The 230,686-nt window shown below is 45.5% G+C and carries 205 protein-coding genes, 5 pseudogenes and 1 other annotated feature (2 of these 211 only partly in view); of the genes and pseudogenes, 72 read left to right on the top strand and 138 right to left on the bottom strand.

The window, feature by feature from the left end; translation table 11 throughout:
* From gdh to gabT, 4 genes are all read right to left on the bottom strand, one after another.
* On the bottom strand, nucleotides 1–201 hold the 5' portion of the coding sequence (gene gdh / locus ACFVP7_RS02305) for a glucose 1-dehydrogenase (protein ID WP_003246720.1). It extends 585 nt beyond the left edge of the window; only the first 201 of its 786 coding nucleotides appear in the window; it begins with the start codon at nucleotides 199–201; the stop codon falls past the left edge of the window.
* A 19-nt stretch (nucleotides 202–220) separates the two neighbouring features.
* A complete protein-coding gene (gene glcU, locus ACFVP7_RS02300; protein WP_003234455.1) occupies nucleotides 221–1,084 on the bottom strand; it encodes a glucose uptake protein GlcU in 864 nt (287 codons plus the stop codon).
* A gap of 122 nt (nucleotides 1,085–1,206) precedes the next feature.
* On the bottom strand, nucleotides 1,207–2,595 hold the full coding sequence (gene gabD / locus ACFVP7_RS02295; RefSeq protein ID WP_015382777.1) for a succinate-semialdehyde dehydrogenase: 1,389 nt from the start codon (nucleotides 2,593–2,595) through the stop codon (nucleotides 1,207–1,209).
* 68 nt (nucleotides 2,596–2,663) lie between these two features.
* Nucleotides 2,664–3,974 (bottom strand): 4-aminobutyrate--2-oxoglutarate transaminase, encoded by a 1,311-nt coding sequence (gabT, locus tag ACFVP7_RS02290; protein WP_015252814.1) that lies wholly within the window; start codon nucleotides 3,972–3,974, stop codon nucleotides 2,664–2,666.
* Between the two features lie 105 nt (nucleotides 3,975–4,079).
* On the opposite strand from gabT, the gene gabR reads away from it, so the two are divergent.
* Nucleotides 4,080–5,519, top strand: coding sequence for a transcriptional regulator GabR (gene gabR / locus ACFVP7_RS02285; RefSeq protein WP_106074065.1), 1,440 nt, complete (start codon nucleotides 4,080–4,082; stop codon nucleotides 5,517–5,519).
* Nucleotide 5,520: 1 nt separating this feature from the next.
* Here gabR and ACFVP7_RS02280 read toward each other — a convergent pair whose 3' ends face one another.
* Nucleotides 5,521–5,835: a helix-turn-helix transcriptional regulator gene (locus ACFVP7_RS02280; RefSeq protein ID WP_003234476.1), complete on the bottom strand. Its 315-nt coding sequence runs from the start codon at nucleotides 5,833–5,835 to the stop codon at nucleotides 5,521–5,523.
* Nucleotides 5,836–5,974: 139 nt separating this feature from the next.
* On the opposite strand from ACFVP7_RS02280, the gene ACFVP7_RS02275 reads away from it, so the two are divergent.
* From ACFVP7_RS02275 to ACFVP7_RS02260, 4 genes are all read left to right on the top strand, one after another.
* Entirely contained in the window at nucleotides 5,975–6,262 is a 288-nt protein-coding gene (locus ACFVP7_RS02275; protein WP_003234477.1) for a putative quinol monooxygenase, read from the top strand.
* 16 nt (nucleotides 6,263–6,278) lie between these two features.
* Nucleotides 6,279–7,028 carry an oxygen-insensitive NADPH nitroreductase gene (nfsA, locus tag ACFVP7_RS02270; RefSeq protein WP_396582954.1) on the top strand — a complete coding sequence of 250 codons (750 nt, stop codon included), beginning with the start codon at nucleotides 6,279–6,281 and terminating at the stop codon, nucleotides 7,026–7,028.
* A 163-nt stretch (nucleotides 7,029–7,191) separates the two neighbouring features.
* Nucleotides 7,192–8,070, top strand: a complete 879-nt coding sequence (locus ACFVP7_RS02265; RefSeq protein ID WP_003246592.1) for a TetR/AcrR family transcriptional regulator — start codon at nucleotides 7,192–7,194, stop codon at nucleotides 8,068–8,070.
* 19 nt (nucleotides 8,071–8,089) lie between these two features.
* Complete coding sequence (locus tag ACFVP7_RS02260) at nucleotides 8,090–9,508, top strand: MDR family MFS transporter (protein WP_015382772.1); 1,419 nt, start codon at nucleotides 8,090–8,092, stop codon at nucleotides 9,506–9,508.
* A gap of 46 nt (nucleotides 9,509–9,554) precedes the next feature.
* On the opposite strand, the gene yclQ is transcribed toward ACFVP7_RS02260, so the two are convergent.
* The 4 genes from yclQ to yclN are packed head-to-tail and all read right to left on the bottom strand — an operon-like array spanning nucleotide 9,555 to nucleotide 13,172.
* Complete coding sequence (gene yclQ, locus ACFVP7_RS02255) at nucleotides 9,555–10,508, bottom strand: petrobactin ABC transporter substrate-binding protein YclQ (RefSeq protein ID WP_014478834.1); 954 nt, start codon at nucleotides 10,506–10,508, stop codon at nucleotides 9,555–9,557.
* A 21-nt stretch (nucleotides 10,509–10,529) separates the two neighbouring features.
* A complete protein-coding gene (yclP, locus tag ACFVP7_RS02250; protein WP_003234487.1) occupies nucleotides 10,530–11,288 on the bottom strand; it encodes a petrobactin ABC transporter ATP-binding protein YclP in 759 nt (252 codons plus the stop codon).
* Nucleotides 11,282–12,229 (bottom strand): petrobactin ABC transporter permease YclO, encoded by a 948-nt coding sequence (gene yclO / locus ACFVP7_RS02245; RefSeq protein ID WP_014475805.1) that lies wholly within the window; start codon nucleotides 12,227–12,229, stop codon nucleotides 11,282–11,284. The genes yclP and yclO overlap by 7 nt, the downstream gene beginning before the upstream one ends.
* A complete protein-coding gene (gene yclN / locus ACFVP7_RS02240; protein ID WP_014475804.1) occupies nucleotides 12,222–13,172 on the bottom strand; it encodes a petrobactin ABC transporter permease YclN in 951 nt (316 codons plus the stop codon). The genes yclO and yclN overlap by 8 nt, the downstream gene beginning before the upstream one ends.
* Before the next feature lie 384 nt (nucleotides 13,173–13,556).
* Here yclN and ACFVP7_RS02235 point away from each other — a divergent pair, with 384 nt between their 5' ends.
* The 3 genes from ACFVP7_RS02235 (at nucleotide 13,557) to ACFVP7_RS02225 (ending at nucleotide 15,358) form a co-directional block, all read left to right on the top strand.
* Nucleotides 13,557–14,921, top strand: coding sequence for an aspartate kinase (locus ACFVP7_RS02235; RefSeq protein WP_396582953.1), 1,365 nt, complete (start codon nucleotides 13,557–13,559; stop codon nucleotides 14,919–14,921).
* Nucleotides 14,922–15,073: 152 nt separating this feature from the next.
* On the top strand, nucleotides 15,074–15,187 hold the full coding sequence (locus tag ACFVP7_RS02230) for a YjcZ family sporulation protein (protein WP_003234495.1): 114 nt from the start codon (nucleotides 15,074–15,076) through the stop codon (nucleotides 15,185–15,187).
* Nucleotides 15,188–15,268: 81 nt separating this feature from the next.
* Entirely contained in the window at nucleotides 15,269–15,358 is a 90-nt protein-coding gene (locus ACFVP7_RS02225) for a YjcZ family sporulation protein (protein WP_015482794.1), read from the top strand.
* A gap of 97 nt (nucleotides 15,359–15,455) precedes the next feature.
* Here the strand turns inward: ACFVP7_RS02225 and phrC are convergent, their stop codons facing one another.
* The 4 genes from phrC to yclJ all read right to left on the bottom strand — a co-directional run bounded on the left by phrC (nucleotide 15,456) and on the right by yclJ (nucleotide 18,964).
* A complete protein-coding gene (phrC, locus tag ACFVP7_RS02220) occupies nucleotides 15,456–15,578 on the bottom strand; it encodes a phosphatase RapC inhibitor PhrC (RefSeq protein ID WP_003224994.1) in 123 nt (40 codons plus the stop codon).
* Nucleotides 15,562–16,710, bottom strand: a complete 1,149-nt coding sequence (rapC, locus tag ACFVP7_RS02215) for a response regulator aspartate phosphatase RapC (protein WP_024571686.1) — start codon at nucleotides 16,708–16,710, stop codon at nucleotides 15,562–15,564. The genes phrC and rapC overlap by 17 nt, the downstream gene beginning before the upstream one ends.
* A 162-nt stretch (nucleotides 16,711–16,872) precedes the next feature.
* Entirely contained in the window at nucleotides 16,873–18,294 is a 1,422-nt protein-coding gene (yclK, locus tag ACFVP7_RS02210; RefSeq protein WP_086343454.1) for a two-component system sensor histidine kinase YclK, read from the bottom strand.
* A complete protein-coding gene (gene yclJ, locus ACFVP7_RS02205) occupies nucleotides 18,281–18,964 on the bottom strand; it encodes a two-component system response regulator YclJ (RefSeq protein WP_003246532.1) in 684 nt (227 codons plus the stop codon). The genes yclK and yclJ overlap by 14 nt, the downstream gene beginning before the upstream one ends.
* 212 nt (nucleotides 18,965–19,176) lie before the next feature.
* Between yclJ and ACFVP7_RS02200 the strand changes: the two genes are divergently transcribed.
* Together ACFVP7_RS02200 and ACFVP7_RS02195 are read left to right on the top strand one after the other, a co-directional pair.
* Nucleotides 19,177–20,637 (top strand): ABC transporter permease, encoded by a 1,461-nt coding sequence (locus ACFVP7_RS02200; RefSeq protein WP_396582952.1) that lies wholly within the window; start codon nucleotides 19,177–19,179, stop codon nucleotides 20,635–20,637.
* A gap of 15 nt (nucleotides 20,638–20,652) precedes the next feature.
* On the top strand, nucleotides 20,653–21,333 hold the full coding sequence (locus ACFVP7_RS02195; RefSeq protein ID WP_014662766.1) for an ABC transporter ATP-binding protein: 681 nt from the start codon (nucleotides 20,653–20,655) through the stop codon (nucleotides 21,331–21,333).
* A 104-nt stretch (nucleotides 21,334–21,437) separates the two neighbouring features.
* Here ACFVP7_RS02195 and gerKB read toward each other — a convergent pair whose 3' ends face one another.
* Genes gerKB through gerKA form a run of 3 tightly spaced genes read right to left on the bottom strand, consistent with a single transcriptional unit; the run spans nucleotide 21,438 to nucleotide 25,431 of the window.
* The gene (gerKB, locus tag ACFVP7_RS02190; RefSeq protein ID WP_396582951.1) at nucleotides 21,438–22,559 is read right to left on the bottom strand and encodes a spore germination protein GerKB; all 1,122 of its coding nucleotides are present in this window, start codon (nucleotides 22,557–22,559) and stop codon (nucleotides 21,438–21,440) included.
* Nucleotides 22,560–22,583: 24 nt separating this feature from the next.
* Nucleotides 22,584–23,807, bottom strand: coding sequence for a spore germination protein GerKC (gene gerKC / locus ACFVP7_RS02185; RefSeq protein ID WP_032726537.1), 1,224 nt, complete (start codon nucleotides 23,805–23,807; stop codon nucleotides 22,584–22,586).
* Nucleotides 23,797–25,431: a spore germination protein GerKA gene (gene gerKA / locus ACFVP7_RS02180; RefSeq protein WP_396582950.1), complete on the bottom strand. Its 1,635-nt coding sequence runs from the start codon at nucleotides 25,429–25,431 to the stop codon at nucleotides 23,797–23,799. The genes gerKC and gerKA overlap by 11 nt, the downstream gene beginning before the upstream one ends.
* A 125-nt stretch (nucleotides 25,432–25,556) precedes the next feature.
* Here gerKA and ACFVP7_RS02175 point away from each other — a divergent pair, with 125 nt between their 5' ends.
* On the top strand, nucleotides 25,557–25,778 hold the full coding sequence (locus tag ACFVP7_RS02175; RefSeq protein ID WP_014475793.1) for a hypothetical protein: 222 nt from the start codon (nucleotides 25,557–25,559) through the stop codon (nucleotides 25,776–25,778).
* 14 nt (nucleotides 25,779–25,792) lie between these two features.
* Here ACFVP7_RS02175 and ACFVP7_RS02170 read toward each other — a convergent pair whose 3' ends face one another.
* Nucleotides 25,793–27,547, bottom strand: coding sequence for a right-handed parallel beta-helix repeat-containing protein (locus ACFVP7_RS02170; protein ID WP_101501864.1), 1,755 nt, complete (start codon nucleotides 27,545–27,547; stop codon nucleotides 25,793–25,795).
* Nucleotides 27,548–27,826: 279 nt separating this feature from the next.
* Here ACFVP7_RS02170 and ACFVP7_RS02165 point away from each other — a divergent pair, with 279 nt between their 5' ends.
* Nucleotides 27,827–29,305, top strand: coding sequence for a peptide MFS transporter (locus ACFVP7_RS02165; protein ID WP_396582949.1), 1,479 nt, complete (start codon nucleotides 27,827–27,829; stop codon nucleotides 29,303–29,305).
* A gap of 40 nt (nucleotides 29,306–29,345) precedes the next feature.
* Here ACFVP7_RS02165 and ACFVP7_RS02160 read toward each other — a convergent pair whose 3' ends face one another.
* The 5 genes from ACFVP7_RS02160 to ACFVP7_RS02140 all read right to left on the bottom strand — a co-directional run bounded on the left by ACFVP7_RS02160 (nucleotide 29,346) and on the right by ACFVP7_RS02140 (nucleotide 33,000).
* Nucleotides 29,346–30,191, bottom strand: coding sequence for an alpha/beta fold hydrolase (locus ACFVP7_RS02160; RefSeq protein WP_396582948.1), 846 nt, complete (start codon nucleotides 30,189–30,191; stop codon nucleotides 29,346–29,348).
* Between the two features lie 65 nt (nucleotides 30,192–30,256).
* The gene (locus ACFVP7_RS02155; RefSeq protein ID WP_021481766.1) at nucleotides 30,257–30,721 is read right to left on the bottom strand and encodes a pyridoxamine 5'-phosphate oxidase family protein; all 465 of its coding nucleotides are present in this window, start codon (nucleotides 30,719–30,721) and stop codon (nucleotides 30,257–30,259) included.
* Nucleotides 30,718–30,945: a phenolic acid decarboxylase subunit BsdD gene (gene bsdD / locus ACFVP7_RS02150; RefSeq protein WP_010886405.1), complete on the bottom strand. Its 228-nt coding sequence runs from the start codon at nucleotides 30,943–30,945 to the stop codon at nucleotides 30,718–30,720. The genes ACFVP7_RS02155 and bsdD overlap by 4 nt, the downstream gene beginning before the upstream one ends.
* A gap of 16 nt (nucleotides 30,946–30,961) precedes the next feature.
* Nucleotides 30,962–32,383 (bottom strand): phenolic acid decarboxylase BsdC, encoded by a 1,422-nt coding sequence (bsdC, locus tag ACFVP7_RS02145; RefSeq protein WP_396582947.1) that lies wholly within the window; start codon nucleotides 32,381–32,383, stop codon nucleotides 30,962–30,964.
* 2 nt (nucleotides 32,384–32,385) lie between these two features.
* Nucleotides 32,386–33,000, bottom strand: coding sequence for a non-oxidative hydroxyarylic acid decarboxylases subunit B (locus tag ACFVP7_RS02140; RefSeq protein WP_396582946.1), 615 nt, complete (start codon nucleotides 32,998–33,000; stop codon nucleotides 32,386–32,388).
* Nucleotides 33,001–33,089: 89 nt separating this feature from the next.
* Here ACFVP7_RS02140 and bsdA point away from each other — a divergent pair, with 89 nt between their 5' ends.
* The 6 genes from bsdA (at nucleotide 33,090) to ACFVP7_RS02110 (ending at nucleotide 38,079) form a co-directional block, all read left to right on the top strand.
* Nucleotides 33,090–33,962, top strand: coding sequence for a transcriptional regulator BsdA (gene bsdA / locus ACFVP7_RS02135; protein WP_003234533.1), 873 nt, complete (start codon nucleotides 33,090–33,092; stop codon nucleotides 33,960–33,962).
* A gap of 115 nt (nucleotides 33,963–34,077) precedes the next feature.
* Nucleotides 34,078–34,884, top strand: coding sequence for a cystine ABC transporter substrate-binding lipoprotein TcyA (gene tcyA, locus ACFVP7_RS02130; protein WP_114523693.1), 807 nt, complete (start codon nucleotides 34,078–34,080; stop codon nucleotides 34,882–34,884).
* Nucleotides 34,871–35,575 carry a cystine ABC transporter permease TcyB gene (tcyB, locus tag ACFVP7_RS02125; protein WP_003234541.1) on the top strand — a complete coding sequence of 235 codons (705 nt, stop codon included), beginning with the start codon at nucleotides 34,871–34,873 and terminating at the stop codon, nucleotides 35,573–35,575. The genes tcyA and tcyB overlap by 14 nt, the downstream gene beginning before the upstream one ends.
* Nucleotides 35,576–35,588: 13 nt before the next feature.
* On the top strand, nucleotides 35,589–36,332 hold the full coding sequence (gene tcyC, locus ACFVP7_RS02120) for a cystine ABC transporter ATP-binding protein TcyC (protein WP_003234543.1): 744 nt from the start codon (nucleotides 35,589–35,591) through the stop codon (nucleotides 36,330–36,332).
* A gap of 320 nt (nucleotides 36,333–36,652) precedes the next feature.
* Entirely contained in the window at nucleotides 36,653–37,300 is a 648-nt protein-coding gene (locus ACFVP7_RS02115; protein ID WP_003234545.1) for a YitT family protein, read from the top strand.
* Nucleotides 37,301–37,404: 104 nt separating this feature from the next.
* The gene (locus tag ACFVP7_RS02110) at nucleotides 37,405–38,079 is read left to right on the top strand and encodes a 4'-phosphopantetheinyl transferase (RefSeq protein ID WP_015715234.1); all 675 of its coding nucleotides are present in this window, start codon (nucleotides 37,405–37,407) and stop codon (nucleotides 38,077–38,079) included.
* Here ACFVP7_RS02110 and ACFVP7_RS02105 read toward each other — a convergent pair.
* Nucleotides 38,074–39,408: a PLP-dependent aminotransferase family protein gene (locus ACFVP7_RS02105; RefSeq protein ID WP_375060325.1), complete on the bottom strand. Its 1,335-nt coding sequence runs from the start codon at nucleotides 39,406–39,408 to the stop codon at nucleotides 38,074–38,076. The two genes, ACFVP7_RS02110 and ACFVP7_RS02105, sit on opposite strands and share 6 nt — an antisense overlap.
* Nucleotides 39,409–39,531: 123 nt before the next feature.
* Here ACFVP7_RS02105 and ACFVP7_RS02100 point away from each other — a divergent pair, with 123 nt between their 5' ends.
* Together ACFVP7_RS02100 and ACFVP7_RS02095 are read left to right on the top strand one after the other, a co-directional pair.
* Nucleotides 39,532–40,470 (top strand): DMT family transporter, encoded by a 939-nt coding sequence (locus ACFVP7_RS02100; RefSeq protein ID WP_396582945.1) that lies wholly within the window; start codon nucleotides 39,532–39,534, stop codon nucleotides 40,468–40,470.
* Nucleotides 40,471–40,523: 53 nt separating this feature from the next.
* Complete coding sequence (locus tag ACFVP7_RS02095) at nucleotides 40,524–41,081, top strand: YcxB family protein (protein WP_375060323.1); 558 nt, start codon at nucleotides 40,524–40,526, stop codon at nucleotides 41,079–41,081.
* Between the two features lie 14 nt (nucleotides 41,082–41,095).
* On the opposite strand, the gene ACFVP7_RS02090 is transcribed toward ACFVP7_RS02095, so the two are convergent.
* From ACFVP7_RS02090 to hxlR, 8 genes and pseudogenes are all read right to left on the bottom strand, one after another.
* The gene (locus ACFVP7_RS02090) at nucleotides 41,096–42,322 is read right to left on the bottom strand and encodes an MFS transporter (protein ID WP_375060322.1); all 1,227 of its coding nucleotides are present in this window, start codon (nucleotides 42,320–42,322) and stop codon (nucleotides 41,096–41,098) included.
* A gap of 101 nt (nucleotides 42,323–42,423) precedes the next feature.
* Nucleotides 42,424–43,152 (bottom strand): surfactin biosynthesis thioesterase SrfAD, encoded by a 729-nt coding sequence (gene srfAD / locus ACFVP7_RS02085; protein ID WP_396582944.1) that lies wholly within the window; start codon nucleotides 43,150–43,152, stop codon nucleotides 42,424–42,426.
* A gap of 28 nt (nucleotides 43,153–43,180) precedes the next feature.
* Nucleotides 43,181–47,008 carry a surfactin non-ribosomal peptide synthetase SrfAC gene (srfAC, locus tag ACFVP7_RS02080; protein WP_396582943.1) on the bottom strand — a complete coding sequence of 1,276 codons (3,828 nt, stop codon included), beginning with the start codon at nucleotides 47,006–47,008 and terminating at the stop codon, nucleotides 43,181–43,183.
* A gap of 36 nt (nucleotides 47,009–47,044) precedes the next feature.
* Nucleotides 47,045–54,574 (bottom strand): annotated as a pseudogene (srfAB, locus tag ACFVP7_RS02075) (surfactin non-ribosomal peptide synthetase SrfAB); the annotation flags it as partial.
* Nucleotides 54,520–54,660: a competence protein ComS gene (gene comS / locus ACFVP7_RS02070; protein WP_010886404.1), complete on the bottom strand. Its 141-nt coding sequence runs from the start codon at nucleotides 54,658–54,660 to the stop codon at nucleotides 54,520–54,522. The pseudogene srfAB (ACFVP7_RS02075) and the gene comS, both read right to left, overlap by 55 nt.
* Before the next feature lie 43 nt (nucleotides 54,661–54,703).
* A pseudogene (srfAB, locus tag ACFVP7_RS02065) lies at nucleotides 54,704–57,793 on the bottom strand (surfactin non-ribosomal peptide synthetase SrfAB); the annotation flags it as partial.
* A gap of 12 nt (nucleotides 57,794–57,805) precedes the next feature.
* Complete coding sequence (gene srfAA / locus ACFVP7_RS02060; protein WP_396582942.1) at nucleotides 57,806–68,569, bottom strand: surfactin non-ribosomal peptide synthetase SrfAA; 10,764 nt, start codon at nucleotides 68,567–68,569, stop codon at nucleotides 57,806–57,808.
* Between the two features lie 573 nt (nucleotides 68,570–69,142).
* Nucleotides 69,143–69,505, bottom strand: coding sequence for a transcriptional activator HxlR (hxlR, locus tag ACFVP7_RS02055; protein ID WP_003246265.1), 363 nt, complete (start codon nucleotides 69,503–69,505; stop codon nucleotides 69,143–69,145).
* A 231-nt stretch (nucleotides 69,506–69,736) separates the two neighbouring features.
* Between hxlR and hxlA the strand changes: the two genes are divergently transcribed.
* The 5 genes from hxlA to nin all read left to right on the top strand — a co-directional run bounded on the left by hxlA (nucleotide 69,737) and on the right by nin (nucleotide 73,806).
* A complete protein-coding gene (gene hxlA, locus ACFVP7_RS02050; RefSeq protein ID WP_021481819.1) occupies nucleotides 69,737–70,369 on the top strand; it encodes a 3-hexulose-6-phosphate synthase in 633 nt (210 codons plus the stop codon).
* 5 nt (nucleotides 70,370–70,374) lie between these two features.
* A complete protein-coding gene (hxlB, locus tag ACFVP7_RS02045) occupies nucleotides 70,375–70,932 on the top strand; it encodes a 6-phospho-3-hexuloisomerase (RefSeq protein WP_021481820.1) in 558 nt (185 codons plus the stop codon).
* Between the two features lie 110 nt (nucleotides 70,933–71,042).
* Nucleotides 71,043–72,764: a methyl-accepting chemotaxis protein TlpC gene (gene tlpC / locus ACFVP7_RS02040; protein ID WP_396582941.1), complete on the top strand. Its 1,722-nt coding sequence runs from the start codon at nucleotides 71,043–71,045 to the stop codon at nucleotides 72,762–72,764.
* A gap of 167 nt (nucleotides 72,765–72,931) precedes the next feature.
* Nucleotides 72,932–73,381 carry a DNA-entry nuclease gene (gene nucA, locus ACFVP7_RS02035; RefSeq protein ID WP_070548532.1) on the top strand — a complete coding sequence of 150 codons (450 nt, stop codon included), beginning with the start codon at nucleotides 72,932–72,934 and terminating at the stop codon, nucleotides 73,379–73,381.
* A 26-nt stretch (nucleotides 73,382–73,407) separates the two neighbouring features.
* Nucleotides 73,408–73,806, top strand: a complete 399-nt coding sequence (nin, locus tag ACFVP7_RS02030) for a DNA-entry nuclease inhibitor (RefSeq protein WP_021481824.1) — start codon at nucleotides 73,408–73,410, stop codon at nucleotides 73,804–73,806.
* Between the two features lie 36 nt (nucleotides 73,807–73,842).
* On the opposite strand, the gene bglC is transcribed toward nin, so the two are convergent.
* The 7 genes from bglC to ACFVP7_RS01995 all read right to left on the bottom strand — a co-directional run bounded on the left by bglC (nucleotide 73,843) and on the right by ACFVP7_RS01995 (nucleotide 78,059).
* On the bottom strand, nucleotides 73,843–75,276 hold the full coding sequence (gene bglC, locus ACFVP7_RS02025) for a 6-phospho-beta-glucosidase (protein WP_123373936.1): 1,434 nt from the start codon (nucleotides 75,274–75,276) through the stop codon (nucleotides 73,843–73,845).
* Nucleotides 75,277–75,348: 72 nt separating this feature from the next.
* The gene (locus tag ACFVP7_RS02020; protein WP_021481826.1) at nucleotides 75,349–76,077 is read right to left on the bottom strand and encodes an AAA family ATPase; all 729 of its coding nucleotides are present in this window, start codon (nucleotides 76,075–76,077) and stop codon (nucleotides 75,349–75,351) included.
* Between the two features lie 18 nt (nucleotides 76,078–76,095).
* Entirely contained in the window at nucleotides 76,096–76,437 is a 342-nt protein-coding gene (locus tag ACFVP7_RS02015; RefSeq protein ID WP_032724911.1) for a DUF3147 family protein, read from the bottom strand.
* A complete protein-coding gene (locus tag ACFVP7_RS02010) occupies nucleotides 76,425–76,847 on the bottom strand; it encodes a MarR family winged helix-turn-helix transcriptional regulator (RefSeq protein ID WP_170939093.1) in 423 nt (140 codons plus the stop codon). The genes ACFVP7_RS02015 and ACFVP7_RS02010 overlap by 13 nt, the downstream gene beginning before the upstream one ends.
* Before the next feature lie 126 nt (nucleotides 76,848–76,973).
* On the bottom strand, nucleotides 76,974–77,306 hold the full coding sequence (locus ACFVP7_RS02005) for a YckD family protein (protein ID WP_021481829.1): 333 nt from the start codon (nucleotides 77,304–77,306) through the stop codon (nucleotides 76,974–76,976).
* Nucleotides 77,307–77,386: 80 nt separating this feature from the next.
* Nucleotides 77,387–77,842 carry an RDD family protein gene (locus ACFVP7_RS02000; RefSeq protein WP_396582940.1) on the bottom strand — a complete coding sequence of 152 codons (456 nt, stop codon included), beginning with the start codon at nucleotides 77,840–77,842 and terminating at the stop codon, nucleotides 77,387–77,389.
* Nucleotides 77,843–77,861: 19 nt separating this feature from the next.
* On the bottom strand, nucleotides 77,862–78,059 hold the full coding sequence (locus tag ACFVP7_RS01995) for a hypothetical protein (protein WP_122060560.1): 198 nt from the start codon (nucleotides 78,057–78,059) through the stop codon (nucleotides 77,862–77,864).
* A gap of 161 nt (nucleotides 78,060–78,220) precedes the next feature.
* Between ACFVP7_RS01995 and ACFVP7_RS01990 the strand changes: the two genes are divergently transcribed.
* Complete coding sequence (locus ACFVP7_RS01990) at nucleotides 78,221–79,084, top strand: transporter substrate-binding domain-containing protein (RefSeq protein ID WP_080481234.1); 864 nt, start codon at nucleotides 78,221–78,223, stop codon at nucleotides 79,082–79,084.
* A 9-nt stretch (nucleotides 79,085–79,093) separates the two neighbouring features.
* Nucleotides 79,094–79,774, top strand: coding sequence for an amino acid ABC transporter permease (locus ACFVP7_RS01985; RefSeq protein WP_003234624.1), 681 nt, complete (start codon nucleotides 79,094–79,096; stop codon nucleotides 79,772–79,774).
* Between the two features lie 48 nt (nucleotides 79,775–79,822).
* Here the strand turns inward: ACFVP7_RS01985 and zinU are convergent, their stop codons facing one another.
* The 5 genes and pseudogenes from zinU to ACFVP7_RS01960 all read right to left on the bottom strand — a co-directional run bounded on the left by zinU (nucleotide 79,823) and on the right by ACFVP7_RS01960 (nucleotide 84,265).
* A complete protein-coding gene (gene zinU / locus ACFVP7_RS01980; protein WP_024572175.1) occupies nucleotides 79,823–81,016 on the bottom strand; it encodes a zinc metallochaperone ZinU in 1,194 nt (397 codons plus the stop codon).
* A gap of 27 nt (nucleotides 81,017–81,043) precedes the next feature.
* Nucleotides 81,044–81,217: pseudogene (locus tag ACFVP7_RS01975) on the bottom strand (hypothetical protein).
* A gap of 230 nt (nucleotides 81,218–81,447) precedes the next feature.
* On the bottom strand, nucleotides 81,448–82,032 hold the full coding sequence (locus ACFVP7_RS01970) for a L,D-transpeptidase (protein ID WP_128737490.1): 585 nt from the start codon (nucleotides 82,030–82,032) through the stop codon (nucleotides 81,448–81,450).
* Nucleotides 82,029–82,943 (bottom strand): GTP cyclohydrolase FolE2, encoded by a 915-nt coding sequence (gene folE2 / locus ACFVP7_RS01965; protein WP_128737489.1) that lies wholly within the window; start codon nucleotides 82,941–82,943, stop codon nucleotides 82,029–82,031. The genes ACFVP7_RS01970 and folE2 overlap by 4 nt, the downstream gene beginning before the upstream one ends.
* A gap of 116 nt (nucleotides 82,944–83,059) precedes the next feature.
* Complete coding sequence (locus ACFVP7_RS01960; protein ID WP_024572172.1) at nucleotides 83,060–84,265, bottom strand: MFS transporter; 1,206 nt, start codon at nucleotides 84,263–84,265, stop codon at nucleotides 83,060–83,062.
* 179 nt (nucleotides 84,266–84,444) lie between these two features.
* On the opposite strand from ACFVP7_RS01960, the gene nasB reads away from it, so the two are divergent.
* The 5 genes from nasB to cobA all read left to right on the top strand — a co-directional run bounded on the left by nasB (nucleotide 84,445) and on the right by cobA (nucleotide 93,301).
* Entirely contained in the window at nucleotides 84,445–86,760 is a 2,316-nt protein-coding gene (nasB, locus tag ACFVP7_RS01955; RefSeq protein ID WP_396582939.1) for an assimilatory nitrate reductase electron transfer subunit NasB, read from the top strand.
* A gap of 6 nt (nucleotides 86,761–86,766) precedes the next feature.
* The gene (nasC, locus tag ACFVP7_RS01950) at nucleotides 86,767–88,899 is read left to right on the top strand and encodes an assimilatory nitrate reductase catalytic subunit (RefSeq protein WP_396582938.1); all 2,133 of its coding nucleotides are present in this window, start codon (nucleotides 86,767–86,769) and stop codon (nucleotides 88,897–88,899) included.
* Between the two features lie 120 nt (nucleotides 88,900–89,019).
* Entirely contained in the window at nucleotides 89,020–91,437 is a 2,418-nt protein-coding gene (gene nasD / locus ACFVP7_RS01945; protein WP_213419527.1) for a nitrite reductase large subunit NirB, read from the top strand.
* A gap of 31 nt (nucleotides 91,438–91,468) precedes the next feature.
* Nucleotides 91,469–91,789 (top strand): nitrite reductase small subunit NirD, encoded by a 321-nt coding sequence (nirD, locus tag ACFVP7_RS01940; protein ID WP_003246252.1) that lies wholly within the window; start codon nucleotides 91,469–91,471, stop codon nucleotides 91,787–91,789.
* A gap of 60 nt (nucleotides 91,790–91,849) precedes the next feature.
* Nucleotides 91,850–93,301: a uroporphyrinogen-III C-methyltransferase gene (gene cobA / locus ACFVP7_RS01935; protein ID WP_396582937.1), complete on the top strand. Its 1,452-nt coding sequence runs from the start codon at nucleotides 91,850–91,852 to the stop codon at nucleotides 93,299–93,301.
* 31 nt (nucleotides 93,302–93,332) lie between these two features.
* Here the strand turns inward: cobA and ffoR are convergent, their stop codons facing one another.
* Entirely contained in the window at nucleotides 93,333–94,343 is a 1,011-nt protein-coding gene (gene ffoR / locus ACFVP7_RS01930; protein ID WP_396582936.1) for a ferredoxin--NADP(+) reductase, read from the bottom strand.
* A gap of 160 nt (nucleotides 94,344–94,503) precedes the next feature.
* On the opposite strand from ffoR, the gene ACFVP7_RS01925 reads away from it, so the two are divergent.
* From ACFVP7_RS01925 to ACFVP7_RS01915, 3 genes are all read left to right on the top strand, one after another.
* Entirely contained in the window at nucleotides 94,504–95,358 is an 855-nt protein-coding gene (locus ACFVP7_RS01925; protein WP_042977237.1) for an alpha/beta fold hydrolase, read from the top strand.
* A 99-nt stretch (nucleotides 95,359–95,457) separates the two neighbouring features.
* The gene (locus ACFVP7_RS01920) at nucleotides 95,458–96,342 is read left to right on the top strand and encodes a permease (RefSeq protein WP_010886400.1); all 885 of its coding nucleotides are present in this window, start codon (nucleotides 95,458–95,460) and stop codon (nucleotides 96,340–96,342) included.
* A gap of 4 nt (nucleotides 96,343–96,346) precedes the next feature.
* Nucleotides 96,347–97,204: a TIGR03943 family putative permease subunit gene (locus tag ACFVP7_RS01915; RefSeq protein ID WP_003234649.1), complete on the top strand. Its 858-nt coding sequence runs from the start codon at nucleotides 96,347–96,349 to the stop codon at nucleotides 97,202–97,204.
* Nucleotides 97,205–97,240: 36 nt separating this feature from the next.
* On the opposite strand, the gene putR is transcribed toward ACFVP7_RS01915, so the two are convergent.
* From putR to ACFVP7_RS01880, 7 genes are all read right to left on the bottom strand, one after another.
* The gene (gene putR / locus ACFVP7_RS01910; RefSeq protein ID WP_003234651.1) at nucleotides 97,241–98,476 is read right to left on the bottom strand and encodes a proline utilization transcriptional regulator PutR; all 1,236 of its coding nucleotides are present in this window, start codon (nucleotides 98,474–98,476) and stop codon (nucleotides 97,241–97,243) included.
* A gap of 152 nt (nucleotides 98,477–98,628) precedes the next feature.
* Nucleotides 98,629–100,050 carry a sodium/proline symporter PutP gene (gene putP, locus ACFVP7_RS01905; RefSeq protein WP_396582935.1) on the bottom strand — a complete coding sequence of 474 codons (1,422 nt, stop codon included), beginning with the start codon at nucleotides 100,048–100,050 and terminating at the stop codon, nucleotides 98,629–98,631.
* Between the two features lie 123 nt (nucleotides 100,051–100,173).
* A complete protein-coding gene (gene pruA, locus ACFVP7_RS01900; protein WP_003234655.1) occupies nucleotides 100,174–101,721 on the bottom strand; it encodes an L-glutamate gamma-semialdehyde dehydrogenase in 1,548 nt (515 codons plus the stop codon).
* A 16-nt stretch (nucleotides 101,722–101,737) separates the two neighbouring features.
* Nucleotides 101,738–102,649 carry a proline dehydrogenase PutB gene (gene putB / locus ACFVP7_RS01895; RefSeq protein WP_003246421.1) on the bottom strand — a complete coding sequence of 304 codons (912 nt, stop codon included), beginning with the start codon at nucleotides 102,647–102,649 and terminating at the stop codon, nucleotides 101,738–101,740.
* A gap of 189 nt (nucleotides 102,650–102,838) precedes the next feature.
* A complete protein-coding gene (locus ACFVP7_RS01890) occupies nucleotides 102,839–103,621 on the bottom strand; it encodes a nucleotidyltransferase domain-containing protein (protein WP_396582934.1) in 783 nt (260 codons plus the stop codon).
* 83 nt (nucleotides 103,622–103,704) lie between these two features.
* Nucleotides 103,705–104,661: a cephalosporin C deacetylase gene (cah, locus tag ACFVP7_RS01885; protein WP_338732200.1), complete on the bottom strand. Its 957-nt coding sequence runs from the start codon at nucleotides 104,659–104,661 to the stop codon at nucleotides 103,705–103,707.
* Nucleotides 104,662–104,732: 71 nt separating this feature from the next.
* The gene (locus tag ACFVP7_RS01880) at nucleotides 104,733–105,707 is read right to left on the bottom strand and encodes a LysR family transcriptional regulator (protein WP_396582933.1); all 975 of its coding nucleotides are present in this window, start codon (nucleotides 105,705–105,707) and stop codon (nucleotides 104,733–104,735) included.
* 116 nt (nucleotides 105,708–105,823) lie between these two features.
* On the opposite strand from ACFVP7_RS01880, the gene ACFVP7_RS01875 reads away from it, so the two are divergent.
* Nucleotides 105,824–106,585, top strand: a complete 762-nt coding sequence (locus tag ACFVP7_RS01875; protein WP_396582932.1) for a class I SAM-dependent methyltransferase — start codon at nucleotides 105,824–105,826, stop codon at nucleotides 106,583–106,585.
* Between the two features lie 27 nt (nucleotides 106,586–106,612).
* On the opposite strand, the gene ACFVP7_RS01870 is transcribed toward ACFVP7_RS01875, so the two are convergent.
* Nucleotides 106,613–107,173, bottom strand: a complete 561-nt coding sequence (locus ACFVP7_RS01870) for a shikimate kinase (RefSeq protein WP_014475740.1) — start codon at nucleotides 107,171–107,173, stop codon at nucleotides 106,613–106,615.
* 276 nt (nucleotides 107,174–107,449) lie between these two features.
* On the opposite strand from ACFVP7_RS01870, the gene tmrB reads away from it, so the two are divergent.
* The gene (gene tmrB, locus ACFVP7_RS01865; RefSeq protein WP_163117765.1) at nucleotides 107,450–108,043 is read left to right on the top strand and encodes a tunicamycin resistance ATP-binding TmrB; all 594 of its coding nucleotides are present in this window, start codon (nucleotides 107,450–107,452) and stop codon (nucleotides 108,041–108,043) included.
* A gap of 49 nt (nucleotides 108,044–108,092) precedes the next feature.
* On the opposite strand, the gene nadE is transcribed toward tmrB, so the two are convergent.
* Both nadE and ACFVP7_RS01855 read right to left on the bottom strand, forming a co-directional pair.
* Nucleotides 108,093–108,911 (bottom strand): ammonia-dependent NAD(+) synthetase, encoded by an 819-nt coding sequence (gene nadE / locus ACFVP7_RS01860; RefSeq protein ID WP_003246440.1) that lies wholly within the window; start codon nucleotides 108,909–108,911, stop codon nucleotides 108,093–108,095.
* A 129-nt stretch (nucleotides 108,912–109,040) separates the two neighbouring features.
* A complete protein-coding gene (locus ACFVP7_RS01855) occupies nucleotides 109,041–109,637 on the bottom strand; it encodes a DUF1989 domain-containing protein (RefSeq protein ID WP_003246345.1) in 597 nt (198 codons plus the stop codon).
* Between the two features lie 129 nt (nucleotides 109,638–109,766).
* Here ACFVP7_RS01855 and ACFVP7_RS01850 point away from each other — a divergent pair, with 129 nt between their 5' ends.
* Nucleotides 109,767–111,107, top strand: a complete 1,341-nt coding sequence (locus tag ACFVP7_RS01850; protein WP_163117750.1) for an amino acid permease — start codon at nucleotides 109,767–109,769, stop codon at nucleotides 111,105–111,107.
* A gap of 1 nt (nucleotide 111,108) precedes the next feature.
* Here ACFVP7_RS01850 and ACFVP7_RS01845 read toward each other — a convergent pair whose 3' ends face one another.
* The 3 genes from ACFVP7_RS01845 to ACFVP7_RS01835 form a co-directional block, all read right to left on the bottom strand.
* Entirely contained in the window at nucleotides 111,109–111,870 is a 762-nt protein-coding gene (locus tag ACFVP7_RS01845) for a YqcI/YcgG family protein (protein WP_124060114.1), read from the bottom strand.
* A 69-nt stretch (nucleotides 111,871–111,939) separates the two neighbouring features.
* On the bottom strand, nucleotides 111,940–112,569 hold the full coding sequence (locus ACFVP7_RS01840) for a LysE family translocator (RefSeq protein ID WP_003246469.1): 630 nt from the start codon (nucleotides 112,567–112,569) through the stop codon (nucleotides 111,940–111,942).
* Between the two features lie 73 nt (nucleotides 112,570–112,642).
* A complete protein-coding gene (locus ACFVP7_RS01835) occupies nucleotides 112,643–113,107 on the bottom strand; it encodes a MarR family transcriptional regulator (protein ID WP_046664293.1) in 465 nt (154 codons plus the stop codon).
* A 112-nt stretch (nucleotides 113,108–113,219) separates the two neighbouring features.
* Between ACFVP7_RS01835 and bmr3 the strand changes: the two genes are divergently transcribed.
* Nucleotides 113,220–114,758: a multidrug efflux MFS transporter Bmr3 gene (gene bmr3 / locus ACFVP7_RS01830; RefSeq protein WP_003234681.1), complete on the top strand. Its 1,539-nt coding sequence runs from the start codon at nucleotides 113,220–113,222 to the stop codon at nucleotides 114,756–114,758.
* Between the two features lie 43 nt (nucleotides 114,759–114,801).
* Here the strand turns inward: bmr3 and ACFVP7_RS01825 are convergent, their stop codons facing one another.
* The 4 genes and pseudogenes from ACFVP7_RS01825 to ACFVP7_RS01810 all read right to left on the bottom strand — a co-directional run.
* Nucleotides 114,802–116,427 carry an L-lactate permease gene (locus ACFVP7_RS01825; protein WP_038427334.1) on the bottom strand — a complete coding sequence of 542 codons (1,626 nt, stop codon included), beginning with the start codon at nucleotides 116,425–116,427 and terminating at the stop codon, nucleotides 114,802–114,804.
* A gap of 31 nt (nucleotides 116,428–116,458) precedes the next feature.
* A complete protein-coding gene (locus ACFVP7_RS01820) occupies nucleotides 116,459–117,424 on the bottom strand; it encodes an L-lactate dehydrogenase (RefSeq protein WP_003234685.1) in 966 nt (321 codons plus the stop codon).
* Between the two features lie 176 nt (nucleotides 117,425–117,600).
* Nucleotides 117,601–119,580 carry an alpha-amylase gene (gene amyE / locus ACFVP7_RS01815; RefSeq protein ID WP_163117747.1) on the bottom strand — a complete coding sequence of 660 codons (1,980 nt, stop codon included), beginning with the start codon at nucleotides 119,578–119,580 and terminating at the stop codon, nucleotides 117,601–117,603.
* A gap of 148 nt (nucleotides 119,581–119,728) precedes the next feature.
* A pseudogene (locus tag ACFVP7_RS01810) lies at nucleotides 119,729–119,809 on the bottom strand (hypothetical protein); the annotation flags it as partial.
* 772 nt (nucleotides 119,810–120,581) lie between these two features.
* On the opposite strand from ACFVP7_RS01810, the gene ACFVP7_RS01805 reads away from it, so the two are divergent.
* Entirely contained in the window at nucleotides 120,582–121,118 is a 537-nt protein-coding gene (locus tag ACFVP7_RS01805; protein WP_024572031.1) for a hypothetical protein, read from the top strand.
* 100 nt (nucleotides 121,119–121,218) lie between these two features.
* Here ACFVP7_RS01805 and ACFVP7_RS01800 read toward each other — a convergent pair whose 3' ends face one another.
* From ACFVP7_RS01800 to ACFVP7_RS01785, 4 genes are all read right to left on the bottom strand, one after another.
* Complete coding sequence (locus ACFVP7_RS01800; RefSeq protein ID WP_014475729.1) at nucleotides 121,219–121,680, bottom strand: hypothetical protein; 462 nt, start codon at nucleotides 121,678–121,680, stop codon at nucleotides 121,219–121,221.
* A 1,374-nt stretch (nucleotides 121,681–123,054) separates the two neighbouring features.
* Nucleotides 123,055–123,273: a VanZ family protein gene (locus tag ACFVP7_RS01795; protein ID WP_080262600.1), complete on the bottom strand. Its 219-nt coding sequence runs from the start codon at nucleotides 123,271–123,273 to the stop codon at nucleotides 123,055–123,057.
* A gap of 7 nt (nucleotides 123,274–123,280) precedes the next feature.
* Entirely contained in the window at nucleotides 123,281–123,772 is a 492-nt protein-coding gene (locus ACFVP7_RS01790) for a DUF6773 family protein (RefSeq protein WP_014475727.1), read from the bottom strand.
* Nucleotides 123,773–123,887: 115 nt separating this feature from the next.
* A complete protein-coding gene (locus ACFVP7_RS01785) occupies nucleotides 123,888–125,321 on the bottom strand; it encodes a YfcC family protein (protein ID WP_338732179.1) in 1,434 nt (477 codons plus the stop codon).
* Between the two features lie 149 nt (nucleotides 125,322–125,470).
* Between ACFVP7_RS01785 and ACFVP7_RS01780 the strand changes: the two genes are divergently transcribed.
* On the top strand, nucleotides 125,471–126,622 hold the full coding sequence (locus ACFVP7_RS01780; protein WP_338732177.1) for a M20 peptidase aminoacylase family protein: 1,152 nt from the start codon (nucleotides 125,471–125,473) through the stop codon (nucleotides 126,620–126,622).
* 37 nt (nucleotides 126,623–126,659) lie between these two features.
* Here ACFVP7_RS01780 and opuAC read toward each other — a convergent pair whose 3' ends face one another.
* Genes opuAC through opuAA form a run of 3 tightly spaced genes read right to left on the bottom strand, consistent with a single transcriptional unit; the run spans nucleotide 126,660 to nucleotide 129,647 of the window.
* Nucleotides 126,660–127,541: a glycine/proline betaine ABC transporter substrate-binding protein OpuAC gene (gene opuAC, locus ACFVP7_RS01775; RefSeq protein ID WP_003246462.1), complete on the bottom strand. Its 882-nt coding sequence runs from the start codon at nucleotides 127,539–127,541 to the stop codon at nucleotides 126,660–126,662.
* Nucleotides 127,541–128,389: a glycine/proline betaine ABC transporter permease subunit OpuAB gene (gene opuAB / locus ACFVP7_RS01770; protein WP_003234703.1), complete on the bottom strand. Its 849-nt coding sequence runs from the start codon at nucleotides 128,387–128,389 to the stop codon at nucleotides 127,541–127,543. The genes opuAC and opuAB overlap by 1 nt, the downstream gene beginning before the upstream one ends.
* 1 nt (nucleotide 128,390) lies before the next feature.
* The gene (opuAA, locus tag ACFVP7_RS01765; RefSeq protein ID WP_003246301.1) at nucleotides 128,391–129,647 is read right to left on the bottom strand and encodes a glycine/proline betaine ABC transporter ATP-binding protein OpuAA; all 1,257 of its coding nucleotides are present in this window, start codon (nucleotides 129,645–129,647) and stop codon (nucleotides 128,391–128,393) included.
* Nucleotides 129,648–129,936: 289 nt separating this feature from the next.
* Here opuAA and ACFVP7_RS01760 point away from each other — a divergent pair, with 289 nt between their 5' ends.
* Together ACFVP7_RS01760 and ACFVP7_RS01755 are read left to right on the top strand one after the other, a co-directional pair.
* Complete coding sequence (locus ACFVP7_RS01760) at nucleotides 129,937–130,239, top strand: helix-turn-helix transcriptional regulator (protein WP_010886398.1); 303 nt, start codon at nucleotides 129,937–129,939, stop codon at nucleotides 130,237–130,239.
* Nucleotides 130,240–130,307: 68 nt separating this feature from the next.
* A complete protein-coding gene (locus ACFVP7_RS01755) occupies nucleotides 130,308–131,480 on the top strand; it encodes an MFS transporter (protein WP_338732171.1) in 1,173 nt (390 codons plus the stop codon).
* Nucleotides 131,481–131,708: 228 nt separating this feature from the next.
* Here ACFVP7_RS01755 and niaP read toward each other — a convergent pair whose 3' ends face one another.
* The 7 genes from niaP to ACFVP7_RS01720 form a co-directional block, all read right to left on the bottom strand.
* Nucleotides 131,709–132,911: a niacin permease NiaP gene (gene niaP / locus ACFVP7_RS01750; RefSeq protein WP_015252880.1), complete on the bottom strand. Its 1,203-nt coding sequence runs from the start codon at nucleotides 132,909–132,911 to the stop codon at nucleotides 131,709–131,711.
* Between the two features lie 121 nt (nucleotides 132,912–133,032).
* Nucleotides 133,033–134,124: a toxic anion resistance protein gene (locus tag ACFVP7_RS01745; RefSeq protein WP_251233405.1), complete on the bottom strand. Its 1,092-nt coding sequence runs from the start codon at nucleotides 134,122–134,124 to the stop codon at nucleotides 133,033–133,035.
* Nucleotides 134,125–134,139: 15 nt separating this feature from the next.
* Nucleotides 134,140–135,753, bottom strand: coding sequence for a YceG family protein (locus tag ACFVP7_RS01740; RefSeq protein WP_338732166.1), 1,614 nt, complete (start codon nucleotides 135,751–135,753; stop codon nucleotides 134,140–134,142).
* A gap of 83 nt (nucleotides 135,754–135,836) precedes the next feature.
* A complete protein-coding gene (locus tag ACFVP7_RS01735) occupies nucleotides 135,837–136,610 on the bottom strand; it encodes a TerC family protein (protein WP_021481856.1) in 774 nt (257 codons plus the stop codon).
* A gap of 51 nt (nucleotides 136,611–136,661) precedes the next feature.
* A complete protein-coding gene (locus tag ACFVP7_RS01730) occupies nucleotides 136,662–137,240 on the bottom strand; it encodes a TerD family protein (protein WP_003241242.1) in 579 nt (192 codons plus the stop codon).
* Between the two features lie 34 nt (nucleotides 137,241–137,274).
* Nucleotides 137,275–137,856 carry a TerD family protein gene (locus tag ACFVP7_RS01725; protein ID WP_003234723.1) on the bottom strand — a complete coding sequence of 194 codons (582 nt, stop codon included), beginning with the start codon at nucleotides 137,854–137,856 and terminating at the stop codon, nucleotides 137,275–137,277.
* A gap of 21 nt (nucleotides 137,857–137,877) precedes the next feature.
* A complete protein-coding gene (locus tag ACFVP7_RS01720) occupies nucleotides 137,878–138,477 on the bottom strand; it encodes a TerD family protein (RefSeq protein WP_003234725.1) in 600 nt (199 codons plus the stop codon).
* 283 nt (nucleotides 138,478–138,760) lie between these two features.
* On the opposite strand from ACFVP7_RS01720, the gene ACFVP7_RS01715 reads away from it, so the two are divergent.
* Nucleotides 138,761–139,756, top strand: coding sequence for an LLM class flavin-dependent oxidoreductase (locus tag ACFVP7_RS01715; RefSeq protein WP_124060120.1), 996 nt, complete (start codon nucleotides 138,761–138,763; stop codon nucleotides 139,754–139,756).
* A gap of 40 nt (nucleotides 139,757–139,796) precedes the next feature.
* On the opposite strand, the gene znuB is transcribed toward ACFVP7_RS01715, so the two are convergent.
* From znuB to rapJ, 6 genes are all read right to left on the bottom strand, one after another.
* On the bottom strand, nucleotides 139,797–140,636 hold the full coding sequence (gene znuB, locus ACFVP7_RS01710; RefSeq protein WP_101169860.1) for a zinc ABC transporter permease ZnuB: 840 nt from the start codon (nucleotides 140,634–140,636) through the stop codon (nucleotides 139,797–139,799).
* Entirely contained in the window at nucleotides 140,594–141,289 is a 696-nt protein-coding gene (gene znuC, locus ACFVP7_RS01705; RefSeq protein WP_014475714.1) for a zinc ABC transporter ATP-binding protein ZnuC, read from the bottom strand. The genes znuB and znuC overlap by 43 nt, the downstream gene beginning before the upstream one ends.
* Before the next feature lie 54 nt (nucleotides 141,290–141,343).
* Nucleotides 141,344–142,303, bottom strand: coding sequence for a metal ABC transporter substrate-binding protein (locus tag ACFVP7_RS01700; RefSeq protein ID WP_003234733.1), 960 nt, complete (start codon nucleotides 142,301–142,303; stop codon nucleotides 141,344–141,346).
* 187 nt (nucleotides 142,304–142,490) lie between these two features.
* A complete protein-coding gene (locus ACFVP7_RS01695; protein WP_212060606.1) occupies nucleotides 142,491–144,176 on the bottom strand; it encodes an alpha-glucosidase in 1,686 nt (561 codons plus the stop codon).
* Nucleotides 144,177–144,200: 24 nt separating this feature from the next.
* Nucleotides 144,201–144,977, bottom strand: coding sequence for an SDR family oxidoreductase (locus ACFVP7_RS01690; protein WP_003234739.1), 777 nt, complete (start codon nucleotides 144,975–144,977; stop codon nucleotides 144,201–144,203).
* Between the two features lie 107 nt (nucleotides 144,978–145,084).
* Nucleotides 145,085–146,206: a response regulator aspartate phosphatase RapJ gene (gene rapJ, locus ACFVP7_RS01685; protein WP_064672038.1), complete on the bottom strand. Its 1,122-nt coding sequence runs from the start codon at nucleotides 146,204–146,206 to the stop codon at nucleotides 145,085–145,087.
* A gap of 122 nt (nucleotides 146,207–146,328) precedes the next feature.
* Here rapJ and cwlK point away from each other — a divergent pair, with 122 nt between their 5' ends.
* A complete protein-coding gene (gene cwlK, locus ACFVP7_RS01680) occupies nucleotides 146,329–146,832 on the top strand; it encodes a peptidoglycan L-alanyl-D-glutamate endopeptidase CwlK (protein WP_124073440.1) in 504 nt (167 codons plus the stop codon).
* A gap of 7 nt (nucleotides 146,833–146,839) precedes the next feature.
* Here cwlK and ACFVP7_RS01675 read toward each other — a convergent pair whose 3' ends face one another.
* Complete coding sequence (locus ACFVP7_RS01675) at nucleotides 146,840–148,201, bottom strand: YcdB/YcdC domain-containing protein (RefSeq protein ID WP_396583247.1); 1,362 nt, start codon at nucleotides 148,199–148,201, stop codon at nucleotides 146,840–146,842.
* 186 nt (nucleotides 148,202–148,387) lie between these two features.
* On the bottom strand, nucleotides 148,388–149,809 hold the full coding sequence (locus tag ACFVP7_RS01670) for a YcdB/YcdC domain-containing protein (protein ID WP_396582931.1): 1,422 nt from the start codon (nucleotides 149,807–149,809) through the stop codon (nucleotides 148,388–148,390).
* Nucleotides 149,810–149,982: 173 nt separating this feature from the next.
* Here ACFVP7_RS01670 and ACFVP7_RS01665 point away from each other — a divergent pair, with 173 nt between their 5' ends.
* Together ACFVP7_RS01665 and ACFVP7_RS01660 are read left to right on the top strand one after the other, a co-directional pair.
* Nucleotides 149,983–150,135 carry a hypothetical protein gene (locus ACFVP7_RS01665; protein ID WP_021481864.1) on the top strand — a complete coding sequence of 51 codons (153 nt, stop codon included), beginning with the start codon at nucleotides 149,983–149,985 and terminating at the stop codon, nucleotides 150,133–150,135.
* The gene (locus tag ACFVP7_RS01660; RefSeq protein WP_003234750.1) at nucleotides 150,136–151,200 is read left to right on the top strand and encodes a DUF4352 domain-containing protein; all 1,065 of its coding nucleotides are present in this window, start codon (nucleotides 150,136–150,138) and stop codon (nucleotides 151,198–151,200) included.
* 38 nt (nucleotides 151,201–151,238) lie between these two features.
* Here ACFVP7_RS01660 and ACFVP7_RS01655 read toward each other — a convergent pair whose 3' ends face one another.
* The 3 genes from ACFVP7_RS01655 to natA form a co-directional block, all read right to left on the bottom strand.
* A complete protein-coding gene (locus ACFVP7_RS01655) occupies nucleotides 151,239–152,171 on the bottom strand; it encodes an aldo/keto reductase (RefSeq protein WP_338732142.1) in 933 nt (310 codons plus the stop codon).
* A gap of 135 nt (nucleotides 152,172–152,306) precedes the next feature.
* Nucleotides 152,307–153,467: a sodium ABC transporter permease NatB gene (natB, locus tag ACFVP7_RS01650; RefSeq protein ID WP_396582930.1), complete on the bottom strand. Its 1,161-nt coding sequence runs from the start codon at nucleotides 153,465–153,467 to the stop codon at nucleotides 152,307–152,309.
* Nucleotides 153,468–154,208: a sodium ABC transporter ATP-binding protein NatA gene (gene natA, locus ACFVP7_RS01645; protein WP_015252894.1), complete on the bottom strand. Its 741-nt coding sequence runs from the start codon at nucleotides 154,206–154,208 to the stop codon at nucleotides 153,468–153,470.
* Nucleotides 154,209–154,351: 143 nt separating this feature from the next.
* Between natA and natR the strand changes: the two genes are divergently transcribed.
* Nucleotides 154,352–155,053 (top strand): two-component system response regulator NatR, encoded by a 702-nt coding sequence (natR, locus tag ACFVP7_RS01640; RefSeq protein WP_122894983.1) that lies wholly within the window; start codon nucleotides 154,352–154,354, stop codon nucleotides 155,051–155,053.
* 12 nt (nucleotides 155,054–155,065) lie between these two features.
* A complete protein-coding gene (gene natK / locus ACFVP7_RS01635) occupies nucleotides 155,066–156,022 on the top strand; it encodes a two-component system sensor histidine kinase NatK (protein WP_122894982.1) in 957 nt (318 codons plus the stop codon).
* 39 nt (nucleotides 156,023–156,061) lie between these two features.
* On the opposite strand, the gene ACFVP7_RS01630 is transcribed toward natK, so the two are convergent.
* Nucleotides 156,062–157,138, bottom strand: coding sequence for a helix-turn-helix domain-containing protein (locus ACFVP7_RS01630; RefSeq protein ID WP_003246276.1), 1,077 nt, complete (start codon nucleotides 157,136–157,138; stop codon nucleotides 156,062–156,064).
* A gap of 234 nt (nucleotides 157,139–157,372) precedes the next feature.
* Between ACFVP7_RS01630 and ACFVP7_RS01625 the strand changes: the two genes are divergently transcribed.
* Entirely contained in the window at nucleotides 157,373–157,756 is a 384-nt protein-coding gene (locus ACFVP7_RS01625; protein ID WP_071578728.1) for an RDD family protein, read from the top strand.
* Between the two features lie 37 nt (nucleotides 157,757–157,793).
* On the opposite strand, the gene lipA is transcribed toward ACFVP7_RS01625, so the two are convergent.
* A complete protein-coding gene (gene lipA, locus ACFVP7_RS01620) occupies nucleotides 157,794–158,432 on the bottom strand; it encodes a lipase LipA (protein ID WP_015715191.1) in 639 nt (212 codons plus the stop codon).
* Nucleotides 158,433–158,594: 162 nt separating this feature from the next.
* Nucleotides 158,595–159,722: an asparaginase AnsZ gene (ansZ, locus tag ACFVP7_RS01615; RefSeq protein ID WP_072175248.1), complete on the bottom strand. Its 1,128-nt coding sequence runs from the start codon at nucleotides 159,720–159,722 to the stop codon at nucleotides 158,595–158,597.
* A gap of 216 nt (nucleotides 159,723–159,938) precedes the next feature.
* On the opposite strand from ansZ, the gene lmrA reads away from it, so the two are divergent.
* Both lmrA and lmr(B) read left to right on the top strand, forming a co-directional pair.
* The gene (gene lmrA, locus ACFVP7_RS01610; protein ID WP_338732128.1) at nucleotides 159,939–160,505 is read left to right on the top strand and encodes a transcriptional regulator LmrA; all 567 of its coding nucleotides are present in this window, start codon (nucleotides 159,939–159,941) and stop codon (nucleotides 160,503–160,505) included.
* A 38-nt stretch (nucleotides 160,506–160,543) separates the two neighbouring features.
* On the top strand, nucleotides 160,544–161,983 hold the full coding sequence (lmr(B), locus tag ACFVP7_RS01605; RefSeq protein WP_338732126.1) for a lincomycin efflux MFS transporter Lmr(B): 1,440 nt from the start codon (nucleotides 160,544–160,546) through the stop codon (nucleotides 161,981–161,983).
* A gap of 42 nt (nucleotides 161,984–162,025) precedes the next feature.
* Here lmr(B) and ACFVP7_RS01600 read toward each other — a convergent pair whose 3' ends face one another.
* Nucleotides 162,026–163,138 (bottom strand): aminotransferase class V-fold PLP-dependent enzyme, encoded by a 1,113-nt coding sequence (locus ACFVP7_RS01600; protein WP_338732124.1) that lies wholly within the window; start codon nucleotides 163,136–163,138, stop codon nucleotides 162,026–162,028.
* A 78-nt stretch (nucleotides 163,139–163,216) separates the two neighbouring features.
* Here ACFVP7_RS01600 and pcp point away from each other — a divergent pair, with 78 nt between their 5' ends.
* A complete protein-coding gene (gene pcp / locus ACFVP7_RS01595) occupies nucleotides 163,217–163,864 on the top strand; it encodes a pyroglutamyl-peptidase I (protein WP_338732122.1) in 648 nt (215 codons plus the stop codon).
* On the opposite strand, the gene tatC is transcribed toward pcp, so the two are convergent.
* The 6 genes from tatC to cwlJ all read right to left on the bottom strand — a co-directional run bounded on the left by tatC (nucleotide 163,861) and on the right by cwlJ (nucleotide 168,166).
* Nucleotides 163,861–164,589, bottom strand: a complete 729-nt coding sequence (gene tatC, locus ACFVP7_RS01590) for a twin-arginine translocase subunit TatC (RefSeq protein WP_338732120.1) — start codon at nucleotides 164,587–164,589, stop codon at nucleotides 163,861–163,863. The genes pcp and tatC overlap by 4 nt on opposite strands.
* A gap of 60 nt (nucleotides 164,590–164,649) precedes the next feature.
* Complete coding sequence (tatAD, locus tag ACFVP7_RS01585; RefSeq protein WP_003223835.1) at nucleotides 164,650–164,862, bottom strand: sec-independent protein translocase protein TatAD; 213 nt, start codon at nucleotides 164,860–164,862, stop codon at nucleotides 164,650–164,652.
* Nucleotides 164,863–164,874: 12 nt separating this feature from the next.
* Entirely contained in the window at nucleotides 164,875–166,626 is a 1,752-nt protein-coding gene (phoD, locus tag ACFVP7_RS01580) for an alkaline phosphatase PhoD (RefSeq protein WP_338732118.1), read from the bottom strand.
* Nucleotides 166,627–166,644: 18 nt separating this feature from the next.
* Nucleotides 166,645–166,821, bottom strand: a complete 177-nt coding sequence (locus tag ACFVP7_RS01575) for a hypothetical protein (RefSeq protein WP_032679897.1) — start codon at nucleotides 166,819–166,821, stop codon at nucleotides 166,645–166,647.
* A 79-nt stretch (nucleotides 166,822–166,900) separates the two neighbouring features.
* Complete coding sequence (locus tag ACFVP7_RS01570) at nucleotides 166,901–167,632, bottom strand: VWA domain-containing protein (RefSeq protein WP_338732114.1); 732 nt, start codon at nucleotides 167,630–167,632, stop codon at nucleotides 166,901–166,903.
* Between the two features lie 105 nt (nucleotides 167,633–167,737).
* Nucleotides 167,738–168,166 carry a cell wall hydrolase CwlJ gene (gene cwlJ, locus ACFVP7_RS01565; protein WP_003246500.1) on the bottom strand — a complete coding sequence of 143 codons (429 nt, stop codon included), beginning with the start codon at nucleotides 168,164–168,166 and terminating at the stop codon, nucleotides 167,738–167,740.
* Nucleotides 168,167–168,479: 313 nt separating this feature from the next.
* On the opposite strand from cwlJ, the gene ACFVP7_RS01560 reads away from it, so the two are divergent.
* Nucleotides 168,480–168,866, top strand: a complete 387-nt coding sequence (locus ACFVP7_RS01560; protein WP_014478718.1) for a YndM family protein — start codon at nucleotides 168,480–168,482, stop codon at nucleotides 168,864–168,866.
* Nucleotides 168,826–168,960 carry a hypothetical protein gene (locus ACFVP7_RS01555; protein WP_119122840.1) on the top strand — a complete coding sequence of 45 codons (135 nt, stop codon included), beginning with the start codon at nucleotides 168,826–168,828 and terminating at the stop codon, nucleotides 168,958–168,960. The genes ACFVP7_RS01560 and ACFVP7_RS01555 overlap by 41 nt, the downstream gene beginning before the upstream one ends.
* On the opposite strand, the gene ACFVP7_RS01550 is transcribed toward ACFVP7_RS01555, so the two are convergent.
* The 15 genes from ACFVP7_RS01550 to glnK all read right to left on the bottom strand — a co-directional run bounded on the left by ACFVP7_RS01550 (nucleotide 168,921) and on the right by glnK (nucleotide 185,162).
* Nucleotides 168,921–169,607, bottom strand: a complete 687-nt coding sequence (locus ACFVP7_RS01550) for an ABC transporter permease (protein WP_080121049.1) — start codon at nucleotides 169,605–169,607, stop codon at nucleotides 168,921–168,923. The genes ACFVP7_RS01555 and ACFVP7_RS01550 overlap by 40 nt on opposite strands.
* 18 nt (nucleotides 169,608–169,625) lie before the next feature.
* The gene (locus ACFVP7_RS01545; RefSeq protein ID WP_024572520.1) at nucleotides 169,626–170,549 is read right to left on the bottom strand and encodes an ABC transporter ATP-binding protein; all 924 of its coding nucleotides are present in this window, start codon (nucleotides 170,547–170,549) and stop codon (nucleotides 169,626–169,628) included.
* 91 nt (nucleotides 170,550–170,640) lie between these two features.
* A complete protein-coding gene (ycbM, locus tag ACFVP7_RS01540; protein WP_327837477.1) occupies nucleotides 170,641–171,576 on the bottom strand; it encodes a two-component system sensor histidine kinase YcbM in 936 nt (311 codons plus the stop codon).
* Nucleotide 171,577: 1 nt separating this feature from the next.
* Nucleotides 171,578–172,258 (bottom strand): two-component system response regulator YcbL, encoded by a 681-nt coding sequence (gene ycbL, locus ACFVP7_RS01535; RefSeq protein ID WP_338734096.1) that lies wholly within the window; start codon nucleotides 172,256–172,258, stop codon nucleotides 171,578–171,580.
* 96 nt (nucleotides 172,259–172,354) lie between these two features.
* Complete coding sequence (locus tag ACFVP7_RS01530) at nucleotides 172,355–173,293, bottom strand: DMT family transporter (RefSeq protein WP_338732105.1); 939 nt, start codon at nucleotides 173,291–173,293, stop codon at nucleotides 172,355–172,357.
* A 20-nt stretch (nucleotides 173,294–173,313) separates the two neighbouring features.
* Nucleotides 173,314–173,475 carry an anti-TRAP regulator gene (gene rtpA, locus ACFVP7_RS01525; protein WP_003234807.1) on the bottom strand — a complete coding sequence of 54 codons (162 nt, stop codon included), beginning with the start codon at nucleotides 173,473–173,475 and terminating at the stop codon, nucleotides 173,314–173,316.
* Nucleotides 173,476–173,572: 97 nt separating this feature from the next.
* Nucleotides 173,573–173,820, bottom strand: a binding site (T-box leader).
* Nucleotides 173,821–173,876: 56 nt separating this feature from the next.
* Nucleotides 173,877–174,797, bottom strand: a complete 921-nt coding sequence (mphK, locus tag ACFVP7_RS01520; protein WP_396582929.1) for a macrolide 2'-phosphotransferase MphK — start codon at nucleotides 174,795–174,797, stop codon at nucleotides 173,877–173,879.
* Between the two features lie 276 nt (nucleotides 174,798–175,073).
* Nucleotides 175,074–176,606 carry a galactarate dehydratase gene (garD, locus tag ACFVP7_RS01515; RefSeq protein WP_396582928.1) on the bottom strand — a complete coding sequence of 511 codons (1,533 nt, stop codon included), beginning with the start codon at nucleotides 176,604–176,606 and terminating at the stop codon, nucleotides 175,074–175,076.
* Between the two features lie 91 nt (nucleotides 176,607–176,697).
* A complete protein-coding gene (locus tag ACFVP7_RS01510; protein WP_003234813.1) occupies nucleotides 176,698–177,399 on the bottom strand; it encodes a FadR/GntR family transcriptional regulator in 702 nt (233 codons plus the stop codon).
* Nucleotides 177,400–177,468: 69 nt separating this feature from the next.
* Nucleotides 177,469–178,836 (bottom strand): glucarate dehydratase, encoded by a 1,368-nt coding sequence (gene gudD, locus ACFVP7_RS01505; protein ID WP_396582927.1) that lies wholly within the window; start codon nucleotides 178,834–178,836, stop codon nucleotides 177,469–177,471.
* A gap of 36 nt (nucleotides 178,837–178,872) precedes the next feature.
* A complete protein-coding gene (gudP, locus tag ACFVP7_RS01500; RefSeq protein ID WP_396582926.1) occupies nucleotides 178,873–180,240 on the bottom strand; it encodes a glucarate transporter GudP in 1,368 nt (455 codons plus the stop codon).
* Between the two features lie 84 nt (nucleotides 180,241–180,324).
* A complete protein-coding gene (gene gucD, locus ACFVP7_RS01495) occupies nucleotides 180,325–181,791 on the bottom strand; it encodes an alpha-ketoglutaric semialdehyde dehydrogenase GucD (RefSeq protein WP_080528874.1) in 1,467 nt (488 codons plus the stop codon).
* Nucleotides 181,792–181,820: 29 nt separating this feature from the next.
* Nucleotides 181,821–182,747 (bottom strand): 5-dehydro-4-deoxyglucarate dehydratase, encoded by a 927-nt coding sequence (gene kdgD, locus ACFVP7_RS01490; RefSeq protein WP_003246372.1) that lies wholly within the window; start codon nucleotides 182,745–182,747, stop codon nucleotides 181,821–181,823.
* A gap of 227 nt (nucleotides 182,748–182,974) precedes the next feature.
* Nucleotides 182,975–183,919, bottom strand: coding sequence for a glutamine utilization two-component system response regulator GlnL (gene glnL / locus ACFVP7_RS01485; protein WP_396582925.1), 945 nt, complete (start codon nucleotides 183,917–183,919; stop codon nucleotides 182,975–182,977).
* A gap of 10 nt (nucleotides 183,920–183,929) precedes the next feature.
* Nucleotides 183,930–185,162: a two-component system sensor histidine kinase GlnK gene (glnK, locus tag ACFVP7_RS01480; protein WP_396583246.1), complete on the bottom strand. Its 1,233-nt coding sequence runs from the start codon at nucleotides 185,160–185,162 to the stop codon at nucleotides 183,930–183,932.
* Nucleotides 185,163–185,463: 301 nt separating this feature from the next.
* Between glnK and ACFVP7_RS01475 the strand changes: the two genes are divergently transcribed.
* From ACFVP7_RS01475 to mmuP, 4 genes are all read left to right on the top strand, one after another.
* The gene (locus ACFVP7_RS01475; RefSeq protein WP_014475676.1) at nucleotides 185,464–186,447 is read left to right on the top strand and encodes a glutaminase; all 984 of its coding nucleotides are present in this window, start codon (nucleotides 185,464–185,466) and stop codon (nucleotides 186,445–186,447) included.
* 22 nt (nucleotides 186,448–186,469) lie between these two features.
* Nucleotides 186,470–187,906, top strand: coding sequence for a sodium:alanine symporter family protein (locus tag ACFVP7_RS01470; RefSeq protein ID WP_129137430.1), 1,437 nt, complete (start codon nucleotides 186,470–186,472; stop codon nucleotides 187,904–187,906).
* 123 nt (nucleotides 187,907–188,029) lie between these two features.
* A complete protein-coding gene (gene mmuM, locus ACFVP7_RS01465; RefSeq protein WP_396582924.1) occupies nucleotides 188,030–188,977 on the top strand; it encodes a homocysteine S-methyltransferase in 948 nt (315 codons plus the stop codon).
* A gap of 119 nt (nucleotides 188,978–189,096) precedes the next feature.
* Entirely contained in the window at nucleotides 189,097–190,509 is a 1,413-nt protein-coding gene (gene mmuP / locus ACFVP7_RS01460; RefSeq protein WP_212130842.1) for an S-methylmethionine permease, read from the top strand.
* Between the two features lie 36 nt (nucleotides 190,510–190,545).
* Here mmuP and ACFVP7_RS01455 read toward each other — a convergent pair whose 3' ends face one another.
* From ACFVP7_RS01455 to gamR, 3 genes are all read right to left on the bottom strand, one after another.
* Entirely contained in the window at nucleotides 190,546–191,616 is a 1,071-nt protein-coding gene (locus ACFVP7_RS01455) for a branched-chain amino acid aminotransferase (protein WP_396582923.1), read from the bottom strand.
* Between the two features lie 209 nt (nucleotides 191,617–191,825).
* Nucleotides 191,826–192,101 carry a DUF1648 domain-containing protein gene (locus ACFVP7_RS01450; protein ID WP_024573649.1) on the bottom strand — a complete coding sequence of 92 codons (276 nt, stop codon included), beginning with the start codon at nucleotides 192,099–192,101 and terminating at the stop codon, nucleotides 191,826–191,828.
* 33 nt (nucleotides 192,102–192,134) lie between these two features.
* The gene (gene gamR / locus ACFVP7_RS01445; protein WP_003234841.1) at nucleotides 192,135–192,842 is read right to left on the bottom strand and encodes a transcriptional regulator GamR; all 708 of its coding nucleotides are present in this window, start codon (nucleotides 192,840–192,842) and stop codon (nucleotides 192,135–192,137) included.
* A gap of 218 nt (nucleotides 192,843–193,060) precedes the next feature.
* On the opposite strand from gamR, the gene nagB reads away from it, so the two are divergent.
* From nagB to gltP, 3 genes are all read left to right on the top strand, one after another.
* Nucleotides 193,061–193,810, top strand: a complete 750-nt coding sequence (nagB, locus tag ACFVP7_RS01440; RefSeq protein ID WP_396582922.1) for a glucosamine-6-phosphate deaminase — start codon at nucleotides 193,061–193,063, stop codon at nucleotides 193,808–193,810.
* Nucleotides 193,811–193,830: 20 nt separating this feature from the next.
* Nucleotides 193,831–195,726 carry a glucose-specific PTS transporter subunit IIBC gene (gene ptsG / locus ACFVP7_RS01435; RefSeq protein ID WP_396582921.1) on the top strand — a complete coding sequence of 632 codons (1,896 nt, stop codon included), beginning with the start codon at nucleotides 193,831–193,833 and terminating at the stop codon, nucleotides 195,724–195,726.
* A gap of 144 nt (nucleotides 195,727–195,870) precedes the next feature.
* On the top strand, nucleotides 195,871–197,115 hold the full coding sequence (gltP, locus tag ACFVP7_RS01430) for a glutamate-aspartate/proton symporter GltP (protein ID WP_014478694.1): 1,245 nt from the start codon (nucleotides 195,871–195,873) through the stop codon (nucleotides 197,113–197,115).
* A gap of 33 nt (nucleotides 197,116–197,148) precedes the next feature.
* Here gltP and ACFVP7_RS01425 read toward each other — a convergent pair whose 3' ends face one another.
* From ACFVP7_RS01425 to purT, 11 genes are all read right to left on the bottom strand, one after another.
* Complete coding sequence (locus tag ACFVP7_RS01425; protein WP_338732074.1) at nucleotides 197,149–198,117, bottom strand: rhodanese-related sulfurtransferase; 969 nt, start codon at nucleotides 198,115–198,117, stop codon at nucleotides 197,149–197,151.
* Between the two features lie 205 nt (nucleotides 198,118–198,322).
* Nucleotides 198,323–199,204, bottom strand: a complete 882-nt coding sequence (locus tag ACFVP7_RS01420) for a helix-turn-helix transcriptional regulator (protein WP_396582920.1) — start codon at nucleotides 199,202–199,204, stop codon at nucleotides 198,323–198,325.
* Between the two features lie 107 nt (nucleotides 199,205–199,311).
* Nucleotides 199,312–200,652, bottom strand: coding sequence for an erythromycin esterase family protein (locus ACFVP7_RS01415; protein ID WP_396582919.1), 1,341 nt, complete (start codon nucleotides 200,650–200,652; stop codon nucleotides 199,312–199,314).
* A 104-nt stretch (nucleotides 200,653–200,756) separates the two neighbouring features.
* A complete protein-coding gene (locus ACFVP7_RS01410; RefSeq protein ID WP_396582918.1) occupies nucleotides 200,757–201,035 on the bottom strand; it encodes a hypothetical protein in 279 nt (92 codons plus the stop codon).
* Between the two features lie 54 nt (nucleotides 201,036–201,089).
* Nucleotides 201,090–201,881: a phosphatidylserine decarboxylase gene (locus ACFVP7_RS01405; RefSeq protein WP_014478691.1), complete on the bottom strand. Its 792-nt coding sequence runs from the start codon at nucleotides 201,879–201,881 to the stop codon at nucleotides 201,090–201,092.
* Nucleotides 201,874–202,362, bottom strand: coding sequence for a DedA family protein (locus ACFVP7_RS01400; RefSeq protein WP_003234861.1), 489 nt, complete (start codon nucleotides 202,360–202,362; stop codon nucleotides 201,874–201,876). The genes ACFVP7_RS01405 and ACFVP7_RS01400 overlap by 8 nt, the downstream gene beginning before the upstream one ends.
* Nucleotides 202,353–202,886, bottom strand: coding sequence for a CDP-diacylglycerol--serine O-phosphatidyltransferase (gene pssA, locus ACFVP7_RS01395; protein WP_014475661.1), 534 nt, complete (start codon nucleotides 202,884–202,886; stop codon nucleotides 202,353–202,355). Before pssA ends, ACFVP7_RS01400 begins: the two co-directional genes overlap by 10 nt.
* Before the next feature lie 194 nt (nucleotides 202,887–203,080).
* A complete protein-coding gene (gene cesB, locus ACFVP7_RS01390) occupies nucleotides 203,081–203,971 on the bottom strand; it encodes an enantioselective carboxylesterase CesB (protein WP_305091167.1) in 891 nt (296 codons plus the stop codon).
* A gap of 170 nt (nucleotides 203,972–204,141) precedes the next feature.
* Nucleotides 204,142–204,540, bottom strand: a complete 399-nt coding sequence (locus ACFVP7_RS01385) for a YbfJ family protein (RefSeq protein WP_305091168.1) — start codon at nucleotides 204,538–204,540, stop codon at nucleotides 204,142–204,144.
* The gene (mpr, locus tag ACFVP7_RS01380; protein ID WP_088325242.1) at nucleotides 204,503–205,444 is read right to left on the bottom strand and encodes an extracellular metalloprotease Mpr; all 942 of its coding nucleotides are present in this window, start codon (nucleotides 205,442–205,444) and stop codon (nucleotides 204,503–204,505) included. The genes ACFVP7_RS01385 and mpr overlap by 38 nt, the downstream gene beginning before the upstream one ends.
* A gap of 143 nt (nucleotides 205,445–205,587) precedes the next feature.
* Nucleotides 205,588–206,757 carry a phosphoribosylglycinamide formyltransferase 2 gene (purT, locus tag ACFVP7_RS01375; protein WP_338734092.1) on the bottom strand — a complete coding sequence of 390 codons (1,170 nt, stop codon included), beginning with the start codon at nucleotides 206,755–206,757 and terminating at the stop codon, nucleotides 205,588–205,590.
* A 1,245-nt stretch (nucleotides 206,758–208,002) separates the two neighbouring features.
* Here purT and ACFVP7_RS01370 point away from each other — a divergent pair.
* Nucleotides 208,003–208,791: a hypothetical protein gene (locus ACFVP7_RS01370; RefSeq protein WP_014478684.1), complete on the top strand. Its 789-nt coding sequence runs from the start codon at nucleotides 208,003–208,005 to the stop codon at nucleotides 208,789–208,791.
* A gap of 109 nt (nucleotides 208,792–208,900) precedes the next feature.
* Here ACFVP7_RS01370 and ACFVP7_RS01365 read toward each other — a convergent pair whose 3' ends face one another.
* From ACFVP7_RS01365 to ACFVP7_RS01355, 3 genes are all read right to left on the bottom strand, one after another.
* On the bottom strand, nucleotides 208,901–210,571 hold the full coding sequence (locus ACFVP7_RS01365; RefSeq protein WP_031600099.1) for a LysM peptidoglycan-binding domain-containing protein: 1,671 nt from the start codon (nucleotides 210,569–210,571) through the stop codon (nucleotides 208,901–208,903).
* Between the two features lie 395 nt (nucleotides 210,572–210,966).
* Nucleotides 210,967–211,209, bottom strand: a complete 243-nt coding sequence (locus tag ACFVP7_RS01360; protein ID WP_033881264.1) for a phage holin — start codon at nucleotides 211,207–211,209, stop codon at nucleotides 210,967–210,969.
* A gap of 177 nt (nucleotides 211,210–211,386) precedes the next feature.
* On the bottom strand, nucleotides 211,387–211,818 hold the full coding sequence (locus ACFVP7_RS01355; protein WP_076458348.1) for a transcriptional regulator: 432 nt from the start codon (nucleotides 211,816–211,818) through the stop codon (nucleotides 211,387–211,389).
* 1,192 nt (nucleotides 211,819–213,010) lie between these two features.
* On the opposite strand from ACFVP7_RS01355, the gene ACFVP7_RS01350 reads away from it, so the two are divergent.
* From ACFVP7_RS01350 to ACFVP7_RS01340, 3 genes are all read left to right on the top strand, one after another.
* Nucleotides 213,011–213,838: an AraC family transcriptional regulator gene (locus ACFVP7_RS01350; RefSeq protein ID WP_003246321.1), complete on the top strand. Its 828-nt coding sequence runs from the start codon at nucleotides 213,011–213,013 to the stop codon at nucleotides 213,836–213,838.
* Nucleotides 213,835–214,755 (top strand): DMT family transporter, encoded by a 921-nt coding sequence (locus ACFVP7_RS01345; protein ID WP_041339995.1) that lies wholly within the window; start codon nucleotides 213,835–213,837, stop codon nucleotides 214,753–214,755. The genes ACFVP7_RS01350 and ACFVP7_RS01345 overlap by 4 nt, the downstream gene beginning before the upstream one ends.
* Nucleotides 214,756–215,080: 325 nt before the next feature.
* A complete protein-coding gene (locus tag ACFVP7_RS01340; protein ID WP_120027737.1) occupies nucleotides 215,081–215,509 on the top strand; it encodes a hypothetical protein in 429 nt (142 codons plus the stop codon).
* A 34-nt stretch (nucleotides 215,510–215,543) separates the two neighbouring features.
* Here the strand turns inward: ACFVP7_RS01340 and ACFVP7_RS01335 are convergent, their stop codons facing one another.
* From ACFVP7_RS01335 to ACFVP7_RS01325, 3 genes are all read right to left on the bottom strand, one after another.
* A complete protein-coding gene (locus ACFVP7_RS01335) occupies nucleotides 215,544–216,794 on the bottom strand; it encodes an MFS transporter (protein ID WP_047183523.1) in 1,251 nt (416 codons plus the stop codon).
* Nucleotides 216,791–217,708, bottom strand: a complete 918-nt coding sequence (locus tag ACFVP7_RS01330; RefSeq protein ID WP_396582917.1) for a GNAT family N-acetyltransferase — start codon at nucleotides 217,706–217,708, stop codon at nucleotides 216,791–216,793. The genes ACFVP7_RS01335 and ACFVP7_RS01330 overlap by 4 nt, the downstream gene beginning before the upstream one ends.
* A 91-nt stretch (nucleotides 217,709–217,799) precedes the next feature.
* Nucleotides 217,800–218,048, bottom strand: a complete 249-nt coding sequence (locus ACFVP7_RS01325; protein ID WP_015715167.1) for a YbeF family protein — start codon at nucleotides 218,046–218,048, stop codon at nucleotides 217,800–217,802.
* A 295-nt stretch (nucleotides 218,049–218,343) separates the two neighbouring features.
* Between ACFVP7_RS01325 and glpT the strand changes: the two genes are divergently transcribed.
* Entirely contained in the window at nucleotides 218,344–219,678 is a 1,335-nt protein-coding gene (gene glpT, locus ACFVP7_RS01320; protein ID WP_003246460.1) for a glycerol-3-phosphate transporter, read from the top strand.
* 98 nt (nucleotides 219,679–219,776) lie between these two features.
* Entirely contained in the window at nucleotides 219,777–220,658 is an 882-nt protein-coding gene (locus ACFVP7_RS01315) for a glycerophosphodiester phosphodiesterase (protein ID WP_124060143.1), read from the top strand.
* A gap of 46 nt (nucleotides 220,659–220,704) precedes the next feature.
* Here ACFVP7_RS01315 and ACFVP7_RS01310 read toward each other — a convergent pair whose 3' ends face one another.
* Nucleotides 220,705–222,324, bottom strand: a complete 1,620-nt coding sequence (locus ACFVP7_RS01310) for an APC family permease (protein WP_396582916.1) — start codon at nucleotides 222,322–222,324, stop codon at nucleotides 220,705–220,707.
* A 268-nt stretch (nucleotides 222,325–222,592) separates the two neighbouring features.
* Here ACFVP7_RS01310 and ACFVP7_RS01305 point away from each other — a divergent pair, with 268 nt between their 5' ends.
* The gene (locus tag ACFVP7_RS01305; RefSeq protein ID WP_003234883.1) at nucleotides 222,593–222,853 is read left to right on the top strand and encodes a hypothetical protein; all 261 of its coding nucleotides are present in this window, start codon (nucleotides 222,593–222,595) and stop codon (nucleotides 222,851–222,853) included.
* Nucleotides 222,854–222,893: 40 nt separating this feature from the next.
* Here ACFVP7_RS01305 and cypC read toward each other — a convergent pair whose 3' ends face one another.
* Nucleotides 222,894–224,147, bottom strand: a complete 1,254-nt coding sequence (gene cypC / locus ACFVP7_RS01300; RefSeq protein WP_396582915.1) for a fatty-acid peroxygenase — start codon at nucleotides 224,145–224,147, stop codon at nucleotides 222,894–222,896.
* 172 nt (nucleotides 224,148–224,319) lie between these two features.
* On the opposite strand from cypC, the pseudogene blaOXA reads away from it, so the two are divergent.
* A pseudogene (gene blaOXA / locus ACFVP7_RS01295) lies at nucleotides 224,320–225,122 on the top strand (class D beta-lactamase).
* Nucleotides 225,123–225,148: 26 nt separating this feature from the next.
* On the opposite strand, the gene ACFVP7_RS01290 reads toward blaOXA, so the two are convergent.
* The 4 genes from ACFVP7_RS01290 to ACFVP7_RS01275 form a co-directional block, all read right to left on the bottom strand.
* The gene (locus tag ACFVP7_RS01290) at nucleotides 225,149–225,340 is read right to left on the bottom strand and encodes a DUF5370 family protein (protein ID WP_003234886.1); all 192 of its coding nucleotides are present in this window, start codon (nucleotides 225,338–225,340) and stop codon (nucleotides 225,149–225,151) included.
* A 16-nt stretch (nucleotides 225,341–225,356) separates the two neighbouring features.
* Nucleotides 225,357–225,605: a sigma-G-dependent sporulation-specific acid-soluble spore protein CsgA gene (gene csgA, locus ACFVP7_RS01285; RefSeq protein ID WP_003234887.1), complete on the bottom strand. Its 249-nt coding sequence runs from the start codon at nucleotides 225,603–225,605 to the stop codon at nucleotides 225,357–225,359.
* Between the two features lie 111 nt (nucleotides 225,606–225,716).
* Nucleotides 225,717–227,105, bottom strand: coding sequence for an amino acid permease (locus ACFVP7_RS01280; protein WP_015252942.1), 1,389 nt, complete (start codon nucleotides 227,103–227,105; stop codon nucleotides 225,717–225,719).
* Nucleotides 227,106–227,421: 316 nt separating this feature from the next.
* The gene (locus ACFVP7_RS01275; protein WP_396582914.1) at nucleotides 227,422–228,606 is read right to left on the bottom strand and encodes a DUF4885 domain-containing protein; all 1,185 of its coding nucleotides are present in this window, start codon (nucleotides 228,604–228,606) and stop codon (nucleotides 227,422–227,424) included.
* Nucleotides 228,607–228,737: 131 nt separating this feature from the next.
* On the opposite strand from ACFVP7_RS01275, the gene ACFVP7_RS01270 reads away from it, so the two are divergent.
* Complete coding sequence (locus ACFVP7_RS01270; RefSeq protein ID WP_160831925.1) at nucleotides 228,738–229,595, top strand: hypothetical protein; 858 nt, start codon at nucleotides 228,738–228,740, stop codon at nucleotides 229,593–229,595.
* A gap of 86 nt (nucleotides 229,596–229,681) precedes the next feature.
* Nucleotides 229,682–230,452: a serine/threonine protein kinase gene (locus ACFVP7_RS01265; RefSeq protein WP_396582913.1), complete on the top strand. Its 771-nt coding sequence runs from the start codon at nucleotides 229,682–229,684 to the stop codon at nucleotides 230,450–230,452.
* On the opposite strand, the gene ACFVP7_RS01260 is transcribed toward ACFVP7_RS01265, so the two are convergent.
* Nucleotides 230,437–230,686: the 3' portion of a hypothetical protein gene (locus tag ACFVP7_RS01260; RefSeq protein ID WP_396582912.1), read on the bottom strand. 14 nt of this gene lie beyond the right edge of the window; 250 of the gene's 264 nt are visible here — the last part of the coding sequence; its start codon lies off the right edge, out of view — the gene reads right to left on this strand; the stop codon is at nucleotides 230,437–230,439. The genes ACFVP7_RS01265 and ACFVP7_RS01260 overlap by 16 nt on opposite strands.

The raw sequence follows: 230,686 nt of genomic DNA, 5'->3' as shown, positions 1-230,686 counted from the left end.
CGTGACATCTCCTTGGACGACAACAGCTTCACCGCCCGCCTTGATGACCTCTTCTTTTACCTCGTTCGGATCTTGTTTATTACTATAATAGTTGATAACCACTTTTGCCTGCTCCTTGCCGAAGCGGATGGCCATTGCCTTTCCGAGCCCTGAAGCAGCTCCTGTAATAGCGACGACTTTTCCTTTTAAATCCGGATACATATACATCCTCCTCCATTTGTTATGAATTTGTTTTGGCGATTCCTAAGAATACGGCGGCGGCAATTATCAGGATAATCCCGATCGCAATTGCTATTAGCTGGCGTTTCGTTTTCTTTTCACGCAGGATGAAAATACCGCCGAGCGTAGAAATGACAATTCCCATTTGTGAAAGGGAAAAGCTCGTTGCAACGCCGACTCGCGGCTGAGAAATAAACAAAAACATATTTCCGCCTGCCCAGATTAACCCTGGGAGAATATTTCTGATCGCATACTTGTTAAAGGGTTTGTGTCTATAGGTTAAAACTAACCCCCCGACCACCATGCCAATTGCCTGTGGCAGCAGCGCGGACCAGCCGGACACATTGAATAATCTAGCCACGACTACATAAACCAAATAACCAAGAGTCGAAACAAGGAGAATCAAAATGCCCTTTTTCAAATTGCTTGGCTCGCCCTCTTTTTTATCATTCTTATCTTCCAAGGACGTGAGAATGATTCCCACAATGATAAAGATCAAAGCGAGAACGCCAAGCGTAATCGCAATCGGTGTTGACCATTCGCGGAACACGATCACACCGAACAGCGAGGTGGAAACGAGCTGCATTCCTGTGGAAATCGGCATTGTTTTCGACACGCCCATCAATTGAATGCTTTTCAGCTGGTTGGCCTGTCCAAGTGACCAAAATAAGCCGGATACGATTCCAACAATAAAAATGCGAAGGGACAGAACGGGCTGAACAAAAAAGTAAATAACGATAGAAACAATGAGTGCCCCGATCGTCGTTCCCAGTGTCTGGCTGTACGGCCCGCCGCCTAATTTCACATTGAAGAGAACAATGCTCCCCCAAAACAAAGCCGGGAGAAGAGCCAATAATAAATCCATTGTTGGGGAACCTTCTTTCAAAATGTATTTGCTGTTATTTTGGCTGGAATTGTTGTGATTATTCGCCGGAACACAAAAAGAGCTGCCGGAAAATCCGGCAGCTCTCATGAGCGTGCATTCTTTTATAAACCGATGGACAAATATTTTGTTTCAAGGTACGGCTCGATACCTTCTGAACCGCCTTCACGGCCAATGCCGCTTTCTTTCATTCCGCCGAATGGCGCTTGAACCGCTGACGGTCCGCCGTCATTCCAGCCGATAATGCCATACTCTAGATTCTCGGAAATATAGATGCCGCGGCGGTAGTTTTCTGTGAAGAAGTAAGCAGCCAAGCCATACGGTGTATCGTTGGCAAGCTGAATCGCTTCATCAATATCAGAAAACGTGACGATCGGGGCGACCGGGCCGAATGTTTCCTCATGCATGATGTTCATGGACGTATCGACATCGGTGAGCACTGTCGGATTCACAAAGTAGCACCCTTTGTCATCGTTTCGGTCATATGTGCCCCCAGCAATCACTTTCGCGCCTTTTTCAACCGCATCATCAATTTGGCTGACGATTTTTTCGAAGCCTCGTTTGTTAATGATCGGGCCGACATTGACGCCTTCCTCAAGTCCATTTCCGACTTTCAGCTTAGACACTTGCTCGCTCAGTTTCGCAGCAAATTCATCTTTAATGGATTCATGAACGATCAGGCGGTTGGCACATACGCAGGTTTGGCCGGCGTTTCGGTATTTGGACGCCATCGCCTGTTCAACGGCAAGGTCAATGTCCGCATCTTCATCTACGATCAGCGGGGCGTGTCCGCCGAGTTCCATTGAGACGTGCTTCACGGTGTCCGCGCTGTTTTTCATAAGGATTTTCCCTACAGGTGTTGAGCCTGTGAAGGTGATTTTGCGGATTTTCGGACTGCTTGTGAACACATTTCCGATTTCTTCTCCATCGCCGATTACAACCTGAAGAACATCCTTCGGAATGCCCGCTTCATATGCGAGGCGCGCTAGTTCATAAGCAGACAGCGGTGTGTCCGGCGCCGGCTTGATGATAAATGTACAGCCGGCGGCAAGAGCAGGCGCCGCTTTGCGTGTAATCATCGCATTCGGGAAATTCCAGGGCGTGATAGCAGCAACGGGGCCGACCGGCTGGCGTGTGACAACAATTCGTTTACCCGTTGTCGGGGCCGGGACCGTTCTTCCGTACACACGCTTCGCTTCCTCTGCGAACCATTCGATATAGCCTGCGCCGTAAAGTACCTCGCCGACTGCTTCCTGGTATGGTTTTCCGTTTTCCTTTGTAATTAAATCTGCAAGCTCTTCTTTATGTTCAACAATCAGCTCATACCATTTTTTCAAAAGAGACGCTCTTTCGTTCGCTGATGTTTTAGACCACGTTTTAAACGCTTGATGTGAACGTTCAATGGCTTCTTCTACCTCTGTGGCTGATTGCTGAGGAATCGTTTTGATCTCCTCGCCCGTAGCCGGGTTGTAGACCGTTAATTGATCTGGCATATTGAACATTCCTTTCTTTTCATGATTACTTAAAATGATAGCAGACCCAGCCGTTTTCTTTCCAATGATTAAGCTCGCAGGCCCGCCTCCAAGATGCTGAGCCCTTCATTTAAAAGGCTGTCTGAGATGACGAGCGGTGTCAAAAAGCGGATGATATTACCGTTAATTCCCGCTGTCAGCAAAAGTAATCCGTTTTGATTCGCATAGGCCGCGATCGCTGCTGCTTTTGCTTTATCAGGCTCACGCGTGTCTGGATCCTTGACGATTTCGATTGCGGCCATCGCCCCGAGTCTGCGGATGTCACCGATGAACGGGAATTCTTTTTTCCACTCATACGCCCTATCTTCAATGATTTTGCCAATTTCTTCAGATCGCTCATTCAGTCCTTCTTCTTCGATAATATCCAAGACTGCCAAAGCAGCCGCGCAGCCGAGCGGGCTGCCGGCATACGTGCCGCCCAGCTCCCCTGGCGCTGCCGCATCAAGCATTTCCGAACGCCCGATCACGCCGCTTAATGGCAGGCCTGCCGCAAGCGATTTAGAAACCGTGATCAGATCGGGCACTACATCAAAGTGCTCAATTGCGAAATAAGTGCCAGTTCTGGCAAAGCCGGTTTGGATTTCATCAGCAACAAAAACAATGCCGTGTTCTTTGCAGAATGAAGCGACGTGCTGTACGAACCGTTTCGAAGGAATAATAAACCCGCCTTCTCCCTGCACTGGCTCCATCACGACACACGCCACCGTTTCAGGCGCCACTGAAGCGATAAAGAAATCATTGAATGCTTGAATGACCATATCGTCATAGCTTTCATCACTCATGCCGGCCGGCTTCTGATAATAATAAGGGAACGGCGCTTGATAAACCTCTGGCGCAAAAGGCCCGAAACCGAATTTATAAGGTTTTACCTTGCTTGTCATGCTCATCGTCATATTCGTGCGCCCGTGAAACCCGCGTGTAAACGAGACAACGCCTTGGCGCTTTGTATACTTTCTGGCGATTTTCACAGCGTTTTCGACCGCTTCTGCCCCTGAGTTAAGAAAAATCGCTTTTTTCTCATGGCTGCCCGGTGCAATGCCACACAGTTTTTCGGCTAACTCGATATAAGTCGGGTACATCATGACATTAAAGCCAGGATGAATCAGCTCCTCCGCCTGCCGCTTCACAGCCTCAACCACCTTCGGATGCGAGTGTCCGACATTTAACGTGCCGATGGCGCCTGCAAAATCAATAAATCTCCGGCCGTCCAGATCGTACAGCTCGGCCCCTTCTCCTTTGACCGCCAGACTGCGGTTGCCGTTGCTCACACCTTTTGACACAAATTGATCCCGTTTTTGCTGCCATTGTGCAGTTGTGATGCTTGCTGTTGTTTGACTCATGTGAATATCCCCCTGTCGGTATTTTCTTATCATTCTGACTTTTCTTTGGTATGATGAAAAGTACCAATTATAACTTTTTGATGGTATCAGAAGGAGAAAATACAAATGGATATCACGATTACACTCGATCGTTCAGAACAAGCCGATTATATCTATCAGCAAATTTATCAAAAGCTGAAAAAAGAAATCCTCAGCCGCAATCTGCTGCCGCACTCGAAGGTTCCCTCCAAGCGGGAGCTGGCTGAAAATCTCAAGGTCAGCGTAAATTCAGTGAATTCAGCCTATCAGCAGCTGCTGGCTGAGGGGTATTTGTACGCCATTGAACGAAAGGGTTTCTTCGTGGAGGAACTAGACATGTTTTCCGCCGAGGAGCACCCTCCATTTGCACTGCCGGATGACCTAAAAGAGATTCACATCGACCAGAGCGATTGGATATCGTTTTCACACATGAGTTCCGATACAGACCATTTTCCGATCAAAAGCTGGTTCCGCTGCGAGCAAAAAGCGGCCTCCCGCTCATACCGCACGCTCGGCGATATGTCACATCCGCAAGGGATATATGAAGTGAGAGCGGCCATTACGAGGCTCATTTCCCTGACGAGGGGTGTAAAATGCAGGCCGGAACAAATGATCATAGGGGCAGGCACACAGGTGCTCATGCAGCTGTTGACTGAGCTTTTACCCAAGGAAGCCGTGTATGCGATGGAGGAGCCTGGCTACAGGCGCATGTATCAGCTTTTGAAGAATGCCGGAAAACAAGTAAAGACGATCATGCTGGATGAAAAAGGCATGTCGATTGCTGAAATCACCAGACAGCAGCCAGATGTGCTGGTGACCACCCCGTCGCATCAGTTTCCGTCCGGAACGATTATGCCTGTATCCAGAAGAATTCAGCTGCTGAACTGGGCAGCCGAGGAGCCGCGCCGATATATCATTGAGGACGATTATGATAGTGAATTCACATATGATGTAGACAGTATTCCGGCGCTGCAAAGCCTCGACCGTTTTCAAAATGTCATCTATATGGGAACCTTTTCAAAGTCCCTTCTCCCCGGCTTGCGGATCAGCTATATGGTGTTGCCGCCTGAGCTGTTGAGGGCATACAAACAGCGGGGCTATGATCTGCAGACTTGCTCATCACTCACACAGCTCACCCTGCAGGAATTTATCGAGTCTGGTGAATATCAGAAGCATATAAAAAAAATGAAGCAGCATTATAAAGAAAAGAGAGAACGCCTGATCACCGCTTTAGAAGCAGAGTTCAGCGGAGAGGTTACCGTAAAAGGGGCAAATGCGGGGCTGCATTTTGTTACCGAATTTGATACCAGGCGCACCGAACAAGACATCCTGTCACATGCTGCCGGGCTGCAGCTTGAAATATTCGGAATGAGCCGATTTAACTTGAAGGAAAACAAGCGGCAAACGGGCAGGCCTGCTCTCATTATCGGCTTTGCACGGCTGAAGGAAGAAGATATTCAGGCGGGTGTGCAGCGGCTTTTCAAAGCGGTTTACGGACATAAAAAAATCCCCGTTACAGGGGATTGATTCACCAGCGGTCCTGGTCTACATTCAGCACGGCTTCAAGCAGGCCCGGAAATGCCTTTTCAAGGTCTTCAGCGCGAAGCGAATAATACCGGCGCTTTCCTTCTATCCGAACTTGAGCGATGCCCGATTCTCTCAAAACTTTAAAATGATGCGACAAAGTCGATTTGGCAACCTGCACATCTGCACAGGTGCTGCACGTTTTTTCTTTTGCTTCAGCTAATTGCTTGACGAGCTCTAAACGAAGCGGATCACTAAGTGCATGAAGAACCTTTGTCAGCTGCAATGTTTCTGTTTCTGGATGGTTTGGAATGTTCATGACACAAATGTATCACACAACAATTAGAATGACAATTTTACTATTTAAGGGTTTTTCCTTTACCTCATTTAGAATACATGTTACATTTAGTTCGATGAAATTCGAACAATAAATTCGCATAACAACGGAGGAGATTTAAATGATCGTATTACAAGCTTACATCAAAGTAAAACCAGAAAAACGCGAGGAATTTTTGAGCGAGGCTCAATCACTTGTTCAGCATTCAAGAGCTGAGGAAGGCAACGCGCAATACGACCTATTCGAAAAAGTAGGCGAAGAAAATACATTTGTCATGCTTGAAAAATGGAAAGATGAAGCGGCAATGAAATTCCATAACGAAACTGCGCATTTCCAAGGGTTTGTCGCAAAAGGAAAAGAACTGCTGAGCGCCCCTCTTGATGTTGTCCGCACAGAGCTTAGCGAGTAAAGAAAGGGTGTCCCATATGAATGAAGTGATTAAATCTTTAACAGACCACCGCTCGATTCGCAGCTACACAGATGAGCCTGTAGCTCAGGAGCAATTGGACCAAATCATTGAAGCGGTGCAATCAGCCCCTTCTTCTATCAACGGACAGCAAGTGACTGTGATCACAGTCCAGGATAAAGAGCGCAAAAAGAAAATCTCCGAGCTGGCAGGCGGCCAGCCATGGATCGATCAAGCTCCTGTTTTCCTGCTGTTCTGCGCAGATTTCAATCGGGCCAAAATTGCGCTTGAAGATCTGCATGATTTCAAAATGGAAATCACAAATGGATTGGAATCTGTTCTTGTCGGAGCAGTAGACGCTGGTATTGCCCTCGGCACAGCAACAGCAGCGGCTGAGTCACTCGGACTTGGCACAGTTCCGATCGGTGCGGTTCGCGGAAACCCTCAAGAGCTGATCGAACTGCTTGAGCTTCCAAAATACGTGTTCCCTTTATCCGGCCTTGTCATTGGGCATCCTGCCGACCGTTCAGCGAAAAAACCGCGCTTGCCGCAGGAAGCTGTCAATCATCAGGAAACTTATTTGAATCAGGATGAGCTGACGTCTCACATTCAGACTTACGACGAACAGATGTCTGAATACATGAATAAACGGACAAACGGAAAAGAAACAAGAAACTGGTCACAGAGCATCGCTTCCTACTATGAGCGCCTGTACTATCCGCACATCCGTGAAATGCTTGAAAAACAAGGATTTAAAGTTGAAAAATAAGCTCTTATTCGGCCTGTCGGATTTTCCGGCAGGCCTTTCATTTACCCGGTTAAAATCCATTGACTTCTATTTTGTTTATTTGGTAAAATTTTTTCATAGTTACTCATTGGTTTTCTGTGAACCAATGGGTTTTCTAATGTTCAAGAAAGAAGGAAGCCATGAGATGCTTGATAAAAAAACAGATATCTTGTTAGCCGCGCGAAAGCTTTTTTCGGAAAAGGATTTTACGTCGGTTTCCATGCAGGCGATCGCAGAAGAATGTAAGATGTCAAAAGCTTCGATATATAAGCTGTTCCAATCTAAAGAAGATCTGCTTTTGGAGCTGCTGTCATTTAACCAGAAGCAAATGGTGGCCGCAGCCTCAAGACTTCAGGAAAATACCGCACTTACACCGGAGGAGCGTTTGACGCAAAAGGTCAAAATGGAACTGGAGGGCTTCAGGCGGAATCAGCAGTTTTTCAATATGCTGACCTACGGAAACCCCAAGCTGCATAATGACCGGGTCAAACAGCATATCCATCAGACCAGATCGACGATTATCTGCTGGCACCGCGATTCGCTGATCCAGGCGTATGGAGAAACCATTCTCCCGTTTGTGTGGGATTTGGTTATCATTCTTCACGGCATGATGCGTGAGTTTTTAATGCTGATCAAAATCGAGGAAAAACCGCTTGAGCTTGACCCGATCGCAGAGTTTATCATCAGCACCCTCAATCAGATTATCAAAAACAGGGAAACCCGCCAGTCTCTTCTTCCGCCCGAAGCCATCGAGCTTTATATTCATTCAGCATCCTCCTACAAGCCAAAGGATAAATCAGTCCTATTATCGGAAAGCCTGAAGGAATTACATAAAGGCATCTCTTCCCTGTCCGCCGCGGACTATGACGTAGATGAACTGACATCCGCAGCCGCCATGCTGGAGGAAGAAGCGAAGAAGGAAGAACCCCGCGCTTTTTTACTCAAATCACTGATTGGCTATCTGGAACAAACCGGTGTTTTAACACAGCCCGTTTCCATGTTAAAAACACTGTTAATTACTTAGAGAAAAGAAGGGATATGTATTGAACACAAGTATTGAACAAAAACCTTTTAACCGTTCTGTCATTGTCGGCATTTTGTTAGCCGGAGCGTTTGTGGCGATTTTGAACCAGACATTGTTGATTACCGCACTTCCCCATATCATGAGGGATTTCAATGTCGATGCCAACCAAGCACAATGGCTGACCACATCATTTATGTTAACCAACGGGATTTTAATTCCGATTACCGCGTTTTTAATTGAGAAATTCACAAGCCGGGCGCTGCTCATCACAGCAATGAGCATTTTCACTGTCGGAACAGTCGTCGGAGCGTTCGCGCCGAACTTCCCGGTTCTGCTGACAGCACGTATCATTCAAGCGGCCGGAGCCGGCATTATGATGCCGCTCATGCAGACTGTATTCCTGACAATCTTTCCGATTGAAAAGCGCGGCCAGGCTATGGGTATGGTCGGATTGGTCATCTCATTCGCGCCTGCGATCGGACCGACTCTTTCCGGATGGGCTGTCGAAGCTTTCTCTTGGAGATCATTGTTTTATATTATTCTTCCGTTTGCTGTGATTGATTTGATTCTTGCCAGCATCCTGATGAAAAACGTGACGACTTTAAGAAAAACACAGATTGATATTTTATCAGTCATCCTTTCAACATTTGGGTTCGGCGGCCTTCTGTACGGCTTCTCAAGCGTCGGCTCTTATGGCTGGTCCAGTTCAACCGTCTTGATTTCACTGCTGGTGGGTGTCATCGCGCTGCTCTTGTTTATCACAAGACAAATGAAGCTTGAAAAACCGATGCTGGAATTCCGCGTCTTCACGTTTGGCGTTTTCAGTTTAACAACACTGCTGGGAACCCTCGTCTTTGCATTATTGATCGGTACGGAAACCATCCTGCCGCTTTATACACAAAATGTCAGAGACGTCACAGCTTTTGATACAGGGCTTATGCTCCTTCCGGGAGCCGTTGTGATGGGCTTTATGTCGCCGATTATCGGCAGAATTTTTGACCGTGTCGGCGGAAGAGGGCTGGCGATTGCCGGTTTCTGCATCATCTTCCTGACATCTCTGCCGTTTATGCAGCTGACTGACCATACGTCACTCGCTTGGATTGTCGTTTTATACACCGTTCGTCTCTTAGGCACCGCCATGATCATGATGCCGGTGACAACAGCTGGAATCAACGCGCTGCCGCGCCACTTGATTCCGCATGGAACTGCGATGAACAACACGATTCGCCAAGTCGGCGGCTCGATCGGAACCGCACTATTGGTTTCCGTGATGAGCAACCAGGCCGCACATGCAGGCACGACAAATGTGAAGCACGCCGCCCTGCACGGCATGAACGCCGCTTTTATTGTGGCTGCCGTCATTGCACTTGTCGGCTTCCTTCTCTCATTCACATTAAAGAAACCTCAGCGCCCTGCCGAACAGCAGCCGGCACGCTGATTAACAAAAAAAGAGCCCCGCTATTTAGCGGAGGCTCTTTTTGGTTTTACTTTTCTAAACCGTCTTTCACTTCTTTGATCATTTGTGCCATAGACTCAAGACCGCCTCCTGATAAGTACCAAGTAGCAGAATCAAGGTAGACGACATGATCATTTTTCACTGCGTTTACATTTTTCACATAATCATTTTCAACGACTTGTTTAGTAGATGATGTTTCACCGATCGCTGTACCGCGGTCAATAACAAACAGGTAATCCGGGTTTGTTTTTGAAATGTACTCGTAAGAAACGCTTTGTCCGTGAGTAGACGCTTTGATGTTTTTATCAGCCGGTGTCACGCCGAACACGTCATGGATCAGGCCGTATCTTGATTTAGGACCGAATGCGCTGATCTTCCCGTCGTTCGCCATGATGACGAGACCGTTTTTGTTAAGCTTTTCAGCCGTTTTCTTTACATCTGCGATTGAATGATCGATTTTTGCGAGTTCATCCTTCACTTCATCTTCTTTATCGAAGATCTTACCGATTGTTTCTGCGTCAGACTTAAATGATTCCATATACTTCGCTGTGTCTACGCCAAGGTAAATTGTCGGCGCAATTTCAGAGAATTCTTTGTAAGACTCAGATTGTCTTCCTGAGATAATGATCAAGTCAGGATCTAAATCTGCCACTTTCTCGAAGTCTGGCTCTTTTAAGCTTCCGACGTCAGCATATTTGTCATCCTTGAATTTGGACAGATATTTAGGAAGGGCTTGTTTCGGCAGTCCCGCTACTTTATCATCAAGACCAAGTTTATCTAGTGTATCTAAGCTTCCAAAGTCAAATACGACAACTTTTTTAGGGCTCTTCGGTACTTTTGTTCCGTTTTTGTCCAGCTGGTGTTTCACCGTGATTTGTTCTTCCTTAGAATCAGAACCTTTGCTGCTTGTGCTTTGGTTTCCGCATGCAGAAATCACAACTGCCGTCACCAAAGCGATGAATAGTAATGCGAACTTTTTCATGCTCTTCACCTCTTCTATATATTAAGAAAAATAGACACCTATTCTTTGATTATCAATCGTCTGAATCGGGATGGTCATATCGTAGATTTCCTCAAGCACTGATGTTTCTATCATTTCTTCAGGCGGTCCTTCTTTAACGATTCGGCCGTTTTTCAAAGCGACGATATAGTCAGAATAGACTGAAGCAAAATTGATATCGTGAATGACGATCACGATCGTTTTTCCAAGCTCCTCTACCAGCCGTTTCAGCAGTTTCATAATTTCAACTGAGTGTTTCATATCCAGATTGTTCAGCGGTTCATCCAGAAAGATATAATCTGTGTCCTGGGCAATGACCATGGCGATAAATGCCCTTTGGCACTGTCCGCCGCTCAGCTGATCCAAGTATTTGTCTTGAATGTCTTCCAGCTTCATATAGCTAAGCGCCTGGTTGATATGAACCCAGTCTTCCTCTGTCAGCCGGCCCTGTGAGTACGGAAACCTGCCAAAACTGACGAGGTCTTTGATCGTGAGCCTGATATTGATTTGGTTCGCCTGCTTCAAAATGCTCATTTTCTTGGCAAGCTCTTTGCTGTCACATGCTCCAATCTCTTGTCCGTCTATGTAAATCTCGCCGGAATCCTTTTTGATCAGGCGGCTCATGATAGACAGCAGCGTACTTTTGCCGGCGCCGTTAGGACCGATAAACGAGGTGATTTTGCCCTTTTGAATCGTGACTGACGTCTCTTCAAGAACAACTTTCCCGCCATATTGTTTGCTTACATTTCTGACCTCTACCATGATTTATTCTCCTTTAACAGCAAGTAGATAAAATAAATCCCGCCGGCAAAATTAATAATGACGCTCAGCGTCGTTGAGAAGGTAAACACTTTCTCAACCACAAACTGCCCTCCGACCAGCGCAATGATGCTGATGAAAACGGAGCCTGCGATTAAGTATGAATGCTTATATGTTTTCAGGAATTCTCTCGCCAGGTTGACGACCAGAAGGCCTAAAAACATAATCGGCCCGACTAGCGCTGTTGAAACAGAAACCAAAATCGCAACCACGATCAGCATCTGCTTCACCACTTTGTCGTAGTCAATGCCCAAATTCACGGCGTGCTCGCGTCCGAGCGACAGCACATCGAAAAATTTTGTAAAACGCCAGACATAAACGCCTGTCAGCAGGAAGATGATGAACGCGAGCCATAACAAATCGGTATTGATATTGTTAAAGCTGGCAAACATCTTGTCCTGCACAACTTGGAACTCGTTCGGATCAATCAGCATCTGCATAAAGGAAGACAGGCTGCTGAACAGCGTGCCAAACACGATTCCGATAAGCAGAAGGAAAAAGATATTTCTCCCCTCACCCTTGAACATGATCTGATACAAAACAAGAGAAAACAGTATCATCAGCAGAACAGAGATGATAAAGTTGATGTTTTTATTCATGATGACCATATTCGCAGAACCGAACAAAAAGATAATGCCAGTCTGAATCAGCATGTAGAGAGAATCAAGGCCCAAAATGCTCGGCGTCAGGATGCGGTTGTTCGTAATCGTTTGAAAGATCATGGTCGAAAACGCAATCGCTCCCCCCGTCAGTACAATGGCAGCGACTTTTTTGATTCGTCTCGGCAGGGTGTAATCCCAATTGCCTAAGTCATAAAACAAAAACAAGCCTATACATACAATGGCTAAAACAACGAGCAAAGCTATTTTCATCTGGTTACGCATAGGCTTTTCTCCTTAACAGCATAAACAGGAAAATGCCGCTGCCGATGATTCCGACCATCAGGCCAATCGAGATTTCATAAGGGAAGATAATGATTCTGCCCAGTATATCGCAAAACAGCACAAAAACCGCTCCCAACAGCGCAGTATGCGGCAGGCTGCTCTTCAGATTGTCTCCTCTGTAAATCGATACAATATTCGGGATGATTAAACCGAGAAACGGCAGCATACCGACAGTCAAAATGACAAGAGACGTGATCAGGGACACGATAATGAGCCCGATGTTCACAACCCGTTTGTACTTGAGGCCGAGGTTGACAGAAAAGCTTTCACCCATACCGGCCAATGTGAATTTATCCGCATACACATAGGCAATGATGACGAGCGGAATACTCAGATAAAGAAGCTCGTATCTTCCTTTCACGACTAAAGAGAAGTCTCCCTGCAGCCATGATGACACATTCTGGATCAAGTCATATTTATATGCGATAAATGTCGCGATTGAACTGACGATATTCCCGAGCATTAAACCGACAAGCGGAATAAAGATGGTGTCGTTAAACTTGATTCTTTCAAGGATTTTCATAAATAGAAAATTTCCTGCAAGGGCAAAGACAAACGCGACCAGCATTTTGATTAAAGGACTGGCGGATGTAAACAGCAGCAAGGAAATTAAAATGCCGAGCCTCGCCCAATCCATCGTGCCCGCCGTCGTCGGTGACACGAATTTATTTCTGCTGATCTGCTGCATAATCAAACCGCAGATGCTCATGCTTAATCCCGCGATGACAATGCTGATCAATCGCGGCAAACGGCTTGCAAACAGCGTTGACGCCTCTTGTTTGCTTAAATCGAAGAGATCAAGCGGCGACAGATCTTCTACACCGATAAATACAGATGTGACTGCTAATATGATAAGTAGAATAAATAAGTAACGTAGCTTCATGCTGCCTCCTTACATCCTTACAGCAAAAAGAACGTATCTCCTACTCCGCAAGGACTCAAAACAATATGGCCATATAGTAATTGATTATCATTATCATTTACATATTACCATTTTTCTAGGGTTAGTCAATATTCTTTAAAAATATTAACCTAGTCATTTATCCATTTTACTAATCATTCTAACCATTTTCCATCCCAAAACGTTAGGCTGTTTACCATATTTATCTTTATAACGCAGGTATACGGTCAGCAAACCTAACATTATTCCTCGTGAAAAATACAAATGTTCTCCTCAGAAAGAAATTCCCCCTTGATTTACAGTACTGAAAGAGAGATAATAAATACTAAATTTGTGTGAAAATTTTAAACATTAGGAGATGTAAACATGAAGGTCGTTAAATTCGGAGGCAGCTCACTTGCTTCAGGCGCCCAGCTTGACAAGGTGTTTCACATCGTTACCTCAGATCCGGCACGGAAAGCTGTAGTCGTTTCAGCTCCGGGAAAACGCTATGCCGAGGATACGAAAGTGACTGATCTCTTAATCGCATGTGCAGAACAATATTTGGCAACAGGCAGCGCACCTGAACTGGCGGAAGCAGTTGTGGAACGGTACGCTCTCATCGCCACTGAGCTTCAGCTGGGGCAAGGCATTATCGAAAAAATCAGAGATGATCTGTTTACGCTTTTAGAAGGAGATAAAAGCAATCCCGAACAATACCTTGACGCAGTCAAGGCCAGCGGAGAGGATAACAATGCCAAGCTGATCGCCGCTTACTTCCGCTATAAAGGCGTCAAAGCGGAATATGTAAACCCGAAGGATGCCGGCCTCTTTGTGACAAATGAACCCGGCAACGCACAAGTTCTTCCTGAATCCTATCAAAACCTCTATCGTCTTCGGGAACGTGACGGACTCATCATTTTTCCCGGTTTTTTCGGATTCAGCAAGGATGGCGATGTGATCACATTCTCACGGAGCGGTTCTGATATTACCGGTTCGATTCTTGCCAACGGACTACAAGCCGATTTGTACGAAAACTTTACAGACGTAGACGCTGTGTATTCTGTCAATCCGTCCTTCGTTGAGAATCCAAAGGAAATCAGCGAGCTGACATATAGAGAGATGCGGGAGCTGTCCTACGCGGGTTTTTCAGTGTTTCATGATGAAGCGCTCATTCCGGCATTCAGAGCGGGGATTCCTGTTCAGATCAAAAATACGAACAACCCCTCAGCCGAAGGCACCCGCGTCGTCAGCAAGCGGGATAACACAAACGGGCCTGTCGTCGGCATTGCCAGCGACACCGGTTTTTGCAGCATTTATATCAGCAAATATCTCATGAACAGAGAAATCGGTTTTGGCCGCAGAGCCCTTCAAATCCTGGAGGAGCATGGTTTGACGTATGAGCATGTTCCATCGGGAATCGATGACATGACGATCATTTTACGGCAGGGGCAAATAGATGCCGCCACTGAACGCAGCGTCATCAAACGGATCGAAGAGGATTTGCATGCCGATGAGGTCATCGTGGAGCATCATCTCGCCCTGATTATGGTTGTAGGGGAAGCGATGCGCCACAATGTCGGTACAACGGCAAGAGCCGCCAAAGCATTATCAGAGGCACAGGTGAATATCGAAATGATCAATCAGGGGTCTTCTGAAGTGAGCATGATGTTTGGCGTAAAAGAAGCCGAAGAAAGAAAAGCCGTTCAAGCGTTATACCAGGAATTTTTCGCGGGCGTGCTGATCTCTTAATCGTACATAAATAGCGGGCGGCAGCGCCCGCTATTTTTTATATCACCTTCATATAGCCGAATTGTTCATTTTTTCTCTTGTCCACTATTATCCCTGCCAAATGGATCGGTTCAGCATATCTTATAGTATCCTTCATAGGGAGGTGAAACCTTATGTCAGGATACTCTAACGGCGGCGGTTACGGCGGCATCAGTTCTTTCGCTTTAATCGTTGTATTGTTTATTCTATTAATTATCGTAGGGACTGCGTTTGTTGGCGGCTTCTAAGCTGCTGACCGTCTCTGCGGAACCCTGTCCGCCACAGTTTTGCAGCATTTGCTGAAGCAATCTCGCAAGGAGGTGCACAAAATGTCAGGTTACGGAACTTCTTTCGCTTTGATTGTTGTGTTATTTATCCTCTTGATCATTGTGGGAACTGCATTTGTAGGAGGCTACTAAATAAACGTAATCTCCATGAAGGCGGCACCGCAAGACTATGTCTTGCGGTGTTTTTGAAAAGAAAAACCCCTTCTCGCAAATGAGAAGGGGCTTGTTCTTACGTCATTCCTCTTTCTGTCACATGAAAGTCGAGTGCTTCCGCATTAGCAGAAACGCCAGCCGCTGTAAAAATCGCGGCTGCGGCCAAACAAATAACAAACAACTTAGATTTCAATTTCATACAAACCTTCACTCCTTTGTATTTGTTTTCTTGCCTCTTCAACTTGTAGAAAGTAGGAAGCAGACAGTTTAAACCATTTCTGTTCATAGTAATATTTTGCTACTTCTAGGGCTAAATCCTCTATATCAGCGTACATATTTTTATTTTTTAAGTATTGGAAACATCGTTCGATTCCTTCTTCATTGGGCTGATCCTGATATAGGGATTGCAAAAACTCGAATTTTACGGCATAGTCTGCATCGTCTGTTTCTTTAGCATATTCATAGCCCCGCTTGTGATATTCCGAAGCTTTATCATGTTTTCCCTGTTTATAATAAATCAGGGTGATTAAAAAATAGGCTTGCGGGAGAGAATTGACGATCCTGCTGCTTTCAAACGTGGAGACCGCTTTTTCAAAGTAATCAATGGCAGGGCCTAGAAGGTCTTGATTGTAATAGCATAATCCGAGATTGTAGTATGCTCTTCCGACCAGCTGGGCTTTTTGTTCCGCTTGGGCCATATTGAGCGCCAATTTGAAATGGCGTGCGGCTTGTTCGAAATTTCTTTCATCCATCAGGTTGACCCCGAACACGAAATGGCATTGAATGATTCTCACATTATAGGTTTCCTGCTCCACGTAAATTTCATAGGCGTTTTTTATATTAATCAATGAAAAATACGTTTGCTTCATATAATAATAAGCTTCCGCGATTTTAAAATAGAATTCAGCCCGTTCAATATGGTCTGCGACAAAGGAGAGCTTTTTCTCCGCCTGTTTATAGTATGTAATGGCAGAAATAAATTCCCGCTTATCAAACTCATACATCCCGCGAAAAAAATTCACGTAATAGTCGAGCAGCCCTTTGAGATCTGCCTGGTTGCTGTCAATGTTTCTTGATAATTCAGACAGGCTTGGCTGGTCTTCGATATTTAATTTCTCTAACGGCTCAAGATAATCCAGCATAAGCTGGTGCCGGAATTCCATTAGTGAATAATAAAGCAGCAAGTTGGAATCATGCTGCATGTGTTTCAGTTCCTGCTGGATTTCAGCTTTTAACACTTCGGCATCCGGCACGCTGAATGTCCGGATATATCTGTACCACTCGTTAATTTTTTGACCGACCGCTGAAGAAGGAATTACCCCACTCTTCATTCCTTCACCCTCTCCCATCAAAAACTGTTTATGTCATATTTTATCATGTTTATAGGCCGTCCCAACCCGAAAAACACGCAATCTTTGTTTTCGGGAGCACGCAATAAACCGAAGCGGTGTGCAAAAAAGGCGGCTGCATCAGTTGATGCGCCGCCCTGTATGCTATTGCTGTTTTGCCGTTAAAGGAAGGCGGATGATGAACTTTGTGCCTTTCCCTTCTTCACTCTTGATTTCTACTGTGCCCTGGTGCATTTCAACAAGCTGCTTGACGATCGAGAGACCGAGTCCGTATTCACCGTATGCCGTGTTCGTTCTTGAAATATCTGCTTTATAGAATCGCTCCCAAATATGCTCAATATCCTCTTTCGGAATGCCGATACCCGTGTCTTCAATTTCAATAATCGTCTCTTTATAACCTTCCATTCCGCGCAGCCAAATGTCACCGTTTTTCGTAAATTGGATGCTGTTTTTCGTAATGTTGACGAGAATTTGAATGAACCGGTCATAATCGGCATGTACGATGACGTGATCCTCTACCTGGATCATCAGCTTGTTTTGTTTTTCTTCCGCCTGCTGCTGCAAGTGCTCTTTCACGATTTCAAACACCTCGATCAGAGGAACGTTTAGCTTGTTCAAGGTAATTTGCTGGGATCTGATTTTTTCATAATCCAGATTTTCTTTTACAAGCCGCAGCATGCGCTTCGTTTCCTCACTGATCAGCGAGAAGCATTTATCCTTCTTATCCTCAGGAATCGTATGGCTGTTCAGCCCTTCAACCAAACCGTTGATCGTCGTCAGCGGTGTTTTTAATTCATGTGACACGTCAGCGATAAACTGCCTTCTCCGCTTCTCAAGGCGATTGATTTCATCCCTTGACTGCTTTAGTTTTTTCGCCATGATATTAAAGTCAGACGCCAGTACGCCGATTTCGTCCCCGTAGCTGTTTTCCAAATGGATGTCATAATCGCCGGAAGCCACTTTATCTGTCGCTTCTCTCAGCTTTTGAATCCGCTTGACATGGAATTTGGACAGAAGCCAGCTCACAAGAATCGTAATCACAAGCGTGCTGATCACAGCGTAAAACATATAGAGGTTGACCTGATTGACCATCTGTTCAACACCGCTGATCGGAGAAATCAGCAGAACGGCGCCTTTAAATTCGTTCTGAACAAATATAGGCTGCGCCACAAGGGACACTTCATCATCAAAACGGCCATCTGCCCTGATCATGACAGTCTGCCCTTTTTTCAGCTTATTCCATTCTGATTTCTTCAGCTGTTCCCTTGGTGGGTGATGAAAGCCTTCAGGAAGAAAATAAGGCTGCTGCTCTTCATTAAAGATGATAAATTGCGTCTTTCTTGTGCTTAAAATGTCCTGATAAGGATAGAGCCTGCGCATGTCCACCTGGCCGGCTTGGAATTCATTTGCGATCTGCACCGCATATGACGTCAATTCCTCTACTTTGTTTTGATAGGCAAATTCTTTCACAAAGTGGGAAAACAGAGAAATGATAATGACAAACGCTAAAATCAAAATGCTGATATGGCTTAGCAGCAGCTGATATAAATATTTAATCTTCATCAAATTTATACCCTACTCCCCACACAGTATACAAGAAAGGCTTGTCTTCGCTGGCAAGCTTTTTCCGCAGCCGTTTGATATGAACGTCAACCGTTCGCTCATCTCCATAAAATTGATAGCCCCATACCTGCTCAAGCAGCTGTTCTCTTGAGAACACCTGCCGCGGATTTTGGACAAGGTAATAAAGCAGATCGAATTCCTTCGGCGTGAGATTTTCTACAGGCTCTCCGTTTAATAATACTTCTCTCGTCTTCTTATTAATGGTAAAGCATTCCGTTTCGATCATATCTTCATCAATAACCGCTTTGCCTGTCGCCTTATATCTTCTGATGACGGCTTTGATGCGGGCAACCAATGTCAGCGGGCTGAACGGCTTTGTGACATAATCGTCCGCCCCCATCTCAAAGCCAATGACCTGATCTGATTCAGTGTCTTTGGCAGTCAGCATGATAATCGGCACCGTGCTTGTCTCTCTTATTTTTCTGCAGATGGTCACGCCGTCCATAGATGGAAGCATGATATCCAAAATGATCAGATCCCAATTTTCTTCCGTAAAACGCTGGTACCCTTCTAACCCGTCATGAACGAATTCCGCTTCAAAACCTTCTTTAAAAAAGAACATCTCCGTCATCGTACATACACTAACATTATCTTCTATCATTAATATTTTCATTATATCCTCCGATTGTTTTGATGCTTTTTTATATAATAGCACCATTTTAAACAGAAGGTTTTGCGTTTCACAATTGTTAGTTTTTATTTCATCAACTAGAAATAGATTGTTCATATTTTTTTCATACCTTTGGACTACTATTAATTTATCAACAAGCAAGCCCGCCCCAGAGGCGGCCTTATCAATCAAAGTACCTATACGGAGGAACATAAATGAACTTTATCAAACGGGCCTTTTGGAATATGAAGGCTAAAAAGGGAAAAACGTTATTGCAATTATTTGTGTTTACAGTCATATGTGTCTTTGTTCTATCAGACCTTACCATCCAGTCGGCAGCACAAAAATCAAGCGAACTGGCCAGACAGGAACTCGGCGGAAGCGTGACACTTCAGGTTGACCGCCAAAAGCAAATGGAAAAACAGCAGGACAGCGGTGAAAAGCGCAGCTTCGAATCCACACCGATCAAAGTGTCTGATGCGAATAAGCTTGCAGCGCTTGATCATGTGAAGAGCTACAATTACACCACATCAGCTTCAGCCAACGCGGGAAACTTTGATGCGATTGAAAGCTCTAGTTCAAGTGATTCCAGCTCCAGCAGTTCAAGCTCAAACGCTAAAAACAGCCAAGGCGGCGGACAAGGCGGACCGCAAATGGTGCAAGCTGATCTTTCTATTGAAGGTGTCATCAGCACAGCGTTAGTCGATGATTTCTCTGACGGAGATTCAAAAATCACAGACGGACGCGCGATTACAAAATCAGATGTCGGCAAAAAAGTAACAGTGATCAACGAAACTTTAGCGGAAGAAAATGATTTGAGCGTTGGCGATTCGATCACAATTGAATCAGCAACGGATGAGGATACAACAGTAAAACTGAAGATCGTCGGTATTTATAAAACAACATCTTCAGGAGATGACCAAGCCCAAAATTTCTCTTTCTTAAACCCTTATAACAAGCTTTATACGCCTTACACAGCAACAGCGGCGCTGAAAGGCGACGACTATAAAAATACGATTGACTCAGCTGTTTACTATATGGACGACGCGAAAAATATGGATGCTTTCGTAAAAGCAGCGAAGAAAACATCAATTGACTTCGATACGTACACACTGAATACAAACGATCAGCTTTACCAGCAAATGGTCGGACCGATTGAAAATGTAGCTTCTTTCTCTAAAAACGTGGTGTATCTTGTATCAGTGGCAGGCGCCGTCATTCTTGGCCTGATTGTCATGATGTCAATCAGGGAGCGCAAATACGAAATGGGCGTGTTAATGGCCATCGGTGAAAAACGATGGAAATTGATTGGACAGTTCTTGACTGAGATTCTGATTGTGGCCGTTATCGCTATCGGCCTTGCATCTGTGACGGGAAATCTCGTCGCGAATCAGCTTGGAAATCAGCTTTTATCCCAGCAGATCAGTTCATCAACCGATTCAACGCAAACCGCAAGCGGACAAATGCCTGGCGGCGGTGGCGGCATGGGCGGCGGAATGTTCGGCCACAGTTCATCAAACGTGGACGTTATCGATTCACTGAACGTCGCGGTTTCTATGAACGACATGCTTATTCTTGGCGGGATCGGCATCCTTATCGCAATCATTGCAACATTGCTGCCGTCAATTTCAGTACTGCGGCTTCATCCGAAAACGATATTGACAAAACAGGAATAGAAAGAGGCGGAACCTATGAGCTTATTAGAATTTCAGCAAGTCGGCTACTGGTATAAAGACAAAAGCCAGCCATTGTTTCAGGATATTAACATCAGCTTTCAAAAAGGCAAATTCTACACAATCGTCGGCACATCAGGGACGGGGAAAACCACTTTCCTGTCTCTGGCAGGCGGACTTGACGCACCAAAAGAAGGAAACATCCTTTACGACGGAAAAGCGGTTTCTAAAATCGGCTTAACCAATTTCAGAAATCAATATGTATCAATCGTCTTTCAGGCGTACAACCTACTCCCGTATATGACGGCTTTGCAGAACGTCACAACCGCTATGGAAATCACAGGTTCTAAAGAAAAGAACAAAGAATCATATGCGCTTGACATGCTGCAGAAGGTTGGCATCAACGAAAAACAAGCCCGGCAAAAAGTGCTCACACTGAGCGGCGGACAGCAGCAGCGGGTATCAATTACAAGGGCTTTCTGCTGTGACACGGATCTTATCGTAGCCGATGAACCGACCGGAAACCTTGATGAGGACACATCAAAAGAGATCGTACGGCTCTTTCAGGATCTGGCGCACAAGGAAGATAAATGCGTCATTATGGTGACGCACGATGAACAAATTGCAAAAGTGTCAGACATCAATATCAGACTTTCAAGAGGAAGTTTTACTGTGAAGGAAAACGTCGCAGTCGTATAACAAAACGCGCCTCTGCCAGTGCAGACAGGGGCGCACCCTATATCCCCCTTTTATATAGAAGTGAACATAAAAAGAGCGGCGGCTGCATCCCCCCGCTCTTTTTATCATTTTTTTGCTTCCGCCCCTTTTGACTTCTCTCTTCGTTTCTTTTTCCAAACAGCCACAATAAACAGAAAGAGCGGAAACAATAATTGAAAAGGCAAATGAATATACAGCGGCACCACATTCAGGCCTTCATTCAAGTGCTCCGAAAAGTTAGTCGCGATCGTTATAGAAAGGATTAAGATGCCCAATCCCATCGGATAAGCCAATTGAGAGGGGTTCTTTTCCTTAAAGAGCGTAGATGTCCCAACCACAGTGGCATATAAGTAGAGGCTGACCTTAAAGAAGCCGCCGATGATCAGCGCCAGCATAAAAAAGACATCGAGCCGGTCTAAAAATTCTTCGACCTTGATTGTCTGGATCGTGCTTAAAAGCGGAAACTGGGATCTGAGTGTAAGATCAACATCAAGCACGCTGATATTAATCGCCACGGTGAGCGCCACAATCAATCCGCTAATAGCCATGGCGATCATCCCCATTTTTTTCACATCTTTTCTGTCATTCAGGTTAGGGAAAATCATCACAAATAAAACAACTTCACCAAATGGGACGTACATGGTCTGTGTGAAAACAGAGTGAAGAATAGGAGAAATGCCGTTTGCCAAAACCGGCTTTAAATTGTGCGGGTCTATAGTGCCTGAGACAATAATCAGCACGAGGCCGATCGCGCCCAGTAAATACATGGCCCCGAAAAGAAGTTCGGCCGCGCGTGCGAGCACTTCAATTCCTTTTCTTACGGCATATATGCTTACTACCATTAATAAAGCATTTACAATAATGATAGGTGTATCATGATAAGCAAACGTCAGCAACATTTCTCCAAAGTCACGCAGCACCCTTGCGGCAATATAGGCAAAGTACAAGATATAGAGAAATGAAAACAGCCAGCTCAGCTTGGTTCCCAGCATATCATCCATATATTCTTTCGGAGAAGAATTCGGATAACATTGATAAATGCCTTGATACAAATAGAAAAGAAACAGTCCGATCGTACAGCCTAATAAAACTGCTATCCAAGCATCCCTGCCCGCCATTGATCCCGGTGTAATCAATAAGGAGCTGCCCAGTTCAAAAATGATAATCATGACAAACAGCTGCCTTATGCTTATTCTGGCTTTTTCCATCTGTCACTTCCCCTTTCTTCAGACCTAATCATCTTTAAACTGGTGTTTGATCGGATTGTTTCGCAATCCCGTCCTTCTGATATACGTCTCGGCCTTCACATCGATGGGCAGTTCAGGCAAATACTCTTTGTCCCATGTGTCCTTCATTTTCTCCCACTGCTTCGGATACTTTCTATATATCGTGTCACCAAAACCGATAAAATCTATTTTATTCTTCTTAATCTTTTTCACAGTTTGGCTGATTTCCCTTTCCAGCTCTTTGTTGAGCGCTTTTTCAATAGCGGCCAGCACCTTGGGATCAGACAATTGGAAAGGGTATTTGACAGCATCTATAATACCTTCAACCGACACTTTCACATGGATGTACGGACGTCCGTTCCGCATTTTCGGTACCAGCTTTGTATCTTGATGGGTAACCTGCAAGCTGACCGCATCCTTCGTCTTGCCCCAGTCAGCATTAATAAACGTATGCTGGATCTTATTCATAAGCCAGACTGCCCCCACGCTTTCATCATCTTCCAGCCAATACTTTAAATACCCTGCCTTATCAAAAACCGCCAAACCATCTGCCTGAAGAATGGCTTTCGGGTCAGTCGCCTGCGTGTTTTCCATGCTGACTCCTTTTTTATCGTCACCAATCATCATATATCCGGGGATAACCGGTGCCATAGTGTTGGCGGCAAGTGTTTTCAAAACGTCCTGAATATTGGTTTTGACCACCCGCCCGTATTGCGCCTCCGTGAAATCCAGGGTTTTATTGACTTTATTTGATGGAATTTTATCAATTGGCGTCAGGATTTTCACAATATTTTCTGCTTTTGTTTTATGGGCAACGACGAATGTTGCTGTTGTCCTGAATTCTGTGTCCCGGTCAAGATTATCTAATACAAAATCCAAACCTTCTTCTTTTGCCAGCTTTTCATTGATCACGACTAGATTGGTATGGGCAAAATAAAGCCGCCGCGATACCTTCATGGAGGCTTTTCTGAGTGCTTCCGTTATATTGTTACCTTCAATTGAATAGACAGATACAGGCGGCCTGTCTCCAGCACCGCCTCCCTGAAGGCCGCCGGCAACATTTCCTGGATTGATAATTTGAAGATGCAGCACGTAGTTGCTGTCGTTTGTCCGATCGATGCCAATCGCCGAGATAATCGCAAGATCCGTCAGCTCCCGCTTATCCCAGCAGCCGGGCAGTACAATGACGCTCAAAAGCATGAGAACGGCTAATAGACATTTACGTACCATTCTGATCCCCTTCTTCCAAATCTTTGTTCACCATTCCTCGTGAAGCGGCCGGCTCTGGGCGTTGATCTTGCCCCTGCCGCACCTTATCTTCCTTACTGACCGATTCCGGCCTTTTTTCATCGGCCCACCACGGAACCCGGAAAAGCGCGTCCTTTACGCCTTGAGAAGAAAAGGGTGCAAGCGGTGACATATATGGAACGCCGAATGAACGAAGACTGCATAAGTGGACAAACATCATAATGATCCCTAAAATCAGCCCGTAAAAACCCATAACAGCTGAGGCAATAATAAAGATAAACCGAATAAGCCGGGCTGAAATCGCCATTGCAAACGCCGGTGTTGCGAAGCTCGCAATCGCGGTGAGTGCCACGATAATGACCATTGCCGGAGAGACGATACCAGCTTGTACGGCAGCCTGGCCGATTACGAGCGCGCCTACGATTGACACTGCCGAGCCGACAACCCGGGGCAGCCTGACTCCCGCTTCCCTCAGAATCTCAAAAGCAACCTCCATCGTCAGCGCCTCCACAACAGCCGGAAACGGGACAATTTCCCGCTGGGCCGCAATGACCACTAACAGCTGAGTCGGTATCATTTCTTGATGAAACGTCGTGGCTGCCACGTATACAGCTGGTGCCACAAGCGAAATGAAAAAGACTAAAACACGAAGAATTCTTATGCTTGTCGCAATGTCAAAACGCGAATAATAATCCTCAACAGACTGAAAAAACTGGACAAATAAGGCCGGGGCAATAAGCACAAACGGTGTTCCGTCCACAATAATTGCGAATCTTCCTTCTAACAGATTACCCGCTACAACATCAGGGCGTTCTGTATGATACATAGTCGGAAACGTCGTAAAGGTTTCATCTTCAATCAGCTGCTCAATATATCCAGATTCCAAAATACTGTCAATATCTATTTTTTCCAGGCGCTGTTTCACTTCCTTCAGCACCTTTTCATCACATATTCCTTGAATGTACATGAGAGCGATATCCGTATTCGTAACAGAACCTTTTTTCATTTTTTCAACCCATAAATTCGGATTTTTAATGTATCGCCGAATCATGGAAATATTGGTTTGCAGAGATTCTGTAAACCCTTGGCGCGGGCCGCGGAATGACACCTGGGTGCTCGGCTCTTGGATGGAGCGCTGCTCTCCCCCTTGAGTGCTGCAAATCAGCGCTTCATCATAGCCATCAGCAAAAATGAGAGCATTGCCGAGCATTAACTCGGAAAAAAGCTTGTCCCAGCTCTTTTCCGCTTTCACCCCGCCCAGCGGGAGCGTTTTTTCAAGAATTTGCTGGATCGCATGAGTATTCTGGATAGACTCATCCTGTACCAATGGGTCAATTAACGACTCATGGATCGTGTTATTATCGACCAGCCCAGCAATATAGATAACAGCCAGGTGGACATGATCCTGCTCCCCGATTTTAATCTCGCGAATGATGACGTCAAAGCTGCTTCCGACTTCCTTTTTCGTTTCCGCTATATTCTTTGCCAAACTTGGAGAAATGAGAACCGGCCTTTCTTTTTCTTGCTTCTGTTCCTGATTCTTTTCTTCTGTATTGCGCTTGTCTTTCGAACTTGTATTGTTCTTTCGCTTAGAAAATAAAGGCATACACAAATACCTTTCCTTGTCGTTTTCTCATATTCTTCCTTTTAAAATTGAGATTATGCATTAGGTTTAGATGCGGTATAACTTCTCCGCCAACGATAGACACTAAAAGCGGAGGATGATGAAGCATGAAGATATTGGGCGTGACAGGAGTTATATTAATTTGTTTATTAGCTATTTCTGTATTGATGGACATGCTTCAAGGGTTCAGTTTAACAAAAGCCATTTATAACAATATGTCCAGCTTTAAGATGACAACATTTGCGGAATGGGTCGTGCTTTTATTTTTTGTGTTAGTACTTGTGAGAGAAATGTACGTGATCTATAAATCGAAAAAAAAGAACCCCTAGAGGGGGCGCTTTTTTCAGACGATAATATTGCCGTCTATTGCATCACTGCTGTGTTTGTTGATAGTCCCTTTAAAAATGCGGTTGCCGATGATTTTGGAATTGGTTGACGTGTTTGTTTGAATAGCTGTCGCAGTGCCCGCGGAGAGGTTATTGATGGTGTTTCCTGAGATGATAGAGCCTGCAGAGCCATTGAGATAAATCACAATCGGATTCCCGGCTGTTCTGTTGACTGAAATGGTATTATCAAAAATCTCATGCACACCGGCGCTGATATAGATGGTGACCAAAAGCGGAGATCTCTCTAAGTGGTTGCCGATAATTGAGGTTTTTGCACTTGTGGAGCAGTAAATGGGGTAATTTTTAAACTCTTTAAATGTATTGTTTTTGATGATAGCGCCGGCATTGTTTGTAACGGAAACAGAATATGATTCCGGCACTGCTTCAAACGCGCCAGGATTCAGTGTATTCCCTTCAATCACCGCGTTCCCTTGAGCAATCCAAATGCCTCGGCTGAATTTTCTCAGGAGATTATCTTTAATGATCATGTTTCCGCCCGAAACGCTCACACCGTCAACGACTTGAATGAGACAGTTATTCAGAAAAGCGGTGTCATCTGACAGCACTGCGCGAAGACCGATGCTGCGCCTTGATTCAGACAGTCCGTTTTGAATTTGGTTTCCGTCTACCTTTACGTCGGAGGACTGATAAACCAATATCCCTGTGTTTTCAAAGTTGCTGATTTTGTTGTTCGTCACAAGAACGCTCTTTCCCCTGACATCAATTCCTGTTGAAAATCCGGTAATGAGGTTGCCAGCGATCACTGCATCACTGGTCTCTTTTCCTTGTGATACACCGAGTCCGGTTATCCCGACTCTTGGCGCAGCCGCCGCGTCTTCAGGGCGCCTCAGTATATTTCCCTTGATCACTGTTTGCGTCCCATATCCGTAGCTGATTGTATTGTCTGAGTGATTTCCTTCTATTAAAATGCCATACCCGTTAAAATTGGTCACAGAACTTGAAACGTTTCCAACAAAGTGGTTATTGCGAATTGATACATTAATCGGTTCCTCATAATCAACATCACCTTCGCCATATCCTTCAATGTCAATTCCGAATTTCGGCGCTGTTCCATTCCCCGTTCCGGCATCTTCAATCAAGCATTCCTCCACCGTGACCATGTCACATCCGGTAATGGAAATGTTATTTCTCCTTGACCGCCGAACCTCACAGCGGCGGATGATAATTTGCTCTGACGTTCGATAATCTTGATTGGTCTTTAATCCCCTTGGGCTGACTATGATCCCATCGCCGGTAAAATCGGAAATTTTCACATCATCAATGACAACATTCGAGCATCCTTCAATACATATGCCAAAGCCCCATTCATGGGTTGACCTTATCCCTGCCGAGGCATACGTATGCTCATCCCGTTCGCCGATAATTTGTCCCCCGGAAATGGTTATATTCTCTTGCTTGCCTACATAAAATGCGGAATAACCCCACGAACTATTTGGTATCACTTTCATGATACATTCGGGGTCCATCATAATCTCAAGGTTGCCGGGAACAATGATCCCCGCGTTTCGAAACCTCTGATTAAGATCTCCGCCAAGCGTTGCGTCTATTAAATATGTTCCCTTTGGAAACCAGACAGTATGATAGCCTTTCGAAACAGCTGTACTAAGGCACTGATTAATCCGTTCTGTCGAATCCGTTTTACCATCTCCAGGAACACCGAAATCCGCTGCATTTAATATGAATTCAGCCAATTGCGAGCCTCCTTCTCTATGATTACTATCATGTTACTCACAAAGGCCCGATCTGCTTGTACATTTCTCTAAAATTTTATTAAAAAAATATAAAGGAATAGTTGTGTAAGAAAATCTCACGATAAAGAGTATAAAAATTAGGAGAAAATCACTATTTTTAGGTATTTATAATTTTTCCATTATGGAACTATTTGAAATGAGTATAAATTATATTGACACAAGTATTATATAAGAATATGATTTTTATAATACACTTTTTTTAGAAAGGGTTTGGCTGACATGGCTTCGATTGATAACGAAAGTATCATTAAAAGCGTCCCGCAAAAAGGGTTCTTTGGTCACCCGCGAGGACTATTTACACTATTTTTCACCGAATTTTGGGAGCGTTTCTCTTACTATGGAATGAGAGCAATCTTACTTTACTATTTGTATACAGAGACGGTAAACGGAGGGCTCGGCTTTGACAAGGGCACTGCGGTTGCCATTATGTCGATTTACGGATCACTCGTATACATGTCCACCATTATTGGCGGATGGCTCGCTGACCGGGTATTCGGTACCGCAAACACCGTGTTTTACGGCGGCATATTCATTATGTTCGGCCACATTGCACTCGCCTATCCGGGCAGCGCGATCGCATTCTATATCAGCATGGTGCTTATTATTGTCGGAACAGGCTTATTAAAACCAAACGTTTCAAGCGTGGTTGGGGATCTTTACACGAAAGAAGACCCGCGCCGCGACTCAGGTTTCAGTATTTTCTACATGGGGATTAACCTCGGTGGTTTACTTGCGCCGTTAATTGTCGGAACACTCGGACAGAAGTACAACTATCATCTCGGCTTCGGAGCTGCCGCGGTCGGAATGCTTCTCGGACTTATCGTTTTTGCTTTGACAAGAAAGAAAAACCTCGGGCTTGCAGGTTCCAATGTGCCGAATCCGCTGTCTAAAAAATCTGCGATTGGCACCGGAATCGGTGTTATCATCGTGGCGATCGCAGTGATTATCTCTGTACAAACAGGCGCGCTGACGATCAATCGTTTTATCGACCTTGTAAGTATTCTAGGTATTTTGATTCCTGTCATTTATTTCATCATCATGTTTACAAGCAAAAAAGCGGACAGCACAGAAAAATCCCGTCTTGCCGCTTACATTCCTTTGTTTATCGGTGCTGTCATGTTCTGGGCCATTCAGGAACAGGGAGCGACCATTCTTGCGGTATACGCTGATGAACGCATAAGACTTTCATTGGGCGGATTCGAACTTCAGTCATCATGGTTCCAATCATTAAATCCATTGTTTGTCGTCATTTTTGCACCAATATTCGCATGGCTCTGGATGAAGCTTGGCAAACGCCAGCCGTCTACACCAGTTAAATTCTCAATCGGAATTATTTTGGCCGGATTGTCATTTATCATTATGGTATTCCCTGCTATGCAAGGAAAAGAAGCACTCGTAAGCCCGCTTTGGCTCGTTCTCAGCTTCCTGCTTGTCGTGCTTGGAGAGCTGTGCCTGTCTCCAGTCGGTTTATCCGTGACAACGAAACTGGCACCAGCTGCCTTCTCTGCACAGACAATGAGTATGTGGTTTCTGACGAACGCAGCAGCCCAAGCGATCAATGCCCAAGTAGCCGGATTGTTTGATAAAATTCCTGAAACAATGTACTTCGGCACCATCGGTTTGATTTCTATCGTTCTTGGCGGCATTCTCCTGCTGCTCTCGCCGATGATCAAACGCGCGATGAAAGGGGTCTTATAATCAGAAACAGCCCGCGGATTTTGATCTGCGGGCTGTTTTTTTATTGATCCAGCCATTTCCTGAAGCTTTGATCAAAGGCTTCCGGTTCTTCCAGCATCGGCTGATGGCCGCTCTTTTCAAAAATAACCTTATCCACATGGGGATATAAATCGTCAACAGCATCCCATAGCGAAACGGGCGCAACCAAATAATCATATCTCCCTAATCCGATATACACCGGCATACGAACATCAGCTAACCGCTGAAGAAGATCAATCCGGGCAAATGTATTGCCCCATAATTCATCAATGATCGGCATATTCGTGAATACGCCATCCCATAAGGCAGCTGCATGCGGCCGCTCTTGATAAAAGCTTTTCGCTTCAGCGCGAATACACATGTGCACAAAGCGCCTTTCAGGATCTTTGTCGATGTCCTGCTGCAAATTCGCGATGTCTTTTTCAAAGCGTTTCTTTCTCTCAAGGCTGGCTGTTTCCATGAAAAATGATTCGCTTTTTCGCTGTCTTTCTTCACTGTTATCAGGCGCAGTATTGAAGAGCGCCACCTTCCGAACTTGTTTGGGATATGTCCTGGCATACTCTAAAGCCATAAAAGCGTGCCCGGAATGTCCCAGGATAGTAACATCCTCAAGCTGAAGAAATGTTCTCATCCTTTCGATATCAGCCAAGACGGCATCAAGCCTCGAATCCTCCGCACGAAGCTCCCGCTTAGGCTTAGCAAATCCCCTATGGTCGATAAAGACCCATTGATATTTCTGTTTGATATCTGAGGAAAAAAGGCGCGGATAGTAAACCGCACTCCCGATCACAAGGATGGGTGCGCCCTCGCCCTCAATTCGATAAGCTAAATCAAAGCCGTCCGAGTGACAGATCCCCGCACGTTCCATTTCTCACGCCCCCTTTGTTTTCATTATATAAAAAAAGCCTGACGCATGGCGTCAGGCTATCGATATTACCGCTTTAAATCTTCCAGGGTCTTTTCCCATCTGCTCAGCACCTCTTCAGCGCTGTGAAGCTGTATACGGACACCTGAAGTCAAATCAGCGTATTTCGCAACGTCCTCCTTCACTGAAACGATGCGGCAGGAAAAACGGTCTCTTTCATATTCGGCATCTTTCAAAGGCGGTAAAGGCGCGCATTCAAGCTTTACATAATAGGCCGCTCCCTTCCACCACGCCGTGAACTGTGCTTTTCCTGTGCGAAGGATGTTGGCCGAAGTCATTGTGTTTTTCCACAGAGCGATTCGGATATCAGTTCGGCTCAGCGCGATGATTTCACCTGCACTGATCATAGCGGCATGCGGCCAGCCATCCTCTGATACTGTTTGCAGAACGAAGGCCTCATGCTGCTTCTCATTCAGGCAGCTCCCGTCAAGCAGCTCAAAGAGACGGTCTGACATACAGTTCACGCGGATCAAGCCTTTCGTTCCGGCACCGCCGGAACTTCAATTGCTGTTTCTGTTTCCTTTGGATCAATTTTAAACGCTGGATTGTATTTTTCGGGATTTGTAATGCTTTCCGGTTCACAGGATCTCCATGTAAAAAAGCATGTTTGGCACTGATAAACTTCCCATGCGCCTTCTACAGGCGATTTGCTCATGACTTCTCCCTTTTTTGAGTCGCATCGAGGACATGTATGCATTTCGAACATCCTTTCCTTATTTATTCATTAAGTCCATTAGTTTTTGTTCCCATTCTTTCGTTGTTAGCGGAGAATCAAGCGGCTGTGAATAATGGCCTCTTGTTTCCGGCGCAACCGGTGTAGTGGCGTCGAGAATCATTTTGTGAGTGATTCCTGATGGATTGGATCCCGGATCAAGCGGCAGGACAGATAAGTCCGGAATGATGACCGCATCGTGTTTCGGATGCATTTTGGTCGAAAGCGCCCACATGACCTGCGGAAGGTTGAATGGATCGACATCCTCATCAACGACAATGACCATTTTGCAGTAGCCGAGTCCGTGCGGCGTTGTGAGTGCGCGCATGCCGACCGCTTTCGCAAATCCGCCATAGCGGGTTTTTGTGGAAACAATCGCGATTAAACCGTGTGTGTACATGGCGTTCACTGCCACAATTTCGTTCGGATACGCTTCTTTTAACTGCTGATAAAGCGGCACGCATGTGTTAATGCCGATCATGTAATCGCATTCTGTCCAAGGCATGCCTAAGTATAAATGTTCAAAGATCGGATTGTTTCTGTGATAGACGCGTTTAATTTTGATAATCGGCATGCTGCGTCCGCCGGAATAATGGCCTGTGAATTCACCGAACGGCCCTTCATATTCGCGCTCTCCGGCAATAATCTCACCTTCAAGCACCACTTCAGCGCCCCACGGAACATCAAGATCAGACAGCTTTGATTTGACGATGCGATATGGTTCGCCTTGAATCGCACCTGCCATTTCGTATTCTGATTGATCATAGAGAAGCGGAGTCGATGCCGCCGTTGTAATGACCGGCTCACAGCCGAGCGCAATAGTGACCGGAAGATTGATGCCGCGTTCTTCAGCTTGGCGCAGATGGATTGCAATATCGTGCTGCGGGACAGGCTGAATGCCGAGACGGTCTTTTCCTTTGACCTGCATTCTGTAAATGCCGACATTTTGTTTGCCGAAGTTGTCAGGGTCCTCAAGATCACGGGAAATAACACACGCTTTGTCTAGATAGTAGCCTCCGTCTCCTTGGTTTATTCTGAAAAGAGGCAGTATATCGAACAAATTGATATCTTCTTTGATTTCATTTTCATGAAATGGCGCTGTTTCCTCACGTTTGACCGGCATCGGAAATTGGTCATAACGCTTTGCGAATTCAAAAAACTGTTCTTTTACCGGTGTGTCTTTCGGCATGCCCAGCATCATGGCATGGTTTGGCCAAGAGCCGATGACATTCATCGCAATTCGTGCGTTATGATAGCCGTAAATGTTGTTAAATAAGAGCGCGGGGCTTTTATCGCCAAGATTGCTGGCTGCCCGTGCGGCGGCCCCTAAATCCGGTTCCGGCTTTACCTCTTCATTCACTGTAAGCAGCTGTCCTTCTTTTTCAAGGGCAGCGAGAAATTCTCTGAAATCTTGATAAGCCATGATCAAGCTCCTCCTTTTTGTTTTTCAATCCCATTCCAGCGCTTCGCTTCAGGAAGCCGAATGCCGAATTGGTCCAACGTTCTGAATACAATATGGTCAACCATTTCCTCTAAGCTGCTCGGCTGATTATAAAATGCCGGCATCGGAGGAAGAATGATGGTGCCCATTTTCGTAAGCGCTAGCATATTTTCGAGATGTATTTGGTTCAAAGGCGTCTCTCTCGTTAAGAGGACGAGTTTTTTTCTCTCCTTGAGCATGACATCCGCCGCACGTGTCAGCAGATTATCCGCCATTCCGGTGCGAATGCTTGCGAGAGATTTCATGCTGCACGGCGCAACGATCATTCCATCGGTATCAAACGACCCGCTTGAAATGGCTGCCGCCTGATCCTTATGTGAGTAAGTGTATGTGGCCAGTTGTTCTACTTCTTGTAAGGTATAGCCTGTTTCGTGTTTGACCGTGACGTTTGCCCAAGGAGACACAACGAGATGGGTTTCCACTCCGGCGGCCTTCAGCCACTGCAGCAGCCTGACCCCGAAAATGGCCCCTGTTGCCCCTGTCATTCCGACAACGAGTTTCACTTTGCCCCCTCCTTTACGCTTGAATTCTGCTTTCATTTCAATCATACTCCTGATATATCCATATGAAAAATATCTATTAAATCTATATTTAATACCTAAAAGATATGATAAGGAGGCGCTTTCTTTTGGATATTCGCCAGCTTCGATACTTCATTACCATTGCCCAAGAACAGAAAATCACGTCCGCAGCCAAAAAGCTTCACATGGCGCAGCCGCCTTTAAGCAGGCAGCTCAAACAGCTGGAGGACGAACTTGGTGTTGTCCTGTTTGACCGGAATAAGAAAAAACAAATGACTCTTACATATGAAGGAGCTGTTTTTCTAAAAAGAGCAAAAGAGATTCTGCATAGGTTTGAAGATGCAGTCATTGAGGTACAGGAGCTGAAGGAGGAAGTAGCCGGCACACTTGCCGTGGGATCAACGATTTATTGCGCGGCTCTGATGCTTGAAAAAGTAACACAGATCAAAGAGAGATACCCCCATCTCACCTTTAATATTTGGGAAAATGAACCCGCGACACTGTTGGAACTGCTGGAAAGCCGGCAAATCGATGCGGCGGTCACGACAACACTGATCAAAAGTGACACAGTACAATTCAAACAGCTTGATGACATTCCATGTGTGCTCGTGCTTTCAGATGAAGCCGGATATCCGTGCGGAGACACCATTAAGATGGAGGACATTCCTTCATTTCCGCTGATCCTGCTGCGGCCTGTCAACGGAAAAGGCGTCTATAATCAGGTCATGAATGAATTTCATCGTTTGAACCTGGAGCCGCGCATTGTTTGTGAATGCCACGACTCTGCAACTTTGCTCAGCCTCGTGTCATCCGGATTCGGCGCGTCTATTTTGCCCGTCACAATGATTCCCGTTCATATGAGAAATCACGTTCACACCGTCCATATCGAAAATAATCCCTTCATTATGACACCGGCTGTCATGTGGAGAACGGACAGTTATTTGCCTAAACCGGCACAGCAATTTTTGGATTTATTTTAAAAGATTTTGCCTTATGAAAACCAATTACTTGACTCATACTAAAAAAAAGTTATCCTTTAGATTTGTAAGCTATTTTTTTATTTCAATAAAATCAACCAGAAAAGTGGGGAATAAGATGAAAAAAGCATTATTGGCTTTATTCATGGTCGTAAGTATTGCAGCTCTTGCAGCTTGCGGAGCAGGAAATGACAATCAGTCAAAAGATAATGCCAAAGATGGCGATCTTTGGGCTTCAATTAAGAAAAAAGGTGTGCTCACAGTCGGAACGGAAGGAACATATGAGCCGTTCACTTACCACGACAAAGACACTGATAAACTGACTGGCTATGATGTCGAAGTTATCACAGAAGTCGCAAAACGCCTCGGGCTTAAAGTCGACTTTAAGGAAACACAGTGGGACAGTATGTTTGCCGGCCTGAATTCCAAACGGTTTGACGTTGTTGCCAACCAAGTCGGAAAAACAGATCGTGAAAATCAATATGATTTCTCAGATAAATACACAACATCAAGAGCCGTTGTCGTAACGAAAAAAGACAACAACGATATTAAGTCTGAAGCAGATGTAAAAGGAAAAACATCAGCTCAATCACTGACAAGCAACTACAACAAATTAGCTACAAATGCCGGCGCTAAAGTAGAAGGCGTTGAAGGCATGGCGCAGGCCCTTCAAATGATCCAGCAAGGCCGTGTCGATATGACATACAACGATAAGCTTGCCGTATTGAACTACTTAAAAACATCTGGCAATAAAAACGTGAAAATCGCGTTTGAAACAGGTGATCCTCAGTCAACATATTTCACGTTCCGTAAAGGAAGCGGCGAGGTTGTTGATCAAGTCAACAAAGCATTAAAAGAAATGAAAGAGGACGGGACTCTTTCTAAAATTTCTAAAAAATGGTTCGGCGAAGATGTTTCTAAATAATCTGCCGGCATTGACGCTTGGCACGGCGATCCCGTGGGATCTGGTGCAGCAGTCATTCTGGCCGATACTTTCAGGGGGAATCTACTATACGATTCCCCTTACGATTCTTTCCTTTATATTCGGAATGATCCTGGCGCTGATTACGGCGCTTGCCAGAATGTCGAAAGTGAGACCTTTGAGATGGGTGTTCAGCGTATACGTATCCGCAATACGCGGCACTCCTCTTCTCGTTCAATTGTTCATCATTTTCTATCTGTTCCCGGCCTTTAACGTCACATTAGATCCATTTCCAAGCGCAGTTATCGCCTTTTCTTTAAACGTCGGCGCCTATGCATCTGAAATCATTCGGGCATCTATTTTATCCGTGCCGAAAGGGCAATGGGAAGCCGGCTACACAATTGGCATGACACATCAAAAAACGCTGTTCCGCGTCATTTTGCCGCAGGCGTTTCGTGTGTCGATCCCGCCATTATCCAATACCTTTATCAGCCTGATTAAAGATACATCCCTCGCCTCTCAAATTCTGGTCGCTGAGCTGTTCAGAAAAGCCCAGGAAATCGGCGCGCGGAATCTTGATCAAATTTTAGTGATCTATATTGAAGCAGCCTTTATTTATTGGATTATCTGCTTCCTGCTCTCACTCGTCCAGCATGTCATCGAACGGCGTCTTGACCGCTACGTGGCCAAATAAGGAGGTTCCGAGTATGCTTACCGTTAAAGGATTAAACAAATCATTCGGTGAAAATGAAATTTTAAAAAAGATAGATATGAAGATTGAAAAAGGAAAAGTCATCGCCATACTTGGGCCTTCAGGTTCAGGGAAAACGACGCTGCTCCGCTGCCTGAACGCTCTGGAGATCCCGAATCGCGGAGAGCTTGCATTTGATGATTTCTCCATCGATTTCTCCAAAAAGGTGAAACAGGCGGATATCCTAAAGCTTCGCCGAAAATCCGGAATGGTGTTTCAGGCGTATCACCTGTTCCCGCACCGCACAGCCCTCGAAAACGTGATGGAGGGCCCTATTCAGGTGCAAAAACGGAACAAAGAGGAAGTCAGAAAAGAAGCGATTCAGCTTCTTGATAAAGTCGGATTGAAGGACAAAATGGATTTATATCCATTCCAGCTTTCCGGCGGCCAGCAGCAGCGCGTCGGCATCGCCCGCGCACTGGCGATTCAGCCTGAGCTCATGCTGTTTGACGAACCGACCTCAGCGCTTGATCCCGAGCTTGTCGGAGAGGTGCTGAAGGTTATCAAGGACTTGGCCAATGAAGGCTGGACCATGGTCGTCGTGACCCACGAAATCAAGTTCGCGCAGGAGGTTGCGGATGAAGTCATCTTCATCGACGGCGGCGTTATCGTGGAGCAGGGACCGCCGGAGCAAATTTTCTCCGCACCAAAAGAAGAACGGACACAGCGGTTCTTGAACCGGATTTTGAACCCGCTGTAATAAGAAAAACAGAGCGTCAGCGCCCTGTTTCAGATTATTGACAAAATCCTAAAACGATATTCGTTTTAGGATTTTGTGATTTTCAGCGTGATTGAAAACCTTTGAAGTCTAGGAAGGGCGAGCATTGGAGCACAGCGAATGTTAAATTCGTGAGCACCGAAGCACAGGCCTGACAACGAATGCAAGGGTTTGCCAACACGCTGAAACAGGGCGCCTGCGGCGGCCCTGTTTTTTTGTTGAGCCCCTTTCGCCTATTCCGCCCTTCTGTCAGATGTGCTACAATGACAATCGACTGATTTTCACGAAAGAAGGGACCTCACGTGAAGCAAGAACTTGTTCTGCGCTGGACATTTTATTTTGCCGGTTTGATCATTTTGGCTTTTGGTGTATCCCTGACGATAGAAGGAAAAGCACTCGGCATTAGTCCGTGGGATGCATTTCATTACAGCCTGTTTCAGCACTTCGGGCTTACCGTCGGCCAGTGGTCCATCATTATTGGAGCGCTCATCGTCGGATTCACGTCATTGTTTACGAGAGCTTGGCCGAAAATTGGGGCCCTCCTGAATATGGTGCTCATTGGTGTATTTATAGATTTTTTCAATTTCATTCTGCCTGCCCCCTCGACCTACACAGGCTCGATCATCGTCTTCTCTCTAGGCGTGGTGCTGATCGGTTACGGCGTCGGTGTTTATGTATCAGCAGGCCTTGGCGCGGGGCCGCGTGATTCACTGATGATGCTGATTACAGAAAAAACCGGCTGGAATGTGCAATGGGTGCGGAACGGCATGGAATTAACCATTTTGTTTGCGGCATGGGGCATGGGTGGGCCGATCGGTTTTGGCACCATTTTGACCGCCATCCTCACCGGGCTCATTCTGCGTTTTTCATTGCCGCAGTCAATCCAGCTGCTGAATTATGCTGTGGCAAGGCGGACAGCCGCTGTGAAAGCATCTCCGCCTGTCCACTAAAACAAAGCCGCCTTGGCTTTGTTTTTTTATTTTCTCCTCTATATGAGTCTTGTGGAAGTATGATAGGATGGTTTTGACAATCTTTTGCAGACGGAGGATCTAGAATGAAGATTTACGGAATTTATATGGACCGCCCGCTTTCACAGGAAGAAAATGAACGGTTCATGACTTTCATATCACCTGAAAAACGGGAGAAATGCCGGAGATTTTATCATAAAGAAGATGCTCACCGCACCCTGCTGGGAGATGTGCTCGTTCGCTCAGTCATAAGCAGGCAGTATCAGTTGGACAAATCCGATATCCGCTTTAGCACGCAGGAATACGGGAAGCCGTGCATCCCTGATCTTCCCGACGCTCATTTCAACATTTCTCACTCCGGCCGCTGGGTCATTGGTGCGTTTGATTCACAGCCAATCGGCATAGATATCGAAAAAACGAAACCGATCAGTCTTGAGATCGCCAAGCGCTTCTTTTCAAAAACAGAGTACAGCGACCTTTTAGCAAAAGACAAGGACGAGCAGACAGACTATTTTTATCATCTATGGTCAATGAAAGAAAGCTTTATCAAACAGGAAGGCAAAGGCTTATCGCTTCCGCTTGATTCCTTTTCAGTGCGCCTGCATCAGGACGGACAAGTATCCATTGAGCTTCCGGACAGCCATTCCCCATGCTATATCAAAACGTATGAGGTCGATCCCGGCTACAAAATGGCTGTATGCGCCGCACACCCTGATTTCCCCGAGGATATCACAATGGTCTCGTACGAAGAGCTTTTATAAATGGCTCATCAACAGCTTGACACCGCGCTCAATATCTTCCGTTTTCACATTGGAAATATTGATTTTTAATAGATTTTCTTTCTGATAATCTGATAAATAATGACGGTCTATCGCCTCAAGGATCACCCCTTGTTTTTTCAGTCTATGAATCACTCTTGAGGCGGGCAGATCCTGAGGAAGCACCAGATGGGTGTGCATACAGAGTGCCTGCCCGCTGGAGAACGTAAAGCGGCCGCTTCCCAGCTGCCTGTGTGTTTGAATGGCTTGATGTAGCCTCAGCGACCGCTCTTTATAAGAATTTCTGATTTTCTCCTTATGCCTGCCGTACATACCGCTTTTCAGGTAAATCTCCAATGCCGCTTGAGAAATCATCGAACAGTCGATGTCGTTCAGCTTTTTGTACGCATAGAACGTGTCAGTCAGCGCTTCGGGCAAAACAGCCGCCCCCACGCGAAGGCCGGGGAACATCATTTTCGAGAAGCTTTTCAAATAGATGACATGTGAGGACAGATCATATGCGTACAGCGGATCTGCCTTTTTATTTTCCTCCAGATCACCGAGGTAATCATCCTCAACGAGGTAGACATCATACGCTTCTGCCAGTCTCACAAGCTCCTGTTTATCACGCTCTGACAAAGAGCAGCCAAGCGGGTTATGGAAGCGGGGCATCGTATAAAAAAATTTAATCGATTCTGTTTGAAATAACCGCTCAACCTCGGCTATATCAAGCCCTTCTTCCGTTCGTTTCACCCCGATGGCGGAAATCCCAAGCGTCTCAAGCTGTTCGACCATCAAATGGTAGCCCGGCTGTTCAATGGCGATCTTCTCTTTCCCATTTGGGAACGGCATGGCACAAAGCAAGGATAACGCCTGCTGGACACCTGATGTAATGAAAATATGCCTTTCATCCGCAAATACCTGTTGATTGGCCAAGAGCTTTCGGAGTACGCGGATGAGTGAGGGAAGCCCCTTTGGCGTCCCATAAATAAACAAATTGTTTTTGTATGTATCAATCGCTTTGTTGATGCAGTGCTGAAAATCAAGATACGGAAACACATCGGGATCCGGCGCAGATGTGGCAAAGTCAATGGGACCCTGCTGCCCGCTTTTGGCTTTTCCCGTCTTTTTCACAATATAATAGCCGCTTTTCGGAACAGAATAGATAAGGTGGCGTTTTTCCAGCTCCTGCAGCGCGCGGATCACTGTGCTTTTGCTGACTTGGTAGCGGGCGGACAGCTGACGGATAGATGGAAGCCTGTCTCCTTCTTGATAGGAGGTGCTTTGCATCATCTCCTCTATCCTCGTTACTAGACTCATATATTTCTCCATGCCTTCTCCCCCTGTTTTGTACCGGTACAGTTCATTGTTTTTCTCATTGTACCGTTCTGACCGCGGCCATACAATAAAGGGAGCGACCGGCGCTGCAATTCAGGTAAAGGAGCACTTCCCATTATGGTTAAACATCAACAAGCCCCCGCTTATATAGCGGCTATTTTATATTCGTTCATTATCGGTTTATCCTTTCTATTCGTAAAAATCGCACTGCAAACAGCAGAGCCGTTTGATATTTTGGCGCATCGGTTCACCATTGCGTTTGCTACGGCGACTGTACCGATCTTATTCGGCTGGGTAAAGCTATCAATCCGCGTAAAGGACGTCATTGCCATTTTGCCGCTCGCCCTGCTGTATCCCGCGTTATTTTTCAGCTTTCAGGCATTCGGCCTTGTGTACTCGTCCTCCTCTGAAGCGGGAATTATTCAGGCAGCCATTCCGATTTTCACGATGGTCTTTGCCGCTTATGTTTTAAAGGAACGCCCAACGTGGACGCAAAAGGGATTCACAGTTTTATCCGTTGCCGGCGTCATGTTTATTTTTGTGATGAAAGGCGTTGACGTGGAATCAGCCAGCTTAAAAGGGTCTTTGCTGATCCTATTGTCTGCTTTGTCTTCAGCGATGTACAATACTGCTGCCAGAAAAATGACGCAGCGGTTCAAGCTGACAGAGCTCACCTACATCATGTCAGCCATCGGCTTTGTCGTCTTCAACGCCATCGCCCTTGTGCGTCACGGAGCGGCGGGAACAGTCGGCACTTATTTTCTGCCGTTCCGGGAGCCCGGCTTCGTTCTCGCCATTGTGTATTTGGGCGTGCTGTCTTCACTTGTCACTTCATTTCTGTCTAACTATACGTTGTCGCGAATTGAGGCGTTTAAAATGAGCGCTTTTAATCATGTATCTACCATTGTGACGATGATTGCAGGAGTTGTGATTCTCAACGAAAGCCTGGCCTGGTATCATCTTGCCGGGGCTGTTTGTATTATGACTGGCGTGGTGGGGAGCAATATCAATCTGGAGAAAAAAACAAAGCGCCCTGGTATGCCTGCAAAAAAATGAGAAATTATGCTAGACTGAAAGGAAAAACATGGTTAGAGGTGTAGGTTTACCGTATGATTCAATATGCTAGTGAAAGTATCAATCTTCCAGGAGAAATCACTTTTAAGGATGTAAGAGAAATCTTTTTTTATCAAATCGCAAAAATATCATGCTTTTACTTTCTATTGTTTTGCGCCATATTTGCTGCAGTTAACTTCATTAACGGATGGCCCCGTATCGTTTATGGCAGTGACGCGCTTAACTTGTTTATGAACAGTATGTTGATTATCGTGATGTCCGTTCTGTTTACACTGCTGCTCCTCCTTCTTCTATATGTGAAGTTTTCCAGAGCATACAAGAAGAACGAACGGATGAAATCCAAAAGAACATATACTCTGAACCAAGAAGGAATTCGTATATGTTCTAAAAAATATGACCTCATTTTCAATTGGGATGAAATCACAGCTGTTTTCGAATATAAAAATATCTTCAGGGTCAATACATCAAGTGGCCAATATATTGCGATCCCAAAACATTTTTTTCATTCCGAAGTGGAGATGAATAGATTCAAGAAGATTATCCTTAAAAATACCGGAACAAAAAAACTCAAATTTAAAAAGGATCAGCATTGACAGTGCTGATCCTTTTATATTGAATGGTGGGTTTCTTTTGCCTTCTGTTTATCTAAAAACGGCACCAGCTCTATTACAGCCGATAAACCCACAAACACGATGCACACAGCGACAATCAGCAAATAACCATGAGTCATGTCAAAAAACAAACCGCCCGCATACACACTAAGAGCTCCGGCAACCTGATGGATAAAGAAATTGATGCCTAGCAGCGATCCGATCAATCCTGTTTGATAGCTTTCCGAAATTGACGCCGCGGTCAGCGGGATCACGCCTGTGTAACTGAGCCCGAATAACAGGATAAACCCGAAGTACCAAAGGTCGCTTTGATGAATTCCGAGAATGGGAATGGGCAGGCAAATGAGGCTGAGCAGCCGAATGAAAAATAAGATGGATAGCATGACGCTTCTGCTCCCGAGGAGATCGGACAGCCAGCCTGCCAATAATCCGCCAATGATGATAAACGCCCCGAACGCGGCCATCATTCCGTTGACATGAGAGACATGCGCATCCTTCAGTATCGGGACGAGGTGAGCATCAATAATTCCCATTGTAAATCCGCAAGTAAACACGCCGAAGTACAAGATATGAATGAGGCGGGATTGCTTCATCACGTTCCAAAACCCCCGCCAATCATAAGATTTTTTCACAGACTCCGCTTGCGCATACGGCGGGTGCTTCATCCCAAAGACGAGGAGCGGCAGCAGAACAGCCGCCATGACGATTCCCAAAATCGTATAGGTGCTCTGCCAGCCGGCATGATACGGAGCCGCAGCCCAAATGGGCGAGAGAAGCAGCAGGCCCGCAGAGTTGGCATTGGTCAAAATAGCAAGCGCCAGGCCTTTGTGTGTGTCAAACCAACGGCTGATGAAGTACTGGGTCGTCACGCCGACCGCGCAGGAATAGCCGATTCCGCCAAGCACACCGTAAATGGCGGAAAACACATGAACATTCGGTGAATAAGGAAGCACCAAAAAGCTTGCGCTGATGCAGACAGCTCCCAGCGCCATAATTTTTCTGACACTGAAACGGTCGATGAAAAAACCGACAAAAAACTGGACGATGCCGGTTGTGATCATAAAAATGCTGACAGAAACCGAGATCAGCGACCTGTCGGCATGGAAGGCATCTGCCATTGGCAGCATAAAAAATTGAAAGGAATTTCTGAATGAGTTCATTCCGATGGCGAAAACAAACGTAAACAGCAATACAAACCATTTCATCCTGGGAGACGTGCGCATGTTTCGACCTTCCTTTGTTTGAGTATTTCGACTATTATACCATGCAAAAATTGGCATTCAACACAAAAAAAAGCGGAACAGCCGAAGCTGTCCGCTTTTGATCACGGTTGAATGATCGGATGCTGATTCAAGATCGCAAAAATCCGTTCTGCGACTTCTTCCGTTTGTGACAGCAGGAACATGTGCCCGCCGTCAAATTGATGGAATGCGATGTCTTTTGCCCATTTCTTCCAGCCTTCCGCATCTCGTATGCATTTTTTATCATCAAGCCCGTTAAAGACATGAACAGGCGACTGAATCTGGGCCAGATCGTAAAGCTCAAATTGTTCAAGAGCCCGGTAATCTGATCGGAAAGAAGGCAGGAAAAAGGACATGACCTCCTTATTTTCAACAAGCTCTGCGGGCATTCCGCCTAATTGGATAATATGATCGAGAAACTGATCATCAGGCAGGTGGGACACTTTCTTCCGCTGAATATGAGGCGGCTGGATTGCAGAAATGATAACCGCCTGCGGAAAGACGCCTTCACGCTCAAGCTTTTGCGCCAGCCTGAAGGTGATCATTCCACCCATACTGTGTCCGAACAGCACAAACGGCCGATCAGGGCGAAGGTTCAGTTCTTGCTTGTACAAATCCGTCAGCTCTTCGAGATCCTCAATGGCTGACGTTTGATTCGTGCCGTGTCCCGGCGGCTCGGCAGCGAGCATCTCGCACTCCCCCTGCAAAAAAGCATGGAGAGGGCGAAACGACGCCGAATAGCCGCCGGCAAACGGAAAACAGATGAGCTGCGTTTTTTCCGACGCATCAAATGATTTGAAGAGTTGGCTCATTGGCTGTCTCCTCCTTTCATCACTTCATTTATGAAACCGTTACGGTTTGTGTATTAAGAAATTCGAGCAAAATCCCGGCATTCCTATCTAGCGTTTCGCCCTGCAGCATTTCTGCGTGTGTTCCGAAGCCTCTTTTCACACGGTAAGCACCTGTTGTAGCTTCTTCCCATGATGCAAGCCATTCCGGCATGTCAAAATCAGCGCCGGAAGTCAACAGATCAATATCTGCTTTCACCTGGCCTGTGCTGATCAGGTTGACGTAGTATGAGTAAAAAGCATGTGTTTTTTGCTTGAGGCCTTGTTTGACGGCTTCGCTGTTGAGCGCTTCATTGTCCCGATTGACATTCATCAACGCTTCGACATCACTTTCAACCGTGCGTCCGTCCAGATCACTGACACCTTGTTTTTTATAGGAATCCACCATGATGATCCGCTGAACAATACGGCCTTGTTCCTCAAGCTTTTTCGCAGCTTCAAACGCCAGGCTGCATCCCGCTGAATATCCAAACAATGTTAAAGGCCCTTCCGGCTGCAGCTTCTGGATCAAATCCGCATAGCGGTCAAGCCGGTCTTCCTCCTCAATAAAATCAAAGGCGCACAGCTTGTATGACGGCAAGCGGCTGGACAGATTTTGGTACATAAGGCCATAGCCCAAGACCGGCGGGAATGCGAAAATGATCTGCTCCTGATCCTGATTCATTATCGTTACATTCTGCAAGCCATCAGGGTCCCCGTTTTTCACATACGCTGAAATGCCGGCGATCGTCGGCGCTTCAAACAAAAGCTTTACTGGAAGATCAATCCCGAGCTCTTTCTTGATGCGGGACGCGGCGGTCATTGCCTTTAAGGAATGCCCTCCGAGCGCAAAGAAATCGTCATGAATGCCAATTTGCTTTCTGCCGAGAACCTCAGACCATATTTGTGCGATTGTTTCTTCCATCTCGTTCCGCGGTCCAATCCATTCTTCCGCCAGCTGATCCTGATCAGGTTTTGGGAGCAGCCGTTTATTGACTTTCCCGTTCGTCGTTAAAGGAAGCTCATCCAAGAAGGTAAAGGTTTGCGGCACCATGTAAGCAGGAAGCTGTTTTTTCAGGTGCGCCTTCACGTCCTCAGCTGAAAGCTGCGTCCGGTTCACGAGGTAGGCATTGATTGATGCATCGCCAGACTCATGGCGGTCCGCCACAACGACCGCATCTTTCACACCTGGGTATTCCTGCAGCTGCTTTTCGATTTCTTCAAGCTCAATCCGGTGTCCGCGTATTTTGACCTGGTCGTCAATACGGCCGGCGTATTCAATCGTTCCATCCGGCAGCCAGCGCGCTAAATCCCCTGTGCGGTAAAGCGTTTCTCCCGGCTTGAACGGGTTCTTAATAAACTTTTCCTTCGTGAGGTCAGCACGATTTACATATCCTTTTGACACGCCCATTCCGCTGATGCACAGTTCACCGATCGCCCCGAATGGCTGGAGCTGGCTTTGCTCGTTCAGAATATAAACACTGGCATTGCTGATCGGCTTTCCGATCGGCAATGAGGAGATGGAATCCGGCAGATCATGCACGACGTGAGCTGTCGCAAACACTGTTCCCTCAGTCGGTCCGTAGCAGTTAATCAGCTTGCCCGGCCCCATGATCCGCAGCGCTTTTCTGACATGAGGCACTGACGCGCGCTCTCCGCCGAATAATATACAGCGAAGCCCCTTCATCCAATCCTCTCCCGCATCTGTGAGAAGATTAAATAGTGCTGTTGTCGCAAACATGACATTGACATTCTCTTGCAGGATCAGATCTGTGAGCCGTTCTGTATCAAGCAGCGTATGTTCATCTGCGATAATGAGCCGTGCCGCATTCAGCATAGAAGCATAGAAATCAAAGGTAAATGCATCAAAGGCGTAATTCGAAACAGACAAGAACGTATCCTGATCAGAAAATGCCATGTAGTCTACATGCTTGACCAAACCTTGAATATTGGCATGAGTGGTGATATTGCCTTTTGGCTTTCCGGTTGTGCCGGACGTGTACATGATATATGCCGGATCATTAGGATCAATCGCGGTTGCAGGATCGCTTGCCTGTTCTTCAAACCGTGTTTGATCATCAATGAAGAGCGTTGTGCCTGTATACGGCAGCTCAGCCGCTTGTTCTTTCATCTTCTGATGCGTCAGAAGACAGGCTGCCGCACTGTCAGCCAGCATATACGAGATTCGGTCCTCTGGCAGCTTCGGATCAACCGGCAGATAGGCTGCTCCCGCCTTTAATACACCGAGAATGCCGATCACCAGTTCAAGTGAGCGCTTCGTGTACAGCGCTACAACAGAGCCTTTGCCCGCACCGTGTTTTTGCAGCCGGCGTGCAAGGCGGTTCGCTTCCTCATCTAATTCGCGATAAGACAGGGTCTGGCCGGAATACGTAAGCGCCGGTGCATCCGGATTGGCGTTCACTGCTTCCTTGAACCAATACGTCAGAGGCTTTGTTTCATGAGCTTGAGCCGGCGGGTTTAAGCCGGTTAGCAAAAATTCTCTCTCCCTGTCGTCAACGAGGTTGATCGTGCTGACAGGCTGATCAGGATTCTGGATGAGCTGCTGAATTGCTGTAAGAAGCTGAGATTTCAAGCGCAGGATAAACGCCTCATCAAACACATTCTCATTATAGGCAAGCTTAATCAGCATCTCATCTCCCGGGGAAGCCATCAGGTTGAGATCATAATTCGACTTCTCAAAAACATGAACATCCACCATATCAAAGCCGTTTTCACTGCTTTCTTCATTTTTCGCATCCTGAAGCGGATAGTTCTCAAAAACAATGATGTGGTCAATCAGTTTCGGCTGATCGGCCTGGCTTTGGATGTCATAAAGCGGCACATATTGATGCGGCTCGGACTGCAGCGATTGCTCCTGCAGCTGCTTGAGCAAGCCGTTAAATGTGATACCCTCAGACAGCTTCACACGTCTCGGGACAACATTGATAAACAGCCCGACCATATGTTCAACGCCTTTGATTTCCGCGGGACGCCCTGAAACAACTGTACCGAAGGCCAAATCGCCAGACTGCTGATAGCGGCTGATCAATACGCTCCAGACTGCCTGCAGCGCCGTACTTAAAGTGGTATGCTGCGATTTTGCAAGCTCGGTAAAGGCCTTTGTCTCCGCCTCCGGCAGTGGAAAGAGCAGCTCTTTCGGCTCATAGCCGTCCTTTTGTTTCTTTCTTTGCTCCGCAAACGTCGTTTGTCCTTCAAAGTCCTCCAAGTACTCGCGCCAGTAGCGGAGCGATGCTTGTTTATCCTGCTTTTCAAGCCACTTGATGTAGTCTTTATACGGTTTGACGGGGGGCAGGCTGTACGGCTTTTGTTCGCGCAGAGCATTGTATACCTTAAATAGATCCTGTACGACGATGCCGAAGCACCATCCGTCCAAAATAATGTGGTGGTAGCTCCACACCCATTCAAAGCTTTCTTCAGCTTTTTTGAAAATGGCTGCCCGCATCGGAATATCCCGCGTCAAATCAAAACCCCTGATCTTATCCTGTTCTTTGTACTCATTGATTTTGGCTGTTTGCTCGCTGCCCGTTAAGTGTGTCAGATCGATTTCTTCTATATGGAACTGCCGTTTTTTCAATACGACTTGGACAGGTCTTTTTACTTTTTCGTGAATGAACACGGTACGAAATACATCGTACCGGTCCATGATCACATTCATGCTTTCTTCAAGACATTTGATATTCAAGCTGCCTTTTACTTTCATCGTGATTTGTTCAAGGTAAAAGCTTTGGCCGGGATTCAGGATGGCATGAAAAAGCATCCCTTCCTGCATCGGCGATAGGTAATACATATCTTGAACCTGATCCTTGCTAAATTGACTCATATGTTTCGCTCCCGCCTTCTGTAATTCCCTTGCATTTTATTTTAAATTCTCCTCAAGCATGTCAAAGATATCTCCCATCTCGTCCATTTCAAGGTCTTCGGCGCTAAAGTCGCTTGGTGTGAATTCCTTGTCTTCTTTTTCCGTGCAATGGCGGATTAGCATCAGGAGGTTTTCTTTAAACCGTTCCATTCGCTCTTCAATCGTGGCTCTTTCAAACTCCTTTTCATTGTAGGAGCAGGAAAGCACAAACCGGCCGTTTCTGATCATGCCGCTGAAACTTAAAGCGTACAGCGCCTCTGATTCTCCGCTTACTTGGCGCCCCATATCGAAAGCGGACGGTTCAAAGAAATCGGTTTTGACTTCACTGTCGAATTGGCCCAAATAGTTGAAGCTGATCTCCGGTGTGAAGCCCTTTGTTTCCGCTGTTTCTGTGAAATAACGAAGAATGCCGTAGCCAACACCTTTGTCGGGAATGCGGCGCAGGTTTTCTTTGACTGTTTTGATCACAGCCGAGGCATCTGCGTCAGATATGTCGAGCACAACAGGGTATTGTGCCGTAAACCAGCCGACCGTTCTGGAGATATTCACATTCGGGATAATGTCCTCCCGGCCGTGTCCCTCAAGGTTAATGCCAATTTTGGCACCCTTTGTCCATTCTTTCATTGTCAAACCGAGCGCGCTGAGAAGAATATCGTTGATTTCAGTTCCATATGGCTGATGAACATCTGTTAAAAGATGTTTCGTGTCTTCTTCCGTTAATTCACATAGGACAGATGATGTATCCTTGACGATCCGCTGCTCTGTTTTACAATCCTTCGGTAAAGGAGAAACCTGTTCAGCGGCAATTTGCGACCAGTATTCAGCCTGCTGTAAAAGATGCGCTGATTGGCTGAATGCCGCCAGTTCTTCCGCCCAGTCCTTGAAGGAGTTTGTTTTTTGCGGGAAGACAAGGCTCTCTTCTTTCTCAGCCTGCATGTAGCCTGAAGCAAAATCTTCAAGCAAAATCCGCCATGACACACCGTCGACCACCAGATGGTGTACAGCAATGAGCAGGTGATCCCCAGCTTCTGTGCGATATTGCTCCGCCTTTAGAAGCGGCCCGGTTCGCAGATCGAGACTGCTTTGCAGCCTGTCCGCTAGAATCTTGATCTGGCTTCTCAGCATCTCTTCATCAGAGCCGTACAGATCCACGATTTCGAAGCTGACCTTGCTCTCACCGATCGGTTGATACGCCTGAACGATGTCCCCGTTTTCCTCACGATAGACCATACGAAGCGCGTCATGATGCTCGATCAGCGCCTGCAATGTTTTCTCCACCCGTTCAGGATCAAAGCCCTTCTTGGCGTGAAGCATCACCGATTGGTTCCAGTGGTGCTTGTTCGTGAAGTTCTTTTCAAAGAACCAGCGCTGGATCGGCGTCAGGATGACTTCGCCCTCTACCGGGCCTTGGTCTGCCTGTTTGCCTTCGGCACGCTCTACGTACTGGGTAAGCTCCTCGATCGTCGGATGCTGGAAGAGATCTTTCATTTCCAGCTTCCAGCCGTGCTGATTCAAGCGGCTCGCCATTTGAATTCCTTTGATGGAATCTCCGCCAAGCGAGAAGAAATTGTCGGTGACACCGACTTCAGACATTCCAAGCACGTCCTGCCAGATGCCGGCAAGCAGCTCTTCCATGTCGGTCGTCGGCGCTTTGTATTCTCCGCTTCCCGCTTCGATGTCCGGCTCAGGCAAGGCTTTGCGGTCCACTTTGCCGTTTGTCGTAACCGGAAGCTCGTTCAGCGTCACCCAGAACGCCGGGATCATGTAATCCGGCAGGGTTTCCTTTAGTGCTGATTTCAGTGCTTCTATGTCAGCTGTTTCCGGTGTGACATACGCCGCGATTGCTGTATTGCCACCTTTATCCTTGACAGCTGTCACTGCCGCATCCTGTACCTCAGAAAGCTGGGCGAGTTGGACTTCAATTTCTGAGAGTTCGATCCGGTAGCCGCGGACCTTGACCTGCTGATCGATCCGGCCGATGTATTCGATGCCGCCGCCCGTCCATTTCACCAAATCGCCGGTGCGGTACATGCGCTCACCAGGCACAAACGGATCAGCGACAAACCGCTTCGCGGTTTCGTCTTCTCGATTCAGATAGCCGCGTGCCAGTCCGCGCCCCGCCACGCAAAGCTCTCCGGCTACGCCTTCCGGCTGCACCTGATTGCCCTCGCCGAGAATGTATACTCTCGTATTGGCAATGGCCCTTCCGATGGAAAGCGAGCCTTCCTCCGGATGGATTTCTGCGCTTGTGGCAACGACCGTATTTTCTGTCGGGCCGTAGTTATTGACGAGTGTGTACGGCTTTTTCACTGCGCGCTTCAGCTTGTCTCCTCCGGTCAAGAGGACGCGAAGTGAGGTGTTCTCAAGCTCCATGAACTGTTCCGCAAGCTGTGTCGGCAGGAACGTGATCGTTACGCCGTTCGTTTCAAAATAATCGTTCAGGCGGACGATATCGAGGCGGATCGCTTCATCAATGACGTGAAGCTCGGCACCGATCGTCCAGGTCGGGAACATCTCCCAAATGGAAGCGTCGAACCCAAAGCCCGCGTACTTCGCACTGCGGTCCTCCGCTGTCATGCTGAACGCGTCGTGGTGCCAGAAGCACAGGTTCACAAGCGCATGGTGCTCGACCATGACACCCTTCGGCTGTCCGGTCGTTCCAGACGTGTAAATCATGTACGCCAAGTTCTCCGCGGTTACAGCGGTTTCTGGATTTCCCTCGTCGTTTTCATCAAGCGGCAGGCTTAGAATCGTGCGGCTTCCGTCGAGAAGAATGACATCTCCCGTATAGCTGTCCGGCACTGAAATGCCTTCCTGTTTCAAGAGAAGCTTCGCGCCGCTGTCCTGTAAAATATACTCAATCCGCTGATCCGGGTAGTCAGGATCAATCGGCACAAACGCCGCTCCGGCTTTCAAGACGCCGAGCACCGCGGCGGACATTTCAAGCGACGGCTTCGTGAGAATGCCGACGCGGTCATCCGGGCTGATGCCGCAGTCCATCAGAATCCGCGCGAGACGGTTTGCCTTCGCATTCAGCTCGCCGTACGTCCAAGACTGGCCGTTGTATGTGACAGCCGGGCGGTCTTTGTGGCGCTGGACAGTCTCTTCGAATAGCTGATGAACCGTTTTGTCTGTCGGCACAGACAGCGCTTTACCCTTCCATGCCTCAAGAAGCGCTTGCTTTTCTGTCTCGGTGACCAGTGACAGACTGGAAAGCGGCTGGTTCGGGTTATCCGCAACAGCCTTTAGTAGCCGCAGAACGTATTCGCTCCATTTTTCAGCTGTTTCTTTTGCGAACAGATCTGTCGCATATTCGAGCTGCAAGCCAATGCCATTTTCATCAGTAAATCCGCCCAGTGTCAGATCAAACTTAGAAGTTCCCTGATGAGCCTCATAAGGTGAAATGCTCAGATTTTGCAATGTAAGCTGTTCTTTATCAGGGTTTTCTGTCGTCACCATCACATTAAACAATGGGTTTCGGCTCATATCCCGAGGGAGATCAAGCTGATTAACCAGATCTTCAAACGGATACTCCTGATGCTCAAGCGCTGACAGGTTCGTCTGCTTTGCTTGCTCCAAAAGCTCCGCAAATGTTTGCTGTTCTTTCGCTTTCATTCTCAGGGCAAGTGTATTGACGAACATTCCCGGCATGTCCTGAACATCAGCATTCGTCCTGCCGGCAGTAACGGAGCCGATGACGATATCCCGCTGTCCGGAAATTTTGCTTAAAAAGACGTGGAAAACAGCATGGAGCACCATGTGCAAGGTCGTTCCGGTTTCCGCAAGCAGTTTTTCTACCGCCTTTGCCGTCTCACTTTCCGTACGGAAACGGATCGTATCTCCTCTAAAGCTTTGCACAGGTGGACGGGCGTAATCGAGCGGGAGATCAAGCTCTGGCAGCTCGCCTGAAAGAACTGACATCCAGTACGCCTCATGCTCCTTCATCCGTTCTTTTTGCTCAGCTTCATTTTGCCAAACGGCGAAATCTTTATAATGAAGCGCCGGCTCCGGAAGCTGCTCTCCTTTGTAAAGCAGCGCCAATTCTTTTACAAAGATGCCTCTTGAGACACCGTCTGCGATGATATGATGCATATCTAAAAGCAGCAAATGTTTTTTCGCTTCTATTCGAAGCAAAGCTGCGCGAATGAGCGGTGCGTCGTTTAAGTCGAATGGCCGGATAAATTCCTTAATCTTTTGGTCCGCTTCGTCTTCTTTGGCTTCAAACACATGAAGATCAACCTCCGCCTTCTCAATGATGCGCTGAACAGGCTCACCATTAGCTTCCATAAATGACGTCCGCAATGATTCGTGACGGTTCACAAGCTGATTGAGTGAATCGCGCAGGCACGAAATATCAAGCTCTCCTTCCATTAGAAGAACAGATGGCATGTTGTAGCTTATCGTCTGGCGGTCAAGCTGATTGAGCACGTACATCCGTTTCTGTGCGGATGACAATGGATACATATCCTGCTTGTCAGCCGGTTTGAGTACTTGATGGCCGCCTGAAACAGCAGACGCCTCCATATAAGCCGCCAGCTGGCGAACAGTCGGCTGCTCGAACAGTGCTTTAAGCGGTACGCTTTTCTCCAATTCCGCCTGAATGTTGGCAATCAGCATCATCCCTTTTAATGAATGGCCGCCTAAATCGAAAAAATTGTCGTCAATGCCGATGGCTTCTATGCCAAGCGTTTTCTGCCAAATGCGGCATAAGCTTTCTTCAAGCGCTGTCTCCGGTGCGGCCAAGGCCTTGCCTCCGGATTGTGCCGCGTTCGGCTTCGGCAAAGCGTTTCTGTCAGTTTTTCCGTTTGCCGTCAGCGGAATCGCGTCAACCTGCACAAAGAAAGCAGGAATCATATGAGACGGCAGTGTTAGGGAAAGCTGGTTCCGGAGCTCTGCTTTTTCAATAGCTTGATCCGACGTATAATACGCGCAAAGCTCTTGAAGACCGCCCTCGGAAACCGCTAGTACAACCGCTTCTTGAATTCCGCTGAGGCTGAGCATGACCGTTTCAATTTCTTTCGGCTCAATGCGGTAGCCGCGGATTTTCACCTGATCATCAGCCCGGCCGATAAATGCAAGCGTACCGTCAGAAAGTCTTCGTACGACATCTCCGGTTTTGTACATGAGGCTTCCCGGCGAATATGGATTTTCTACAAATCTCTCGGCTGTCAGCTGAGGCCTGTTGAGATACCCTCTCGCGAGCCCCTGTCCCGTGATATAGAGCTGTCCGCTCGCTCCCGGCGGCACAAGCTTCAATGCTTCATTTAAGACAAGCGCGCCGGCATTCGCAATCGGGCGTCCGATTGTCGGGCGTTTCGCAAATGCATCCGGCTCAGACAGATCAACCCGCCCGGCGATGGCGCCGATCGTTGCTTCTGTCGGGCCGTAGTGATTGATAAATTCGGTATGTCCATACATCTTACGGAAGGCGATAACATCAGTCGGGATGATTTTTTCTCCTCCCAAGACGATCAAGCGCAAGGATTCAAAGTTCGCATCTTTTGCAAAACTGGCGGTGTTCACTATTGTATGGAACAGAGACGGTGTCAGCTTGATATAAGTGATCCCATGCTCCTTGATATAGTGCGCTATTTCATCCGGCGCCGTATAGGTTTCCTTCTGGACGATATGGAGCTCGCCCCCGCCCAGAAGTACAGGGAACATGCTCGTATAGCCAAGGTCAAATGCGTAAGATGAAAGCAATACAGTCTTATCATTTTCCGTCAGGCCCGCCTCTTCACTAAACCAAGAGACATAGTTTGTCAGATTGCGATGCTCAATCTGCACGCCCTTTGGCTTTCCGGTCGTACCGGACGTATAAATGACGTATGCAAGATTGCGAGACCCGGAAATGGATGATGGGCGCTCCTTGCTTTCATTTCTCCATTTACCGTCATCAAGGCTGACGATTGTCCCTTCATATTGCCCAATAGCCGTCATGTTTCTTTCATTCACGACCGCAAATTTTGCTCCGCTGTCCTCTAATGAATAACGGATTCGTTCTTCAGGTGTATCAGGATCAATCGGAAGGAAAGCTGCCCCCGCCTTCATGACACCGAGAATCGATACCATGACTTCAGCTGACCGGTCCATAACAATCGCGACAATGTCTTCATTTCCTGCCCCTTGGGCACGAAGATGATGCGCCAGCTGGTTCGCCTGTTCATCAAGCTCGCGATAGGTCAGCAGATTTCCGCCAGCCTTCACCGCAGGATGGTCAGGTGTTTGCTGGGCCTGTTTTTCAAAAAGAGCGGCAAAGGTTGCTTCGGTAATTTGAGTCATATGTCTTTCTTCTAGCAAAGCAGCTGTTTCTGCAGATGAAAGCAGATCTACATCAGACAGCCGAACGTTTGGATTAGCCGCGGCCGCTTTGATGATATTGACAAAGTGGCGGCTCCAGCGGCGGATCGTCTCGTCCTTAAACAAGGCAGTCGCATAGTCAAAGCTTAGGCCGATATCCTCTTCACGCTCGACCGCTTCCAAGGAAAGATCAAATTTCGCAACATGATGAAGCATGGAATACGAGGAAATCTTCAAATCTCCTAATCTTAATGAAGGAATCTCCATATTTTGCATGTTGAACATCACGCTGAACAGCGGACTTCTGCTTGTATCCCTTGTAAGCGGAAGCTTTTCAATCAGCTCCTCAAGCGGATAGCTCTGGTGCTCGAATGCTTGAAGGCTGGCTGTTTTGACCTCTTCAAGAAATTGCGCGAAGGTTTTATCTCCCGCTGGTGCCGTTCTGAGTGCGACCGTGTTGACAAACATACCCGGCACACCTTGCAGATCAGGATGTGTTCTGCCAGCTGTCGGCGAGCCGACAATGATATCATCCTGTGACGCGTACTTGGAAAGGAGTACATTGAACGCCGCCAGCAAAAACATGTACATTGTCGTATCTGTTTCTGCCATGAGCGATTTGATTTGAGCCGTGATTTGCTTATCAAGCCCAAACATCACGCGCTCTCCCGCAAAGCTCCGTTCAGCAGGCCGCTCGAAATCCGCGGGAAGATCCAGTATTGGCAGTTCGCCTTTAAAGACATCGAGCCAATATTCCTCATCTTTTTGATAATTAGTTTGTTCTTTGTGCCAAACTGCGTAATCTTTATAGTGAATTTGTGGCAGTTCCATATCTGCGCCTTGATATATTTTGGCAAGATCACCGATTAGAATGCCTGTTGAACTTCCGTCAGTAATAATATGATGCATATCAATGAGCAGCAGATGGCGTTTTTCTTCCAGCTGGACAAGCTTCGAACGGACGAGTGGCGCGCGGTTTAATTCAAACGGCTGAACAAATGCTTTGATTATCTCTTCCGCGTCTTCTTCCCGTCCCTTGGCAGCCTCCAGCTGGAACGATATGTTTTTATGAACGGTTTGCACAACCTCTCCGTCGATCATGTCAAACGATGTACGGAGGATTTCGTGCCGGTTGATTAATTGCTGAATCGCGTTTTCAAGCCGGTCTTTATCTACTTCTCCCTCCAGCAGAAGTACAGCGGGGACGTTGTAGCTTGTGTTTGCTTGTCCAAGCTGATTGAGGATATACATTCTCCGCTGGGCCGGGGATACAGGATAATGCTGCTGATAAGATGCTTGCCTGATCGGTTCAAACGTCTGCTCCTCCTTGCTTTCGTTCTCTTCCAAATACAGTGCCAGTTCTTGAATAGTCGGCTTTTCAAAAAGCACTTTTATCGGAACTTCCTTATGAAAATGCTCTTGAATTTTCGCCGTCATCATCATCGCTTTCAAAGAATGGCCGCCGATCATAAAGAAGTTATCGGTAACGCCTGCTTTGACGCCGAGTATTCCTTCCCAGATCTCCGCTAATTTCTTTTCACTCTCTGTTTTTGGTGCTGCGTATTCCGGCTGCACGGCTTCTGATTGCGGTGCAGGCAGTTCCTTTTTGTTGATTTTCCCGTTTGGCGTGAGCGGCAGGCTGTCCATTTGAATCAGGTGGGCAGGGACCATATAGTCAGGCAAAGACTGAGACAGTGTTTTTCTCAGCTCACTCACAGCCACTTCACGATCCGCCGTGAAGTACGCGCAAATTTCATTTTCGTCTGCTTTGTTCTTGCGGATGATCACCGCGGCTTCTGTCACATGCTCAGCCATGTTCAGTTTTGTTTCAATTTCGCCAAGCTCAATTCGGAAGCCGCGCACCTTCACTTGGTTGTCGATTCTGCCTAAAAATTCGATATTGCCGTCCGGCAGCCATCTTGCCAAGTCACCAGTGCGGTAAATTCTCTCACCCGGTCTGAACGGGTCTTCGAGAAATTGCTTCTCCGTCAGCTCAGGGAGATTGACATATCCTCGCGCTACACCGATTCCGCCTACGCAAAGCTCGCCAGGCGCGCCAATTGGCTGCAGGCATTGCTGCTCATCCAGGATGTAGGCAGTGGAATTTCCGATCGGCTTCCCGATTGGGATAGAGCCGCCATACTCGCGGTCTATCAGAAAACTTGTTGAAAACGTCGTGTTTTCTGTCGGGCCGTATCCGTTCCACAATGAAAGCGACGGCGATGCCTGTTTTACTTTGCTGACAATATGCGGGACAAGGGCATCTCCGCCGATGATTAAATGGCGCAGTGTGCCGAACATACCCGCATCCTTTGCAGCAAGCTGGTTGAATAAAGGTGATGTCAGCCACATAGTTGTGATGCTTTGCTCACGCAGGAATGCAGCAAATTGTTTCGCATCAAGCAGTGTCTCTTTTTTGACCGGATAAAGCGCTGCGCCATTTAGCAGTGCGCCGAATACCTCAAACGTTCCGGCATCAAAGCTGACTGCCCCCGTTTGCGCCATGCGGTCCTCTTCAGTAACAGGAACGTACCCGGCATTTTTGACGAGGCGCAGAATGCTTTTATGTTCGATCATGACGCCTTTCGGTTTGCCCGTTGAACCGGATGTGTACATGATGTACGCCAAATCAGACGGGGCGGATGGCAGGTTGAGATTGTCAGCTTCGCCATCTTCAATGCCTATGTCCAGTGTAAGAACCGGCACCTGCAGCTGATGTGCCTGCCCTGTATAAGAATTTCCGGTCAAAACCATTCGAACGGAGCTGTCCTCTGCCATGAAACGAAGACGATCCCCCGGAAGCGCTGGATCAAGCGGCACATATGCGGCGCCTGCTTTTAACACAGCCAGCATGCCGACAACGGTTTCTACTGAGCGGTCGTTCATAATCGCTGCTGTTTCCCCTTTTTGAAGCCCTTGTTCGACAAGCTTTCTCGCCAGACGGTTAGCCGCTGCATTCAGCTCGCGGTACGTCAGCTCGGTTCCTTCATATACGACGGCAGTGCTCGCCGGCGTCCGTTTCGCTTGCTCTTCAAACACTTGGTGAACAGCCATTCCTTCAGGGAGTTCGGCTTTCGTGCTGTTAAACACCTCGACAATTTGCCGGTGCTCTTCGTCTCCAACAAGCCCGTACTCACGCACAAAAGCGGCCGGCTGATCGACAGCTGCTTCCATCATGCGGGTAATGTGCTCCGCTGTCCGTTCGATAAAAGCGGAATCAAAGGCGGCTCCGTTATATTTAATTTTGACGGTCCATGTTTTGCCTGGATACACAATCAGGTTGAAATCGAAGCTCGTTTGTTCAAATGCGCTTTCTACCTTAATCGAAAACCCGAGGCGGTCTTCCATGCTGCCGTTTTCAAGCTCTTGATCAAGCGGATAATTTTCAAACGCGACCAGATGGTTTAAGAGATTGCCATCAAGGGCTGAGCGTTTTTGAATCTCATAGAGCGGCACGTAATCGTAACGCTCTGCCTCTACTGCATGCTGCTGAACAGCTGTGAAAATATCAGCGAATGCAGCATCTCGTTCAACTTTCACCCGCACCGGAATAGTGTTGATAAACAGCCCCGCCATCGTTTCAATTCCGTTGATTTCAGACGGCCTTCCTGAGACGACCGTTCCGAAGACAACATCATCCGTAAAGTTGTATTTGCTGAGAACAATGCCCCAAACGGCCTGAAATAGGTTAGGCCCTGTCACTTGATGGAGGTTTGCGGTTTGCTGAATGCGGGCAACCAGTGTTTCATCCCATGTAAAGGAATATTCTTTATTGACGTATTCGTCTTTTTTTACAGGCAGGCGGCCCGGGAGCACGCTTGGCTGTTCAAAACCCGCCAAGCGCTCGCTCCAGTAGCTCTCCGCTTCTTCATTGTCCTGTTTTCCAAGCCATTTGATGTAGTCGGAGTAAGGCTTGCCTTGACCGTTTGCAGGTGTCCTTCCTGCTCTGAGCGCTTCATAGTTTTGGAACAGGCTTTTCATGAGGACGCCCATGCTCCAGCCGTCCATCATAATATGATGATTGCTCCAGACAAGATACAGCTGATCTGCAGCAAGGCGGAAAACCGCTACCTTGAACAAAATGTCTTTTGCCAGGTTAAAGCCTTGGCGCTGAACGTCTTGTTTGTAACGCTCAATGTGCTCTTTCTGGCGGTTCTCGTCTGCATGACTGATATCCTCATAATGCACCTTTGTTTTGCGTTCCGCTAACACGACCTGACGCGGTTTTTGCAGCTGCTGATGCACAAATACCGTACGGAGAATATCGTATGACCGAATCAGTTCATTGACGCTTTTCTCAAAGATTTCAAGATCAAAAGCGCCGTGAATCCCAAGCTCTAATTGTGTGAAGTACGAGGAAGAATGCGGATCAAGCATCGCATGATACAGCATTCCTTCCTGCATTGGTGTCAGTGCGTACACCTTTTGAATCGATTTTTTGCTCATATGCCACCTCTATTAGAAAATTTCCATTAATTTATCCAGCTCATCCAGCGTCAAATCGTCGTCACCAAGATCACTCGGGGTCAGTTCCGTACCGTCTTGAGATAGGCAATGTTCAATGATTCTGAGAAGATGCGCTTTAAAGCTGTCACTGAATGTTTGTACTGTTTTTTCATGAAATTCAAGAGAATGATAGGCCAGTGACATCGTCAGTTTTCCGTTTTCGATATATCCGACAACATCCAGCGCATTCGGTTTTTCTGTTTCAGGGCTTAATGACTGTCCTGATGGCAGCTCTGATCTCGTAAACAAACCTGCATCCGACATTTCGTCAAACTGACCTAAATAGTTGAAGCTGACATCCGGCTGAATCGAGAACGCCACATCTTCTTTATGTTCCGGTGCCGTCAGATAGCGCAGAATGCCGTATCCGACTCCCTTATTCGGCACATGTCTGATATCTTCTTTCATTTGCTTCAGCTGGTAGCCCAGATCATCCGCATGCTTCATATCGAGCACCATTGGGTACATACTTGTAAACCAGCCGACTGTGCGAGAAATGGTCAGGTCTTCTATGATTTCTTCACGTCCATGCCCCTCTAAATGAACACTTACTCGATCTTGACCCGTCCACTCCTTCATTGCCAATCCGAATGCCGTCAGCAAAATATCATTCATTTCTGTGTGATATGCCTCATGCACCTTTGTGGTGAGCTGTTCTGTCTCTTCAGCAGTCAGCGAGAATTCAATTGTCTTTGTATGTTTCATTCGCTGATCACCAGATTCGCGGTCTTTCGGAAGCTTTGCCGCAACAGCTTGTTCTTCAAGCTGTCTCCAATACTCTTTTTCTTTCAAAAAGGCTTTGGAGTTCGCGAAGTCTTGCAATCTCTCTGCATACTCTGCAAATGAATGTGTTTTCTGCGGGAGAACCGGTTCATTGCCTTGCTCAAGCTGTGTATATACCGCGGCGAAATCCTCCAGTAAAATCCGCCACGACACGCCGTCAACCACTAAGTGGTGAATGGCAAGAAGCAAGTGGTCTCCGTCTTCCGCTTGGAACAAGCCTGCTTTTAACAAGCCGCCTTCCTGCAAGTCGATGCTGCTTTGCAAACGCTCCGCTTCTCTCTCTATACGGTCTTCGTAATCTGCAGCTTGGCCCTCAATCTGGATGACCTCCAATTGAGCTGAAGCAGCTTCAAGACCTTTGTTGTATTGAATGACGTCTTCCAGTCCCTCACGGTAGACCATACGGAGCGCGTCATGATGCTCGATCAGCGCCTGCAATGTTTTCTCGACCCGTTCAGGGTCAAAGCCCTTCGCGGCGTGAAGCATCACCGATTGGTTCCAGTGGTGCTTGTTCGTGAAGTTCTTTTCAAAGAACCAGCGCTGGATCGGCGTCAGGATGACTTCGCCCTCCACCGGGCCTTGGTCTGCCTGTTTGCCTTCGGCACGCTCTACATATTGGGTAAGCTCCTCGATCGTCGGATGCTGGAAGAGATCTTTCATTTCCAGCTTCCAGCCGTGCTGGTTCAAGCGGCTCGCCATTTGAATTCCTTTGATGGAATCTCCGCCAAGCGAGAAGAAGTTGTCGGTGACACCGACTTCAGACATTCCAAGCACGTCCTGCCAGATGCCGGCAAGCAGCTCTTCCATGTCGGTCGTCGGCGCTTTGTATTCTCCGCTTCCCGCTTCGATGTCCGGCTCAGGCAAGGCTTTGCGGTCGACTTTGCCGTTTGCCGTAACCGGAAGCTCGCTCAGTGTCACCCAGAACGCCGGGATCATGTAATCCGGCAGGGTTTCCCTCAGTGCTGATTTCAGCACTTCTATATCAGCTGTTTCCGGTGTGACATACGCCGCGATTGCTGTATTGCCGCCTTTATCCTTGACAGCTGTCACCGCCGCATCCTGCACCTCAGAAAGCTGGGCGAGCTGGACTTCAATTTCTGAGAGCTCGATCCGGTAGCCGCGGACCTTGACCTGCTGGTCGATCCGGCCGATGTATTCGATGCCGCCGTTCACCCACTTCACCAAGTCGCCGGTGCGGTACATGCGTTCACCCGGCACAAACGGATCAGCGACAAACCGCTTCGCGGTTTCGTCTTCTCGATTCAGATAGCCTCGCGCTAATCCGCGTCCCGCCACACAAAGCTCTCCGGCTACGCCTTCAGGCTGCACCTGATTGCCCTCGCCGAGGATGTATACTCTCGTATTGGCGATCGCCCGTCCGATGGAAAGCGAGCCTTCCTCCGGATGGATTTCTGTACTCGTGGCAACGACCGTGTTTTCTGTCGGCCCGTAGTTGTTGACGAGTGTGTACGGCTTTTTCACTGCGCGCTTCAGCTTGTCTCCTCCGGTCAAGAGGACGCGAAGTGATGTGTTCTCAAGCTCCATGAACTGTTCCGCAAGCTGTGTCGGCAGGAACGTGATCGTTACGCCGTTCGTTTCAAAATAATCGTTCAGGCGGACGATATCGAGGCGGATCGCTTCATCAATGACGTGAAGTTCGGCGCCGATCGTCCAGGTCGGGAACATCTCCCAAATGGAAGCGTCGAATCCAAAGCCCGCGTACTTCGCACTGCGGTCCTCCGCTGTCATGCTGAACGCGTCGTGGTGCCAGAAGCACAGGTTCACAAGCGCATGGTGCTCGACCATGACACCCTTCGGCTGTCCGGTCGTTCCAGACGTGTAAATCATGTACGCCAAGTTCTCCGCGGTTACAGCCGTCTCTGGATTTCCCTCGTCGTTTTCATCAAGCGGCAGGCTTAGAATCGTGCGGCTTCCGTCGAGAAGAATGACATCTCCCGTATAGCTGTCCGGCACTGAAATGCCTTCCTGTTTCAAGAGGAGCTTCGCGCCGCTGTCCTGTAAAATATACTCAATCCGCTGATCCGGGTAGTCAGGATCAATCGGCACAAACGCCGCTCCGGCTTTCAAGACGCCGAGCACCGCGGCGGACATTTCAAGCGACGGCTTCGTGAGAACGCCGACGCGGTCATCCGGGCTGATGCCGCAGTCCATCAAAATCCGTGCAAGACGGTTTGCCTTCGCATTCAGCTCGCCGTACGTCCAAGACTGGCCGTTGTATGTGACAGCCGGGCGGTCTTTGTGGCGCTGGACAGTCTCTTCGAATAGCTGATGAACCGTTTTGTCTGTCGGCACAGGCAGCGCTTTACCCTTCCATGCCTCAAGAAGCGCTTGCTTTTCTGTCTCGGTGACCAGTGACAGGCTGGAAAGCGGCTGGTTCGGGTTCCCAGTAACTGCATCTAAAAGCTCCATCCAATATTGCTTCCATCGTTCAATCGTTTCCTGCTTAAACAGAGCTGTATTGTATTCGAGTACGAATGTAAGCCCTCCGTCGGTTTCGTCAGCCGTCAGCGTGAGGTCAAACTTGGCTGTTTTCCGTTCAAACGGATGCGGCTCAAGCTGAATCCCTTTCATTGTTAAATCCTTTATATTCGCATTTTGCATTGAAAAAACTGCATCGAATAACGGGTTTCTGCTTGTGTCACGCTGAACTTGAACATTTCCGATCAAATCCTCAAGCGGGTAATCCTGCGCATCAAAAGCGCTGAGTGCCGTTTCTTTCACTTCGTTAAGATAGTCAGCAAACGTCTTTTCACCCTTCGGATACGTGCGAAGCGCCAATGTATTGACGAACATTCCGATGACGCGGCTGACGTCCGCTTGAGATCGTCCGGCCACAGGTGAACCGACGATGATATCGTCTTGCCCGCTAAGTTTTGATAAAAGTGCACTGTATGAAGCCAGAAGCACCATGTAAAGCGTGGAATCCGTTTCTTTTGCAAGCCTGCGCAGAGCATCAGCTTTGCCTGCTTCTAATGAAAATGCAATGCGGTCTCCCTCAAATGTTTGAACGGCAGGCCGACTGTAATCAGTCGGAAGCGTCAGCACCGGCAGCTCTCCGTCCAGCTCCTTCAGCCAATGCTCTTCTTGCTTCTTGTAAAGCTCAGACTGAATGAACTGCTGCTGCCACACGGCATAATCCTTATATTGAATACGGAGCGGCTCAAGGGTTTCTCCGTCGTACAGCTTTGAAAGCTCCTCAATCAGCACACCGACAGATGCACCATCAGAAATAATATGATGCATATCGAACAGCAGCACATGCTCAGTGTCTGAATGCTTGATAAGCCCCATTCTGAACAGTGGAAGTTGGTCGATTTTGAAAGGCTTAATAAACTCAGAAACGATCCGCTCTGTCTCTTCTTCCGGGGCTTCGAAATAGGCTATCTCGCACTCAGCCTCTTCCCAGATCCGCTGCACCGTTTCTCCATCTTTTATTTCAAACGTGGTTCTCAAGGCTTCATGACGCTGCATTAACTGCTGCATGACGCTGTTAAGCCTTTCAACATCAAGCTCACCTGTCAGGCGCAGAACCGCCGGCATGTTATAGCTCGTTTGCGCATCCTCAAGCTGCTGAAGCACGTACATCCGTTTTTGCGGTGAAGAAACAGGATACGTATCTTGTTTCTCTGCCGGGCTGATACTTGCGGCTGTCCCTTTTTCAGCAGAGGCAATCACCTGTGCCAAGCCCTCAACCGTCGGTGATTGGAAGAGATCCTTGAGTGACAGCTCAACGCCCAGTTCCTGATGAACCAAGGCAAGCATCTTCATGCCTGCTAATGAATGTCCGCCAATGTCAAAGAAGTGGTCATAAACGCCGACTTGTTCTGCCTGAAGTACCTGTGCCCAAATGTCTGCGACTTTTTGTTCCGTTCCATTGCGTGGCGCAACATATGAAACACCTCTTGAAACGTTGGCATTAGGAATCGGCAGCGCTCTCCGGTCAATTTTTCCGTTCCCTGTCAGCGGCAGCTCGTCCATTTGGATAAACACCGCAGGAACCATATATGCCGGCAAGTCCTTCGCAGCATGCTCTCTCATCTCTTGTGATGAGATGTCTCCCTCTCCGACATAGTAAGCACACAACAGTTTATCTCCCGCTCCTTGATCAACGGCAAGCACAACACTTTCCTGAACACGATCATGGGTTTGCAGCTGATGTTCGATTTCTCCAAGCTCGATGCGCTGTCCGCGAATCTTCACCTGATGGTCGATTCGCCCGATAAATTCGATGTCGCCATTCGGCAGCCATCTCGCAAGGTCTCCCGTTTTATACATGCGTTCGCCGGATGTAAACGGATGGGGAACAAATTTCTCCTCAGTCAGTTCTGGACGGTTGTAATAGCCTTTCACGAGTCCTTCGCCGCTGACGCAAAGCTCTCCGGCAATCCCGGCAGGCTGCACGTGTCCCGTACGGTCAAGAATGTATACTTCCGTATTGCTGACCGATTTTCCAATCGGAACAGACAGCGTGTGCTCCTCCAATTCATCAACCGGATGATACGTCGCGAAAACCGTGCTTTCAGACGGTCCATACATGTGAAGGAGCTTGCCCTTTCCAACCGTTTGCAAAGCTTTTCTGACATGCTCAACCGAAGCCCGTTCCCCGCCAAACATAATCTTGCGAAGCGTTGACAAGCATGCCGGATTCAAGTCCACAAGCAAGTGGAACAAAGCGGTTGTAATCATGAGAATGCTGATGTTCTCCCGTTCAATGACGCGGGACAGGCGAGCCATGTCCAAAACGGTTTCCTTCGGTATCAGCACCAGCTTGGCTCCGTTTAACAAAGAGCCGAACATATCGAACATAAACGCGTCAAACACGTAATTGGAAAGACCGAGAATCGTATCCTGTTCTGTAATGCTGAGATAATTCGTTTCCTTCACCGTGCGGAGAATATTGGCATGTGTCACGATATTCCCCTTAGGTGTTCCAGTCGTTCCGGAAGTATACGTCAGGTTGGCCATTGCTGCAGAATCAAGAGGCAGTGCGAGATTTCGCGCATCGGCATGATAGCTTTCTTCCTCATCGGCTAGCACGATAACGCCCTTAAATTCCGCTTCTTCCGCCAAAGCCTTTAATTTCCTCTGAGTGAGAAGCACCTTTGCTCCGCTGTCACGGAAGAAATGCTGCATCCGCTGAATCGGATGTTCCGGATCGATCGGAACATAAGCCGAACCTGATTTTAATACTGCCAAGATCGACACAATCATATCCATTGACCGCTCGCATAAGACAGCCGCAGTTCTGCCTTCGCCAGCTCCAAGAGAAAGAATGCCGCGGGCTAAACGATTGGCCCGTTCATTCAGCTCACGATAAGTGAGTGATTCGCCTTCATATTGAAGCGCAGTGTGGTCTGGCGTATTCGCCGCTTGCTCCTCGAACAGCTGAACAATTGTTTTATCTTTAGGATAAGGTGTTCTGCCCGGGTTAAACTGCTGAATTTGCGAAGCGGCCTCCTCTTCAGAAAGAAGCTTATACTCAGAAATCGGCTTCTCTGGATCAGCCGCAGCATCTTCAAGCAAACGCGCAAAATGCGTAAGCAGCCTGTTTGCCGTGCTATGTTTAAACAGCTTTGTGCTGTAATCCAAATCAAGCTCAATGCCTTCATCGGTTTCTCTCGCCTGCACGGTCAAATCAAATTTGGCAATCTTGAAATTGGTCTCATGAACAGACAAGGACAGATCGCCGACAGCCGGAATGCCTGCTGTCGCGTTTTGAAGGCTGAACATCGTGTCAAACAGCGGATGCCTGCTAACATCACGCGGGATGTTCAAATCTTCAACAAGCCACTCAAACGGATAGTCCTGATGAGAAAAGGCATCCAGCACCCGTTTGCGGACACGCGAGATCAATTGGGTAAACGTCTCATCCTGCTTCACCTCACTGCGAATCGCAAGCGTATTGACGAACATCCCGATAATGCCCTCTGTATCGGAGTGATTTCTGCCCGCTGACGGTGTCCCGACAATGATGTCATCCTGCCCCGTATACTTTGACAAAAGCGTATAGTAAGCGGACAGCATCACCATATATAAAGTGGCGCCGTTTTGTTCAGCCAAACGATTGAGGCGATCCTTTACCCCCGCATCCAGCTTGATTGACACCCGATCCCCTTCAAAGCTTTGAACAGGCGGTCTTGGGTAATCGGACAGAAGCTGAAGCACCGAGAGCTCGCCTGCAAAGACTTCCTTCCAATAAGCCTGGTCCTTCTTGTACCCTTCAGCAGCCTGTCTGCTTTGCCATACAGCGTAGTCCTTATACTGGAGACGAAGTTCAGGAAGCTGTTCGCCTTTATAAAAGCGTGCTAACTCCTCCAGCATAATGCCAATCGATACACCGTCAGAAATCAAGTGGTGCATGTCAAACAGCAGCATATGACGGTTCTCTTCAAGCCCCAGCAAACCGATTCTGAACAGCGGAGCTTTCGCCAAATCAAATGTCCGAACGAATGAAGTCATAATTGCCTCATCTGAGCGGCCGCCTCTTTCAATCATTTCGATGTTGAAATCAACGCTATCGTGAATGTTCTGTCTCGGCGTGCTGTTTTCAAGAACAAATGACGTTCTCAAAGACTCGTGGCGTCGGATTAACCCCTGAAATGCGCGCTCCAGCTTTTGAATATCTAAAGGCCCTTCCAGAATTGCTGCCGCAGGCATGTTGTAGCCGACTCCTGCATCCTCGAATTGGCTGACGATATATGTTCGCTGCTGTGCCAATGAAAGCGGGTAATGCTCCTGTTTTTCAGCAGGTTCAATCACCGAAAATGCCCGGCTTTCTCTGTGATCAGCTTCCTCTGCAAGAGCTGCAATCGTCGGATGCTCAAACAAAAATTGAAGCGGAATCTCGATGCCTGTTTCCTTATGAATCTTTGTTAAAAGGGTCATGGCCTTCAATGAATGCCCGCCCGTTTCAAAGAAATTGTCAAAAATCCCCGCCTTCTCAACGTTCAGCACGTCCTGCCAAATGGCTGCGATTGCTTTTTCAGTCTCATTTCGCGGCGCTGTATAGGCAGTGCCGCTGACAGCCTTCACCTCTAGTGCAAACAGCTTGCGGCGGTCGACTTTGCCGCTTGGCGTAAGCGGAATTTCTGTCACTTCTGTAAAGTAAGCCGGCACCATATAGTCAGGAAGCTGTCTGGCCGCATGCTCCCTCAAGCCGGCTGGCGCAAATTCGCTTCCAGGCTTCTGCACAATATATGCGCAAACCTCAAGATTTCCCTGTTCGTCAGGGCGTGCCAAAACAACGGCTTTTGCAACGTCTGGCGCCTGCTGAATCACGGCTTCAATTTCCCCAAGCTCAATCCGGTATCCGCGGACTTTGACCTGGTCATCCTCTCTGCCTAAATATTCGATTGTTCCATCTGGAAGCCAGCGCACCACGTCTCCGGTCCGGTACATGCGATCGCCCAGCACGAATGGATCTTGTAAAAACTTCTCTTCCGTTAATTCAGGCAAATGCAAATAGCCTCGGCCCACACCGTCTCCCGCGATATAAAGCTCGCCAGCCACACCTTCAGGCTGCAGCCGGCCTTTTTGATCCAAAATATATAAGCGGTTATTCCCCAGCGCTTTCCCGATCGGCACATACGCTGATTGAACTGCACTCTCCGGGATAACCGGATGAACAGACGCGTCAACGCACGTTTCCGTCGGCCCGTACACATTGGTCAAACGCGGCGCTGTGCCGGCTTCTTTAAACAGCTTCAGCAACTTGTCCGCAACAACAGATGACAGGCCTTCTCCTCCGATCAGCAGATGTTTCAGTTTTAGGCCTTCAAAATCGCCTGCTGCTGCCAGCATTTGCAAATGAGCCGGTGTTCCGTCCGTCACCTCAATGCTGTTCTTCCGATAATATGCAGCAAGGGCGGCCCCGTTCGTCACTGTTTTCTTCGGTACGATATAAAGGGTTTGTCCCAAAAGAAGCGACGCGAAGATCTGCTTCACTGACGCATCAAAGTGGAACGGCGCAAGCAATGCCATCCGCAGGGTTTGGCTGCCGCTTTGATAAATCGTCTGCTGCAGAGATTCAACCAAATGATGAACCTGGCGATGCTCGATCATAACGCCTTTCGGGCGTCCGGTTGTTCCCGATGTGTAAATAATGTAGGCAAGGTTCCGTGCGTTCACATCTGCATTCAGGCTTTCTTCTGCACCTTCCGCAATCGCCTGATCTAAGTCAACCAGCTCAGCATCGGCTTCAGGCGCCGCAACCTTCGATTCAGTCAGGATGAAGTCCGCCCCGCAGTCCTCCAAAATATATTGAATGCGCTCAGCAGGAAAACCCGGATCAATCGGTACATAGGCTCCGCCGGCTTTTAAAATCCCCATGATAGCTGTAATCATCCGTTCAGAGCGTTCAATCAAAACCGCGACAGGACTGTCCGGGCCAACCCCTTTCTGTTTCAGCACATTGGCGATGCGTGCCGATTGTTCATGTAACGTTCGATAGGACAATGTACGATCTTCAAATACAACCGCTGGATGATCTGAAAGCTGCTCAGCCTTTTCTTGGAACAGTTCCGGGATCGTCATGTCCTTACGGTAGCTCACAGATTTACCGCCGGCCCTCGCAAGCAGCTTCTCTTTCTCCGCATCAGAAATCATCGTTAATTCATCAATTGTATGTTCTGGATGCGTTAACGCGTTCTCCAGCATTGTAATCATGCGCTCACAAATCATGTTGATTTCTTCACGTGAAAATAAATCAGTGCGGTAATCAAAATCTATGGTGAGTTTCCCAGTATCCCATCGATCCTTCACATGGATCGAGACATCATTTAATCCGCTGCCGCTGAAAATCGGCTCAGTCAAAAAGGCAAGGTCCTCTTCTTTTTGCCACTGCATCACCTGATATTCAAGAGAAACAGTAAACAGCTTGGTCAGAGAGCTCTTTGTTTCACGCAAATCGTTGATCAGGAGATTATACGGGTACTTTTGGTGGCGGAGTGTCTTCATGAGATCCTTCATCCGGTCTTTGACAAATTCTAAAAACGCCTGCCCGCCGTCAATGTTTGTCCGAAGCGGAACCGTAGAAACAAACATGCCAAGCATCTGCTTCTCTTTCGCATTTGTCCGGTTGCCCATAAAGGTTCCCGTCACAACATCATTCTGGCCGCTGACCCTGTACAAATAGGCGGCGAGCAACGATTGAAATACCGAAAGAACACTGACTTTATTCGCCTCACAAAATGACAGAATCTGCTGATGAAGCGCTTCAGGCACATCTTTAGAGAACCTCTCAGCATCTAAACTTCCTCCTGCGGAAGCATTCCGTTTCAAGGAAACAAGTTCAGGCACCGATTCAAATTGTTTGTTCCAAAACGTCTTGTCCTTTTCAAACCGCTTCGATTGAGCATAGTCCTGTTCAGATAAAACATGATCGATAAATGAATGCGAGATTCCTTCTTTTGTCTCTGAGCCGCTGGCTAATTCTAAATAAATGTGCATGATCGCATTCCCGAGAATATTCATGGAGATACCATCAGAAATCACGTGATGAACATTTGCGTAAAACCACACTTCATTTTCCTTTATGGTGAACAAGGAAAAACGGAACAAATCACAATCGTACAGCGGCAACGGTTTCTTCGTTTCCTCCCGGCTCCATTGTGAAATAAACTCTATCGCATTCGGATCTTCAGTAGTGTCAGTATGTTTTATATCAACAGGCCGATACTCGCTAATATATTGAACAGGCTCCCCGTTTTCATCTAGCCGCAACCGAAGGCGCATGGCTTCATTTCTGCGAATAAACTCTTGAATCGCCTGCTCAACAAGCACATAATCAATCGCATCAGCTGAAACCAGCTTACCAATCCCCGCAAGATTTGAAATGCTCGTGTGAGGATAAAATTTTTCTGTGTACCAAATTCGTTTTTGTGCATCCGTTAAAGGGTAAAAAGTTATTTCCATATTGTCATACCTCCCCTAATCTTTATAAGCAGTGAACATGTGCAACGCATTTTCTCTTTCTTATCCATATCAGCTTTTAATTCTTATGAACTAACAGCCGAAATAGCCCAAAGTACTACACTTAAAAAGCAGAGCTTCCAAACAAAAAACAGATTGCCGCTATAAAAACGGGCAGCCGTCAGTCAGCATTGCGGCGTTTAACATAAGCGGATAAAGACCGCAAGATCCCCTATCCTAATAGGAAACAATTTTGGCTATTTATTCATTGTTTTCAATATTTTTTATCTTACTACCGTTCACTTTAAATGAAAAAAATGTTTTTATCACCGAAAAATGGGTGAAAAGTTTCATGCGGGATGCCGAAAGATTCCAGTTTATTTACAGGGATATTTTTGCGGGATGCCGCAATCATTTCCACTAAACATTATTTACAGAAAAATAAAAATTTTTAAACCGAACTGCTGCGTTCAATCTTTTTTTATTGCTGACTGCAATTTACAATCTTTACATGACTATGTGTACCGCGCAAAAACCGAAAAAAGGCAAAAAAAAGACACCCTTGCGAAGAGCGTCTTACAACGATTCTTTCATGACATTTTTGTCGATATCAATCAATTCCATATAGCCTTTACCCCACTCATACATGGCTTCAAGAATAGGCATGAGGCTTTCTCCGTGCGGGGTCAGAGAATATTCAACCTTCGGCGGGACAACCGGATACACTTCCCTGTGAACAATCATATCCTGCTCAAGCTCTCTCAGCTGATTCACGAGGATCTTCTGCGTAATATCAGGAATCAATGTTTTTAATTCATTGAACCGTTTTGTTCCTTCTTTTCCTAAATGCCACAAAATGAGCATTTTCCATTTACCGCCAATCACTGCAAGCGTTAATTCCTTCTCACAATTAAACCTTTTGTCGTCCATCCGGCTCAATAGAATCCCCCCTTAGTAACCTTTTTGTATGTTAGATACGTATCATCACTTACTTACTTTTTTGCAGACTCTTTTTTCATTATACTCACTCATAAAATCAAGCGAAAGAAATCTGATTGCCTCTCCTCACAGTATCCTCCAAGTAACTTGTTGACTTCAAAGTGCCTACTTCTCAACAAAAGAGGGAACCTATAGAATGAACAATAATTCGAAAAAGGGAGTGGATCAACAATGGAATTACAGCTTGCATTAGACCTCGTCAACATTCCAGAAGCCATTGAGCTTGTCAAAGAGGTAGAACAATACATCGACGTAGTTGAAATCGGGACACCGGTCGTCATTAATGAAGGCCTAAGAGCCGTTAAAGAAATAAAAGAAGCATTTCCTCAATTGAAGGTTCTTGCAGACCTGAAAATCATGGATGCCGGAGGCTACGAAATTATGAAAGCGTCGGAAGCAGGCGCTGACATCATCACCGTTTTAGGGGCTACAGACGATGCAACGATTAAAGGCGCAGTAGAAGAAGCCAAAAAACAAAAGAAGAAAATCTTAGTGGACATGATTAACGTGAAAGATATCGAGTCCCGTGCGCAAGAAATTGACGCACTAGGTGTTGACTACATCTGCGTCCACACTGGCTATGATCTTCAAGCAGAGGGCAAGAACTCTTTCGAAGAATTAACGACAATCAAAAACACCGTAAAAAACGCAAAAACCGCAATCGCGGGCGGCATCAAACTTGATACACTGCCAGAAGTGATCCAGCAAAAGCCTGACCTTGTCATTGTCGGGGGCGGAATTACAAGCGCAGCTGATAAGGCGGAAACAGCTTCAAAAATGAAGCAGCTGATTGCCCAAGGATAACTCCGATGAAAACGACTGAATACGTAGCGGAAATTCTCAATGAGTTACACCGTTCAGCAGCTTATATTTCTAATGAAGAGGCTGACCAGCTTGCCGATCACATTCTTTCATCCCACCAAATTTTCACTGCGGGTGCGGGGCGGTCTGGCCTGATGGCAAAATCCTTCGCGATGAGATTGATGCACATGGGCTTCAACGCCCATATAGTAGGTGAGATTCTCACTCCGCCGCTCGCCGAAGGAGATCTTGTTATTATCGGCTCAGGATCAGGCGAGACAAAAAGCTTGATTCATACCGCAGCAAAAGCAAAAAGCTTACACGGAATTGTTGCCGCTTTAACCATCAATCCGGAATCAAGCATCGGAAAACAAGCTGACCTCATCATCAGAATGCCTGGTTCTCCTAAAGACCAGTCAAACGGAAGCTATAAAACCATTCAGCCAATGGGATCATTATTTGAACAAACTTTGCTGCTCTTCTATGATGCAGTGATTTTAAAACTCATGGAGAAAAAAGCACTCGATTCTGAAACTATGTTCACTCACCACGCAAACCTTGAATAGCATCACACAACCGGCCTGAAAATCAGGCCGGTTTTATTTTTTTAAAAATAAAACTTTAAACCCAAAAACCCGATAAGTAATATGACCTATAAATCATAAAAGGAGGAATTATGTTGATAAAACGATTTAAGATGAAGCTAGGAACTAAAATTCTTTGCCTCGTTTTCGTGGTGATTCTTTTGTTTTCGGCATCAGTTGGCACTGTGATGCTTAAAGAAATTACAGAAAGCATGAAACAAATGGCAACTGAAAAAGCGAAAGGTGATCTCGCTTTAAGCAGCACTTATATTGATGATGTCATGTCAGGCGACTGGCAGGTGAAAAACAATAAGCTCTATAAAGGGCAAACACAAATCAATGGAAATGAAGATATTGTTGATCTGCTTGGTGAAAAAACAGGTGATACCATTACCATTTTCCAAGGCGATACTCGTGTTGCAACCAATGTCATGAAGAATGGCGAAAGAGCTGTCGGCACCCAGGCTTCTTCTGAAGTTATTGCCGCTGTTTTAAAGAAAGGAAAGCGTTTTTACGGACAAGCAGATGTAGCAGGTTCTTCTTATCAGACTGCATACATGCCGTTAAAAGATCAAAATGGGAACATCATCGGCATGCTGTATACCGGAGCTAATCAAAGTATTTTAGCATCACTTACACAATCACTTTTCACTCAATTCGCTATCGTTCTTGTTATCGTCATTATAGTATCAGTCATCCTTGTTTTGGTTTTCACCAGAAAAATCAACAAGCGGCTGAACGCTTTAAAAAGCGCCTTTGAAAGTGCCGGAAACGGAGATATGACAATAGAGGTGTCAGACAAAACCGGTGACGAGCTTTCAGAACTAAGCGTCTATTATAATAAGATGAGAATGAAGCTGAACGATACCATACAAACCGTACAACAATCAGCCCTTCAGCTTGCGTCAGCCTCTCAGCAGCTCTCAGCCGGAGCAGAGGAAACAAATCAAGCTTCAGAAAAAATCACAGAAGCTGTACAGCAGATTGCAAATGGAGCCCAAGATCAGATCACCCGAATTGAAAACAGTGAAAGCTCATTAAAACAAGCTTCAGCAGACATCCGGGATATTTCTGCAAATACTGCCGCTATCGCTGACAAAGGGCAGCTCGCGCAATCAAAAGCAGACATTGGACAAAAGGAAATTGCAAATGTACAGGCGCAAATGGATGCGATTCACCAGTCAATTCAGAAAAGCGGAGAAATCATACACCAGTTAGACGGCCGCTCTAAACAAATTGAGCAAATTTTATCGGTCATCACCCAAATTGCCGATCAGACAAACCTGCTTGCGCTGAATGCAGCGATTGAAGCTGCCAGAGCCGGTGAACAAGGAAAAGGCTTTGCTGTTGTTGCTGATGAAGTACGGAAATTAGCAGAAGAGTCTCAACAATCTGCAGGGCAGATTTCAAAACTGATCATAGAAATACAAAAGGATATGAACCGGTCTGCAAGATCTGTTGAGCATGTGAAAACAGAAGCTGCAGAAGGAGTCACCATGATCCAGCGCACCAGAGATGCATTTAAGGAAATTGCAGCTGCAACAGGTGAAATCAGCGCCGAGATTAGTGATTTATCAGCATCTGTAACAAACATTTCAGCCAGTGCACATCATATAAATGATTCCTTTGCAGCCAATACGGCCGACATTAAAGTATCTACTAAAAATACCCGGCAAGCGGCTGCATTAACAGAGGAGCAATTTGCTGCAATGGAGGAGATTACCGCAGCTTCTGAAACACTTTCTCAATTAGCTGAGGAGCTTACCGGTATCATAAGCCAATTTAAAATGATTAATCAAGCCGAAAACGGCTGATGACTTACTATCATTATTGTAAATTGGCAATCGTATTTTGCTGAAAACAAATATTTCGATCTGCTAAAATTACGATTTCTGCAATAAACTGAGCGTAAAACATAAAATTTAAACCTTTACACCAAATGCTTTCTGGATTACTCTTGTGTCAGTTTTAAAAGCGGGAGGTGAACATCACGACGGACATCATAAAAACAATACTTCTCGTCATCGTCATCATAGCAGCTGCAGCTGTCGGCCTGATAAAAGGAGACTTTTTCTCAGCTGATCAAAAAACGTCTCAAACGAAAGAATATGATGAAACAATCGCCTTCCCATCTGACCGGTATCCCGAAACGGCCAAGCATATTAAGGATGCGATAAATGAGGGGCACTCAGAGGTGTGCACTATCGACAGAGACGGAGCTGAGGAACGCCGCGAGCAATCATTACAGGACGTACCTTCCAAAAAGGGGTATGACAGAGATGAATGGCCAATGGCCATGTGCAAAGAAGGCGGTGAGGGAGCTTCTGTAGAATACATTTCTCCCGCTGACAACCGCGGAGCAGGCTCTTGGGTCGGGCATCAGCTTACCGATTACCCAGACGGCACAAAGGTTTTATTCACAATTCAGTAAACAGTACATAGAGGAGGAACAGCACATTGATCAAATCATGGAAGCCGCAAGAACTTTCGATTTCATATCATCAATTTACTGTATTTCAAAAGGATTCTACACCTCCTGTAATGGATTGGACTGACGAAGCGATTGAAAAAGGATATGCTGCGGCAGACGGAGCCATTTCCTTTGAGGCACAGCGAAATACAAAGGCCTTTATTCTTTTGCGCCTGAACAGTTCAGAAACAGTAAACTCCTACGAAAAAAAAGTGACTGTTCCTTTTCATGTCACAGAAAACGGAATTCATATTGAAAGCATTATGTCTAAAAGACTGTCCTTTGATCTGCCTAAAGGAGACTATCAATTGACATGTTGGACTGTGCCGGCTGAAATGTCAGATTTGCACGCCGACACTTATATTATTGATGCTGTTTCTGTGTAATGAAAAACCCCTGAGAGAATAACTCTCAGGGACTCTTTATAAACTTTCTCCGTTTGTCTTGATGACATCTTGATACCAATAAAAGCTTTTTTTCTTCAAGCGTTTTAAATCGGATGTGCTTTCTTCATCACGATTGACATATACAAATCCGTATCTTTTTTGGTAGCCGTTCAGCCAGCTTAACAGATCAGTAAACGACCAGCTGCAATAGCCGATTAAATCGACACCGTCACTGATGGCTTGTCTGCATTGCTCAAGATGCGAACGCAAATAATCAATTCGATAATCATCCTGTACAGTGCCGTCCTCAACTTTATCAAATTCACCCAAACCGTTCTCTGTTATAAACACTGGAAGCTGATAGCGGCTTGTAATTCGGCGAAGACCGATACGCAGCCCAATTGGGTCAATTGTCCAATCCCAGTTGCTCGTTGTCAGATGCGGATTTTTTTTCGTTTTGAACACTCCGGGTATCCCCGTCTCCTGATTGGTTCCTTTTTGGCCTGTCGTATTCATTTTCCCTTCTGACACACCATCAAGCGGATTTCGTTCATAGGTGATCGTCTGATAATAATTGACACCTACAAAATCAGGCTTCCCTTTGGCGAGCAGGTCCATATCTCCTGCTTCAATTGTCGGCGCCCATCCCTGTTTTTCCAAGTAGCGGAATGGAATTTGCGGGTATGTTCCCCAGCAATACATGTCAAGCCACCAATTGTTCGTAAATTCTTCGGCGTTTTCAAATGCCAGTATATCCTCTGGATGGCTTGATAAAGGGTAAGCCGGAGAATAAGCAAAGCTAGGACCTATTTTGCCTTCAGGCACATATTCTCTAAATGATTCGATGGCTTTTGCATTAGCCAGAAACGCAATATGGTTTGCTTCGTAAAATCGTTTTCTGTCTTTCACTCCAGGCGGATGCATGGCTGTAATAAATCCGTGATTAAAATTGTAGTTCTGTTCGTTTAACGTAACCCAATATTTCACCCTGTCTCCAAAACGTTTATAAAGAGTAATACAGTAGTGATTAAAATCCTCTATGATGTTTCTGGATTCAAACCCGCCGTATTCGTCCATAAGCGCTTGAGGCAAATCCCAGTGATATAAAGTCAGAACCGGCTCGATGTGATGAGAAAGCAATTCATCAATCAGTCTATCGTAAAACGCTAGACCTGCTTCATTGATCTCTCCTTTTCCTTTTGGAAAAACCCGTGGCCAGCTGACGGAAAATCGATACGCTTTTAACCCCATCTCAGCCATCAGAGCGACATCTTCTTTAAATCGGTGATAATGGTCAACCGCAATGTCGCCATTGGTTCCTTTAAACGTTTTGCCCGGTATTTTCGTAAACACATCCCAAACAGAAGGGCCTTTGCCATCTTCATTCCAAGCGCCTTCAATCTGGTACGCTGCAGAAGCAGAGCCCCACAAAAAATGTTTCGGAAAAGATTCTGGATGCTGGTGGATCATAGTGTTTATCACTCCTGAATTATTTGATAAACCTATCATAGGCTATGAAACGCGTTTCATATCAACTTGAAGTTAGTCGCGGAACAGCTCAGCTAATATTTTTTCTCTTTGTCCAAGAAAATATCGTGTTAATTGAACATGCTCTGTATTCTCATATTCAATATGATGTATTCTTCCACCATCAAAGCTTAAAATATTAGCATTGGGATAGCCCAGTAGGATTGGGGAGTGAGTCGCAATGATCATCTGTACATTTCCGCCCTTCACCAAATCATGTATAACTCTCAAAAAAGCTAATTGTCTAGCTGGAGAAAGTGCTGCTTCTGGCTCATCTAAAAGGTAAATCGCTTTCTCTTTAAAACGATGACGGAATAGAGACATAAAGGACTCTCCATGTGATTGATTGTGTAGCGGCCTCCCTCCATAGGAACGGTATGGCTGAGGAGCATCTAGTTCCATCTCATCCAGATGAAGAGAAAGATGATAAAACGATTCAGCCCTTAAGAAGAAGCCATTTGTTACCTTTGGAAGCCAAGATAAACGTATATAATCTCCTAAATGGGAATCTGACTCCCGTAATTCATAGACATTATTTCGGCTTCCGCCCGCTGTATTGAATTCACACTTATCTGCTATCGCTTCAAGCAAAGTAGATTTTCCAGATCCATTTTCCCCCACAAAAAAAGTCACTTGGCTAGTAAATAAGATGTCATTTAATTGACTTATAGCCGGGATAGTAAAAGGAAATCTGTCAAAGTCCAAAATCTTATCTCGAAGAAGAGTAACCTTTTTTAAAAACATAGCATCTCCTTTCTATACTCAGTTAAATAATATATTGAGAAAGATCTTCTGCATCCATAAAAACATAGCCCATCCTAGTATTCCAACACATAATGCAAACCAAAACGGCACATGAATTTTCAGCAAAAAAGCCAAAATAGCTAGTAAACAAACTGTAGCTGGGATTCCTGTAAGCACACCAGATGCAAATTGACTTAATTGAGCTGTTTTTTCACCTTGTATTTGCATCCAAAAAAGGCTTAATAAACTGACCAAGGGCAAAGCAGCAATGATGCCGCCATAGGTCGGATGTCTTTTTGATATTTCAGTAACAAAACCGATAATCAACGCAGAGATGATTACTTTACTTAAAACTGCCATTGTTTAGCTTCCCTACTTAAAAGTTCAAATGCCTGTTCAAGTAATTTCTTTTCTGATGTGCTCATTCGTTCAATTATTTCTTTTAATTTCTCTTTATCTAGCTGTGTATGCTGTTCAAGAACAGATCTTCCTTCTTGTGTTAAGAAAACTAAAACTTTTCGTTCATCCTGTTGACTTCGCCGTTTAGCTATAAATCCCTTTTGAATCAAACGTTTAGTATGCTCTGACGCTGTATTGTGAGAGACAGACAAGTATTCAGCCAAAGCTCCTATTGTCGCCTCACCTTGCTTTTCAATATGCTGCATAATCCGTATTGCCTGGTGAGAAATATTATCTTTATGTTGATAATGTAATAAATAATAAATATCTGTCCACTGCTGATTAAGTTTAGAGATTAAATCCATCTCCATCATTATACACCCCATTTATATCTTATTATAAGATATAATCAACAAAAGCGATATATTTTTTGGAAAATTCATTCAGTAACTTTTAACAATAAAAAAGCACCCAATTCCCATTGGATGCTTACCATTTTAATGTCTTTTTTCAAATTTATGCGGATGAGGATGGTGCTTTGGAACAAAGCCGTTTTGTTTCATCATTTCAAAGTGTTTGTCCAAGTGATTTTTGATGTGTTCTCCTCTTTCTTTAGGCAGGACACCATATTGTACATACTTTGAGATCACGTCTTTGCGCTTTTTAAGAATCTCTGCTTCCAGTTGTTCAATCTCTTTCTTTTGCTGATCTGTCAGTGTAACATTTGCGGGAGGCTGCTGCTGTTTTTCAGCGGCCTCAGCTGTACCGGTCAGAGAAATGACAGCCGCTGCAATGAACATTGTGATGATGTTGATGGTTATTCGTTTCATCCAGTTTATTCCTCCAATCTATTTTTCATATGTTTTGCTGCCTTGTATTTTTTATGCATAAAAATAAAAAGAGCGAACCATTATTCGCTCTTTCTAATCTCTTCGTCAGCATTAAGTTCTTCTTCACCTGACGTCGCATAAGTGACATACGTTCCCGCGATTAAATCATGCAGGGTCCGTTTGTCTTCTCGTACGGCAATCAGAATCAGGCTGGCGATCAAGCCGAGTCCGAAGGTTATAACGTAAACCAGGCCGGCTACAATAACCCGTAAAAACATTGTTAACAAGCTGACTTGTGATCCGTCTTTTTTTACGATTCTGATTCCGCAGATTCTTTTTCCGATAAGGTAGCCGCGCCAAAACACCGGCAGCAAAATAGAGTACAGCAGAACAACCAAACTGATGAACATGCTGTCATTCGGGTCTTTTCCTGTAATCAGCCAATAGATCAGCAAAAGAGGCACGGAGACTATAATGTAGTCTAACAATGCAGCTCCAAGTCTGATCCAAAATCCGGCTGGTTTGTAAATGTTCATTTGACTCCCCCATTATGGTTTAAATGTTTCCATTTTCTTTCTCATCGAATATATCATATGCCTTAGGGGCATCAGCAAGACTTAAATTTATTCTGAAGATCGATTTCATGCTTCTTGACCATTTCTTACGGTATTGGCATAGAGGAATAACTGATCTTCTGCATCCATCACGTCCACATGTGTTTCCTTGGTACGTCTGGCATTCATCCTTGGACAACTCCTTTTTTCATCACCTCTTCCCTTCATAGACGCTTTTAAACACCCACCTATGCTTTTTGTATACACAATTCGAACTTTTTGAAAACGCCATCAACATATTGCAACCCCTTATGTTCAATGCTATCTTTTTAGTTGATTAACAGATTGGGGGAACTATAGGTGAAATCATTCATGCATTCCAAAGCCGTTATATTCAGTTTCACAATGGCTTTCTTTCTTATATTGGCAGCCTGTTCCGGCAAAAATGAAGCCGATTCCAAGGATACAGGCTGGGAGCAGATTAAGGATAAAGGGAAAATCGTAGTCGCTACATCAGGCACGCTTTATCCCACTTCTTATCATGATACCGACTCTGGCTCCGATAAGCTGACAGGCTACGAGGTTGAAGTCGTTCGTGAAGCGGCAAAACGCCTGGGACTGAAGGTTGAGTTCAAGGAGATGGGCATTGACGGGATGCTGACAGCGGTGAACAGCGGACAGGTTGACGCAGCCGCGAATGACATCGATGTGACGAAGGACCGCGAGAAGAAGTTCGCATTTTCTACTCCATATAAATATTCATACGGCACGGCAATCGTCCGTAAAGACGATTTATCCGGGATTAAAACGCTTAAGGATTTAAAAGGGAAGAAAGCGGCTGGCGCGGCTACAACCGTCTACATGGAGGTCGCGAGAAAATACGGCGCCAAAGAAGTGATTTATGATAATGCGACGAATGAGCAATATTTAAAAGATGTTGCCAACGGACGCACTGACGTCATTTTAAACGACTATTACCTGCAGACACTTGCGCTCGCGGCATTCCCGGATCTCAACATTACAATTCATCCTGACATCAAGTACATGCCGAACAAACAGGCCCTTGTCATGAAAAAAAGCAATGCGGCACTTCAGAAAAAGATGAACGAAGCATTGAAAGAGATGGGCAAGGATGGTTCTTTGACTAAACTGTCGAAACAATTCTTCAATAAAGCAGATGTATCAAAAAAAATTGATGCCGACGTTCAGGACGTTGATTTGTAATCGGACGCCATGATCAATAGCATTCAATGGGAATATATTTTCAACACGAAGCTGGCTATTGAATCGTTCCCTTATGTCATAAAAGGCATTGGATATACACTGCTCATCTCTTTTGTAAGCATGTTTGCGGGAACTGTGATCGGCCTGTTCATATCACTCGCCAGAATGTCTAAGCTTGCTTTGTTAAGATGGCCGGCGAAGCTCTATATCTCATTTATGCGGGGCGTTCCGATTTTGGTGATTTTGTTTATCCTTTATTTCGGGTTTCCTTATATCGGCATTGAATTTTCCGCGGTCACGGCTGCTTTAATCGGCTTTAGCCTAAACAGCGCCGCCTACATTGCGGAAATTAACCGTTCAGCCATTTCATCCGTCGAAAAAGGACAGTGGGAAGCCGCATCCTCGCTGGGTCTTTCCTATTGGCAGACGATGAGGGGCATCATTTTGCCGCAATCGATACGTATTGCGCTGCCTCCGCTTGCCAATGTATTGCTCGACTTAATCAAGGCGTCCTCTCTCGCTGCGATGATTACAGTGCCGGAATTGCTCCAGCATGCGAAAATCATCGGGGGCAGAGAGTTTGATTATATGACCATGTATATTCTGACCGCTCTCATTTATTGGGCCATCTGCTCCATTGCCGCGGTCTTTCAGAATATCCTTGAGAAAAAATACGCTCATTATGTTTAAACAAACGTTTCATTAAAAAAAGCCGCTCCCCAGGGGACGGCTTTTTTTCTATTGATTCAGCTTCCATTTAAACGGGTCCTCAAACAGCGACCAGTCGGAATCAAATTCATATTCAGTCAGCAGGCATTGATCAAGCTCTTTCGTGATCGTTTCTTCATCCAGGTCAGTTCCGATAAAAACTAGCTGCGTTAGGCGGTCGCCGAACTCCGGGTCCCACTCCTCCAGGATTTCCGGCTCCTGCTGTTTGACTTGCTCCTGCTCAAGCTTCGGCAGCGCCGCCACCCAATAAGATACAGGCTCAATCGTAACCGACGGACCTGCTTGCGACATCAGCAAAGCGAGGTTGTTATGAGATGCGCACCAGACGATTCCTTTGGCACGAACCACGTTCTTTGGCATTTGATCTATCCATTGATAAAACCGTGTAGAATGAAACGGCAAACGTCTCTTATATACAAATGAAGAGATACCGTATTCTTCTGTTTCCGGGGTGTGTTCCGCATGGCCTGCCGTCAGCTCTTGAATCCAGCCGGCCGATCCGCTCGCTTCCTCGAAGTTAAATAACCCTGTATGCAAAATCTCCTGTGGTTTTACATTTCCTTTGACGGAACGAATGAACTTGGCTCTTGGCTGCAGTTTACGAAGAACTTTTTCAAGCTGTTCGAGCTCTTGCTCGCTGACCAAATCACATTTATTTAAGATCAGTACATCGCAAAACTCAATTTGATCGATCAAGAGGTCGGCGATTTCTCTTTCATCCTCTTCCCCCAATGCTTCTTTGCGGTCCAGAAGGCTTTCGCCTGACTGATAATCATGCCAAAAACGGTTGGCATCAACCACTGTCACCATCGTATCCAGCTGACAGAATTTTGTAAGATCGATTCCCATCTCTTCATCGATATAAGAGAAAGTCTGGGCCACCGGGATCGGTTCGCTGATTCCTGTTGATTCGATGACGATATAATCAAACCGTCCGTCTTTTGCCAGCTTCTCAACTTCAATTAATAAGTCTTCGCGAAGCGTGCAGCAAATGCAGCCGTTTGACATTTCCACAAGCTTTTCATCTGTTCTGGAAAGGCCCCCTTCCTGCTTGACCAAGCCCGCGTCAATGTTCACCTCGCTCATATCGTTTACGATAACCGCTATTTTCAAGCCTTCGCGATTTTGCAGAATGCTGTTCAGCAATGTTGTTTTTCCCGCACCTAGATAACCGCTCAGTACGGTAACCGGAATTTTTTTCATAATAATGCCTCCGTTAAAATAGAATGATTACGATTTAAATTGTATACTTTGCCATATGTACAATGGTGTAGAGCAGCTTTTCGCGCTCATTTCTCGCTGCCGCCCGATTTATAAATCAGTAAAGGCTCCAACCGCGTTTAATCCTTTTCCCCATCGCAAATCCTTGCCGACATTCGGAAAACCGCAGCTTGCATAAAGCAATTGCTCTACTTGAAATGCTGAACCGATGGAGAGCGCAAATATCTCATCAGAATGCGGCTTGTGTATCGTCTCCAGTTTTCAAGAGACGCTTCATGGGGATCAATGACAGCAAGATCCTTAGCCTTTCCGCTTTTCACAGATACAGACAATGATAAGCCATTTATCATAAAACGTAATTGTTACGATTTAAATTGTATGGTCTTTTTTCCTTTTTGTCAACGGTTTTCAATTCAGCTGATCACCACTTTTGTATGTTCAGGGATATTTTCATATATCCATTTCGCATCTGGAATGGTCAGCCTGATACAACCGTGAGATGCTTTCGTTCCTAGTTTTTCTGCTTCCGTTTTGATGACTTTTTGATCCTTTGTCATTGGCACACTATGAAATAGAAATTCGCCGTGGTTTTTCCATGATACCCAGTATTCTGCGCCTTCCTGGTATCCTTCGGAGAAAAACCATTCTCCCCGTTCAGGCTCTACATAAAAGGTGCCCTTTGGCGTAGCATCATCTTTTGTTTGATCAAGACCAGAAGAGATCATCATTGTATAGATAGTGTTGCTTCCTTCCTTGATGTAAGCCTTCTGCTCCTTCACATTCACATCAATCCAGACATGCTTCTGTTTAATATCCGGGTATTCTCCGCCCGAAGGCTTCGTCCAATCAATGCTTGTTTTTGCTGTTTTTCGAACGTCCGTTATGTTTTCGACCGTTTTCTTTAAATTGATACTTGCGTGTTCTTCTGCATGATCGGAGCAGGCTGACAGCAGGCAGGCTGGCATAAGAACTGCAATAATGAATAATGAGAGTTTCATATTTTATCCACTTCCTTTGAAAAAAACAGCTTCGCATAGGCATCGTGGAGATGGATCGATTCTTCATTTCGGCATTCAATCTCAAAGGCTGACACCCATTCAAGCTCAAACAAATCAGCAGCAATCAGCCGGACGAGATCCTCAACAAATCTCGGGTTTTCATAGGCCGTTTCTGTCACGGCTTTTTCATCAGGCCGCTTCAATACCGGATGCAGTCTCGCAGAAGCATTTGATTCTGCGGCGTGAAGCAAATCGGCTTTAAAATCACTTGGCAGTGATGCGGCCGGGTGAATATCCGCCCAAATGCTGACCGTTCCCCTCTGATTATGGGCGCTGTATTCGCTGATTTCCTTGGAGCAAGGGCACAGAGTCGTTACTTTTGCTGAGATGCCGGCACGCTGTTTAAACGGCTGATCTTTGCGATAGGTGACAGACATGAATATATCAGCATGCATCAAACCCGCTTTCTCAAGCTTCGGGCTTTTCCGTTCGAAAAACCACGGAAACCTCACTTCAACTGTGGCAGATGATATGTCCATGTTTTCTGCAAGCTCTTTCGTAAATTGCTGAAGAGAGGAAAATGAGAGAACCCAGCCATTTTGATGATAGACTTGCAGCAGCTCTGTTAACCGGCTCATGTTAATCCCCTTCTGATTTCTCGGCAAATTACAAGTCATTGTAAAGTTCGCAGCCGTTGTTTGCTCGGCAGGCATCATGGCAGAAGTGATTGTGACTGGATGGGACACATTAGCGACACCTACATGCTGAATATCAAAAAAATAATCCTTCCTGATATTTTGCAGGTCCTTCATTTTCTCTTTTTCCACTGGTTTCTCGCCTTTGATCGGACTGACCGATCCAAAGTATTGAAGACGCTCCGTTTTTTTCGGGAGCAGCGTATGTTGATTCATTCAGAAAACTCCTCTCGCTAACAAATCGTAATAATTACTATTTATTTTGATCGGTTCACTGTTGAAAATCAAGAGAAAATAAAAAAGACACGCACAAACGCGTGTCCGTCAAAACCCTACACATCCGCCGGGCTGCTTTCCGCGCTCCAGCTTTTCCGCCAGTAATAGCCTGCGGCAAGCACAAGTGCAAACGCCAGCAGCGCGATACAGGAAAACGTGATAAAACCGATAGCATATGTGCCTGTCATCTGTTTGAGAGATCCTAAGATGTTCGGCAGGAAAAACCCACCGATTCCTCCGGCCGCACCGACAATTCCCGTCACCATGCCAATTTCTTTGCGAAAACGCTGCGGCACGAGCTGGAATACTGCGCCGTTTCCCATTCCGAGCCCCATCATTCCGACAAACAATAGAACAATAACCATTGAGAGAGATGGCAGGCTGCTGACTCCGGCCATACACAGTGCCACGATGACAAACAGTACAGAAAGAACTTTCGTGCCGCCGACACGATCCGAAATCAAGCCCCCGACAGGCCGGAAAAAGCTCCCCGCCGCCACACATAATGTAACGAAGTCGCCCGCATGAATTTTTGACAGCTGGTATTGATCAACAAAGAAAATAGATAAAAAGCTTGAGAGCCCGACAAATCCGCCAAATGTGACGCTGTACAGCAGGCAGAAAAACCATGTTTCCTTTTGCCCGAACACATGCAGATAGCTTTTGAGCGGCTGGGGAGACGGCTGTGCAGGAGAATCCTTTGCCATGGATACAAAAAGAATAAAGACGATCAATAATGGAATAAGCGCAAGTCCCATGACAATGTGCCAGCCGAACTGCTCTGCCAGACGAGGGCCAAACAGGGTTGCAAACAACGTGCCGCTGTTCCCCGCTCCGGCAATCCCCATCGCAAGCCCCTGCAAATGAGGCGGATACCATCGGCTGGCCATAGGCAGCGCTACAGCAAAGCTTGCCCCCGCCACGCCAAGCAGAATCCCGATGGCATACAGCTCAGTCAGGGAACGGCCGCCGAATGTCCCCCAAAGCAGCGGAATCATCGTCACCAGCATCCCGATCACTGCCGTTTTTTTCGGTCCGATTCTGTCCGTTAAAATACCAAGAATGATACGAAACACTGATCCAGATAAAATCGGCACAGCTACGACAAGCCCTTTCTCAAAAGGAGACAGGCCAAAATCCTGAGAAATATAAACACCCAGCGCCCCAAGCATAACCCATATCATAAAACTGACATCAAAGTATAAAAAGGAACAGAGCAACGTGAGTGGATGACCGCTAGTTTTCAGTTCCGACAGCTTCATAAGATTCCCCTTTCTAGACCCTCATTATTTTACATTTTCTGAATCAAGGATATAGGACCATTATTTTCTGGAAAAGACATGTGTAAGTTTTTGTGACACGTTTAATGCGTTAACAGTGCATTGTGACATAATTTTTAATAGGAGAAAACTTACGAGCTTCGCCAAAGGAGGTCTGATACATGAAGAAACAAAGATTGGTGTTAGCGGGAAACGGCATGGCCGGAATCCGCTGTATTGAAGAAGTATTAAAGCTGAATCGCCACATGTTTGAGATTGTCATTTTCGGAAGCGAGCCGCATCCCAATTACAATCGCATTCTCTTATCCTCTGTATTGCAGGGTGAAGCGTCACTCGATGATATTACACTGAACAGCAAGGATTGGTACGACAAGCACGGGATCACGCTTTACACAGGCGAAACGGTTATTCAGATTGATACAGATCAGCAGCAGGTCATAACGGATCGCAAGCGCATCCTGTCTTATGACAAATTCATTGTGGCAACAGGCTCCTCCCCTCATATTCTCCCTATCCCCGGGGCAGACAAAAAAGGTGTCTATGGATTTCGGACAATAGAAGACTGCCAAGCGCTGATGAAGATGGCTCAGCGCTTTCAAAAGGCTGCGGTAATCGGAGCCGGCTTATTAGGACTGGAAGCTGCAGTCGGTTTACAGCATCTCGGTATGGATGTCAGCGTCATTCACCACTCCGCCGGCATTATGCAAAAACAGCTCGATCAAACAGCGGCGCGGCTGCTGCAAACAGAGCTGGAACAAAAAGGCCTAACCTTTCTTCTGGAGAAAGACACCGTCTCCATTTCCGGCGCCACCAAGGCAGACCGAATCCATTTTAAAGATGGCTCTTCATTAAAAGCAGACTTGATTGTGATGGCGGCCGGCGTCAGACCGAATATTGAATTAGCTGTATCCGCTGGAATCAAAGTGAACCGCGGGATCATCGTGAATGACTTCATGCAGACAAGCGAACCGAATATCTACGCCGTTGGTGAATGCGCCGAACATAACGGAACGGTGTACGGATTGGTGGCACCGCTTTATGAGCAGGGAAAAGCTCTCGCCAGTCATATTTGCGGCGTTCCATGTGAGGAATATCAAGGCTCAGCACCATCTGCGGCTTTAAAAATAGCTGGAATCGATGTGTGGTCAGCAGGAAAGATCCAAGAGGATGAACGCACGACGAGCATCAAAATCTACGACGAACAAGCAGGCGTTTATAAAAAAGCGCTTTTTGTAGATGACAAACTGGCCGGTGTTATTTTATTCGGAGACACCCGTGACAAGCAGCGGCTTCTCGACAGCCTGCTTAAACAACGAGACATCTCCATTGTCAAAAAGCAGATCATCGAACCGGAGACAAGCGGCCCTTTATTTGAATCCATGCCTTCCAGTGAAACGATTTGCCAATGCAACACAGTGACGAAAGGCGCGATTGAAGACGCGGTGCACACGAATAGCTTAACAACTGTTGAGGAAGTCAAGCACTGCACCAAAGCCACTGGGTCCTGCGGAGGATGCAAACCGCTCGTTGAAGACCTTTTGAGGTACATGACCAACAGCGAATATACGAAGCCCGCCGGCACACCTTCGTTTTGCAGCTGTACTGATTTTACAGAAGACGACATCATCGCTGAGCTTCAGCGCAGGCCATTCACTAATCCGGCAGAAGTGATGAACCAGCTTGACTGGAAAACAAAAAAAGGATGCAGTACTTGTGTTCCTGCGATTCAATACTATCTGGAAATGCTGTACCCTGGGTTTGTCCAGCCTGAGCCAGCCACTGAAGAGACATGCATCCTGATTCCGCAAATGTACGGCGGGCGGACAAACGCGGAGCAGTTAAGAACCATCGCCAACATCATTGAGGCATACAGCATTCCCGACGTATCCATGACTCACGGCCAAAGGCTGAAGCTTGCCGGGATCAAGCCTGCGGATCTCCCGAACATAAAAAAAGACCTGAAGATGCCCGTTTACACTAATGAACACCGACACGCGCTGCAAAGCATCAAAGCATGTACATGCGGGCAAAATCGATCGATTCAGCAGCTGGCAGCCCAAATCGAAAGACAACTTGAGATGCTTCCCTTACCCGCTCCCATTTCTATCAGCTTATCATGTGAAACAGACTGCACCGATGCCGCCCTGCAAGATGTCGGCGCAATTCGGACACAAGCTGGCTGGGACATTTACATCGGAGGCGTCCGGGGAACTCATGCCCGTTCAGGAGCCCTGTTTTGCGTGACTGAGAACGAATACAGCACTGCCGGCATGATCAAAGGACTGATCCAGTATTATCGGGAAACGGCTCATTACTTAGAAGCTGTTCATCAGTGGATAGACCGTCTCGGGATCGTTCATATCAGAGAAGTGCTATTCGAAGAAGACCTAAGGGCACAGCTGCTGGAAAGCCTCCAAACAGATCTGTCACTGATTCAAAACCCGACTGTTGAGACGGGTGCATATAAGAAAGGATGAGGCATTTTGACTGAACGACTGCTTAGATATTTCCGTGATAAACAGCAAGACGTCCAATCAGAAAAAACATATGACACTCAATGCCCGTTTTGCAGCATGCAGTGCAAAATGCAGCTCGTGGAACAAACCATCGTCACGCGCAAAAAGCACACTGCGATCGGGATTGATAATCCTACAACACAGGGTCGGCTATGCATGAAGGGCATGAATGCTCACCAGCATGCCCTGAACTCCTCTCGCATCACCCACCCTCTGCTGAAGAAAAACGGCGAGTTTATCCCTGTTTCCTGGGAAGAAGCATTGAATTACATTAAAGACCAAGTGACAATGATCCAAGCAGAACACGGCCATGACGCTATGGCGGTATACGGAAGCGCCTCGATTACAAATGAAGAGGCGTATTTGTTAGGGAAATTCGCACGGGTGGGCTTACAGACAAAATACATCGACTACAACGGGAGGCTTTGTATGTCCGCCGCAGCAACCGCAGCCAACCAAACATTCGGCGCGGACAGAGGCTTAACGAATCCCTTATCAGACATTCCCCACACCCGTGTGATCATTCTGGCCGGCACCAATATCGCGGAGTGTCAGCCTACGATTATGCCGTATTTTGAAAAAGCGAAAGAAAACGGAGCTTACATCATTGCCATTGATCCCCGTGAAACAGCGACAACGAAAATCGCCGATCTTCATTTGAAAATCAAACCCGGCACAGACGCCGCTCTTGCCAACGGTCTCGTCAAAATCATCATCGACGAACAGCTCGCAAACGAAGATTTTATTCAATCACGAACAAATGGATTCGAAGAGCTGAAGCAGCATACTGACTCGTTGGACCTGAATGACATCGCCGAACAGACGAGTGTCCCCCTGGTGGATATAAGAAAAGCTGCTGTAAAGTTTGCCAAGGAAACGTCCGGCATGCTGTTTACAGCCCGCGGGATTGAACAGCAAACCGATGGAACAGCGGCTGTGAAAGGCTTCTTAAACATGGTGCTGATCACAGGAAAAATCGGCAAGCCTTACTCAGGTTACGGGGCGATCACCGGACAAGGCAACGGGCAAGGTGCAAGAGAGCATGGTCAAAAAGCCGATCAGCTTCCGGGCTATCGATCTATTGAAAACGAACAACACCGGGCACATGTTGCGAAAGTGTGGGGAATCCATCAGGATGATCTGCCGCGAAAAGGTGTCTCAGCCTATGAAATGATGGAAAAAATCAATGACGGCGACATCAAAGGATTGTTCCTCATGTGCTCCAATCCTGCTGTCTCCAGCCCAAATGCGAATCTCGTGAAAAAGGCTTTACGTAAACTGACATTCTTTGTTGCAATCGATTTGTTTATTTCTGAGACTGCGAAATACGCAGATGTGATTTTACCTGCCTCCTCTTACTTAGAAGATGAAGGCACCATGACAAATGTAGAAGGACGCGTGACATTAAGAGAAGCAAGCCGGCCATGCCCCGGCGAAGCAAAGCATGATTGGCAGATCATTTGTGATCTCGCATCCGCTCTCGGCAAGGGCCGCTACTTTTCTTATACGTCAGCGGAGGATATTTTTAATGAATTGAGAGAAGCGAGCCGAGGCGGGATTGCCGATTATTCAGGCATCTCATACGACAGGCTCAGACGTGAAGGCGGCATTCATTGGCCGTGTCCGGAATCTGATCATCCCGGAACTGGGCGCTTGTTTACAGAATCATTTGCTCATCCGGATCAAAAAGCGGCATTAAGTGTGATTCCAAACGAACCACCTGTTCCAAAAGAGAAGCCGACAGCCGATTATCCGCTTTATTTAACGACAGGCAGAGTCATGTCTCACTACTTAACAGGCGTCCAAACAAGAAAAAGCGCCGCCCTTGCCGCGAGACATTTTGAATCGTTTATGGAAATCCATCCGCAAACAGCAGCGACCTACAATATCGAGGACCGTGTACTGGTAAAAATAGAATCGCCGCGGGGAAGCATCACCGTCCGCAGCAAATTATCAGAACAAATCAGAAAAGATACTGTTTTTGTTCCCATCCATTGGGCAGACGCTCAAAATGTGAATGATTTAATCGGGGAAGCCTTAGATCCAGCCTGTAAAATGCCCGGTTTTAAGGTATGTACCGTCCGAATCAGACCCATTTAAATTTTTCATAAAATTTTTAGAACTTTTCGTATATTTTGTTACATTTTATAACATGTATCTTAAATATTCCTTTTTGCTGTGCTACGCTGGAAAAAACATTGATAAGGAGCGGATCATCTGATGGGAAAAAAACAGCTAGTTCTTGTTGGTAATGGAATGGCCGGGGTAAGGGCCATTGAAGAGATACTGAGTGTTGCTAAAGACGATTTTCAGATCACAATTTTCGGTGCCGAACCGCATCCCAATTACAACCGAATCCTTTTGTCAAAAGTGCTTCAAGGCGATACAGATATTAAAGATATTACGTTAAACGATTGGGACTGGTACGAAGAAAACAACATTCAATTGTATACAAATGAAACAGTCATCAAAGTGGACACGGAAAACAAAACAGTCATCACAGATGCAGACAGAATCCAGCCTTACGATGAATTGATCTTGGCGACAGGCTCGGTCCCTTTTATCCTTCCGATTCCGGGCGCAGACAAAAAAGGCGTCACAGCTTTCCGGGACATAAAAGATACAGACACAATGCTCGCCGCGTCAAAACAATATAAAAAAGCTGCCGTCATCGGCGGAGGACTTCTTGGTTTGGAAGCAGCTCGCGGACTGCTGAATCTTGGCATGGACGTGTCCGTCATCCACCTTGCCCCATTCCTGATGGAGCGCCAGCTTGATGCAACGGCAGGACGCCTGCTGCAAAACGAGTTAGAAAAACAAGGTATGACCTTTTTACTTGAAAAGCAAACAGAAGAAATTGTCGGTGATGACCGTGTCGAAGGCCTTCGCTTCAAAGATGGCACAAGCATTGAAGCTGATTTAGTCGTCATGGCTGTCGGCATCCGTCCGAATACAACACTCGGCGCCGAGAGCGGCATTCCGGTTAACCGCGGCATCATCGTCAACGATTATATGCAGACTAAAATCCCGCACATTTACGCAGTCGGCGAATGTGCCGAGCACCGAGGAATCGCCTACGGGCTTGTGGCACCGCTCTATGAACAGGCAAAAGTGCTGGCGAAGCATATTTGCGGCATCGAAACAAAACCGTATGAGGGCTCCGTTCTCTCCACACAGTTAAAGGTATCAGGCGTCGAGGTTTTCTCTGCCGGTGACTTTAACGAATCAGAAGAGAAAAAAGCGATTAAAGTCTTCGATGAGCAGGACGGCATCTATAAAAAAATCGTCCTGAGAGGCAATCAAATAGTCGGTGCTGTTTTATTCGGCGACAGCAGCGAAGGCAACCGCCTGTTTTCTATGATTCAAAAAGAAGCCGATATCTCTGAAACCTCAAAAATATCAATCTTACAGCCTCTCGACCAACAAGCAGGCACAAGCATAACCGCAGCGATGAGCGACGATGAAATCATTTGCGGCTGTAACGGCGTGTCAAAAGGTGCGATTATTCAAGCCATACAGAAAAAGGGCTGCTCGTCAACGGACGAGATCAAAGCATGCACCGGCGCATCCCGCTCATGCGGAGGCTGTAAGCCACTCGTAGAAGAAATCCTCCAGCATACGCTCGGATCAGACTTTGATGCGTCAGCGCAAAAAGAATCCATTTGCGGCTGCACCACATTGTCGAGAGATGAAGTCGTAGAAGAAATCAAAGCCAAAGGGCTGTCACATACAAGAGAAGTCATGAATGTGCTCGGCTGGAAAACGCCAGAAGGCTGTTCCAAATGCCGGCCCGCTCTGAACTACTACTTAGGCATGATTAATCCAACCAAATACGAGGATGACCGGACATCCCGCTTTGTTAATGAACGAATGCACGCCAATATTCAAAAAGACGGAACATACTCAGTCGTTCCTCGGATGTACGGCGGCGTGACCAACTCCACAGATTTGCGCAAGATCGCCGATGTCGTTGACAAATATGAGATCCCGCTCGTGAAAATGACAGGCGGCCAGCGAATTGATCTTATCGGCGTGAAAAAAGAAGACCTTCCGAAGGTATGGGAAGATCTTGATATGCCGTCGGGCTACGCGTACGGAAAAACGCTCCGCACAGTGAAAACATGTGTAGGCGAGCAATTCTGCCGCTTCGGCACACAAGACTCCATGGCACTGGGCATTGCGCTTGAGAAAAAATTCGAAGGGCTAAACACGCCGCACAAAGTCAAAATGGCCGTGTCTGCGTGCCCGCGAAACTGTGCGGAATCCGGCATTAAGGACCTTGGCGTTGTCGGCATCGACGGAGGCTGGGAGCTTTATGTCGGCGGAAACGGCGGAACCCACTTGCGTGCCGGCGATTTGCTGATGAAGGTGAAAACAAATGAAGAAGTCTTAGAATACGCAGGCGCTTACCTGCAATATTACAGGGAAACCGCAAACTATCTGGAGCGTACGTCCGCATGGCTTGAGCGCGTCGGTTTATCCCATGTCCAATCCGTGTTAAACGATCCGGAAAAGCGGCAGGAGCTGAACGACCGAATGAATGAAACACTCTCTGTCCACAAGGATCCGTGGAAAGACTTTTTAGAGGATAAACAAACCTCTAAAGAATTATTTGAAAATGTCGTGACCACATCATAATGACAAAAACAATCATTGAGGAGGAATGGACATGGTAAACAAAGACGTAACAAAAGTATGTATCGGAAAAATTGAAGAATTGCCTGAACAATTAGGCAAAACAGTGTATATTGAAGATAAGGAGCTCGCGGTTTTCAAGCTTTCAGACGGAAGCATCCGCGCCATCGAAAACCGCTGTCCGCATAAGGGCGGCGTCCTGGCAGAAGGCATCGTCAGCGGTCAATATGTTTTCTGCCCGATGCATGACTGGAAAATTTCCTTAGAAGACGGAATCGTCCAAGAACCTGACCACGGATGTGTCAAAACATATGAAACGCTGATCGAAGGAGAACATGTTTATCTCGTATATTGATCAAAAGACCGGATCACTTTTCTAGTGGTCCTTCATTTTTTACAGTGACGGAAGGATGACATGATCATGAAGAACGGAATCGTATATTTCGTGGGAGCCGGACCCGGCGACCCAGGCCTGCTCACCATCAAAGGAAAACAGGCGCTCGAGGAAGCAGATGTGATTTTATATGACCGGCTCGCCAACCCGAAGCTGCTCGAATTTGCATCACCGGACTGCCAGTTTATTTATTGCGGAAAACTGCCAGACCGCCATTTTATGAAACAAAAAGAAATTAACGCCCTGCTGGTTGAAAAAGCATTAAATGGGTTAACCGTCGTTCGCTTGAAGGGCGGAGATCCGAGCGTATTCGGCAGAGTCGGCGAGGAAGCAGATGCTCTTCATGAGCACGGCATTCGCTATGAAATGGTGCCGGGAATCACCTCTGGAATTGCAGCGCCGCTATATGCGGGCATCCCCGTCACGCATCGGGATTTTGCATCGTCTTTTGCCATGATTACAGCGCATGATAAATCATTAAAAGGCACGCCGAACCTTGACTGGGAAGGGCTGGCCCGAAGCGTTCAAACCCTTGTTTTTTACATGGGTGTCAAGAACTTGTCTTATATTTGCCAGCAGCTCATTTCATACGGGAAATCGCCTTCTGTCCCTGTCATTGTCATCCAATGGGGGACGTGGGGCCGCCAGCGGAGTGTGAAAGGAACACTTGAGAACATTCAGCAAAAAGTGCAAGAACACCAGATTACAAACCCTGCGATTATCGTCATTGGAGACATCGTCAACTTTCAAACACACAGCTGGTTTGAAAGCAAACCGCTCATCGGCCGGCATTTGATGGTTGTGACTCATGGCGAAGATGAAGACCAGCTTGCAGACAAGCTGCGCGATTCCGGCGCCGATGTCATCGAGTGGCCGAAATGGCGGACCGAAAACATGCCTGTCAATGAAGAAATTCTTCGAAAGATTGGCACCTTTGAAGACATTTTTTTCACATCGCGCCGGGCGGTTTGTGAATTTTTCAGAGCACTGGCTTCTCAGAAAATCGACATCCGCCAGCTGACAGCCAAACTGAGTGCAGCATCTGAGCAAGCAAAGACGGAGCTTGAAAAACAGGGCTTTCTTGTCACCGCCATTCAGCCTGATTCAGAGAAACGTCTTGTTGTCGGGAGCCGCCATGCAGTGGAATTCATGCAAAAGCATGAATCCTGTTCGTTTTATATCACTCATGAAAACGTCATAGATGACCGGTTCACCCACATGATTCAGCGTACCATCAGTGAATCCCCGCTGCACATGGTCATTTGCCCGAACAAGCTGTCCGTGCAGCAATTGATCAATGGTGGCGAACAAATTGGCATTTTGCCGGAACCGTCAGCAAGCCGGCCCCCTATCGTCTGTATAGGCGATGACTCAGCTGCCGAAGCTTATGGATTCACAGCTGTACAAGAACAGGATGAATTGCTAGCTTTCATTCAGAATCAACAAGCGGAAAAAAAACTCCTTCACAGCTGATGGCAAACAGCCCTTTCCCCCAAGGGCTGTTTTATTTATGTACCAATTTTTTATGATGGGTGGAATACATCGCCATATTCTCGGCCTTAGGATCCAAATAAGCCTTAGCGGTGTTGACTGCTGTCGGGCCTTCGGTAAAGCCGCCGGCAATTAATCTCAGCTTGCTTTCATAAAAAGCCGCGTCGCCCGCCACAAACACGCCCGGAAGATTCGTTCGCATATGTCTGTCAGCTTTCACCCTGCCTTCTTCAATCTCCAGTCCCCACTCCTTCATCGGCCCGAGATCAATTTTGAACCCATGATTGATGATCAGCTCATCAATTTCTATGTCTTCCCTCTGGCTAGACTCAGTATGACAAACGGTCACGCTTTTGATGCGCTCTTCATCTCCGTTCAACTGCTCCAGCCGATAAGGAGTAAGCACCCGCATCGATGATTTCTTCATTTTCGTCACGCTGCTTTCCATTCCGCCGAATTCCTCACGCCGATGAACGACAGTCACAGACGCCGCAATCGGTTCAAGCTCATTAGCCCAGTCGACTGCAGTATCTCCGCCGCCTGATATCACCACGCGTTTCCCTTTAAACGCATCGAGCTTCTCCACTCCATAATGAAGATTTTTGCCCGCATATCGGGCCGCATCCTCGCTGTCAAACTCATTGACCTCAAGCGTACCCATGCCGCAAGCCAAAATTACAGTTCTTGTATAGTGCTTTTCCCCTTCAGAACCCGTCAGTACAATGGTGCCGTCACCCAGGCGTTCAAACCCGGTCACACGCTGATTCAATACGATATCAGGATCAAACGTTGCCGCCTGCTCCTTCAGCTGCTCGATCAGCTGCTTTCCCGCAATCCCCGGTATGCCGCCGATATCGCGAATGATTTTCTCAGGAAAGAATAAAGACACCTTCCCTCCGAGCTTCGGCAAAAATTCGATTACCTTTGTTTTCAGCTCCCGCATCCCGCAGTAAAAAGCAGTAAACAGCCCAATCGGCCCCCCGCCTATAATCGTAACGTCATATACCTCTTGATTCTCAGCCATCCGTCCTGCCTCCCGTTCACATCTATATCAAAGTTTTAATTGAGAATGAATATCAATACAAAGTATATCATATTTCACGAGCCTTTGTTTATTCATTTCTTCTCCTTGTGATCAATTGTTGAAAACCCTATAATAGGCAAAAAACAAATGGGAGTAACAGATGAAAAGACGAGTCGAAACGATCACCTTCGAAGGACATACACTAGAATATTCAGTGGCTGGAAAGGGTGCCCCCATCCTTGTCATGCATGGCGGGCATTCAAATTGTTACGAGGAATTCGGATACACAGCGTTGATTGAGCAAGGGTATTCCATCATTACGCCTTCAAGGCCCGGCTATGGACGAACGTCAAAAGAAATTGGAAAAAGTCTTGCCAATGCCTGCCGTTTCTATGTGAAATTATTAGATCATTTACAAATCGACAGTGTCCATGTGATCGCCATCTCAGCAGGAGGGCCGAGCGGCATATGCTTTGCCTCACATTATCCGGAAAGAGTAAATACATTGACCCTGCAATCCGCGGTCACTAAAGAGTGGCTCACCCCAAAAGACACTGAATATAAATTGGGGAGAATTCTCTTCCGCCCGCCGGTGGAAAAGTGGATATGGAAGCTGATTTCTTCCTTGAATAACGCTTTCCCGCGTTTGATGTTTCGAGCTATGAGCCCCAAATTCAGCACGCTTCCGTTTCAGCGAATCAAGTCCTTGATGAATGAAAAAGACATAGAAGCATTTCGGAAAATGAACAGCCGGCAGCGCTCGGGTGAAGGATTTCTGATTGACTTGTCACAAACCGCCGCTGTCTCTTTAAAAGACCTGCAAGCCATCATATGTCCCGTGCTGATTATGCAAAGTGTTTATGATGGATTGGTTGACTTGTCACATGCACATCATGCAAAAGAGCACATTCGTGGCGCTGTTCTCTGTTTGCTTCACTCATGGGGACACCTGATTTGGCTCGGAAAAGAAGCTGCAGAAACAGACAGTATCCTACTCGGTTTTTTGGAATCCTAACCAAAGTGAAACGATCCTTTCCCTTCCTCCGTCAAACAAGCAGTGCCTTTTTTTCTGGTATCATAAGAAAGGCAGCTTAACATGAGCGGAGGTTTTATTGTGACAGCACAATCATCTTTTCTTCAGCTGAATTCTATTTTTATCAGCATTTTAATAGAAGCCATTCCGTTTATTCTGATTGGCGTCATACTTTCCGGAATCATTCAAATGTTTGTTTCTGAAGAAATGATTGCAAGAATCATGCCGAAAAACCGTTTTCTCGCCGTTTTATTCGGTGCGCTGGCCGGCGTTTTATTTCCCGCCTGCGAATGCGGCATCATCCCGATTACGAGGCGGCTTCTGTTAAAGGGAGTTCCTCTGCATGCGGGCGTTGCTTTCATGCTGACCGCGCCTATCATTAATCCTATCGTTTTATTTTCTACTTATATTGCGTTCGGGAATAGATGGAGCGTGGTCTTTTACAGAGGCGGACTGGCTCTCGCCGTTTCGCTGATCATCGGGGTCATTTTATCCTATCAATTTAAGGATAACCAGCTTTTAAAGCCTGATGAACCCGGGCACCACCATCATCATCACGGCACCTTGCTCCAAAAACTGGGCGGGACCTTGCGGCATGCCATTGATGAATTTTTCTCCGTGGGGAAATATTTAATCATCGGCGCCTTTATCGCAGCCGCTATGCAGACGTATGTCAAAACATCCACTCTGCTTGCGATCGGGCAGAATGATGTATCCTCTTCCCTCGTGATGATGGGTCTGGCGTTTGTCCTGTCGCTTTGTTCAGAAGTTGATGCGTTCATCGCGTCTTCCTTCAGCAGCACATTTTCATTGGGATCGTTAATCGCCTTTCTCGTCTTTGGCGCAATGGTGGATATTAAGAATCTATTGATGATGCTTGCGGCCTTCAAAAAACGATTTGTTTTCCTGCTGATTACATACATTGTCGTGATTGTTTTAGCGGGATCACTACTGGTAAAGGGGTGATTGGATGTTTCGTCTATTGGTGCTGATGGGATTTACGTTTTTCTTTTATCATCTGCATGCCTCAGGAAATCTAACAAAATATATCAATATGAAATATGCCTATCTTTCCTTTATTGCGATCTTCCTGCTGGCCATTCTGACCGCCGTCCAAGCATATCTATTTATCAAGTCGCCTGAAAAAAGCGGACATCACCATGACCATGATTGCGGGTGCGGCCATGATCACGAGCATGACCATGAACAAAACAAGCCATTTTATCAGCGTTATTTGATTTATGTTGTTTTTCTTTTTCCTTTGGTGTCAGGCATCTTCTTCCCAATTGCAACGCTTGACTCATCCATAGTCAAAACAAAAGGGTTCTCGTTTAAGGCGATGGAGAGCGGTGATCACTACTCCCAAACACAGTATTTGCGGCCTGATGCCAGCCTTTATTACGCGCAAGACAGCTATGACAAACAAATGAAACAGCTGTTTAATAAGTATTCCAGCAAAAAAGAGATTTCTCTGACCGATGACGATTTCCTAAAAGGAATGGAAACCATCTATAACTATCCGGGTGAATTTCTCGGACGGACGATAGAATTCCATGGATTTGCTTACAAAGGAAACGCAATTAACAAAAATCAGTTGTTCGTATTAAGGTTTGGCATCATTCACTGTATCGCTGATTCCGGCGTGTACGGGATGCTTGTGGAATTTCCGAAGGACATGGACATCAAGGATGATGAATGGATTCACATTAAGGGCACTCTGGCCTCAGAATATTACCAGCCATTCAAGTCAACTCTCCCTGTCGTCAAAGTAACTGACTGGAATACCATTAAAAAACCTGATGATCCGTATGTTTACAGAGGATTTTAAGTGAAGACGAAACCAGTACAAGTACTGGTTTCTTTTTTATTTCTTTTTCATCAGCATCAAATCGAGATAGAGCTGGCACCGCGTTCTGAAATCGCTTAAATCGATCGACGTCATCTCAGTAATCTGTTTGATGCGGTAATTCAATGTATTTTGGTGAATAAACAGCTGTTCTGCCGCTGGTTTTGTTTTGCAGTTGTTGAGGAGATAGATTTCCAAGGTTTTGAGCAGCTCAGTGCTGCTTTCTTCGTCTTTCGCTTTTAATAAAGCTAAATCTTTATTCTCGTATTCTAAAAATTCATTTTTCTGTTCGATGCTTTCTAAATAGCGGTAAATGCCGAGTTTGGCATATTCATATGGAATGTTTTCCTGATTGCCGGTGATTTCTGCGGCTTTGATGACTTCGAGTGCTTCTGTGTAGCTCTTGCCAAGTTTTAATAGGTGATTATATTCGTTTCCGATACCGATATAAATAGGGGTAGGTATTTTTTGAAAGTGAAAATGTGTTAACAGCTTGTTAATAAACTCAGAAGCTGCTGAGGAGACGGAGCTTTTTTGGGAAAAACTCGCTACGACGATGACAATGTTTGATTCGATCGTTAAGACATGACTGACCTTATCCCGTAAATTCAGGTACGACCTGATATTTTCCTTTAAATCCTCAACCGCTTCCCCATCCCCATTTGCGGCGTGCAGGATAACAACTGAAAACATGGAAGGCAGCACGGTGTTGATCCTTTCAGCTTCCCGTCTGAGTTCCTTCTCAGAGGTAAATTGCTGGTAGATCGCCCGTTTGATGAGATCCTCTGCTTTTTCTTCCTTTTCCTGTTTCAATTTATTCGTTTTATAAATGATTTTCCCGACATGGAAGGAGGTCTCGTACAAAAAGTCGAGCTCTTCATCCGTCAGATTTTGGTCCAGCTCCTGAATCCAGATGTAGCCCATGACTTCCCCTTTGTGCTTTGCACTCACGACCACCCTCTGGTTTAACCCAATGCTTTCAATTTTATTGACGCGAAAAGGCTCAGGCTCTGTTTTCAATTTTTCAATAATTCCGTCCTTCAGAAACCTCTCAAAAATCTGGACCGGACACTTTTTCGAAAAAATAGTCTGCTGGTTGGCAGAATCAAAATGGTTAATATAGTAAGAATTATAGGCTAACAAAAAGAAATCCGCGCTTTCCAGTATCACTGGCTTTTGCAGTTCATAGCTAATAAAATCAATCAGCTTATCAACATCTGAAAATGAAAAAACTCTCTCTAAAAGCTCTTCCATACCTTTTTCTCCTATACTTTTTTTACTTTAATCATATCCATACGGGGTCTTTTTGTATAGAAAAAAATACGTTTGTTTCCAAAAGAAAAAAATGGCCGCTTAAAAGGAGAAAAGAGGAAAAAGGGACAGCCCCTTCCTCCTCCTTTCGATCTTTATTGTGACATTGTATCTTGGTAGTCGTTGAACTGGTCTGTGACAGCTTGTGACGGAGCCTGCGTCAATATGCTGACAAAAAAGACAGATAATAGACTCGCAGCAAAACCAGGTATCATTTCATACAGAAAGTCCGAAAGACCGGCATTCGCCCAAATGATTACAGTCGCTGCTCCCACAATCATGCCGGCGAGTGCCCCCCATTTGGTCATTCGTTTCCAAAACAGACTGAGCAGTACAACCGGCCCGAATGATGCACCGAAGCCCGCCCACGCGTAGCTGACCAATCCAAGGATGGTGTTATTTTTCTCCCAAGCCAGAACCAACGCGACAATTGAAACAGCCAGAACAGCCAGTCGGCCTAAAAACACCAGTTCTTTATCTGAAGCTGAGCGTCTGAACATCGACTTATATAAATCTTCTACCAGAGAGCTTGATGTCACAAGCAACTGGGAAGAAATGGTACTCATAATCGCGGCCAAAATCGCTGAAATCAGAAAACCCGTGATAATCGGATGGAACAAGATATTCCCTAACTGAATAAAAATCGTCTCTGGGTCCTTCAGTGTCATGCCGCGCTGATGGTAATAAGCGATTCCGCCCAAACCGGTCAGCACTGCGCCTATTGCAGACAAAATCATCCAGCCCATCCCGATTCTGCGCGCTCTTTTGATCTCTTTGACAGACGTGATCGCCATAAAACGCACAATAATATGCGGCTGGCCAAAGTATCCCAGCCCCCAGGCAAACAAAGAAATAATGCCAAGGACGCTCGTTCCTTTGAAAATATTAAACATATCAGGATCTACAGAGCGGATTTCAGCAACTGTATCACCTGCTCCTCCCGTGTGGAAAAACGTAACGATCGGCACAAGAATGAGTGCGGCAAACATAATGATCCCCTGAACAAAATCTGTCCAGCTGACTGCCAAAAAGCCGCCAAACAGGGTATACGCCACAACAACGCCCGTCACAATCCACAGGCCGGTGTGATAATCCATCCCCAAGATGCTGTTGAATAAGACGCCGCCGGACACCATTCCGGACGATACATAAAACGTGAAAAAGACTAAAATGACAATTCCCGAAAACAGTCTGAGAAGCTTTGTTTGATCTCCGAAGCGATTTTCCAGGAATCCGGGAATTGTAATCGAATTCCCCGCTTTTTCAGTATAGGTTCTCAGCCGCGGTGCGACGTAAAGCCAGTTCGCCCACGCTCCAAGGCAAAGTCCGATGACGATCCAAGCGCCGCTCAGACCAGTAGAAAACATGGCGCCCGGAAGCCCCATTAGCAGCCAGCCGCTCATATCGGCAGCGCCGGCACTGAGAGCGGTTACTGCCGGACCCAAAGAGCGTCCTCCCAGCATGTAATCCGTCAGATTCGACGTACGCTTGTAAGCAAAGTAGCCGATTAGCAGCATTCCCGCCATATAAATACAAATCGAAATAATCAGCTGTGTGTTTTCTATGGCACTTCCTCCTCTTTTTTATAGTATATGGATGAAATGGACACCCCCGCAGGGAGGATGCCCATTTAGTCCCGCTTAGAACATTTCACTGATTGTTTTTGCCTGCATATGCAGAGCCAAGTAATCCGGCCCGCCTGCTTTTGAATCCGTTCCCGACATTTTGAAGCCGCCAAACGGATGGTAGCCGACGATAGCACCTGTACAGTTGCGGTTGAAGTATAGGTTTCCGACATGGAATTCCTGTTTCGCACGCTCGATGTGCTTGCGGTTGTTTGTGATTACTGCGCCTGTCAAACCATATTCAGTATTGTTTGCCACTTCTAAAGCTTCATCAAAGTCTGACACTTTACAAAATGCAACGACAGGTCCGAAAATTTCTTCCTGCATGAGTCTTGCTTTCGGATCAAGGTCAGCGAAGATCGTCGGTTTGATGAAGTATCCTTTCGAATCATCACCAGTACCGCCGCTTACTAAACGCCCTTCCTGTTTTCCGATCTCAATATAGCTCATAATTTTATCATAAGAACCTTGGTCAATGACAGGTCCCATATAAACATCTGCACTGTCAGGTTTAGCTGTTACTTTTGATTCCGTAATTTCAATGACACGCTCTAATACTTGATCATACACTTTTTCATGAACTACTGCACGTGAACCTGCAGAGCATTTTTGTCCCGCAAAGCCGAATGCTGAAGTAAAGATTGATTGAGCCGCTAATTCAATGTCCGCATCCTCATCAACAACAACCGTATCTTTCCCGCCCATTTCAGCGATGACACGCTTTAAATGCTGCTGGCCCGGCTGAACCTTCGCCGCGCGTTCGAAAATTCTCGTACCAACTTCTCTTGATCCCGTAAATGTGATAAGGCTTGTTTTCGGATGGTCAACAAGATAGTCGCCTACTTCCGCTCCGCTTCCCGGAACAAAGTTGACTACGCCTTTTGGCAATCCGGACTCTTCAAGCACCTCAACAAATTTTGCTGCAATAACAGGTGTAGCACTCGCAGGTTTCAGAACCACTGTGTTTCCAGTAACGATCGGCGCCACTGTTGTGCCTGCCATGATCGCAAACAAGAAGTTCCAAGGCGGGATAACGACTGTCACTCCAGTCGGCGTGTATACATATTGGTTTTTCTCGCCTTCACGGCTGTTGACCGGTTTGCCTTTTGCCAGTTCGATCATTTGTCGTGCATAATACTCCATGAAGTCAATCGCTTCAGCTGTATCTGCATCCGCCTCGTTCCAAGGCTTTCCTGCTTCTTTCACAAGCAAAGCTGAGAATTCATGTTTTCTTCTGCGGACTTTGGCAGCAGCGCGGAACAGGACAGCCGCTCTCTCTTCTGGAGACGTGTATCTCCACTCTTCAAATGCTTTTGCAGCCGCTTGAATCGCTTGCTCAGCGTGCTCTTGAGAAGCTTTTGACACTCGGCCGACGACTTCTTCTTTATCAGCCGGGTTGATTGAAACGATTTTCGCTTCCGTTTCCACTCTCTCGCCGTTAATGACAAGCGGATAGTCTTTTCCTAAATATTCGCTTACTGTCGCAAGCGCTTTTTTAAACGCTTCCACGTTGTTTTGATCTTGGAAATTTGTGAATGGCTCGTGTTTGTAAGGTGTTGTCATGATAATCTCTCCTTTTTTACTTCTTTGTCATTCCTTTGAAAGCAAATGCAATGTTTGACGGACGTTCTGCAAGGCGTCTCATAAAGTAGCCGTACCAATCCTCGCCGTATGGCAGGTAGACTCTCATGTTATAACCTTCTTTTACGAGGCTGAGCTGGGTTTGCGACCGCATGCCGTACAGCATCTGAAATTCAAACTTGTCATTGGCAATGCCATGTTCCTTGGCAAGCTGCTTTGTAAAGTCGATCATTTTGTCGTCATGTGTGGCAATCGCTGTATAGTGACCGTTTAAGAGCTGCTTTCGGATGATTTTTTTGTAATTTTCATCGACATCGCTTTTCTCCGGGAAAGCTACTTTTTCTGATTCTTTATAAGCTCCTTTTACAAGGCGAAGGAACGGGTTTAAAGAATCCAAATCGTCAATGTCTTTTTCCGTCCGGTACAGATAGGCTTGCAGCACTGTGCTCACATGCTCGTATTTCTTTCTGAAATCTTTGAAAATATCAAGCGTTTTCTGGCATCTGACTTCGTCCTCCATGTCAATGGTGACCATGATTTTATGTTTCTCGGCCGTCTGAAGGATTTTTGTCATATTTTCATACACCAAATCCATATCTATATCCAAACCTAAAGACGTCATTTTTAAAGAAACGTGTGAGTTCAGCTCCTGATCCGCGATGGTCGCAATGGTTTGAATGCACTCTTCCGTACGCTCCCGTGCGACCTCGGCGCTGTTCACAAACTCGCCTAAATGATCGACAGTAACTGACAGGCCTTGGCTGTTAAGCTGTCGAATGGTCGGGATTGAACTGTTAAAGTCATTCCCGCCGATAATTTTACCCGCTGCTACCCGGCTTCCCCAGTTCCTCGCCATTTTATTGAGAAAGCCGCTTTTGGATAAAAATAAGAAAAAATCTCTTGTGATCACTTCCAACCTCAACACCCCGCAATCTAAGAAGTATTTGTATGAGTTTATTGTAAATGGACAAAACAGGCGTTCACAATATTCTCAAAATACAAAGATTCTGATTATTTTTGTGGGTTTGCCACAATTAGATAGTTAGAAAGTCGGGGGAGATTCTGTCGAATAAAGGAGAAAAGGAAGCGACAAAAAACATCAGCTTCCTCCATCCTTCCACACTTCTTCAACCGTATTCAAAAGCAAACGGTTCAATTCAGATGTCATATCTTTTTTCTCTGCCTTCAGTTCTTTTGCCGCTTCCATGATTCTTTCAATTTCCGTTTCAATGAATTGGTGAATAACATCGATTCTTGCTTCGAGGTCAAGCTCTTCCCCTCTTCTTTTCCGTTCAAGCAAGGTTTCCATTTCAGCCTTCAGCTTGGGTTCAGCAACAAGTTCATTCATCAAAACAGTAAAGTCCATTGGCGGTATGGTTCCGTGCTTTTCAATCCATTGGCAGGCCAAAATAGGCCGAAGAACGTAGAAGTACTTTTTAATTTTGACCTCTTGTCCTTGTAGATAATCCTTGACGTTCCTTCTCGCCATATTGATATAGTGATACACGCTTGCTTCAGGCTTAAATGCCTCCGTGCGCAGTTTTCTTAACTGCTCTGCGGTCGTAAATGCTTCATAATACACAATGTCTGAGGACAGCCATTCGAGGAGCGGAGGGTTTGACTTTTTGAAAAGCTGAAGCGTTTTTCTCAGCTCCCAGCCGCTGATATCCAGCAAATCGTGAATCGGTTCCTCAATGACATCACGCTCCTGCTCAATTGAAAAATACCACTCCTTTTTCGGCACATAAATAAAGCGGACGTCGTAATCACTATCCTGCGAGGGAAATCCCCATGCGCGGCTTCCTGACTCGACGGCATACACGATTTTGACTCCGTATGACTGCTCGATCCGTTTTAATTCATCAATGATTCTTTGTTTCATATCTATTCGTCTCCAGTCTGTTCTCATTCCGGCAGTTTGCAGAAAAAAACCGCCTGATGATATGCGGCGGCTTTTCACATTTATCAGCCTTTAAGTTGCTGTTTAAAAAAAGCAAGTTTTTCCGTTTGAAAAGCAGGGATATACTCATGTCCGAAGTAGCGGTACACCTTCAGCTCTTTCTCTGTTTCCAAATGATTGTAGGCGGCAAACACGGTGGACGGCGGCGTGACCTTGTCAATCAGGCCGATTGACATCAGGACAGGCACCTTCACTCGGTCAGCGAGATTCATAATATCGAAATATGAAAGTGTCTTCATCGCCTGCACTTCTGTTTCCGGGCTGCCATTTCTTCTGAAGAAGGAATTGATTTCAAGGTACGGCTGTTCAAGCGCCACATCAATGGCCCGTTCGAAGTTGCTTAAATAAGGATAATCGGCAACCGCGGCTTTTGGAATGTCTGACAGCGCCGCTGCGGCAATGGTTAAACCTCCGCCTTGGCTTCCTCCTGTCACACCGATCCTTGTTTCGTCAACCTCGTCGAAGCTGCTGATGACCTCAAGCGCGCGGACGGCGTCCAAATAAACACCGCGGTAATAGTATGTATCTTTATCAAGAATTCCTTTCGTCATCCAGCCCAAAGCGTGACCGTGCGGTGAAATACTCGTATCCTCGCTGCTCTGCTGGCCGCGGACAAGCATGCCGAATGTGGCGTAGCCATGGAGTGCCCAGTTTACCATTTCATGAATCTCACCATCATAGCTTGCATTGTAGCCATGATATTTCACGATCGCCGGATGCGGGCCTTGCTTGTCAGGCACCGCGTACCATCCGGTAATGCGGGCGTTTTCGAAGCTTTTATATGTGAGACGGTACACTTTTACTCCGTCAGCAGGATAGTCAACCGGCTGTAAATCAGGTTCTGCTTGGACTTTTGCAAGTTCCTCCAAAGACAATTTCCAAAACTCAGAAAAATCTTTCGGTGCTGTTTTTTCAGGCTTATATGTTTGCAATTGGTCGAGCGGCAGATCGAATAGTTGCATTTCCGATTATTCCCCTTTGTTTTATAAGATTTAGTTTGTATTCCTATACTACCACGTTTCGTCTTTGTTTTCTAAATATTTTCATCTTTGTTTCCCAGACAGCCTTCATCAAACGTTTGTTTAAGACTTTCCCGGCTTAGTTCCATAAAGGCCTGGGCCGTCAGACTGACATAGCGGTTCTTTAAAAAGACAAAGACGAGGGTTCGTGATGGCGCGGATTGAATCGATAAATAGATCACACCCGGATCTTTATCCCTTCTGACCATATTCGGTGCCATTGTCACACCTAATCCGTTAGCCACAAGAGATTGGGCGGTTTCAATATGGCTCGTCTTAAAGGCGGCATTCGGCTTAAAGCCGCTTTCCGCACAGAGATCGAGAACTGTCCTGCGAAAGCCGAAGCCTTCTTTTAACAGAATAAATGGCACGTTCCTTACCATGTCAAGCGGCACACACGGCTGGTGTCCCTCATCTTCTTCCAGCGCTTTCTCAATCAGCGCGACCATTTCCGGCGGCATCCACCTTTGTTTTTCCTTCGGCACCGCGAGAACAATCGGTTCCGTGAGCAAGGGTATAATGGAGAGCCGTTCATCCTCGATCGGCAAGGATAAAACAGAAAGGTCAACTTCTCCCTTTGCCGTCATCTCCTCTAATGAAACCGGATCTTTTTCAACAAGCTGAACCTCCACATGAGGATAGCGCGCCAAAAACTGCTTCAGCAGCGGAGGAAAGAGATATCTCCCTGTTACAGCAGGAATCCCGATGGATAATTTATGACCGATTCCCTGTGATCGCTCCTGCATTTCCCGAAGCAAATCATCTCTGGAACGAATGATGTCCTCGGCTTTTTCAATGAAACGCCTGCCGTGGGGTGTCAGTGTAACAGAGCCATGAGATCTGTGAAAAAGGGTAAGCCCCAGCTCAGCCTCAAGCTTTTTGATTTGCTGGCTGAGAGACGGCTGTGCGATATGAAGATGTTCCGCCGCCTTTGTAAAGCTTTGGCGCCGGGCAATTTCCACTGCATATTCCATCACTTTAATATCCATTTCAGCCTCCATAGGTTGAACCTATCGTTTTCATCATTTTTATATCTTGGACGAATCATAACAGAAATTGCTAACATAATCCATATCATCATTTACGAAAAAAGGAGCTGGTTCAAATGACAAATGAAACACCGTTTTCTAAAAACGCCGAGATGTATCGGGATGAAAAGGTATTTGCCGAGGGGGAAGATTTGGGGTTGATGATCAAAACAGCGGAATGCCGGGCAGAGCATCGGGTGCTGGATATCGGAGCGGGCGCCGGCCATACGGCCCTGGCATTTTCTCCTTATGTACAGGAGTGCATCGGTGTTGATGCGACGAAAGAGATGGTTGAGGTTGCGTCCTCCTTCGCGCAAGAAAAAGGAGCTGAAAACGTACGCTTTCAGCAAGGAACGGCAGAGTCACTCCCCTTCCCCGACGATTCATTTGACATCATCACCTGCCGATACGCAGCCCACCATTTTTCAGATGTCCGCAAAGCTGTCAGAGAGGTTGCACGCGTACTAAAACAGGACGGACGTTTTCTCTTAGTTGATCATTACGCGCCTGAAGATCCCGTTCTTGATGAGTTTGTCAATCATTTGAACCGGCTTCGAGACCCTTCCCATGTTCGTGAAAGCTCATTATCAGAATGGCAGGCGATGTTCAGCGCCAATCAACTGGCCTATCAAGACATCCAAAAGTGGAATTTGCCGATTCAATACGATAGCTGGATCAAACGAGGCGGAACCCCAGCTGACCGAGAAAAACAAATCATTTCCCACTTGAACCACGCATCAGACGAAGCACGCGACACGTTCTGTATTACATTGAACCAAAACGGACAGCCCATCTCCTTTTGTTTAAAAGCGATTTTGATACAAGGGATAAAACGATAAAAAAAGCCGTGCGCTACGCACGGCTTGTTACATCGGCTGATAAAGATCCCAGCCAATTTTTAATGTCTCAACAATGTAATCGGCAACCTCTTCCGGGGAAAGGTTGTCTGTTGCCACTTTTGAATTGTGCTTGTCATAAATGACTTTTCTTTCGTTAAACAGCTGTTCCATTTCATCCATTGAACGGTTATGCAGTACAGGGCGGCTTTCGATCAATAAATCCGCGCGCTGCTTCCAGTTCTCCCATGATAGGTCCAGATGAAGCACGAGACAGTTTTCCAGACAGCAATTTCTGATTTCTTCTTGTTTAAAAGATCCCCCGCCCAGAGATACGATTTTGAATCGTTTATGATGGCAGATGTCTAAAATATATTCCTTCTCCGTTTTCCGGAAAAAGTCTTCTCCCTTTTTCTCAAATATCTCAGGAATTGACATATTGAAATCCTTTTCGATCTCTTGGTCAATATCAATAAAATCTCTATATAATTTTTTAGCGACCAATTGGCCGATTGTTGTTTTTCCTACACCCATGAATCCGATCAGGACGATATTTCTTTCTCTTACTGGGATGGCTCGTTTAGCGTTCATCTTCGGCGAAATCCTCCTAAGGAATGAAATTTTATCTTCATTATATGCTTATTTAGCGAATATTTATATAGATACCGGCTTTACCGGTCAAGCTTTAGTGTGCTTTGTTGTTTAGCCATTTTTGCCTGAATGACATTCATTGTACAACATTTCTGCAGGTATTTTAATACTTCGACGCAAAAAAGCATTAAAACCTTCCGCCTTTATTGTTTTTCCAGCTGACTCTTCGATGGAAGGGTCTTTTTCTGTAAGATGAATAGGAAGGGAGAAATGGCGATGATCATTTGGATAAACGGGGCATTCGGTTCCGGAAAAACACAAACAGCCTTCGAACTGCACAGAAGGCTGAAACCATCTTACGTGTATGATCCCGAGAAAATGGGTTTTGCGCTGCGCTCCATGGTGCCGCAGGAGATCGCAAAGGACGATTTTCAAAGCTATCCCTTATGGCGGGCGTTCAATTACAGTTTGCTAGCTTCTCTGACAGATACATACCGCGGCATCATTATTGTGCCTATGACGATTGTACATCCTGAATACTTCAATGAGATCATCGGCAGGCTCAGACATGAAGGGAGGATCGTTCATCACTTTACATTAATGGCTTCAAAGGAAACCTTGTTAAAAAGGCTGCGCACCAGAGCAGAAGGAAAAAACTCCTGGGCCGCCAAACAAATTGACCGCTGCGTTGAAGGCTTATCATCACCTATTTTTGAGGACCACATTCAAACAGACAACCTGTCGATTCAGGATGTGGCAGAGTACATTGCCGCGAGAGCCGAACTCCCATTAGATCCTGATACGAGAGGCAGCCTCCGAAGGTTCACCGACAGATTAATGGTAAAGCTGAATCATATCCGCATCAAATAAAGCTTCTGTACACGACAAAAGCCCGCTCCGAGAGCGGGCTTTCTTTAACTTATTTCCACCAGTCATCAAACATAGACGCCGGAACCTGGCGTTTATGTTCAGTCATGCTGTAGCGTTTTTCCAGCGCTTCTGATACTTTCGCTGATACTTCTTTTCCTTCGAGATAATCGTCAATCTCGTCGTAGGAAATGCCAAGCTCTGTTTCATCCGACTGCTGCGGTTTTTCGTCGAGCAGATCGGCAGTCGGTTCTTTTAAGTATAAGCGTTCCGGTGCACCCAGCTCTTTCAGCAGGGTTCTTCCCTGGCGCTTCGTCAAGCCTGTCAGCGGCAGGAGGTCTGCTCCGCCGTCACCGTACTTCGTAAAGAAACCAGTCACTGCTTCAGCAGCATGGTCTGTTCCTAACACAAGCAGGCCTTCCTGGCCGCCGATCGCGTATTGCGCGATCATTCTTGTTCTTGCTTTTACGTTTCCTTTATTAAAGTCAGTCAGCTGATCGCCTGTTTCCTGCTGATACTGATCAGAAAAAGCGCTGACTGTCGATTTAATATCAAACTTCCATGATTTATCCGGCTTAATAAACTTCAAAGCAAGCTGGGCATCGTCTTCATCCTGCTGTGTGCCATGCGGAAGACGGACCGCGATAAATTGAGCGTCTCCGCCCTCCTCGCGAATGCTCTCCACCGCAAGCTGAGCGAGTCTTCCCGCAAGTGTTGAATCCTGGCCGCCGCTGATTCCCAATACAAAGCCTTTAGCACCGGTTTTCTTTACATATTGTTTTAAAAAATTGACTCGGTCCTCAATTTCTTGCTTTGGATCAATTGAGGGCTTCACATGTAATTCACGCATAATCTTTTCCTGCATGCTCATCCCAATCATTCCTCCTGTACATTTTCCCTTGTTACTGATCATTTCCCCAAATCAATGAAAATGAATCATGACTGTTATGTATCCCTATTAAATATAGCACAGGTCTTCATTCACAGTGAACAAGAGAGATCAGCTGACTTCAACCCGTATGGATGTCACACTGTCGCCATTGCATTTCCCTTTTTCAATCGGGCAGGAAGAAAACGCGACAATTAAATCCATCTCCGCCCTGAGCCTTACATAATCTCCGGCATTCGAAAGCGGCGTTTCCACAGACAGATTCCCTTTCTCATCAAGGACAGTATTCATAAAAATCGCAAATGGGTAATGCATGTGAGGCTTCGGTACGCCAAACTGCTCAAGCGCACGGTTCATATTGTCATAGCACGTATCCTGAAACTCATCCTTTTGCTTCCCATATAAGAGCCTGTTCATATCAGGACGGCAGGCGGGCAGCAGCAGATCATGCTTGCCGACCGTATCTTCAATCAGGGTTAACATCGGCTTATACAGGTTGGAGTAGAGATGGTCGTTGACCTTCACATGAATGGAGTGATTGGCGTCTATCGTCGCTCCCTGATCAAGGTGTTCATAAAAATCCTTGGCATGGTATGCGACAAAATCAGCCACCTGCTGCCCTTCTACATCAACCACCTTTAAAATCTGCCCCTTTTTCAGCTTCAGCCCAAGCCCTTTTTTCGGCTCCACAATATATTGCTGTGTCATTGGTTTGCTCCTTTTTTCATTAGTATGAGCGTCCGCTTCCTTCTCCATGTAAAAAGAGGCAAAAATCCGATGTATATAAGCTTCGGACAGATCACAATCTAACCTTAGATAAAAGGGGTTGAATAAATAATGAGCCAAACAAAAAAAGACCAGCCAAAAGGGAATCTGGCTTGGTGGCAGCTGTCACTGATCGGAGTCGGCTGCACGATTGGAACAGGCTTCTTTCTCGGTTCCAGCATCGCAATTGTAAAAAGCGGTTTTTCCGTTCTCCTTTCATTTCTGATCGCAGGGATCGGTACGTATTTTGTCTTTGAACAGCTCGCCAAGCTGTCGGCGAAGCAGCCGGAAAAGGGCTCGTTTTGTGCGTATGCCCGAAAAGCATTCGGCAAATGGGCAGGCTTCAGCAACGGCTGGGTGTACTGGACATCAGAAATGCTGATTACTGGCAGCCAGCTGACAGCCATTTCGCTATTTACGAAGCATTGGTTTCCTCAAGTGCCGCTATGGGTGTTCGCCTCAATCTACGCAGTACTGGGGCTCCTTATTATTTTCACCGGCCTGTCCGTCTTTGAAAAAACAGAAAACGTGCTGGCAGTCATTAAAACAGCTGCTATTTTTATGTTTATTGTCATTGCCATCCTGGCTTTATGCGGTATCCTGTCCGGCGGAAATCACGGCATACATGTTCCAAATAAGACAAATGAGTTTTTCCCATACGGCGCCATGGGGCTGTGGACAGGTTTAATCTACGCGTTTTACGCTTTTGGCGGAATTGAGGTCATGGGGCTGATGGCGGTTCACTTAAAAAAACCTGAGGAAGCGTCTAAATCAGGGAAACTGATGTTGGCGACGCTGGCGATTATTTATATCATTTCAATCGGGCTTGCTCTGCTTTTGGTTCCGTTACACGCGTTTACTGAACAGGACAGTCCGTTCATTACATCATTAAAAGGATATAACCTTGAGATCATCCTTGATATATTTAACGGGATTTTCATCATCGCCGGGTTCTCGACCCTTGTCGCTTCGCTTTTTGCCGTTACGACATTGCTTTGTACAATGGCTGATGACGGCGACGCGCCGAAATGCTTTACTCTAAAGGAAGGCAAAAAAATATGCTGGCCGGCACTTGGGCTGACGTTTGCGGGGCTTGTCCTCTCCATTATTCTGTCGTTAGTGCTGCCTAAAAACATTTATGAGCATATGACAACAGCTGCGGGGCTTATGCTTTTATACACTTGGCTGTTTATCCTGTTCTCCAGCAAAAAGCTGACTGATCCCGAGGGCATGGGAAAAACGCAAATTTATTTAGCGATGGTTCTGATTGCTGCGGCTGTGTCCGGTACATTGTTTGAAAAATCAAGCCGGCCCGGTTTTTTCGTCAGCATAGGTTTTCTCGTGATCATCGCCATCGTGACCATGATCTATCAAAAAAAGCAGGGTCATAAAGATCGCCCTGCCAGTCCCTGATTTATTGCATTTTGTTGAACATGTTCTTTAAATAAGAAAACGGGCACTTCGATACCTGTTTTTCGTCATCACGGAGGAAATACTGCTTCCATTCACGATTATTCTTTCCTCCGTACCAGCCTAATTGCGGGTGAATCGGAGCCTGATCATAGGCCTCTAAACGAGATCGGATCAGCCTGCTCATGTTACGGCCAAATGCAGTTGATCCATTTAGGTCATCAAACACCCACCTTGGCTGAAACGTGACCATAAAAAAAGGAAAGCTCCGGCTTCTTCTTGCCTCGTGCCCCGGTGTAGCGCACAGAATGAAATACGGCTCGCCGTCAAAACAAAACTCCCATTTATAATGCTCGGGATCGGCCGGAATGTCTTCCGGCCATTCTTTTTCGTCTTGATGACTCAGTCTATTTAAAAAGCGCCAAAACAGCTCTTCATACGCTTCAATCGAATAATGCTCCGCCAAATCTTCCGGTGTATCAAACAACACAACGAGGGATGCGTATTTTCCCGTGTCCCGCGATATCTTGCCGTACTCCGAAAGCAACGGAGCCAGTTCCTCCGCTGTACGGTTTTCCCGCGGATCTCCGGCAAAAGCAATCCGAAGCTGATCAGTCAGAAACGCCTGGCGTCCGGGAATGCACGGAAACGTATCCGCGTCGTCTCCCAGAGTTTCTGCCAGCAGCTCAAAAGCGATTCTTTGCCATTCAGGAAGCTCTTCCTGAATACGTTCCAGAAAACTTTTGGTGTAAATCCCATTCACCATTGATCCACCTCCAGTATCATCTGGATACTATATTAAAACTGGAAGCGGCAGGTGACTGTCCTTCATGAATCAGCCCAATAACTGTTTGATGCCCTGATAACCAAAGTAAAAGCCAAACACAAGGAGGGATACACCGGCGATTCCGGTCAATCCTCTCAATAGCTTTTCATGAAGCAGGTTTCTGAACGTACTGGCTGTGATAGCCATGCAGAAATCCCAGATTAAAATGCCGATCATGATGCCGGAGCTATAGATTAGAAGCTGATTCATATTGTAGGCCTCTGCTGTTTTCGCAAGAATGCTTCCGTAAATTCCAAGCCAAAAAAGGATGCTCAATGGGTTTGACAATGAAATGAGAAAACCCGATGCGAATGTTTTCCTGTATGACGGTTTCCCCCGCGAGCTTCGCACATCCATCGGTTCTCTGACGTTTTTCAGCGTTTCAATTCCGGTATAGGTCAGGACAAAAAAGCCAAAGAGCCACAAAAACGTTTTCACAAATGGAGCGGTCAAAAACTGTGACAGCCCGAAATAGATAAAAAGCATGTACAGCCCATCCGCTGTCATGGCGCCTAAACCGAAAATCCATGCATGCCAAAAACCGTTTTTAATTCCTTTGTCTATTTGCGCCGCATTCACTGGCCCCACAGGCGCAGACAAGGACAGTCCCAGCACAATATAGCTCAAAAAAATGTTCACCGGCCCGTACTCCCTTCTCTTATGTAACTTGTACAATTTATTCGGGAACGGGCCAAGCTATGCACAAATTCACTTACTGTTTCAGACGTTCAAGCTCTTCCTCCATAATATCGGCGGCTTTGCCTACAAAACTGAAAATGAGTTCCAGCTCCTCTTCCGTATATTCGCGGCACAAATCCATCGTTGACTCAGACAGAGGACGGAACAAATCCTTTATATGTTTTTTCGAAGCAGTCAAAGGGACGATTACGACTCTCCTGCGATCGTTCGGGTCCTTTTCACGAGCCACATACCCCGCTTTTTCCAGCCGGTCAACAAGCGCCGTGACGGAACCCGTGCTGAGGCCGGTTTTTTTCCCCAGCTCTCCGGCCGTCATCGGACCTGCTTCATTTAAGATGTCAGCTGATTTCAAATCGGTGGGAAACAGACCGAGAGCTTGAGCGGCTGCCTGATGAAACAGGACCGTTCTTGTGCCCAGTTTTCGAAAAAGCTGAACAGCAGTCCTTTCCAACTCACTTCTGGAATTTCTTGTTGACAACTGACAGTCCTCCCTATAAAATCGAGTTTATCTTGATAATCGAGATATTCAACGATCAAACTATTATCATGATATCAGAACTTACATAGAAAAGTAAGAGGAGGTAGAACAAATGGACACAACAACAGCAAAACAGGCTTCCACCAAATTTGTGGTCCTCGGTCTCCTGCTGGGCATCTTGATGTCTGCAATGGACAATACGATTGTTGCCACCGCGATGGGCAATATCGTAGCCGATCTTGGAAGCTTCGATAAATTTGCCTGGGTGACGGCATCCTATATGGTGGCGGTTATGGCTGGCATGCCGATTTACGGCAAGCTTTCCGATATGTACGGCCGAAAACGTTTTTTCCTGTTTGGACTTATTTTTTTCTTAATCGGTTCTGCTTTATGCGGGATTGCCCAGACGATGAATCAGCTGATCATCTTCCGGGCCATTCAAGGGATCGGAGGCGGCGCGCTCCTGCCGATTGCCTTTACCATTATCTTCGATTTGTTTCCGCCGGAAAAACGCGGAAAAATGTCCGGCATGTTCGGTGCTGTATTTGGATTATCCAGTGTTCTTGGTCCGCTCTTAGGCGCGATCATTACAGATTCGATCAGCTGGCACTGGGTGTTTTACATCAATGTGCCGATCGGCGCATTGTCATTGTTTTTCATTATTCGCTACTACAAAGAATCTCTGGAGCACAGAAAGCAGAAAATAGACTGGGGCGGCGCGATTACCTTAGTCGTATCCATTGTATGCCTGATGTTCGCCCTTGAGCTTGGCGGCAAAACATACGATTGGAACTCCATTCAGATCATTGGGCTGTTTATTGTATTCGCCGTTTTCTTCATTGCCTTTTTTATTGTGGAGAGAAAAGCAGAAGAGCCGATTATTTCTTTCTGGATGTTTAAGAACCGCTTGTTTGCCACAGCACAGATTCTCGCTTTCCTGTATGGCGGAACATTTATTATTTTAGCGGTATTTATTCCGATTTTCGTTCAGGCGGTCTACGGCAGCTCGGCGACAAGCGCGGGCTTCATTCTGACGCCGATGATGATTGGATCAGTCATCGGAAGCATGATCGGCGGGATCTTCCAAACGAAGGCAAGCTTCCGCAATTTGATGCTGATATCTGTTATAGCTTTCTTTATCGGCATGCTGCTTCTTTCCAATATGACGCCTGACACAGCACGGGTATGGCTGACAGTCTTTATGATGATTTCAGGCTTTGGTGTAGGCTTTAACTTCTCCCTGCTGCCGGCGGCATCGATGAATGATCTTGAACCTCGCTTTCGGGGAACGGCAAACTCTACAAATTCATTTTTGCGATCATTTGGCATGACCTTAGGCGTCACCATTTTCGGAACGGTGCAAACAAACGTATTCACGAACAAGCTGAGCGACGCCTTCAGCGGGATGAAAGGCTCAGCGGGATCAGGTGCTGCGCAAAATATTGGCGACCCGCAAGAGATATTCCAAGCGGGAACACGTTCCCAGATTCCTGATGCGATCCTGAATCGCATTATTGACGCGATGTCATCAAGTATTACGTATGTCTTTTTGCTCGCTTTGATTCCAATTGTCCTCGCGGCGGTTACCATTTTATTTATGGGGAAAGCCAGAGTGAAAACAACAGCCGAAATGACAAAGAAAGCAAATTAACATAAAAAAGCAGTACATGCTGGGCATGTACTGCTTTTTTCTATTACACTCCTAATCTTGCAAGAATAAACGTCCATATACAAATGATCAATAACAGAATCAGGCTGTACGCCACTGTCCTTTTAAACAGTTTAGATTCCTTGCCTGTTTGGCCGACCGCTGCGGCAGCGATGGCGATAGATTGAGGAGAAACAAGTTTCGCCATGACACCGCCCGCCGTATTTGCGGCTAACAGCAAGTCTGAACCCGCACCGATCTGCGCTCCGGTGACAACCTGCAAATGACCGAACAAAGCGTTATTGCTGACAACAGAACCGGTGATGAACACGCCAATCCAGCCAAGAACAGGACTGACAAACGGGAACAGGTCTCCTGTTTTCGCCAATGCTAACCCAATTGAAGAGCTGAGCCCTGCGAAGTTGGCCAGATTGGCAAACCCCATCACGAAGCAGATCGTCATAATCGGCACCCACAGCTCTTTTCCTGTCTCCTTCAGGGAAGCAAAGGCATCCCGGGAGGAGAACTTTTTGCTGAACAGCCCTGTCACGATGACCGCCGCTAAAATCGCTGTACCAGTCGCTGACAGCAGATCAACTTTAAAGACTGCATCTAACGGCATGGCAGATGGCGCAATCGGCGGCATTTTCATAATTTGCTGATGCAGAAAAGGCATTTTGAACAGGAGCGTTGATTGATATAACAGCCCGCCTTCTTGGAAAAGCGCTTTGAAGGCAGGAAGGCTCCAGATGGTGATCGCCGCAGTTAAAATGTAGAAAGGAGACCACGCTTTCGCAATGTCAGCGGCACGGTATGCCTTTTTCTCACCAGCATCGCCGGCCCCTTCCTCGCGGTAAATCTCTTTCGGCTGCCATTTGCGGAGGAAGAGGGCAAGCCCGCCCATGCTGAATAAGGCCGCCAAAATGTTTGCTAATTCCGGCCCGAGCACCGCCATTGTCAGTGTCTGAACCGCTGTATACCCACCGCTCACAACCAGAAGAGCGGGCCATGTCTGTTTGATTCCTTTCATTCGGTCTAATAAGAATACAAGCAGGAATGGTATTAAAAATGAGATCATCGGCAGTGTCCACATTAATGTCCGTGACAGCTCAAGAGCAGACAAATCACCAATCTGCGCCCCTGTGATGACAGGAATCCCGATCGCCCCAAAGGCTCCGGAGGCGGCGTTTGCAATCAAGCAGAGCGCCGCCGCTTTCAACGGTTTAAAACCAAGTTCGACGAGCAGCGCCGCACTAATCGCAATCGGAACACCAAAACCGGCCGCGCCTTCTAAAAACGCGTTAAAACAAAAACCAATTAATAATAGCTGTAATCGTTGGTCAGGCGAAATGCCGGCAATGCTGGACCGAATAATGGTAAATTTCCCGGTTTTCACTGCGATTTTATACAGCCACACCGCCATCAGAACGATGTAGCCAATAGGCCACAGCCCGCTCCCGATTCCTAACAAAACAGAAGAAATCGCTTTTTCAACCGGCATATGAAATGCCAAAACGGAGACGAAGAAACTGACGGCTAGGGTAAGAAATGCCGCAAGAATGCCTTTCATTTTCAAAACAGTTAAAGCCAAAAGAAAAAAGAGAATCGGAGTGAGCGCCACAAGTGCGCTCACATACTCGTTTCCAAACGGATCATACAACTGCTCCCACATTGACAATCAGCCCTTTACTCTAAAGTTGCGGTTAGTTGACTTTTTGTTCTGCAAAATGAGGTTTTAAAATGTTTTTAAGGACGCCGGCGCTGTGAAGGAACTGTTCTTTTTCTTTCTCATTTAAGTTCAGCTCAGTGATACCTGCGATCCCTCCGCGGTTCACGACAGCCGGCACACCGATGTACACGTCATCTGCACCGTATTGCCCGTCCAAATATGTGCTGACAGTTAATATGCTGTTTTCATTATGAAGAATGGCTTTTGTAATGCGAGCAAGACTCATCGCAACCCCATAATAAGTCGCGCCTTTTTTCTCAATGATATGGTAAGCTGCGTTTTTCACATCATCTACAATTTGGTCCAGCTCCTCTTGTTTGTACGCATCGTTTTTCTCAACGAGTTCACTGACCGGCACACCGCCGACATTCGCGTGACTCCAAACAGGAAGCTCTGTGTCGCCGTGCTCTCCGATAATATGCGCGTGCACGTTTTGAGGCGCTGCGCCAAAGTATTCGCTCAGCATGAAACGGAATCTCGCAGAATCTAGTGTTGTGCCGCTTCCGATCACCCGCTCTTTTGGCAGGCCGCTGAATTTCCATGTTGCGTAAGTCAGGATATCAACCGGATTTGTCGCGACTAAGAAAATGCCGTCAAATCCGCTCGCCATGACTTCACTAACGATGCCTTTGAAAATCTTCAAGTTCTTTTCTACTAATTCAAGGCGTGTCTCACCAGGTTTTTGGTTTGCTCCTGCGCAAATGCAGACAATATCAGCATCCTTGCAGTCTTCATATGTTCCGTAAGATGTTTTGACCGGTTGTGGCGCAAACGCCTTTCCGTGGTTTAAATCCATCACATCGCCCATTGCTTTTTCTTTATTTACATCAATGACCACAAGCTCATCTGTGATCCCTTGGTTAATTAACGCAAATGCATAACTGCTTCCAACAAAACCCGCTCCGATTAAAGCTACTTTATTTACATGTTTGTTCATCATTAATCATCCTTCCAGGGTATGTTTCTCTTTGATGTCTTTTTGTTTGTGAAGTATTTCACATTTATATTGTGCAACACTTCACAAACTTTTGCAAGAGAAAAGTTTTGTCTGATTTATGAACAAAAAAGAAACCATCTATGATGGTTTCTTTCGGTAAGTCCAGTCTAGCCTTGTCCTCAATAAGGAAGAGAACCGCTTAAGCCCGAGTCATTATATAAACCATTTTGCACGTAATCAAAGCCAGGCTGATTCTGGCCGGGCACTTGGGCGCTGCCATTATTAAAAATCACTTTGGCGTTGGTTGTATCCGTGTCCGCAGGCAGCGTCAGCGTGTAAATTCCATCTGCATTTTTAGTCATTGGTTTTCCAGGCCAAGATCCGGTCAATTCAATTGCCCCGCCCCCATCATGTTTATAGATATAAGCATTTACCTGGCTCCAATGATTCGGATTTTGATAGCCGATGGTTTTGGCCGAAGCTGGATCTCTTTTAACAAAGCTGTATTCCTCGGTCCTCGTTACACCATCACTGTTCGTTCCTTTTAACATGATGGTGTATGTTTTGCCAAATGGATCTCCTTTTCCGATTGTGAATTGATCTCCATCCTTAAACGCTGTCTCTGGTCCATTATTGATTTGATAAACGGCTTTTGTTGTATTCGCATCTGCACGCAAGGTAATCGTCAGTTGATCATTGAAAGAATGTGTTACACCTGTTTTGTAATTCTCAAGGAAAACATGAGGCGCTTTTGCAATATCATCAGGATAAAGCACAGCCACAGACCTGGCATTGATCGTGCCTGTCAGTTTACCATCATTCACTTGAAATGAACCTGCCCCAGCTTTATTGTCATACCTGCCATCAGGCAATTTTGTTGCCGTATTGATAGAGACAGAGGATGAACCTGCATTTGCCAGCACAACGCCATGTGAGCCGCGCTGATTCATAAATATCTGGTTGTTTCCATTCGGGTTCGAGAGTTCCTCAGGCTGTCCAGCCATCACATTGTGAAATCTATTGACCGCAGTGATAGCCTGATCTTCAAATAAAGCACTCCCGCGATCGCCTATTTGGCTTTTCCCCGGGAATCTCACACCATTTCCGCCTCCCTCAGGTCTGGAAAAGAAAAGAGGCGTACTGCCTGAACGAGAAGCTATCACCGCCCAGCCTAAACGGATATCATCATCGCTCATCCATGTCGACTCTTCATCATCATTGGCATACGTATCATGCGACTCTACCCATGTCACTAGCTTGTCCGCAGACACATCAGATGCATAGTGGGAGATATTCGACACGCCCAGATTACGATTCTTTAAAGCGGACCTTATGGAATGCCCATAGTTAGACGCTGTCACATCCATATAATTCGCATATGCAGCATCTCTGGAGGCACTATCCTGCAGGATTTCTCCGTATTGGAACTCTGCAGATGTATTTGTGATATTCGGCCAAAATTGACTGCCGTAACTCCCATCATCCGGAAGCTCTATATGTTTGGCGGCATCAAATCGAAAACCGTCTGCCCCGTCATTCAATGCCCTTTCTAAGAACCGTTTCAGATAGGACTGTACTTGTGTATTTTGTGTATTCCAGTCATACAGCCCGAGCAATGAATTCTGCGTGACATCCCATCGATCAGACCAGTTTTTAATTTGTGTGTTTCCATGTGTCCAGTTTGGAATACTCTTAACCTCATTGGAAATCGCGGCATAATCACTGGTGGTATGATTGATGACCGCGTCAACAATGACCTTTATGCCATATTCTTCAGCGGCTGCACACATTTCTTTAAATTCTTGTTCAGTACCTAAGTAACGGTTGCCAATTTGGTACGATGTCGGCTGATAGAGCCAGTACCAGTTCGACATGCTTTTATCTCCTTGATTCCCTTCCTTTACTTGGTTAATCGGAGATGTCTGAATGGCTGTATATCCTGCATCATGAATATCCTTCATATTATGTTTTAACGTATTGAACGACCAATTCCATGCATGAAGAATGGTTCCGCTTTTGATCGACGGTGCTGTCAGCTCATTCGATTTGTTCGCCGTTTCAGCACTCGCAGCCGCCGGTCCTGCCAGAACCAAATGAAACAGCAATAAAAATCCAGCGAATAACGGCAGTAAAGAGGTTTTGAATCGTTTTGCAAACATTCTTGACACTCCTTATTTGATTTTTTGAAGACTTACTTCGGAGTCAAAAATCCCTCTTACTTCATTCTTCCGCTTCCTCCTTTCAAACCGATGTGAAGACTGGAGAATTTTGTCAACGCTTACATTTTAAATTATCACAATCACTCTATCAAAACAACTTGGCAGAGTGAATACAAATCAATGTTCCTATAAAAAAAGCTGCCCGAAACTGTGAACGCTTCCCTCGCTTAGGGTGGCAGGTACAGCTGTACGAGTAGTTGGACAGCTGAAGGGGAAGAGGCTAGCAGTCGAAAATCTGGTGAGGCCGCGACATCACAGCGACATTGTAAATTTCAGTAGGGGGAGGTTGAACCCTTGATATATAAATGTTCCTGTGATTGTTCCAATGTAACAGGTTTACTTTGTAACAGTGTTAGTGAGCTATTTATATTTTTCGCGGAATTTTATTGAACAAGTGTAAGGGAGTGGTTTTGTAATGAAGAGGTTACTCTCTCAAAGAAACGAATGAAGGTAAATCCAAGTTTCCTACGTTTAGTCATAAAAAGATGTTTAACATTGGACGAGAAAGGTTCAACAAAAACAAAATCTCCAGGTTCAGACTTCAATTTTTTCAATGAATGAAACTTATGTCGCTGACTTTAGCATAAATTCCACCATGCGAGCTGGCGTACCATCTTGGGAAGACAGCAGAAATTTTATATCTTTAAGTGTGTAGCCGGTTATAGCACTTCATTAAAATCATAGTTAATGACATTAATCAGTTCAGAGCGTTATCCGATTTCATATGCTGAGTTTGCTTTTTTTAGACGATGGCCTCTCTAATCCTTTCTCTCAAACCATATTTAGATAGGGAACACCATTCCCTTTATCCCTTTGCGAAAAGACCTGTAGGGTAACAACCCATGGGGTTTTTCCAACAAGTCTGAGTTGACAATCCCACAAATGTTACAGTAATAATTGGAATATAAATTAGTAGTACTTATTAGATGGGAGGATAATCGGTGAATAATTCAAAAAATAATAATAGTGACACAAAACAATTTGATGTTAGTTTACAGATTCGTAATTTTGAAATCGAGTTGTTTTGGAAGAGATCATTGTTTTTTTGGGGGTTTATAGCCTCAGCATTTGTTGGTTTTTCTAGTTTATACGGAAAAAATTTTTACTTATCAATTATTATTGCTGATTTCGGATTTATTTGTTCTTTATGTTGGACATTAGTTAATCGTGGTTCAAAATTTTGGCAAGAGAATTGGGAAAGCAAGGTTGAAAACAAAGAAATCAACAAACACTCTGAGTTGTTTACAAAAATAGAACCTATACAGAAAAAGTTTTTCCTACTGCAAGCAAGAAAATATTCAGTGAGTAAATTGGCTATTGGATTAAGTGATTATGTTGTAATTCTTTGGCTAGGAATTATTATCTCTGCTATTTTTAAAGATTTTTTAAATGCAAAAACAATTACTTGTGGTTTTTCAATCTTTACACTTTTATATGGAATTTACATGATGATATTTGGGAGAATCACAAGTAAATAAAGGTTTCACTAGGTTTTGTGTTTTGAGCCGGTTCGATACCGGCTTTTTCAATCAAAGGAAAAAAACGTGTTTTCCTTCTACTTTCTCTCCCCTGTCGTTTTTATAGATCAGAAGGCTTTTTGTAGTCTGTTATTGACTCCCCGTTGTTTACTTGAACATATGTTATCCTATAGTTTTCATTATCTGTGATTGTCGCACACACTGTTGTAGGTAAAGATAATGTGCTAGTATATGTATTTGTTTCGTACGTCTCCCATGCGTAATCTTTCGTTTCACTATCATAAGGAGTTGAATCAGCATCTAACTCTTCAGCAGAAATCTCAAGTTCGTATTCAATATCCACACTAAACTCAATTACAGTATCGTCCCCATCTTTTTCGGTGCTTAAAATTGTGGAATCATAACTCTCGATTTTATTTGCAATAGCAGAAGTAACTTCCGCAGACGAAAAATCCTCATGATAAACTTGAATATCATAACTCTCAATTTCCTTAATCTTCTCTTTGATGGATTCTTGAACCTTTTTTTGCGCCAACCATTCTTGTAAATTTACTTTTCCCACAACAAATTCCCCCACGTTTTTGGTTTTCATGATATTATACTCAGGCTACTTTAAAAAGAATTCTTATTTAAAGAGCTCAATATAATTATATCATATATCCATTTATATCCAGAAATAAAATCAACAAGCTATTGCTTTCAAAAAAACGCCCCATCCGGTTAAGGATGGGGCTGGTTTCGTTTATACTACTTTATCCGGAGGTTCGATCCAATCTACAGCGATGTTTTGCTTACATCGTCTGCAAGTTGCGTTTACGCTGCCCGAAGCTACTCCGTTGTGTTTATAACCGCAGTTAGGGCACGTGTACTTTGCGCCGCCTTTCGCGACTGCAAAAAACGGTAAACTGAAGATGATTAGCATACCACCCGCAATTATTCCGATTATCGTTAGGCTTAAGAGGAAACCAACAAAAACGAGTAAGATACCGATTATCAAACATACTATTCGACTTGCGCCAAACCGTTGTTTCTTTACAGTCACCGTTTTATATTCCACGTTATCCGCCCGTCCTTTATATGAGTTAGCAAAACTATAATACGGCGCCAAACTGTAGCACCTTGAGCTATTTATGATGTTATCAAATAGAAATTTATATGTCACCTAACAAAAAATAACCCCGGAGGGTCTAATTCCGAGGCCGGTAGAAACCAATCCTCAAGCACAAAGATTGATTGTATTTAATGATACACATAGCGTTGAGATATGTAAACCAGGTATGTTACTTGGAGTATATCTTCATTTTTTCATTGGTCTTTTTACCGTTCTTAATCTTATCCAGGTACTTTTTAAGAAAAGAATCATATAGACTATCAGGAATATATCCAAGTTTTTGCTGCAAGAGATTTTCAAAGATATTTATTTTCTATGTGAGGAATTGATAATCATTCCTGGATTCCTGTGAATCAGTGTTACCTTCTTATAACAGCCAAAAAGCACACAAGGTTAATATCCGTAAAGGGGTGTTCTCCAGCCCTTTACGGATTGTTAAGACCAATTTATTTGTGGCAGCTGCCTGTTTACAAAAATTAGCGATCCTTTTGTGCTTTTATGAAACACGGACAAAATCACCATGTCCGGTCTCATAGAAATAAAAGATACGGGCCACATAGAGCAATTCTTTAAGGATTACTATCATCTTTATAAAAAACTTCATAAGCTAATTGAAGAGTTGCCAAAATAAAATATGTCCGGAAAGATCCGGGCGTGTTTTATCTTGGCAAAACTTTCTTGTACTAAAGGTCCAGGATTGAACCAGGTGCAGCTGAAGGAAAAGATCGATGTCTGGAATCTGGAATTGGTGAGACATAAATATTAGGTCATAAAAAAGAACCAGTGGCTTCCTGGTTCTCATTGATTTACAGCCATAATTGGCTCTTATATATGTTTGCGTACTTTTTGTTTCGTAGACGTCTTGCTAGTGCTGTCCACTTCAAATAGCTCCTGTCTAACCATTGGATAAACGAGTTTATAAAATAAGTATCCAATAGTAGAGCCTAGTGTATTTAATATAAGATCATCTACATCAAAGCTTCTGTATGTGAGTCCAATCGCTGATGATATAGTAAACTGTTTCCAAACAAAAAAAGAAACCATCTATTTTTCAAGATGATTTCTTTTTTATTTCTTCTTTTACCGCTCTTCTGTAAGCCAGCTTCACAATCACATACCGAAGCAGAAACAGAACGCCGCCGCAGACGATAAAAAGAAGAATCATTTTCAGCCAAGCGAAGAATGTATGGGGAATCCCCCTGTCGTACATCGTAAGCACCACTACCGCAAAGGCGACCGCAATTGATTCTATTCGCTGCTGCTTCACCCGTTTTTGCAGTTCTTCTTTGGTGTCTATTCTCGGCATGAGCATTCCGGATGCCGCAGCCCTGATGCAGTAATATAAGATAATGATGAACAAAAACACAAGGCTTGCAGCCCATTCTTTAAACGGAAATTCAAACATAATGCCGCGGATGATCACATCAAGCAGCGCAAATGCTCCCGCTATCATCCCAATCTCCGACCAGATTTTTTGTTCTTTTTCTTTTACTCTCTTATTTTTCCCATTCACGCCTGAAAGTCTATTACGCAGATTATTCATGACCTTCCTCCCGCACTTTTACGAATGGCTTATGGCTTACATGTTACAATAACAGCCTGCGCTTCTGCAATGAATAACTCAAAAGCCCGCCGTACAAGCCGGCGGGCAGCAATCGTTAAAACGGCCCCCAATTGATCATGACACCGACCACGATAAAGACAAGCCCGATCAAGAACCAAATCAGAGCAAGCGGCACCATAAACCGCAGCCACTTGACATACGGAATACCGCTGGCGGCAAGCACCGCCATGAGAACGCCGGATGTCGGGTTCACACAGTTGACGACCCCTTCTCCAAGCATAACCGCTTCAACCGCAACCTGTCTCGTGATTCCCATCAAATCAGCGAGCGGCGCCAGGATTGGAATAAATACAACGGCTTCGCCAGAACCTGAAGAGATGAGAAAATGAAGCAGCGCACTGGCGATATACATGCCGATTGCCCCAGCAATCGGGCTGAATCCGTCCAAAAGTGAAGCCAAAGCATTGACGACAGTATCGAGAAGCTTTCCATTTTCAAGGATAACGGAAATGCTTCGTGCCATCCCGACAATCAGCGCCCCGTATACAAGACTTTGGCAGCCCGTAATGAAGGTTTTGGCAATATCGTTCGCCGCAAGCCCGCCTATTAAACCGGCTAGGACAGAAATAAAAATAAATGTCGCAGCCATTTGGGAATCTGACCAGCCAAGCTTCAAAGCGCCGTATAAAAATCCGACAAGTGAGAGTCCCGCCACAGCCAAAATCAGCTTATGGCGAACTGTAAACGGCACTGACTGATCTTCTTCTTTACCGGCTTCGCCCATTCCTGCCGCAGGGAACCAATCTGTTCCTAACACACTGGCATCTTTTGATTTTTTTAATTTTCTCGTATACAAATAGATATAAATAATAGAAGACAGCAAAAAGCATATGTATATCACAACTCGCAGGCCGATTCCAGAAAAAAGAGGGAGCTCCGCGATTGATTGTGATAAACCGAGCGGTGACGGTGATAATATGGTGGAGTTAAATCCAGCGTAGCAGCCGATGTAAATAACAGCGGCTCCCGCGACTGCGTCCCATTTTAAGGATCGTGCCACAATGAGGCCGATGGGGATAAAACCGATAACTGAATTCACGACAATCCCGGTTGTTCCGAGAATGGAGAACAATGCGCCGACAATACAAATAAATAATAATTGCTTTGTGCGGAATTTGCTGATGACATTGTAAATCAGGCCATTGATGGCACCCGTTTTTTCTAGAATAGCAATGGTGCCGCCTGTGAATAAGATCAGAAAGATGATGGGTGCTGATCCAACCATTCCATCCTGTAGAGAAGTAAAAAAGCTGATCAAGCTGACCGGAGACTGTTCAATTGAATGATAGCTTCCCGGAACAGCGGTCGTGACATCCCCCTTTGTCACGCGGTCAAATTCACCTGCCGGCACAATATATGAAGCGATTGCGCAAATGAAAGCAATCATAAATAAGAGGACATAGGCGTCAGGCATTTTAAATGTCATTCGTTTTTTCTTAGGCTGTGTTTCGGCTGCTGGCATACTCATATTTCGATCCATCCCCTCTGTTTGAAAATATTAATTATTCTGAATAGTAGCAATATGTGCTATATTATATACAGCCTATCTTCCTGTTTCAATATAAATAAAGTAAAGAAGGTAAAAATTCATTCTGATAGAAGGAGGTATTTCTTACCATGCAAAAGCTTTCAGAAGACATGAAACAAACCGTTATGGACATCTTCGAGCATCTGCACGCGAACCCTGAAGTCAGCTGGAAGGAATATGAGACAACTTCATTTTTGAAACAAAAGCTTGAGGATTTAGGGTGCCGGACGCGCACGTTTTCAGACTGCACCGGGGTTGTCGGCGAAATTGGCTCAGGCTCACCTGTTGTAGCGGTACGCGCTGATATTGACGCGCTGTGGCAGGAGGTTAACGGCACATTTCGCGCCAACCATTCCTGCGGACACGATTCACATATGACAATGGCATTGGGCACGTTAATGCTGCTCAAAAAACAACCTGAGCTTCCGAAGGGCACAATCCGTTTTATCTTTCAGCCGGCAGAAGAAAAAGGCGGCGGCGCCTTGAAAATGATAGAAGAAGGCGTGCTTGATGATATCGACTATTTGTATGGCGTTCACGTCCGTCCGATTCAGGAAACACAGAACGGCCGCTGCGCTCCGTCTATTCTGCACGGATCAAGCCAGCACATTGAGGGAACGATCATCGGGGAAGAGGCTCATGGCGCCCGTCCGCACCTCGGGAAAAACAGCATTGAAATTGCGGCATTTCTTGTACATAAGCTCGGACTCATTCATATTGACCCGCAAATCCCGCATACCGTCAAAATGACAAAACTTCAAGCCGGCGGTGAAAGCTCTAACATCATTCCAGGAAAAGCATCGTTCAGCCTTGATTTGCGCGCACAGACCAATGAAGCCATGGAGGCGTTAATCGCCGAAACAGAAAGAGCCTGTGAAGCGGCCGCCGCTGCATTTGGCGCAAAGATCGAGCTGCACAAAGAACACAGCCTTCCTGCGGCAACACAAAATAAAGAAGCTGAAGCGATCATGGCAGAAGCCATTACGGAAATCATCGGGGCTGAGCGGCTTGATGACCCGCTTGTCACCACCGGCGGCGAGGATTTCCATTTTTACGCCGTGAAGGTGCCGAATCTGAAAACAACGATGCTCGGACTAGGCTGCGGGCTCCAGCCGGGGCTCCATCATCCGCACATGACCTTTGACAGAAATGCGATGTTCAACGGCATTCACATTTTAGCGAATGCCGTATTAAAAACTTTTCAAAAGGCTGATTCACCCGCTGCCGCTTACGTAAAATAACGCAAAAAAAGCAGCCTGACACAGGCTGCTTTTTTGATTACTTCTTCAAATCTTCAATTGAGTTGACATTTTTCATATATTGAGGAACAACAAGCCCCATCTTCACACCAGTCATACTGGTGCCAATATCATCATATTTGCCTTTATATTTAGCGGCGTATGCTTTATGGGTATTCGGCAGCCATGCGGAAAGGGATGCATCCGCACTTCCCGTCGCAATTGCAGTCCACATCGGCCCAGCCTCTACCTGAGTAAGTGTTACCTCATAGCCCAAGTCTTCTAAGACTTTGCCTATGACGTTTGTACTTGCAATCTCACTGTCCCACGCCACATAGGCAAGGTTGATTTTGTCTCCCTTCACCTTTTGAACGCCTTTTGTCCATTCGGCAATCTGATCCTTGTGTTTATTGACGTACTCAGCAGCAACTTTGGCAGGTTTCTCGCCTTCTTCCACCTTGATCATGATTTCGCCCATTTCGTCCTGCGTCCATTTAAACTGGCTCAGAAGCTTTGCGGCATTCGGCTGCTCTTTGCTGAAGCCTTTGCGTGTGATCGTATGGATTTCCTCTGCGCTGCCATAAGATTGTTTCGGATCATCGAGATATTTCAGCTTATATCTGGAGAACATCCAGTGCGGTGTCCATCCTGTAATGATAATCGGTTTCTTACGGTCGTATGACTTTTTAAGCGTAGCGGTCATCGCAGCACTTGACGCTGAAATCAATGTCCAGTCATTCAGGTCATAATCCTTCATCGCTTTGTCAGTCAGGGACATAATCCCTGAACCGGGGTCAATCCCGATGATGGTCTTATTCACTTGTTCTGCTGCGGATGCATTTTCATCGTTTTCTGAACCGCAAGCCGCAAGTGAGAGCGCCAGCATGGCGGAAACGCCGATGCCGATGATTTTTTTAAGCATCAGGCATTCCCCCTGCTTTTCTTCTTCACTTTAATATTTTGAGTAATACGGTCCAGGGTAATGGCAACGATAACGATGGCGATACCGGCCTCTACTCCGACCCCGGTTTTCAGCTGTGTAACGGCACTGTATACTTCAGAACCAAGTCCCGGTGCACCGACCATTGCGGCGATAACAACCATTGATAACGCAAGCATGATGCTCTGGTTAATTCCGGCCAAAATCGTTTTTGTCGCAAGCGGAAGCTGAACTTTAAACAAACGCTGAGCTGTTGTAGAACCGAATGCCTCAGTCGCTTCAATCAAATCCGCCGGCACTTGTTTAATACCGAGAACAGTCATGCGGATTGTCGGCGGCATCGCGAAGATAACAGATGCAACAACACCCGGCACAACACCGATGTTAAAGAAGAAAATCGCCGGCAATAGATATACGAAAGCAGGCATTGTCTGCATTAAATCAAGAATTGGCGTTACAATACGGCGAACCGTTTCTTTCTGAGACGCCCAAATTCCGATCGGAACCCCGACCACAATCGAAATAATCACAGATGTCAACACAAGCGCCAATGTTTGCAGCATTGGGTCCCAATATCCTAAATAATCGATCAGGAGGAATCCAATCAACGTAAATAACGCAATTCCCCTTGTACTGATCCACCACGCAAGTGCGGCGAAAATAATCGTTAACAAAATAGATGGAATAAATCCAAGACCGGTGACAATTCCATTTACAAAAGCGGCCAATCCGTTAGCGATTCCGTCGAAGAAACCGCCAAACGTCATCGTAATCCAGTCAACAAAACGGTCAATAATATCTGCTAAAGGTATTCTAGGCAGTCTATCCATCTTATTTCACCTCCTGTGCAGAAGGATCTTGTGTTTGTTCGTTAGTGCCTTCAGCATTGATATACTCGTTATTGCCGGCAAGTGCGCCAATCAGCGCGCCTCTTACGACAATTCCTTTCATTCTTTGCTTCTCATCCACAACCGCAATTGGAATATTCGCATCGGACACAACGTCAAAAATCTCAGTCAGATACGTATTCTCTGGTACAGTCGTAAATTCTGTATTCAAGATGTCTTGAAGTGACAAATCAGACTCAGCCGCTTTTTTCGCATCAGACGCATAGATAACACCTAATAATTTCTTTTGTTTATCCACTGCATAAATTGAAGAAATTCCAAGGTTTTTCATCAGTGTCAATGCTACGCGAGGCCCTTTATCAATCCGCACTGTTTCAGCGCGTTTCATAATGTGGCCTGCTGTGAGGACTTTAGACAAATCAACATCTTCGACGAATTTCTCAACATATTCGTTAGATGGATTCATCAGGATTTCTTCAGGCGTGCCGATTTGAACGATGTTGCCGTCCTTCATTAGGACAATTCTGTCGCCGATCCGCAACGCTTCGTCCAAGTCATGCGTAATAAAGATAATTGTTTTTCCGACATTATCGTGAAGATCAAGAAGCTCATCCTGCATATCTTTACGAATCAGTGGATCGAGCGCACTGAACGCTTCGTCCATCAGAAGGATGTCCGGATCATTTGTCAACGCGCGGGCAAGGCCGACACGCTGCTGCATCCCGCCGGAAAGCTGGTCTGGATATTGGTGTTCAAATCCTTCCAGTCCAACGAGCTTAAGAGACTCAAGCGCTTTTTGCTGCCGCTCTTGTTTGTCTACACCTTGAAGTTCCAGTCCGTATTCTGTGTTTTCAAGTATCGTTCTGTGCGGGAACAGAGCGAACTTTTGGAAGACCATGCTGATTTTCTTCCGGCGGACTTCCCGGAGCTGGTCTTTAGACATATTTGTTATCATGTCACCATCAATGTAAATATTTCCGGCAGTCGGTTCAATAAGCCGGTTTAACATCCGTACTAAAGTTGATTTACCGCTCCCTGATAGACCCATGATGACAAATATCTCACCATCATATACTTCAAAATCTGCCTGATTAACACCAACGGTTGATCCGGTTGCTTTCAGGATCTCTTTTTTTGTCTTTCCGTTGGCAAGCATTTGAACTGCCTTCTTTGTTTGTTTCCCAAAAATCTTAGAGACTTTCTCGACTTTTATCTTAATTGGTTTCTCATCTACACTCATATTTTCCCTCCATATTAAGCAATCTTTATTACCGTAACATTTATGTAACTTCCCACACAAACAGCATATTCTCTTTTATTCTGTACCATTTCTTTATAAACATCCATGTGACCACATGATCTTATTTATGCTTCTAAATGCTCTGTAATCCTCCTATATGATTGTATTTTACGGGTGATTTTTCTCCTATCTTTAGTTGAAAACGCTTTTATTGGAATTGAATTCCTCCTTCCTCTTATGACTTCCTGCTCCTTTACTGGAAAAATAAGTTGCTTTTCCAACACCCATTATGTATTATAGTTTCATGACTATGAAACAATCAGATGATCAAATCAGAGCGCAAATTTTTAAAGCACTGTCTGATGAATCAAGGCTTGCCATTATTCGTACGCTTTATGTCAGCGGAAAAGAACTCAGCTGCGGTGAAGTAGGTGAAAAGTGCAATATTGTCAAAACCACGGCATCTTATCATTTTAAAACGCTGCGTGAAGCGGGATTGACGGCAACCCGGAAAGATTCGCGGACAAAATACGTCAGTCTGCGTGAAGACACATTTCAAACATACCTGCCTGGCTTTTTGGAAACCCTCTAACAAAGGGTTTTCTCTATACATATCTGTTTCATAGTTTCAAAGTTATAAAACAATAGGAGTGATAAAATTTGAATCGCATTTGGCTTTTCTTCAGTGTCATGTTTGTCATTGGCACGGATACCTTTTTGCTTTCGCCGCTTCTCCCCCTTTTACAGAATCAGTTTCATGTCTCTACTGATTTGTCAGGCTGGATGGTCAGTGCTTATGCACTCGGTTATGCGCTCTTCGCTTTCATTGCAGGCCCAATCTCAGACCGGCTGAACAGGAAAACAGTCATGCTGTGGGGACTTGCAGGCTTTATCGTATCCACGTTTTTATGCGGCATCGCTCCCTCTTTTGCCGCCATGTGCCTATTCCGTTTTGCCGCAGGCGTTAGCGCTGCGTTTGTGACGCCTCAAATTTGGGCGTCCATCCCAGTCATTGTCCGGCCTTCTCAGATCATAAAAGGCATGGGGATTGCGACAGCAGGTTTGGCCGCTTCACAAATGCTCGGACTTCCTATTGGAGGGTTTCTCGCTTCCTTTACATGGCATACGCCATTTTTCGTTTTGTCAACATGCTCGCTTATTCTACTATTGATCCTGGCGGCGGTCATGCCTGATATCCGGCCTTCTGAACCATTGGCGCGACCATCAATTGTCAACCCCTATCGGGAGCTTTTTTCATTGCCGAAAACATCGGTTATTCTGCTTGCCTATTTTCTGTTTCAAACCGGAAACTTCGCATCGTTCAGCTTTCTGGGTACTTGGCTTTCCGCGGATTATCATTTAACCGTGTCACAAATTGGCGCAGCTATGCTTGTACTCGGACTGGGAAATATGCTCGGGAGCCTTATCGGCAGCCGGGTTTCAGAAAAGCTGGGCATGTTTAAAACACTGATCAGCGGGATGCTGCTAATGGGCGCTCTCTATTTCGCTCTTCCGTTCTTTCCAAACTTGTTTTTAGTAGAAGCCAGCTTTTTTCTCACGTTTTTTACAGCTGGCATCATCTTTCCGTTAATGATGGGTGTCTTTCAATCCATTGCAGTAAATGCGCGAGGAACCATCGCTTCCCTTTCCAATGCCGCTATGTATGCCGGAACCACTGTCGGTACAAGTATTGCAGGTTTTTTATATCAAAGCACACAGCATTTCGGAGCTGTCACAGGATTTACTGCCATTCTGTTCATACTTTCTATGACGCTCTACCAGACAATTAGTAAAACCGGGAAACGCCAATCCGCAGCCCGGGCGCAAATGTAAAAAAAAGCACCTCATTCAAGAGGTGCCTCAGATTGAAAACCCTTGAAGTCTAGGAAGGACGAGCATAGGAGCGGACATTCACAGGATGTGATGACGACGGCGTTTAGGCAGGACGCCTGAGAATTTAGCCGTTGATCCACTTCGCATTGAGCACCGAAGCGCAGTCCTGACAACGAATGCGAGGGTTTGTCGACACGCTGAAAGCACCTCTTTTAAGAGGTGCTTTTCCTATTCTAGCTCAGTTTGTTTCGTTTCTTTTCCCATAATCAAAATACAAGCAACCGCGAGTAAGATTGCAATGCAAAAGATTGAAAAGATGACCGAAAACGAAATATGACGGGCTGCCAGCGTTCCGACGAGCAAAGGCCCGAAGATGCCGCCGATTCTTCCAAACGCTGCTGTCGTTCCTGAACCTGTTGCTCGAATCGCAGTCGGGTATTGCTCCGGGGTATAAGCATACAGCACTCCCCATGCACCGAGATTGAAAAACGATAACAGCATTCCAGCCGTAAGCAGAAGACTTAAGGAATCCGCCGTTCCGAAGAAATAGGCGCTTCCTGCTGTACCAATCAAGTAAATGACGAGTATCCACTTCCGGCCCGCTTTTTCAATCAGCCATGCGGCAGAGAAATAGCCCGGTAGCTGTGCAAGCGTCATCAGCAGGACATATTCAAAGCTTTGAATCATGCTGAAGCCTTTCAGCAGCATGACACTCGGGAGCCATAGGAACATGCCGTAATAAGAAAACACCACACAGAACCAAACGATCGACAGCATCACCGTCGGCCGTATATACTGTCTTGCCCAGACGCTTTTTACATTCTCCCACACCGACCTCTTTTTGGCAGAAAGCGATTCATATTTCGGCGAATCAGGCAAACTCGTCCGCAGGTACAGCGCATAAAAAGCAGTCAGCGCAGTTAACAGCAGGGCAGCCTGCCAGCCAAAGCTTGGTATCACAAAGTAAGAAATCAAGGCCGCTGCGAGCCAGCCCACGGCCCAAAAGCTTTCCAAAAGCACAATCACTCTGCCCCGCTTTTCAGGCACAACCGCTTCCGAAACGAGTGTTGAAGCGACTGGAAGCTCGCCGCCAAGTCCCATACCAATCACGAAACGAAGGATTAGAAATGCCGATAAGCTCGTCACAAAAGCGGAAATGCCGCTTCCGATGGAAAAGCATAAAAGGGTGATGATGAACACTTTTTTGCGGCCGATTCGATCAGCAAGCAAACCAAACAAAAACGCACCCGCAGCCATGCCGATGGAATTGACGCTTCCGATCCATTTCATTTCTTCGGGCGACAGATTCCACTCTACATGGAGCGCGGCGATAATAAACGATAATATTCCGACATCCATTGCATCAAACAGCCACCCCAAACCGGCGACGCCCAGCAGTTTACGCTGGGATATAGGCTGTTGTTTTCCCATTGCCAACACCTCTGATATGCAAAATGATTACCGTTTAAGTTTACACCTGTCTTTACACATTGTCATTAACTAAATGATGTAATTGAAAAACCCCGCTTATGTTCCACAAGCGGGGTTTTTATTATTGCTGCAATGCTGCTTTTTTAATATTATCCTGAAGCTGTGCAATTCGTCTCGCGCCGTCTTCGCGGAGGCGTTTGTTTTCTTCCTCGATTTGTTTTGTTTCCTGCATGCCGCTGACAATCGTGTTCCAAGACGATTCGATCGTTTCAATATCTATGCTCGGTCTGCCGGCCATTCTGGCAATTTCAACACTTTGGCTCGAGATGTTTTCAGCATTTCGTTTCAGCATCTCGTTTGTCCGGCGGTCAAGCTCGCTCATGGAATCAGCCACAAGCTTTTGCCGCTTTACCGTAACAGCCTGAATAATGCCGTTTTTGAAAATCGGAATGGTAATGATAAACGCGGAGTTGATTTTCCCGATTAGCTTTGCATTTCCTCGCTGCAGGAGACGGATTTGAGGTGCGGTTTGAAGCGCCACCATCCGTGCCATGTCCAGATCATACACCCGTTCCTCAAGCGCCTGAATGCCGTTGCGCAACGTATCGAGCTGCATTTGCGCCAGCTGGTTCCCGCTTGCCGCTTTTTCCTCATATGAAGGAAGGATCGACTGCATCTCTTCCAGTTTCATCTGCCCAGCAACGACGTATTTTTCAAGCTCCATATAGTATTTGATATTGTTTTCATACATTTCATCGAGCGTGTAGTTCGTCTTCGTCATCTCATCTTTGTATTTTGAAATCTCAACGTGGATTTTTTCAATCTCTCCGCCAAGTGTCTGATACTTTTTAAAGATTTTTTCAATCATGCTGCCGCCGCGTTTAAAAATTTTCGCCATTAATCCCTTTGGCTCATCAAAATCATTTTTGTCGAAGCGGTCCATGATTTTCCCAAGCTGAGTCAGCATTGTGCCGGAGTCTGTCACGCTTGTTGTTTTCATCATCCCTAAGATGCGGTCAGAGAACTTGGATATTTCAACGGCCGGCTCCTTGCCGTACTCAAGCAGCTCCATTTGGTTTTTGACGTCAATTTGTTGAGCAAGCTGCTTCACTTCTGGTTCCTGACGGAGCTGAAGACGGATATCGTCAGCTTTTTGCTGGGAAATCTCTTCATTTTTATCGAGAACAAGCGGATTTTGATTTTCTGTTGTCATGCTTTTCTTCTCTCCTTATTTTTGGGTAATGGTTCTGAAGAGCCTTTTCACAAGCGAAGGCTCTTTGTAGTCCTGCTGAAACACCATGTCATCCAGCCAGTGGATATCATACTGATCCTCTTCAATAAACTGCTCAATATCCTGGTGTCCGGGCGGATTATAAATGATGATATCGATTCCGATTTCATTCAGGAACAGCAGGGCAGCAGCATCCGAACGCGCGAGTCCGCCGCTCATTTCCGTATGATATAAAACGAGTTTCGGAACGGTTTGCGCATAGTCGAACATTTGAATCAATTTCAGCAGATTAGCAGGCAGGTTTGTTGTTTGTTTAAACAAATAGATTTGAACATCCTTGACTTGTTCCTGATGCAAAGCTTTAAGCCGCGGGTGCCTGCACATTCTCGAAATCGTTTTGGCAATGGCAGTCTGAACGCCCGCCGGCAGCTGTTTGTACTGCCACACATTGCTTGCCATCAGCTTGTCCGAATCAATGTTCCCTTCTTGATCAAGTGCGTGGCTGTAGTGAAATTGATAGTTCGACTTTATTTCTTCTGTAAATGGAAAGCTTCTGACCATTTCTGTTTCCTGATAATCCGCTAGAGTATGAAGCCTGTTCCAATATTCCTTATTGTCTTTCGACACGCCCATAATTTTGGCGAATACATTCGGAATCTCAATGGAATGTTTATCAGCTTTGAAATTCGGCCGAATAAAGGCGCGTTCTTTCGTGATTAAAAACAATTCATCATAGGTCGTTTTCAGCGTAACGGACACCGGTGTGTGATCTCTGAACTGCCACGGCTTATACAGCATGGATTCCTCGTGATTCAGCACATGTTCAATTTCCTTTGTTGAGCGGTAAGCCACTGTTGATTTCCGGTCTGGTTTTTCTTTCGGAAACGGCTGAAGCTCCGAAACATCCGGGAGCTTTTCCGTAAAACTGAGCTCCTGCTTCGGGTCGACAAGCGCCAGCTGATCGATTCCCGCCGGATGGAACAGCAGTACATCACAGCCGACTAGCATCAGATAATATAAGAAATAGAGCTGGCTTTTCGTCGCATCTCCATACCAAACAATCTTCGGCATCTCCCGCTCTATATCGGTTTTTTCCAGCCAAGGATTCAGATGGTTTAAGGAAAACTTCGAGACATCAAGCAGCACTCTGCGAAAATCAGGATGATTCAGCCCCTTTTCATGACTGTCCGCAAAGGTATGTAAAAGCGTCATCAGCGCTTTTCTTAAATGGCGGTGCATCAGGGGATTTGAGTGCTTCGCAATCAGCTTTTCCCCGTCCAGAAAGGCAACAAAGCGGCTGACTGACAGCCCTTTTTCTTTCTGATTGATGGAATGAATATGCTGAAGCTTTTGAAATGTTTCCGGTTCGATTGTTTTATCGAGCGTTTCACTCAAAATCGTTATGCGGTCGTTTACAGAAAGCTCATACAACTCGTTATAGTAGTCCGTCTCATCAATAGGCGTGCCCAATATCTGACCGGCAAGACGAGAAAAAGAAAGGCCTTGTGCAGTTTCATAGTGATCCCGCTCCGGCAATGGCTGAAACAGCAGGCTTTTCCAATCGCCATCAGCCGGAAGTGCTTTATGAATGGTTAGTTCTTCTTGTCTCATCATATCCTCCTTTCCGGTTTGTCATTGAACGATATTTCGGTAACAAAAAAGGAAGGACATTGAACCTCCCTCCTTGTTTTGTTTTATTCTTCTTTTGAAGCGGCTGTTTGTTCGCGCACCTGCTTTTGTTTATTGATGTAGTGAATGATCAATGTTACCGCAAATGCAGCGATAATGATAATGAAGAATACAGAGTGCGGCATTTCGTAATGGAAAGCGCTCCCCGCCATTTTCAGCGCGATAATGCCGATTAACACGAATGCTGTGTTTTCCAGCTCAGGAATTTTATCAATCAGCACAAGGAACACTTTTGCCACTGTACGCATCATTAAAATACCAAGCATACCGCCGATCAGAAGCACCCATACTTTTTCAGATACTGCAAACGCGGCCAGGATGCTGTCCACAGAGAAGGCAAGATCCATTAATTCTACTGAAATGACAGTCGCCCAGAAGATCCCAAACGTACGGACCATCCAAGAGTTTTTCTTGATGCCGTCCGCTTCCTCTTCTTTTTCGCCAAGCCAGAAGTGCTTAATGACGAGCCAAGCCAGGTAAAGCGCGCCAAGCACCTTGATCCACCAGAATTTAATGAGAAGCATACCGAGCCCGATGAAAATAAACCTGAAAATATAAGCTCCAAACAAACCATACGTTAACGCTTTTTTCCGCTGTTTTTCCGGCAGGTGTTTAACCATGACCGCAAGAACAAGCGCGTTATCGGCCGATAAAAGGCCTTCCAGAACAACAAGGGAACCGATCAAACCCCAGGAAACAGGATCGGTCAGAACTTCCCCCCACATTTTCCAATCGAAAAATGAAGCATACGTAGACAAAATATGATGTAAAAAGTCCAAGTTTTTTCCTCCTATTAATTTGAAACGGTGACTTCTCTATTTGTCACTCGCTTACACTTGCAAACCGTAATTCCGGCACAATGCAGCCAGCCCGCCGGAAAATCCGCTGCCGATCGCATTGAATTTCCACTCGCCGCCGTGTCTGTAAAGCTCACAAACGACAACAGCTGTTTCAATGGAGAAGTCTTCTCCCAAATCGAAGCGAAGAAGCTCATTCTGCGTTTCTTCATCCACAACGCGGACAAATGCATTGGAAACTTGTCCAAAGTTTTGGCTGCGTGCTTCAGCGTCGTGAATGGTCACTGTGATGCCGATTTTCTCAATGTGAGCAGGGATTTTTGAGAAATCAACGATAATCTGCTCATCATCTCCGTCGCCCTCACCCGTGCGGTTGTCACCCGTATGGATGACACCGCCGCTCGGATGTTCAAGGTTATTATAGAAGACGAAATCGAGATCATTTACGCAGTTATCATGCGCATCAACTAAAAAGGCCGAAGCATCCAGGTCAAAATCGTGTCCGCCGGAATACTTGTTTGTATCCCAGCCTAAGCCGATCACCGCTTTTGTCAGTCCCGGATTTGTTTTCGTTAAATCAATGCGCTGTCCTTTTGATAATTGAATGGCCATACTGCCTCTCTCCTTTCTGCTCTTCGTATTTGTCTTAACCGACTTGCAAACCGTAGTCTGTTGCAATGCGGGCAAGGCCCCCTTGGTAGCCTGAGCCGATTGCGGAGAATTTCCACTCGCCGTTATGTCTGTAAAGCTCCCCTGCAATGATTGCCGTTTCAATAGAGAAATCTTCTGCAAGATCGTAACGGATGAGCTCTTCATTTGTTTCTTCATTTACGATGCGGACAAACGCGTTTGATACTTGTCCAAAGTTTTGGCTGCGCGCCTCTGCATCGTGAATGGTAATAACAAATGAGATTTTATCAATGTTTGCCGGTACAGCGCTGAGATTTACTTTTACATTCTCATCATCGCCTTCGCCAGCACCAGTCAGGTTGTCGCCTGAATGAACGACTGAACCGTTGCCGCCTTCAAGCTGGTTGTAGAAAATAAAGTCGTTTGGAGATGCGCATTTGCCTGCAGCGTCTAACAGAAACACACTTGAGTCAAGATCAAAGTCGTGCCCGCCGTCATACTTGTTCGTATCCCAGCCTAAACCGACAACAACCTTTGAAAGACCCGGATTTGTTTTTGTTAAATCTACTTTTTGTCCTTTTGCCAATGAAATTGTCATGTTTCATCCACTCCTTTTCTTTTATACGTATCGGCTGATAATATCTTCTAATCTCGTATCGTTTGTGCCTTCACCGATCGCCGCAAACTTCCACTCACTGCCGCTGCGGTAGATTTCTGCTGTAATCAGGCTTGTTCTGCCGGCGTAATTGTCTCTCAAATTGTACTTGAGCATTTCCTCGTGATTAGATTGATCAACTACGCGGATAAACGCATTTTGAATCATGCCGAAATCTTGTTTTCTTCTGACACAATCGTAAATGTTCACTACAAATACAAGCTTATCGATGTTTCCAGGCACTTTATCTAAATCTATCATAATTTGCTCGTCATCGCCCGCACCGTCACCCGTCAGGTTGTCGCCTGTATGCTGTACACCGCCGCAGCGGCTTTTCAGGTTGCCGAAATAAATCAGGTTTTTCTTATCGGTGAATTTTCCGTTTTCCAGCATCAGCACTGAAGCGTCACAGTCGATATTCGGACCGCCTCCGCCAAGCAGTTTGCTGAAGAACCCTCCGCCTGAGGACACTGGGTCCCAGCCGAGACCGACCATCAATTTTGACAGACCGGCTTTTCCTTTTGTTAAATCAATTCGTTGACCTTTTTCTAAAGAAATTGCCACACGATTCACTCCTACTCATCGAAATGTGAAGATAGTCACATTTATTTTTACGCTCACAAGGAAAATAAGCCGTAAATTACTAATATATACGTTTGTTATTATATCAAAGTTTCGTAAAAGTTAAGAATAATTGACGAAAAACCTCGAAAAAAAACTTCCATATTTGATATATGATTTGCAAATGCTATAAAGTGCGCTTCTTAAACAAACCATTTGACGCGGGCAAGTCATTTTGCCTATTCTTGTGTCACCATCTAAAAACAGACAGAAAGGAAGCGGCCTTTTGATTCATTTAAGCATACTTGATCAGGCACCTGTTTCTAAAGGAGAGAGCCCTGTGACAACTCTTCAGCATTCAGTTGAGCTTGCCCAATTAAGCGAAGAGTGGGGCTATAAGCGTTATTGGTTTGCCGAGCATCACAGCACGAAAGGACTGGCAAGCACAGCGCCTGAAATCATGATCGCCCGCATCGCAGCACAGACAAACACTATTCGTGTCGGATCAGGCGGCGTGCTTCTGCCCCAATACAGCCCATTTAAAGTGGCTGAAACCTTTCGCCAGCTTGAGGCCCTGTATCCAAACCGGATTGACCTCGGCGTCGGCCGTTCCCCCGGCGGCACGACAAAAACCAGGATTGCGTTAACGGACGGGGTGAAAAAAAGCTTAACCGAATTTAACAGACAGCTGCAGGATGTCTCTTATTTTCTAACAGATTCCCTTCCTCCCGACCATCCGTATGCCGGAATCAAAGCGGCGCCCCTTATTGGCACGGCACCCGAGCTATGGGTGCTTGGTCTTGGTGAAAACAGCGCAAGACGCGCGGCGCACCAGGGGATTGGATATGTGTTTGGGCATTTCATTAATCCCGAGCGAGGAGAAAATGCATTCCGCATCTACCGGGAAAGCTTTCGGCCCTCAGCCCATTTTTCGAATCCGTCCGCACTTTTTACGATTTTTGTCATTTGCGCGAAAACAGATGAAGAGGCAGAAGAACTCGCATTAAGCCAGGATTTGTGGCTTCTTCGCGTCGGGAAAGGCTTGGACAGCCGCGTGCCAAGCATCGAGGAGGCTAAAGCCCATCCCTATACAGCGTCCGATAAAAAACTCATAGAAGAAAACAGAAAGCGGATGGTGATCGGTTCTCCAACCACTGTCAAACAACAGCTGTTAGACCTCATAGACCGCTATGAAACAAATGAAATCATGGTTCTGTGCAATGTGTTTAATTTTGAGGCGAAAAAAGAATCGTATGAGCGCCTTGCCGGATTGTTTCTATAAAAAAAGCAGTTTTTCCTAGGGAAAACTGCTTTTTATGTTATCAGCGCCTTTTTTTGCGCTGAGCTTCTTTTTTGATAAACGTCCAAACTCCCTGAACTGCAAATCCGATTAATAGCAAAACGATCAATAGCAGGGTAATAGACGGACCTGGCGGCGTCCCGAGCTGATAGGATGATGTCAGTCCCGTAAATACGCTGAATAACGAAATGAGTATGGCTGTAATGAAAACCATGTTAAAGCCTTTTGCAATTCTGATGGCGAATGCTGCCGGCAATACGAGCAGGGCTGATACAAGAAGGACCCCGATGATCGGAATAATGACTGAAATCGCAAGGCCTGTGACAATACTGAATGACAACGAGAGAACGTTTGTATTGATTCCCGATGTTTTGGCTGTTGCTTCATCAAACGTCAGCAGGTAGAGCGGCCTTCTCAGTACGATAAAATAAAGCAGGATCAGCAGTGTGATAATACTGATAATATAGACCTGCTGCTGGTTTACTGTCACAAGCGATCCAAATAGGTATTGATCGATGCTCATATTGGCTGTGCCTTTGGAAAGGCTGATTAAAAACATCGCGAAGGACAAACCAGCTGCCATTAAGATGGCAATGGACACTTCTGAATAAGTCCGATACGCCCGCCGCATGTATTCAATTCCGATCGCGCCAATGGTCACGACGACTATGCTTGCTGCGGTTATATTGGTGCTGAGAAAAAAGCCGATGGCAACACCTGACAATGAGATATGTGAAAGTGTGTCAGCCATTAAGGCCTGTCTTCTGAGAACGAGATACACTCCTAGTATCGGAGCCATGACGGCGATCATGCCGCCTGCTAGAAAAGCTCGTCGCATGAATTCCAAGTCAAACATTTCCATCCGCCTTTTTCTCCTCTCTCTAATCGAATCACTTTATCTAAAAATTGCTGTACTTCGTTTTGTTCGTGAGTAACCATCACAACTGTGCGGTTGTGATTTTTCACAAGGTGATGCATAAATTCGTAAAATCCTTTTCTGCTGTCGTAATCAACAGCTGTCGTCGGTTCGTCCAGCATCAGCAGATCCGGGTTGCTGGCGAGCATTCTGGCGATACAGATTTTCTGTTTCTGTCCGCCTGATAAATCACCGATTTTACGGTGGCGGAGCTCCCACATTTCCACCATTTTCAGTGCTTTTTCTACTTCAAGATGATCTTCTTCATTTAAACGTTTAAACCATTTCCCTTTTGTATAGCGGCCTGACTGAACAAGCTCCAGCACCGTGCTCGGAAAGCCGGCATTAAATGAAGAAATTTGCTGCGGGACGTACCCTATGGTCAGGCGTTTCCCTTCTGTATTCCTTTTACTGATCGTCACTGTGCCTTCCCACGGTTTCAGCATGCCGAGCATTACCTTTATGAGCGTCGATTTAGATGCGCCGTTTGGTCCAGTGATGCCGACGAACTCACCGCTTTCAATATCAAGTGATACTTTATCTAAAACAGGCGTATGGGAATAGCCGAAAACGATATCTTTCAATGAGACGAGATTCATGTTAATCTTCCTTTCTCACAAAGAAATAGTGTGCACCCTCCGGCGCACACTATCTTATGATTTAACCAATAGTGAATCTTTCAGGGCATCGAGGTTTTGTTTCATAATGTCGATATACCCTAAACCTTTATCCTGTTCTTCTTTGCTCAAGCCTTCCAGTGTATTCAGCACTTCTGTCTTCGCGCCGATTTCACTGGCGAGCGTATCTGCGACCTTTGAGGATGCAATTTCTTCAAAGTAAATGACTTTTACATTATGTTCTTTGGCATATGTTTTCAGCTTTGCCAAGCTGGCTGCGCTCGGTTCTTGGTCAGGTGAAAGCCCTGCAATCGGAACCTGCTTCAAGCCGTATTCTTTTGCCAGATAGCCAAAAGCTGTATGCTGCGTGATAAATTCTTTTTTCTCCGCTTTTTTTGCGGTTGTACGATATAGTTTATCAAGATCCTGCAGTTTTGCAATATATTCTTTACTATTTTTCTCATAGTATTCTTTGTTATCCGGGTCCTGCTTCACGATTTGCGCCGTAATATTTTTAACTTCCTTCTGTGCCAGAACAGGGCTGAGCCATACGTGAGGGTCCATTGCATGACTGTGCTCATGCTCCCCATGATCATGCTCTTCGTGTTCTTCTTCAGAGCCTTCCATTAAATCAATGCCTTTGCTTGCATTAACGAAAACGGCATGGCCTTGGCCCATGCTTTTTTCAGCTGACGGAACCCATGTCTCCATGTATTCACTATTATAAACGAACAAATCAGCATCCTGAATGTTGGCAATGTCTTTCGGCGTCGGTTCCCAATCATGCGGTTCAACGGAAGATGGGATTAACAGATCCACATCGCCTTTGTCTTTTACAATTTGTTTTGTGAATTCATACATCGGGTAGAACGTTGTGACAACGTGCAGTTTATCACCCTTTGAATCCGCCGACCCTTTTGTTGATGAGTTGCCGCATGCTGCAACCAATAAAAAGCACGCTGCAATCACAAACAAACCGCTCCATTTTTTAAACATATCGTATATCCCCTCTTTTTCAGAAACTTTAAATCAAAATGATAACGATTTTGTAATCCTATATCATAATAAACCGAAGTCATTACGTTTTGCAAGAATAAATTTCATTTTCATTTATTCTTCCCGCCTGCAGAGCGAATATATGTACTAAAAAAACCCGGCTAAAAATGCCGGGCTACTTCAATCATTAGTTTGTTTTGTCCAGAAGATAGACCCTGCTCTCATAAGGCCGGAACACCATTTCGTCAGCAAGATCATCGTTGTTATAATTGCTGAGAAGCAGAGAGGCCTGAGCTTTGCCGCAGTTCTTGGGCCACTGAAAAACAGCCTGCTCTTTTGAAAAATTATTGACCGACAAAAGCTGCTGTTTACTGTTTTCTCTCATGTATACAAACAACTGCGGATCATCCGGAAGCAAAAGATCAAAGCTCCCTTTCATGAGGTCAGCGTACTGCTTTCTCAGGCTGATCAGCTTTTTGTAATAGATTAAGACCGAATCAGGATCTCCCTGCGCTTCCTCCACATTGATTGCGGTGAAGTTCGGATTGACCTTCAGCCAAGGCGTGCCGTCAGTAAATCCGGCATTTTTGCCGCTGTTCCACTGCATCGGGGTCCGGGCGTGATCCCGGCTTTTGGCTAAGATCGATCTCATCACATCATTTGGATCATAGCCTTTTTCAAACACCCGTTTATGATACATATTGATCGTTTGGATATCTTTGTAGTCTTCAATCCGGGTAAACGGCGCGTTTGTCATCCCGATTTCTTCTCCCTGATAAATATACGGCGTGCCCTTCATAAAATAAAGTACGGTTGCCAGCATTTTCGCTGATGCTTTGCGGTATTCCCCATCGTCTCCGAATCTGGACACAATCCGGGGCTGGTCGTGGTTGCACCAAAACAATGTATTCCAGCCTTGATGTTCAAGCTTCTTTTGCCATTTTGTCAAAACCGATTTTAAATCAGAAAGCTCAAGGGGCTTCAAATCCCAATATTCTTTTCCGGGCTGCTGATCAAGCTCCATATGCTGAAAGTGAAAAATCATATTCAGCTCATGCTTATCTGTTCCCGTATATTTCAGGCCTTCTTCCGGTGTGACACTGCCGACCTCTCCGACAGACATGACATCATATTGGGAAAACACTTCATCTGTCATTTCTTTTAAATAGTCATGGATTCGTTCGCCATTTGGCTGAAAGGGCTTCGGCTTTGCCTGCTGATTGATATAGTCCTCATACGAAGGAAGATATTCTTTCTTAGAAATGAGATGGAGCTGATCAATTCGCAAACCGTCGACCCCTTTATCGAGCCAAAATTTCATCATGTCATACACCGCCTGGCGAACTTCGGGATTTTCCCAGTTTAAATCAGCTTGTTTGACGGCATTCATATGGAGATAGTATTCTCCGGTGTGCTCCTCGTATTGCCAGACCGGGCACCCATAGTTTGAGAGCCAGTCCGTCGGCGGGCCGTTCTTTGTGCCGGGACGCCAATAATAATAGCTGCGGTATTTGCTGTTTTTGTCCAGCTCCGCTTCTTTAAACCACGGATGCTCGACCGAGGTGTGATTTAACACAAAGTCCATCACCAGCTTTAATCCCCGCTGATGCACCTGGTCCAGCAGCTCGTGAAAATCGTCCATTGTTCCGTAAGAATCCATAATCGCCTTATGGTTTGTCACATCATAGCCGTAATCAACATTCGGAGAAGGATAGATCGGGCAAATCCAAATCACATCTGCCCCGAGCTCCTTTATGTAGTCAAGACGGGAAATAATCCCCCGCAAGTCCCCAATTCCGTCTCCATTGCTGTCCTGAAAGCTTCTCGGGTAAATTTGGTACACCACTGCATTCTTCCACCAGTCCGTTTTCATCCCGCAATCCCCCTGTTTTGTCTTCTATTCAAGCTGAGATGGATAAAGTGTCATTCCGCCGTCGACGAAAAGTGTTGCGCCGGTCACATAGCTTGCTTCCTCAGATACGAGCCAAGCCGCTGCTGCCGCCACTTCTTCAGGCTTTCCGAAGGCTTTCATCGGGATTTTTTTCAATTGTTTTTGCCTGCTCTCTTCCTTTTTCGTATCAACATTTGATTCTGTGGCAATGGTGCCGGGCGCTATCGCATTGACGCGGATTCCCTTATCCGCATAATTGAGCGCCAGCGTTTCCGTCATCATCTTGATGCCGCCTTTGGATGTGGAATACTGAACGTTGACAGGGCGCGGAATCTGCTGATGAACACTTGAGATATTCAGCACATTGCCCTTGATATTGTTTTTCATCATGTGGTTAAGTGCTGCTTTCGCTCCCAGAAAGGTTCCGGTAACATTGACATCAATCACTCTCTGCCAATCTTCAAGACTCATCTCATGCGGCATCGCCTCAACACCGTTAAAACCGGAGTTGTTTACCATCACATCGAGCGTGCCGAAATGCTCTAAGGCTGTGTCCAAGAGCGCCTGAATCCCCTCTTCTTTTGACACGTCCGCCTCAACTGCGACGGCTTTCCCTCCGTTCTGCTTAATGATTTCCAGGGTTTCATCGGCTCCAGACGGGTCGCTGTGGTAGTTTACAACAACATTCATTTTCTCCTGTCCGAACCGTTCCGCAATGGCTTTCCCGATTCCTTTTGAAGACCCTGTCACAATCGCTGTTTTTCCGGTTAAATCTTTGTACATACTTGATATCCTCCTCTGATTTCTCACTATGCAGTGGAAAATACCCTGTTTTTCCGAGTTGAAAACAGCACAAAAAAAGCAGAGAACTTGTAGTTCTCTGCCATTTCCTATTGAAAACGCTGCTCGGCAAGCTTCTTTTTAATATTCATCAGCCTGCGGTAAAAGAAAGCGGCGGACTCGTAATGTTCCAGCTGATTGAAACGTTCCGCTGTATCATGCAGCAGATCTTCGGCGTCTGCAAGAAGCTGCCTGGATTCCAGCAGGTCAAAGCATTCTGTAAGCACGTTCAGGTCACCGTTTCCAAGATACAGCTCATGAATGAGGCGGAATTTCGTCAAGTACATGTCATCCTCCCATTCAGACGCGCTCTTTATCCCGCGGTCATACGCCTCTACTGCTTTGTCGTATTTTCCCTCTTTACAGTAGATATGGGTCAGTGAAAATACAGCTTGAACAGCTTGCTGAAAGTTGTGCTCCTCAAAAATGGCGGCGGCTGTTTTGAAATAGCCCTCCGCTTCTTTGTAATCACCCAGACTGTACTTACAGTGTCCGACATTATAATAGGCAGCGGCGATCATGTACGCTTCTTCAAGCTGCCTGGCATGATCTAAAGCGCTGCACAAGTGGGTCAGTGCTTTTTCATGATGATACACATCGGTCAAATTTCCGGCGATGATAAATTCACACTGAACCCGGCGGCGACCGTATAGTTCATATTTCGTATAGATATCAAGCGCCTGGCTCGCATAATTCATGGAAAAATACGTTTGTTTGATGTGATAATACACTTCTGCGACTTTAAAAAGAAACTCAGCTTTTTCGATCTCATCCTCGACATACTCGAGCTTTTCCTCGGCATGTTTATAATGGTCAATCGCTAATATGAAATTTTTCTGCTTGAATTCGTACATTCCTCTGAAATAATAAAAGTAATATTCCAATAAGCCCGTGAGTTTTTGCTGATTGCTTTCAATTTCGTTCAGCATATCAGAGAACGGAGGCTTGGTGTCGCTGTCTTTCACCGGCATCAGCTTATCAAGCATGATTCGATGCCGGAATTCCATCAAAGAAAAATATAAAAGCAAGTCCTGGTTCTCTTCCATATCTTCTAAATCGTATTCAATCTCCTGCTTTAACGCTTCTGCTTGATCTGCTTCAAATGCGCGAATGAGCTTGTACCATTCATTCAGCTTTACTGCTACTTCTTCTGATGGAATCTTTGCTCTCATCGGTCTGCCTCCTTCCTCCTGCTACTATTTATGTTATATTTTATCATAGCTGTTCGCTTTTAGAGAGAGTCAATCACTTAAAAGCGTTAACATTCAGCACATCTTGAGAAAGTGAGACCGATATGAAGTTACCCGCAAAAATATTTGTTATCTTATGTATTCTATTTCTTCTAGATCTTTGTTTTAGTTATATTCGGCATGAATGGCATTCTCAAAACGCCTTGCAGGACATGCCTGTCCCCTCGGATCTTCATCCGATTGTGAAGCAGAATGCCGATGCACTCAAAGCCGCTGCAGCGAATAAAGGCATTACCGTCGTCATTACTGAAGGATTCAGGTCCTTTAAGGAACAAGATGAATTATATAAACAGGGACGTACAAAAAAAGGGAATATTGTCACCTATGCAAGAGGAGGGGAATCGTATCATAACTATGGTTTAGCGATTGATTTCGCCCTTCAAAAAAGGGATGGAAGCATCATATGGGATATGGAATATGACGGCAATCAAAACGAAAAATCAGATTGGCTGGAGGTTGTCGAGATCGCTAAGACACTCGGTTTCGAATGGGGCGGGGATTGGAAACGATTCAAGGACTACCCCCACTTGGAGATGATTCCTAACTAGACACCCCTCACAGCCTTTTCTTTTTCCTTATGTGCGCATCAATATAGGAAGGGTAAACCGGCTTATAGACAAGTTTGTAGTGCTGGTCACTGCCTGCAGTAAAGTCAGGCTGCCATTCCAGCTTCACATCAAAAGCGGCTAAAAACGCTTCTCTCGCTTCTTCAGCGGAAACATCCGGCCTGTGATTTATCGCTTCCAATTGTTCAGGTTCAATATCAGGCGCCATAAAAGCGTCAATCAACCCAGTTTCCGGATTGACAATGATGCGGGCAGCGCCGAACCGCAGCGGCACTCCTTTATACCAGACAGAAAAATGGTTGCGGACTCTCCCTCTTTCATCAATTCGGACGGGATTCACCCTGAAAAACTCAGCCGCTCTCGGATAGAGGGCATACAAAAATTGAAGCGCTATCTCTTGGCATTCTTCCGTGGAGCATTGGCGGTTGTTCGGCCGCTCCATAAAAGAAAGCGCTGCTTTTAATTTTCCGGTTCTTTTATCCGTCTTCATTTTGATTGTGTTTTTATTTCTCGTTTCAAAATAGCTTCCTATGCTTAAATCCTTACGCTCCGGCGCAGCGCCCCTGCGCCATGTGCTTCCAATTTGTTCTCCAAAGTCTCTTTCACTGACTTTCTGCATATCAGAGGTAAAACCCAGCAAGGCAAATATATCAACTTCTTCCTTGTTCTGAAGCGGCGGCAGTGGCGCCGTGTTTTCTATTCTTTCATCTGCGATATGCTGGTCGGGCACAATTTCGTCTACATCTGCGGGATAGCTGTATCCCGGGAGAATCGGTTCATAAACAAGCCTTGGTTCCTGTTCGCCATCAATAACATCGTACATCAGCTCAAAAGACATTGTGTTTAAGTAATGGGACACAACCTTCTCTTTTGCTACAAATTCCGTCGGAACTTCGGCTTTATACCCTTCCCCGTAATATAGAAAGTGGACAACCTGACCGCTTCGTGTCATATCAATTAAAAAACCTGAATTGGGAATCGGAAGCCCCAGCTCCATTTTGGTATAGACAAACCGGATGTGCTGCCCCCGTTCTTCCTTGCCTTGAAAATGAAAATTCATAAATGTGCCGGGATGATTGGCAGCGGCAAACTGAAGAGCCGTCAGCTTCAGCTCGGCATCTGGAAGTTGTTTGTCTGTCTCGGAGCGGACAGTTGTTGAAAAGGTGAGCAAAGCGCCGTCATTTCTAAGTTCAACTGTAATGTGCTTTTCCGGATCTTTAGGGTCCTTCCAGATAAAATATGCCTGCCCGTTCTTCTTTTGCTTTTGGTCGTAATCTTCTATCTCAAGCTCATAATGTGTCGGTACATTTCCGATCTCCTGCGCCTTCTTTTTCAGCTGTTTATTAACCAATGAAGTCATCCCTTTCAAAGAGTCTACGACAAAGAGAATCCTGTTTATTATATAAAAAGACCTTTCTTCTTTTAAAGTGAAGAAAGGTCCTTTTCTATTATTGTCATTGTTTTTCGAGATTCTTTCTGTTACTTTCATCACGTACTCTCTTCTATACCTGAGGCAATTGCGTGACTTTTGGCTGTTTTACCATGAGCTGAAGACAGGCTCTCCTGTATGTGCATCGATAAAACGCGGATACACCGGCTTATAGACGAGCCGGTAGCTGTGTTCTTCATCATCTCCGTACTCTCTTTCCCAGCCAAGCTCAACTTTAAAATGCTGCCAAAAGATAGCCTTGGCTTGTTCAACTGAAATGGCCGGCACAGGATCAATGGTTGCCAGCTCATTTGGGTCAATATCTGGTCCCATATAAACGGTGATATACCCTGTCTGGCGGCTGACACAAATTTTGATCTGCCCAAATCGGATCGGAACTCCGTGACAATGCGCTTCAAACGTAAAACCAGCGACTGCGTTTTCTTCTTCATCCTTTTCATCGTATCTGATCCTAAAATATTGATCGGCATTCGGAAATAAAGCAAACAGAAAGCGAAGCGCGATTTTTTCGCACTCTGCCAAAGTTACTGTCAGCGGCCCTTTTTCCTCCATAAATGACATGACGCCTTCGAGTTTTCCGGTTTCTTTGTTATAGATGGTTTTCAGCACTTGATGAGTCCGTCCCTTAAACCAGCTGTCCATGCTTTTATCCGCCGGCTGATACACAGGGTCATCCGGATTCCGCCAAACGATTCCGATTCTCCCATCTCCCAAATCCGCTTCCCGCTCTTTGACAAACCCATTTTCAATACCAATCATGCTGTCAGGATCGGCCTTTTCGCGGATGCCCTCGAATAAAGGGAGAGGAAAGCTCTCCGGCTCCCTGTAATCATCGTCATCATCAACTCCTCCTTGTTCTTCTTGAACCAAATCCGCAGGTACGGTAATCGCCCTGCATTCAGGCTCGTACACCAAATGCGGCTGATCATCTCCATTTTTGTAAACAGAACGATGGAGAACCTCAAACAAAAGGTCGAACTCCACGTCCTTCTTGATAAAGGCAAGTGCCTCTTCAACATCCGCGACCCTCTTTGGCTTGATGATGCTGCCCGCTTCGCCGTAATAGCGGAAGTAAACGATCTCACCTGATAAGGAAACATCAGCCATAAATCCGCTCATGGGGAGAGGAAGCCCAGCCTCCATTTGAACATATGAAAATCTCACTTTATCGCCGTATGCACGGTCATTTTCTTCACGAACAAAGGCAGAGAGTGCCCCTGGATGATGAGTCTCGACAAATTGGCGTATGATATCCTCTAGTTTCTCCTCAGACAGCCTTTCTCCGCTTTCAGGCTCAATATCACGGGAAAGGGATTCCAGCTCCCCGTCCGGTCCAAGTTCCACGATAATGCCTATATTCTCATCCTGAGGATCCACCCAACAAAAATGGGCTCTTTTATCATCACCGCCATAATCTTCAATTTCCAGTTTTAAGTGTGTCGGCACCCGGCCGATTTCCAGTGCTTTTTGTTTCAGTTCCTCTTTCTTCACAAAGACAGCCCCTTTCATCCTTCTTAAGTTCCCTCCAACTAATCAAAAAGTAATAGTCTAAAATACACAGTTTTCTGAGTTTACCAGTTTTACCAGAACATTTTTCACCAAAAATAGGATGATGAACCTATTCAATATAAAAGCTAATAATCTTAAAATTAATTCCGTTGTAACTTTTTATAGGTCCATTCATGACAAAGGAGGGCGGAGTTTCCAGAAAATCCGGTGAAAACCGTGAGAAAAGAACTGATTTTTTTGGTTATATGATGCTAATCCATTCAAAAAGATCCATTTCTCAAAGACAAAAGACTCCCTTTCCTAAACCATTTGAGGAGGAAAAATGAATGTTTCAGAAAAAAACGTACGCTGTTTTCCTAATTCTTCTGCTGATGATGTTTACAGCTGCTTGTTCCGGCAGCAAAACAAGCGCGGAGAAGAAAGAATCAGAAACAGAAAAAAGCTCAGATATAGCTCAAGTCAAAATCAAGGATGTCTCTTATACGCTTCCGTCTAAATATGATAAGTCCACTTCAGATGACCAGCTTGTGTTAAAAGTCAATGTCGCGGTGAAAAACACAGGAAAAGACCCGCTGAATGTAGACAGTATGGATTTCACATTGTATCAAGGTGATACCAAAATGTCTGACACAGACCCTGAAGACTATAGCGAAAAGCTTCAAGGCAGCACGATTAACGCTGACAAATCCGTTGAAGGAAATCTTTTCTTCGTTGTAGATAAAGGCAAGCAATACGAGCTTAACTATACGCCGGAATCTTACGGTGATAAAAAGCCAAAATCAGTTACTTTTAAAATTGACGGAAAAGACAAAAAAATCCTGGCGACGGCAGATAAGCTCCAAGATTCTGCAAAAGCGTTATCAGCTTATGTTGATGTCCTTCTTTTCGGCAAAGATAACGCCGATTTCGAAAAAATCACCGGCGCTAACAAAAATGAAATTGTAAATGATTTTAATGAATCAGCCAAAGACGGTTATCTCTCAGCTTCCGGCCTTTCCAGCACATATGCGGACAGCAAAGCGCTTGATAATATCGTGAACGGCATTAAAGAGGGATTAAGCAAAAACTCTTCCATTCAGGCAAAAACGACTTCAATCTCTAAAGACGAAGCAATTGTTGAAGCCACAGTTAAACCTGTAGATGCATCTTCTCTTTCAGACCGTATCGAAGACAAAGTGAAAGACTACTACAGTAAAAACTCTAGTGCCAGCTATGAAGAGGCAGTGAAATACGCGCTTCAAGTCTATCCTGAGGAATTCAAAAAGCTTGGACCTGCTTCATCTGAAAAAACAGTTGAAGTGAAAATGAAGAAAAATGACATCGACCAATGGCAGCTTGATATGGATGATTACAGAGCAGCAGAATTAGTCGAAGCATTCATCAAAGAATAAAACACCAAAAGGAAATAGCCATGACGGCTATTTCCTTTTTATTTAAAAATGTCGCTGATGAAATTCACTTCGTCTTCGGTGAGTTCAATGTTCAAGGTTTTCAGGTTATCCTGTAATTGCTCAGGTCGTTTAGCTCCTGGAATAATGGCATCAATCGCCGGTCTCGTTAACAGCCACGCCAAGGCGACATGTGCCGTATCCGCTTGTTTTTCCTCCGCTACTGCTTTCAGCTTATCTACTTTTTTGAGATTGTGGATAAACGTTTCACCCTGAAATTGAGGTTTATCCTTTCTGATATCATCAAAAACTGTGTCTTGCGTGAATTTTCCTGTCAGCAGTCCGGACGCAAGCGGAAAGTAAGGAATAAAGGAGATGCCTTGTTTTTCACAGTATGGAAGAAGCTCTTTCTCAGCATCACGCTGTATGAGAGAATATTCGGCCTGGAAGACCTCCAAATAGCCATCAGCATTAAATTCCTGCAATTGCTGATAATCGAGGTTCGAAGCGCCGATTGCGTTGATTTTCCCCTCATCCTTCAGCTCTTTCAACGTGCCCGCCACCTCAGCGAGAGGTGTTTTTCCATCCGGAAAGTGAACATAATACAAATCAATGTAATCTGTTTTCAGCCGCTTTAGGCTCTTCTCGACCTCGCTGCGAAGAAACTCCCGGCTATTGTCTAATTCAATGCTGCCGTCCACTTCTTTATGAGCTCCTTTGGTGGCGATGATGAGCTCATTCCGCACGCCGCGTTCCTGTACGACTTCGCCGATTAATTCTTCAGAACGCCCCAATCCATATATAAAAGCGGTATCGATAAAATTGACGCCGCCATCCAATGCCGTGCGCACTAAATCCTTCCCTGTTTCATCATTTAGATTTGGAAATAGATTATGCCCGCCGACCGCATTCGCGCCGAATCCGATCCGCTTCACCTTCAGCTTCGTTTTGCCGAGTGTACGTGTTTGATCCATTGTTCCTTCTCCTTTGAAACCAATTTTGATGAAAAATAGTGCAGGGTCACTTTTTGTATTAGATATCCTTTTTCTATTTTCCTTCTTTTTTCAGGATATACAAAAAGGAGAAAGTGTATTTCTCCTTTCGCAAGTTTATTTTGGAAGAACCCATTTGTCTTTCAGGAAGCAGGCTCTGGCTAGTAAAAAGAAGATGGCGATAAGCACGGCGATGGTTCCTGACGTAGACAAAATGGCAGCCGGGTCAACCATCCCGAGTAAAAGCTGTTTAAATAACGCATGCAGGTTCAGAAACGGGATGAGAAAGTATGATAAGTCAAATTGGTTCGGTGCCTTGCTGAAGATGAAAAACATCGGGAACACAGGCAGAAAGACAACGAGAGACATATAACTTTGCGCTTCTTTTACCGAGCTGGACATGATGCTGATGAAAAGCTCCATCGCAGATATCAGCAATGCAGAGAGCACAATGATTAAGGCTGAAGCGCCGATTACACTCCACATATGATCTCCCAGCTGGAAGGCCGTTTTTAAATTTTCGGTAAATAACACGGTGGACAAAATCAAAAACACCAAAGCCAATACACCTGAAGCCACGCCAAAAGTGGAAACCGCAAGCCACTTGCCGACCAGCATTTTGTTTCTGCTGACTGGCGTTAATAGTAGCGCCTCGATTGACTTCCGGTCCTTTTCACCGGCCATGATATCAAGAGCGATCGGCATTGCGCCGGAAACAATGGAAGTCAGAATCAGCATGGGCAGAATGGCGGAAAGCATAATAGCGGAAGTCCCTTTCTCCTCATCCGCTTCCTTTTGCTGAATCGTAAACGGCTGGATCACCGATTGATCAATATGCTTATTTGTTAAACGTTGCTGCACAATTTCATTTTTGTACTGATCTAAGGCAGACTGCACAAGCTGCATGGCATTTGAAGACCCTTGATCAATTGAATTGCCGTAAACATCAACCTTAAAAGATGTCATGCTGTTGACATATGAGTCGAACTCTTTCGGGACGTTCAGATAGGCATCTGCTTTTCCTTCATCAACTGCCTCTTCAGGCTTTGCAAATGTTTTTACGCTGATTTCGTCAATCTCATTAAGCTTGCTTTCCAGTGCGGGCGGAAGCGAATGGCCGACAGCCAGCGTGTACTGCTCCCCTTTGTCGGACAGCATGCTTTCATAAAAGAAGACAAGTCCAAGCATCATAATCATCGGCACTAAAATTGTGAGTAAAATCGTTTTTCTGTCGCGCAAAGCGTCGATCATTTCTTTTTTATAAATATGGCCCAGCATTTAAGAAATCCCCCTGACAAGCTTAGACATAAAGATGTAATTCAAATCCTCACTGCGCTCGCTCTCGTATAGTGATTCAAGCGCCCCTCGGTAAATCACCTCTCCGCTGTGAATCATGATGACACTGTCACAGAGCGCCTGCACTTCCTCCATAATGTGGCTGGAGAAAAGAATCGTTTTTTGTTCTCTTTTCAGCTGCTGTATAAATTCGCGGAAGATGTTGCTTGACGTAATATCAAGCCCAGTTGTCGGCTCATCAAATAAAATGATGTCCGGATCGTGAATCAGCGCTCTGGCAATGGCGACTTTCTGCCTCATGCCTTTCGAAAACCCGCCCACTCTCCGGTTCATATAATCGCGCATGCCGAACCGTTTCGATAAATCTTCTATTCTTGCTTTGATCTCGTGGCGGTTCAGCCCATACAGCCTGCCGAAGTATTGGAGATTTTCTTTAGCGGTCATCCTGTCGTAAAGCCCGGTTTCTCCTCCGAATAAGACACCGATTCTTTTTTTGACTTCAGCCGGCTGCTTGACCGTGTCAAAGCCGTCTACTGTGATTACACCCTGTGATGGTTCAAGCAAGGAAGCAATCATTCTCAGCATCGTCGTTTTGCCGGCACCGTTTTCTCCGAGAATGCCGACGACTTCTCCTTTTTCAATTGTTAAGCTTACATCTCGCACCGCTTTGACTACTTTTTTCTTATCCTGAAACCTGCGGCTGCAATCGGTCAGTGTAATCATGTCACAATCTCCCTTATCTTTATTTCTAGTAATGACTATATACGAAAAGCTGGATTAGTTGGATAAAGTTGTCGCGAAGAGTTCTTTTTATGTCGCGAAATGGGATAGAATAAAGATGATTCTATGTAACTAGGGGAATGATAATGGTAAAAGTCGGACTTGTAGATGATTATCAAGTAGATTTAGAGAAGCTGGAAGCGATCGTGTCCAGAATGCAGGACGTAGAAATTGTCTTTTCCACCGATTCAGCGAAGGAAGCCTACAGGCGGGTAAAGAACGGAGACATTGATCTGCTGCTTGCCGATATCGAGATGCCCCATATGTCTGGCTACGAGCTTGCTGATTTGATCAAATCCCATTCACTTGATGTGGATGTGATTTTTGTTACCGGTCACGGCGGTTATGCGGTTCACGCCTTTGACCTGAACGTCCATGATTATATTATGAAGCCGTACTATGCCGACCGTCTGGCCGCTTCCTTCGACCGTTACTTGAAAAAGAAAACGGAAACGAGTTTGAATGGGCGTATATTGATAAAGCAAAAGTCTGAAATGCACGTCCTGCAAAAGAAGGATATTATTTTCGCAGAACGGACGGGACGTTCGACGACGATTGTGACAACCGCCGAAGAGGTGCAAACGTATCAAACATTAAATGATATTAAAGGCGACCTGCCCGAAAAAGATTTTCTTCGTTCGCATCGTTCCTTTATTATCAACATTCATTACATAAAGCATTTTTCCGCTTATACCAAGCATTCATTCACAGTTTCTTTTGAGGGAACGTCTAAAAAAGCAATGATCACTAAGCAGCAGCTTGATTATTTTCAAAACTACTACTTTTGAGGAGTTCAGAACGTGATTACCCTTTTTCAATGTCTTTATCTGGTTTTATTTAGTTTCATATGTTATCAGGGAGCTGCTGCTCTTTCACACAGCACAGCAGTCTCTTGGCTCACCGCTGTTTTAGGCGCAGCTGCTGCAGGATTGTACATTTGGAATACGAAGCGGGTGTGGAAACACTGTTCCTCAGGGCTTTGTGCATGGATTGCCGTGATTCAAGTGATGTCGGCGGGAGTGGTGCTGATCGGCACAGACATCATGCAGGCATTATGTGTAATCGCGATATTTGCAGGGTGTGAAGGGCTCCGTATCGGACAGTCTGCTTTACAGGCAAGGCTTTCTGATCAAATTGATAAGCTGACTCAAGCTGAACAGCACGCCAATCAAATGCTGATTGATGTGAGAAGCCGGAATCATGACACAATGAAACATATCACTGCAATCAAATCAGCTCAGCCCAAGGCAGATACACAAGCATATATTCAAAACTGGGCGGATCAATACAGTCAATATGACCGTTTTTTGAAAGGAGAGAACGCGTACGTTGCAGGGGTGCTTTATGATTTTTTAGAAAAAGCCCGCGCCTCGAATGTGAGTGTTTCGCTTCATATGCATACACCGCTTTCTTCCCTTCCGTTTTCGCCTGCTGATCAGGTCAGCTTGGTCGGCAACATATTAGAAAACGCGCTCGACAGCGCGGCGGAGACCCGAGAAAAAGCAGAGATTAAACTGGAGACTTCACTGCGCAGCGGACTTTATGTACTGACTTGTGAAAACAGCACTCCCGGGATGGACCCAAAAGTGCTCGATACAATTTATCAATCGTTTGGCCGCTCAACGAAAAACGGCGCTCATGAAGGCATGGGCACATATATCATTCAAAAACTGGTGAAGGGCGCTTTTGGCAGGCTGGATTTTACCTACCGCCACCCCATCTTCCGGTTAGAAATCAAAATTCCGTTTCAGAAATAAAAAAACCTTGAAAAGCCTGGCTTTTCAAGGTTTTTTTTATTATGAGGATAACGCTTGTGCAAAACGATCTGCTTCATCCTGCAGCGTGCTTTCAATTTCTTTGTAACGGCTGGAAATCGTTGATGCACTAACGCCGTATTTTTTCGCCAGTTTAGCTTGAGAAACGGACGCGCCGTTGAGAGAAATCGCGTTTACATAATATTCAACTGCCGCCGCAAAAGCTTCCGGCTTTCTGATGACAGGTGATTTTTTCTCGCAGAATGTTTTCCAGATGTCAATAACAGCTGGGATCAATTCAGTCGGATACTCTTCCCCGCTCATGCCTTCTTCAATAGCCGCAGCGGTTTCTTTCTCCAAGTCGTTTGCCCACTCAACAGTGCTTACTTCCGCTTTCTCTGCTTGTGGCTCTTCATCTTTCTCAGCTAACAACGCGAACAGAACGTTATTGAATTCCTGCTTCATGAAGTCCTCCGGCGTTTTGCCGTCCTTCACAGCGGCATCCGCATATTTCTTCACCTTGCTGATCAGCGCTTCTGTTCTCTTCACCGGGAAGATCGTGAACTGCATGAAGAATTCTGCTTTTTCCGCTTCGTGGATTGGGTATCCAAGAATCAGGCTTCCCACTGGAGGAAGGTCTTGATTGCTGGCGTCCATTTCCACTTCGAATTGTTTTGCCGTAATGACATCTTCAAAGTGAATGATGCCTTCCTTCAGGTCCTTCAGCAGCAATAAAGCAGGCGTCATGCTCTGCCATGATTCTACGATCTCACGCGTTTTCGGACGAGTGATCGAATCGCCTTTTTTCTGAAGGTACTCTTCGAAGATTGTCTTCTCACCAGCAAGCGGGTGGAAGAAGATTCCCCAAATTCCCAAGTTAAATACGCTGATGTCTTTCGTCTGTCTGTCCATAGCAGAAAGAAAATCATGCTGGTTGATAAAGCCTGAAATGCTTTCTCTATGTACTGTGAAGGCATACTCCACTAAGTCTTCCTGAATTTGCTTCGCTTCTTTTGCCGCTAGTTCCGCCGGGAAGTCAACAACTTTACTTCCGCAGCATTTTTTATATTTCTTGCCGCTGCCGCACGGGCAAGGGGCATTTCGTTTCACTTTTCCCACAATAAACCCTCCGAATTCTGTTGTAACTTTTCTATTTTAACAAAAATAACTTCTGAGGGCTTGGTTTCGGGCTAAAAAAGAATTTGGTAATGTGATAAGCTGGCTGATTATGCCAATTTACCTATGACATTTTCACCAACTTTTGTGATTTAAGGCTTATCACCTATTCCCACTTTAGGCCCTTCTTTTTTACAATCATTAGGTATTTATTTAACATTTTAAGGAGTGTTTCTATTGGAACTAGCTGGTTTCATGCTGCGCGCCTGCGCTCTTGTACTTGATGTAATCATTGCCGCAGCAGTGATTTTGGCAGCCGGATTTACGTTTGGCGATGGGTCCGCCGGTGTCATTATTGTCGCCATATTGATGCTGATTGTGTACCCTTTGCTGATGCCGCTGACAAATTGGAAGGGCACACTGGGCAAAAAAATCATCGGGCTGCAAATCGTGAGGGACGAAACACACGAGAAAATTTCTCTCCTACAGGCGATTGTCCGCTACATCATAGCGTGGGTGCATGTGTTCTCCCGCCTGATCTATTTGACTGCCGCATTTACGAAGAAAAAACAAACCGTTCATGATATGGCGGCGAAAACCATTGTGCTGAAAGCAGAATAACCTTGAAGAATAGCATTCTTCAAGGTTTTGTTTTTCATTAATTCGTATTCTGGCCCCCGCCGTTCAGCCCTTCTTTAATCAGGCTGTTGACTTGGCTGCTGTACAGAAGGCCGATGTGTCCAACGCCATGGATTTGAACGTTTCTAGCACCGTCTAATCTTGATAAATAATTCATGACAATCATATCGGCACTGCTGTAAATGGATGTGTATAAAATCTTTTGATTTGGATCAGTTCCCGGAAGCGCCTTGCCTGTCGTCAAACGGTTCGCGCCGCCAAGCGTCACGACGTTTTCAACTTTATTTCCGCCGTCCAGATTTTTTATGTAGTAAAGTGTGTTCGCGCCCCCCATGCTGTGAGCGACAATATCCACTTTTTTCGCACCCGTTTCATCTAAAACCTTTTGCACAAATCGTGATAATACCGGGCCATTGTTATAATTTGTGCCTGTCTTGTCCCAAAAATCAACTGCATACAGCTTGTCCCGCGACCAGCCCTGAGATACGAGATAGCTCTTAATTCCCGCAAAATTGAATGATGCTCCTCCAATACCGTGAACCATAACGACTGGATTGTGTTCAGCGGCTTTTGCTGACGGCTGCAACGCAAACAGCGATGTAACAGACAGCATCAAAATTGTTACAAGTGCAATGATCCTTCTTTTTACAAATTTCATAATATCCTCCTTTTTTTGTAACAAATTCTCCAATTATATTACGTTACCAAATTAATTAAGTAAAGGGTAATTTTGGCTTATTTTTAAAGAAATTTTAAGATTCAGAGGTCATTATTGGTCCTAAAAAGCCAAAAAAAAGAAGGCTTATTCACCTTCTTTTCTTCAATACTCATTGAAATAAGCTTGGATTTTTTGAGGATCATTTGTTTTGGTAAGCGCAAGCATCAGCAACATCCGTGCTTTTTGGGGGTTTAAAGAGTTCGATGCCAGCAGGTCCTTTTCCGCATAGTCTTGGTTTGGTGTGACGACACCATTTCCCGTGCGGGTTGAGCGCACCACTGTGACGCCTTTTTTGACTGCGCTGTCCGCCCCTTTTTCGGCTGCGTCAGATAAAGACCCGTTCCCAGAACCGGCAAATACAATCCCCTTTGCTCCGGCTTTTACAGCAGCGTCAAACAGGTAGCTTCCGTCATTTTGGTATCCATAGATAATGTCAACCTGCGGCAGCTCATCAAGATTAGAAACCGAGAAATCCGTGTCCTTCGTATGCTTACGGGTAATCTCATTATTAAAATAGATATCATCTGCAATTGTTCCGACGAAGCCCATTTCTTCTGATTTAAATGTATCTGTTGTGGTTGTGTTTGTTTTGGTGACATATCGGGCTGAGGCAATCCGGTCGTTAAGAACAACAAGCGTCCCTTTCCCTTTTGCCTCAGGGGCACCTGCCACTTTCACTGCATTGTACAGGTTAGAAGGCCCATCAGCGCTGATGGCTGTGGAAGGTCTCATCGAACCGACAATAACAACCGGTTTATCACTTTTCACGGTGAGATTCAAAAAATAAGCGGTTTCCTCCAATGTATCTGTTCCATGAGTCACGACGATTCCGTCTACATCATCTGAAGCGAGCAAGTCGTTGATGCGTTTCGCCAGCTTCAGCAATATTTTATTATCAATATTTGTGCTGCCGACGTTAACAATCTGCTCGCCGCTGACGTTTGCAATGTCCTTCATTTCTGGAACTGCCTCGATCAGTGATTCAACGCCGACAACACCTGCTTTATATTCAGTTGTTGAGGTTTTCGATTGATCGGCACCAGCTATCGTGCCTCCTGTCGCTAAAATTCTAATGTTTGGCAGATCCTTTTTTTCAGAGGCAGAAGCCGAAGAGACTTTTTGTGTCTGCGTTTTTTCTTTCGGGGATTCTTTTGTTTCAGGAGAATGTGAACATCCGGTAAAAACAAACAATAGTGCGGTAAAAAGTACGAGCATTCGTTGTTTTTTCATCTATTTCTCTCCTTACATCCATATGATGATTAATCATTGTACATTTTATCTATTCAGTCAAAAGATCAGTCAGCTTTTCTCTCAGTATTTTTTGTTGTCATATCCTTCTTTTTTTGTCTTTTCATACAATGAATTTTTCTTGACAATTGATGATTGAATCAAGATAATAGACCAGTCACTATATTTTTGATTGCAATTCAGTAAGGTGGGAATGTTATGAGTTATGGAGATTCCCGTGAGAAAATCCTTTCGGCAGCTACCCGACTTTTTCAGCTGCAAGGGTATTACGGCACGGGGCTGAACCAGATTATAAAGGAAAGCGGCGAGCCTAAAGGCTCTCTTTACTACCACTTTCCCGGGGGTAAAGAACAGCTTGCGATCGAAGCCGTGAATGAGATGAAGGAGTATATCCGTCAGAAAATCGCGGACTGCATGGAATCCTGCACCGATCCAGCGGAAGGCATTCAAGCCTTTTTGAAGGAGCTCTCCTGCCAGTTTTCATGTACAGAAGACATTGAAGGCTTGCCTGTGGGCTTGCTAGCGGCTGAGACGTCATTGAAAAGCGAACCGTTGCGCGAAGCCTGTCATGAAGCCTACAAAGAATGGGCCTCTGTGTATGAGGAAAAACTGCGGCAGACTGGCTGCAGCGAGAGCCGTGCAAAAGAAGCCAGCACTGTGGTTAACGCGATGATTGAAGGCGGCATCCTTTTATCTTTGACGGCAAAAAACAGTACGCCGCTCCTTCATATCTCCAGCTGCATTCCTGACCTGCTGAAGAGATAAAAAAACGACATACTACATGCAGTTGATAGAGAGGGGAAATGATTTTGGAAACAACAGCTAAAGCATCTCAGCAATACAAAGTGATGCCGATTATGATTTCCTTGCTGTTGGCCGGTTTTATCGGCATGTTCAGTGAAACAGCACTGAATATTGCGTTAACCGACCTTATGAAGGAGTTGAACATTACAGCGGCAACCGTCCAATGGTTAACGACGGGCTACCTGCTTGTACTCGGTATCCTTGTTCCTGTTTCAGGACTGCTGTTGCAGTGGTTCACAACAAGACAGCTTTTTACCGTGTCACTAATCTTTTCAATTATAGGAACCTTGATCGCGGCACTCGCGCCAAGCTTCCCGTTTTTATTGGCGGCAAGGATCGTTCAGGCACTTGGAACCGGTCTTTTACTGCCGCTGATGTTTAACACAATCTTGGTGATTTTCCCGCCTCATAAACGGGGCGCCGCAATGGGAACGATCGGGCTTGTCATTATGTTCGCGCCCGCCATCGGCCCGACTTTCTCAGGATTGGTTCTGGAGCATCTCAACTGGCACTGGATTTTCTGGATCTCTCTTCCATTCCTTGTGCTGGCGCTTGTTTTCGGTATCGCATATATGCAGAATGTATCTGAAACGACAAAGCCGAAAATCGATGTATTGTCTATCATCCTGTCGACGATTGGCTTCGGCGGCATTGTGTTCGGATTCAGCAACGCGGGTGAAGGCTCCGGGGGATGGTCCAGCCTGACTGTTATCGTGTCGCTGATTGTCGGCGTTGTCGGCCTTATCCTATTTTCAATCCGCCAGCTGACAATGAAGCAGCCGATGATGAACCTCCGTGCGTTCAAATACCCGATGTTTATTTTGGGTGTGATCATGGTGTTCATTTGTATGATGGTCATTCTGTCATCTATGCTGCTTCTGCCGATGTATCTGCAAGGCGGCTTAGTCCTGACTGCATTTGCATCTGGTCTTGTTCTCTTGCCGGGCGGTATTTTAAATGGATTTATGTCCCCTGTTACAGGCCGCTTGTTCGATAAATACGGGCCGAAATGGCTTGTCATTCCGGGATTTGTGATTGTCACCGTTGTACTATGGTTCTTCTCAAATGTCACGACCACTTCAACAGCTGTGCTGATTATCATCCTGCACACCTGCTTGATGATCGGGATTTCTATGATCATGATGCCTGCACAGACAAACGGTTTAAACCAACTGCCGCGCGAATTTTATCCAGACGGCACCGCCATTATGAACACGCTGCAGCAAATGGCTGGCGCTATCGGAACAGCGGTTGCGGTCAGCATTATGGCTGCAGGCCAGCATGATTATATGAGTACAGTTAAAAACCCTGCCGATCCGGCAGTCATCCCGCAAGCTTTGACAGCGGGTGTACAGCACGCATTTGTGTTTGCAATGATTGTTGCCATTATCGGTTTAATTGGCGCTTTCTTTATGAAGCGCGTGAAGGTAGATCATTAATATGAAAAGCCCCTGACTAATGTTCAGGGGCTTTTTTTATGTTTACTTGTGGATCGTTTTCGCCGCGATTTCATCAATCGCGTGCCGCATGTCCTCCTTCGTATTATAAAAATGGGGAGCGAGACGGATGACATTGTCCCGCGGCGCACAAATCACTTTTTTCTTCTTCAGCAACGCCGCCGTTTCCGATGCCCGCTCATCCCGGATCGCAACCATGCCCGGCTGACCCCCACCTTGTGCCGCCGCCAGCTGTAGGCCTTTTTCAGCGGCATATTGAACTGCATCGGCACAGATCGTTTTCACATGATCCCTGATATGAGAAACCCCAATATGATTCAGCAGCGATAAAGCCGCTGCAGCTGCGTATACGCTGATAAAAGCTGGGGTGCCCGTTTGAAAACGACGCGCGCCTTTCGCATAAGCCCCATCAAATCCGTTCTCTCTGCCGAACCAAGCTGATGCTTTCGGTTTCAGTGCGTCAGCCAGCTCCTTTCTCACATAAAGAAACGCCACACCCGGTATGCCGAGCAAATACTTCCGGGTGCCTGCTGCCAGCATATCTACGCCCCATTCCTTCACATCAATGGGAATATGCCCGGCTGATTGATAAGCATCTACAAACAATAAAGAGCCCTTTCTCTGAGAAATCTCGGCAATCGCTTTTATATCCTGAACATAGCCGTCACGATAATGAACGTGAGGAACACACGTCAGTACTGTTTCATCCGAAATATGCGTTTCATATTGTTCAAGCGGCAGCACGCCGTCTATTGATGGAATGACGGATACGGTATAATCGGAGTGTGCCTGCCAAACATGAGGCACCGCCGGAAAATCCATATCTGTATATACAACGTGCTTCTTTCCAAATGCAGTTAAGGACGATGCTACAGAAACCAGCGCATCAGAAACTGACGGCACAATCGCCACTTCATCCGGTTCAGCCCCGATCAGCTTTGCAAACTCGTTTCTCGCAAACTCTGTTTTTTCGATCGCTTCTTTCCAGTTCGTCCCCATATACAGCAGGCTATCATGATAATCCTGGATCGCCCTTGATACAGGCTCTGCCAATGCGCTCTGAGAACAGCTGGCAAGCATCGTATGCGTCTGCAAGGTTGGGAATAAATGACGATACTGCTGCGGCAAATGCTCCATTATGATTCACTCCTTTACATTATTTTGATGAAAAACCCATAAATAAACAATAGAATAAAAGAAAAAGGAGATGGGAGAATGAGAAAAAAAGTGCTGATCACTGGCTTTGACCCTTTTGACAAAGAAACCGTCAATCCATCATGGGAAGCGGCGAAACGGCTTAATGGCTTCGAGACGGAAGAAGCCATCATTACAGCGGAACAAATTCCTACTGTCTTTAGATCCGCTCTGGACACTCTGCGCCAAGCCATTCAAAAACATCAGCCGGATATCGTAATTTGTGTCGGCCAAGCAGGAGGGCGGATGCAGATTACACCGGAACGAGTGGCGATCAATCTTGCAGATGCGCGTATCCCCGATAACGAAGGACAGCAGCCGATTGATGAAGAGATTTCTCAAGACGGGCCTGCCGCTTACTGGACAGGGCTTCCCGTGAAACGAATGACTGCTAAGATGAAGGAACACGGCATTCCAGCTGCGGTTTCCTACACAGCGGGGACCTTTGTATGCAACTATTTGTTCTACGGGTTAATGGATCACATTAGCCGGACATCCCCGCACATTCGCGGCGGTTTTATTCATATTCCTTACATTCCGGGGCAAACAATCGACAAAACAGCGCCGAGCCTCAGCCTGGACACGATTGTCCGGGCATTGAGAATCGCCGCTGTTACGGCCGCACAATATGAGGAGGATGTGAAGTCACCGGGCGGTACGCTGCACTAAGCGGCCGCCGCTGTTTCGTCCCTCAGCCTCTTTTTGTAGACAAACGCCGATAGGGTGACACTCACTTCAAACAGGACAAGAAGCGGGATCATCACGAGAAAATCAGAAATAAAATCAGGCGGTGTAATCAATATAGATACGACAATCAGCAGAAAATAGGACAGCTTTCTCGCTTTGGCCAGTCTGTAAGGATTTAAGATGCCCAGCCTTGTTAAAAACATCACCACCAAGGGCATCTCAAACAAGAAGCCGAACGGCAGGCTCAAATTCACCATAAACCTAAAGTAGCGGTCAGCCGTAAACATCGTTTCAAAGTGGCCGGAGGATAAATGAGTCAAAAAGCTGAGCACGATCGGAAACAAGACAAAGTATCCGAAGGAGATGCCCGCCAAAAACAACGCAAATAAACCTGGTATGTACATGAGCGTCACCTTGCGCTCCGTTTTCGTCAGCGCCGGTGCAACGAAACGCCACAGCTGGTACGCGGCAACAGGGATAGAAGCCGCAATGGCACAAATGCCGGAAAGCATCATATACACCCAGAGGATTTCACTCGGTCCAAGCACAGCCAGCTTTCCATCCAAATCCCTGATCAGCCAGTCATAAATGTCCTGTACGAACAAAAAAGCCGTGATGAGAAATAGAAAAAATGCCGCGAGGGTGACGATAATCCGGCGGCGAAGCTCTTCTAAATGCCCGATCAGATGGGTTTCTTTTTTATCCATTCAAAAAAGCCCTCCCTTTCATAAAAAAAGAGGCAGACCCGGTGTCTGCCTCATCAGCATTCAGCCCGCGTTTTTGTCCTGCTTTACCGCTGTCAGCTCAGCTGATTTCTCTTCTTTTTCATCACCAGACACAAGTGATTTTGTGGCGCTTTTAAATTCCAGCAGTGTCCGTCCGGCGGCACGCCCGATTTCCGGCAGCTTGGAAGGGCCAAAAATAATGAGGGCGATAACGAAGATCAGAATCAAGCCAGGTATTCCAATGTTTGAAAACATAATTTTCACTCCTTAATTCGTGATTTTTGCCCGCTTCTTAATCATTTGTTTTTCGTGGGCTTTGTTGTGCGCAAAGAAACGATCCTCTTCGACCTCATCGGATTGCTTCACCCCGCCTTGGATTGTTGTGGATGATACCTTTCTCAACCCGGTTTGGTCTTTCTGGTAAACGAATGAAGCCCGCGTGGAAATGGCTGCGCCCGGCTCGGTCACAAATGGCATCACCCGATAATCGGCTTTCCACTGGTGAGGCGTCACTGTACAGCGGACATATCCGCGATAGTCGTTAAAGAACTTGATGTGCGGATTTTCTTTTAAAATTTGGTCCGTATCCGCCCGCTTATCGGCGCCGTTTCCTCCGGAAGTGATCGAGGTTCCGACAAATTCGGCTCCGAATATTTTTGAACTTGTTTTCTCGAAATCGACATGCAAATTCGATGCCCAGCTTGCGTGTACATCACCTGTCAGTACGACAACATTATTCAGATTTTTGCTTTTAATGAAATTGATAACCCGTTCGCGCTGAGCCGGGTAGCCGTCCCACGAATCCATGCTGTAGATCGGGCTTGCGCTTGTCCCGAAATTCCACTTGGCAAAGAAAATCTGCTGCGCCAGCACATTCCAGTGGGCTGTCGAGCTGCCCAAATTGTTGAAGAGCCACTGCTCCTGTTCTTTTCCAAGCAGGGTCCGATTCGGATTGCGCGATTCATCAGAAGGCGGCTTATTGCCGTCGTTATTGGCTTGGTCGTCCCTGTACTGGCGGGTATCAAGCACATTGAAGGACGCCAGGTTTCCGTACGTAAAGTGCCGGTACAGCTGCATATCTGGGCCATTCGGCAAAGAGGAAATGCGGAGCGGCATATGTTCATAGTATGCCTGGTATGCTGCCGCGCGGCGGAGCACGAATGCTTCAACCGACTGTCCTTTTTCAGGTATTTTATTGGCATAGTTGTTTTCAACTTCATGGTCATCCCAAGTTACAACCCAAGGGAATGCCGCATGTGCAGCTTTAAGATTGGCGTCAGAACGGTATTGAGCGTGACGGTTCCGATAGTCTTGCAGCGTAATGATTTCCGCGCTGCTGTGCGTGCGGACATTGCCTGTTTTTGATACATATTCATTTGGGCCGTATTCATATATGTAATCACCGAGATGGAAGACAAGATCAAGCTTTTCCTTCGCCATATGCTTGTAGGCCGTATAATATCCGTGCTCATATTGCTGACAGGAAGCAAATGCAAAGGTCATTTGCGGCACATTGGCGCCAGGGGCAGGCAGTGTTTTTGTTTTTCCGACAGGGCTTAGTTCATGGCCGGTTTTGAAACGGTAATAGTACACTTTGTTCGGCTCAAGCCCATCCGCTTCCACATGAACGGAATGGGCAAGACTCGGTTTAGCCATTTCAGTGCCTTTTCTTACGATTTTGCGGAAATGCTCATCCTTTGCGACCTCCCATTTGACAGGCACTGCTTGCTTCGGCATTCCCCCGCCATTCAGCGGATCTGGTGCCAGGCGTGTCCAAAGCACGACACTGTCAGAAAGCGGATCACCTGACGCTACCCCTAATGTAAACGGATAGCTTGAGAATTTAGGCGCAGCATTTACTTCAAAGGCCCCAACCGACTGGGCAATCGTTAATCCAAGAGAAAGTCCTGCAATCTTCCCCGCTCCTTGAATAAATTTGCGGCGGTCAAACGTATTGTTTTGAAAGCTTTCCTCTTTCAGTTTCTGTACCCATTCATCAAAACGACTGTCGTATGCCATTCAAGATCCCCTCTCTCCTCATTGATCGTCTCCATTATAGGAAATCATTGTTAAACGACTGTGAAGAAGTGTGAACCGATTGTAAGCGCTGAACATCAAAAACAGGTCTTCCCTCACAAGCCTGCCGCTGAAACATGCCGAAAGCTGGCTGAATGACGCGTTTTCTGCATATCCTGTCATTTGCAAGCCGCCCATTCGGACTATTTTTCTTCACATGATCTTAAAAAAACAAAAACACCGAGCCATTTCGTAGAATGACTCAGTGCCTTATCAGTTATTTCGAAAACAATCTGCTGAAAAAGCCCTTCTTTTTCGGCTTTTCAGCAGGAGGCTCTTGTTCTCTTACAATCCCTTTTTCCTTCGCTTCTTTTAACCAAAATGGAAATTCAGCAAGCAGAGCATCATAAAGCTCATCATCAGAAATGCGGTCAATCTCTTCGATATGCAGGAAGTTCGTGTTATCAACGACACGCCCTTCTAACGTATCCAGTTTATTGAGAAAATCAAAGTTTCCGTTTCCGATGCCGACAAACTGCCAGAACACCGGTTTATCAGAAGAAGCTTCAATTATCGGTTTGATTGACTTTTTACAGCCCCCGTCATTGATAAAAACAATGAAAGCAGGATACGAGCTCGGTTCCTCCGTAACATATTTGCGCAGCACGTCCTTCATGACTGGCGGCTCATCATTTCTGCCGAATTTATGCAAGCGGTCATTATTTAAAATTTCACGATCGACATAGCCCGAAAAATCCTTTTCTGAAACTGGCTTTAATCGGGAAAATTCATTATCATACACCCATACATCCAGCAAACCGTTATCATCAAACTGATCAGCCACTGCCAAAATCCGCTCCACCACATTTTGAACCGTCCCGTTTTTGTAGAGCGGTCTCATCGATCCCGTAATATCAAGAACCAGTCCAACACGAGCCGTCACCTTCGTTAACTGCTTTTTCTCCAGTACGATCTTTACACTTTTCTTTTGCAGGTCAATTGTTGCCATTCTGTCATCTCCGTCAGCTCTTTTTTCTTTGATTATCTCACAGGAATATTTTGCATTGCATCTTTTCAAAGAAAAACACCGTTCAATTTGAACGGTGTCCTGTCTCTAAAATGTGTTATATACATTTTCACACGTCTCCGCCGTCGGCTGATAAAAGCAGTGTGACTTAAATCTGGCCACAAACGGCTGGTTATACCACTGGGCTGGACAGTCCCCCTGCGGCCTGAAGTACCATAAACTAAATTTTGCAGGCCAGCGCCTTTCACCATTAATCGACCGGCGTGCAAGGGCACGCTCGCTATCTCGCGCCCTTTGATAAAAATATCCATGAGTCACAGCCTCAAACGCGTGTGGCTGATAAATCATCTGCCTGATGGTGCGGAGGCCTTTAAAATCTGAGCAATTCGCCCGCAGCCGATTAATTCCAACGTTGCCGACAAGCAGCATCCCCTGCTTGCCTTCGCCTTCCGCTTCCGCTCTGAGCAGCCTTGCCATCAAATCGACATCCGCACTCGTTGCTCTCACGACCGCCATCACGTCACCTCCCCTTGATCTCTTTTCATCATATTTCATTACTTCAGAAGTGATGACGGAGGGACAGGAGAAGTTTTTAAATTTATTCATCTAAAAACAGCAAACATAATGGGCTGTTGGGCATCAAAGCAGCGTCCGGTGCAGTACAAGCTTCACGTTTCCGCTGTCGAAGCGCCGCAGCCTCAATTCCTGGATTCACATCATTGACCCCTCCCCAGCAGATTTGCACCCGCCTCCGAAAAGAAATAAGGTTTAACTTTTTACATTTGAGGAATTATACATAACAAATCAAATGACAAAAGGAGGAATTGTAATGACACATGTGAAAGCGCTCGCTATTAAAGGTATTATGACGATTATTGTGTTGTATCTGGTGCTTGGTCTGGGCTTTGGTTTCACGTTTGGTGATACGCTGCTAATGACGATTGTGTTAGGGGTTATTTCTTATTTGCTGGGCGATCTTTATGTATTGCCGAGATGGAATAATATGATTGCAACTTTGGCTGATTTTGGCTTGGCCTTTCTTGTGATCTGGCTGATGGGCATGCCGCTTTCCCTGGGGATGACTGGCGGTGAAGTTGCATTGGCGGCTTTATTCGGCGCGATCGTCATGGCAATCGGTGAATATTGCTTCCATTTCTATATGATGAGCAAAGAGATTGGCAAGAAGCATTATCTTGAAACAAGAACAGACTCATAATGGAAAGGCCGGTGCTGACAGCATCGGCCTTTTATACATATTGGGCGCCTTTGTTTACGCATCCTGCTTGTCCGCATTCCTGATCGCCATGTAGGAAAAGAACAAACCGAATGCCGCTAACGATAACGGGATATACACAACAGATGAAATCGAGAAGCCCGGACTTGTTGAGCTGATGAGCATCACAATTACTACAGATGAAATGATGGTCGCCGGAACCGAGTGTCTACGCATCCCAAAAAAGATGGGAACTAAACTGGTTCCAGCGGCGCCAAAAGCGAAAACCGCCATTTTGACCGCCTGTTGAGAAATGATCTCGGAAGTAAGCTCTCCCGGTATGAAATGGTAGATCGAGTTCAGCCAAAAGAAACCGGCGGCTATGAGTATATTTGAAAGTAAAATCGTGATAAACGTCAGTCCGCCCGCGATCATGAGCTTAGCGGTGAGCAGCTTTTTACGGCTGATCGGGTACGTGAACATCACAAGAATGGTTTTGTTTTTATATTCCGAAATCACCAATTTTACGATCAGCACAGCGCCAAATACGATAAATACCGCTCTGACGAAGGTGCCGATGATGAGGAATGCTTCATCCGTACTTTGGAACGAAACCCCGCCATCGGCTTTTTCGGAATAACTGATCAGCCACATAAAGCCCATAATGATCACGTTGGCAATGAGGGCACCTCTAATATACCAGCCCATTTTCATTTTTCTTAATTCGATTCTGATCAAATTCATCAACGTGTCTCTCCTCCTTTACGCACTGATGCTATTGCCGTTGATCAATTTGATAAAATAATCCTCCAGCGACGTATACTTTTTGTTCATTGATTCAATGTCTACATCATTTAAAATCAGCGCTTTGGATATAGCAGGCTGTGAGGCTTCGGCTTCGTAAATTCGGATTGTTTTCTCATTTAAAATTTTAAAGTTCGTTAATTGCAGCTCTTTCTCCAGCACAAAGCAGGCCTTTGTCTGATTCGATGTAACAAGCTCGATGTATTCAGTGTTCTGGCCCCTGACATCCTCCATTGATACCTCTTCAAGCAGCCTGCCGTCCCGAATGACGCCGATTGTGTCCGCGATTTGTTCGATTTCACCCAGCAGGTGGCTTGAGATCAGTAGTGTCATCCCGTACTCTTTGCTCAGCACTTGAAACAATTGCCTGATCTTTTTAATGCCGATAGGGTCAAGACCATTCACCGGCTCATCCAAAATGAGCAGGTCCGGCTTCGTGAGGATGGCACGCGCAATCCCAAGGCGCTGCTTCATCCCGAGGGAAAAGGTTTTGACGGGTTTTTTGTCGATTTGTTTTAAATTCACCATATCCAGCACTTCTTGTATGGCTTTTTTATTGTGATATCCCATATATTCACAATGCAGATCTAAATTTTCTTCAGCTGTCAGGTTTTCATAAAAAATCGGATATTCAATCATGCTGCCGATGTTCCCCAGCACCTCATATGACGTGTGGGTGAACTTGTTCCCAAGAATGATGATTTCACCGCTTGTCGGTTTGACAAGGCTCGTCAGCATTTTCATAATGGTTGTTTTCCCCGCGCCGTTCGGGCCGAGAAAGCCATAGATTTCACCTTTTTTAATATGCATGCTGACATTGGATACGACCTCTTTGCCCTGATACGTTTTGGTCAGCCCGTTTGTTTGTACGATATAAGTCAACTTTGTTTCTCCTTCCCTCTCTTTTCCTGTTTTCTATTGTAGCGGCGAGCCCTGTCATTTTTATTTCTCAAACCTTAAGAAATTCTTACGATTAATATGTCATGCGTTTCAATGTGATCGTAAATGCAGTCCGTTCGTACGGCTTGCTTTGGACGGATATGGTGCCTCCCATTTTTTCTGTAAGCCGTTTTGTGATGGTTAAACCCAGGCCGCTTCCTTGAAATGCTTTATTTCTGGATTCTTCAAGTGTGTACAGCCTCTCAAACACCCGCTGCTGATCGGTTTCACTAATCCCTTTTCCGCGATCCCATACGGTGATGGCGATGTTCCTCTCATCATAAGACAGCGTCAGCCCGATTAACTTGCCGGCCGCGCCATATTGAATCGCATTGGACAATAGGTTTTGCAGGATTCTGTCCAGAGCCTCTTCATTCGCCTGCGCATACACCGGCGTATCCGGGATATCGATGGCTGCTTGAAAGCCTTTTGACTGAACAGCGTCATAATAGTGCAGGATATTTCGTTTGCATATGTCGTTCATATGTACTTTGGTGATTGGGATGTCTTTATCTTCAGATTCTAATTTCGCTAAATCAAAAAAGGAATTGATCATCTGAATAAGTTCATTTGTTTTCTGGCGGAGCTTCCCCAGCAATCTTTCCCGCTCTTCGTCCGGCATGTTCGGGTCACTTTGAATGGCTTCGATATAACCGAGAATGACCGTTAACGGCGTTTTCAGGTCGTGAGACATATTGGTCAGCATCCGCTTCATGGATTGCTCTGTTTTGGCAAATTGGGCGCTGATCTGCTGACGATTCTCAACGATAAGATTGATGTTAACAAGCAAGTCTTTGAGCGCATGATCGTCTGTAGGAAGCAAAATTTGTCCTGCCGAATCCCGGCTGAGCATGTAGCTAAGCTGGTCAGCCGTGTAAGCCAGATTCCCGTCCCGCTTCTTTTTCATTATGAATTGAATCACATTCAGACACGCCAGAGCGATGACAGCGGCCACCCATAGCACTGTCATTCTAAAACTCTCCTAATTTATAACCGATGCCCCATAACGTTTTAATATATTGAGGGGAGGAGGGGTCATCCTCAATCTTTTCTCTGAGCCGCCGCATATGTACGTTAATGATGTTCTGATCATCAAAGTACTCTTCATTCCAAACGGAACGGTAGATTTGTTCTTTCGTAAACACTTTTTTAGGATTTGATGCAAATAAGCACAGCAGCTGCCATTCTGTTGACGTCAGCTGGAGCGGTTGTCCATTTTTCAAAACGGCAACATTGTCTACATCTATCGCCAGCTGGTGAATCCGGATCACCTTATTCACAGCCGGCTCCTCTGCCGAATATTGCGTCGCCCGCCGTATCGCGGCTTTTACTCTGGCTGTCAGCTCAATCATCGAAAACGGTTTGGCGATATAATCATCCGCCCCAAAGCCCAGTCCCAATGCCTTGTCCACATCTCCGTCTTTTGCCGAAATCATTAAGACCGGTATATTGCTTTTTTCCCGGATGATTTTCAGAAAATCCATGCCGTTCAGCTTCGGGAGCATGATATCAAGGAGGACCAAATCGTATGAACCCTGCTGAAACAGCCGGATGCCCTCTTCTCCGTCGAAAGCATGCACAATTCCAAAGCCTTCTTTTGTTAAATAATGATCCACCATTTCACTGATTGAGTGGTCGTCTTCTACAAGCAATATGCGCTGCATCTTCTCACCTAACCTTTACAAAATCAAAAAACACACACGTAATTACACTTATTGTAATTGAAAAACGTGTGTGTTTTATATAAATTATTCTTTTTTTCCTGTTTTCAGCTTCCTGTATTCCATGCCCGTAATGACAAAGAATACAGCAGTGTATCCAATGACTTGAATAAGCCGAAGCCGTTCACCGAGAAATAAAGCTCCATAGAAAATCGTCAGGATAGGCCCTGCCATTGAAATGGCGGCGGCTCGCTGTGCCCCGATTCGTTTTATGCCCTCAAGCATTAGCACAAATGGAATCACAGTGGTTACGACTGCAATTACCGCGAACAAACCATACATAGAAAGCGGATATGCTGCCATTGGCGTATTCATGCCAGCCGCCGATTTGATCCCTGTGTAAAGCATCATGGCAGCTCCAGCAGCTGTCATCCCGTATGCATTGAGACGGATCCCCCCGATTTGATGGACGAGATGCCCGGAAAGGACAAGATAACCAGCATAGACTGCCGAAGATAACAAAATGAATACAGCTCCAATCATATTCGCCTGGAAAAGCTCAGCATTCCAGCCGCCCAGCGCCAAGAAAAGCCCAAACATGACCGCCAGAACTGCGAAAAGGTCCTGAATTGAAGACATTTTCCGGTCACGACACGCGGTGAATCCAAACACAAACAACGGATAGCTCATCAGCAATATACGTTCAACCATTGCGGATACATGGTTCAGCCCGATAAAATCAAGCAAGGGAGACAGAAAAAAACAAAACACTCCCGCGCCACAAGCCTTCCATAGGTCTCCTTTTTTCTTACCGTCTGGCATTGGAGGACGGTATATTAAAAAAATCAGCCAAAACAGCGGAACAGCCAGCAGCTGCCTGTATAGCAGCACGGCATCTGGCTCAGCACCCATTTGGTATGCCCATTTTATCCAAATCGATTTAGACGCAAAACAAACTGTTCCGATCAGCAAAAAAACCGTACCTGCTGCGGCCTCACGAATCTTACTCTGCTCTTCTGCTCTCATCTCAGCTCAGCTTTTCTCCTTTACTTATTCAAATGCTTTTGGATAAAATCCAGAAGCGTATATCCTTGAGCAGTCAGAATAACACCTTTTCCGCTGCAGGCCGGGCAAGGTGTTCCTTCGATTTCTCCCGCTCTTTCACATTTAGGACATGCGACCTCAAGATCATCAGTTGCAATGACCATTTGATATCCTCCTTTCTAACTCATCTGCTATGCCACCACCAGCCATCGTCCATTGGCTGTCACCTCCTTTAAGAAACGCAAAAAACCCCCGTCCTATGCAAAGGACGAGGGTCTCGCGGTACCACCTTTATTAACAGCTATACAGCCGTTCACTCTAAGTACAGAAAACCTATGTTTCGATACTCCTCTCTTGGTAACGGGGAGAGAAACCCGGCATCGCCTACTATCCGTTCAGCAAAGCAATTCAGAAGCCCATTCGGCATCAGGGGAGGATCGGTTCACACCTGCCACCGACTCTCTGAACCTCCATTCTGATGCGTACTAGCTCTTCCTCACGATTGTTAATCCGTTCTATTATTTGTAGAGTTTATAATACTTGGTTCATGAAACGAAGTCAATTCTTAATCCGATGTTACACCAAGTGCTTCCAGCGCCATATTGATGTGTTCCTCCTGCTGTGTTTGCAGAGCTAGCTTGGCGATTTCCACCGGATACGCCGCCTGCATCTCTGAAATGTGTTCCTGCATTTTTGCCCATATTCGGCCGCCTGCTTGATCATAGTATTCAAGCAAACGGGCAGTTTCTTTTTCCCCGAAAATGGTTTGATAAAGAACAAAATCCTTGGCTGGATCGGCAACCTTCGCTTCTGTCCAATCCAGAAGTCCTGTGACACGTTCATTTTGGTCGATAAGAATATGCGGCGGGTGGAGATCGCCGTGTATCAAAGAAGAGAAACCCGGCCAGTATGCATCATCATCTATCCACTTTTGCCATCTTTCCCAAAGCTGACTAGATACACCAAGCTTATTCTTCACATCAACCATAGAGTCTGCTGTCATTTGCCTGAAATCTTCTGGCCTTATCACTTCTATTCCGGATTGCCCAGCAGATATTTGATCCGTGCCATGTAATTCAGCCAGTATGCCAGCAAGTGTGCGGACAAAGTCGTCTGACGGCGGCTGATGATCCATATTCCATACATATTGCTTTTGTTCCAAATCAATTCCAGCAGCCGGCGTTCCTTTTAACATTGGGTAAGCGATCAATTCCGGTGTATGAATTCTCCAATCCGGCACATCAGCAGTCAGATTCGCGCGGAGAAAGGCAAGCGTTCTGCCTTCTGCAGATGCTCTTTCCACAACATCACTTCGCCGCGGTTTTCGCAGCACCCATCGCATTCCTGCATCGTCCTCGGCAAATACAACTTGAAAGTCCATTCCGGTTTCATTCAATTGCGCGTTATTAGAATGAACCGTCAAACCCTGGCTGCGTGCGAGCCCGACAATCTCAGTGATAAGCTGTTTTTCGTTAAGGTTTGTCATCCCATTTCCCCTTTCTCATGCTCCGGCCTGCAGTAGAGAGAAGGGATGCTTGAAGGCACAAAAAAGGGCAGGCACGCCACCCTCTTTTTTGATAATCATGTAAGGGCTCATACATAGGCGGATTCATCCCGATTCTCTCGCATTCAGGCGAGAGTTGTTCACTATTGAATTCGTGTCACTCGGAATCTCATGAATGCCATGCTGTAACCCCTCCGTTTCCTATACGCTGATTTTCATTTTACAGCATATTCCATACTTTCGCTATAAAAACATGAATCAAGTCACTGGAGCAGGATTAAACAAGCACAAATCATTATGAAGACCCCAACGGTCTGCCCACGTTTGTTTGCGGCCGCTTGCCACATCCAAAATCGTCCTGAAGATTTCCCAGCCTACGTCTTCGATACTGGCCTCTCCTGTCGCGATTCGGCCGGCATTGATATCGATTAAATCAGCCCAATGCTCTGATAAGGAATGCCGAGTCGATACTTTCAGCACCGGTGCAGTAGCCAGGCCATATGGTGTTCCCCTCCCTGTCGTAAACACCTGCAGATTCATGCCCGCAGCCAGCTGCAGGGTGCCGCACACAAAATCGCTTGCCGGTGTCGCCGCGAACAGCAGGCCTTTTTGCTCTGCTCTTTCACCAGGGCCGAGCACGCCGGAGATGGGGCTTGTGCCTGATTTCGCCACCGAACCTAACGCTTTTTCCACCACATTGGATAATCCGCCTTTTTTATTGCCTGGTGACGGGTTTGCGCTTCGGTCTGCGTCTCCCCGCCGGAGATAGCTGTCATACCACTTCATCTCTTTGATCAGTGATTGTCCGACCTCTTCACTGACAGCCCGCGGCGTTAATAAATGAATGGCATCCCGCACCTCTGTCACTTCAGAAAACAAAACCGTTGCACCTGCGCGAACCAATAAATCAGCCGCATACCCCACGGCAGGGTTCGCCGTCACGCCGGAAAACGCATCACTGCCGCCGCATTGCAGGCCGATAACCAGATCCGAAACAGGACATGACACCCGGGTTCTGCTGTTCAGCCTGATTAACCGTTCCTCCGCCATTTCCAAAATGGATTGGATCATCGCCGCAAAACCTCGGTGATCCTGGAGCGATAGAATGTCATCATCATTTTCGGAGGCAATTCTTTCCGGGAGGAGCTTTTCACAGCCCAATCCGATGACCATTACTTCTCCGCCGAAGTTCGGATGCTTCGCGAGATTTTGAATCGTGCGGATCGGAATGACAGCGTCGGGCGCATTGATCGCCACGCCGCATCCGTATTGATGATGCAGCGGCACAACGTCATCGACATTTGGGTATTTCGGCAGCAGCTCTTCTTTTATTCGTTTGACTGCATAATCCAAAACGCCAACAACACATTGAACACTTGTCGTGATGCCGAGGATATTTTTTGTCCCTGCACTGCCATCCGCATTTCGGTACCCTTCAAACGTGTAGCCTTCAAGAGGGGGCCGCGGCTGCGGCACTCTGTTTGCGAGAGGAAGATCGTCTAACGCCGGAGGAGCGGGCATTCTCACGAGGGCTTCCTGTATCCAGCTCCCGCGTTTGATCGTCTCATCAGCAAATCCGATCACCTCTCCGTAACGCACGATCTCGTCCCCTTGATTGAGATCGGTGAGGGCCACCTTATGGCCTTGAGGAACATCCTCTTCAAGTACGAGCCCGCATGAGAAAACAGTGCCCTTTGGCAGTCCTCCATCATTTACAATAATCGCAGTGTTATCTATTTCATGCACTTTGATGTAAAGGGGGGCTTGGTTCTTCCTGAGGTTCATCGCCATATGAAAATCACTCCTCATATCTTAGTAAGCGTTTTCTAAATTGGTTTTAAAAAAACCGCAGCTCTTACGTTTCAACTGCGGTTGCTCACCATTATTTTTCATCCATTCCTTTTAAAATTTTGTCACGGACAAATTTCAGATGTTCATACATGTGGTAATGTGCTTTGTACGGATCTCTTTTGGCAAGGGCGTCGTAGATTTTTTTGTGATATTCGACCGTTACATCTCTCTCCCTGTACGGAATTTGGCTGTCAATTTTCGCATGGGTAATCAGCAGGGACTGAATCATCCCTTCAACGACGGGGTTATTAGCGCTTAACGCAATAATTCGATGGAACTCTTTATCCGCTTCACCATAAAGATTGTCAGTGCTGTTGGCAATATCGTCGATCGTCTTCTGCAAACGCTGAAGCTCTTCCTCATTGATTTTTTCCGCGGCAATTGTCACGAGTCCGAGTTCTAGCGCCATCCGCGCTTCAATGATAGCCGGAAGATTATCAGTGGCCAAGGCAAGCATGACGGAAAACGGCTGCATGCCGATTTTATCGTTGAAATATGTGCCCCCTCGTGTTTTTCTCGTAATGACGCCCAGCGTTTCAAGTGAACTGAGTGCCTCCCGAAGCACCGGCCTGCTGACATGCAAAATGTCCATCAGTTCCATTTCTGTCGGCAATTTGTCTCCGGCCCTCAACTGTCCGCTCGATAATAAATGGACAATCCGTTCGATGACCTGCTTGGCTAATGTTTTCCGATTGACTGTATCGACTTTCAAATCCTCTAAACCTTCGTACACGAACAACTCTCCCTTCAGTTGTTCAATTGTAAGACAAAATAGCGGATATGACAATATTTACAATCAAACTTATCGCACAAGACACGGGCGCTTCCGGTCAAATTCCCAGTTGCTGATCAGGAACTGCATTGGGATCGCGTCATTCCGTGCGCCTAAATTCATTTTCCGATAGATCTCATGCGCTTTTTCCACTTGTTCCATATCAATATCGACGCCTAGTCCAGGCTTATCCGGCACCTTGACACAGCCAGAAGAAATCTCAAAAGGCTGTTTCGTTAATCGCTGCCCGTCCTGCCAGATCCAATGGGTATCAATCGCCGTGATCCGCCCCGGAGCCGCTGCTGCTACATGGGTAAACATCGCTAGGGAAATATCAAAGTGGTTGTTGGAGTGCGAGCCCCATGTCAAACCCCAATCATGACACATTTGCGCAACCCGCACCGACCCTTGCATCGTCCAAAAATGCGGATCAGCCAGCGGTATATCGACCGCGTGGAGCTGAATCGCGTGACCCATTTCCCGCCAGTCAGTCGCAATCATATTTGTCGCAGTCGGAAGCCCTGTCGCGCGGCGGAATTCAGCCATTACTTCACGAGCGGAGTAGCCATTCTCATCCCCGCATGGATCTTCCGCATACGCGAGCACATCTTGCTTTCCTTTGCATAATGCAATAGCTTCCTCTAATGACCATGCCCCGTTCGGATCAAGAGTGATCCTTGCCTCTGGAAAACGTTTCGATAATGCGGTAACAGCTTCGATTTCCTCTTCTCCCCGCAGCACCCCGCCTTTCAATTTGAAATCCTGAAAGCCATAGCGCTCCTGTGCGGATTCGGCAAGACGCACAATGGCCTCCGGCGTCAGCGCTTCCTCATGGCGCAGACGGAACCAGGCACAATCTGACTGCTCATCGCTTTGATACGGCAAGGTCGTCCGATTTCGGTCGCCGATGTAAAAGAGGTAACCGAGCATTTTTACTTCATCACGCTGCTTCCCTTCGCCCAGCAAAGCTGCGACCGGTTCCTGAAGAAACTTTCCAAGCAAATCTAACAAAGCCGCTTCCAGTGCGGTGACGGCGTGCACAGTGGTGCGCAAATCAAACGTCTGGTTTCCTCGCCCCCCCTTGTCCTGATCGCCAAACTGCTTTCTGACCGTTTGCAATATCGCCTGGTACGCACCGATAGATTTTCCGACAACAAGCGGCTCTGACAGCTCCAGTGTGCGGCGAATATGCTCTCCGCCAGGCACCTCGCCGACTCCCTGATTTCCGCTGCTGTCTGTTAAGATTACGATATTCCGGGTAAAAAACGGGCTGTGTGCTCCGCTTAGATTCAGCAGCATGCTGTCATGTCCCGCAACAGGAATCACCTTCATTTCAGAAATTGAGGGAATATTCGATCTTTTTTCTTTTTGAACCTGCTCTTGTATCGGTGAACTCATGCATTTTCCTCCCTTTATAAAGCGCTTTCATAAATATTAGACAGGCAACGATTGATCGGAGTCTTGTTCTTGTTTCTTTAACACGACCCGTTTGATCGGCCCGACCAGCAGCAAATAGCTGAGGATCGCCGCAATCGCGTTAGCGCCGACAAACACAAGCGCGCCATTGAAAGATCCAGTGGCATTGACAATGTATCCGATAATAATCGGTGTTGTAATTGAGGCAATATTCCCGAAAGTGTTGAACAAACCGCCGCTTAATCCTGCACATTCTTTCGGAGACGTGTCCGACACGACAGCCCAACCCAATGCGCCGAAGCCTTTTCCGAAAAACGCGAGCGACATAATGACAACGACGAGCCATGCTGAATCTGTGTAGTTACAGACAATCATACTGCAAGACAGCAGCATGCCGGCAATGATTGGCACTTTTCTTGCAAAGGTCAGTGAACGGCCTTTTTTGAGTAAGATGTCTGACACAATGCCCCCAAGGACGCCGCCGGCAAATCCGCACAGCGCCGGCAGGGAAGCGACAAACCCAGCTTCAAGAATAGACATGCCGCGGGCCTGAACCAAATATACCGGAAACCATGTGAGAAAGAAATAGGTGAGAGTCGTAATACAGTATTGCGCGATGTACACGCCAATCAGCATGCGGTTCGTTAACAGCTGTTTGATATACGGCCATTTCGATTCTGTTTCTTGTTTGCTTTTACTGTCATCCATGGAAATCAGCCCGCCGCCCTGTTCGATGTACGCAAGCTCAGCTTCATTAACCTTTGGGTGTTTTTTCGGTTCATACACCGTTTTTAGCCAGATGACAGCCAGAAGAATGCCCGCAATACCCATGACAACGAAGACGGAATGCCAGCCGAAAGAGTGGGTAAGCCAGCCCATTAAAGGAGAAAAAATGACGATTGCGAAGTATTGTGCTGAATTAAAAAAGGCTGAAGCTGTCCCGCGCTCGGAGCTTGGAAACCATGAGGCAACAACTCTGCCGTTTCCGGGAAATGAAGGCGCTTCTGATAAACCAACCAGAAAACGCAGTGCAAACAGCAGGATAATCGCTGTGCCGGCGGAGAAAAAGCCAATCGCCCCTTGCAGCAGCGTAAAAAACGACCAGAAAAAGATGCTTAACGCAATGATAGTCTTTGAACCAAAACGGTCCAGCAGCCAGCCGCCCGGAAGCTGTCCGATGACATAGGCCCAGCCAAAGGCAGAAAAGACATATCCCATGGCGACCGAGTCCAATCCCAAATCGTGCTGGACGGAATCTCCGGTGATGGAAAGCGTCGCTCGATCCGCGTAGTTAATAGAGGTCACAAGAAACAGCATAAACACGATGAACCAGCGCACGGACGTTTTTTTGCCCGCCGGTGTAACATTCGCAAAGTCTTTTTTCATAGTATCTTCTCCTTTTCAAAGTAGAGAATCATATGCTGGCTGTGATAAAGCCGGGAAAGAGACGCATGCCTCTTTCCAGCACCATTACGGCTTCACAAAAACGGTTTTGATCGCTGTGAAAAAGTCCTTCGCTGCCTCACCCTGTTCTCGGGAGTGGGAGCTCGACTGCTTCATGCCGCCAAAAGGCGCCTGCAGCTCAACACCTGCGCTTTCTGCATTGATCCGAACCAGCCCGGCATCGATTTCATCAATGAAAGAAAGCATTCGGCCGATGTTTTCCGTGAAGATGGATGCACTTAAACCGAACTTCACATCATTGGCGATGTTCAGCGCCTCCTCCATCGAGTCCACCTTGATCAAGGCGATCACCGGACCGAAAATTTCCTCCTGGGCAATTGTCATCTCAGATGTCACATTGTCAAAGATGGCAGGCTGAACATAATAGCCGTTTTGATACTTTCCGTTCTCCAGCTTTTCTCCTCCTATTAAAAGGGAAGCCCCCTCCTGTTTGCCTTTCTCAATGTATGACAGGCAGTTATCAAGCTGATTCTTGCTGGCAATCGGTCCCATCCAGACATCCTCTTTTAAGCTGTCTCCGATTGTAATATCTTTTGTGCGCTGGAGCAGTTTTTCTTTAAAGCGCTCATAAATTCCGCTTTGTACAATGACACGGCTTGTCGCGGTGCATTTCTGGCCGGTTGAACGGAAGGCCCCCGTTATGACAGCTTCGGCCGCAGCTTCAAGGTCAGCGTCATCAGCTACGATGACAGGGTTTTTGCCGCCCATCTCAAGCTGGTACTTGGCTCCCCTCGCTAAAGCGGCTTGCCCGATGATTTTTCCGACTTGATTTGAACCGGTAAACGTAACGGCGTTTACACCGTCATGCTCAGCAAGCCCCTGACCGACAACAGAACCCGGGCCTGTCACCAAATTGATGACCCCTGCCGGGAGCCCCGCTTCCTCAAAGCAGGCAATGATCTTCGCGCATGTCACAGCTGTTTCTGTCGCCGGTTTGATGACAACGGTATTGCCGTATACCAATGCCGGCGCCATTTTCCAAATCGGAATCGCCACTGGGAAGTTCCACGGAGAAATCACGCCGACCACACCGAGCGGAACACGGGTGGTAAACATGAGTGCGTCTTTGTCAGTAGACGGAATGACGTCACCCGTTTTTCGCATGCCCTCTCCGGCGTAATAGCGCAGAATGGCAATCCCCCGGGCTGTTTCTCCCTTCGCTTCCGGCAATGTTTTACCCATTTCACGCGTTGCACAGGCGGCGATTTCCTCCAAGCGCTGCTCCATAATATCCGCTGTTTTGTATAAGTATTGGCCGCGCTCGGCACCCGTCAGCTTTCTCCAAGCCGTTTTGGCTTCATTGGCGGCGGCGACGGCACGTTCCACATCTTCAGCCGTTGAATTCTGTACATATCCGACAATATCATTCACATCGGCAGGGTTTTCGACCTTGACCATATCGCCTGATTGAGACTTAACCCACTCTCCGTTAATAAAGTTGAGGTACGTGTTTTGTTCCGTGATCACAGACATGCCCATTGCCCCTTTCGTGTTTTTTCTGGTCAAACCGTCGCGGCTTTTTTCGGAAAACGGTCAGCCGCCTGCTTCAAAATTGCTTCCAATTGCTGATAATGATCTTTTTCAACCGGGCCGACAGGCGGTCTGGCTGTATTCCTTACATTCAAACCCATGATTTCCATACCGGCTTTAATCAAGGATACGGCGTAGCCTTTTCGTTGTTTGCGAATGTCGTTGATCGGAAGAATCACATGCCGATAGAGTTCCTTCACAAGCTCGTCATTTCCGTTTTTCAATGCATCATAGAACATTCGCGAAATATGCGGGATATAATTTGAAATCGCTGAAGAGTAAGAGTGGAACCCGATCGGCAGATAAGCCGGCATCGTCACTTCAGCCATCGGCATTCCGTTGAGCCATCCTAAGCGGTCGCCGATCGTATAGACGAGGTTGATATTCAAATCCATATTTCCTACCCCGTCTTTGACACCGACAAGCTGTTCACATTCGGTCAGACGTTTGATCTGTTCAACAGAGAGAACGGCGTTATCGCGCTGATAAAGAATCGCGTTCAAGTCAGTGCTTTCAATAATCGTTTTCGCATACTGGTACAGCCCCTCCTGTTCGCCATGCACCAAATACGGTGGCAGGATCAAGTAGCCGTCGGCGCCTTTTTTCTCCGACAGCTGCGCCCAATCAAGCGCTGTGCTGAGGTTGCCGCCCACCCCAGTGTAGACCGGCACCTTTCCTCCGGCTGCCGAGACTGCGACTTCCACCATTTGCTCATATTCCTTCTGGCTGAGAGATTGGAATTCACCAGACCCGCAAGCAATAAATATCGCTTCCAAGCCCTCATTCAGCAAAAACTCAATGTTTTGAAAAAGAGCTTCTTCCTCCAGTTTTCCTTGTGTGTTAAAAGGAGCAACCGGAAAACCTAAAATTCCAGCGGGTGCTTTTCTGATACGGCTCATCAACATAACCTCCTGTTATTTGTGTATACAGCCTCTATCTGTAAGCGCTTTTATTAATTTTCCTTTCACATCCGCTCCTTCCCCATATATCCTTTTGTTTAATTGTAAGACAAATAAACAATAAGTCAATATCTTTATTTTCTGATATTTTATAAAAAAGCGGTAAATCACTGTCCGGCCGGGATTCTGCGCAGCAAAAAAACAGCCTGGTCAGCCGGCTGTTTGGTTTATATCCTTCTTTGTTTCATCGTCTCATGCAAAAGCTTTGCTTCCAAAAAAAACACGTGGATGAATTTTTTCATATTTATTCTAGCAGGTGCAAGGGGTTTTGCATCCTTGGATTGGAGTTCTTTCATTTTCTGGCTGACAACCGGAAAATCAAAGAATTTCGATGCATAGGTTTCAAATTTTGGATTCGAAAAATCAGTTGTGCCCAATGAAGCAAAATGGTGCAGCGAATGAATAATCGCTCTGCGGATACGCTGCTCCGAGGCTTTCATTTCGCGATTGACTTCCGTCTGTGAGGCCCCTGTCCCCAGCTTCCGTACCGCTACTTGGGTGAATATTTGTTTTAGCGAAGGGCTTTGTTTTTCGTGCGGCTCGGATTTCTCGTGTTCTGCTAAATACTGCAGGACCGCCATGAGATCATGTGCGCCGCCTTCTCCCATCATGCCCAGCTCGGACAACAGGAATGTTCCTGCCTCTTTTAAACCGCTGTCACTCTTCTGCTGGGGACGCGCTTTCCGTTCAGTCCGATTGACAAGCCGGCTTAGAGAATGCTGAATGGCTCCAATCGAGTGTTCAAGCTCGATCCGCTCCTTCACCTTTTGGAGAACCGTGACAATTTCAATGCGGTTAATCGGCTTATGGATAAAATATTCGATGCCGAGCGAGTACGCTTCCCCGACCATTTCCTTCGCCTCCACTTGAGAGATCATTACGATTTTGCCGGAGTACGTATTCTGGATCTGACGAATCGTCTCAATGCCGTCTCTTCCGGGCATTAACAGATCTATTAATAAAATATCAATCTGCTTAAATTGCAGCATATGCCCTTCCACTTGGCTTCCGTCGTCTGCTTCACCAGCAGATTCCCCGAGATCTTCGTCCTCAATGATCTGCCTTAAAATTGACCGCACCGCACGGTCATCATCTGCAATAAAAAAACGCATAGCTTTTGGTTCACCCTTTCTGAATCAAATGCCGGACAGGCAGCCTGATGGCAAACACCACTCCCCGCTGCTGATTATCAAATGTGATATCCCCTTCTAGCTCTGTCACGATTTCCTTTACGTAGGAAAGTCCGATACCTGTAGAAGGCGTGCCAAATTCGTCATATTTTGAAGTAAAGCCCGGGTCAAACACAATGTCTCCGATTTTCTCGGAAATCCCGGGGCCATTGTCTTCCACCTGGAATTCTACCATACTCTCATTTGGCTTACGGAGCCTCAGGCTGACCATTCCCTCTTCACCCATAGCCTCTACCGCATTTGCTGTTAGATTATTAATGATCGAAAGCACGATAAATACGTGATATTCGTCATGCTCTCCCTCGATCGAGCAGTAAAAATCAATCTGCTTCCCTAGTGCTTCAGCGTACTTTTCATTCATTCGAATCACGAGCTGCAGCAAATCAGAAGCCCTCATATAATCTCTCAAACTCTCATTCGAAATCAGTTTTGAAAGCCCTGCGAATATCCGCTGGTTGTCCTTTTTCACTTCATGAATCTCTCCGGCCAGTCTCAGGATTCTGCCGCTCAGCTGAACATCCTTGCCCTTCATTTCCCGATAGAGCTGATACGAATCGTTTGTCACTTTCTCTGTCGTTTTCAATGTCTTTTTTAGGTGCACCGTTTCTTCATATAAATTGGAAACGATCATCAGCATGTGCTCGTGCTGCTGCCTTGTCTGTTTTTCTCTCGATTGTGTTTCATACAGCTTCAGCACACTATAAAAGCTCATCACAATAAATGTGTGAGAAATCGCAATCACCGCAATGTCAGTGATTTTCTCAGGCGTAACAACCGTATGAAAAATGAGAAATTGCACAGCCAGCTCGACACAATCTGACACAACTTCAATCATAAACCCAATGAAACCGAGCATAATCGGCCGTTCACGGAAACGATTGGCCTTTAATATGGAAAACAGACAGGCGTAAGTCATATAAAAGAAAAAGCCAGACGCTTGATCATACAGAATCGGAGTCAGTCCATTGTGTCCTCCGCCCCATAATTCCAGAAAGACGCGAAAGATGAAAACAGCCGCTCCAGTCAGAAAACCCGGCAGCACAGCGGGGACATGCCGCAACAATGATAAAAAGAAGAAAAAAACCGGTGCCCCAAAGCTGACCCGGAATTCTTCATTAAGGGGATAAAATTTCAGTTCACCGGCCAGCGGCACCGTAATCAGCATGAGGGCCAATATATATCCGTCTTTTTCAATAAACCGTTCCAGTTTTATGTTGATCACATCCTCGCTTTTTATTTTGGGGAATCGGGAGAAAACCTGCAAATTGCTTTTGACCCAGAACATGAGGTTTTTATAAATCTTACTGCTTATTTTCAAAATGTTTTTGTCGTATTTTGTATGATTCTGTAGTCTCCATTATACAGTAATTATACCTTCCGCTATTATGAAAGCGTTTAACGCCCCTTTAGCCTTCGTTTTGATACACCTCAGTCCTTTAAGAAAAAAATCAGTGAGGAGGAATTCGATGAAAGAATTGATAAAAGAGCACCAGAAAGACATAAACCCGGCGTTACAGCTTCATGATTGGGTTGAATACTATCGCCCTTTTGCCGCCAATGGACAAAGCGCAAACTATATCCCCGCTTTAGGAAAAGTCAATGATTCACAGCTCGGCATCTGTGTATTGGAGCCTGATGGAACGATGATACACGCCGGCGACTGGAACGTCTCTTTTACCCTGCAAAGCATTTCAAAAGTGATTAGCTTTATTGCCGCCTGCATGAGCCGCGGCATTCCCTATGTGCTGGACCGCGTGGATGTCGAGCCGACAGGCGACGCCTTTAATTCAATCATTCGGCTCGAAATCAACAAGCCGGGAAAGCCCTTCAATCCCATGATCAACGCGGGGGCCCTCACCATCGCTTCGATTCTTCCCGGAGAATCGGCATACGAAAAGCTCGAGTTTCTTTACTCAGTGATGGAAACTTTGATAGGAAAACGGCCGAGAATTCATGAGGAAGTATTCCGTTCTGAATGGGAAACCGCCCACCGCAACAGAGCGCTGGCCTACTATTTAAAAGAAACAAACTTTTTAGAAGCTGAAGTAGAAGAAACACTTGAGGTGTACTTGAAGCAATGCGCTATGGAGAGCACCACAGAAGATATTGCGTTGATCGGCCTGATCCTTGCTCATGACGGGTATCATCCGATTCGACGCGAGCAGGTGATTCCAAAAGATGTGGCAAAATTGGCCAAGGCGTTAATGCTGACGTGCGGCATGTACAACGCTTCAGGCAAATATGCGGCGTTTGTCGGCGTGCCGGCCAAAAGCGGCGTCTCCGGTGGCATCATGGCGCTGGTGCCTCCAAGCGCCAGAAGAGAACAGCCTTTTCAATCCGGATGCGGCATCGGCATTTACGGGCCTGCCATTGATGAATACGGTAACAGCCTCACTGGCGGTATGCTGCTGAAGCATATGGCGCAGGAGTGGGAGCTCAGCATTTTTTAAATATGAAAAAAGAGGTGATTCTATGCAGCAAATCCTGGAACATATCGTGGGTATCGCAAATGATCTTTTGTGGTCAAAGCTATTAATTGTTTTGCTCCTTTCTCTGGGAATCTATTTTACGTTCAGGCTGAAGTTTTTACAGGTTCGCATGCTGAAAGAAATGGTCAGGGTATTAAGAGAAGGTGCTGCTTCCCGGTCGAAAAACACCATTTCTCCGTTTCAAGCCTTTTGCATCAGCATGGCGGCCCGTGTCGGAACGGGAAATATTACGGGCATTGCCATCGCCATTGCACTCGGCGGGCCCGGTGCAATCTTCTGGATGTGGATTATCGCCATTATCGGATCAGCATCCAGCTTTGTGGAAAGCACACTGGCTCAGATTTATAAAGTAAAAGATGTAAACGGCTTCCGCGGCGGGCCGGCGTATTACATGGAAAAAGGGCTGAACAAAAGGTGGATGGGCGCGCTGTTCGCTGTGTTAATCACCTTATCGTTCGGTATCGTCTTCAACTCGGTTCAATCCAATACAGTCAGCCTTGCCTTTGAAAACGCGTTTGGCACAAACCGCCTGACATTGGGACTCATTTTAATTGCTGTATTCGGCACGATTATTTTTGGCGGAGTCAAGCGCATTGCAAAGCTGGCTGAATCCATTGTCGTCGTATTGGCTGTCCTGTATATCGGAGTTGCGTTTTTCGTCATTTTCACCAACATTACGCAGCTGCCAAGTGTGCTTGCGCTAATCGTGAAAAATGCGTTTGGTTTTGATCAAGCCGCCGGCGGGGCTTTGGGCGCGGCACTCATGCAAGGCGTCAGACGGGGAATCTTTTCAAACGAAGCGGGAATGGGAAGCGCACCGAATGCCGCTGCCACCGCCACAACAAGCCATCCCGTTAAACAGGGGCTGATCCAAGCTTTTGGTGTACTGACAGATACACTGGTCATTTGTACAAGCACCGCTTTTATCATTCTGTTTTCGGATGCCTATCATACTCCGGGTCTGAGCGGAATCGCCTTGACACAAGCCTCCCTCAGCTCCCATGTCGGATCATGGGCATCAGGCTTTCTCGCGATTCTGATTTTGTTATTCGGATTCTGTGCTCTAATTGGAAACTATTATTATGGCGAAACCAATATCGGCTTTTTGAACAAAAGCAAAAAACTGATTTTTGTCTACCGTATCGGCGTGCTGGCAATGATCGTGTTTGGCTGTGTTGCCAAAGTCCAGCTCGTCTGGGATCTTGCTGATTTGTTCATGGGTTTGATGGTCGTCGTGAATTTAATCGCGATTTTCTTACTATCAAAGGTTGTTTTTACGGCGCTGAAAGACTATACACGCCAGAAAAAAGCAGGCAAAGATCCTGTCTTTTATAAAGATGTGCTCAAAAACCACAATGGCATTGAGTGCTGGCCGGTTTCAGACACAAAGACTGACACGCACAACAAACAAATATCATAAGAAAAGGGTGTTCAGACATATGGGCTGAACACCTTTCTCTTTTTGCGTTTATTGACAAACACGTAAGCCTCCATTACGATTTTCATATCTTTTTCAAAAAAATCTGAAAGAAAGGTACATTCTATGAATCCTATCCAACACATACTAGATACATACCCGCTTATTGTTCTAGACGGCGCCATGGCGACCGAGCTTGAACGCAAGGGCTGTGATTTGAACGACAGTCTGTGGTCAGCAAAAATCCTGATGGAAGAGCCGGAGCTGATTAAACAAGTTCATACTGATTATTTTGCGGCAGGTGCCGATTGTGCAATCACCACCAGCTATCAGTCTACATTTGAAGGCTTTGCCGCACGCGGGCTGAGCGAAGCGGAAGCACGCCGGCTCATCGAGTTGTCCGTCAGCATCGCAGCTGAAGCACGTGATGAATTTTGGTCGCTTAAAGAGAACCGTTTGAATCGGCCAAAACCGATCATTGCGGCTTCTATAGGCCCTTATGGCGCTTATCTTGCAGACGGGTCTGAGTATCGCGGCAACTACGCAATATCAGAAGATGAACTGATTGAATTTCATCGCCCCCGGATGAAGGCGCTGATTGAAGCCGGAGCTGATGTATTGGCATGCGAAACGATTCCGTGTCTGACTGAAGCCAAAGCGATTGTTCAGCTGTTGAAGGAATTTCCTGAAACGTATGCGTGGATCAGCTTCAGTGCTAAAGACGGCCTGCATATCAGTGACGGAACACCTGCAGCTGACTGTGCATCGTGGCTTGATGAACACCGCCAAATTGCAGCACTCGGCATCAACTGCACGCCGCTTCAGCATATCCCTTCCTTGATAGAGGAGTTAAAAAAGAACACGTCAAAACCGATCATTGTCTACCCGAATTCAGGTGAGCAATATGATCCGGAAACAAAAACGTGGAACGGCGCAGCATGCGCAGAATCTTACGGGTCGAGCGCCCGCACCTGGCATGAAAAAGGAGCGAGGCTGATTGGCGGCTGCTGCCGGACAAAACCCGAAAATATTCAAGAAATTGCGGCGTGGGCCCGCTCTTTAAAAACAACTTGACTTATCGGAATAGTTTGTATATTCTAACTTAAAGCCGGTTCGCCGGAGTCTCGTGTCACTTTCTGACATGAGATTTTTTATTAGGAGGAAATAAATCGCTGATAGAAAGTTGGAAAAAGATGAACTCTGCCCACAACAAGAATGAGACAAACTTTCAGAGAAGTATGAAAAGCCGGCACCTCTTTATGCTTTCCTTGGGAGGTGTCATCGGAACCGGGCTGTTTTTAAGCTCAGGTTATACCATTCAGCAAGCAGGCCCGGCCGGAACGATACTCGCCTACTTAGTCGGGGCCGGCATCGTCTATCTGGTCATGCTATGCCTCGGTGAGCTGTCAGTCGCCATGCCTGTGACCGGCGCCTTTCACACCTATGCAGCCAAATACATAGGGCCGGGCACCGGATTTACGGTTGCTTGGCTGTACTGGCTGACATGGACCGTGGCATTGGGATCAGAATTCACAGCAGCCGGCCTGTTAATGCAGCGCTGGTTCCCCCATACATCGGTTTGGATGTGGAGTGCCGTCTTTGCGCTGTTCATTTTCTTGCTTAACGCATTTTCGGTCAAGTTTTTCGCTGAATCAGAATTTTGGTTTTCCAGCATCAAAGTATTAGCCATTGTATTATTTATTCTTTTAGGCGGCTCTGCCATGTTCGGCATCATTCCGATCAAAGGCGGAGAAGCCGCACCGATGCTGTCCAACTTCACCGCGGAAGGCGGGCTTTTTCCAAATGGATTTGTCCCGATTTTGATGACGATGCTGTCCGTTAATTTTGCCTTTTCGGGAACGGAACTAATCGGAATCGCAGCCGGTGAAAGCGTTGATCCTGACAAGACAATACCAAAAGCGATTAAAACAACGGTCTGGCGTCTCTCACTCTTCTTTGTCGGAACTATTTTTGTGCTGTCAGGGCTGATTCCGATTCAAGATGCAGGTGTCATCAAAAGCCCGTTTGTCGCTGTCTTTGACAGAGTCGGTGTACCATACGCAGCCGATATCATGAACTTTGTTATCCTGACAGCGATCCTGTCAGCGGCTAATTCCGGACTCTACGCTTCTTCCCGGATGCTGTGGTCTTTATCAAAAGAAAAAACGCTTCATCCGACATTTGCAAAGCTGACGTCAAAAGGAACCCCGTTTAACGCGCTGGTGTTCAGCATGATCGGCGGCATTCTGTCGTTGCTGTCCAGCGTATTTGCGCCAGACACTGTATACGTTGTGCTCGTGTCGATTTCCGGTTTTGCCGTCGTTGTCGTGTGGATGGGGATCGCTGCTTCTCAATTCATGTTCAGAAAACGTTATATCGAAGCGGGAAACAAGGTTACTGATTTGAAATACAGAACCCCTTTGTATCCGTTCGTGCCGATTGCAGCGTTTCTGTTATGCCTGGCTTCCGTCATTGGCATTGCCTTTGATCCGAATCAAAGAATCGCACTGTATTGCGGTGTTCCGTTTATGGCCATTTGCTATGCAATATATTATGTGAAAAACCGCAAAAGCCAGCCGACTGCTGATATGACTCATTCAAAATAAAAAGAACCTGCCTCCGGGCAGGTTCTTTTTCGATTTTCACACTTCCACTGTCCAGTTAAACGGGCCTTTCACCTTGCCAAGCTGAATATCTGTTATCGTTTCATACAGCTTTTTCGAGAGGTCCCCGATTTGCCCGTCTCCTACAATCACCGTTTTTCCATGAATGTTGAGTTCACCGACAGGCGTAACGACGGCTGCCGTGCCTGTGCCGAAGACCTCTGTCAATTCTCCGCGTGCAGAGGCCGCATACACCTCATCAATCGATATTCTCTCTTCACGAACCGGAATGCCCCAGCTTCGAATCAATTCAATCGCAGACGCACGTGTAACCCCGCTTAAAATGCTTCCGCTTAAAGCAGGTGTGACAGCTTCCCCGTTTATGACGAAAAAGATGTTCATGCTCCCTACTTCTTCCACATATTTCTTTTCGATGGCGTCCAGCCACAGTACCTGGTCATAGCCCAGTTCATTCGCTTTCCGCTGTGCCTGAAGACTGGCGGCATAGTTTCCAGCCGTTTTTGCAAACCCGACTCCTCCGTTGACCGCCCTCACATACTCATCTTCGACATAGATTCTAACCGGCTTCAGCTGATCGTCGCCATAATAGGAGCCGACAGGCGAAAGCACGATCATAAATGTATAGCTCCTGGATGCCTTCACACCGAGACTCGGTTCTGTGGCAATGACAAAAGGACGAATATACAGTGACGTTCCTTTTTCCTTTGGAACCCAATCTTTCTCCAGCTCAACTAATTGCGTCAATGCCTCGAGCACCAGCTCTTCGTCTAAAGAGGGCATGCTCATGCGCTCACACGATCTGTTCAGCCGTTTGATATTTTGATCCGGACGGAACAGCAGCACCCTGCCGTCGTCTGTTCTGTATGCTTTTAATCCTTCAAAAACAGCCTGGCCGTAATGAAAAACAGATGAAGACGGATCAAGCGTAAGCGGTGCGTACGGCGCAATTCTCGGATGATGCCATCCAATCCCCTCTTTGTAGTCCATCACAAACATATAATCTGTAAAATATTGTCCAAACCCCAAGGAAGACGGGTCGGGCTTTTCCTTATAATATACAGTTTTTTCTCGTTCAATAAGCTTATTCAATCTAATCAGCACACCTTTCACATAATTGTTTAAATATTCAGTCTTTTTAAAGCTGCAAAAAGTATACAGCCTTTCCTTTAATAATACGCCGCTTCACACCTATAAATTTCAGAATATTCTTTAGGATTATCAGCTATTATACACCACATTCATTGTCAGATGAAGCTGAAATTAAAGAAAAACAGCCAGTTTTATTCTGGCTGTTTGATTTAGACCGCTAAACAAAGGACGACAATGTGGCAAATCAGCAAAATATACACTGCGAACACTAATTGCCAATTGATCTTCCGCGCCCATGCAAACACCACCATCAAAACAGGCAGCATCACAGTCCCCGCCAGCTTGTTAACCGTCAGATCCGGACTGTTCGCAACATCATAATGAATCGGCATCTGCGTCGGCAGAGAAGGGTAAAATACAATTGAAAGGATGAATGCAGCAATCACTGCTCCCCACAGCACTTTTCCATTCGTCAATAAAAACATAGAACCACCATTCCCTTCTTAAAACACATTGCTTTATGAATGATATGACTGTTCAACGGTGAATTTCGTTCGGTCTCCCCGGGTAATAATTTGCGCATATTCCACCACTTCTTCATTTTTATCATAGGTAAGGGATTCTGATAAAAACGCAGGCGCTCCGACATTGGTTAATAAGTGGCCGCTGATCGTTTCATCCGTTAAAATCGGTTCGATCGATTCCGTGCCCCTGCTGATTTCAATATTGTATTTTGTCCTTAACAATTCAAACAGTGAGCCGGTGCATTCCTCCTGCGCCAGCCCCGGTGCCGCCTTCCAGGGAATATATGAGGTATGATACTGCAAAGGCTCCCCCTCGGCGTATCTGACTCTGACAAGCTTGTTGACAGGTTCATTCTCTTTCATTTTCAAAAGCTCGGCAATGGAGTGGTCGGCAGGAATCACCACAAGCTCAAGCACTTTTGATTCAGAACGAAGGCCTCTCATTTGTTCTGCAAAGCTCGTAATCTTATGCGGAATCGGCGTTTGTATTTTGGCCGCCGATACAAATGTCCCTTTTCCTTGAATTCTTTTAATATATCCCTCAAGCTCCAGCTGCTGAAGGGCCAGTCTCACAGTTGTTCTGCTGACATCATATTGTTCGCAAAACTCACTCTCCGTCGGCAGCTGATCATTCGCCTGATATTTGCCTGATTTAATTAACTCAATGATTTTAAACTTGATAACAGAATATAAAGCTGTCATTTCATTCTCCCCATTCTGTATGCAATCCGTTCTTTTTCATTGAGACCATAATACCATTTGCCATCCCAATATGAAAGATTTGTATCCTTCTTTTATAACAAATTTTCAGAAATTAATATTGACAGTTTGATAAGGGCGGTGCTAAATTCGTAATGACAAGTATCATAAATTGGTCATAACAAATATGGTGCTTGTCTATCTCTTTGAGGGGGTGTCACATGAAGATTCTGATCGCCGAGCACTACGAAGAACTCTGTAAGTTAAGCGCTGCCATTATTAAAGAACAAATACAAGCTAAGAAAGATGCCGTTCTCGGCCTGGCAACAGGAAGCACACCGGTCGGCTTGTATAAGCAGTTGATTTCAGACTATCAGGCAGGCGAAATTGATTTTTCAAAGGTTACTACATTTAATTTGGATGAATACGCTGGTCTCTCTCCATCTCATCCGCAAAGTTATAACCATTTTATGTATGAGCATCTTTTTCAGCATATCAAGATGCAGCCTGATCATATTCATATCCCGCAAGGAGACAATCCGCAGCTTGAGACTCAATGCAAAGTATACGAGGATCTCATCCGCCAGGCGGGAGGCATTGATGTCCAAATTCTCGGTATCGGCGCCAATGGCCATATCGGTTTTAATGAACCGGGATCTGATTTTGAAGACCGGACACGTGTTGTGAAGCTCTCGGAAAGCACGATACAGGCAAATGCCAGATTCTTCGGCGATGATCCGGTGCTGGTGCCGAGACTCGCGATTTCAATGGGCATTAAAACCATCATGGAATTCAGCAAACATATTGTGCTTTTAGCAAGCGGCGAGGAAAAAGCAGACGCCATTCAAAAGATGGTTGAAGGTCCTGTCACGACAGATGTACCAGCCTCTATTCTTCAAAAACACATTCATGTAACCGTTATCGCCGATTATAAAGCAGCTCAAAAATTAAAGAGTGCACCATGCTCATAAAACAATAAAAGGAGACTGTCATGTTTAAAAAGGCATTTCAAATTCTGCAGCAGCTTGGCCGCGCGTTGATGACTCCGGTTGCCGTCCTGCCGGCAGCAGGTCTTTTGCTCCGTTTCGGAGACAAGGATTTACTGAACATCCCTATTATAAAGGATGCAGGCGGCGTTGTATTCGATAATCTCCCGCTGATTTTCGCCGTAGGGGTCGCGATCGGATTAGCCGGCGGAGAAGGTGTAGCCGGACTTGCCGCTGTCATCGGATACTTAATTTTAACCGTCACCCTCGACAATATGGGAAAATTACTCGGCCTTCAGCCTCCGTATGAAGGAGCCGAGCACCTGATTGATATGGGGGTTTTCGGAGGAATCATCATCGGGCTTCTCGCCGCCTATTTATATAAGCGATTTTCATCAATCGAGCTGCATCCGGTCCTTGGATTTTTCTCTGGAAAACGCTTTGTCCCGATCATTACTTCCGTCAGTTCATTGGTGATCGGCGTCATTTTCTCATTCGTTTGGCCGCTGATCCAAAACGGAATTAACGCAGCCAGCAGTTTAATTGCCGATTCAACAGTCGGACTGTTCTTTTATGCAACGATCTATCGTTTGCTGATTCCTTTTGGCCTGCATCATATTTTTTATACGCCTTTCTATTTTATGATGGGAGAATACACAGACCCATCAACAGGCAACACCGTAACCGGCGACCTGACAAGGTTTTTCGCGGGAGACCCGACAGCCGGGCGCTTTATGATGGGGGATTTCCCTTACATGATTTTCTGTCTGCCGGCCGTTGCTCTTGCCATTATCCATACCGCGCGTCCGGAAAAGAAAAAAATGATCTCCGGCGTGATGATTTCTGCGGCGCTCACATCTATGCTGACCGGAATTACAGAGCCAGTGGAGTTTTCTTTCTTGTTCGTTGCGCCCGTGCTCTATTTGATTAACTCTATTCTTGCCGGCGTCATCTTTGTCGTTTGTGATTTATTCCATGTCCGCCACGGCTATACGTTCTCAGGCGGCGGAATTGACTACGTCTTGAACTACGGACTGTCTACAAATGGCTGGGTTGTCTTTCCTGTCGGGATCGTGTTTGCTTTCATTTATTATTATTTGTTCCGATTTGCAATTCTGAAATGGAATTTGAAAACGCCCGGCCGCGAGACAGATGAAGACGGTCAGAATGAGGAGAAAGCTCCAGTTGCAAAAGACCAGCTTGCCTTTCACGTGCTGCAGGCCTTGGGCGGACAGCAAAATATCGCTAACCTGGATGCGTGTATCACAAGGCTTCGTGTGACCGTTCATCAGCCAAGCCAAGTCAGCAAGGATGAATTAAAACAGCTTGGTGCAGTAGGTGTGCTGGAGGTCAACAACAACTTCCAGGCAATATTCGGAACCAAATCCGATGCCTTAAAAGACGACATCAAAACAATCATGGCCGGAGGCGTCCCTGCCACCGCCGCCGCGCTGGACACGGTAACTGACAAACCGCAGAAGCCCGATTTCGGTGAGACCTTTATTTATCCGATTAAAGGAGAAACAGTCTCTTTAAAAGATGTGCCTGATCAAGTCTTTTCAGAAAAAATGATGGGCGAGGGATTTGCGATTATACCATCAGAAGGAAAAGTCGTTGCACCTGCGGACGGCGAGATCGTCTCGATTTTTCCGACAAAACACGCCATCGGCTTTATGAGCGCCGGCGGCACTGAAATCCTGATTCATGTCGGCGTTGATACCGTCAAACTAAATGGGGAAGGCTTTGAAGCACATGTCACAAGCGGACAAGCCGTCAAACAAGGCGAACTGCTTCTCACCTTTGACCTCGATTACATCAAGCAGCATGCCGCTTCAGCCATAACACCGGTTATTTTCACAAATACCTCTGAAGAAGATCTAAAGCACATTCAAATGAAGTAAAAAAGTCCCCCCTGCTGCGGGGGACTTTTTTGCCAACATAATGAAAGCGCTATCAAAATAAAATAACTTGAAAAAAGGTGTTTGCATTTGAATCACGAATGATATGAATATGCCTACATTCTATCATTCTAAAGGGGGATTCATTTGAAAAAATTAATCGCGTTTCAAATTTTAATCGCTTTGGCTGTCGGCGCAGTGATCGGCCACTTTTTTCCTGATTTCGGGATGGCACTGAGGCCTGTCGGAGATGGGTTTATCCGCCTGATTAAAATGATTGTTGTGCCGATTGTATTTTCTACCATTGTCATTGGAGCCGCAGGAAGCGGAAGCATGAAAAAAATGGGCAGTCTCGGCATCAAGACGATCATTTGGTTCGAAGTGATTACAACGTTGGTATTAGGGCTTGGACTTTTATTAGCGAATGTCTTAAAACCAGGTGTCGGGCTTGACCTCTCCCATTTGGCAAAAAAAGATATTCATGAACTTTCCGGCTACACAGACAAAGTTGTTGATTTCAAGCAAATGGTCTTGGATATTATCCCTACAAACATTATTGATGTCATGGCCAGAAATGATTTGCTTGCCGTTATTTTCTTCGCCATTTTATTTGGTGTCGCCGCGGCTGGTATCGGCAAAGCTTCTGAACCAGTAATGAAGTTCTTTGAATCTACAGCTCAGATTATGTTCAAGCTCACACAAATCGTCATGGTCACTGCTCCTATCGGCGTGTTAGCCCTGATGGCTGCTTCTGTGGGCCAATATGGCATTGAACTCCTCCTCCCTATGTTTAAGCTGGTTGGCACCGTATTCCTTGGCCTGTTTCTGATCCTCTTTGTCCTCTTTCCGCTTGTCGGTCTCATCTTTCAGATTAAGTATTTCGAAGTATTGAAAATGATATGGGATCTGTTTTTAATTGCATTTTCCACCACCAGCACTGAAACCATTCTCCCTCAGCTGATGGATAGAATGGAGAAATACGGCTGTCCCAAACGAGTGGTATCATTTGTCGTTCCCTCCGGCTTGTCATTGAACTGTGACGGCTCCAGCTTATATTTATCGGTTTCTTGTATTTTTCTCGCACAGGCCTTTCAAGTAGACATGACATTGTCCCAGCAGCTGCTCATGATGCTTGTGCTTGTGATGACCAGTAAAGGCATTGCAGCTGTACCCTCAGGATCGCTTGTAGTTCTTCTGGCGACTGCCAATGCTGTAGGACTGCCGGCTGAAGGCGTTGCCATTATCGCGGGTGTTGACCGCGTCATGGACATGGCGAGAACAGGCGTGAACGTACCGGGACATGCGATCGCCTGTATCGTGGTATCAAAATGGGAAAAGGCCTTCCGCCAAAAAGAATGGGTTTCCGCAAACAGCCAAACCGAAAGCATATAGAAAAAAGAACACCTCAATGCGAGGTGTTCTTTTTTATTCAGCAGCAGCATGATCTTCTGTTTCAATCGCTGCCAGTCTTGCTTTCACTTCTTCTTCTGTCATATTATGCTCTTTCACATACAGGTTTCTTGGGTTCGTGCGGCATTCGTGGCTGCAGCTGCGCATATATTTATACTCATTTTCCGGTGTGCATATCATTTTTTTATTGCAAGATGGATTTGCGCAGTTCACATAACGCTCACACGGTTCTCCTGTAAAGTAGTCTTTTCCGACGATCACATGCTCGACACGGTTGACAGGCACGCTGATTCTTTCATCAAATACGTAGCACTGGCCGTCCCAAAGCTTGCCTTGCACCTCAGGATCTTTACCGTATGTCACGATTCCGCCGTCAAGCTGGGCTACATCTTCAAAGCCTTGCTTCACCAGCCATCCTGAGAACTTTTCACAGCGCACGCCGCCTGTACAGTACGTTAAAATCTTTTTGCCTTCCAGCATATCTTTGTGTTCTTCAATCCATTCAGGTAATTCGCGGAAGGCTTCGATGTCAGGACGGACCGCACCTCTGAAATGGCCAAGGTCATACTCGTAATCGTTACGCGCGTCGATGACAATTGTGTTTGGATCCTGCATCTTCTCATAAAATTCTGCAGGCTTCAAATGCTGGCCTGTTGTTTCGTTCGGATTGACATCATCTTCAAGACGAAGCGTTACAAGCTCTTTTTTATGGCGGACGAAGATTTTTTTGAAGGCATGGCCTTCTGCTTCATCAATTTTAAATACCATGTCCGCAAAACGAGGATCAGCTTTCATTGTTTCCATATATTTTTCAGTCTGTTCAACCGTACCTGATACCGTACCGTTAATTCCTTCAGAAGAAACAAGGATACGGCCTAACAAACCAAGCTCCTTACAAAAAGCCAGATGCTGCTCTCTAAACGCCTCTGGATCTTCAATCGGAACATATTTATAGTAAAGTAATACTCTGTATTGTTTTTCCATGTTTTAAACACCCTGTTCAATTATAGTTAGTTGCTATGCACACTCTTACTATATCATACAGGAAAATGCCGCAAAGATGAACAGATCCGCCCAGACTGATAAAAATATCCAAGCTCTTACAAACCTAAGCAGCACAAGGGTTTAATAATGACGGATAGTATTTCCCATTAACTTACTAATAGATATAGTTGTCTGAAAACTATTATTATAATTCCTCTTCAAAAGATAAATTTACCGGTTCATCTAAAAGTTCTCCCGGCATTTCAAGGTTTGTTGAAGGAACGCTCTTATCTACCTCTTCAAAAACAACATGATCCATCCACACCTGCCCCGGTCCAGATAATTGAACACCAAAAGATATCACTGCGCTATTTTCTGGAACATCTAAAACGATAGCATAATGATTCCAATTGGTTGTTCCGGTAATAGGTCTGTTGCTCATATTATCAAATTGGAGAACATCATCAGCAGCACTGTCAACCCGCATCCAAAGCGAGGCAAAATGCTGCACTCCTTTTGTTTTGATAAAACTTGATAGACGAAGCCTTTTTCCTAGATAGCGATCTGCTTTGAATTGCTGCATCATCGTCGCAAATTCACCGATATCCTGCACCATCGTTGACTTTAAATATCCTGAAGCTTTTCCCTGATGTACATTTTCCCGGTCAACTCCCATTTCAAATTGGAACGGATGGCTCCCGCTCAATACCCAGCCCTTCATTTTTTTCTCCATGCAAGATTCCTCCTTTTTTGTAGTAAATCGCTTCATAAATGCCCGATATGCGCCAGGCGGCATGTGATACAGCTTTTTGAACGTCCTCGTAAATGCTTCTTGAGATTCAAACTGATAATACAAAGCAATATCAATAATACGAAGATCTGTATAAAGCAAAGCTGCCGCTGCATTCGCAAGACGTCTTAACCGAATATAAGAAGCAACCGACATGCCGACTTCTTTTTGAAAAATTCGATGAAAATGGAATTTTGAGAAGCCTGAAACGTTTACAATATCCTCATTTGATATTTGCTCATGTAAGTGTGACTCAATCCAATCGATCGTTTTCTGGACAGCTTTTTCATAATACATTGCACGCTTCAACCTCCTTTCTGTTTTAGAATAATGGATTAGGGCTTATATGTTTTGATTATTTTTGCGATATGTAAATATCCCCTGTTTACCACAGGGGACACCGCTTACTTGATAATGACAGAGGGCGTGATATGCTCCAGCCAAATGACACCGTCATATTGTTCCTTAAGGATCATCTGCTCTTCTGTGAATCCCCAGTAGAGTGCTGTGCGCGGGGTATACATCCACGAAGTGCCTTTCTTGTTTTTTGTATGGAGAAAATCAACAAAAACAGCAGGTCGGTCCGCCGCTTTCAGCAAAGCTTCAAGGCTCCCAGACGGCGGCGGGCTTGTAACCGGCTTAACAGTCTTATTATCGGAGCTATCAAGACTCGCACCTGAGTAAGCATAAATGCCAATCGTATATGTTTGTTTTTTCAGCCGCTCCGGCAAATAATCACCCATGTTAGGGCCGTTTAGCTGTACCCAGTCCTTTATCATCTTCGTATTCTGTTTGCGCAGATGGTAATTGTGGCCCCAGACAATGATTTTCTTTTTCGGATAAAGGGTGTCAGCTACCCACTGAAATTGTTCAGCCATCATGCGGTCTCTCATAAAGAATGAAAAATCCTCAATATTCTCCGGATATTCCTCTAGTTTTTCTTTCATTTCTTCCAGCATATACGTTTCCATTACGTCAATTCTCAGCTGAAGAGAATGCATAAACATCTCATAAGCTTTCGGCTCTTTTGGAAGGTTTTCTTTTAGCTCTGAAGCATGTGTTTCAGTGAACTTGATCAGCTTCTGATAGTTTTTCACAAGCTTTTCCTTCTTTTGCGTAAATTCATCAAACGTGTTGCTGTCTGTCACTAATGTTGAAAAATTATTTTCTGATTGGGAGAGCAACTCTGCTTTCTCAGGGTCCACCGCTTTTACCCATTGAGTCGCAGCATCATTGAATGAATTCTTCATGCTTTGAATATCAAAACCGGTAAGGATCAGCGGATCGCCTTTCTCTTTTTGCTCTTTCATGTAATCAAACAATTCAACGACATCTTCTGTGTGCCATACAGCGTAAATGGAGTTTTTCATCGTGCTTTTAGGAGTTAATTGGTCCATATTAAGGTAGGATGCATTTGTATCAGGAAAGCCGGACTCAAAGGCCAATACATCGTATCCCAGCTCTTCGTGGAGGTATTTGATCATTCTGACCTTTGTGGCATTCATTTCGCCAGCGCCATGTGTCGTTTCCCCTAACTGAACGATTCGTTTCCCTTTCAGCACCTTCTTTAGAAAGCGAAGGTCTTTGTTTGAAGCATCGGAAGCATCCAGTGGCTGTGCATGTCGTTCAATCCAGCGCTCCCAATGTTTTTCTTCAGGAGCAGCACGGGCAGAGGCTGAAAAAGAAGAAAACGCCAGACAAACGATCAGCAGCGGCAGGGACATTCTCACTATCATTCGTTTCAATTCTATCTCTCCTTTTCTGCTAGGTTCTCTAGTCATTACGAGATAGATATAGAAAAAGTTTCCTTTTCCTGCCAACAAAAAAAGCTTCTCTGTTGAAAGAAGCTTTAGCTGGATTCTTTCATCACCTGATGAAAGTAAAACCGATACGTATTTCGTAAAAATGTCTCAACCGGAAGCTGCACATCCGCTTGGTATTTGCTGATGATGAATGGAAACCGCTCGATTCCTTTTTCGCGCAAATTGTTCGCTTGCTCTTCATCTATTGCCTTCTCTTGCAAAACCGCTTCAACGATCGGCCAGCACACTTCTCGCACTTGCCGGAGGACGGCTTCATCTCCGGTGTTCTGATAATCTGTAATCCAGCTGATGATTTGTTTCTCCATAAGTCTCACCTTTCTTCAAAAAAAGAGGCGCTGCGTTTATGCAAGCTCCTCTTTTTACTCTTCATAACCTATCAGTTCTCCGACTTGAACTTCTTGGCCTTCTGCTAAATGGGCGGACGGCTGGAACGCGTCTTTTTCAAAAATCAAAATGACGGTTGAGCCAAATGAAAAGTATCCCAGCTCCTCGCCGATCTCCAATTCAGTACGGGTATTCGTCTGCACGATAGAATTAATATTCATCGCGCCGACAGGAATCATCAGGACATTTCGGCTGCCGCTATTCAGCTCGTACACAAACCGATAATTTTTCGACAGCACATCTTTCCCGTATTTTAAGCCTAGTTGATTTACCGGGTATGAGCGATTTCCGAGCTCGGCCAGCTTTTGATACCTGCAGCTGATCGGAGAATGGAAACGGTGATAATGCCTCGGGCTGAGATACAGCACGACGAAATATCCGCCGTTGTATTGATGGTCTGCGCTTTTACAGCCGGTCAGCTCAGCGAATGAGTAATCTTTTCCCTTCACCGTAAAGGTTTGATTCGGGTTGATGATTCCTACCGTCTGAACCACACCATCAACAGGGCTGACCACCGCATGCGCCTCTTTTGACACAGGGCGCCGCTCCAGATTTATTTGTCGAATGAACAATTCGGACAGCGATCCGTAATCAGCAGCCGTACCGTCCACATCATCCCAATTCAGCCGAAAATGTTTTGAGAAAAGCGGAATGACCGGTTTGCTGATTTTCGACTCGCAAAATCCTTTAATCAGATAGGATGACAGACGATGATTCGTCAGCTCTATCAATGATCGATACAGAATCTTTACAGCCGTATTAAACATGAATAATCCCTATAACCCTTCCGATTGTAATAAAAACAAAGCACCATAAAAAGGCGCCGATTGCCGCAAACGCAACATACGTTTTCAGATCCATTTTGCCGATCCCCGAAAAGTAGCACGTCACATGTCTGACGCCGGGAATAAAATAACCTAAAATAAGAGAATATGGACCGTATTTCTTCATCCATTTTTCCACTTTCATCATTCTTTTTTCTTTTAAGCCGACCCACTTGCCGTACTTGTCGATAAACGGGCGTCCGGCTTTTCTGCCAATCATGTAGCTGATCAGCATACCTAACAAAGCCCCGACAAAACTAATCAATATCGAAAGCTCATAATTCAATACATCGGTATGCGTGAAATAGCCAACAACGGTCATCATCACTTCATCTGGAATCGGCAATCCTACAATCCCTAATACCAGCATCAAAAAAATAGCGAGATAACCGTAATCCGCTATGAGCTGCTGAACTAATTCCATCTCCCAGACTCCAGGTTTTCTGCCGCATGTTTTTTAAAATGAGGGAATTTTATTTTACTCACCATCAAATATGAAAGTCCGCAAGTGCCGATTGCCAGAAGGATCGGGTTATAGGTGAAGCTTAAAATAACAAGACACATGCCCGCAAACGGAATCGGCATACCGATAAACGTCGGGAGCTTGCTTTGTTCAATGTTAAATTTAGAGAGGCGAAGCATTCCGCAAATGCTGTACGTCAATGCGCATAAGATCCCGATAAATGGCAGGGTATACAACGCGACACTGTAAGCAAGCATAGAAGGAGCCACCCCAAACGTAACCAGATCGGCAAACGAATCCAGTTCTTTCCCCATATCAGAAACGGCATTCAGCTTACGAGCAGCCATCCCGTCAAAGAAATCAAGGAACATGCCTGTAAAAATAAAAAGCACTGCTGAATGAATGTTGTGATATAGCAAGGAATGAATCGCCAGCAATCCGCAAATGAAGTTTCCTATCGTAATCATACAGGGGATGTAATTCACAGTGTAACCAAACCTCCAATTGTAAAACCATCTATATTATTTGACGATAGTGATCGAATAGCGTTACAGGAAAAATTTTTCTCCAATAAGCATGATAACATAGAATGCTCCCAAAAAAGCAGCATTCAAATTCTATTATTATACAACATTTGTTACCTTTTGAAAAACGAATGCCAATCTTTTCATGTTCCTTACTATTTTATCCCCCCGCATAAAAAGGACAAGACGCGTTGATTGACGTACTCTGGCTGCTCCAGAGATAACAGATGTCCGGCGTTCTTTACGATTTCAGCCTGAATTCCCGGCACCAATACCGAAGCCCGCTCAAAGGCCATTTGCTGATGGTACATGACCTCGTGCTCACCGAACATCAGCAGTACCGGGACTTGTATTGATTTCAATTCCTGGTCTGTGAACACGTACGGAAAGCCGTTTTCTGTCGGCTTCAGGCTCCTTTGCTCATCCTGCCATTCCACGCCCGCCACAATTTGTCTTTGCAGTAAAGGATGCAGATCATAACTGCCGCCTGTGATCCACTTGATATATGATTCAGCTCCTTTTTCCCCTGTAAGCTCTGCAGCGTATTTATAGACATCCGGATGAAATGAAATAAACGCTTCAGCGGGACTCATAACAACCGCCCGCTCTACTCTTTCAGGCGCGCGGAGTAAGAAATTCACGATATGGGACCCGCCAAGCGAAAGGCCGGCCAGGTGTGCCGTCTCAAGTCCAAGAGAATCAAAGACATCTTTCATCCATTCTGCAAAATCAGCTCTCGTTTCCATGGCTGCTGATGGTATACTTTTATTTTTGTCTCCTATTATATCGACCGCATATGTACGAAATTGACTGCTCCACGCTGCGATATTCGGATACCACATCGCAGAGCTGAAAAGGCCTCCGTGAAGCAAAATGAGCGAAGGTGCGTCCTTTGGCCCACTTGCAATGATATGTGTTTTTCCAAAACGAGTAGAAACATAGAATGCTTCCGACTCAATCGGCCACAAAGAAAGGCTTTGATCATATGCCTGGTAAAAGCGCAGACCACTTTCAACCGCGGCAAACTGCATTGAATCTTGTATCATTTTCTTCTTTTTCCTCCGGGTTTGATTGATATAAAATAAAGGATAACGCCCCTTTTGTCTCGTAAGAAAAAATACCTATTTCTTATTATCTCACATAATAAATTTCCAGTATATAGTTTGGTTTCCTGCAATAAATAAAAAAGGCAGTTTCCTTAAAATCAAGGAAACTGCTATTCTTTGAAGACTAATGGAATGGCATGATCTTTCTTATCCTCTGTTAACGAGATGTGATGGGTCACTGATATTTCACCCTTCGTCAACGCGACTGAGTAATCGCCTTTTCTGCCGGTATCCCATTTGATATCACCGTTTTTGTCTGTTTTACCGAGTATCTCGCCAATCTCTGTACTCGGCTCCTCATCTGAAGCAGGCGCTTTGACAATCGTCACTTGAACCCCTTCGACCGGCAGCCCCTTAGCATCCTCCACATGAAGAGTGACAGGAATAGTCGTTTCTTTTTGAGAAGAATGCGTCTGCGAACTGCATCCGCATAAAAACAAAATAGACATGAATATGGCTAGTTTGCTGTATTTATTGATTTGCCCAATATTGAATATTGTTGAATACATCGTTCGTCACCCTTGTTCCCAAGTTATATGACGATCCTCCGTTCGTGTGAATGGCAATAGCTGTCTGCCCTGTATCACTGTAGTTTCGATAAACAGGCGAGCCGCTTTGGCAGCCGTACGTATCGGTTGTATAGGTCAGCTTATACGTTTCAGCGGAGCGAATCGGCTTTGTATCAGACCACATCGTGCCAAAGGTTTTGTCACACGGGAATCCTGTCACTGACGAGGAAAGACCCACGGGACTGCTGCTGTTTGTAGTCCGGTAGCCGTACCAGCCAACCGTGTTTCCAGGAGAACCGTTTAATTTAATAGCTCCGTAATCATAGTTGGTGTCTTTGCTTTCCGTCCATCCTTTGACGGAGTAAAACATCGTGCCTGAATAAGTGCCGTACGGATATGACGAACCATTGCGGCCCGGCGCGGCAGTTATCGTCGAAGCCCATCCATGATCCTGGCTGTACACACAATGCCCAGCCGTGACGACTGTATTTGGATTGACTAAAAATCCGGTACATCCATAAGTGCTTGAAGTGTTGGGATACTTGATTGACAGTTGAACGGTTGCTCTATATGGAAAAGATGTCGTGCTGGAGATTCTGGTGCGTTCATCAGTTCCGATAATGCTCGAAGGCTGTAAGGTTTGAATGTTTTTTTCCAGTTCCGTTTGGCCGCCGTATAACGATTTACTTGTTTTTCCGGTTCCCTCATAAGGGGCGGAAACCTGTTCTGCTTTTGACGTTTGGTTTTTCGTGGCATCAGCTTCTTGACCGGTATTCGATACAGAAGTTTGCGGGTTCTCTGCCGCTTTTGCCGGTACGCCAAAAGATACCGCTGCTGCTAAAGCCAAACACAAAACCGTTAAGTAAGCGAACCATTGATTTCTGAATCTTGGAACTAATTTCATTTTGTCATCTCCCTCCTTTAGTGTCAACCACCCGTAGGGATGGAAGACTTTTACATTATAATCAGGTTTCTGATTCTTATGATAAAACTTTTATGAAGGAAGAAAAAAACAGACCTTGTACCATGACAAGGCCTGCTCAAACTCTATTTTATCGTTAGCTGTTCCAACGCTTTCTTTGCATTCTCTCTTGCCGTTTCAACTGAATCAGCAGCAGAAAGCGCAACTGCCATACGACGTCCGGCTTTCGTTATCGGCTTTCCAAAGACGCGCATTTGAGTCTTTGGGACTGCCAGTGCGTTTTCCAATCCTTCAACAGTGTAATCCGCTAATTCTTCCGGCGCTTTGAGGGGCCTGCTGGCGCCAGGAGAAAGCTGTGTGATTTCTGTAATCGGAAAGCCGAGAATCGCCCGGACATGCAGCGCAAATTCTGACAAATTTTGCGTCACCAGCGTGACAAGACCCGTATCATGCGGACGAGGAGATACCTCACTGAAATATACCCTATCTTTCGCAAGGAACAGCTCAACACCAAACAGACCGTATCCGCCAAGCTCATCCGTGATCGTTTTCGCAATATGCTTCGCTTCTTCTATTTGCTGCTCTGTCATATCATGCGGCTGCCATGATTCGATATAATCCCCGTCCTTTTGCACATGACCGATCGGCTCGCAAAATGCCGTACCGTTAACCGCACGTACGGTTAAGAGTGTGATTTCTGATTCGAATGGGATAAACTCCTCAACGATCACGCGGCCGTTTTTCACCCGTCCGCCTTCCATCGCCGTCTCCCAGCAGCTCTCTAAATCCGCTTCAGAGCGGCAGATACTTTGGCCTTTTCCAGAAGAACTCATCAATGGTTTAACGACACAAGGAAAACCGATCTGTGCTGCCGCTTGTATAAATTCATCATATGTATTCGCAAATTCATAGCCAGCCGTCGCAAGTCCAAGCGTTTCCGCCGCAAGCCGTCTGATGCCTTCCCGATCCATCGTCAGCTTGGCCGCACGGGCATTCGGGATGACGTGAAATCCTTCCTCTTCAAGCTTCAGCAATTCATCCGTCGCGATCGCCTCCACCTCAGGCACAATCAAATCCGGCTTTTCTTTCTCAATAATGGTTCTGATCTGATCTGGGTCCAGCATATCAACGACATAACTGTTATGCGCGACCTGCATCGCCGGAGCATGCTCGTAACTGTCAACTGCCACCGTCTGTACCCCAAGACGCTGGGCTTCAATCACTACCTCTTTACCTAATTCACCTGAACCTAACAATAAAACCTTCTTTGATTGATACATCTTTGCCCCTCCTATCTGTTCCAAACCATTATAACTGAAATATTTGAAAAATAAATTTTTATTAAAGAAACCAAAATAAGAAGATCTTACTTTCCCTCTGCCATTAAAACGAAAACAAACGGACTCCCCATAAATGGAAGCCAGCACAGAAGATCTCCGTTTTCCAGCTGATGTGTTATACATCTCAAAAATTCACGTTTGGCATTCAGAGTCATGCAAAAAATGCAGCACAAGCATACATGTCGCACGCGAAAACACACTATCAAATAAATGTTGAGTGATATCTTCTTCTATCAAAGCCGCTTGATTCTCCAGCACATCATTTTTTTCACACTCATCTAGCATTCACTCTGACATATCCACTCCTGCAAAATGCCAGCCCCGAAGTCTTGTTCCAAGCATCACCAGTTCCTTTCCGCTTCTTGCACCTCCAAATTCACTATCAAAAAGAAAAACGCCGTCTACTGGCAGAACTGCGCAGCTAATCTGACAAGCGATGCGCCAATTCAGGCTAACAATTCTCTAAACACATTTGGACAATATGATGTCGACATTTTGAATCTTTCTCACGCACTTGATATCATCTCCTTTATTAACCAACCGACCCAGCATTGATTTAACGTCATGCATGAATGGGAAAACTAAATGAAGATACACACCCAAATAATTCGCGCCGGCATTAAAAAGCACGAATAAATGAAACAGCCAAGTTTCTCATTCCAAACCGGAGCCAGCCCTGTCTCTCCTTGAAAGCAAGCCGACTAACAGGAAGCACGGAACAAATAGCGTCATCAATCAATCCCGCAAACCCAACCGAAACATTAATGAACTTAGCTAATGCATTTAGTCTGGCAAAACGCGAAAAAACATAGAACTGGTACAAGAAGCTGACGAGAATTCACGCCGAAGCTGACTTCAGCAGCTTCTCCTGCCCATGAGTAAAATAATTAAAAAGAATCAGTAAAAAAGAACCGTTTTTTTGTATTTTTTCAGTTTTCGCTCCTTTCCTAAATTCACCATGTTACCATACTAATAGGGAGTTCTAGCGAAATGCCACAGGGTGTACCAGACAGAGGCCATTGAAGCCAACAAACTCAGCAATTTACTGTTACTTTGGGCGATCTTAGAGGAATCAATCTAAGTATTAGTATTAATAATCGTCCTAGAGTTGAACTTCAAAGTACACTCTTTAAGGTTCATAGAATCTTGACATATTTTCCCTGTATGGTATGTTGTTGATTGAAGGAGAGGAATAAAATAATGAAGAAACTTAGAAAGCTATTTTATTGTAATGTTGCCCTGCTACTGCTCGTGTTATTGCTTGCTGCATGTTCGGGCAATAAGAAAGAAGAATCAAAAAATCCTTCAGATAATGATTCTGCTTTACATTCTGAAGAAAATAACGATGAGACTAAAGATAGCAATCAAATAGGCAAGGAAGAATCGGAGCCAAATTCAAAAGAATCTGCAACAAAGGATTCAGAGGAAAATTCCTCAAAAGATTCTGCAACAAAAGATTCAAAGGAAAATTCCTCAAAAGATTCTGCAACAAAGGATTCAGAGGAAAATTCCTCAAAAGGTTCTGCAACGGATGATCATTCAAAAGAAACATCTTCAATAGAAGAAAGAAATGAGGGGAAAGGCGAAAATGACAATGTACTGGGAGAATATTCATCCGATAAAATCGAATATGCCCGAGTTTGGCTGCAGCTTGGGCCAAATCAAGATATAGACGAATTGAATGTTCGCCATATTTCAGCCGGCGAACCGATCAATCCTAATGATGACTCCAGTGCCAGCTATCCAGAAGATGTGATCCAGTTGGCAGGTTCTCGGTTAGTGGATGGATCAGTAACTTACAGCGGCAATGGGAATGGCACGATTAATGTATACAATGTTCCTTTACGCTGGGACTCCGCTGATAATTTAGATAAAGGGATAATGAAGAAAGAGACTGAGGACATTAAGAAAAATACAAAAAAAGTGTACGTTGATACAGGCGACGATAAGAAAATTAAGCGACTCATTGATATAATGGTTATTCATTAATCATTCATCGCTAATTATTGAAACGAAAATACCAAACATTTTTCAATAGAAGGGGCAGTTCATCAATACATTGAACCGCCCCTCTGATATATACTATTTCCACTATCAATTAGAATACTTTAATACATCTATTATAATACATTCTACGATCTTCTAATCCATTATAACCGCCATTGACCCTTCGTGTTACTGCCTCAACTGATGGATTAGTGTCACATAGTGCATTCATATTGTTTGAATGCCACCAAAATCCCGCACTAGTCCATGGATAATTATTAGCTACATAATCAACACCTAGACTTATAATTTTAGAATCACCAATTGCGTTGGAAAAACGTGTGTAGTTATAACGACCTGTTAATTGAATATAACCTGCTCCTTTAAATTTTGGACCATCACCTGGTTGAGTATTGCCTAGATCTGCGCGTCCCTCGTACGCTCTCCCTGATGCTAATTCTTTTCTCCATCGTCCAGCTCCGGATTCATGACTACATTGACTAATAAAATGACAAAGTCTAGATCTAGTTGTAATGTTGTATCTTTCTAAACAATTATTCAAATCTTGCAACATAGCTTTTGAAATATAAGAGCTTGACCATCCAATTTGATTTAACTGACTCTCGGTTACATAAGTTACAGATGAACCACCATCTCCTTTATCTGGAGTCGAGTTGTCATCTTTTGTATCATCGTTACTACCATTATCATAAACTTTCAATACTTGGCCGACTTGAATTTTATCTGGGTTGCTAATGTTATTTAGTGATTGGATCTCTGACAATGTCATTCCAAATCGTTGAGCGATACTTCCTAAATTGTCTCCAGATTTAACAGTATAAGTGGTCGTTTTTCGTGTGGAACCATCACTGCCAGAATCATTGCCACTAGCGTAAACTTTCAATACTTGGCCGACTTGAATTTTATCTGGGTTGCTAATGTTATTCAGTGATTGGATCTCTGACAATGTCATTCCAAATCGTTGGGCGATACTTCCTAAATTGTCTCCAGATTTAACAGTATAAGTGGTCGTTTTTCGTGTGGAACCATCACTGCCAGAATCATTGCCACTAGCGTAAACTTTCAATACTTGGCCGACTTGAATTTTATCTGGGTTGCTAATGTTATTCAGTGATTGGATCTCTGACAATGTCATTCCAAATCGTTGGGCGATACTTCCTAAATTGTCTCCAGATTTAACAGTATAAGTGGTCGTTTTTCGTGTGGAACCATCACTGCCAGAATCATTGCCACTAGCGTAAACTTTCAATACTTGGCCGACTTGAATTTTATCTGGGTTGCTAATGTTATTCAGTGATTGGATCTCTGACAATGTCATTCCAAATCGTTGAGCGATACTTCCTAAATTGTCTCCAGATTTAACAGTATAAGTGGTCGTTTTTCGTGTGGAACCCCCACTGCCAGAATCATTGCCACTAGCGTAAACTTTCAATACTTGGCCGACTTGAATTTTATCTGGGTTGCTAATGTTATTCAGTGATTGGATCTCTGACAACGTCATTCCAAATCGTTGAGCGATACTTCCTAAATTGTCTCCAGATTTAACAGTATAAGTGGTCGTTTTTCGTGTGGAACCCCCACTGCCAGAATCATTGCCACTAGCGTAAACTTTCAATACTTGACCGACTTGAATTTTATCTGGGTTGCTAATGTTATTCAGTGATTGGATCTCTGACAATGTCATTCCAAATCGTTGAGCGATACTTCCTAAATTGTCTCCAGATTTAACAGTATAAGTAGTTGTAGAATATGTTGTTGCCATAATAAACCTCCATTTTTTTTTTTAATCCCCATGAGGAAGAGTACATAATTATCTTAAATCTAGAATGAGGTTTAAGAGTACTCATTAAGTAAGCTAAAAATCCCATAAAAATAAAAAAAGAACCTAAAAAGTATTCAACCTTAGGTTCTTAGGCACAGGTTAAAAAAGCAGTATGACCAGCTTTTTAGGGCTATAATTGACTTTTAATTCCCTGTCTCATTCATTTTATAAATTTCCTATCTCTAGATAGATAATAGACTTACTCCCTTAGTAAGCTCAGTCAAAGATGATGCGCCTATCATTGAGTGCAAAGTAATTTTATATTTTATGTATCTCATTCTACGTATATAAATAAAAAGCTCCCCTATTTAGGAGAGCTACAGGTCTTATGATTATTATTTTTTGACTTTAATTAAATTCTTCTCCTTCAATAATTGTTTTTGTGAGTGCCCTTTTTTTGTAACATAATTGTTTTTATACCATGCTATTATTGCTGCTACAGAGGTGAATACCATAGATACGAATTGTTCCAATTGTTCATTGTCTAAAGGAAGAGGTGATTTGTTATATATTGTGAGTAGTTGGTTTATAAGTGCTATGATCAAGACGAACGTTCTAACAAATGTCCCTTTATCCATCATCAAATCTCCTTTATTTTTAAAATCTATTGCTATCAGTTAAGAGCTATCTTTTTAAAAGTATAATAATTGATAACTTTAAAGAAAAAGGTAGAAGTATTTTGATTTAGTTATACTTCTATCTTCAACTTTAAAGATTTTATGTACCAATCTGCTTTTATACAGCTCTATAAAGTTTTACATGTAAACAACGCTCCCTAAGCTGATCAATAATTTATCCATTACCTGATTACGTATTACAAACAGTGCTTTATCACTATAACCGATCTCTAGTGCACTTTTTTCGATGGTCCAATTTTTGAAATAACGGTATTGAACAAATCTGTACTCTAGTTCTGTTAATTCTGATAATGAAATATCGATTGAATCTTTTAGAAGTTTGATATGTTGCAACTCACTGGCAAGTTTATCCACTGATTCCTGAAACTCACAGTCATCATCGATGCTTTCTTTAAAGATTTCCATATTATCATTTGTAGCTATGAATTCAAGCTGTTTACTTAGATTAAGGATGGCAACTTTGTAATTATTGTAGTTCTTTAAGTGCTTCTCAATATTTTTCACTAGTTTTTTTCTTTTAGGTTTACTAATTTCTTGAAGTGTATACATATGCAATCACCTTTCTTTTCCTAGAAAAAATCGAACTTGTGTTCCATATTTTAATTAATTGTCCTCAAAAACATTCGATATAAAAAACAAGGAATTTTTGTTAAAAGAAACCTACTTTCATCCTTTCATTTGTTTTTAGATTTATCCCTATATACCTATTTTAATTGTAAAAAATTCTTTCATCTCTAATATTTGTAACCTTATTCTGGCTGAAAACTCTAAAAATAATCCAAAAGTTTATTTTTTTGTAAATAAAAGACCTAAAGGGTATAGACATAGCATTAAAGGCTTGTTTGATACATAATCTATTCCATTAGGACTTTTTATAGATAGTGCGTCTCAAAGCCTACGTCACTCTCTATGAAAACTAAAACTCGGTTATCCGGACTTTCGACAAACCTTTGAAGAGGAAAAACAGTAATCAAACATCGGAACTTTTCCAGTTCCTCTCTTTCTATGTGGTAGAATCATGAATATATGCTTTTTCTAGAAGTCAATTGCCCGAATTGATTAAAATTGCTGACACAAGTGATCTCATGGACTATTGATAAGGTGACAAAATTTATCCCTGTCAGCACAGGTAAGGCTAGGTATTAGAACCACGGGCGCTTAATGACATTATGTCTACAACGCGGCAGTGATTTTATATAATAAGGGCAGAGGGCCCAATTGACCTGCTGATTTTCTAAAGGATTTAATCGGATTGCCTATGGCTGGTGTTAGCGGTAAATGTGGTGAACAACTAATATAATGCCCTACGTGGCATAATACGTTCACAACAAGTTTGAATCATTCATCATATAAACCTTCTTGAAAATTTGTGTCGATATACTTCTTTACCAGATGTTTAATTTTAAAATACTAAGTTATAACGAACGTAGGTGAAATCAGAGTATATTTTTGACCTCCTGTTTTCTTCTACCCGCTGACAGAATTCGTTCACATAGAAAGTCAGCATAGATTTTAAAGCCCTGTTGAGTTGGAAAAATCCAGATGCTCGCCTATTAGCACAATATGTATACGTTTACATTAGTTGAGATGGGCACCACAAATCCTATTCATGACTGATGGAAAAGAAAGCAGATCAATAACGGTCTGCTTTCTCTATTCCTAAACAGCAACATCATACAAGAAATCCCCCAAAATCATGCTACACTTAATCCAAGAACACCACACCGACAGGAGGCATCCCATGCAAAACGAAACCCGCACACTGCAGCTTGACCCACACCTTCATATAGAAGCCTACCGCTTCAAGGGAATTATGCAGAAGTTCCCGAACCACTTTCACGATTATTATGTGATTGGATTTATTGAAAAAGGGCAGCGGTATCTGGCCTGTCAGGATCAAGAATATATCATCAATCCAGGTGATCTTCTCCTCTTTAACCCCCGTGACACGCATAGCTGTGAACAGATTGACGGCCGGACGCTTGATTATCGGTGTATCAATGTCATGCCGGATATCATGGAGAAGGCGGTGAAAGAGATTACTGGCTCCGGGCATCTCCCTTATTTCTCCCAGCATGTGTTATTCCGCCATGAGCTGACAGCCAGCCTGCAGGAATTGCATATTTTGATATCCGAGGAAAAACAAGCTTTGCGTAAGGAGGAGCTGTTTCTTCATCTATTAGAGGAGCTGATCCGCCATTATTCAGATGTCACGTTCCTTAGCAGCGTTCCAGAACCATCAGACGAAGTCAAAATGGTTTGTGAATTTTTAGAAGAGCATTATGCCGAAAATGTTACACTCAATGATTTGAGTGAATTAACAGGCTGGAGCAAGTATCATTTATTGCGTTCATTTACAAAACAAAAAGGCATTACCCCTAATAGCTACATGGAAACAATCCGGATTAATCAAGCCAAAAAACTCCTTGAACAAGGGGTAAGACCGATTGATGCGGCATTTCAGACAGGATTCAGCGATCAGAGCCATATGACGAAGTTTTTTAAACGGCAGGTGGGGCTGACGCCGAAGCAATACATGAAGATTTTTGAAAAGGAGCTTCACAGATGAACATACAAAGAGAAACTTCGGGGCATATCGCAGCCATTGTGACCATTCTGATTTGGGGGACGACCTTTATTTCGACAAAAGTTCTGCTGGCTGACTTCTCTCCAATGGAAATATTATTTTATCGGTTTTTGATGGGCTTTATCGCTCTTATCCTCGTCCGTCCCAACATGATTCCGTTCAGGAATTGGCGGCAGGAGCTGTTGTTTGCCGGGGCTGGTTTATTTGGCGTAACCTTATACTTTCTATTAGAAAATATAGCTCTCACCTATACATACGCCTCTAATGTCGGCATGATCGTGTCCATTATACCGATGATCACTGCGGTTTTGGCCCATTTTCTGCTCGAAGGCGAAAAACTGCGTCTGACTTTTTTGATTGGATTTGTCTCGGCACTGATCGGGCTTTTATTGATTACGTTTAACGGCAATGTGGTACTGCGTCTAAATCCGCTCGGAGACATCATGGCAGCCGGGGCTGCTCTCGTGTTTGGCGGATACTCGATATTCATGAAAAAATTAAGCGCTTACGAATACCACATCATCGAGCTGACACAGAGAGTATTTTTGTATGGTTTATTGTTTATGGTTCCCGCTTTATTTTTGTTCGACTTCCATTTTGACCTAAGCCGATTTTCATCTGCTTCAAATATACTCAACATGCTTTTCTTAGGGATTGGCGCTTCTGCCCTGTGCTTCGCCACTTGGAATTATTCAGTTGGCGTGCTCGGAGCCGTCAAATCCAGTGCGTATATATACATGGTCCCGGTTATCACAATCGCCGCTTCCGTCCTGGTCCTGCATGAAAACATGACATGGATCGCTCTTCTAGGAGGCGCCCTTACGCTTTTAGGCCTCTACATTTCGGAGATGAAACCGAAAGCGAAGCTGATGGAGAACGGATGTAAAATGGATGCTTAACGGCATCTATACACGGGGTGTATGGGCAGACACAAACGGGCGCTCACTGTGTTCCAAATCGAGTTTATCAAAATCTATCTACCAGTCTTTGCTTACCGACTGAACTTTATGTAATTCAATAACTCAAACATTGAATACTTAATTTGTACCTTTTTGACGTTACAATATATAACAACGCTACTTCTGGACTTAAAACTTCGATTACATTTAAAAAAGGCCCTAAAGCAGGAGCAGTTGCAGTACTCTTCCGTACATTATTAATAGTCTTGATCTCCATGGGTCCTTTTAGAGGACTCATGGAGTTATTCTTAAGGGAGGATTCTATATGAAAAGTAATATACATAAATATCAGGAGATCACAAAAAAAATAGAAACTGACTTGTACCCTATCAGTCAAAACGATAATGATTTACTTTTGTACCTAATGAAACAAGACTCTTTCACACTCAACCAAATGAAAGTGTGTTTAATTGAACCACAGCTCACATTCAAACACACTGTCAAAATCGTATTTACAGTAACATTAATAACGTTATATATTTATTTTTTCAGTTCTCATTATAATGATTTAATAGAAATGGGTGTACAAATGTTTTTTGTGTTAATTGGCCTAATATGGGTATTTGGTGTTTCCCCATTTTCAAGAAAAGTTCAAATTTCTGAACGCTTCAAACAAAAATCCGAAAACGCCCGCATAGTCGGTATGATCGACTTCGTATTAGAACAAAAATACAAAAAAAGCATCTCTGAATAATCTCGAAATCAGAGATGCTTTCCCTTTGTCCTTATCACTTGTCTACCACAGCCGCACTGTCACGCGTGACCGCAGCTGGCTCCCTCAGCATCACATTCATTACGCTCGCAAGCACGAGCATTCCAATCGACAAATAAAAAGCCAGTGTATACTCACCCGTTACCGTATAGATGACGCCGGGCACATACGCACCTAGTGCCGATCCGATCTGATGGGCGAGTGACAGCCAGCCAATCATGAGGCCGATCGAGTAGTTTTGAAAGTACTGGGTGGCGAGCATTTGAGTCGGTGCTACCGTTGCAAAGTCCACTAATCCAAACAGAATCGCAAAGGCTAAAAGCAAGTAGGGCTCGTGGCTGTAAATAAGAATCACGATCGACAGCGCCCGCACCGCATATAAAAAGCACAGGATTTTCCGGCTGCTCCACCGGTCCGCTACAATTCCGGACAGCAAGATGCCAGCAATATTAAAGCCTGCCAGCAGACTGACAGCAGCACTCGTGACTGTCGTTGAAAAGCCATGATCATGAGAAAACGGAATCAAATGGGTATCCATCAGCCCCACGGTCGTAAATCCACAGATCAAAAACGGAAAAATCAAGAACCAGAATTGCCTCATACGAAACATCCCGGCCACTGAAAGAGCTGTTGTTTTGGGTGCTGTTTCTTTTTCTGATGCAGCCAGTCCGCCTATCGGCTCTGTATTCTTTTCTGAAGGATTGTTCCGCAGCATCAGCAGCGCAGCCGGAAAGACAATCACGATTAACAGCAGTCCCAACACCACAACCGTCAGCTTCCAGCTAAACCAATGGATCAACATGAGTGAGCCGGGAACAAGAAGCATTTGCCCCGCTCCAAAGCCTGCTTCCATGATCCCAAAGGCTAGTCCCCGTTTTTTGCTGAACCAATTGACGACCAATACACTTGCCGCCACATTCGAAGCTCCGCCAACTCCAAGCGAGACACCCAGCCCATAAAGCAAAAACAGCTGCCAAGGCGAAGTCACAAGGTATGTTAAGAAAATGCTGACTCCTGTCAGTAACGCACTCCATGCCAAAACAGCCCGAGCACCCCATTTGTCCACAAGCCGCCCAATCACAGGCTGCGATATGCCATAAACAATAAAACTCATCGTCGAAATCAGCGAGATGGTGCTTCTATCCATTGAAAACTGCCGTTCCCACGGCTCCACAAACGCACCAAATGACAACCGCACCCCCTGAACCGCCAATAAGATCAAAAAGGTGACGGAGACGATGATCCACGCATAATGCAGTCTTTTCATGACAGCTCCAAATCCCACCGTTCTTCTGTCAGCTGCTGTCCCCATAATGACGCTTCTTGTTTCACTTCACTTATCCTGAATCCAAATTTTTTATAGAGCGGACGAGCCTCAGCCATCGTGCTCACCGTCCAAAGGAAAATGCGGTCAAACTTCATGTCTTGGCAGTATGCAACCAGATGCTCCAGCAATTGCGTGCCGAGCCCCCTGCCCCGAAAATCCGCATCAACCAGAAACCATCTGAGCTGGACTGTCTTTTCATCATGCTTGACCAACCCGACAGAGCCGGCAAATTTCCCGCCGCTTTCCGCAATCCATATTTTTTCGATGTCAGCGTCAAATGTCTCCTGAAGATAAGCTAAAAACGTGTCATCCCAACCGTGAGCCTCCGCGTAAAATTGTCTTTGTTTCTCAATAAGGAGTTGAAGATCCTCCGAAAGAAAATAATCTCTAATTGATATCTCTGATGTTCTGGCAGAAAGCGACTGTGAAAGGATCTCTTCAATCTCTGCCATCGCCTCGGCAAGCCTGTGCTGCTCCTTTTGGTTGATTTCCTTCAGCATCAGTTCTACTTGTTCGTTGGCTTTCTCCTCCAGCTTTTTATAAATCGTTTTTCCTGTTTCTGTGACAAAAATATAATGGTGGCGGGCGTCATCTTTGCTCCTCTGTTTATAGATCAAATCTTCTTTTTCAAACTGCTTCACAATCCTGCTGACATATCCCCGGTCAAGCCCCAGCTTATCCTGAAGAGCTTTTGCCGTACAATTAGGCGTATTATAAATCTCAAATAAAATCCGTGTTTCTGTTAAGGAAAACGGGCTGTCGTAAATGTGCTCATTAAGGAAACCAAGGACGTTTGTATAAAATCGATTGAACTTTCTGAATTTTAATCCGACAGATGATTCTCTTGTTTTCAAATCAATCCCCACTTTCTAATATCGTTGACTATTTCAATTATAATCACATATAGTTGCCTTAGTCAACGATATGTTAGAAAGTGAGGTCTTTTTAATTTCCTGATTCCTTCCTTTTCCTTACCACAATCAATGTGATATAGGATAAAGCCAGAGAAACCAAGCTATAGACAACAGCCCATCCCAAAAACGATTCATTAAAAATGGTAAATGTGAGCACAAGAGAAATCACCAAACTAAGCATTGGCATCAGATACGGGTTTTTACAAATACAGGTCCCGACAATCGATAGCAGCATAATTCCTAACGGTAAAATAAAGAATGCGATATCTAATTCATCCACCTTTAAACAGCCTCCCTCCAGATTTTTATGTTACTAGTAAAAAAACATAACTGCATTTAGTAAAAGGATAATATTTACTTCCCTAAGGCCCAATTTGAAAATTACCCGTTTACATTCGCCCCGGACTATGATAATTTAAGAAAGCGCTATCATGATAAGTTAATAGCTTGGATGGAGATGAGGAGAGCCAGGAATCCAACCCCTTTTGACAAGGGGTGTTTTCTGGCTCTTTTTGTTTTTCGGGAAAGGAGGCACGCCACACATCCAGCACAAACAGCAAAGGGGGATAATTTTAATGCTTAATATATTTAAACCGGCTCCTCATATTGAGAGACTGGATGATTCAAAGATGGATGCGGCATACAAACGGCTCAGGCTGCAAGTATTCATTGGTATTTTCATTGGCTACGCAGGCTACTACCTGCTGCGGAAAAACTTTGCCTTTGCCATTCCTTATCTGCAGGAACAGGGATTTTCGAAAACAGAACTGGGTTTGGTGCTGGCCGCTGTGTCCATTGCGTACGGCTTCAGCAAATTCATCATGGGAATGGTGTCTGACCGCTGTAATCCGAGATATTTTCTGGCGACAGGCCTATTTTTATCAGCAATCGTTAATATTCTATTCGTTTCAATGCCTTGGGTGACTTCGAGCGTCACCATCATGTTTATTTTTATGTTTATCAACGGATGGTTTCAAGGAATGGGCTGGCCGCCATGCGGCAGGACGATGGCTCATTGGTTCTCCATAAGTGAACGCGGCACAAAAATGTCGATCTGGAATGTCGCCCATAACATAGGCGGCGGTATTCTTGCTCCGCTTGTCACTCTTGGCATCGCGATGTTCGTCACTTGGAAAAGCGTGTTTTTCTTCCCTGCCATCATCGCCATTATCATTTCATTTTTAATTGTTTTATTGGTTCGTGATACGCCTCAATCCTGCGGACTCCCGCCAATTGAAGAGTATCGGAATGACTATCCAAAACACGCTTTTAAAAATCAGGAAAAAGAATTAACAACAAAAGAAATTCTTTTTCAATATGTGCTGAACAACAAATTTCTTTGGTACATCGCTTTTGCCAATGTATTTGTTTATTTCGTGCGATACGGCGTGGTTGACTGGGCGCCTACTTACTTAACAGAAGCCAAAGGCTTTTCTCCTGAAGACTCACGCTGGTCGTATTTTCTTTACGAATACGCAGGCATACCGGGAACGATCTTGTGCGGCTGGATCAGTGACCGATTCTTCAAAAGCCGCCGGGCACCGGCAGGCGTTTTGTTTATGGCGGGTGTTTTCATTGCCGTATTGGTGTACTGGCTGAATCCGGCCGGCAATCCGCTCGTAGACAATATCGCCTTGATCAGCATTGGCTTCTTAATCTACGGACCTGTTATGCTGATCGGCCTGCAAGCGATCGATCTAGCACCGAAAAAAGCAGCCGGAACTGCAGCCGGTTTGACCGGATTTTTCGGATACATCGGCGGATCCGCTTTCGCAAACGCCATTATGGGCTTTGTCGTTGACCGTTTTAACTGGAACGGCGGCTTTATCATGCTGATCTCTTCCTGCATTCTTGCCATCGTCTTCTTGGCTTTGACTTGGAATACAGGAAAACGGGCAGAGCATGTTTAAGAAAGACACATAAAAGATTAATAGTTTTCCAACACGCCGTTTACATCCGTTTTTTAATATGAAAGACAGGTAGTGCTTATCTATAAGGAGGAGAAATCATGAGAAAAAATAGAATACTGGCCTTGTTTGTTCTGTCGCTGGGCTTACTCTCATTTATGGTAACGCCAGTGTCGGCAGCGTCAAAAGGAAACCTGCTGTCACCTGACCGTATCCTGACCGTCGCGCACAGAGGGGCTTCTGGATATGTGCCTGAGCACACGATTCTGTCTTACGAAACCGCTCAGAAAATGAAAGCTGATTATATTGAATTGGATCTGCAAATGACAAAAGACGGGAAATTGATTGTCATGCATGACGAAAAACTGGACCGTACCACAAACGGAACAGGCTGGGTGAAAGACCATACGCTCGCAGACATTAAGAAGCTTGACGCCGGTTCTTGGTTTAATGAAGCCTATCCGGAAAAAGCAAAGCCGCAGTACGTCGGCCTTAAAGTTCCTACATTAGAAGAGGTATTAGACCGTTTCGGAAAGCACGCGAACTACTACATTGAAACAAAATCGCCTGACACCTACCCAGGTATGGAAGAAAAACTGATCGCTTCTTTGCAGAAACATAAATTACTGGGGAAGCATTCTAAGCCAGGCCAGGTGATCATTCAATCGTTCAGCAAAGAAAGTCTGGTAAAAGTCCATCAATTACAGCCAAACCTGCCGACCGTTCAATTGCTGGAAGCCAAACAAATGGCGTCAATGACAGATGCTGCCCTGGAAGAAATCAAAACATACGCTGTCGGTGCGGGCCCGGATTATAAAGCTTTAAATCAAGAAAACGTCCGTATGATCCGCAGCCACGGCCTCCTGCTTCATCCTTACACAGTCAATAATGAAGCTGATATGCATCGCCTGCTTGATTGGGGCGTAACAGGAGTGTTCACCAACTATCCTGATCTTTTCCACAAAGTAAAAAAGGGTTATTAAACGAAAAAAACCTTGCGACAACTATCGCAAGGTTTTCTTCTATATTTTATTCTTTTCCGGCAGCAGCTTCTGACTGTCCATTAAGCAGCTGAGAATTGATCTCTTTCGCATCCTTTAAGTATTCTGTCTGGTAGCCGCTCTTCAGCGCCCACACATAGAATACAAGTGATACCATCGCAATCAGAACCATATCCCAGCCATAATGAATGACATTCAGGCCGCCGAATTTATCACTGCCCAAATAAGAAATGACCATCATGGCCAGCAGATAAAACACCATCCAAACGCCGGCTTTGAAGTTTCGGCCAAACCCTTTCCATTTCGCCTTCGCCTGATAATAGAAATAAATCGGAAGACCGATCAGAATAATAAACAGAACCTGTCCTGTTAACGGCCAGCGCGCCCAATACAGCACCAGTGACGCAAAGATAAATCCAAGCGGCGCAATCACGTTTAAGCCTTTTAAACGAAGAGGCCTGTACAGGTCTTTCCCCGTCCGTCTCAATGTCATCACTGTGATCGGGCCGGTGATATAAGATATTAACGTAGCAACAGAAATAATTTCCGCTAATACGCCCCACCCTCTGAACAGGAACAAAAAGATGAACGAAACAATCAAGTTAAAGAACATTGCTTGTCGCGGAACGCCGTAAATCGGATGAAGCTTCCCGAATATACTCGGCATGTATTTGTTTTTTTCCATTCCGTAAATCATTCGGGACGTTGTCGCCGTATACGTAATCCCCGTTCCAGACGGTGATACAAATGCATCTGCATATAACACAATAACAAGCCAGTTAATATTCAGCGCAATCGCCAGATCAGCAAAAGGAGAATTAAAATTCAGATGGCTCCAGCCGTGAGCAATATCAGAAGGATTCACAGCTCCAATGAAGGCGATCTGCAGCAGGACATAAATCACTGTCGCAACGAAAAGAGAGCCGACAACCGCAACCGGAATTGATTTCCCCGGATTTTTTGCTTCACCCGCCATATTAATCGGGCTTTGGAAACCGTTAAACGCAAAAACGATACCAGAAGTGGCAACCGCCGTCAGCACACTTGCCCAGCCATTCGGCGCAATGCTTTGACCGCCAGTAAAGTTTTCTCCGTGGAATCCGACAAACAGCAAAGCTCCAATCGTAAGACCCGGAATAATAATTTTAAAAATCGTAATTAATGAATTCGCTTTCGAAAATAGATTGACTGTCCAATAGTTCAGCAGAAAATAAATGAGAAGCAATACAGAGGCAAATGCTAGTCCTTCCCCAGTCAGCGTTCCATTCTTCACCAAACCGCTTGTCCATTTCGCCCATTCCCAAGGCCAAGAACTCATATATTGAACGGAGGCCACCGCTTCAACCGGAATGACGGACACAATCGCAATCCAGTTGGCCCAGCCCGCAATAAAACCGATAAACGAACCGTGTGAATATTGCGTATATTTTACCATTCCCCCCGCTTCAGGGAACATAGAACCTAGTTCACTATAAGAAAGAGCAATAAATAAAATGACGACCATTCCAATAACCCATGAAATAATAGCAGCTGGTCCTGCTATTTGAGCCGCACGCCAAGCCCCGAACAGCCAGCCTGAACCGATCATCGACCCGAGCCCGACCATCATGAGGGAAAACGTTCCCATTCTTCGATGCAATTGATTCATATCGTAAACACCTTTCATGTATGATGACATTCTCTTGCTAATTATATTATTATTCTGATTACTTTACTTTGTCAATATTTATCGAATTTTGACTGAAGATAATAATAAGTCAGTGTATATTACCTTCCAATACAGGAATGAAGTCACTAGTTTCTTCTTAAATGGAATTTACTGTTAATCACAATGATAAAAACACAACAGGTTTAGCAATTTCCAAAACGGGAATGATACAGGAAACACTATTCTTAAAATAGAAAGGAGTATCACCATGAAACAAAAGCTGTTACTTTCAGGTCTCGCTGTTTCAACTGTCGGCATCACTTCTTATCTATTAAAAGACCCGTCAAATCGCCAAAAGGCAAGAGAATTCATTCACAGCATGAAGATGAAAATAACAAAACAGCCCGATATGGAAACGTTCCCAGTTGATAAAGCCGGCCACCCGGACCCGCAAGATATCGAGGATAACAAAATGGTATCAGAAGGCTCCATGTATCCCGTCCAATACTACGATGAAAAAAAGAAGTAATCAAAAAGCTCTCTTCGATAAAGGAAGAGAGCTTTTTAATTTAACTTTTTCGTCTGATTCCGCTCATTACGAAGCCGCTTTCAGGCAATGACGGCATTCTGGCGAGACTGTAATGCAGTGATTGTTCCGGAACATCGTATTCAATCTGATGGACGAGGAAATCCAGGCTCGCTTTCATGACTTCAATTGTAATGCCTTCCCCTGGACAGCGGTGTCCTTTCTCGGCGTGTCCCCCGCCTTGAGGAATCATATCAAACGGATTTTCTTCCCGCTCCGCAAATCGTTCCGGCCGGAATTCATCGGGATGATCCCATAGACGAGGGTCGTGGTTCGTTCCATATACATCAAGCAGCACCGATGTGCCCTTCTTAAACTCACAGTTATTCCATACAAAATCTTTTTTGACAAGCGCCCCTAAAAACGGACCGAACGGATAATATCTGCGGACCTCCTGCACAAACATTTCTCTTTCCCGGCTGTTTCCAGACCGCAGCCATTCCTTATACTTCGGATGCTCATGAAGCGCCAAAGCTGAAAACACCAGAAAGTAAGAAATGGCGACAATAGGCCGCAATACATTAATCAGCTCAATGGCTGCCATGCGGGAATCCAGCTGGCTTCCATCTTCTTGTGTGTGAAAAGCCATTTCATGCAGCGCTGTTCCGGGAGTCGTTTTCAGCAAGCCGGCACGAGCATCTTCAATCATGACTTCAATCCACTCTTCCGCACGCGGCCTTGCTCTTCTTCCCTTCCAATGCCGCGGTCCCACAGCACCGAACGCATCGACCATGTCAATGAAGTCATCCGCTCTCTCTTTGACTTCCGTTTCCTTCGACGGAACACCTGCCCAATAGCACGCTACCCGGCACAGGATTTCTTTTGCTTCTTCAAATAACACAACCTCATCTGCCTTCTCCCATCTTGTGACTGCTGCTTTCCACTCCTCTGTCATCAACTCAGCCAAACGTTTTTGATGTGGCGGTGTCATTAATGATAGAAAAAGCATCTTCCGATGGATATGCGCGCTGCCATCCATTCCCTGAATCGCATTAACACCAAACAGCGATTTCTGCACCCGCTTAGGCAAAGCGTTCTGCCGCTGGAATCGATCCGTATCATAAAACACCTTCGCCGCCTCAGCGCCAGTCATGCAAATAAAGTTTTTTCCCAACAAACGGGCCTGAAACAGATCTGAATTGTAGCGCTCTGTTCTGTTTTTAATAAATAAATACCCTTCCTTCAGCAGTGTCAGACTGTTATCGAGACTTTTGTCATGTGGAATCTGCTCATTCATCCGCTTACCCTACCTTCCTTTTTACCCTCTATTTTCACGTTATCTTCCCAATATAAACCCAGTAACAGTATTTGTTTACAAAACCAAATTTAAGCGCTTTTTGATTATTTTTTAAAGGAAGAACAAACGAAAGAGAGAAAAGATAGTTAATCAAAACAAAGGGGAGAACAAAATGAAGAAATGGATATATGTTGTGCTTGTGCTGGGTATTGCAGGGATCGGCGGCTTCTCCGTACACGCAGCGTCATCTGCTCATGAAAAACACTTGAATGTCAGCAGAATGAATGTCGATGACGAATTCAAGGATACGGATGGAACCTTCATTCTTCATGATTTACAAAAGGATCAGACATTTGTCTATAACAGAAAACGGGCAAATCAAAGACAAACTCCGCAATCCACCTTTAAAGTCGTGAACGCTTTAATCGGTTTGCAGGTCAAAGCTGTAAGAGATGAATACGATGTAAACGATGGGACGGGGTCAAGCGTGAATTCGAATCATGGAACCGCGACCATACGCTTGGCTCGGCCATGCGCGAATCCGCAATCTGGTATTATCAGGCATTAGCGCGGGATATCGGTGAGGAAAGAATGAAAACATGGCTTCAAACACTATCTTACGGCAACGAGGATATCAGCGGGGGAATCGACCAGTTTTGGCTGCAAAGCTCTCTCACAATATCTCCGCTGGAACAAGAAACCTTTTTGGAGAACCTATTTAAAGAGGAGCTTCCATTTGACAAGCCGGTAATGAAAACCGTCAAGCGCATGATGATTCAAGAGGAAGGCGATCATTACACGCTCTACGGGAAAACCGGAACCCGCCTGACAGATATGGGATTAGGATGGTTTGTCGGATTCATCAAAACAGAGAATGGCTCTTATGTCTTTGTCACCAATGTCGATGATTCCGGCACAAAAGCCAAAAACATCACCGTGGATATCCTGAAAAAGTATGGCCTGATCACATCCTAAATAAAAGAGCCCTGCACGGCAGGGCTCTAAATCTCATGCTCAAAACAATAATGATTCACAAGCTCTTCAATCAAATCATGATCGGGATATTCCCCGTTAAATTCAAATTCGATTTCTTCCACAAACTCTCCTTGATGGTACACATGGATGGCTCCGTTTTGACGGACAACGCTAAACTCCGGCTGAAATGTATATCCGCTTCGTTCAATTGCTCCCATTTCTTACCCGCCTTTCTCAAAGCAGTAATTCATACACCTCGTTTAATTCCTTGGCCCGTTTTTGATCCTGTTCATTCTGGGCATACTTAATTTCTTTTTCTAATACATGGTTCAAAAAAGACATTTCATTATCATCTAAGTCTTTTACAAATTCCTCTTCATTTGCATAACGCTTCGCCAGCATCTTCTTGCAAATACGCTGGCAGACTTCATTTTCTAGATGATTCGAAAGTGATTCGCGCAAATAACCGAGTGTAACATCCATTTTATGAACACCTTTCCTTCTGCTATCTTTACCCTATAGCTTGCTAAAATAGGGAAAATCCATACGCGAAAAATAAAAAAAGAGACATCCGTGAATGTCTCTTTTTTATCGTTATTCAGCTGCTTGTTCGCTTTTTGTCAAATTGGCCTGCGTGCGTTTGCCAATCCCAAACACATAATAACTAATGACCACAAGCGCTAAGAAAATCACGCCTACAATCAGAGAGATACGAGTATCATCGTTAAACCACATGCCAACCAGAACCATCAGCAAGAAAGCAATCGTCAAATAGTTTGTAAAAGGAGCAAACGGCATTTTGAATGGATGTTTATCTAATGCAGCACCCTTTGCTTTTCTGAATCCGATATGGCTGATCAAAATGATAAACCAAGGAATCATCCCTGGGAGCACGCTTGCGCTGTATACATAGACAAAGATCTTCGGCGGCGCGATATAGTTCAGTACAACACCGACAGCCAAACCGATCAGCACCGCAATTGTGCCATACAGCGGCACACCATTGCGTGAAATCTTCTTAAAGAATTTCGGTGCTTGTCCATTGACACCCAGTGTATACAGCATGCGGCCCGCGCTGAAAATACCGCTGTTACAGCCGGACATTGCAGCAGTAATCACGACAAAGTTAATAATGCCGGCCGCTGCCGTAATTCCGATTTTCGAGAACGTAGACACAAACGGACTTCCGAGTGAGTTGAGCTCATCCCAAGGATACACCGTCACAATCACAAAAATAGCGCCAATGTAGAAAATCAAAATACGCCAGATAATACTTTGAATCGCATTTCTTAGCGTGTTTTGCGGGTCCTTCGCTTCACCCGCTGTAATCCCGATCAGCTCAACTCCTTGATAGGCTGCAATGACAAGAGACAGTGCAAAGAAGAAACCTGAGAAACCTCCTGCAAAGAAGCCCCCGTGAGACCACAGGTTCGACAAACCGATCGCATCTCCGCCATTGCCAAAACCGAAGAAAATAATTCCGATTCCCGCAATAATCATCAAGATAATCGTGACGATTTTAATCATCGCAAACCAAAACTCAAATTCCCCAAACGACTTAACAGAAATTAAATTCGCCGCACCAAGAATCACCATTGCCACGATACCAGGTATCCAAGCAGGCAAATCCGGGAACCAATACTTCATATAAGAACCGACAGCGATAATTTCTGACATGCCGACGATAATCCACTGGAACCAGTTGCTCCATGCTGTTATATAACCTGCCATCGGATGAATATATTGGTGGCCGAACGTCGCAAAAGAACCTGTGCTCGGCTCGACATACAGCATTTCACCCATCGCACGCATAATAAAAAAGATAAAAATTCCGCATATTGCATAAGCCAGAAGGACAGATGGGCCAGTCCATGAAATCGTGCTGGCAGAACCCATAAACAAGCCAACACCGATCGTACCGCCCAAGGCGATCATCTGAATATGGCGCGCGCCCAGGCCCCTCTTTAATTCTTTATTTGCCACTCCTCTTCCTCCTCCTAACAAAATACTCATAAATGAGAAAACAGCAGACCTGCTTGCCTTCACATGAATCAGTGATAACAATCAGAAAATTCAAACTTAAAATTGTTATATAATCTCCTAAATTACTTATTTCATCATAATAAATTTCTCTGGAAAATACAATTGTTTTTTTCAGGCAAACACCTTTGTTCAGAGTTTTGAATCGTTCACTTCTTTTAAAATCTTTTATATAAAAATAATAAAATTATTTGAATATTAGGATAATATATCCCTTAGATTCTCATAAAAAATAAGCTGTTCTACATGAACAGCTTACCTAATAATTCACACCCGTTTGACGCTTTAATGCTTCAAGCCACCCGGTATCTCCGGTCCCATAGCTCTTGCTTTGTCCCACATCTCTCAGAGATCCATTGCTGTAATCAATTGATAGGATGAAATCCGGAATGGCATTATACCCGGCTTCAGCGATTTTACTGAGCTCTGAACGATAGTAAGATATAGCATAAGAAGCCGTTTGTTTCTGCACTGGATCTTTTTCAAGCTCTTCCTTATATACATCTATTAAGTCACGTCCCTCAGGCGTGACGTACCGTCCATCAATGACTTCTAAATCCTTCAAATGGTAGCCTGTAACTTCGTACATCTCACGAGCTGCCTGATACTTTTGATAGGCCTCTTCGGAAAATTGTGTTGAATCACTGCTTTGGCTTTTCATGATGTGCAAAAATAGTTCTTTGCTGTTGTCTCCAGATTGCAGCACTTGCTCAATTTGCTTGATCAGATCCTGATCGTCTGTCCCGCTCACCCGCACCTGATAGTCAATAGGCGTAATCGTAAACGTCAGCTCTGTCCCCTCTGGAATATGAATATGGTTTCGATTCAACAGCACTTGCAGCTGCTGGTTAACCTGTCCCCGCTGATACACCTTTTCATTCTCAGCTTCCACTTCCCCATGAAATGTGACATTCCGAAACGCAGCATCCTGAAGGTTATAGTTTTGGGCCTTGCCTTTGAATAACCATTCTGTTTCATTATCGTAAGCGGCCTGTCTTTCTGCAGCTGACAGATCACTTCTGAAATAAGGCGACTTTGAATTTTGGTACTTATCCTTAATATAGCCTAATGGATCAGACTTTGTTTTGTTAATCGCATTCATCCTGCTGTATTTTTCATCTAGTATTTTGGTTCTGATATCACTCTCAGATTCATAGGGGTTTTGGGATTGAATCACTGTTTCTTCCCCTGTGTCTGTCACTGTTCGATCATTCGCTGATTGATACACTTTGCTGAACGTCCCGCTGTTTCCCGACACGCTGGTTTTAGAATAATTGAACTGATTGATTCCCCCAGTTGAAGATTGTGACTTAAGCCTGCTGTATGCCTTTTCCAGAACTGCCGCTGGATTTTCAGTCGCATTCTCCCGTTTCGCAGGCGCATTCTTGCTTAATATGTTCTGTGCCATCAGCTGAGTGCGGATAAATTGGCGATTCAGACGCATTGAATTCCCTCCCGAGTATTCTCTCTTATTCTTTTTTATCGGCGAAGATAATGTATATATTAACCTCAAAAAACATTTATTTACACCTAAATCGTTATTATGTATGATGGAAATAAAAGGAGGTTGTTTGCATGGTGAAAAAATGGCTTATTCCATTCGCTGTTATGCTGTCTGTCTTATTCACCTTTACGTATTCGGCATCAGCTGTCGGAGTCACTGCTATCACAGGAAACAATTCATTTGATACCGCAATGCCGATCGGTTATTGGAAATATAAAAATATCGATACAACAATACTGGAAGCTGGTCAAGATGAAGCCTATTTCACTTTTACGGCTAATAAGGGAGAAAAAGTATACGTGAGGAGTACATACCAGAGCGCGTATACAGGGATGAAAATTGAAATTTATGATAAGAATAGAATACCTGTTTCTCAAGGGACAGAAGTCATTAACCCTAATACGTTTTCTTCTTTTATTTATGCAAATGCAGACGCCCAAAACACGACAGATACCTTTTATGTGAAAGTGTCACGAGGCACCTATACCGGAAACATGTATTTTACACTTTCAATTGAAGACCGAATCAAATCAGGCAGCGGAACATTCCAATTCAGCGGCGTTGCTGAAAATAAAGGAAATACAAGCCTTAGCCCCTCAGGTTCTGATTCCAGCGTGATCAAGGTTGATATAACAAACCAATCCGGGATACCGCGTGATGCCATTGTAACCAGAGTTCAAACAACCGCCACTCAAACACCAAGCCAGGGAAATACACGCCATCTGATCATGACAAGCGAAAACAACGAATGGCGCCGTGCCCTTGTAAACAGCTCGACTTCAGGGTCTTATGATATCTCTTTGTCGGATCAACTCAGTGTGGCAAAGGTATGGAGTTTTAAATATAATACATTAGCGACAGCCAGATCGACGATGAGCAACGTAAAAGCAAAAATAGATTATGAATACGACGTGACAAAGCAGTTTTAACTTATACCGAGCCGGTTATCCGGCTCTTTTTTATTCTCCGTCTAGAAGGTAAACTATAGTCAGTACAACCAAGGGAAGTGGCAGACATGGCATTAAAACTTCTAAAAAAACTGCTTTTTGACCGCCCTCTAAAGAACGGTGTTATCTTAAATCATCAATACAGAATTGAAGAGTGCCTCGGTATGGGAGGCTACGGTTTGGTTTATTTGTGCACCGATACCCTAACTCAAACACCTTATGTTTTAAAACAGCTTCGGCCGACAAAAGCCAAAAAGGAAAAAGAGACAGTCCGGTTCCAGCAGGAAATAAAACTGCTCAAAAGCATCCACCACCCGCAAATTCCGGGCTTCATAGATGAGTTCATCATAGACGGACAGGCTTATTATGTCATGCAGTTCATTGAGGGAGATAATATAGAAGAATTATTATTTTTTCGAAAACAGCCGTTCACAGAGCTTATGGCGTTACAACTGATTTCGCAGCTGCTTGAGATTATAGAATACCTGCATGATCGCCTTATCTTCCACAGCGACATCAGAACGCCTAATATCATCATCAATGACGGCAGGCTCTGCCTCCTCGATTTCGGCCTTGCCAAACAATTGACTCTTGAAGAAATGGAGGAAATAACGGTACGAAAACAGGATGACTTCTTCGATCTCGGAGAAACGCTGTTATTCCTGCTGTACTCTCAATATAAAGGAAAAAAGAAGAAAAACGGCACTTGGCTGGAGGAATTAACACTGACAAAGGAAGTAATCCTGCTGCTGAAAAGATTATTGGGCATCGAGGAAGAGTATCAGCACACCGCTTCCATTCGCGAGGATCTAAACCGGGCCATTCAATCGGTCACATAAAAAAACCCTTGTCCCAAAAGCGGAACAAGAACTTTTTTTGGATTAACTGCTGCTGTAGCTCCGGCGTTTGTAACGATGACTGCCGCCATAACGGTCATAGTGTCTTCTTTTGCCCGAGCTGCTGCTGTAGCTGCGATAATGTCTGCGCCGGCTGCTGCTGTAATGCCGGTGTCTGCGATATCGGTCACTAGAACTGCTTGAGAAGTACTTAATCGTTTTGATGATTTTTTTAAA

The organism is Bacillus sp. SG20033, assembly GCF_044570195.1.
Classification (GTDB): Bacteria; Bacillota; Bacilli; order Bacillales; family Bacillaceae; genus Bacillus; species Bacillus subtilis.
This window is presented reverse-complemented; position numbering and strand designations above follow the sequence as displayed.

Bases quoted from the DNA above. Each gene is read 5' to 3' on its own strand.
- glcU (WP_003234455.1), bottom strand. From the start codon at position 1,084: ATGGATTTATTATTGGCTCTTCTCCCGGCTTTGTTTTGGGGGAGCATT.
- gabD (WP_015382777.1), bottom strand. From the start codon at position 2,595: ATGCCAGATCAATTAACGGTCTACAACCCGGCTACGGGCGAGGAGATC.
- gabT (WP_015252814.1), bottom strand. From the start codon at position 3,974: ATGAGTCAAACAACAGCAAGCATCACAACTGCACAATGGCAGCAAAAA.
- gabR (WP_106074065.1), top strand. From the start codon at position 4,080: ATGGATATCACGATTACACTCGATCGTTCAGAACAAGCCGATTATATC.
- ACFVP7_RS02280 (WP_003234476.1), bottom strand. From the start codon at position 5,835: ATGAACATTCCAAACCATCCAGAAACAGAAACATTGCAGCTGACAAAG.
- ACFVP7_RS02275 (WP_003234477.1), top strand. From the start codon at position 5,975: ATGATCGTATTACAAGCTTACATCAAAGTAAAACCAGAAAAACGCGAG.
- nfsA (WP_396582954.1), top strand. From the start codon at position 6,279: ATGAATGAAGTGATTAAATCTTTAACAGACCACCGCTCGATTCGCAGC.
- ACFVP7_RS02265 (WP_003246592.1), top strand. From the start codon at position 7,192: ATGCTTGATAAAAAAACAGATATCTTGTTAGCCGCGCGAAAGCTTTTT.
- yclQ (WP_014478834.1), bottom strand. From the start codon at position 10,508: ATGAAAAAGTTCGCATTACTATTCATCGCTTTGGTGACGGCAGTTGTG.
- yclP (WP_003234487.1), bottom strand. From the start codon at position 11,288: ATGGTAGAGGTCAGAAATGTAAGCAAACAATATGGCGGGAAAGTTGTT.
- yclO (WP_014475805.1), bottom strand. From the start codon at position 12,229: ATGCGTAACCAGATGAAAATAGCTTTGCTCGTTGTTTTAGCCATTGTA.
- yclN (WP_014475804.1), bottom strand. From the start codon at position 13,172: ATGAAGCTACGTTACTTATTTATTCTACTTATCATATTAGCAGTCACA.
- ACFVP7_RS02235 (WP_396582953.1), top strand. From the start codon at position 13,557: ATGAAGGTCGTTAAATTCGGAGGCAGCTCACTTGCTTCAGGCGCCCAG.
- ACFVP7_RS02230 (WP_003234495.1), top strand. From the start codon at position 15,074: ATGTCAGGATACTCTAACGGCGGCGGTTACGGCGGCATCAGTTCTTTC.
- ACFVP7_RS02225 (WP_015482794.1), top strand. From the start codon at position 15,269: ATGTCAGGTTACGGAACTTCTTTCGCTTTGATTGTTGTGTTATTTATC.
- phrC (WP_003224994.1), bottom strand. From the start codon at position 15,578: ATGAAATTGAAATCTAAGTTGTTTGTTATTTGTTTGGCCGCAGCCGCG.
- rapC (WP_024571686.1), bottom strand. From the start codon at position 16,710: ATGAAGAGTGGGGTAATTCCTTCTTCAGCGGTCGGTCAAAAAATTAAC.
- yclJ (WP_003246532.1), bottom strand. From the start codon at position 18,964: ATGAAAATATTAATGATAGAAGATAATGTTAGTGTATGTACGATGACG.
- ACFVP7_RS02200 (WP_396582952.1), top strand. From the start codon at position 19,177: ATGAACTTTATCAAACGGGCCTTTTGGAATATGAAGGCTAAAAAGGGA.
- ACFVP7_RS02195 (WP_014662766.1), top strand. From the start codon at position 20,653: ATGAGCTTATTAGAATTTCAGCAAGTCGGCTACTGGTATAAAGACAAA.
- gerKB (WP_396582951.1), bottom strand. From the start codon at position 22,559: ATGGAAAAAGCCAGAATAAGCATAAGGCAGCTGTTTGTCATGATTATC.
- gerKC (WP_032726537.1), bottom strand. From the start codon at position 23,807: ATGGTACGTAAATGTCTATTAGCCGTTCTCATGCTTTTGAGCGTCATT.
- gerKA (WP_396582950.1), bottom strand. From the start codon at position 25,431: ATGCCTTTATTTTCTAAGCGAAAGAACAATACAAGTTCGAAAGACAAG.
- ACFVP7_RS02175 (WP_014475793.1), top strand. From the start codon at position 25,557: ATGAAGATATTGGGCGTGACAGGAGTTATATTAATTTGTTTATTAGCT.
- ACFVP7_RS02165 (WP_396582949.1), top strand. From the start codon at position 27,827: ATGGCTTCGATTGATAACGAAAGTATCATTAAAAGCGTCCCGCAAAAA.
- ACFVP7_RS02160 (WP_396582948.1), bottom strand. From the start codon at position 30,191: ATGGAACGTGCGGGGATCTGTCACTCGGACGGCTTTGATTTAGCTTAT.
- bsdD (WP_010886405.1), bottom strand. From the start codon at position 30,945: ATGCATACATGTCCTCGATGCGACTCAAAAAAGGGAGAAGTCATGAGC.
- bsdC (WP_396582947.1), bottom strand. From the start codon at position 32,383: ATGGCTTATCAAGATTTCAGAGAATTTCTCGCTGCCCTTGAAAAAGAA.
- ACFVP7_RS02140 (WP_396582946.1), bottom strand. From the start codon at position 33,000: ATGAAAGCAGAATTCAAGCGTAAAGGAGGGGGCAAAGTGAAACTCGTT.
- tcyA (WP_114523693.1), top strand. From the start codon at position 34,078: ATGAAAAAAGCATTATTGGCTTTATTCATGGTCGTAAGTATTGCAGCT.
- tcyB (WP_003234541.1), top strand. From the start codon at position 34,871: ATGTTTCTAAATAATCTGCCGGCATTGACGCTTGGCACGGCGATCCCG.
- tcyC (WP_003234543.1), top strand. From the start codon at position 35,589: ATGCTTACCGTTAAAGGATTAAACAAATCATTCGGTGAAAATGAAATT.
- ACFVP7_RS02110 (WP_015715234.1), top strand. From the start codon at position 37,405: ATGAAGATTTACGGAATTTATATGGACCGCCCGCTTTCACAGGAAGAA.
- ACFVP7_RS02105 (WP_375060325.1), bottom strand. From the start codon at position 39,408: ATGGAGAAATATATGAGTCTAGTAACGAGGATAGAGGAGATGATGCAA.
- ACFVP7_RS02100 (WP_396582945.1), top strand. From the start codon at position 39,532: ATGGTTAAACATCAACAAGCCCCCGCTTATATAGCGGCTATTTTATAT.
- ACFVP7_RS02095 (WP_375060323.1), top strand. From the start codon at position 40,524: ATGATTCAATATGCTAGTGAAAGTATCAATCTTCCAGGAGAAATCACT.
- ACFVP7_RS02090 (WP_375060322.1), bottom strand. From the start codon at position 42,322: ATGCGCACGTCTCCCAGGATGAAATGGTTTGTATTGCTGTTTACGTTT.
- srfAD (WP_396582944.1), bottom strand. From the start codon at position 43,152: ATGAGCCAACTCTTCAAATCATTTGATGCGTCGGAAAAAACGCAGCTC.
- srfAC (WP_396582943.1), bottom strand. From the start codon at position 47,008: ATGAGTCAATTTAGCAAGGATCAGGTTCAAGATATGTATTACCTATCG.
- srfAA (WP_396582942.1), bottom strand. From the start codon at position 68,569: ATGGAAATAACTTTTTACCCTTTAACGGATGCACAAAAACGAATTTGG.
- hxlA (WP_021481819.1), top strand. From the start codon at position 69,737: ATGGAATTACAGCTTGCATTAGACCTCGTCAACATTCCAGAAGCCATT.
- hxlB (WP_021481820.1), top strand. From the start codon at position 70,375: ATGAAAACGACTGAATACGTAGCGGAAATTCTCAATGAGTTACACCGT.
- tlpC (WP_396582941.1), top strand. From the start codon at position 71,043: ATGTTGATAAAACGATTTAAGATGAAGCTAGGAACTAAAATTCTTTGC.
- bglC (WP_123373936.1), bottom strand. From the start codon at position 75,276: ATGATCCACCAGCATCCAGAATCTTTTCCGAAACATTTTTTGTGGGGC.
- ACFVP7_RS02020 (WP_021481826.1), bottom strand. From the start codon at position 76,077: ATGTTTTTAAAAAAGGTTACTCTTCTTCGAGATAAGATTTTGGACTTT.
- ACFVP7_RS02015 (WP_032724911.1), bottom strand. From the start codon at position 76,437: ATGGCAGTTTTAAGTAAAGTAATCATCTCTGCGTTGATTATCGGTTTT.
- ACFVP7_RS02010 (WP_170939093.1), bottom strand. From the start codon at position 76,847: ATGGAGATGGATTTAATCTCTAAACTTAATCAGCAGTGGACAGATATT.
- ACFVP7_RS02005 (WP_021481829.1), bottom strand. From the start codon at position 77,306: ATGAAACGAATAACCATCAACATCATCACAATGTTCATTGCAGCGGCT.
- ACFVP7_RS02000 (WP_396582940.1), bottom strand. From the start codon at position 77,842: ATGAACATTTACAAACCAGCCGGATTTTGGATCAGACTTGGAGCTGCA.
- ACFVP7_RS01985 (WP_003234624.1), top strand. From the start codon at position 79,094: ATGATCAATAGCATTCAATGGGAATATATTTTCAACACGAAGCTGGCT.
- zinU (WP_024572175.1), bottom strand. From the start codon at position 81,016: ATGAAAAAAATTCCGGTTACCGTACTGAGCGGTTATCTAGGTGCGGGA.
- ACFVP7_RS01970 (WP_128737490.1), bottom strand. From the start codon at position 82,032: ATGAAACTCTCATTATTCATTATTGCAGTTCTTATGCCAGCCTGCCTG.
- folE2 (WP_128737489.1), bottom strand. From the start codon at position 82,943: ATGAATCAACATACGCTGCTCCCGAAAAAAACGGAGCGTCTTCAATAC.
- ACFVP7_RS01960 (WP_024572172.1), bottom strand. From the start codon at position 84,265: ATGAAGCTGTCGGAACTGAAAACTAGCGGTCATCCACTCACGTTGCTC.
- nasB (WP_396582939.1), top strand. From the start codon at position 84,445: ATGAAGAAACAAAGATTGGTGTTAGCGGGAAACGGCATGGCCGGAATC.
- nasD (WP_213419527.1), top strand. From the start codon at position 89,020: ATGGGAAAAAAACAGCTAGTTCTTGTTGGTAATGGAATGGCCGGGGTA.
- nirD (WP_003246252.1), top strand. From the start codon at position 91,469: ATGGTAAACAAAGACGTAACAAAAGTATGTATCGGAAAAATTGAAGAA.
- cobA (WP_396582937.1), top strand. From the start codon at position 91,850: ATGATCATGAAGAACGGAATCGTATATTTCGTGGGAGCCGGACCCGGC.
- ffoR (WP_396582936.1), bottom strand. From the start codon at position 94,343: ATGGCTGAGAATCAAGAGGTATATGACGTTACGATTATAGGCGGGGGG.
- ACFVP7_RS01925 (WP_042977237.1), top strand. From the start codon at position 94,504: ATGAAAAGACGAGTCGAAACGATCACCTTCGAAGGACATACACTAGAA.
- ACFVP7_RS01915 (WP_003234649.1), top strand. From the start codon at position 96,347: ATGTTTCGTCTATTGGTGCTGATGGGATTTACGTTTTTCTTTTATCAT.
- putR (WP_003234651.1), bottom strand. From the start codon at position 98,476: ATGGAAGAGCTTTTAGAGAGAGTTTTTTCATTTTCAGATGTTGATAAG.
- putP (WP_396582935.1), bottom strand. From the start codon at position 100,050: ATGCTGCTAATCGGCTACTTTGCTTACAAGCGTACGTCGAATCTGACG.
- pruA (WP_003234655.1), bottom strand. From the start codon at position 101,721: ATGACAACACCTTACAAACACGAGCCATTCACAAATTTCCAAGATCAA.
- ACFVP7_RS01890 (WP_396582934.1), bottom strand. From the start codon at position 103,621: ATGAAACAAAGAATCATTGATGAATTAAAACGGATCGAGCAGTCATAC.
- cah (WP_338732200.1), bottom strand. From the start codon at position 104,661: ATGCAACTATTCGATCTGCCGCTCGACCAATTGCAAACATATAAGCCT.
- ACFVP7_RS01880 (WP_396582933.1), bottom strand. From the start codon at position 105,707: ATGGATATTAAAGTGATGGAATATGCAGTGGAAATTGCCCGGCGCCAA.
- ACFVP7_RS01875 (WP_396582932.1), top strand. From the start codon at position 105,824: ATGACAAATGAAACACCGTTTTCTAAAAACGCCGAGATGTATCGGGAT.
- ACFVP7_RS01870 (WP_014475740.1), bottom strand. From the start codon at position 107,173: ATGAACGCTAAACGAGCCATCCCAGTAAGAGAAAGAAATATCGTCCTG.
- tmrB (WP_163117765.1), top strand. From the start codon at position 107,450: ATGATCATTTGGATAAACGGGGCATTCGGTTCCGGAAAAACACAAACA.
- nadE (WP_003246440.1), bottom strand. From the start codon at position 108,911: ATGAGCATGCAGGAAAAGATTATGCGTGAATTACATGTGAAGCCCTCA.
- ACFVP7_RS01855 (WP_003246345.1), bottom strand. From the start codon at position 109,637: ATGACACAGCAATATATTGTGGAGCCGAAAAAAGGGCTTGGGCTGAAG.
- ACFVP7_RS01850 (WP_163117750.1), top strand. From the start codon at position 109,767: ATGAGCCAAACAAAAAAAGACCAGCCAAAAGGGAATCTGGCTTGGTGG.
- ACFVP7_RS01845 (WP_124060114.1), bottom strand. From the start codon at position 111,870: ATGGTGAATGGGATTTACACCAAAAGTTTTCTGGAACGTATTCAGGAA.
- bmr3 (WP_003234681.1), top strand. From the start codon at position 113,220: ATGGACACAACAACAGCAAAACAGGCTTCCACCAAATTTGTGGTCCTC.
- ACFVP7_RS01825 (WP_038427334.1), bottom strand. From the start codon at position 116,427: ATGTGGGAGCAGTTGTATGATCCGTTTGGAAACGAGTATGTGAGCGCA.
- ACFVP7_RS01820 (WP_003234685.1), bottom strand. From the start codon at position 117,424: ATGATGAACAAACATGTAAATAAAGTAGCTTTAATCGGAGCGGGTTTT.
- amyE (WP_163117747.1), bottom strand. From the start codon at position 119,580: ATGTTTGCAAAACGATTCAAAACCTCTTTACTGCCGTTATTCGCTGGA.
- ACFVP7_RS01795 (WP_080262600.1), bottom strand. From the start codon at position 123,273: ATGGTTTCTTTTTTTGTTTGGAAACAGTTTACTATATCATCAGCGATT.
- ACFVP7_RS01790 (WP_014475727.1), bottom strand. From the start codon at position 123,772: ATGAATAATCTGCGTAATAGACTTTCAGGCGTGAATGGGAAAAATAAG.
- ACFVP7_RS01785 (WP_338732179.1), bottom strand. From the start codon at position 125,321: ATGAGTATGCCAGCAGCCGAAACACAGCCTAAGAAAAAACGAATGACA.
- ACFVP7_RS01780 (WP_338732177.1), top strand. From the start codon at position 125,471: ATGCAAAAGCTTTCAGAAGACATGAAACAAACCGTTATGGACATCTTC.
- opuAC (WP_003246462.1), bottom strand. From the start codon at position 127,541: ATGCTTAAAAAAATCATCGGCATCGGCGTTTCCGCCATGCTGGCGCTC.
- opuAB (WP_003234703.1), bottom strand. From the start codon at position 128,389: ATGGATAGACTGCCTAGAATACCTTTAGCAGATATTATTGACCGTTTT.
- opuAA (WP_003246301.1), bottom strand. From the start codon at position 129,647: ATGAGTGTAGATGAGAAACCAATTAAGATAAAAGTCGAGAAAGTCTCT.
- ACFVP7_RS01760 (WP_010886398.1), top strand. From the start codon at position 129,937: ATGTATTATAGTTTCATGACTATGAAACAATCAGATGATCAAATCAGA.
- niaP (WP_015252880.1), bottom strand. From the start codon at position 132,911: ATGGGAAAACAACAGCCTATATCCCAGCGTAAACTGCTGGGCGTCGCC.
- ACFVP7_RS01745 (WP_251233405.1), bottom strand. From the start codon at position 134,124: ATGACAACAGAAAATCAAAATCCGCTTGTTCTCGATAAAAATGAAGAG.
- ACFVP7_RS01740 (WP_338732166.1), bottom strand. From the start codon at position 135,753: ATGAGACAAGAAGAACTAACCATTCATAAAGCACTTCCGGCTGATGGC.
- ACFVP7_RS01730 (WP_003241242.1), bottom strand. From the start codon at position 137,240: ATGGCCATTCAATTATCAAAAGGACAGCGCATTGATTTAACGAAAACA.
- ACFVP7_RS01725 (WP_003234723.1), bottom strand. From the start codon at position 137,856: ATGACAATTTCATTGGCAAAAGGACAAAAAGTAGATTTAACAAAAACA.
- znuB (WP_101169860.1), bottom strand. From the start codon at position 140,636: ATGGAAATGTTTGACTTGGAATTCATGCGACGAGCTTTTCTAGCAGGC.
- znuC (WP_014475714.1), bottom strand. From the start codon at position 141,289: ATGAATCTCGTCTCATTGAAAGATATCGTTTTCGGCTATTCCCATACG.
- ACFVP7_RS01700 (WP_003234733.1), bottom strand. From the start codon at position 142,303: ATGTTTAAAAAATGGAGCGGTTTGTTTGTGATTGCAGCGTGCTTTTTA.
- ACFVP7_RS01695 (WP_212060606.1), bottom strand. From the start codon at position 144,176: ATGAAAACGGACTGGTGGAAGAATGCAGTGGTGTACCAAATTTACCCG.
- ACFVP7_RS01690 (WP_003234739.1), bottom strand. From the start codon at position 144,977: ATGTACAAAGATTTAACCGGAAAAACAGCGATTGTGACAGGGTCTTCA.
- rapJ (WP_064672038.1), bottom strand. From the start codon at position 146,206: ATGAGAGCAAAGATTCCATCAGAAGAAGTAGCAGTAAAGCTGAATGAA.
- cwlK (WP_124073440.1), top strand. From the start codon at position 146,329: ATGAAGTTACCCGCAAAAATATTTGTTATCTTATGTATTCTATTTCTT.
- ACFVP7_RS01670 (WP_396582931.1), bottom strand. From the start codon at position 149,809: ATGAAAGGGGCTGTCTTTGTGAAGAAAGAGGAACTGAAACAAAAAGCA.
- ACFVP7_RS01665 (WP_021481864.1), top strand. From the start codon at position 149,983: ATGACAAAGGAGGGCGGAGTTTCCAGAAAATCCGGTGAAAACCGTGAG.
- ACFVP7_RS01660 (WP_003234750.1), top strand. From the start codon at position 150,136: ATGTTTCAGAAAAAAACGTACGCTGTTTTCCTAATTCTTCTGCTGATG.
- ACFVP7_RS01655 (WP_338732142.1), bottom strand. From the start codon at position 152,171: ATGGATCAAACACGTACACTCGGCAAAACGAAGCTGAAGGTGAAGCGG.
- natB (WP_396582930.1), bottom strand. From the start codon at position 153,467: ATGCTGGGCCATATTTATAAAAAAGAAATGATCGACGCTTTGCGCGAC.
- natA (WP_015252894.1), bottom strand. From the start codon at position 154,208: ATGATTACACTGACCGATTGCAGCCGCAGGTTTCAGGATAAGAAAAAA.
- natR (WP_122894983.1), top strand. From the start codon at position 154,352: ATGGTAAAAGTCGGACTTGTAGATGATTATCAAGTAGATTTAGAGAAG.
- lipA (WP_015715191.1), bottom strand. From the start codon at position 158,432: ATGAAATTTGTAAAAAGAAGGATCATTGCACTTGTAACAATTTTGATG.
- ansZ (WP_072175248.1), bottom strand. From the start codon at position 159,722: ATGAAAAAACAACGAATGCTCGTACTTTTTACCGCACTATTGTTTGTT.
- lmrA (WP_338732128.1), top strand. From the start codon at position 159,939: ATGAGTTATGGAGATTCCCGTGAGAAAATCCTTTCGGCAGCTACCCGA.
- ACFVP7_RS01600 (WP_338732124.1), bottom strand. From the start codon at position 163,138: ATGGAGCATTTGCCGCAGCAGTATCGTCATTTATTCCCAACCTTGCAG.
- pcp (WP_338732122.1), top strand. From the start codon at position 163,217: ATGAGAAAAAAAGTGCTGATCACTGGCTTTGACCCTTTTGACAAAGAA.
- tatC (WP_338732120.1), bottom strand. From the start codon at position 164,589: ATGGATAAAAAAGAAACCCATCTGATCGGGCATTTAGAAGAGCTTCGC.
- tatAD (WP_003223835.1), bottom strand. From the start codon at position 164,862: ATGTTTTCAAACATTGGAATACCTGGCTTGATTCTGATCTTCGTTATC.
- phoD (WP_338732118.1), bottom strand. From the start codon at position 166,626: ATGGCATACGACAGTCGTTTTGATGAATGGGTACAGAAACTGAAAGAG.
- ACFVP7_RS01575 (WP_032679897.1), bottom strand. From the start codon at position 166,821: ATGGGCGGCTTGCAAATGACAGGATATGCAGAAAACGCGTCATTCAGC.
- ACFVP7_RS01570 (WP_338732114.1), bottom strand. From the start codon at position 167,632: ATGGCAACAATTGACCTGCAAAAGAAAAGTGTAAAGATCGTACTGGAG.
- cwlJ (WP_003246500.1), bottom strand. From the start codon at position 168,166: ATGGCGGTCGTGAGAGCAACGAGTGCGGATGTCGATTTGATGGCAAGG.
- ACFVP7_RS01560 (WP_014478718.1), top strand. From the start codon at position 168,480: ATGACACATGTGAAAGCGCTCGCTATTAAAGGTATTATGACGATTATT.
- ACFVP7_RS01550 (WP_080121049.1), bottom strand. From the start codon at position 169,607: ATGAATTTGATCAGAATCGAATTAAGAAAAATGAAAATGGGCTGGTAT.
- ycbM (WP_327837477.1), bottom strand. From the start codon at position 171,576: ATGACAGTGCTATGGGTGGCCGCTGTCATCGCTCTGGCGTGTCTGAAT.
- ACFVP7_RS01530 (WP_338732105.1), bottom strand. From the start codon at position 173,293: ATGAGAGCAGAAGAGCAGAGTAAGATTCGTGAGGCCGCAGCAGGTACG.
- rtpA (WP_003234807.1), bottom strand. From the start codon at position 173,475: ATGGTCATTGCAACTGATGATCTTGAGGTCGCATGTCCTAAATGTGAA.
- mphK (WP_396582929.1), bottom strand. From the start codon at position 174,797: ATGACAAACCTTAACGAAAAACAGCTTATCACTGAGATTGTCGGGCTC.
- garD (WP_396582928.1), bottom strand. From the start codon at position 176,606: ATGGCGATGAACCTCAGGAAGAACCAAGCCCCCCTTTACATCAAAGTG.
- gudD (WP_396582927.1), bottom strand. From the start codon at position 178,836: ATGAGTTCACCGATACAAGAGCAGGTTCAAAAAGAAAAAAGATCGAAT.
- gudP (WP_396582926.1), bottom strand. From the start codon at position 180,240: ATGAAAAAAGACTTTGCGAATGTTACACCGGCGGGCAAAAAAACGTCC.
- gucD (WP_080528874.1), bottom strand. From the start codon at position 181,791: ATGTCTGTGATCACGGAACAAAACACGTACCTCAACTTTATTAACGGA.
- kdgD (WP_003246372.1), bottom strand. From the start codon at position 182,747: ATGAGCCGTATCAGAAAAGCACCCGCTGGAATTTTAGGTTTTCCGGTT.
- glnL (WP_396582925.1), bottom strand. From the start codon at position 183,919: ATGCGTTTTTTTATTGCAGATGATGACCGTGCGGTGCGGTCAATTTTA.
- glnK (WP_396583246.1), bottom strand. From the start codon at position 185,162: ATGCTGATTACGGTGCCGCTGGCCGGTGAACTGAAATTTTATCCCCTT.
- ACFVP7_RS01475 (WP_014475676.1), top strand. From the start codon at position 185,464: ATGAAAGAATTGATAAAAGAGCACCAGAAAGACATAAACCCGGCGTTA.
- ACFVP7_RS01470 (WP_129137430.1), top strand. From the start codon at position 186,470: ATGCAGCAAATCCTGGAACATATCGTGGGTATCGCAAATGATCTTTTG.
- mmuM (WP_396582924.1), top strand. From the start codon at position 188,030: ATGAATCCTATCCAACACATACTAGATACATACCCGCTTATTGTTCTA.
- mmuP (WP_212130842.1), top strand. From the start codon at position 189,097: ATGAACTCTGCCCACAACAAGAATGAGACAAACTTTCAGAGAAGTATG.
- ACFVP7_RS01450 (WP_024573649.1), bottom strand. From the start codon at position 192,101: ATGTTTTTATTGACGAATGGAAAAGTGCTGTGGGGAGCAGTGATTGCT.
- gamR (WP_003234841.1), bottom strand. From the start codon at position 192,842: ATGACAGCTTTATATTCTGTTATCAAGTTTAAAATCATTGAGTTAATT.
- nagB (WP_396582922.1), top strand. From the start codon at position 193,061: ATGAAGATTCTGATCGCCGAGCACTACGAAGAACTCTGTAAGTTAAGC.
- ptsG (WP_396582921.1), top strand. From the start codon at position 193,831: ATGTTTAAAAAGGCATTTCAAATTCTGCAGCAGCTTGGCCGCGCGTTG.
- ACFVP7_RS01425 (WP_338732074.1), bottom strand. From the start codon at position 198,117: ATGGAAAAACAATACAGAGTATTACTTTACTATAAATATGTTCCGATT.
- ACFVP7_RS01420 (WP_396582920.1), bottom strand. From the start codon at position 199,204: ATGTATTATGAAAAAGCTGTCCAGAAAACGATCGATTGGATTGAGTCA.
- ACFVP7_RS01410 (WP_396582918.1), bottom strand. From the start codon at position 201,035: ATGGAGAAACAAATCATCAGCTGGATTACAGATTATCAGAACACCGGA.
- ACFVP7_RS01405 (WP_014478691.1), bottom strand. From the start codon at position 201,881: ATGTTTAATACGGCTGTAAAGATTCTGTATCGATCATTGATAGAGCTG.
- ACFVP7_RS01400 (WP_003234861.1), bottom strand. From the start codon at position 202,362: ATGGAATTAGTTCAGCAGCTCATAGCGGATTACGGTTATCTCGCTATT.
- cesB (WP_305091167.1), bottom strand. From the start codon at position 203,971: ATGATACAAGATTCAATGCAGTTTGCCGCGGTTGAAAGTGGTCTGCGC.
- ACFVP7_RS01385 (WP_305091168.1), bottom strand. From the start codon at position 204,540: ATGTATTCAACAATATTCAATATTGGGCAAATCAATAAATACAGCAAA.
- mpr (WP_088325242.1), bottom strand. From the start codon at position 205,444: ATGAAATTAGTTCCAAGATTCAGAAATCAATGGTTCGCTTACTTAACG.
- ACFVP7_RS01370 (WP_014478684.1), top strand. From the start codon at position 208,003: ATGAAGAAACTTAGAAAGCTATTTTATTGTAATGTTGCCCTGCTACTG.
- ACFVP7_RS01365 (WP_031600099.1), bottom strand. From the start codon at position 210,571: ATGGCAACAACATATTCTACAACTACTTATACTGTTAAATCTGGAGAC.
- ACFVP7_RS01360 (WP_033881264.1), bottom strand. From the start codon at position 211,209: ATGGATAAAGGGACATTTGTTAGAACGTTCGTCTTGATCATAGCACTT.
- ACFVP7_RS01355 (WP_076458348.1), bottom strand. From the start codon at position 211,818: ATGTATACACTTCAAGAAATTAGTAAACCTAAAAGAAAAAAACTAGTG.
- ACFVP7_RS01350 (WP_003246321.1), top strand. From the start codon at position 213,011: ATGCAAAACGAAACCCGCACACTGCAGCTTGACCCACACCTTCATATA.
- ACFVP7_RS01345 (WP_041339995.1), top strand. From the start codon at position 213,835: ATGAACATACAAAGAGAAACTTCGGGGCATATCGCAGCCATTGTGACC.
- ACFVP7_RS01340 (WP_120027737.1), top strand. From the start codon at position 215,081: ATGAAAAGTAATATACATAAATATCAGGAGATCACAAAAAAAATAGAA.
- ACFVP7_RS01335 (WP_047183523.1), bottom strand. From the start codon at position 216,794: ATGAAAAGACTGCATTATGCGTGGATCATCGTCTCCGTCACCTTTTTG.
- glpT (WP_003246460.1), top strand. From the start codon at position 218,344: ATGCTTAATATATTTAAACCGGCTCCTCATATTGAGAGACTGGATGAT.
- ACFVP7_RS01315 (WP_124060143.1), top strand. From the start codon at position 219,777: ATGAGAAAAAATAGAATACTGGCCTTGTTTGTTCTGTCGCTGGGCTTA.
- ACFVP7_RS01310 (WP_396582916.1), bottom strand. From the start codon at position 222,324: ATGAATCAATTGCATCGAAGAATGGGAACGTTTTCCCTCATGATGGTC.
- ACFVP7_RS01305 (WP_003234883.1), top strand. From the start codon at position 222,593: ATGAAACAAAAGCTGTTACTTTCAGGTCTCGCTGTTTCAACTGTCGGC.
- cypC (WP_396582915.1), bottom strand. From the start codon at position 224,147: ATGAATGAGCAGATTCCACATGACAAAAGTCTCGATAACAGTCTGACA.
- ACFVP7_RS01290 (WP_003234886.1), bottom strand. From the start codon at position 225,340: ATGGGAGCAATTGAACGAAGCGGATATACATTTCAGCCGGAGTTTAGC.
- csgA (WP_003234887.1), bottom strand. From the start codon at position 225,605: ATGGATGTTACACTCGGTTATTTGCGCGAATCACTTTCGAATCATCTA.
- ACFVP7_RS01275 (WP_396582914.1), bottom strand. From the start codon at position 228,606: ATGCGTCTGAATCGCCAATTTATCCGCACTCAGCTGATGGCACAGAAC.
- ACFVP7_RS01270 (WP_160831925.1), top strand. From the start codon at position 228,738: ATGGTGAAAAAATGGCTTATTCCATTCGCTGTTATGCTGTCTGTCTTA.
- ACFVP7_RS01265 (WP_396582913.1), top strand. From the start codon at position 229,682: ATGGCATTAAAACTTCTAAAAAAACTGCTTTTTGACCGCCCTCTAAAG.